General features: G+C 70.5%; 204 protein-coding genes, 1 tRNA gene, 2 pseudogenes and 2 riboswitches (2 of these 209 cut by a window edge). Of the genes and pseudogenes, 81 read left to right on the forward strand and 126 right to left on the reverse strand.

Annotation, left to right across the window (positions count from 1 at the left end):
• Together AB0H86_RS23120 and AB0H86_RS23125 are read right to left on the reverse strand one after the other, a co-directional pair.
• Positions 1-177 carry the 5' portion of a DUF397 domain-containing protein gene (locus AB0H86_RS23120; protein ID WP_362441748.1) on the reverse strand. Its footprint begins 78 nt before the window's first position, so only the first 177 of its 255 coding nucleotides appear in the window; it begins with the start codon at positions 175-177; the stop codon falls past the left edge of the window.
• Positions 178-1,038, reverse strand: coding sequence for a helix-turn-helix transcriptional regulator (locus AB0H86_RS23125; protein ID WP_362441751.1), 861 nt, complete (start codon positions 1,036-1,038; stop codon positions 178-180).
• Positions 1,039-1,292: 254 nt separating this feature from the next.
• On the opposite strand from AB0H86_RS23125, the gene AB0H86_RS23130 reads away from it, so the two are divergent.
• The 3 genes from AB0H86_RS23130 (at position 1,293) to AB0H86_RS23140 (ending at position 4,626) form a co-directional block, all read left to right on the forward strand.
• Positions 1,293-2,003, forward strand: coding sequence for an ATP-binding protein (locus AB0H86_RS23130; protein WP_362441754.1), 711 nt, complete (start codon positions 1,293-1,295; stop codon positions 2,001-2,003).
• Positions 1,994-2,446 carry a hypothetical protein gene (locus AB0H86_RS23135; protein WP_362441757.1) on the forward strand — a complete coding sequence of 151 codons (453 nt, stop codon included), beginning with the start codon at positions 1,994-1,996 and terminating at the stop codon, positions 2,444-2,446. The genes AB0H86_RS23130 and AB0H86_RS23135 overlap by 10 nt, the downstream gene beginning before the upstream one ends.
• Positions 2,447-2,730: 284 nt before the next feature.
• On the forward strand, positions 2,731-4,626 hold the full coding sequence (locus AB0H86_RS23140; protein WP_362442474.1) for an ABC transporter ATP-binding protein: 1,896 nt from the start codon (positions 2,731-2,733) through the stop codon (positions 4,624-4,626).
• A gap of 2 nt (positions 4,627-4,628) precedes the next feature.
• Here AB0H86_RS23140 and AB0H86_RS23145 read toward each other — a convergent pair whose 3' ends face one another.
• Together AB0H86_RS23145 and AB0H86_RS23150 are read right to left on the reverse strand one after the other, a co-directional pair.
• Complete coding sequence (locus AB0H86_RS23145) at positions 4,629-4,814, reverse strand: hypothetical protein (protein ID WP_362441760.1); 186 nt, start codon at positions 4,812-4,814, stop codon at positions 4,629-4,631.
• 218 nt (positions 4,815-5,032) lie between these two features.
• Positions 5,033-6,376, reverse strand: coding sequence for an amidohydrolase (locus AB0H86_RS23150; protein WP_362441763.1), 1,344 nt, complete (start codon positions 6,374-6,376; stop codon positions 5,033-5,035).
• A 137-nt stretch (positions 6,377-6,513) separates the two neighbouring features.
• Here AB0H86_RS23150 and AB0H86_RS23155 point away from each other — a divergent pair, with 137 nt between their 5' ends.
• Entirely contained in the window at positions 6,514-7,464 is a 951-nt protein-coding gene (locus AB0H86_RS23155; RefSeq protein ID WP_362441766.1) for an endonuclease/exonuclease/phosphatase family protein, read from the forward strand.
• Positions 7,465-7,542: 78 nt separating this feature from the next.
• Here AB0H86_RS23155 and AB0H86_RS23160 read toward each other — a convergent pair whose 3' ends face one another.
• Entirely contained in the window at positions 7,543-9,525 is a 1,983-nt protein-coding gene (locus AB0H86_RS23160; protein WP_362441769.1) for an FUSC family protein, read from the reverse strand.
• Between the two features lie 325 nt (positions 9,526-9,850).
• Here AB0H86_RS23160 and AB0H86_RS23165 point away from each other — a divergent pair, with 325 nt between their 5' ends.
• On the forward strand, positions 9,851-10,291 hold the full coding sequence (locus tag AB0H86_RS23165) for a Rid family hydrolase (RefSeq protein ID WP_362441772.1): 441 nt from the start codon (positions 9,851-9,853) through the stop codon (positions 10,289-10,291).
• Positions 10,292-10,351: 60 nt separating this feature from the next.
• Here the strand turns inward: AB0H86_RS23165 and AB0H86_RS23170 are convergent, their stop codons facing one another.
• Both AB0H86_RS23170 and AB0H86_RS23175 read right to left on the reverse strand, forming a co-directional pair.
• A complete protein-coding gene (locus AB0H86_RS23170; protein ID WP_362441775.1) occupies positions 10,352-11,098 on the reverse strand; it encodes an aspartate/glutamate racemase family protein in 747 nt (248 codons plus the stop codon).
• A gap of 5 nt (positions 11,099-11,103) precedes the next feature.
• Positions 11,104-12,582: an NCS1 family nucleobase:cation symporter-1 gene (locus AB0H86_RS23175; protein WP_362441778.1), complete on the reverse strand. Its 1,479-nt coding sequence runs from the start codon at positions 12,580-12,582 to the stop codon at positions 11,104-11,106.
• A 141-nt stretch (positions 12,583-12,723) separates the two neighbouring features.
• Between AB0H86_RS23175 and AB0H86_RS23180 the strand changes: the two genes are divergently transcribed.
• A complete protein-coding gene (locus AB0H86_RS23180; RefSeq protein WP_362441781.1) occupies positions 12,724-13,389 on the forward strand; it encodes a GntR family transcriptional regulator in 666 nt (221 codons plus the stop codon).
• A 163-nt stretch (positions 13,390-13,552) separates the two neighbouring features.
• Here AB0H86_RS23180 and AB0H86_RS23185 read toward each other — a convergent pair whose 3' ends face one another.
• Positions 13,553-14,299, reverse strand: a complete 747-nt coding sequence (locus AB0H86_RS23185) for a uracil-DNA glycosylase (protein WP_362441784.1) — start codon at positions 14,297-14,299, stop codon at positions 13,553-13,555.
• 94 nt (positions 14,300-14,393) lie between these two features.
• Here AB0H86_RS23185 and AB0H86_RS23190 point away from each other — a divergent pair, with 94 nt between their 5' ends.
• Positions 14,394-14,990 (forward strand): RNA-binding S4 domain-containing protein, encoded by a 597-nt coding sequence (locus tag AB0H86_RS23190; RefSeq protein WP_362441787.1) that lies wholly within the window; start codon positions 14,394-14,396, stop codon positions 14,988-14,990.
• A 154-nt stretch (positions 14,991-15,144) separates the two neighbouring features.
• Here the strand turns inward: AB0H86_RS23190 and AB0H86_RS23195 are convergent, their stop codons facing one another.
• From AB0H86_RS23195 to AB0H86_RS23205, 3 genes are all read right to left on the reverse strand, one after another.
• Entirely contained in the window at positions 15,145-15,612 is a 468-nt protein-coding gene (locus AB0H86_RS23195) for a DoxX family protein (RefSeq protein WP_362441790.1), read from the reverse strand.
• Positions 15,613-15,722: 110 nt separating this feature from the next.
• Positions 15,723-16,400 carry a class I SAM-dependent methyltransferase gene (locus AB0H86_RS23200; protein ID WP_362441793.1) on the reverse strand — a complete coding sequence of 226 codons (678 nt, stop codon included), beginning with the start codon at positions 16,398-16,400 and terminating at the stop codon, positions 15,723-15,725.
• 105 nt (positions 16,401-16,505) lie between these two features.
• On the reverse strand, positions 16,506-17,420 hold the full coding sequence (locus AB0H86_RS23205) for an acyltransferase domain-containing protein (RefSeq protein WP_362441796.1): 915 nt from the start codon (positions 17,418-17,420) through the stop codon (positions 16,506-16,508).
• A 95-nt stretch (positions 17,421-17,515) separates the two neighbouring features.
• Here AB0H86_RS23205 and AB0H86_RS23210 point away from each other — a divergent pair, with 95 nt between their 5' ends.
• Positions 17,516-17,782, forward strand: a complete 267-nt coding sequence (locus tag AB0H86_RS23210; protein WP_362441799.1) for a DUF6343 family protein — start codon at positions 17,516-17,518, stop codon at positions 17,780-17,782.
• A 95-nt stretch (positions 17,783-17,877) separates the two neighbouring features.
• On the opposite strand, the gene AB0H86_RS23215 is transcribed toward AB0H86_RS23210, so the two are convergent.
• From AB0H86_RS23215 to rpsA, 4 genes are all read right to left on the reverse strand, one after another.
• Positions 17,878-18,258, reverse strand: a complete 381-nt coding sequence (locus tag AB0H86_RS23215) for a tetratricopeptide repeat protein (RefSeq protein ID WP_362441802.1) — start codon at positions 18,256-18,258, stop codon at positions 17,878-17,880.
• A gap of 50 nt (positions 18,259-18,308) precedes the next feature.
• Positions 18,309-18,935 (reverse strand): dephospho-CoA kinase, encoded by a 627-nt coding sequence (gene coaE / locus AB0H86_RS23220; protein WP_362441805.1) that lies wholly within the window; start codon positions 18,933-18,935, stop codon positions 18,309-18,311.
• 55 nt (positions 18,936-18,990) lie between these two features.
• Positions 18,991-19,929: a PAC2 family protein gene (locus AB0H86_RS23225; protein ID WP_362441808.1), complete on the reverse strand. Its 939-nt coding sequence runs from the start codon at positions 19,927-19,929 to the stop codon at positions 18,991-18,993.
• A gap of 331 nt (positions 19,930-20,260) precedes the next feature.
• Positions 20,261-21,784: a 30S ribosomal protein S1 gene (gene rpsA, locus AB0H86_RS23230; protein WP_362441811.1), complete on the reverse strand. Its 1,524-nt coding sequence runs from the start codon at positions 21,782-21,784 to the stop codon at positions 20,261-20,263.
• 378 nt (positions 21,785-22,162) lie between these two features.
• Between rpsA and AB0H86_RS23235 the strand changes: the two genes are divergently transcribed.
• Together AB0H86_RS23235 and hrpB are read left to right on the forward strand one after the other, a co-directional pair.
• Positions 22,163-22,972, forward strand: a complete 810-nt coding sequence (locus tag AB0H86_RS23235; RefSeq protein ID WP_362442477.1) for a class I SAM-dependent methyltransferase — start codon at positions 22,163-22,165, stop codon at positions 22,970-22,972.
• Positions 22,973-23,089: 117 nt separating this feature from the next.
• Positions 23,090-25,642: an ATP-dependent helicase HrpB gene (gene hrpB, locus AB0H86_RS23240; RefSeq protein WP_362441814.1), complete on the forward strand. Its 2,553-nt coding sequence runs from the start codon at positions 23,090-23,092 to the stop codon at positions 25,640-25,642.
• Here hrpB and AB0H86_RS23245 read toward each other — a convergent pair.
• The 3 genes from AB0H86_RS23245 to AB0H86_RS23255 form a co-directional block, all read right to left on the reverse strand.
• On the reverse strand, positions 25,632-26,624 hold the full coding sequence (locus AB0H86_RS23245) for a DUF3068 domain-containing protein (protein ID WP_362441817.1): 993 nt from the start codon (positions 26,622-26,624) through the stop codon (positions 25,632-25,634). The two genes, hrpB and AB0H86_RS23245, sit on opposite strands and share 11 nt — an antisense overlap.
• Before the next feature lie 21 nt (positions 26,625-26,645).
• A complete protein-coding gene (locus AB0H86_RS23250; protein ID WP_362441820.1) occupies positions 26,646-26,780 on the reverse strand; it encodes an SPW_0924 family protein in 135 nt (44 codons plus the stop codon).
• A gap of 135 nt (positions 26,781-26,915) precedes the next feature.
• A complete protein-coding gene (locus tag AB0H86_RS23255; RefSeq protein ID WP_362441823.1) occupies positions 26,916-28,709 on the reverse strand; it encodes a lytic transglycosylase domain-containing protein in 1,794 nt (597 codons plus the stop codon).
• A gap of 339 nt (positions 28,710-29,048) precedes the next feature.
• On the opposite strand from AB0H86_RS23255, the gene AB0H86_RS23260 reads away from it, so the two are divergent.
• The gene (locus AB0H86_RS23260) at positions 29,049-29,900 is read left to right on the forward strand and encodes a DUF4184 family protein (protein ID WP_362441826.1); all 852 of its coding nucleotides are present in this window, start codon (positions 29,049-29,051) and stop codon (positions 29,898-29,900) included.
• 523 nt (positions 29,901-30,423) lie between these two features.
• Here the strand turns inward: AB0H86_RS23260 and polA are convergent.
• Positions 30,424-33,150 carry a DNA polymerase I gene (gene polA / locus AB0H86_RS23265; protein WP_362441829.1) on the reverse strand — a complete coding sequence of 909 codons (2,727 nt, stop codon included), beginning with the start codon at positions 33,148-33,150 and terminating at the stop codon, positions 30,424-30,426.
• Between the two features lie 221 nt (positions 33,151-33,371).
• On the opposite strand from polA, the gene AB0H86_RS23270 reads away from it, so the two are divergent.
• The 8 genes from AB0H86_RS23270 to AB0H86_RS23305 all read left to right on the forward strand — a co-directional run bounded on the left by AB0H86_RS23270 (position 33,372) and on the right by AB0H86_RS23305 (position 42,874).
• Entirely contained in the window at positions 33,372-35,675 is a 2,304-nt protein-coding gene (locus tag AB0H86_RS23270) for an FdhF/YdeP family oxidoreductase (RefSeq protein ID WP_362441832.1), read from the forward strand.
• Positions 35,676-35,744: 69 nt separating this feature from the next.
• Positions 35,745-36,233, forward strand: a complete 489-nt coding sequence (locus AB0H86_RS23275) for a hotdog fold thioesterase (RefSeq protein WP_362441835.1) — start codon at positions 35,745-35,747, stop codon at positions 36,231-36,233.
• 39 nt (positions 36,234-36,272) lie between these two features.
• Positions 36,273-36,704 carry a hypothetical protein gene (locus tag AB0H86_RS23280; RefSeq protein WP_362441838.1) on the forward strand — a complete coding sequence of 144 codons (432 nt, stop codon included), beginning with the start codon at positions 36,273-36,275 and terminating at the stop codon, positions 36,702-36,704.
• 515 nt (positions 36,705-37,219) lie between these two features.
• Entirely contained in the window at positions 37,220-38,434 is a 1,215-nt protein-coding gene (locus AB0H86_RS23285) for a branched-chain amino acid ABC transporter substrate-binding protein (protein WP_362442480.1), read from the forward strand.
• Between the two features lie 114 nt (positions 38,435-38,548).
• Positions 38,549-39,478: a branched-chain amino acid ABC transporter permease gene (locus tag AB0H86_RS23290; protein WP_362441841.1), complete on the forward strand. Its 930-nt coding sequence runs from the start codon at positions 38,549-38,551 to the stop codon at positions 39,476-39,478.
• Positions 39,479-39,483: 5 nt separating this feature from the next.
• Entirely contained in the window at positions 39,484-41,298 is a 1,815-nt protein-coding gene (locus tag AB0H86_RS23295; RefSeq protein WP_362441844.1) for a branched-chain amino acid ABC transporter permease, read from the forward strand.
• A gap of 5 nt (positions 41,299-41,303) precedes the next feature.
• Positions 41,304-42,161, forward strand: coding sequence for an ABC transporter ATP-binding protein (locus AB0H86_RS23300; RefSeq protein WP_362441847.1), 858 nt, complete (start codon positions 41,304-41,306; stop codon positions 42,159-42,161).
• A complete protein-coding gene (locus tag AB0H86_RS23305) occupies positions 42,158-42,874 on the forward strand; it encodes an ABC transporter ATP-binding protein (RefSeq protein WP_362441850.1) in 717 nt (238 codons plus the stop codon). The genes AB0H86_RS23300 and AB0H86_RS23305 overlap by 4 nt, the downstream gene beginning before the upstream one ends.
• A gap of 82 nt (positions 42,875-42,956) precedes the next feature.
• On the opposite strand, the gene AB0H86_RS23310 is transcribed toward AB0H86_RS23305, so the two are convergent.
• Entirely contained in the window at positions 42,957-43,613 is a 657-nt protein-coding gene (locus AB0H86_RS23310; protein ID WP_362441852.1) for a response regulator, read from the reverse strand.
• 104 nt (positions 43,614-43,717) lie between these two features.
• Between AB0H86_RS23310 and AB0H86_RS23315 the strand changes: the two genes are divergently transcribed.
• Together AB0H86_RS23315 and AB0H86_RS23320 are read left to right on the forward strand one after the other, a co-directional pair.
• A tRNA-Leu gene (locus tag AB0H86_RS23315) sits at positions 43,718-43,800 on the forward strand.
• A gap of 86 nt (positions 43,801-43,886) precedes the next feature.
• A pseudogene (locus AB0H86_RS23320) lies at positions 43,887-44,674 on the forward strand (helix-turn-helix domain-containing protein).
• 5 nt (positions 44,675-44,679) lie between these two features.
• On the opposite strand, the gene pyk reads toward AB0H86_RS23320, so the two are convergent.
• Complete coding sequence (gene pyk / locus AB0H86_RS23325) at positions 44,680-46,110, reverse strand: pyruvate kinase (protein WP_362441855.1); 1,431 nt, start codon at positions 46,108-46,110, stop codon at positions 44,680-44,682.
• Positions 46,111-46,277: 167 nt separating this feature from the next.
• Positions 46,278-46,994 carry an SIMPL domain-containing protein gene (locus AB0H86_RS23330; RefSeq protein WP_362441858.1) on the reverse strand — a complete coding sequence of 239 codons (717 nt, stop codon included), beginning with the start codon at positions 46,992-46,994 and terminating at the stop codon, positions 46,278-46,280.
• 138 nt (positions 46,995-47,132) lie between these two features.
• On the opposite strand from AB0H86_RS23330, the gene AB0H86_RS23335 reads away from it, so the two are divergent.
• Positions 47,133-48,935, forward strand: a complete 1,803-nt coding sequence (locus AB0H86_RS23335; RefSeq protein ID WP_362441861.1) for a 5'-nucleotidase C-terminal domain-containing protein — start codon at positions 47,133-47,135, stop codon at positions 48,933-48,935.
• A gap of 94 nt (positions 48,936-49,029) precedes the next feature.
• On the opposite strand, the gene AB0H86_RS23340 is transcribed toward AB0H86_RS23335, so the two are convergent.
• The 6 genes and pseudogenes from AB0H86_RS23340 to AB0H86_RS23365 form a co-directional block, all read right to left on the reverse strand.
• Positions 49,030-50,454 carry a SidA/IucD/PvdA family monooxygenase gene (locus AB0H86_RS23340; RefSeq protein ID WP_362441864.1) on the reverse strand — a complete coding sequence of 475 codons (1,425 nt, stop codon included), beginning with the start codon at positions 50,452-50,454 and terminating at the stop codon, positions 49,030-49,032.
• Complete coding sequence (locus tag AB0H86_RS23345) at positions 50,451-51,809, reverse strand: aminotransferase class V-fold PLP-dependent enzyme (RefSeq protein ID WP_362441867.1); 1,359 nt, start codon at positions 51,807-51,809, stop codon at positions 50,451-50,453. The genes AB0H86_RS23340 and AB0H86_RS23345 overlap by 4 nt, the downstream gene beginning before the upstream one ends.
• A gap of 256 nt (positions 51,810-52,065) precedes the next feature.
• Complete coding sequence (pepN, locus tag AB0H86_RS23350; RefSeq protein WP_362441870.1) at positions 52,066-54,576, reverse strand: aminopeptidase N; 2,511 nt, start codon at positions 54,574-54,576, stop codon at positions 52,066-52,068.
• A gap of 47 nt (positions 54,577-54,623) precedes the next feature.
• Positions 54,624-55,161, reverse strand: a pseudogene (locus AB0H86_RS23355) (response regulator).
• Positions 55,162-55,322: 161 nt separating this feature from the next.
• Positions 55,323-55,676 carry a chorismate mutase gene (locus tag AB0H86_RS23360; protein WP_362441873.1) on the reverse strand — a complete coding sequence of 118 codons (354 nt, stop codon included), beginning with the start codon at positions 55,674-55,676 and terminating at the stop codon, positions 55,323-55,325.
• Positions 55,677-55,687: 11 nt separating this feature from the next.
• A complete protein-coding gene (locus tag AB0H86_RS23365; protein ID WP_362441876.1) occupies positions 55,688-56,578 on the reverse strand; it encodes an AraC family transcriptional regulator in 891 nt (296 codons plus the stop codon).
• A 105-nt stretch (positions 56,579-56,683) separates the two neighbouring features.
• On the opposite strand from AB0H86_RS23365, the gene AB0H86_RS23370 reads away from it, so the two are divergent.
• Complete coding sequence (locus AB0H86_RS23370; RefSeq protein WP_362441878.1) at positions 56,684-58,444, forward strand: beta-galactosidase family protein; 1,761 nt, start codon at positions 56,684-56,686, stop codon at positions 58,442-58,444.
• 83 nt (positions 58,445-58,527) lie between these two features.
• The gene (locus AB0H86_RS23375; protein ID WP_362441881.1) at positions 58,528-59,406 is read left to right on the forward strand and encodes a hypothetical protein; all 879 of its coding nucleotides are present in this window, start codon (positions 58,528-58,530) and stop codon (positions 59,404-59,406) included.
• A gap of 186 nt (positions 59,407-59,592) precedes the next feature.
• Here AB0H86_RS23375 and AB0H86_RS23380 read toward each other — a convergent pair whose 3' ends face one another.
• A complete protein-coding gene (locus tag AB0H86_RS23380; protein ID WP_362441883.1) occupies positions 59,593-60,507 on the reverse strand; it encodes an SDR family oxidoreductase in 915 nt (304 codons plus the stop codon).
• Between the two features lies 1 nt (position 60,508).
• Positions 60,509-61,249 carry an SDR family oxidoreductase gene (locus AB0H86_RS23385; RefSeq protein WP_362441885.1) on the reverse strand — a complete coding sequence of 247 codons (741 nt, stop codon included), beginning with the start codon at positions 61,247-61,249 and terminating at the stop codon, positions 60,509-60,511.
• Between the two features lie 54 nt (positions 61,250-61,303).
• On the opposite strand from AB0H86_RS23385, the gene AB0H86_RS23390 reads away from it, so the two are divergent.
• From AB0H86_RS23390 to AB0H86_RS23405, 4 genes are read left to right on the forward strand one after another with little or no spacing between them, the layout of a single operon-like run.
• Positions 61,304-62,062 (forward strand): enoyl-CoA hydratase family protein, encoded by a 759-nt coding sequence (locus AB0H86_RS23390; protein ID WP_362441888.1) that lies wholly within the window; start codon positions 61,304-61,306, stop codon positions 62,060-62,062.
• On the forward strand, positions 62,063-62,911 hold the full coding sequence (locus AB0H86_RS23395) for a CoA-transferase (RefSeq protein WP_362441891.1): 849 nt from the start codon (positions 62,063-62,065) through the stop codon (positions 62,909-62,911).
• Positions 62,908-63,705 carry a CoA-transferase gene (locus tag AB0H86_RS23400; protein ID WP_362441894.1) on the forward strand — a complete coding sequence of 266 codons (798 nt, stop codon included), beginning with the start codon at positions 62,908-62,910 and terminating at the stop codon, positions 63,703-63,705. Before AB0H86_RS23395 ends, AB0H86_RS23400 begins: the two co-directional genes overlap by 4 nt.
• Entirely contained in the window at positions 63,705-64,754 is a 1,050-nt protein-coding gene (locus tag AB0H86_RS23405; protein WP_362441898.1) for a nitronate monooxygenase, read from the forward strand. The genes AB0H86_RS23400 and AB0H86_RS23405 overlap by 1 nt, the downstream gene beginning before the upstream one ends.
• Positions 64,755-64,760: 6 nt before the next feature.
• Here AB0H86_RS23405 and AB0H86_RS23410 read toward each other — a convergent pair whose 3' ends face one another.
• The 3 genes from AB0H86_RS23410 to AB0H86_RS23420 are packed head-to-tail and all read right to left on the reverse strand — an operon-like array spanning position 64,761 to position 67,405.
• Entirely contained in the window at positions 64,761-65,918 is a 1,158-nt protein-coding gene (locus AB0H86_RS23410; protein ID WP_362441901.1) for an acetyl-CoA C-acetyltransferase, read from the reverse strand.
• Positions 65,919-65,955: 37 nt separating this feature from the next.
• Positions 65,956-66,591 (reverse strand): TetR/AcrR family transcriptional regulator, encoded by a 636-nt coding sequence (locus tag AB0H86_RS23415; protein ID WP_362441904.1) that lies wholly within the window; start codon positions 66,589-66,591, stop codon positions 65,956-65,958.
• Positions 66,592-66,619: 28 nt separating this feature from the next.
• A complete protein-coding gene (locus AB0H86_RS23420) occupies positions 66,620-67,405 on the reverse strand; it encodes an SDR family oxidoreductase (protein WP_362441907.1) in 786 nt (261 codons plus the stop codon).
• Positions 67,406-67,464: 59 nt separating this feature from the next.
• Here AB0H86_RS23420 and AB0H86_RS23425 point away from each other — a divergent pair, with 59 nt between their 5' ends.
• On the forward strand, positions 67,465-68,604 hold the full coding sequence (locus AB0H86_RS23425; protein ID WP_362441910.1) for an acyl-CoA dehydrogenase family protein: 1,140 nt from the start codon (positions 67,465-67,467) through the stop codon (positions 68,602-68,604).
• Positions 68,604-69,629, forward strand: a complete 1,026-nt coding sequence (locus AB0H86_RS23430; RefSeq protein WP_362441913.1) for an acyl-CoA dehydrogenase family protein — start codon at positions 68,604-68,606, stop codon at positions 69,627-69,629. Before AB0H86_RS23425 ends, AB0H86_RS23430 begins: the two co-directional genes overlap by 1 nt.
• Here the strand turns inward: AB0H86_RS23430 and AB0H86_RS23435 are convergent.
• Complete coding sequence (locus tag AB0H86_RS23435) at positions 69,617-71,275, reverse strand: cytochrome bc complex cytochrome b subunit (RefSeq protein ID WP_362441916.1); 1,659 nt, start codon at positions 71,273-71,275, stop codon at positions 69,617-69,619. The two genes, AB0H86_RS23430 and AB0H86_RS23435, sit on opposite strands and share 13 nt — an antisense overlap.
• 247 nt (positions 71,276-71,522) lie before the next feature.
• Between AB0H86_RS23435 and AB0H86_RS23440 the strand changes: the two genes are divergently transcribed.
• The 4 genes from AB0H86_RS23440 (at position 71,523) to AB0H86_RS23455 (ending at position 78,474) form a co-directional block, all read left to right on the forward strand.
• Positions 71,523-72,482 carry a chitosanase gene (locus tag AB0H86_RS23440; RefSeq protein WP_362441919.1) on the forward strand — a complete coding sequence of 320 codons (960 nt, stop codon included), beginning with the start codon at positions 71,523-71,525 and terminating at the stop codon, positions 72,480-72,482.
• A 126-nt stretch (positions 72,483-72,608) separates the two neighbouring features.
• Positions 72,609-77,696, forward strand: coding sequence for a caspase family protein (locus AB0H86_RS23445; protein WP_362441922.1), 5,088 nt, complete (start codon positions 72,609-72,611; stop codon positions 77,694-77,696).
• A complete protein-coding gene (locus AB0H86_RS23450) occupies positions 77,693-78,031 on the forward strand; it encodes a hypothetical protein (RefSeq protein WP_362441925.1) in 339 nt (112 codons plus the stop codon). The genes AB0H86_RS23445 and AB0H86_RS23450 overlap by 4 nt, the downstream gene beginning before the upstream one ends.
• Positions 78,028-78,474: a hypothetical protein gene (locus tag AB0H86_RS23455; protein ID WP_362441928.1), complete on the forward strand. Its 447-nt coding sequence runs from the start codon at positions 78,028-78,030 to the stop codon at positions 78,472-78,474. The genes AB0H86_RS23450 and AB0H86_RS23455 overlap by 4 nt, the downstream gene beginning before the upstream one ends.
• Positions 78,475-78,627: 153 nt before the next feature.
• Here AB0H86_RS23455 and AB0H86_RS23460 read toward each other — a convergent pair whose 3' ends face one another.
• The 3 genes from AB0H86_RS23460 to AB0H86_RS23470 form a co-directional block, all read right to left on the reverse strand.
• The gene (locus tag AB0H86_RS23460) at positions 78,628-80,091 is read right to left on the reverse strand and encodes a glutamate synthase subunit beta (RefSeq protein WP_362441931.1); all 1,464 of its coding nucleotides are present in this window, start codon (positions 80,089-80,091) and stop codon (positions 78,628-78,630) included.
• Positions 80,084-84,781: a glutamate synthase large subunit gene (gene gltB / locus AB0H86_RS23465; RefSeq protein WP_362441934.1), complete on the reverse strand. Its 4,698-nt coding sequence runs from the start codon at positions 84,779-84,781 to the stop codon at positions 80,084-80,086. Before gltB ends, AB0H86_RS23460 begins: the two co-directional genes overlap by 8 nt.
• Positions 84,782-85,154: 373 nt before the next feature.
• Entirely contained in the window at positions 85,155-85,886 is a 732-nt protein-coding gene (locus AB0H86_RS23470; protein ID WP_362441937.1) for a VIT1/CCC1 transporter family protein, read from the reverse strand.
• A 259-nt stretch (positions 85,887-86,145) separates the two neighbouring features.
• Between AB0H86_RS23470 and AB0H86_RS23475 the strand changes: the two genes are divergently transcribed.
• The 6 genes from AB0H86_RS23475 to AB0H86_RS23500 are packed head-to-tail and all read left to right on the forward strand — an operon-like array spanning position 86,146 to position 93,154.
• Positions 86,146-87,237 (forward strand): ADP-ribosylglycohydrolase family protein, encoded by a 1,092-nt coding sequence (locus AB0H86_RS23475; RefSeq protein ID WP_362441940.1) that lies wholly within the window; start codon positions 86,146-86,148, stop codon positions 87,235-87,237.
• The gene (locus tag AB0H86_RS23480; protein ID WP_362441943.1) at positions 87,234-88,541 is read left to right on the forward strand and encodes an ADP-ribosylglycohydrolase family protein; all 1,308 of its coding nucleotides are present in this window, start codon (positions 87,234-87,236) and stop codon (positions 88,539-88,541) included. The genes AB0H86_RS23475 and AB0H86_RS23480 overlap by 4 nt, the downstream gene beginning before the upstream one ends.
• 8 nt (positions 88,542-88,549) lie before the next feature.
• Complete coding sequence (locus AB0H86_RS23485; RefSeq protein ID WP_362441946.1) at positions 88,550-89,725, forward strand: ADP-ribosylglycohydrolase family protein; 1,176 nt, start codon at positions 88,550-88,552, stop codon at positions 89,723-89,725.
• A complete protein-coding gene (locus AB0H86_RS23490; protein WP_362441948.1) occupies positions 89,713-91,113 on the forward strand; it encodes an ADP-ribosylglycohydrolase family protein in 1,401 nt (466 codons plus the stop codon). The genes AB0H86_RS23485 and AB0H86_RS23490 overlap by 13 nt, the downstream gene beginning before the upstream one ends.
• Positions 91,110-92,327 carry a CoA transferase gene (locus tag AB0H86_RS23495; protein ID WP_362441951.1) on the forward strand — a complete coding sequence of 406 codons (1,218 nt, stop codon included), beginning with the start codon at positions 91,110-91,112 and terminating at the stop codon, positions 92,325-92,327. Before AB0H86_RS23490 ends, AB0H86_RS23495 begins: the two co-directional genes overlap by 4 nt.
• The gene (locus AB0H86_RS23500; protein WP_362441954.1) at positions 92,324-93,154 is read left to right on the forward strand and encodes a CoA ester lyase; all 831 of its coding nucleotides are present in this window, start codon (positions 92,324-92,326) and stop codon (positions 93,152-93,154) included. The genes AB0H86_RS23495 and AB0H86_RS23500 overlap by 4 nt, the downstream gene beginning before the upstream one ends.
• A gap of 67 nt (positions 93,155-93,221) precedes the next feature.
• Here AB0H86_RS23500 and lgt read toward each other — a convergent pair whose 3' ends face one another.
• The 11 genes from lgt to hisI form a co-directional block, all read right to left on the reverse strand.
• The gene (gene lgt / locus AB0H86_RS23505; protein WP_362441957.1) at positions 93,222-94,247 is read right to left on the reverse strand and encodes a prolipoprotein diacylglyceryl transferase; all 1,026 of its coding nucleotides are present in this window, start codon (positions 94,245-94,247) and stop codon (positions 93,222-93,224) included.
• A 92-nt stretch (positions 94,248-94,339) separates the two neighbouring features.
• Entirely contained in the window at positions 94,340-95,116 is a 777-nt protein-coding gene (locus tag AB0H86_RS23510; RefSeq protein WP_362441960.1) for a thioredoxin domain-containing protein, read from the reverse strand.
• Between the two features lie 89 nt (positions 95,117-95,205).
• On the reverse strand, positions 95,206-96,021 hold the full coding sequence (gene trpA / locus AB0H86_RS23515) for a tryptophan synthase subunit alpha (RefSeq protein WP_362441963.1): 816 nt from the start codon (positions 96,019-96,021) through the stop codon (positions 95,206-95,208).
• Positions 96,018-97,304 (reverse strand): tryptophan synthase subunit beta, encoded by a 1,287-nt coding sequence (trpB, locus tag AB0H86_RS23520; protein WP_362441966.1) that lies wholly within the window; start codon positions 97,302-97,304, stop codon positions 96,018-96,020. The genes trpA and trpB overlap by 4 nt, the downstream gene beginning before the upstream one ends.
• A 134-nt stretch (positions 97,305-97,438) precedes the next feature.
• The gene (locus AB0H86_RS23525) at positions 97,439-97,606 is read right to left on the reverse strand and encodes a hypothetical protein (protein WP_189947481.1); all 168 of its coding nucleotides are present in this window, start codon (positions 97,604-97,606) and stop codon (positions 97,439-97,441) included.
• Between the two features lie 22 nt (positions 97,607-97,628).
• A complete protein-coding gene (trpC, locus tag AB0H86_RS23530) occupies positions 97,629-98,438 on the reverse strand; it encodes an indole-3-glycerol phosphate synthase TrpC (protein WP_362441969.1) in 810 nt (269 codons plus the stop codon).
• Positions 98,439-98,614: 176 nt separating this feature from the next.
• Positions 98,615-99,070 carry a DUF2752 domain-containing protein gene (locus AB0H86_RS23535; RefSeq protein WP_362441972.1) on the reverse strand — a complete coding sequence of 152 codons (456 nt, stop codon included), beginning with the start codon at positions 99,068-99,070 and terminating at the stop codon, positions 98,615-98,617.
• A gap of 102 nt (positions 99,071-99,172) precedes the next feature.
• Complete coding sequence (locus AB0H86_RS23540) at positions 99,173-99,424, reverse strand: HGxxPAAW family protein (RefSeq protein WP_362441975.1); 252 nt, start codon at positions 99,422-99,424, stop codon at positions 99,173-99,175.
• Between the two features lie 159 nt (positions 99,425-99,583).
• Positions 99,584-100,222, reverse strand: a complete 639-nt coding sequence (locus tag AB0H86_RS23545; RefSeq protein ID WP_362441978.1) for a TIGR02234 family membrane protein — start codon at positions 100,220-100,222, stop codon at positions 99,584-99,586.
• A 69-nt stretch (positions 100,223-100,291) separates the two neighbouring features.
• On the reverse strand, positions 100,292-101,779 hold the full coding sequence (locus AB0H86_RS23550; protein WP_362441981.1) for an anthranilate synthase component I: 1,488 nt from the start codon (positions 101,777-101,779) through the stop codon (positions 100,292-100,294).
• Between the two features lie 11 nt (positions 101,780-101,790).
• Positions 101,791-102,192: a phosphoribosyl-AMP cyclohydrolase gene (gene hisI / locus AB0H86_RS23555; protein WP_362441983.1), complete on the reverse strand. Its 402-nt coding sequence runs from the start codon at positions 102,190-102,192 to the stop codon at positions 101,791-101,793.
• 83 nt (positions 102,193-102,275) lie between these two features.
• On the opposite strand from hisI, the gene AB0H86_RS23560 reads away from it, so the two are divergent.
• A complete protein-coding gene (locus tag AB0H86_RS23560; RefSeq protein WP_362441986.1) occupies positions 102,276-102,911 on the forward strand; it encodes a TIGR03085 family metal-binding protein in 636 nt (211 codons plus the stop codon).
• Positions 102,912-102,938: 27 nt separating this feature from the next.
• A complete protein-coding gene (locus tag AB0H86_RS23565; protein ID WP_362441989.1) occupies positions 102,939-103,337 on the forward strand; it encodes a VOC family protein in 399 nt (132 codons plus the stop codon).
• A 5-nt stretch (positions 103,338-103,342) separates the two neighbouring features.
• On the opposite strand, the gene AB0H86_RS23570 is transcribed toward AB0H86_RS23565, so the two are convergent.
• The 10 genes from AB0H86_RS23570 to hisD all read right to left on the reverse strand — a co-directional run bounded on the left by AB0H86_RS23570 (position 103,343) and on the right by hisD (position 111,137).
• Positions 103,343-104,590 carry an MFS transporter gene (locus tag AB0H86_RS23570; protein ID WP_362441992.1) on the reverse strand — a complete coding sequence of 416 codons (1,248 nt, stop codon included), beginning with the start codon at positions 104,588-104,590 and terminating at the stop codon, positions 103,343-103,345.
• A 60-nt stretch (positions 104,591-104,650) separates the two neighbouring features.
• Complete coding sequence (locus tag AB0H86_RS23575) at positions 104,651-105,232, reverse strand: helix-turn-helix domain-containing protein (RefSeq protein WP_362441995.1); 582 nt, start codon at positions 105,230-105,232, stop codon at positions 104,651-104,653.
• Positions 105,233-105,384: 152 nt separating this feature from the next.
• Positions 105,385-106,140 (reverse strand): imidazole glycerol phosphate synthase subunit HisF, encoded by a 756-nt coding sequence (gene hisF / locus AB0H86_RS23580; protein WP_362441998.1) that lies wholly within the window; start codon positions 106,138-106,140, stop codon positions 105,385-105,387.
• Positions 106,137-106,535, reverse strand: a complete 399-nt coding sequence (locus AB0H86_RS23585) for a RidA family protein (protein ID WP_362442001.1) — start codon at positions 106,533-106,535, stop codon at positions 106,137-106,139. The genes hisF and AB0H86_RS23585 overlap by 4 nt, the downstream gene beginning before the upstream one ends.
• The gene (gene priA, locus AB0H86_RS23590; RefSeq protein ID WP_362442004.1) at positions 106,532-107,281 is read right to left on the reverse strand and encodes a bifunctional 1-(5-phosphoribosyl)-5-((5-phosphoribosylamino)methylideneamino)imidazole-4-carboxamide isomerase/phosphoribosylanthranilate isomerase PriA; all 750 of its coding nucleotides are present in this window, start codon (positions 107,279-107,281) and stop codon (positions 106,532-106,534) included. Before priA ends, AB0H86_RS23585 begins: the two co-directional genes overlap by 4 nt.
• Complete coding sequence (gene hisH / locus AB0H86_RS23595) at positions 107,281-107,937, reverse strand: imidazole glycerol phosphate synthase subunit HisH (RefSeq protein ID WP_362442007.1); 657 nt, start codon at positions 107,935-107,937, stop codon at positions 107,281-107,283. Before hisH ends, priA begins: the two co-directional genes overlap by 1 nt.
• Entirely contained in the window at positions 107,928-108,092 is a 165-nt protein-coding gene (locus tag AB0H86_RS23600) for a hypothetical protein (protein WP_362442010.1), read from the reverse strand. The genes hisH and AB0H86_RS23600 overlap by 10 nt, the downstream gene beginning before the upstream one ends.
• Entirely contained in the window at positions 108,089-108,682 is a 594-nt protein-coding gene (hisB, locus tag AB0H86_RS23605; RefSeq protein ID WP_362442013.1) for an imidazoleglycerol-phosphate dehydratase HisB, read from the reverse strand. The genes AB0H86_RS23600 and hisB overlap by 4 nt, the downstream gene beginning before the upstream one ends.
• On the reverse strand, positions 108,679-109,818 hold the full coding sequence (locus tag AB0H86_RS23610; RefSeq protein ID WP_362442017.1) for a histidinol-phosphate transaminase: 1,140 nt from the start codon (positions 109,816-109,818) through the stop codon (positions 108,679-108,681). The genes hisB and AB0H86_RS23610 overlap by 4 nt, the downstream gene beginning before the upstream one ends.
• Positions 109,815-111,137 (reverse strand): histidinol dehydrogenase, encoded by a 1,323-nt coding sequence (gene hisD / locus AB0H86_RS23615; protein ID WP_362442020.1) that lies wholly within the window; start codon positions 111,135-111,137, stop codon positions 109,815-109,817. The genes AB0H86_RS23610 and hisD overlap by 4 nt, the downstream gene beginning before the upstream one ends.
• A gap of 190 nt (positions 111,138-111,327) precedes the next feature.
• Here hisD and AB0H86_RS23620 point away from each other — a divergent pair, with 190 nt between their 5' ends.
• The 4 genes from AB0H86_RS23620 to ybaK all read left to right on the forward strand — a co-directional run bounded on the left by AB0H86_RS23620 (position 111,328) and on the right by ybaK (position 115,442).
• Complete coding sequence (locus AB0H86_RS23620; protein ID WP_362442023.1) at positions 111,328-112,905, forward strand: oxidoreductase; 1,578 nt, start codon at positions 111,328-111,330, stop codon at positions 112,903-112,905.
• Positions 112,906-113,042: 137 nt separating this feature from the next.
• Entirely contained in the window at positions 113,043-114,149 is a 1,107-nt protein-coding gene (locus AB0H86_RS23625; RefSeq protein WP_362442026.1) for a hypothetical protein, read from the forward strand.
• 11 nt (positions 114,150-114,160) lie between these two features.
• Complete coding sequence (locus AB0H86_RS23630) at positions 114,161-114,901, forward strand: LON peptidase substrate-binding domain-containing protein (protein ID WP_362442029.1); 741 nt, start codon at positions 114,161-114,163, stop codon at positions 114,899-114,901.
• A 37-nt stretch (positions 114,902-114,938) separates the two neighbouring features.
• Entirely contained in the window at positions 114,939-115,442 is a 504-nt protein-coding gene (gene ybaK, locus AB0H86_RS23635) for a Cys-tRNA(Pro) deacylase (protein WP_362442032.1), read from the forward strand.
• Positions 115,443-115,622: 180 nt separating this feature from the next.
• On the opposite strand, the gene AB0H86_RS23640 is transcribed toward ybaK, so the two are convergent.
• From AB0H86_RS23640 to AB0H86_RS23655, 4 genes are all read right to left on the reverse strand, one after another.
• Complete coding sequence (locus tag AB0H86_RS23640; protein ID WP_362442034.1) at positions 115,623-116,327, reverse strand: AAA family ATPase; 705 nt, start codon at positions 116,325-116,327, stop codon at positions 115,623-115,625.
• Positions 116,328-116,361: 34 nt separating this feature from the next.
• Entirely contained in the window at positions 116,362-117,183 is an 822-nt protein-coding gene (locus AB0H86_RS23645) for an ABC transporter permease (RefSeq protein WP_362442037.1), read from the reverse strand.
• Positions 117,184-117,264: 81 nt separating this feature from the next.
• Positions 117,265-118,230: an ABC transporter ATP-binding protein gene (locus AB0H86_RS23650; protein WP_362442040.1), complete on the reverse strand. Its 966-nt coding sequence runs from the start codon at positions 118,228-118,230 to the stop codon at positions 117,265-117,267.
• Between the two features lie 132 nt (positions 118,231-118,362).
• On the reverse strand, positions 118,363-119,586 hold the full coding sequence (locus AB0H86_RS23655) for an NYN domain-containing protein (protein ID WP_362442043.1): 1,224 nt from the start codon (positions 119,584-119,586) through the stop codon (positions 118,363-118,365).
• Between the two features lie 222 nt (positions 119,587-119,808).
• On the opposite strand from AB0H86_RS23655, the gene AB0H86_RS23660 reads away from it, so the two are divergent.
• Positions 119,809-119,973, forward strand: a complete 165-nt coding sequence (locus AB0H86_RS23660; protein WP_362442045.1) for a hypothetical protein — start codon at positions 119,809-119,811, stop codon at positions 119,971-119,973.
• Between the two features lie 91 nt (positions 119,974-120,064).
• On the opposite strand, the gene dnaE is transcribed toward AB0H86_RS23660, so the two are convergent.
• Complete coding sequence (gene dnaE / locus AB0H86_RS23665) at positions 120,065-123,601, reverse strand: DNA polymerase III subunit alpha (RefSeq protein WP_362442047.1); 3,537 nt, start codon at positions 123,599-123,601, stop codon at positions 120,065-120,067.
• 277 nt (positions 123,602-123,878) lie between these two features.
• Here dnaE and AB0H86_RS23670 point away from each other — a divergent pair, with 277 nt between their 5' ends.
• The 5 genes from AB0H86_RS23670 to AB0H86_RS23690 all read left to right on the forward strand — a co-directional run bounded on the left by AB0H86_RS23670 (position 123,879) and on the right by AB0H86_RS23690 (position 129,153).
• On the forward strand, positions 123,879-125,204 hold the full coding sequence (locus AB0H86_RS23670; protein WP_362442049.1) for a DUF2252 domain-containing protein: 1,326 nt from the start codon (positions 123,879-123,881) through the stop codon (positions 125,202-125,204).
• 79 nt (positions 125,205-125,283) lie between these two features.
• The gene (locus tag AB0H86_RS23675) at positions 125,284-125,982 is read left to right on the forward strand and encodes a hypothetical protein (protein ID WP_362442051.1); all 699 of its coding nucleotides are present in this window, start codon (positions 125,284-125,286) and stop codon (positions 125,980-125,982) included.
• 142 nt (positions 125,983-126,124) lie between these two features.
• On the forward strand, positions 126,125-126,934 hold the full coding sequence (locus AB0H86_RS23680; RefSeq protein WP_362442053.1) for a thioredoxin domain-containing protein: 810 nt from the start codon (positions 126,125-126,127) through the stop codon (positions 126,932-126,934).
• Between the two features lie 93 nt (positions 126,935-127,027).
• The gene (locus tag AB0H86_RS23685) at positions 127,028-128,698 is read left to right on the forward strand and encodes an alkaline phosphatase D family protein (protein WP_362442056.1); all 1,671 of its coding nucleotides are present in this window, start codon (positions 127,028-127,030) and stop codon (positions 128,696-128,698) included.
• A 101-nt stretch (positions 128,699-128,799) separates the two neighbouring features.
• Positions 128,800-129,153 (forward strand): hypothetical protein, encoded by a 354-nt coding sequence (locus tag AB0H86_RS23690; RefSeq protein WP_362442059.1) that lies wholly within the window; start codon positions 128,800-128,802, stop codon positions 129,151-129,153.
• 3 nt (positions 129,154-129,156) lie between these two features.
• Here AB0H86_RS23690 and AB0H86_RS23695 read toward each other — a convergent pair whose 3' ends face one another.
• Positions 129,157-129,726 carry a dienelactone hydrolase family protein gene (locus AB0H86_RS23695; RefSeq protein WP_362442062.1) on the reverse strand — a complete coding sequence of 190 codons (570 nt, stop codon included), beginning with the start codon at positions 129,724-129,726 and terminating at the stop codon, positions 129,157-129,159.
• A 143-nt stretch (positions 129,727-129,869) separates the two neighbouring features.
• Here AB0H86_RS23695 and AB0H86_RS23700 point away from each other — a divergent pair, with 143 nt between their 5' ends.
• The gene (locus AB0H86_RS23700) at positions 129,870-131,009 is read left to right on the forward strand and encodes a mechanosensitive ion channel domain-containing protein (RefSeq protein WP_362442065.1); all 1,140 of its coding nucleotides are present in this window, start codon (positions 129,870-129,872) and stop codon (positions 131,007-131,009) included.
• A gap of 155 nt (positions 131,010-131,164) precedes the next feature.
• Here the strand turns inward: AB0H86_RS23700 and AB0H86_RS23705 are convergent, their stop codons facing one another.
• From AB0H86_RS23705 to AB0H86_RS23725, 5 genes are all read right to left on the reverse strand, one after another.
• Positions 131,165-132,751, reverse strand: a complete 1,587-nt coding sequence (locus AB0H86_RS23705; protein WP_362442068.1) for a Na+/H+ antiporter — start codon at positions 132,749-132,751, stop codon at positions 131,165-131,167.
• 91 nt (positions 132,752-132,842) lie between these two features.
• Entirely contained in the window at positions 132,843-133,313 is a 471-nt protein-coding gene (locus tag AB0H86_RS23710; RefSeq protein WP_362442071.1) for a GNAT family N-acetyltransferase, read from the reverse strand.
• The gene (locus AB0H86_RS23715; protein ID WP_362442074.1) at positions 133,310-134,254 is read right to left on the reverse strand and encodes an RluA family pseudouridine synthase; all 945 of its coding nucleotides are present in this window, start codon (positions 134,252-134,254) and stop codon (positions 133,310-133,312) included. The genes AB0H86_RS23710 and AB0H86_RS23715 overlap by 4 nt, the downstream gene beginning before the upstream one ends.
• Positions 134,255-134,330: 76 nt before the next feature.
• Positions 134,331-134,954 carry a signal peptidase II gene (gene lspA / locus AB0H86_RS23720; protein WP_362442077.1) on the reverse strand — a complete coding sequence of 208 codons (624 nt, stop codon included), beginning with the start codon at positions 134,952-134,954 and terminating at the stop codon, positions 134,331-134,333.
• 70 nt (positions 134,955-135,024) lie between these two features.
• The gene (locus AB0H86_RS23725) at positions 135,025-136,038 is read right to left on the reverse strand and encodes a TraR/DksA C4-type zinc finger protein (protein WP_362442080.1); all 1,014 of its coding nucleotides are present in this window, start codon (positions 136,036-136,038) and stop codon (positions 135,025-135,027) included.
• A 1,015-nt stretch (positions 136,039-137,053) separates the two neighbouring features.
• Between AB0H86_RS23725 and ileS the strand changes: the two genes are divergently transcribed.
• Positions 137,054-140,200, forward strand: coding sequence for an isoleucine--tRNA ligase (gene ileS / locus AB0H86_RS23730; protein ID WP_362442083.1), 3,147 nt, complete (start codon positions 137,054-137,056; stop codon positions 140,198-140,200).
• Between the two features lie 166 nt (positions 140,201-140,366).
• On the opposite strand, the gene AB0H86_RS23735 is transcribed toward ileS, so the two are convergent.
• The 16 genes from AB0H86_RS23735 to rsmH all read right to left on the reverse strand — a co-directional run bounded on the left by AB0H86_RS23735 (position 140,367) and on the right by rsmH (position 158,439).
• A complete protein-coding gene (locus tag AB0H86_RS23735) occupies positions 140,367-141,554 on the reverse strand; it encodes a DivIVA domain-containing protein (RefSeq protein ID WP_362442086.1) in 1,188 nt (395 codons plus the stop codon).
• Positions 141,555-141,600: 46 nt separating this feature from the next.
• The gene (locus AB0H86_RS23740; protein WP_266440999.1) at positions 141,601-141,885 is read right to left on the reverse strand and encodes a YggT family protein; all 285 of its coding nucleotides are present in this window, start codon (positions 141,883-141,885) and stop codon (positions 141,601-141,603) included.
• Between the two features lie 72 nt (positions 141,886-141,957).
• Entirely contained in the window at positions 141,958-142,617 is a 660-nt protein-coding gene (sepF, locus tag AB0H86_RS23745; protein ID WP_362442090.1) for a cell division protein SepF, read from the reverse strand.
• A gap of 129 nt (positions 142,618-142,746) precedes the next feature.
• Positions 142,747-143,466: a YggS family pyridoxal phosphate-dependent enzyme gene (locus tag AB0H86_RS23750; protein WP_362442093.1), complete on the reverse strand. Its 720-nt coding sequence runs from the start codon at positions 143,464-143,466 to the stop codon at positions 142,747-142,749.
• 6 nt (positions 143,467-143,472) lie between these two features.
• Positions 143,473-144,204, reverse strand: coding sequence for a peptidoglycan editing factor PgeF (gene pgeF, locus AB0H86_RS23755; protein WP_362442096.1), 732 nt, complete (start codon positions 144,202-144,204; stop codon positions 143,473-143,475).
• A gap of 10 nt (positions 144,205-144,214) precedes the next feature.
• Positions 144,215-145,423, reverse strand: coding sequence for a cell division protein FtsZ (gene ftsZ / locus AB0H86_RS23760; RefSeq protein ID WP_362442098.1), 1,209 nt, complete (start codon positions 145,421-145,423; stop codon positions 144,215-144,217).
• Positions 145,424-145,706: 283 nt separating this feature from the next.
• Positions 145,707-146,501, reverse strand: a complete 795-nt coding sequence (gene ftsQ, locus AB0H86_RS23765) for a cell division protein FtsQ (protein ID WP_362442100.1) — start codon at positions 146,499-146,501, stop codon at positions 145,707-145,709.
• Between the two features lie 23 nt (positions 146,502-146,524).
• Positions 146,525-147,622, reverse strand: a complete 1,098-nt coding sequence (gene murG / locus AB0H86_RS23770) for an undecaprenyldiphospho-muramoylpentapeptide beta-N-acetylglucosaminyltransferase (RefSeq protein WP_362442103.1) — start codon at positions 147,620-147,622, stop codon at positions 146,525-146,527.
• A 6-nt stretch (positions 147,623-147,628) separates the two neighbouring features.
• On the reverse strand, positions 147,629-148,984 hold the full coding sequence (ftsW, locus tag AB0H86_RS23775; protein ID WP_362442106.1) for a putative lipid II flippase FtsW: 1,356 nt from the start codon (positions 148,982-148,984) through the stop codon (positions 147,629-147,631).
• Positions 148,985-149,074: 90 nt separating this feature from the next.
• The gene (murD, locus tag AB0H86_RS23780) at positions 149,075-150,514 is read right to left on the reverse strand and encodes a UDP-N-acetylmuramoyl-L-alanine--D-glutamate ligase (protein WP_362442109.1); all 1,440 of its coding nucleotides are present in this window, start codon (positions 150,512-150,514) and stop codon (positions 149,075-149,077) included.
• A complete protein-coding gene (mraY, locus tag AB0H86_RS23785; protein WP_362442484.1) occupies positions 150,496-151,584 on the reverse strand; it encodes a phospho-N-acetylmuramoyl-pentapeptide-transferase in 1,089 nt (362 codons plus the stop codon). The genes murD and mraY overlap by 19 nt, the downstream gene beginning before the upstream one ends.
• Entirely contained in the window at positions 151,584-153,005 is a 1,422-nt protein-coding gene (gene murF / locus AB0H86_RS23790) for a UDP-N-acetylmuramoyl-tripeptide--D-alanyl-D-alanine ligase (protein ID WP_362442112.1), read from the reverse strand. The genes mraY and murF overlap by 1 nt, the downstream gene beginning before the upstream one ends.
• A 4-nt stretch (positions 153,006-153,009) precedes the next feature.
• Positions 153,010-154,596, reverse strand: coding sequence for a UDP-N-acetylmuramoyl-L-alanyl-D-glutamate--2,6-diaminopimelate ligase (locus AB0H86_RS23795; protein ID WP_362442115.1), 1,587 nt, complete (start codon positions 154,594-154,596; stop codon positions 153,010-153,012).
• Positions 154,597-154,804: 208 nt separating this feature from the next.
• Positions 154,805-156,778: a penicillin-binding protein 2 gene (locus tag AB0H86_RS23800; protein WP_362442118.1), complete on the reverse strand. Its 1,974-nt coding sequence runs from the start codon at positions 156,776-156,778 to the stop codon at positions 154,805-154,807.
• Positions 156,775-157,389 carry a septum formation initiator family protein gene (locus AB0H86_RS23805; RefSeq protein WP_362442121.1) on the reverse strand — a complete coding sequence of 205 codons (615 nt, stop codon included), beginning with the start codon at positions 157,387-157,389 and terminating at the stop codon, positions 156,775-156,777. Before AB0H86_RS23805 ends, AB0H86_RS23800 begins: the two co-directional genes overlap by 4 nt.
• A 93-nt stretch (positions 157,390-157,482) precedes the next feature.
• A complete protein-coding gene (rsmH, locus tag AB0H86_RS23810; protein WP_362442123.1) occupies positions 157,483-158,439 on the reverse strand; it encodes a 16S rRNA (cytosine(1402)-N(4))-methyltransferase RsmH in 957 nt (318 codons plus the stop codon).
• 443 nt (positions 158,440-158,882) lie between these two features.
• Here rsmH and AB0H86_RS23815 point away from each other — a divergent pair, with 443 nt between their 5' ends.
• The 4 genes from AB0H86_RS23815 to AB0H86_RS23830 all read left to right on the forward strand — a co-directional run bounded on the left by AB0H86_RS23815 (position 158,883) and on the right by AB0H86_RS23830 (position 164,484).
• Positions 158,883-159,431 carry a carbonic anhydrase gene (locus tag AB0H86_RS23815; protein WP_362442126.1) on the forward strand — a complete coding sequence of 183 codons (549 nt, stop codon included), beginning with the start codon at positions 158,883-158,885 and terminating at the stop codon, positions 159,429-159,431.
• Between the two features lie 267 nt (positions 159,432-159,698).
• The gene (locus AB0H86_RS23820) at positions 159,699-160,733 is read left to right on the forward strand and encodes a MoxR family ATPase (RefSeq protein WP_362442129.1); all 1,035 of its coding nucleotides are present in this window, start codon (positions 159,699-159,701) and stop codon (positions 160,731-160,733) included.
• Positions 160,733-162,097 carry a DUF58 domain-containing protein gene (locus AB0H86_RS23825; protein WP_362442132.1) on the forward strand — a complete coding sequence of 455 codons (1,365 nt, stop codon included), beginning with the start codon at positions 160,733-160,735 and terminating at the stop codon, positions 162,095-162,097. The genes AB0H86_RS23820 and AB0H86_RS23825 overlap by 1 nt, the downstream gene beginning before the upstream one ends.
• Positions 162,094-164,484: a DUF3488 and transglutaminase-like domain-containing protein gene (locus AB0H86_RS23830; RefSeq protein WP_362442135.1), complete on the forward strand. Its 2,391-nt coding sequence runs from the start codon at positions 162,094-162,096 to the stop codon at positions 164,482-164,484. The genes AB0H86_RS23825 and AB0H86_RS23830 overlap by 4 nt, the downstream gene beginning before the upstream one ends.
• A gap of 272 nt (positions 164,485-164,756) precedes the next feature.
• Here the strand turns inward: AB0H86_RS23830 and AB0H86_RS23835 are convergent, their stop codons facing one another.
• The 3 genes from AB0H86_RS23835 to AB0H86_RS23845 form a co-directional block, all read right to left on the reverse strand.
• The gene (locus AB0H86_RS23835) at positions 164,757-165,149 is read right to left on the reverse strand and encodes a DUF3040 domain-containing protein (RefSeq protein WP_362442138.1); all 393 of its coding nucleotides are present in this window, start codon (positions 165,147-165,149) and stop codon (positions 164,757-164,759) included.
• A gap of 287 nt (positions 165,150-165,436) precedes the next feature.
• Positions 165,437-166,207: a methyltransferase gene (locus tag AB0H86_RS23840; protein WP_362442140.1), complete on the reverse strand. Its 771-nt coding sequence runs from the start codon at positions 166,205-166,207 to the stop codon at positions 165,437-165,439.
• Between the two features lie 248 nt (positions 166,208-166,455).
• On the reverse strand, positions 166,456-167,022 hold the full coding sequence (locus AB0H86_RS23845) for an SAV_6107 family HEPN domain-containing protein (protein WP_362442143.1): 567 nt from the start codon (positions 167,020-167,022) through the stop codon (positions 166,456-166,458).
• 172 nt (positions 167,023-167,194) lie between these two features.
• On the opposite strand from AB0H86_RS23845, the gene AB0H86_RS23850 reads away from it, so the two are divergent.
• From AB0H86_RS23850 to AB0H86_RS23870, 5 genes are all read left to right on the forward strand, one after another.
• Positions 167,195-167,932, forward strand: coding sequence for an ATP-binding cassette domain-containing protein (locus tag AB0H86_RS23850; protein WP_362442146.1), 738 nt, complete (start codon positions 167,195-167,197; stop codon positions 167,930-167,932).
• Positions 167,904-169,988, forward strand: a complete 2,085-nt coding sequence (locus AB0H86_RS23855; protein ID WP_362442149.1) for a YhgE/Pip domain-containing protein — start codon at positions 167,904-167,906, stop codon at positions 169,986-169,988. The genes AB0H86_RS23850 and AB0H86_RS23855 overlap by 29 nt, the downstream gene beginning before the upstream one ends.
• Before the next feature lie 47 nt (positions 169,989-170,035).
• Positions 170,036-170,665: a TetR/AcrR family transcriptional regulator gene (locus AB0H86_RS23860; protein WP_362442152.1), complete on the forward strand. Its 630-nt coding sequence runs from the start codon at positions 170,036-170,038 to the stop codon at positions 170,663-170,665.
• A gap of 398 nt (positions 170,666-171,063) precedes the next feature.
• The gene (locus AB0H86_RS23865) at positions 171,064-171,675 is read left to right on the forward strand and encodes a DUF4126 domain-containing protein (protein WP_362442155.1); all 612 of its coding nucleotides are present in this window, start codon (positions 171,064-171,066) and stop codon (positions 171,673-171,675) included.
• Between the two features lie 67 nt (positions 171,676-171,742).
• Positions 171,743-173,245: an NAD(P)/FAD-dependent oxidoreductase gene (locus tag AB0H86_RS23870; RefSeq protein ID WP_362442158.1), complete on the forward strand. Its 1,503-nt coding sequence runs from the start codon at positions 171,743-171,745 to the stop codon at positions 173,243-173,245.
• Positions 173,246-173,273: 28 nt separating this feature from the next.
• On the opposite strand, the gene AB0H86_RS23875 is transcribed toward AB0H86_RS23870, so the two are convergent.
• The 6 genes from AB0H86_RS23875 to AB0H86_RS23900 all read right to left on the reverse strand — a co-directional run bounded on the left by AB0H86_RS23875 (position 173,274) and on the right by AB0H86_RS23900 (position 178,242).
• Positions 173,274-174,254, reverse strand: a complete 981-nt coding sequence (locus AB0H86_RS23875) for a hypothetical protein (protein ID WP_362442161.1) — start codon at positions 174,252-174,254, stop codon at positions 173,274-173,276.
• A 56-nt stretch (positions 174,255-174,310) separates the two neighbouring features.
• A complete protein-coding gene (metF, locus tag AB0H86_RS23880) occupies positions 174,311-175,234 on the reverse strand; it encodes a methylenetetrahydrofolate reductase [NAD(P)H] (RefSeq protein WP_362442162.1) in 924 nt (307 codons plus the stop codon).
• A 180-nt stretch (positions 175,235-175,414) separates the two neighbouring features.
• On the reverse strand, positions 175,415-176,065 hold the full coding sequence (gene thiE, locus AB0H86_RS23885; RefSeq protein ID WP_362442164.1) for a thiamine phosphate synthase: 651 nt from the start codon (positions 176,063-176,065) through the stop codon (positions 175,415-175,417).
• A 116-nt stretch (positions 176,066-176,181) separates the two neighbouring features.
• Positions 176,182-176,553: an Rv2175c family DNA-binding protein gene (locus AB0H86_RS23890; protein ID WP_362442167.1), complete on the reverse strand. Its 372-nt coding sequence runs from the start codon at positions 176,551-176,553 to the stop codon at positions 176,182-176,184.
• A gap of 64 nt (positions 176,554-176,617) precedes the next feature.
• The gene (locus tag AB0H86_RS23895; RefSeq protein ID WP_362442170.1) at positions 176,618-177,859 is read right to left on the reverse strand and encodes an FAD-dependent oxidoreductase; all 1,242 of its coding nucleotides are present in this window, start codon (positions 177,857-177,859) and stop codon (positions 176,618-176,620) included.
• A gap of 32 nt (positions 177,860-177,891) precedes the next feature.
• Positions 177,892-178,242 carry a hypothetical protein gene (locus AB0H86_RS23900; RefSeq protein ID WP_362442173.1) on the reverse strand — a complete coding sequence of 117 codons (351 nt, stop codon included), beginning with the start codon at positions 178,240-178,242 and terminating at the stop codon, positions 177,892-177,894.
• A 52-nt stretch (positions 178,243-178,294) separates the two neighbouring features.
• Positions 178,295-178,406: riboswitch (TPP riboswitch) on the forward strand.
• A 105-nt stretch (positions 178,407-178,511) separates the two neighbouring features.
• On the opposite strand from AB0H86_RS23900, the gene thiO reads away from it, so the two are divergent.
• The 5 genes from thiO to AB0H86_RS23925 all read left to right on the forward strand — a co-directional run bounded on the left by thiO (position 178,512) and on the right by AB0H86_RS23925 (position 183,719).
• On the forward strand, positions 178,512-179,678 hold the full coding sequence (thiO, locus tag AB0H86_RS23905; protein WP_362442487.1) for a glycine oxidase ThiO: 1,167 nt from the start codon (positions 178,512-178,514) through the stop codon (positions 179,676-179,678).
• Entirely contained in the window at positions 179,675-179,875 is a 201-nt protein-coding gene (gene thiS / locus AB0H86_RS23910; protein WP_362442175.1) for a sulfur carrier protein ThiS, read from the forward strand. The genes thiO and thiS overlap by 4 nt, the downstream gene beginning before the upstream one ends.
• A 3-nt stretch (positions 179,876-179,878) precedes the next feature.
• Positions 179,879-180,673 (forward strand): thiazole synthase, encoded by a 795-nt coding sequence (locus tag AB0H86_RS23915; protein WP_362442179.1) that lies wholly within the window; start codon positions 179,879-179,881, stop codon positions 180,671-180,673.
• A 177-nt stretch (positions 180,674-180,850) separates the two neighbouring features.
• Positions 180,851-182,785, forward strand: a complete 1,935-nt coding sequence (pknB, locus tag AB0H86_RS23920; protein ID WP_362442182.1) for a Stk1 family PASTA domain-containing Ser/Thr kinase — start codon at positions 180,851-180,853, stop codon at positions 182,783-182,785.
• A gap of 34 nt (positions 182,786-182,819) precedes the next feature.
• The gene (locus AB0H86_RS23925) at positions 182,820-183,719 is read left to right on the forward strand and encodes a deoxyribonuclease IV (protein ID WP_362442185.1); all 900 of its coding nucleotides are present in this window, start codon (positions 182,820-182,822) and stop codon (positions 183,717-183,719) included.
• A gap of 45 nt (positions 183,720-183,764) precedes the next feature.
• Here AB0H86_RS23925 and AB0H86_RS23930 read toward each other — a convergent pair whose 3' ends face one another.
• A complete protein-coding gene (locus AB0H86_RS23930; RefSeq protein WP_362442188.1) occupies positions 183,765-184,412 on the reverse strand; it encodes a sulfite oxidase-like oxidoreductase in 648 nt (215 codons plus the stop codon).
• A 176-nt stretch (positions 184,413-184,588) separates the two neighbouring features.
• On the opposite strand from AB0H86_RS23930, the gene bfr reads away from it, so the two are divergent.
• On the forward strand, positions 184,589-185,068 hold the full coding sequence (bfr, locus tag AB0H86_RS23935; RefSeq protein WP_362442191.1) for a bacterioferritin: 480 nt from the start codon (positions 184,589-184,591) through the stop codon (positions 185,066-185,068).
• Positions 185,069-185,079: 11 nt separating this feature from the next.
• On the opposite strand, the gene AB0H86_RS23940 is transcribed toward bfr, so the two are convergent.
• Together AB0H86_RS23940 and AB0H86_RS23945 are read right to left on the reverse strand one after the other, a co-directional pair.
• Positions 185,080-185,322, reverse strand: a complete 243-nt coding sequence (locus tag AB0H86_RS23940; RefSeq protein ID WP_362442194.1) for a (2Fe-2S)-binding protein — start codon at positions 185,320-185,322, stop codon at positions 185,080-185,082.
• Between the two features lie 143 nt (positions 185,323-185,465).
• A complete protein-coding gene (locus AB0H86_RS23945) occupies positions 185,466-186,818 on the reverse strand; it encodes a class II 3-deoxy-7-phosphoheptulonate synthase (RefSeq protein ID WP_362442197.1) in 1,353 nt (450 codons plus the stop codon).
• Positions 186,819-186,914: 96 nt separating this feature from the next.
• Here AB0H86_RS23945 and AB0H86_RS23950 point away from each other — a divergent pair, with 96 nt between their 5' ends.
• Positions 186,915-186,971, forward strand: coding sequence for a trp operon leader peptide (locus tag AB0H86_RS23950; RefSeq protein WP_071528813.1), 57 nt, complete (start codon positions 186,915-186,917; stop codon positions 186,969-186,971).
• Positions 186,972-187,096: 125 nt separating this feature from the next.
• Entirely contained in the window at positions 187,097-188,977 is a 1,881-nt protein-coding gene (locus tag AB0H86_RS23955; RefSeq protein WP_362442489.1) for an anthranilate synthase family protein, read from the forward strand.
• 24 nt (positions 188,978-189,001) lie between these two features.
• Here AB0H86_RS23955 and AB0H86_RS23960 read toward each other — a convergent pair whose 3' ends face one another.
• From AB0H86_RS23960 to AB0H86_RS23975, 4 genes are all read right to left on the reverse strand, one after another.
• Complete coding sequence (locus AB0H86_RS23960; protein WP_362442200.1) at positions 189,002-190,030, reverse strand: 6-phosphofructokinase; 1,029 nt, start codon at positions 190,028-190,030, stop codon at positions 189,002-189,004.
• Between the two features lie 163 nt (positions 190,031-190,193).
• On the reverse strand, positions 190,194-190,886 hold the full coding sequence (locus AB0H86_RS23965) for a response regulator transcription factor (RefSeq protein WP_362442203.1): 693 nt from the start codon (positions 190,884-190,886) through the stop codon (positions 190,194-190,196).
• Complete coding sequence (locus AB0H86_RS23970; protein WP_362442207.1) at positions 190,883-192,115, reverse strand: DUF5931 domain-containing protein; 1,233 nt, start codon at positions 192,113-192,115, stop codon at positions 190,883-190,885. The genes AB0H86_RS23965 and AB0H86_RS23970 overlap by 4 nt, the downstream gene beginning before the upstream one ends.
• 31 nt (positions 192,116-192,146) lie before the next feature.
• Positions 192,147-192,908: a lysophospholipid acyltransferase family protein gene (locus AB0H86_RS23975; RefSeq protein ID WP_362442492.1), complete on the reverse strand. Its 762-nt coding sequence runs from the start codon at positions 192,906-192,908 to the stop codon at positions 192,147-192,149.
• 160 nt (positions 192,909-193,068) lie between these two features.
• On the opposite strand from AB0H86_RS23975, the gene AB0H86_RS23980 reads away from it, so the two are divergent.
• Complete coding sequence (locus tag AB0H86_RS23980) at positions 193,069-193,848, forward strand: alpha/beta fold hydrolase (protein ID WP_362442495.1); 780 nt, start codon at positions 193,069-193,071, stop codon at positions 193,846-193,848.
• Positions 193,841-194,503, forward strand: coding sequence for a hypothetical protein (locus tag AB0H86_RS23985; protein ID WP_362442210.1), 663 nt, complete (start codon positions 193,841-193,843; stop codon positions 194,501-194,503). The genes AB0H86_RS23980 and AB0H86_RS23985 overlap by 8 nt, the downstream gene beginning before the upstream one ends.
• A gap of 29 nt (positions 194,504-194,532) precedes the next feature.
• Here AB0H86_RS23985 and AB0H86_RS23990 read toward each other — a convergent pair whose 3' ends face one another.
• From AB0H86_RS23990 to AB0H86_RS24015, 6 genes are all read right to left on the reverse strand, one after another.
• Positions 194,533-195,288 (reverse strand): endonuclease/exonuclease/phosphatase family protein, encoded by a 756-nt coding sequence (locus tag AB0H86_RS23990; protein WP_362442212.1) that lies wholly within the window; start codon positions 195,286-195,288, stop codon positions 194,533-194,535.
• Positions 195,289-195,448: 160 nt separating this feature from the next.
• Entirely contained in the window at positions 195,449-196,402 is a 954-nt protein-coding gene (locus AB0H86_RS23995) for an ROK family glucokinase (RefSeq protein WP_362442214.1), read from the reverse strand.
• An 81-nt stretch (positions 196,403-196,483) separates the two neighbouring features.
• On the reverse strand, positions 196,484-196,981 hold the full coding sequence (locus tag AB0H86_RS24000) for a DUF5304 domain-containing protein (protein WP_362442217.1): 498 nt from the start codon (positions 196,979-196,981) through the stop codon (positions 196,484-196,486).
• 57 nt (positions 196,982-197,038) lie between these two features.
• Positions 197,039-198,208: an ArsA-related P-loop ATPase gene (locus AB0H86_RS24005; RefSeq protein ID WP_362442220.1), complete on the reverse strand. Its 1,170-nt coding sequence runs from the start codon at positions 198,206-198,208 to the stop codon at positions 197,039-197,041.
• Positions 198,209-198,264: 56 nt separating this feature from the next.
• Complete coding sequence (locus AB0H86_RS24010; RefSeq protein WP_362442223.1) at positions 198,265-198,708, reverse strand: SRPBCC family protein; 444 nt, start codon at positions 198,706-198,708, stop codon at positions 198,265-198,267.
• 125 nt (positions 198,709-198,833) lie between these two features.
• Positions 198,834-199,631, reverse strand: a complete 798-nt coding sequence (locus tag AB0H86_RS24015) for a metallophosphoesterase (protein ID WP_362442226.1) — start codon at positions 199,629-199,631, stop codon at positions 198,834-198,836.
• Between the two features lie 331 nt (positions 199,632-199,962).
• Between AB0H86_RS24015 and AB0H86_RS24020 the strand changes: the two genes are divergently transcribed.
• On the forward strand, positions 199,963-201,759 hold the full coding sequence (locus tag AB0H86_RS24020; protein WP_362442229.1) for an AMP-dependent synthetase/ligase: 1,797 nt from the start codon (positions 199,963-199,965) through the stop codon (positions 201,757-201,759).
• Between the two features lie 22 nt (positions 201,760-201,781).
• Here the strand turns inward: AB0H86_RS24020 and AB0H86_RS24025 are convergent, their stop codons facing one another.
• Together AB0H86_RS24025 and AB0H86_RS24030 are read right to left on the reverse strand one after the other, a co-directional pair.
• The gene (locus AB0H86_RS24025) at positions 201,782-203,368 is read right to left on the reverse strand and encodes a GMC oxidoreductase (RefSeq protein ID WP_362442232.1); all 1,587 of its coding nucleotides are present in this window, start codon (positions 203,366-203,368) and stop codon (positions 201,782-201,784) included.
• A 161-nt stretch (positions 203,369-203,529) separates the two neighbouring features.
• On the reverse strand, positions 203,530-204,672 hold the full coding sequence (locus AB0H86_RS24030; protein ID WP_362442235.1) for a glycosyltransferase family 4 protein: 1,143 nt from the start codon (positions 204,670-204,672) through the stop codon (positions 203,530-203,532).
• Between the two features lie 120 nt (positions 204,673-204,792).
• Between AB0H86_RS24030 and AB0H86_RS24035 the strand changes: the two genes are divergently transcribed.
• Complete coding sequence (locus AB0H86_RS24035) at positions 204,793-206,031, forward strand: glycosyltransferase family 87 protein (protein WP_362442238.1); 1,239 nt, start codon at positions 204,793-204,795, stop codon at positions 206,029-206,031.
• A 33-nt stretch (positions 206,032-206,064) separates the two neighbouring features.
• Here the strand turns inward: AB0H86_RS24035 and AB0H86_RS24040 are convergent, their stop codons facing one another.
• From AB0H86_RS24040 to AB0H86_RS24060, 5 genes are all read right to left on the reverse strand, one after another.
• Entirely contained in the window at positions 206,065-207,258 is a 1,194-nt protein-coding gene (locus AB0H86_RS24040; protein WP_362442241.1) for a hypothetical protein, read from the reverse strand.
• 33 nt (positions 207,259-207,291) lie between these two features.
• Complete coding sequence (locus AB0H86_RS24045) at positions 207,292-208,314, reverse strand: NlpC/P60 family protein (RefSeq protein WP_362442243.1); 1,023 nt, start codon at positions 208,312-208,314, stop codon at positions 207,292-207,294.
• A 231-nt stretch (positions 208,315-208,545) separates the two neighbouring features.
• Positions 208,546-209,583, reverse strand: coding sequence for an NlpC/P60 family protein (locus AB0H86_RS24050; RefSeq protein WP_362442246.1), 1,038 nt, complete (start codon positions 209,581-209,583; stop codon positions 208,546-208,548).
• Between the two features lie 209 nt (positions 209,584-209,792).
• Complete coding sequence (locus AB0H86_RS24055) at positions 209,793-211,136, reverse strand: NYN domain-containing protein (protein WP_362442249.1); 1,344 nt, start codon at positions 211,134-211,136, stop codon at positions 209,793-209,795.
• Between the two features lie 33 nt (positions 211,137-211,169).
• Positions 211,170-211,409, reverse strand: a complete 240-nt coding sequence (locus tag AB0H86_RS24060; protein WP_362442252.1) for a hypothetical protein — start codon at positions 211,407-211,409, stop codon at positions 211,170-211,172.
• 243 nt (positions 211,410-211,652) lie between these two features.
• Between AB0H86_RS24060 and AB0H86_RS24065 the strand changes: the two genes are divergently transcribed.
• Positions 211,653-212,396 carry a rhomboid family intramembrane serine protease gene (locus AB0H86_RS24065; protein ID WP_362442255.1) on the forward strand — a complete coding sequence of 248 codons (744 nt, stop codon included), beginning with the start codon at positions 211,653-211,655 and terminating at the stop codon, positions 212,394-212,396.
• A complete protein-coding gene (locus AB0H86_RS24070; protein ID WP_356776441.1) occupies positions 212,393-212,674 on the forward strand; it encodes an Lrp/AsnC ligand binding domain-containing protein in 282 nt (93 codons plus the stop codon). The genes AB0H86_RS24065 and AB0H86_RS24070 overlap by 4 nt, the downstream gene beginning before the upstream one ends.
• 113 nt (positions 212,675-212,787) lie before the next feature.
• Here AB0H86_RS24070 and AB0H86_RS24075 read toward each other — a convergent pair whose 3' ends face one another.
• The 6 genes from AB0H86_RS24075 to AB0H86_RS24100 all read right to left on the reverse strand — a co-directional run bounded on the left by AB0H86_RS24075 (position 212,788) and on the right by AB0H86_RS24100 (position 219,920).
• The gene (locus tag AB0H86_RS24075; RefSeq protein WP_362442258.1) at positions 212,788-214,149 is read right to left on the reverse strand and encodes an aminotransferase class V-fold PLP-dependent enzyme; all 1,362 of its coding nucleotides are present in this window, start codon (positions 214,147-214,149) and stop codon (positions 212,788-212,790) included.
• 176 nt (positions 214,150-214,325) lie between these two features.
• Positions 214,326-214,442, reverse strand: a riboswitch (SAM riboswitch).
• Positions 214,443-214,516: 74 nt separating this feature from the next.
• Entirely contained in the window at positions 214,517-215,581 is a 1,065-nt protein-coding gene (gene trpD / locus AB0H86_RS24080) for an anthranilate phosphoribosyltransferase (RefSeq protein ID WP_362442261.1), read from the reverse strand.
• A gap of 139 nt (positions 215,582-215,720) precedes the next feature.
• Positions 215,721-217,376, reverse strand: coding sequence for a cytochrome bc complex cytochrome b subunit (locus tag AB0H86_RS24085; protein ID WP_362442264.1), 1,656 nt, complete (start codon positions 217,374-217,376; stop codon positions 215,721-215,723).
• Positions 217,373-218,431, reverse strand: coding sequence for a Rieske 2Fe-2S domain-containing protein (locus AB0H86_RS24090; protein ID WP_362442266.1), 1,059 nt, complete (start codon positions 218,429-218,431; stop codon positions 217,373-217,375). The genes AB0H86_RS24085 and AB0H86_RS24090 overlap by 4 nt, the downstream gene beginning before the upstream one ends.
• Positions 218,428-219,237, reverse strand: coding sequence for a c-type cytochrome (locus AB0H86_RS24095; protein WP_362442269.1), 810 nt, complete (start codon positions 219,235-219,237; stop codon positions 218,428-218,430). The genes AB0H86_RS24090 and AB0H86_RS24095 overlap by 4 nt, the downstream gene beginning before the upstream one ends.
• Positions 219,238-219,299: 62 nt before the next feature.
• A complete protein-coding gene (locus AB0H86_RS24100) occupies positions 219,300-219,920 on the reverse strand; it encodes a heme-copper oxidase subunit III (RefSeq protein WP_362442272.1) in 621 nt (206 codons plus the stop codon).
• A gap of 190 nt (positions 219,921-220,110) precedes the next feature.
• On the opposite strand from AB0H86_RS24100, the gene AB0H86_RS24105 reads away from it, so the two are divergent.
• A complete protein-coding gene (locus AB0H86_RS24105) occupies positions 220,111-220,512 on the forward strand; it encodes a hypothetical protein (protein ID WP_362442275.1) in 402 nt (133 codons plus the stop codon).
• A 109-nt stretch (positions 220,513-220,621) separates the two neighbouring features.
• On the opposite strand, the gene AB0H86_RS24110 is transcribed toward AB0H86_RS24105, so the two are convergent.
• From AB0H86_RS24110 to coxB, 4 genes are all read right to left on the reverse strand, one after another.
• The gene (locus tag AB0H86_RS24110) at positions 220,622-221,902 is read right to left on the reverse strand and encodes an Ig-like domain-containing protein (protein WP_362442278.1); all 1,281 of its coding nucleotides are present in this window, start codon (positions 221,900-221,902) and stop codon (positions 220,622-220,624) included.
• Between the two features lie 130 nt (positions 221,903-222,032).
• Positions 222,033-222,431 (reverse strand): cytochrome c oxidase subunit 4, encoded by a 399-nt coding sequence (locus tag AB0H86_RS24115; protein ID WP_362442281.1) that lies wholly within the window; start codon positions 222,429-222,431, stop codon positions 222,033-222,035.
• Complete coding sequence (ctaD, locus tag AB0H86_RS24120; protein WP_362442284.1) at positions 222,428-224,170, reverse strand: cytochrome c oxidase subunit I; 1,743 nt, start codon at positions 224,168-224,170, stop codon at positions 222,428-222,430. Before ctaD ends, AB0H86_RS24115 begins: the two co-directional genes overlap by 4 nt.
• Entirely contained in the window at positions 224,167-225,126 is a 960-nt protein-coding gene (gene coxB / locus AB0H86_RS24125) for a cytochrome c oxidase subunit II (protein ID WP_362442287.1), read from the reverse strand. Before coxB ends, ctaD begins: the two co-directional genes overlap by 4 nt.
• Positions 225,127-225,397: 271 nt before the next feature.
• On the opposite strand from coxB, the gene AB0H86_RS24130 reads away from it, so the two are divergent.
• The gene (locus tag AB0H86_RS24130; protein WP_362442290.1) at positions 225,398-226,777 is read left to right on the forward strand and encodes an aminotransferase class V-fold PLP-dependent enzyme; all 1,380 of its coding nucleotides are present in this window, start codon (positions 225,398-225,400) and stop codon (positions 226,775-226,777) included.
• 119 nt (positions 226,778-226,896) lie between these two features.
• Here the strand turns inward: AB0H86_RS24130 and AB0H86_RS24135 are convergent, their stop codons facing one another.
• Positions 226,897-227,871 (reverse strand): carbohydrate kinase family protein, encoded by a 975-nt coding sequence (locus AB0H86_RS24135; RefSeq protein WP_362442293.1) that lies wholly within the window; start codon positions 227,869-227,871, stop codon positions 226,897-226,899.
• A gap of 184 nt (positions 227,872-228,055) precedes the next feature.
• Between AB0H86_RS24135 and AB0H86_RS24140 the strand changes: the two genes are divergently transcribed.
• Together AB0H86_RS24140 and AB0H86_RS24145 are read left to right on the forward strand one after the other, a co-directional pair.
• Complete coding sequence (locus tag AB0H86_RS24140; RefSeq protein ID WP_362442296.1) at positions 228,056-228,277, forward strand: hypothetical protein; 222 nt, start codon at positions 228,056-228,058, stop codon at positions 228,275-228,277.
• A 151-nt stretch (positions 228,278-228,428) separates the two neighbouring features.
• Positions 228,429-230,405, forward strand: a complete 1,977-nt coding sequence (locus AB0H86_RS24145; protein ID WP_362442299.1) for a hypothetical protein — start codon at positions 228,429-228,431, stop codon at positions 230,403-230,405.
• A 112-nt stretch (positions 230,406-230,517) separates the two neighbouring features.
• Here the strand turns inward: AB0H86_RS24145 and AB0H86_RS24150 are convergent, their stop codons facing one another.
• Positions 230,518-230,686, reverse strand: the 3' portion of a protein-coding gene (locus tag AB0H86_RS24150) for an iron-sulfur cluster assembly accessory protein (protein WP_006380335.1). Its footprint extends 188 nt past the window's final position; only the last 169 of its 357 coding nucleotides appear in the window; its start codon lies beyond the right edge, outside the window — the gene reads right to left on this strand; the stop codon is at positions 230,518-230,520.

Genomic DNA, 230,686 nt, shown 5'->3' on the forward strand with positions numbered 1-230,686 from the left:
CGCGGGGCCGTCCGGGTCGGTGGACTGACGGACGGCGATCCGGCCGTCGGCGAGCTTCATCGCCTCCAGGCAGTTGCCGCCGTTGCCGCCGCTCCAGGGCTTGTGCCAGCCCTCGCTGCCCAACTCCCGTGCGGGCATACCGTTGTAGACGCGACGGCGCGGCTTGATGCGATTCATTCACAGCTCCTTGCGGAGATCCCGGAGGATCTCCTTCGTGCGATGTGCAGTAGCGGCCTGCGCCGCCATGCGGTCCATGACCTCGAGGTGGGTCGCCACCTCGGCGCGCGCGTCCAGATAGACGGCGCCGGTCAGGTACTCGCTGTAGACCATGTCCGGGAGTTCCGGCACGGCGAATCGGAAGAGCACGAAGGGGCCGTACGTACCCGGGTGCGGCCCGTTCGCGAACGGGGCGATCTGCAGGGTGACGTTGGGCAGCTTCGTCGCGTCGAGCAGCTTGTCGATCTGGGCCCGCATCACCTCCGGGGTACCGACGGAGCGGCGCAGCACGGTCTCGTCCATCACGACCCACAGCCGGGGCGCGTCCTGACGGGTGAGCAGTTCCTGGCGCCGCATGCGCAGGTCGACATGGCGCTCGATGTCGTCGGGGCTGGTCTGCCCGATGGCACCCGACTCCAGGACGCCCCGCGCGTAGTCCTCGGTCTGCAGCAGCCCGGGGACGAAGTGCGGCTCGTACTGCCGGATGCCGGCGGCCGCCCCCTCCAGGCTCACATGCATCGAGAACCAGCCGGGCAGGACGTCGTGGAACCGCTGCCACCAGCCGGGTTTGTTGGCGTCCTCGGCCAGTTGGACGAACGCCTCGGCCTCGTGGTCGGAGATGCCGTAGGCCTTCAGGAGCAGTTGGAGGTACGGGATCTTCAGCCCGACCTCGGCCATCTCCATCCGGCGGACCGTGGCGGGGGCGACCCGGAGGATGCGGGCGGCTTCCTCACGTCTGAGCCCCGCGCGTTCCCGCAGGTCCAGAAGGCGCCGACCGAGGACAACCTGACCGACCGTCGGCGCGGACCGCGGTTCGCTCACCCTCCACCTCCACAAAAGTCCCTGACCGGACGGCCCTTGAGGAACGGGCCGGTCACCAAAGCATGCTCACAGCCCTGCGGCGCCATTCGAAGACCTGTCCAAAGATCTGTACGGATACGTACGGATCCTCGCTGATCCCAACTGGCGCCGCTCTACGTGCTGTTGTCAGCAGTGTGCCACGGCCTTTCACCGCGTTACACAGCACTCTGCATTTTTCAGAGTGACACTTGCCAAGTGTTCATGGCGGGGCGATAGTGGCAAGCGTGATTCCGTCCGCGCCCTTAGGAACAGACGCCGCCGCAGGCCGCCCCCTCGGTCTCGGACTCGGTGCCGTTGGGGGTCCCCCCGCTCCAGCCCGTTCGAGAGTGGGAGAGGGAGTGGGCCCGGAGCGGACCGCTGCCGAGCGCCGGTTCCGATTCGAGCTGGCCGCCCATCCGGGTTCTCCCGCGCAGGCCAGACGCCTGACACTGGCGCGGCTGACCGGCTGGTCGGTGTGCGCGGACACCTGCGACTCCGCGGTCCTGGTGGTCTCCGAGCTGGTCACCAACGCCATCGTGCACACCGCGAGCCGCCGGGTGGTCTGCGAGCTGCACGACGGTGAGGACCTGGTGCGGATAGCCGTGCGTGACGAGGGTTGCGCGCCTGGTGAGCCTCACCCCTCGCCACAGCGGCCCGACGAGGAGCACGGGAGGGGACTGTTTCTCGTCGACGCCCTCTGTCACGCCTGGGGAGCCCATGAGCACGGCCCCGGCCTGCTGGTCTGGGCGGAGCTGCCCCGCAAGGGCGACACACCTCGCACGGGCGACACACCTCGCACGGACTCCGGCCCCCGCAACGACCTGGGCTGGGGCGCCCGCCCGAAGCCGGGCCCGTCCAGCAGCTCGGGAAGCGCCGCCACGACGGGGACGCACCCCGGCGGCGCGGGGGGAGCCCGGCGGCACGGGACGGGGGCCGAATGGGCGTAAGGGCCGGGGCCGACGGCGGCCCGATACTGAGCCTGGACACGCTGGTCCGCCTCGGACGCGGGCCACGCACCCCGGGAACCCCCCGGCGGCTGTCCGTGCCCGAGGGCATGACGGCTCCGCTGGGCTGTGACGCGGTGGTGGTGCCCGCACGGTTCGGGCCCCAGCTGATGCCGCGACTGCCGCGCGTCGGGTGCGTCTACGCCGACGAGGCGAACTGGTGGTGGATCGTTCCGTCCGACTCCGACTTCGCCCTGGAGTGGCCCGCCCCGGCGCGGTACGCCACCGGTGCGGTCGTAGCGGACGGTCCGGGCGAGTCGGGCGAGCCGGGCCTGATCCACCGGCCGATGGGGACCATTCCGTACACCCCGCCGATACCGCTGTACCTGGCCCTGTGTCGGCTGACGGGCACGACGCCGACGTGGTCGAGACCCGTCAGCGCGTAGGTCGCCCCAGGCTCCCCTCCCCTCCCGTCCCCTCTCTCCCCTCTCCTCCGCGCTCCCCCTCTCCGGGCCCGCGCCGGCGTCTCGCCGGGTGTGCGCCCGCGCGCTCCGTCCGCCTCGGCACACGCCCTGCCCGTGACGAGTCCGCCCCGCGATAGTGGCCGTTCGTCCACGATCAGGGGAGGTCGACGGTGGGAAAGACGCGCGACGCGGATCAGGGCGGCGCGGGCACACCGGAGGTGTCCGAGTCGGAGCAGCTGCTCTTCGGCGGACCGTTGCGCTACGACATGGGCTGGAACTCGCACGCGGACGCGTTCCTGGAGCTGAACTTCCGGGCCATGGTGACCCGTCTCCCTTCCCTGCTGACGGCCAGCTTCCGCCTCGCCTGGCAGGCCGACCGACGGGACGCCCGGACCGTGCTGGCCGCCGAGGTGGGCCGCGGCCTGACCCAGGCCGTGAGTCTCCTGGCCGTCAACAACGTGCTGGGCCGGCTGATCGGCGGCGGCGCCCTGGAGGACCGGTTGCGTGGTGCCGTCCCCGCCCTGGTGGTGATGGCGGCCGCGATGCTGGTCGGGGCGCTGCTGCGGGCCGCGTCGACCTACGCCACCGGGCGACTGGAGCCCAAGGTGGAGCGGGTGGCCACCGAGCGTTATCTGGAGCGGGCGGCGACCGTGGAGCTGGCCGCGATCGAGGACCACGCCTTCCACAAGCTGCTGGACACCGCGCAGTACGGCGCCGCTTCCGCCCGGCGCATGATCTCGTACGCCACCCGTGTGGTGAACGCGATGATCTCCCTGATCGCGGCAGCGGGCGTACTGACCGTGCTGCACCCGGCGCTGCTGCCGCTGCTGGTGACGATGACCCTGCCGAGCGCGTGGAGCGCGCTGACCATGGCTCGCCGGCGCTACGAGTCGTTCCACGCCTGGGTGCAGCACGCGCGCGCGGGGCGGCTGCTCGGCGCCCTGCTGATCGAGCCGGAGGCGGCCCCGGAGATCCGGGTGCACGGTGTGGGCCCGTTCCTGCTGCGGCACTTCCGCGCCATGTCGGAGACGGCGGAGGCGGAACAGGCCCGCCTCGCCCGGCTGGCAGCCCGTACGGGTCTGATCGCGGCGGGCTGGACGGGCCTGGCCACGGCGGCGACGTACGCCACGCTGGGCGGACTGCTGCTGGCGGGCGCGATGGCGCTGTCGGTCGCGGGGACGGCCGTGATCGCCATCCGCACCGGCTCGCAGAGCCTCGACACGCTGGTCGTGGAGGTGAACGCGCTGCACGAGGAGGCGCTGTTCGTCGGCGACCTCCAACGTCTTTACGTCGAGGCGGCCGAACGGGCGATCCCGGTGGGCGGGGCGGCCCTGCCGGACGAGCCGCGCGAGATCCGGTTCGAGAACGTCTCCTTCACCTACCCGGGCGACGCGACCCGTCCCGCGCTCGACGACGTGACCCTCCGTGTCCCGCTCGGCAAGATCGTGGCGCTGGTCGGCGAGAACGGCTCCGGCAAGACGACCCTGGTCAAGCTGCTGGCCGGGCTGTACGCCCCCGACGACGGCCGGATCCTGTGGGACGAGGTGGACGCGGCCGGCGCCGACCGGCGGTTGCTCGCCGAGCGGGTCGCGATGGTCGCCCAGGACTTCAAGCGGTGGCCGTTCACCGCCCGCGTCAATGTGGCGGTCGGCCGTTCCTCGGCGCCGCTCACCGACGAGCGGCTCACCGAGGCGGTCGCGCAGGCCGGGGCCGAGGAGGTGGTGGTGGATCTGCCGCGCGGTCTGGACACCCTGCTGGCCCGCAACTTCAGCGGCGGCCACGAGCTGTCCGGCGGTCAGTGGCAGCGGCTGGGGATCGCCCGGGCCGCGTACCGGCGCGGGCGCATCCTGATCGTGGACGAGCCGACGGCGGCCCTGGACGCCCGGGCGGAGCTGGAGGTCTTCGAGAAGATCCGCGCTCTGGCAGGCACCGGGCAGACCGTCATCCTGATCACCCACCGGTTGGCTTCCGTCCGGCACGCGGACCTGGTGCACGTCCTGGAGCAGGGCCGCCTGGTGGAGTCCGGCACGCCGGACGAGCTACTGGAGACCGGCGGGGTCTACGCGGAGTTGTACTCGCTCCAGGCGGAACAGTTCACGGCGAAGATCCCCACACGGACAACCGCCCGGACGCCACAGGTGCCCGCCCCGAAGGCGGGCTGACCTCACGCGACGGCGTCGGCCGCACCACCACTGCGCACGATCACCAGGAACGTGTCCGTCGCGAGGTCCATCACGACCTCGGCGGGCAGTCCTTCAAGCCGCCGCGCGTGCGCGAACTCCTCCGCCGGCCACGAGCCTCGCGGCCCACCTGCGGGAAAGCGTTCGAGCACTGTTCGCCCGTTCACCACCCTGCACCTCCAGAAAGCGTCGTACTTGTAGGAGTTAACGCCTTCCAGGCGGAGAACGCCTCGGTCGGTTGCTGGACTGAGACGTAGTTGACACGCGTTCAGCGCGCAGCGTGAGAATCCGGTTACCGAACGGTCACTTCCACTACCGTTCGTGTCACATCTCGTACTCATCGTGACATCGGACGTGATCACCTCCGTGGGCGGCCATCGGTGGTTTCTCAGGTGTCGTAGTTCTGGATGCGCCTGCCGTGGCTCCGGTCGACGAGGGCGGGCAGCCGCTCCGCCACCACCGCGGGGACGTCGATCGTCAGGAGTTCGCGGTCGCGCATCAGGATTCGTCCGTCGACGATCGTCGTACGGACGTCGGCGGAGCGGGCGCTGTGCACGAGGGTCGCGGCGAGGTCGTGGACGGGCTGGGTGTGCGGCCCGGTGAGGTCCACGAGGACGAGGTCGGCCCGCCGGCCCGGCGCGATGCTGCCGACGGCCTCGCCGAGGCCCACCGCCCGGGCGCTCTGCAGGGTGGCGTGGTGCAGGGCCCGACGGGAGGTCAGCCAGCGCGGGTCACCGGTCGTGGACTTCTGGACCAGCGCGGTCAGCGCCATCGACTCCCACACGTCGAGGGAGTTGTTGGAGGCCGCTCCGTCGGTGGCGAGCCCGACGGGCACGCCGATGTCGTGCAGGGCGCGGACGGGTGTGGTGGTGGGCCAGGCGAACTTGAGGTAGCCGCGGGGCGCGGTGGCGACAGCGGTACGGCCGCCGGCGCCTTCGAGGAGGGGGAGGTCGCGTTCGACGATGCCGGTGCCGTGGGCGAGGAGGACGTCCGTGTCGAGGATCCCGGTGCGCTTGAGGACCTCGATCGGGGTGACACCGTGCCGGGCGAGGCTGGTGTCGGTCTGCTCGCGGTTCTCGGAGGCGTGGATGTGCACGGGAAGGCCGTGCGCGTGGGCGAGTTCGGCGGTGGCGGCGAGGTCGGCGTCGTCCACGGTGTAGGGGGCGTGCGGGGCGAGGGCGGTGGTGATGCGGCCGTCGGCGCCACCACGGTGTCGTAGCGCGAACTCCAGTGACTTCTCCCGCCCTTGGGGCCCCTGCGAGGAGAAGTACGCCTCCCCCAGGTGGGCGCGGATCCCGCACTCGGTGACGACGGCGGCCACCGCGTCCATGGCGAAGTAGTGGTCCGCGAAGCAGGTGACGCCGCCCCGGATCATCTCGGCGCAGGCGAGCCGCGCCCCCAACTCGACGTCCTTCTCGGTGAGGTTGGACTCCACGGGCCAGACGACGTCGTTGAACCACTCCTCGGTGGGCAGGTCCTCGGCGAGGCCGCGCAGGGCGACCATCGGCGCATGGGTGTGGCAGTTGACCAGCCCCGGCAGGGCGACCTGTCCGCGCGCGTCGAGACGCTCCCCGGCCGGCCGGTCCGCGACCGCGGCGGCGGTCGTCACGGACTCGAGGACTCCGTCCCGTACGACGATCCCGGCGTCCTCCTCGAACCCGATCCGTTCTTGATCGTCGTGCACGAGGACGGTGCATCCGGTAATGATGAGATCAGCGGGAGAGTCACTCACCGGGCCAACGTACGACGCCGTAGTCGCCTCGTGTGAGCCGAACCGCGCATCCCGTCACGGCTCTGTCGCATCCATGGCCGGACCAGCACCCTGGCCTCACCACAGCCCGCCCGAAGGCTTCTGGAAAGGAGCCCGGCATGCTCGTAGGCACCTGGAACCTGGAGAACCTGTTTCGTCCCGGCGGCCCGTTCGGCCCCAAGGACAAGGCCGAGTACAAGGAGAAACTCGCCGCCCTCGCCGTTGTGATCACACAGCTCGATCCGACGCTGCTGGGTGTGCAGGAGGTCGGGGATCCGGAGGCGCTGCGGGACCTGACCGAGATGCTCGACGGCGACTGGACATTCGAGCTCTCCGAACACCCGGACAGCCGGGGCATCCGGGTGGGCTTCCTCAGCCGTACGCCGTTGGAAGTGCTGTCGGACACGAACGAGTTCCCGTCGAAGCTGCGTCCGGTGCAGTCGGACGACGAGGGGGCGACGGTGGGGAAGGCGGGCCGCGGCTTCCTTGCGGTGGAGGCGGACACCGAGATCGGGCCGCTGCGGGTGGCGGTCACCCATCTCAAGTCGAAGCTGCTGACGTATCCGGGCAACCGCTTCCAGCCGCGCGACGAGGGCGAGCGGGCGCGGTACGGGGCGTACGCCCTCTACCGGCGGGCGGCGGAGGCGACGACCTTGCGGGCGCTGGCCGACGATTTGTTGGACGGCCAGGGCCGCGAGCGGGACGTGGCCGTGCTGGGCGACCTGAACGACGAGGTGCAGGCCGCCACCACGCAGATCCTGCTGGGCCCGCCCGGCTCGGAGATCGGCACCGGCGGCTTCGAGGCGCCGGACCGGGGCGACGCGGTCCGGCTGTGGAACGTGGCCCCGCTCATCCCCGCCGAGCAGCGCTTCTCCCGCATAAACTTCGGCCGCCGCGAACTCATCGACCACGTCCTGGTGAGCCACCGCCTGGCCCACCGGATCACGAAGGCGGGCACGGGCCTGCCGCACGACGAGACGCCGCGGCTGCCGTCCGTGGGGTCGGATCCGGCGGAGCGGCTGGGGGCGCCGGGGTCGGATCACGCACCGGTGTGGGTGCGGGTGGAGTAGAGGTCCGTGGCGTCACCGTGACTCCGGGGCCGGGTTGCGGAGTCACGGTGACGGAATCACGGTCACCCCGCCGCGAAGTCACCCGGCCGCGGGCAGGTCGGGGATCCGCAGGCCTCCGCGCTCGCCCTCCTTCGCCAGTTCGGCCAGCAGTTCGGTGAGGCGTTCGGTGTGCCGCGCGGTGAGCCGTCCGGTGTCGTCGAGGTGTACGGCGCAGGCGGTGGTCGTGTCGACGAGCCGTTCGAGGGTGGTGGCGATCTCGTCCGCGCCCTCCGAATGCCGGGCGAGCGAGGGGAGTTCGGCGGCGGCGAGGGCGATGGCGGTGCGGGCCTCGGCGAGGGCCCGGTAGGCGTCGCGGCGGAGGGTCCAGCGGACGCCACGGCTGTCGGAGTCGGCGCCCGTGCCGGAGTCGGTGGCGGGTGCGGTGCCGGCGACGGGAGCGGTGCCGGCGACGGGTTCAGTGCCGGCGGTGCGCAGTCGGTGGGCGTCGGACTCGCGCGCCGCGTGGGCTTCGGATTCACGCAGGACATGCGCGAGGTACGCCTGTGCGGCGACATTCGCCACCGCGAGCCGGGAGCGTACCCCGCCGGCCCGCTGTCCCGGCATCGGCAGGTGGCCCACGATCAGCACGATCGCGCAGGCCAGCAGCGTCTCCCCGATCCGGCCGGCGGAGGCCTGTGGCTCGCCGCCGACCATCACCAGCGCCAGCACGAGGACGGTGACGACGGCGGTCTGCGCGGCGAAGTGCCGGGTGGCGACCGGGATGAGGGCGCCGCTGAGGGCCACGAGTGCGATGAGCCCTTCCGGCCGGGGCAGCACCGCGGCGAACCCGGCGAAGACGAGGGCGCCGAGGACGGTCCCGGCCGCGCGGTTCAGCACACGCGAGGCGAGCGGCCCCAGATCGGGCTTGACCAGGAAGACGGTGGTGGCGGGCAGCCAGTACCAGTGCTCGTGCAGCCCCTGCCAACGCGCCTGGTGCAGGGCCTGGGCGACGCCGACGCTGGCGCCGAAGCAGAGGGCGACCCGCAGCCCGTACTCACGCCCCCCGGCCCCGAACACGGTACGCAGCAGGGCCCTCGCGCCGCGCTTGCGGGTGTGCAGGTCGGAGCCCTTGGCCAGGTCGAAGGCCTCGGCGGCGTGCAGCAGGGCGTCGTCAAGGGCGCGCAGCCCGGGCCCCGATCGGGAGGGCGCCGGCAGTGGCCCGGTGTGCGTGTTGTCGCGTACGGCGGCGGCGAGGCGCCGGGGCCCGGCCGAGGACCGCCCGGAGACCTCCTCCCCGGCCCAGGCCAGCGCGGTCGCGGCCTCGGCGAGCGGCAGCGCGGCGGCGTACTGCGCGTGCAGCCGCCGTTCGGCCGACGAGCTGGCGTAGCGCCGCAGCCGGGGCCCGGCGAGCGCGTCCTGCGCGTGATCGAGCGCGGCGGTCAGCGCCACGCGGCGGGAGGTGGCGTCCGGCGTACCCGCGGCGTCGAGAAGCGCCGCGACCGCGTCGTAGACAGCGGCGACGGCCCCCCGCTCCCCGTCGAACCGGAAGTCCCCGGCGAGGCCGCCGGGCGTGGGCAGGGCCAGCCGCAGCCCGAGCAGCCATCCGGCGCCCACCAGGTAGGCGAGCGCCCGCTGCCATCCCGGGTCGGGCAGCGGCATCCCGGCTCCGATGGCGGAGGCGACGAGCCACTGCGTCCCGGCCGCCGAGGCGACGGGCCCGACGGCGCTGACGCCCCCGGCGACGAGTCCGACGAGGGTCAGCAGCAGGGTGAGGGCGACGGCCCCGACCTGCGCTCCGGTGTACGTCCCCATGAGCAGCCCGCAGGCTCCCGCGAGCGCGGGCACACCGATGCGCCGGACGGAGACCCGCCGGCCGCCTGGGCGGTCGTTGATCCCGGCCAGCATGGCGGCGATGGCCGCGACAACCCCGAGGGAGGTATGGCCGACGAGCACGGCGACGAGAAGCACCGGCCCGGCGGACAGCGCACCCCGCGCGACCGCGTTCCACGGCACGGGCCCCCGCTGGGCACGGAAGGCATGGGCGAGCCAGGGCGGAAGGGGCAGAGCAGCGGGGCGGGACACGGGGCTCCTGTCGTCTGTTCGAGGCGGGGGTAAGCCTGCGGGCGACGGTGGCCGGGCTGTGGGGCGGGGCCGTGTGAGGTGCGTGTGGGGATGCGGCCTGTATCTGCACGGTAGATCGCGGTCTTGGAGGAGATGGGGCGAATATATTTCGGCGATGTGACGATTGACGGTAGGGGCGGTTTCTTTATGAACGCAATTCAGACCGGGAGACCTGAAGAAGCCCGCTGCGCTCTCCGGCGTGACCGGTCCCCAGGAATTCGGATGCGATCCCGGGCAAGGGCTCGGATGATCGTCAGGTTGTCCGCCGCCCGCCTCAGGAGCTCACATGATCCAGCGCGTCACCGTCCCCGCCCTCTTCCCGCCGCCGACCTACTCGCACGCCTCCGTCGTCGAGGCCGGCACGAGGCTTGCCTTTCTCGCCGGGTCGGTACCCCTCGACGCCGAAGGGAAGTTGGTCGGAGCGGGAGACCCGGTGCGGCAGGCCGAGCAGGTGATCGCGAACCTGGGTGTTCAACTGCGCGCTGTCGGGAGCGACTTGGAACATGTCGTGTCGTCCGACGTGTACGTCGTGAGCGGTGATCCGGCGGTGCTCTCCGCCGTCTGGGATGTAGTCGAGGCGTCCGCGCTCAGCACCGGGCCGCACTCGTCGACGCTGCTCGGCGTGGCCTGCCTCGGATACTCGGGGCAGTTGGTGGAGATCACGGCGACGGCCGTGGTACCGGAGGACTTGCCCGTGAGCGAGTCCGAGGACCACCGGAGCGGGTGACCACGGGGGGCCGTTTCCGGGTGGAGCGGTCCCGCATCGAGCGGTCTCCGCATCGAGCCGTCACCCCATCGCCCCCGCCCCCCACACCCGCCCCTTCGGTACCGGCTTCGCATAGCTCCCCGCGCGGCTCGTCGTCAGGCCGAGGGTGACCAGGGACTCCGCGAGTTTCACCGCCGCCGCGACCCCGTCGACCACGGGAAGCCCCAGTTTCTCCCCCACCGCCCGCTCCAGGCCGGTCATCCCGGCGCAGCCCAGCACCAGTACCTCCGCCCCGGCCCGGCACGCCTGCTCGGCCGCCGCGAGGAATGCCGCCTCGGTACGCGCCCGCTCTCCGCGCCCGTCACCCGCTCCGTCACCGAGGTCGAGGACGCTCAGTCCCGTGCCGACGACGGCGGCGCAGTTGCGGCCCACGCCCGCCAGTTCCAGGCTGTCCTCGATCTGGCCGCACGACCGCTCCAGCGTGGTGACGACCCCGTACCGGCGTCCCAGCAGGCAGGCCAGATGGGCCGCGGCCTCGGTGATGTCGACCACCGGTACGTCCACGAGCTCCCGCACGCCCTCCCGTCCGTGCTCGCCGAAACCGGCCATGACCACGGCGTCGTACGGCGGTCCCTGGTAGGTGCGCAGCAGGTCGATGACCGCGGCGGCGGACAGATAGCTGTCGAGCCAGCCCTCCGCGGACTCGGGTCCCCAGGCGGGGGTCAGCCCGGTCACGACGGTGCCCGGGCCTGCCGCGGCCCGGGCACCTCGTACGATCTCCTCGGTCATCTCCTGCGTGGTGTTGCAGTTGGTGACGACGATCCGCACGTTTCTCAGACCTCCACGGTCTTCTCGGGCAGGGGCACGGAGTCGGCCGCGCGGTCGGCGCGGCACAGCGCCACGTACAGTCCGGCGGCCAGCGCCGTACCGATGAACCAGGAGTACGGCGCGACATCGCTGAACGTCTTCACCAGCGCGAGCACCGCCGCGACCGCCGCCGAGGGCAGGAACGCCCACAGTGCCTTGGGGTTGACGCCCTTGGCGTAGTAGTAGCGGGATCCGGGACGGCCGTCGAACAGTTCGTCGACGTCGATGCGGCCGCGCTTCACCCAGTAGTAGTCGACCATGATCACGCCGAACAGCGGGCCGAGGAAGGCGCCGAGGCCGCCGAGGAAGTAGTTGACCACCGTGGGGTTGGAGAAGAGGTTCCACGGGGTCACCAGCAGCGCGACGACGGTGCTGATCATGCCGCCGACCTTGAAGGTGATCTTCTGCGGCCAGACATTGGCGAGGTCGTACGCCGGGGAGACGAAGTTGGCGACGATGTTGACGCCCATCGTGGCGATGGCGAAGGTCAGCGCGCCCACCACCAGGACCCAGGTGTTGCCGATCTCGGCGACGAGGTAGGCGGGGTCGGTGATCTGCTTTCCGAACACCTCGTAGGCGCCGGCGGTGACGATGACCGACACGATCACGAAGGCCGTCGAGTTGACGGGCAGTCCCCAGAAGTTGCCGCGCCGGACCGTTCGGTAGTCGGGGGCGAAGCGGGAGAAGTCGCAGAAGTTGAGCATCAGGGTGCCGTACGTGGCGAGGATCAGGCCGACCGCGCCGAACCACTGCCGCCACTGTTCCCCGACGGAGACGGGATGCGGGGTGCTGGTGAGCGAGATGGTCCAGCCGGCCTTGGCGAGGATCCACACGGCCAGCGCGATCATCACGACCCAGATCGCCGGGCCGCAGAAGTCCTGGAACTTGCGCACCGACTCCATGCCCCGGGTGATGATCGCCGCCTGGACCAGCCACAGCGCCACGAACGACACCCAGCCGAGCGCGTCGAGTCCGAGGAACGAGCTGTGCGTCCAGGACTCCAGGCCCGGCCAGGCCGCCAGCAGCATCACGTTGACGGCGACGGAGGCGAGGTAGGTCTGGATGCCGTACCACATGATGGCGATCACGGCTCTGATCAGGGCGGGGATGTTGGCACCCCAGACACCGAAGGCGACACGACTGACCACGGGGAACGGGACGCCGGTGCGCTGTCCGATGCGGCCCATCATGTTCATCCCGGCGTAGATGATCACGAAGCCGACGAGCAGGGACGTGAAGATCTGCCAGACGTTCATGCCGAGGAAGAGCAGGCCGGCGGCGAACGTGTAGTTGCCGAGGTTGTGGACGTCGGACATCCACATGGCGAAGAGGTCGAAGACCTTCCAGTTGCGCTTGCCCGCGGGGGCGAGGTCTTCGTTGGTGAGCCGGGGATCGGGGACGAACGCTGCTGTGCCGGTGACTTCGGCAGAGTCGGCGAGGGACACGGAGGCCTCCAGGAGCGGGTGGAGCCGGCGGCGTGTTTGGTATACCAAACTGCGGACATAGTCCTCTCGTCAACCGTTCCGACCGATGTCGTTGTGGTTAACGCTCCGTAAAACACCCTCTCCGTCGGCGAAGATGGGCCCATGAGCTCCATGACGAAGATCGAGCCTCTCGGCGCGGTGCGCGAACGCGTCCTGGCCACTCTGCGCCAGGAGATCATCGCGGGCCGTCTCCGTCCCGGCGACCGGCTGGTCGAGCGGGAGCTGGCCGAGCGCTTCGGGGTCTCGCGCGTCCCGGTCCGGGAGGCGATCCGCGCCCTGGTCGCGGAGGGCTTCGTCCACTTCGAGACCCCGCGCCGCACGGTGGTACGACGACTCACCCCGGCCGACGTCAGGGAACTCTTCGAACTGCGCGAGGCGTTGGAGGTGTACGCGGCCGGGCTCGCCGCGTCACGGGCGACGCCCGAGGACCTGGCCGAGGTCGAGGAGCTCCTCGACCGGGCGACCACCGCCACCGAGGCACAGGACGCGGAGGCGATCACCGACATCAACAGCCGCCTGCACGACCGCATCGTGGCCATGGCGGGCAACAGCCTGCTGATCGCCTCGCTCGAACCGGTCGCGGGCCGCCTGCGCTGGATGACCCGGCGCAACGAGGAATGGCACCAACTCCTGGTCGAACACCGCGAGTTGTACGAGGCCATCGCCTCCGGCGACCCGGAACGCGCCCGCACACACGCGCTCACCCACGTCCGCACCAACCACCGCTCGACGGTACGACAGCTGTTCGGCGACACCGAAGTCCCCTAGCCGGGCACGCGTGTGCGCTCCCCCGGCCGGGCACGCGTGAATCCGTGGCCAGGCACGCGTAAGTCCCCCGCGAGGGCCGAGCGCGCCTGAGTACCCCGGCCTCGTCGCCGTGTTTACGGCGCCACGGGTGGGGTCGCCTCACGTCGAGCCGGGTCGGCTCGCCTCAGGTCGAGCCGGGCAGTCCGGCCGCTTCGGCCGCCGTCGCCAGCACCTCCCGCAGCATCGCGGGCGTGAGCCGGCCGGTGAAGGTGTTGCGCTGGCTGACGTGGAAGCAGCCGAAGAGCTCCAGACCGTCGAGGGGAACGTGCCTGCCGTGGGCGAAGGCGGGGCGCGGCCGGGGCACCTTCCAGCCCGCCTCGGCGAACGCCGGCAGCGCGGCCTGCCAGCCGAAGGCGCCCAGGACGACCACGGCTCGCAGGGTCGGCCGCAGCAGGTTCAGCTCCTGGACGAGCCAGGGCCTACAGGTGTCCCGCTCCTCGGGGGTGGGCTTGTTGGCGGGCGGCGCGCAGTGCACCGGCGAGGTGACCCGCACTCCGTGCAGCTCCAGGCCGTCGTCGGCGGATACCGAGGTGGGCTGCGAGGCGAGTCCGACGTCGTACAGCGCCTCGTACAGCACGTCTCCGGAGCGGTCGCCGGTGAACATCCGGCCGGTGCGGTTGCCGCCGTGCGCGGCCGGGGCGAGGCCGACGATCAGCAGCCGGGCGTCCGGCGGTCCGAAGCCCGGTACCGGCCGACCCCAGTACGTCCAGTCGGCGAACGCGGCGCGCTTGACGCTTGCCACCTCCTCCCGCCAGGCGACCAGCCGAGAACAGGCCCGACACCCCGCGACCCGCTCGTCCAGCCCGCCGAGTCCGCCGAGGAGGTCGGGGAGGTCGGGTCCGACGGGTCCGGAACGGCCGCTGGTGTTCATGCCTCCACCGTACGGAAGCCCTGGCCTTCGCCCCGGTCCGGACCGCCGGGAAAACCTGTCCTGGCCGCCCGGCCCGCGTACTAAGGTCGGAAGCATGGCTGTGGAGCACACGGACGACACGAAGACGAGTGGGACGACCGGCCCGGACACGAACCGCAGGTCCGGCGACGCCGACGCCGCGGGCGCGACCGGCAGCCAGGGAAGCAGCCCCGAACCCACCCCGGGTGCCGGACCGCAGGACGTGGACGCCAAGACCGCCGCCGCCGCCGTGGCCGCCGCGGAGGCGGCCGCTCCGAAAAACGGTGAGACCGTCCGTCTGGACAGCTGGATCTGGGCGGTCCGGCTGGTCAAGACCCGTTCCATGGGAGCCACCGCCTGTCGGGGCGGTCATGTCCGGGTGAACGGCGAGCGGGTCAAGCCCGCCTACACGGTGCGCGTCGGCGACGAGGTGCGGCTACGCGGGGAGGGCACGGAGCGGATCGTCGTCGTCAAGCGGTTGATCCGCAGGCGGGTCGGCGCCCCGGTGGCCGCCCAGTGCTACATCGACAACAGCCCGCCGCCCCCGCCCCGCGAGGCCGTCGCCCCCGCCGGTATCCGTGACCGAGGCGCGGGCCGCCCGACCAAGCGCGACCGCCGCGAGCTGGAACGCCTGCGGGGACTGCCCGGCGGCGGCCACCCCGAGGAGCGCTGAACGCCGTCCCCGATCCGCTGGCACCCGCGGCGATGTGACGACGGTGGCGTCCGGGGAAGAGCAGGGCCCGGACACCACCGCCACCGCCGTCACCACCGCCGTACGGTCGTCGCACGGCCGCGGATCACCCCGCGGATCACGGGATCACACTCCCTCACGCCTGTCGTCGCACCAGCCGCAGCAACCGCGTGTTGCTGTCCCGCCGTGCCCAGGCGATCAGGGCGAGCGGCACGATCAGGATCAGCGGTGTCGCCGCGTTCTCCCCGCCGAAGACGGTGACCTGCACGACGAACGCGCCCACCATCAACGCACTCAGCGCCACAGCCGCCACCGACTGGAGCACCGGGATCAACAGCGCGATCCCCCCGGCCAGTTCGAGGACACCGATGGTGTACATCCCCGCACTGCCCCAGCCCATCTTGTCGAAGCCCTCGGCGGCCGAGGGGTGCGCGATCAGCTTGGGCAGCGCGCTCGCGATCACGTAGAAGAGGGCGAGGACCACCTGGAGACCGCGCAGGGCGATCCGGGCACGGCGCCCACGGGCGGTCGGGGACTCGGCGACGACGGTACCGGAGGAGGAGACGGCGGTGACGGCGGAGACGGGGGCGATGGTCTCGGACATGGGGTTCTCCTGTGGGAAGCGGTCCGTTGTGCAATCACAGGGATAGACCGAGCCGCACTCCGAAACTCATCGCCCTGCCACGCGCGAACTCCTCGCCGCGGCCCCCGAACTCATCGCCGTACGGCGCGCACCCAGATCCGGTCCTCCGTCAGATAGCTGTCCACCCTCAGCCCTGCCTCCGCTAGCGCCTCCTCGAACTGTTCCTTCGTCAGCGGACGGGCCCGGAACGTCTGGGTCCAACGCGCGTCCGGAAAGTCGTACTCCGCGCGGACCACGTTGACCCCGTCGCCGAGCGGCTCCGAGGAAGCGATCCGTACGGTGAAGCCGCCGGGTTCGATCCGCTCGCGCGGCACGTTCGTGTGGTAGTCCTCGCCCTCGCGTTGGATCAGCACGCACCCGTCCGGCGCGACATGTCGGGCGCAGGTGCGCAGCAGCCCGTCTCGGACCCGGAGGTCTCCGTCGTGTACCAGGAACGACGCGAGTAGCACCACGTCGAACGTCTCGCCCAGGTCCAGGTCTTCGATGGGGCTGCGTATCGTGCGCGCCCCCTGGACGCGCTCCAGCATCTCGGCAGACTCGTCCACCGCCGTGACCGTGAAGCCCCGCTCCAGCAGGGGGTGGGTCATGCGCCCGACACCGCTGCCCAGTTCCAGGATGCTTGCCCCCGCCGGCACGGCACCGGCGATGATGTCCGGCTCGGGCCCTACCGGAAGCCGTGCGTAGAACTCGACCGCACAGCCGTCCGGGGTGATCGCCCCGGGGCCCGTCCCCTCATGTCCCGTTCGCATTTTCAGCTCCATGCCCGTCCAACGGCCCGCCTGCGCACGTCCGTTCCCGCCTCGCACACATTCACCCTTTCGAGTGGCGACACCGTGATCGGCACCAACTCGCTTTCACCGAACGGTGGTTGGCAGCGGAAACCAGCCGTGCCCTATGTACCAGTGCTTCCCGGCCCGCAGGTGGTCGCCGACGGCCCGCTCCACGGACGTCCCCCGCGGCAGGCTCTCGACCGGCAGCTCCGGGTCGCCGAACACGAACTGGACCGGTTCCGTGTCCGCCGGCTCCCTGTCCTCGCGGGCGACCCGGAAGCGCTCCTGGAACCGGACGACGTTGGAGTCCTCGGGCAGGTAGTCCCTCAACTGCGGGTCCAGCAGCCAGGAGTGGCAGAGCACGGCCCGGTAGGTCTCCTCGGGGTAGTGCCGCGCGAAGAACTCGTCGGCCAGCGCCAGCGAGCGGTCGCAGGCGGCCGGTGACAGCGGGCCGAGGAAGTCGGGAACGTGCAGGTTCAGACAGAGCGTGCCGGGAGCCACGTCCAGTCCGGCCGCCCCGAGCACCCGAGCTGTACGCTCCCCGTACCGGGCCCGTTCGAACTGCAGTCGGCCCAGCTGGTACAGCTCGCCCCGGAAGTGGTGGATGAGCCACCACGGGGCCTGCACACCGGCTCGTCCGTGGCGCCTGCGGTACACGGCCATGTTCCGTCCGAGGTCGGCGAGGGTGCGCCGGGAGACCTCGGCGGGGATGCCCCGCTCACGGTGGTGGGCGCGAGTGTGGGGCAGCGCCGCCACGAACACGTACGCGGGGAAGCAGCGCCGCAGTGCGCCCGGGGCCCAGTCGAGCTCCGGCAGGTCGACCGCGCCGCCGACTTCTCCCATGCCCCGGACGAGTTCCTCGACCGACGCCTCCAGGAACCGTCGCAGCTCCGGATCGTCGGCGACCCTGCGGCCCATCCGGACGAGGTCGTTGATGTCCTCGTGCGGTACGGCAAGGTCCAGCAGCGCGTCGGCCAGTTCATCGGCATCCGGAAGCACGCGATGACCCCCTGTTCGAACCCTGGTGAACGGTTCGGACGCTGTGGTGTACGTCCGTTCCGAAGGGTACGTTGCAGAGAGGAGTGGTGTTCGAAATGCGTACGGGCAGTGAGCCGGCGACCGCGCGCAGTGCGCTGCGAGCGCGGTTCTGGCTGAGCGTGTGGGGTGTCGTCTGGGCGGTCTTCGGTACGGCCGCGTTCGCGCTGGTCGGACGCCCGGGGTGGGCGATCGCCTGCGGGGTGCTGTGGCTGGTGATCACCGTCGACCTGACCCTGATCGTCAGGCACATGCGCCAGGGTCCGCACTTCCAGCCGGGCCCCGACATCCCGCCGTACCGGCCCCCGGAGAACCGTCGCCGCTAGGGCCTGTCCGCTTCCTGACAGGCCAGCAGAGGGGTGCCTCGCTCACGGGCCGCCACGAGTCCTCGCCGACGGGGCCGTGCCGGGTGCGCGGCCCCTCACTCCTCGAAGCGTGCCGCCTTCAGGAACTCCGGCTTCGGGTCCAGTGCGGCCGCCAGCCGGAAGTGACGCCTGGCCTCGTCGGGCCGGCCCTGACGCTCGTAGGTCCGGGCGAGCGCGAAGTGCGCGAACGCGTTGTCCGGCTCACGCTCCAGGACGATGGTGAACTCCAGCTCCGCGGGCCTCAGTTGTGCGGCGGCGAAGAAGGAACGCGCGCGCAGCAGTCGGGCCGCGGTGTTCTCGGGGTGCGCGGCGATCACCGGGTCGAGCAGCTTCACCGCGCCCCGCGGGTCCCGCGCGGCGAGCAACTGCTCGGCGGCACGGAAGTCGATGACATGCGTCTCCGGAGTACGTCCGGTCGATCCGCTGGTCTCGGGCACGGCAGAGTCCTTCCCTCACTGCAGGGGTTCAACGCCCGCACGGGGGGCCGCTATTCCTGGGCGCCCTGGGCGCCCTGGGCCGCGTGGGCTCTGCGGACGAGGTCGGCCCATACGTCCCGGACCCGTCGCGGCAGGTTTTCCAGCGGGACGTCGTTGTCGATGACGATGTCCGCGATGGCCAGGCGCTTCTCGCGGGTCGCCTGGGCCGCCATGCGCGCGCGGGCGTCCTCCTCGGTCATGCCGCGCAGCCGGACGAGGCGGTCGAGCTGGGTCTCGGGGGCGGTGTCGACGACGACCACGACGTCGTACAGCGGGGCGAGGTCGTTCTCGGCGAGGAGCGGGACGTCGTGGACGACGACGGCGTCCTCGGCGGCGGCGTTTTCCAGTTCGCGGGAGCGGGCGCCCACCAGGGGGTGGACGATCGAGTTCAGGACGGCGAGCTTCTCGGGGTCGGAGAAGACGATCGAACCGAGCCGGGGCCGGTCCAGGCTGCCGTCGGCGGCGAGCACGTCGGTACTGAAGGCCTCGACGACCGAGGCGAGGCCCGGCGTTCCCGGCGCGACGACCTCCCGCGCGATGCGGTCGGCGTCGACCAGCACGGCACCGCACTCCACGAGCAGTCGTGACACCTCGCTCTTGCCGGCGCCGATACCGCCGGTCAGGCCCACCTTCAGCATGAGCGGTAGCTTAGGGCCTGGCACCGACAGCGCACCCCTCGGGCCTCGGCGCGGTTCAGCCGTCGCCCTCCCGCTCCGCCAGGAACTTCTCGAACTCGAGGCCGATCTCGTCCGCCGAGGGGATGTCCACGGGTTCGGCGAGCATGTTGCCGCGGGTGTCGGCGCCGGCGGCGGCGTCGAACTGGTGCTCAAGGCCCTGGACGAGCGCGACAAGTTCCTCGTCGCCCTCCTGGACCTGGCGGTCGATCTCGGTCTGCGTACGGTGCGCGTCCGTGCGCAGGGCGTGCGCGATGCCCGGAAGGACCAGGCCGGTCCCCGCCGTGATGGCCTCCAGGACCGTCAGGGCCGCGTCCGGGTACGGAGAGCGGGCGATGTAGTGCGGGACGTGCGCGGCGACGCCCAGGACGTCGTGGCCGGCCTCCATGAGGCGGTACTCCACCAGGGCCTCGGCGCTGCCGGGCACCTGTGCCTCCTCGAAGGGGCTGCGGTGACCGGGGACCAGCTCCGTGCGGTTGCCGTGCGGGGTGAGGCCCACCGGGCGGGTGTGCGGGACGCCCATGGGGATGCCGTGGAAGTTCACCGAGAGGCGGACACCGAGCCGTTCCACGATCTGCTGGACGGCCGCGGCGAAGCGTTCCCACTCCACGTCCGGCTCGGGCCCGGACAGCAGCAGGAAGGGCGCACCGGTGGCGTCCTGGACGAGCCGCACGTCGATGGTGGGTTCCTCGTACTCGGCCCAGCGGTCGCGCTTGAACGTCAGCAGCGGGCGGCGGGCCCGGTAGTCCACGAGCCGGTCGTGGTCGAAGCGGGCGACGACCTGGTGGGGCAGCGAGTCGAGGAGCCGGTCGACGATCTGGTCGCCGGTCTCGCCCGCGTCGATGTAGCCGTCGAAGTGGTAGAGCATGACAAGTCCAGCCGACTCCTGGGCGAGCGCCATGTCTACGACGGCGAGGCCCTTCGGCTCCCATGCGTACAAACCCTGCGGATCAAGCACTGTGACCGCTCCTCCTCGTGTTCGTACTGCACAACGCGTCGCAGGACATGGGCATTCCCGCCCGAGCCCCTGATCAGGCACCTCTGACCGGGATTTCATGAGACGAGGCCGAGACCAACACCCCGAGGCGCGCGGGGAACTGAGCGCCTGGCCCCCCGCCGACCACGGCCGAACGACGAACCCGCCCCCGGGCAACACCGAGGGCCGCGCGACGAACCCGCCCCTCGCAACGCTGAAAGGCCGAACGGCCAACCTGCCCCGGGCAACGCCGAAGGGCCGCACCTCGAAAGGTGCGGCCCCTCAGTTACTGGTCAAGCCCAGCGGTGAGCGTTCAGCTCTGGCCGCCGGCCAGCTTCTCGCGCAGCGCGGCAAGCGCCTCGTCCGAGGCCAGCGCGCCGGACGTGTCGCCACCCTCGGAAGAGTACGAACCGCCGCCACCGCCGCCGCCGGAGCCGGAGCCACCGGACGCCGCCGGAGCCGCGGCTTCGCCGCCACCCTCGGCAGCGGCCTTCTCGTCCGCCTCGCGGGACTTGATGACCTGCGCCTGGTGCTGCTCGAAGCGCGTCTGCGCCTCGGCGTACTGGTTCTCCCACACCTCACGCTGGGATTCGTAGCCCTCGAGCCAGTCGTTGGTCTCGGGGTCGAAGCCCTCGGGGTAGATGTAGTTGCCCTGGTCGTCGTACGACGCGGCCATGCCGTACAGGGTCGGGTCGAACTCGACCGAGGCCGGGTCGGAACCGAACGACTCGTTGGCCTGCTTCAGCGAGAGGCTGATGCGACGGCGCTCGAGGTCGATGTCGATGACCTTGACGAAGATCTCGTCGTTGACCTGGACGACCTGCTCCGGGATCTCCACGTGGCGCTCGGCCAGCTCGGAGATGTGGACCAGACCCTCGATGCCCTCGTCCACGCGGACGAACGCACCGAACGGAACCAGCTTCGTGACCTTGCCGGGCACGACCTGGCCGATCTGGTGGGTGCGGGCGAACTGCTGCCACGGGTCTTCCTGGGTCGCCTTCAGCGACAGGGAGACGCGCTCGCGGTCCATGTCGACGTCGAGGACCTCGACGGTGACTTCCTGGCCGACCTCGACAACCTCGGAGGGGTGGTCGATGTGCTTCCAGGACAGCTCGGAAACGTGCACCAGACCGTCGACGCCGCCCAGGTCCACGAAGGCACCGAAGTTGACGATCGAGGAGACGACGCCGGAGCGGACCTGACCCTTCTGCAGGGTGGTGAGGAACGTCTGGCGAACCTCGGACTGGGTCTGCTCGAGCCAGGCGCGGCGGGACAGGACCACGTTGTTGCGGTTCTTGTCCAGCTCGATGATCTTCGCCTCGAGCTCCTTGCCCACGTAGGGCTGGAGGTCGCGGACACGGCGCATCTCGACGAGCGAAGCCGGCAGGAAGCCACGGAGGCCGATGTCGAGGATGAGTCCACCCTTGACGACCTCGATGACGGTACCGGTGACGATGCCGTCCTCTTCCTTGATCTTCTCGATGGTGCCCCAGGCGCGTTCGTACTGGGCGCGCTTCTTCGAGAGGATCAGGCGGCCTTCCTTGTCCTCCTTCTGGAGAACAAGGGCTTCGATCTCGTCACCGACGGCGACGACCTCATTGGGGTCGACGTCGTGCTTGATCGAGAGCTCGCGGCTCGGGATGACACCTTCGGTCTTATAACCGATGTCGAGCAGGACCTCGTCCCGGTCGACCTTCACGATGACGCCGTCGACGATGTCGCCGTCGTTGAAGTACTTGATCGTCTCGTCGATCGCGGCGAGGAAGGCTTCCTCGTTACCGATGTCGTTGACCGCTACCTGCGGAGTGGTAGAGGTGGTCTCGGTGCTGCTCGTCATGTGGGAAAGGGCTCCGGTACGGACGGTGAGTCGTAGGTACTGCTTACGCCGGGAGCCCGTTTCGCTCTGAAGAAGCCGGACAGCCAAGGAAGCGCCACACCAGAGAGCTCTGGCGGCGCCTCGACAACCGAGGGGACATACAACAGATGCGAGCGCAGCCTGCTACGTCTGAGGAGCGCAAGCTCGCAGCGCAACTTGTAGCATACGGGGGCAGCCAGACAGGGTCAATGCGCGAAGGCGCACACCCGGGGCGGATCACCGCATACCCGGCACAAAACCTGTCTCACGAGGCCACGCGGGCCCGGTGACGTCCCATTCGTGGCGCCGCCGCGACAGCTGTGGCGGCCGAGCCCGCACATTCTTACGAGGGAGCCGATCATCCAAGAGCCCGAAGCGTCCGAGCCGGAACCCACCCGGCGCACCGCCGGTGTCACGGAGAGTTCCCGGGCCAACCGGGGCTGGTGGGACCGCAACGCGGACGAGTACCAGGTCGACCACGGCACGTTCCTCGGGGACGACCGTTTCGTGTGGGGGCCCGAGGGCCTCGACGAGGTGGAGGCCGAACTGCTCGGTCCGCCGGAGGAACTCAAGGGCCAGGACGTCCTGGAGATCGGCGCCGGCGCGGCCCAGTGCGCGCGCTGGCTGGTCGCCCAGGGTGCCCGTCCGGTCGCCCTGGATCTCTCCCACCGCCAACTCCAGCACGCGCTGCGCCTCGGCGGCTCCTTCCCCCTGGTGTGCGCCGACGCGGGCGCGCTGCCCTTCGCGGACGGTTCCTTCGATCTGGCGTGCTCGGCGTACGGGGCGCTGCCGTTCGTCGCCGACCCGGTGCTGGTCCTGAAGGAGGTGCGTCGGGTGCTGCGTCCCGGCGGCCGTTTCGTCTTCTCGGTGACCCACCCGATCCGCTGGGCGTTCCCGGACGAGCCGGGCCCCGAGGGGCTGTCGGTCGCCGCCTCGTACTTCGACCGCACTCCGTACGTCGAGCAGGACGAGGAGGGGCACGCGGTGTACGTCGAGCACCACCGGACGATCGGCGACCGGGTGCGGGACGTCGTTGCCGGGGGCTTCCGCCTCGTCGACCTGGTCGAGCCGCAGTGGCCGGCATGGAACACCTCCGAGTGGGGCGGCTGGTCACCGCTGCGCGGGAACCTGATCCCCGGGACGGCGATCTTCGTGTGCGAGCGGGACTGAATCGCCTACGCGCGCGTATGCGGGACTGATCGCCTACGCGCGCGTAGAGCGCTGCACGCCCGCGTAGAGCGCTCTTCGCGGGCGTACGAAACCGACGGGCGTACGACACTGGGGGGCGTGATCCGTTACGACGCCCTGGACGCCCTTCCCGTACGCGGGGCCCTGCCCGGTCTGAACGACGCCCTGGAGGGGCACGGCACCGCTGTGCTCGTCGCGCCGCCCGGTACCGGCAAGACGACGCTGGTGCCGCTGGCCCTGGCGGGGCTGCTGGGTGAGGGGCCCGCGCGGCGGGTGCTCGTGGCCGAGCCGCGACGGATCGCGGCGCGGGCGGCGGCGCGGCGGATGGCGTGGCTGCTGGGCGAGAAGGTCGGCGGGAGCGTCGGGTTCACCGTGCGCGGGGAGCGGGTGGTCGGGCGGCGCACGCGCGTGGAGGTCGTCACGACCGGTGTGCTGCTGCAGCGCGTACAGCGGGATCCGGAGCTGGCCGGGGTCGACGTGGTGGTGCTGGACGAGTGCCATGAGCGGCATCTGGACGCGGACACGGCGGCGGCGTTCCTGTGGGACGTGCGCGAGACGCTGCGGCCGGATCTGCGGCTGGTGGCCGCGTCCGCGACGACCGACGCGGACGGCTGGGCGCGGCTGCTGGGCGGGGCGCCGGTGGTCGAGGCGGCGGGTGTCTCGTATCCGGTGGAGGTGGTGTGGGCTCCGCCGGTGCGGCCGGTGCGGCCGCCGCACGGCATGCGGGTCGATCCGGCGCTGCTGACGCATGTGGCGTCGATGGTGCGGCGGGCGCTGGCCGAGCGGGAGGGGGACGTGCTGTGTTTCCTGCCCGGGGTGGGCGAGATCGCGCGGGTCGCCGGGCAGTTGGGCGCTCTCGGCGCGGTGGACGTGCTCCAGGTGCACGGTCGGGCGCCGGCGGCCGTGCAGGACGCGGTGCTGGCTCCCGCTCAACGGCGTCGGGTGGTCCTCGCGACCTCCGTGGCCGAGTCCTCGCTGACGGTTCCCGGGGTTGGGGTGGTCGTCGACTCGGGGTTGGCGCGGGAGCCGCGGGTGGACCACGCGCGCGGGCTGAGCGCGCTGACGACGGTACGGGCGTCGCAGGCGGCGGGGCGACAGCGGGCGGGGCGGGCCGGGCGTGAGGCGCCAGGGGCGGTGTACCGGTGCTGGGCCGAGGCGGAGGACGTGCGGTTGCCGCGCTTCCCGTCCCCGGAGATCAAGGTCGCCGATCTGGCGGCGTTCGCCCTGCAGACGGCGTGCTGGGGGGATCCGGACGCGTCCGGGCTGGCGCTGCTGGATCCACCGCCGGGCGGGGCGATGGCGGCGGCGCGGGGCGTGTTGACGGCGATCGGAGCGGTCGACTCCGCCGGGCGGGCCACAGAGCGGGGCCTTCGGCTCGTGCGGCTGGGGCTGCATCCCCGGTTGGGGCGGGCGTTGCTGGACTCGGCGACGGTGGTGGGGGCGGAGCGGGCGTCCGAGGTGGTCGCGTTGCTGAGCGAGGAGCCGCCTCGGGAGTACGGGGACGACCTGGCGGCCGCCGTGCGGGCCGCGCGGCGTGGAGCCGACGCCTATGGGGGGCGGTGGCGTGCGGAGGTGCGGCGGCTGCGCGCCCTCGCCGCGGAAGCCACGAAAGCCACGGAAGCTATAGAGGCTCCAAAAGCTCCGGGAGCCCCAGGAGTTCCGGAAACCACACACGCTACGGAGGACGCTCTTGTCGGGTTCGTGGCCGCGCTGGCGTTCCCTGAGCGGGTCGCCAAGGCCGACGGCGCTTCCTACCTGATGGTCTCCGGCACCCGCGCCGAGACCGGCGAGGGCGGCGCCCTGCGCGGCGCCCCCTGGATCGCCGTCGCGGTCGCCGATCGGCCCGTGGGCAAGGGGCACGCGCGCGTGCGGCTCGGGGCCGCCGTGGACGAGGGCGTGGCCCGGCTGGCGGCGGGCTCACTGGCGGGGGCGGGCGACGAGGTGCACTGGGCCGACGGGGATGTCGTCGCGCGGCGGGTGGAGCGGCTGGGGGCCGTCGAGCTGGCTGTGCGTCCGCTGCGCAACGCCGACGCCGGACTCGTACGGAACGCGCTTCTTGAGGGGCTGCGGCTCGAAGGGCTCGGCCTGCTGCGGTGGTCGGCCGAGGCGGTCGCCCTGCGGCAGCGGCTGGCCTTTCTGCGGCTGCGCCTCGGGGAGCCGTGGCCCGACATGTCCGACGAGGCGCTCCACGCGCGCGTGGACGAGTGGTTGGAGCCCGAGCTGGGCCGGGCACGGCGGCGCGCCGACCTCGCGCGGATCGACGCCGGTACGGCGCTCGCGCGCCTGCTGCCCTGGGCCTCCGGGGACGCCGCCCGGCTCGACGAGCTCGCCCCCGAGCGGATCGCCGTACCGAGCGGGTCCAGGATCCGGATCGACTACGGGGATCCCGCACAGCCCGTGCTGGCCGTGAAGTTGCAGGAGATGTTCGGACTGCAGGAGTCGCCCCGGGTCGCGGGGGTGCCGTTGCTCGTGCACCTCCTGTCCCCCGCCGGGCGGCCCGCCGCCGTCACCGCCGACCTCGCGTCCTTCTGGAAGGACGGCTACAAAGGCGTACGGGCGGAGTTGCGCGGCCGGTATCCGAAGCATCCGTGGCCCGAGGACCCGGCCGTCGCCGAGCCGACGCGGCACACCAACGCCCGGCTCAGGCGGTGACCGGCTCCGGTTCCGTCGTCTCGGCCGGGGCCGGGTCGCCCGGACGCCGGCCGCGGGCCTCCAGATACAAGGACAGCGACAGCAGCAGGACGCCCAGGATGAGGAAGCCCCAGGGCAGGTACGAGGTCAGCAGCAGGACGAGGGTGCGGTTGGACTTGACCAGGTCGACGGTGTGCTCGATGTAGTCCTCGCGCATCTTCACGTGACCGGCGAACGCCGTCACCTTCTCCCGGCCGCCCAGCAGGGTCCCGCCGCGCAGTTCCTCCTTGTGGATCTCCTCGCCGTAGACGGGGGCGCCGGTCAGCGGCTCGACCCAGAACTTGCGGACCGTGGTGTACCAGCGGGTGGTGCCGGTCTTGGCGACCGTCTCGGGGGTGATGCCCGCGACGGGCATGGCCTTGGGGAACGCCACCCTGGTCCAGGGGATGGTCTGCTCGAAGTAGTAGACCTCGACGCCCCGGAAGTTCTGGGTGCCCCGGTAGTGGATGGGGGAGGTCACCCGGGCCTGCGCGTCGAAGTACTCGTAGTCCCGTTTCTCGGTCAGGAACGGCCACTTGAACTCGATGCCCTCACGTTTCACCGGGTCGCCGTCGACCATCTCGCCGGTGGCGTGGACGGGTTCCTGGGTATGGGCGTCGAAGATGTACCGCTCGGGGATCTTGGACACCATCTTGCCGTCGGGGCCCTGCACATAGGACAGGCCGTCCCAGACGACGACGTCCTTGCCCGCCGTCTTCTCGATCTGCTCGGAGGCCTCCACGTTGCCCCTGAGCGTCTGCACGATGGTGACCTTGGGGACCTTCTTCTCCTTCAATCCGTCGTAGTCGAGGAGGGTCGCGTCCTTCGCCTCCAGCACCATGTCCTGGTACTGGTTCGCCGGGATCTTGGCCAGGCGGGGGAAGGCGTACCAGCGCAGCAGCGGGGACAGCGCCGCGAAGAACATGGCGAGCGCGAGCAGGACGAGACTGGTCTTGCGGCGCATCTCGGTCTCCCTCCCGGGGCGTTACGGGTGTGCGGGCACCGTCGTCAGCATCGGTTTCGGGGAGGTGCTCCCGGTCGGTGAGCCCATGGCCGTGATGGTCAGGACCAGGGCGAACGCGACGGCGAGGCCGGTCGCGGCGGCGATCAGTGCGCGCATGCCTGCCTCCGGGCGAGCTGGAACTGATGCATCGTCAGATCCGGCACCGTAGCAACGGGCGGGTGAGATGAGAACACCGCGCACACAACGGCGGCGCCCGTCCGCAGAGGGGCGCCGCCGTGATGGTCGTAGGTGCTATGCGCTGGGACTGGCCGAACCGCCGGCCGAACCGCTGTCCGAACTGCTCGCGGATGGGGACGGGCTCGGCGACGACGTCTCGGCCGCCGCGACGGTCAGCGGGACGTTGATCGCCGCGCCGCCCGCGGTGGTGACGCGGAGCATGTACGTGCCGGCGGTGTCGTCGGCATACAGCTTCGGCAGTTTCAGCAGGCCGTTCTTGTCCGTCTTCAGGCCCGTGAGGGTGCGTACGGTCTTGCCGTCCGCGTCCTTGAAGTAGGGGCCCTTGTCGTTCTCGGTCGGGTCGAGTGCCGACTTGACCAGGGTGGCGGTGACCGCGACCTGGTCGGCGATCTCGCCCTGGTTGGTGGCCTTCACCTCGACCTGGTCGGCGAACTCGCCGCCCGGGGTGCAGGTCAGCGCGGTGTCGCTGGTGCGGGTGAGTCCGTCGGCGGTGCGCTCGGTGACGGTGGCCTTGTAGTCGAGGGCGCTGATCGCGCGGCCGACGACGGTGGCACGGACGGTGAAGTCGCCCGTCTTCTCGCCCGCCTTCAGCGCGGGCGCCACGGCCACGCCGGTGCTGTTGGTGACGACCGTGGCGACGCTCTCCCCGCCGGTGAACGTGGTGTCGGTGTCGCCGACGACGGTGAAGCGGACGCGGACCTTGGCCACGGCCACGCCGAGCTTGGTCTCGGCACGGGTGCTGACCTTCTGGGCGAAGGCGTCACCGGCGGTCGCGGTGAGCTTGGCGGTGCCCGCGTCCTCCAGGTGGTCCACCGTGTCGGTGGGGGTCTGGGGGGTGGTGGGCGGCGTGCTCGGCGGGGTGGAGGGCGGCGTGCTCGGCGGAGTGGTCGCCGGCGGGGTCGTCGCGGGCTGGGTCGTCGCAGGCGGGGTGGGGCTCTGGGTGCCGCCGCCGGGCTTGTTGCCGGGCTTGGCCGGCTCGACCGAGGTCGGCGGGGACCACCCGGGGCTCGACACGGTGTTGCCGTCGCTGCGGTTGCCGGGCAGGGTGCCGGTGCCGTCCGGGATCTCGTGGGTGCCCTTGCGGTAGTACTCCAGCCACGTCAGGACCGTGTTCAGGTAGTCCTGCGAGTTGTTGTAGCTGAGGATCGCGCTGTCGCGGTCGGTGTTGCTGGACAGGTCCCAGTCGAAGCGGCACAGGTAGTGGCCGGCTGCGAGCGCCGCGTCGTAGACGTTGTTGGGGTCCTTGGTGCCGTCGTCGTTGCCGTCGCGGCCCGCCCACGCCCAGGTGGACGGGATGAACTGCATGGGGCCGATGGCCTGGTCGTACGCGCTGTTGCCGTCGTAGGCACCGTTGTCGGTGTCCTTGATCAGCGCGAAGCCGTTGCCGTCGAGCTGCGGGCCGAGGATCGGGGAGATCGTGGTGCCGTCCGCCCTGACCTTGCCGCCGCGGGCCTGGCCCGACTCGACCTGGCCGATGGCGGCGAGGAGTTCCCAGGGCAGGTTGCAGCCGGGCTTGGACGCCCGCAGTTCGGCGGCGGCCTTCTTGTAGGCGTCGAGGACGGTCGCGGGAACGCCGGCGGTGGTGCCCTGGGAGGCGGACGGGCCAACGGTCGGCGAGGGGTTCGGGCTGTTGAGCGGCGGCAGGTCCGTGTAGTACGGCGAGTTACCGGTCGCGCCGTCGTCGGCGGTCGCGTCGGGTGCGGTCTCGGCGCCGGTGGTGGCCGGTCTGCCCTGGTCGCCGGTCGTCACCCCCGGGGCCTGAGAGGCGGACAGGGCCGCGACCGCAGCCGCGGCCACGGCGGTGGTTGCCGCTCCCTTACGCAGCCTCCTGCCGAATTGCGCCGCCATAGAGTGAACCCCTCCCGTGAACGCCCGAGCGTCCGTCTTCGTCTGCCGGTCTCGCTACTCAGTACTGCTCTCGACCTGTTGTGACGAACGACCCGCGGTGCGGGTTGCCCTCGTTACGCTTTTGCGTGCTGTGTTCGCGTGTTCGACCGTGCGCCCTGACACGGCAGCCCAGGCGACCCTACGACAACTTCCTTTTCACCGGCACCCGTTCGTGCCCGATTTTCACCAGTTGGCCATGTGCGGTGGTGCCCGGTGGGTGGCGTGCCGTGTCCCGCATACTGGGCTTCGCTGATCACCGGGCCTTTCCGGCCCTGCCAACGCCTGCTGCGAGGAGCCCCGTTGCCGTTCACTTTGAGCCACGCGGCGGCCGTCCTGCCCGCCGTACGCGGCGACGGGAGCGGCCGCGGGAAACTGGTACCGGCCGTACTGGTGGCGGGTTCCTTCGCGCCCGACTTGACCTACTACGCGGCAAGTGCGGTGTCCGGGGCCATGGAGTTCGGCGACGTGACCCACTCGTTCCCGGGCGTCTTCACGATCGACGTGCTGCTCGCCTGGGCGTTGGTCGGACTGTGGCTGCTGGTGCGTGAACCACTGGTGGCGCTGCTGCCACGGGCACGGCAGGGCCGGGTGGCCGCGCTCCTGCGCTGCGGGGCGCCACGCGCGCGGGTAGGGCCGTCCGCGCTGCTGTGGTGGTACGTGTCCGCCGCGCTCGGTGCGCTGACCCATGTGGTGTGGGACGCGTTCACGCATCTCGACCGGTGGGGGATGCGGCTGTTCCCCGTCCTGGGGCACGAGGTGGCGGGCTCCCCCTTGTACTGGTATCTGCAGTACGGCGGCTCGGCGGTCGCCGCCGTCGTCATCGCCGTGTTCGTGGTGCACGCGCTGCGGCGTGCGCCCGATACGGCGGTGGTGGGAGTCGCGGCGCTGTCGGTACGGGACCGCTGGTCGGCCGGTGCCGTGATCGGCGGTTGTGCGGCGGTCGCGGCGGCGCAGCGGGTGACGCGCTGGTGGGACTACTGGGGGTCCACCGCGAAGCCCTGGGAACTGATTCCGACGCTGTGCTTCGGAGCGGGCGCGGGGCTCGTCCTGGGTGTGCTGCTGTACGCCGTGGGGGTCAGGGTGTGGCGTCCGGCCCGGGTCGCTCACGATCCGGGAGCGACCGCCGGGGAGCGGAGCCGGGCCGCGCGCTGACGGAGGCGGACTCCGTGAAGGTGGCCAACGGTCGTGACCGTGGCAGCGGGTTGAGCGTCCGGGCGAGGTAGCCACGGCCCAGCTCCGGCCCAGCTCCACAGAGACGTCCGGCGCAGGGCCGTCGCGAGGTCGGCGGGGACGCGGGCGGTGCTCGCGGCGGCCGGGACCGGCGGGGGCGGCGACGGGGCCGACTGAGCATCTGCCTGTGCCTGCGTCCGTGCGTGGGCCGTCCGTCGGTGGAGCGTACGTATACCCATGCCCGCGTCCTTAGGGCGGGGACGGCGAGCGGCGCTTTCGGCGGGGGCCACGCGCGTGACGGGCCCTGCGGGGGTGGGGCGGCGGGGATGTGTTCGCGGCGGCCGGACGAGGCCATGACGTACGACAGTGCCGATAGCGCCGAGGCGCAAAGGAGACGAGCCGGGCCCGAGTCGCGTCCCGGCCGACGCACGACCCACGACCACCCGGGCGGGGCCCCGACGCACCTGCGCACCGGGGCCCGCTGTCGCCGACACCTGTCCGGGCCCTAGTGGGCCGCCGATTCCCAGTCGGTGCCGGCGCCCACCGACACGCCCAGGGGGACCGTGAGGTCGACGGCGCCGGCCATTTCCCGGCGGACCAGTTCCTCCGTGGCCGCGCGCTCGCCGGGGGCGATCTCCAGGACGATTTCGTCGTGGACCTGGAGGAGCATCCGGGACTTGAGGTCCGCCTCGCGCAGGGCCTTGTCCACGTTCAGCATGGCGATCTTGACGATGTCCGCCGCCGTGCCCTGGATGGGGGCGTTGAGGGCCATCCGCTCGGCCGCCTCACGGCGCTGGCGGTTGTCGCTGTTGAGGTCGGGAAGGTAGCGGCGACGCCCGAAGAGGGTCGCCGTGTAGCCCGTCGCCCGCGCCTCGTCGACCGCCCGGCGCAGATAGTCCCGTACCCCGCCGAACCGCTCGAAGTACGCGTCCATCAAGGCACGGGCCTCCGCCGCCTCGATGTTCAGCTGCTGCGAGAGACCGAACGCCGACAGGCCGTACGCCAGTCCGTACGACATCGCCTTGATCTTGCGCCGCATCTCCGCGTCCACCGCGGTCGGTTCGACCGCGAACACCTGCGCGGCGGCCGTGGTGTGCAGGTCCTCGCCTGAGGTGAACGCCTCGATCAGTCCCGCGTCCTCGGAGAGGTGCGCCATCACGCGCAGTTCGATCTGGCTGTAGTCGGCTGTCATCAGCGATTCGAAGCCCTCGCCGACGACGAAGCCGCGGCGGATCGCCCGCCCCTCGTCCGTGCGGACCGGGATGTTCTGGAGGTTCGGGTCCGTGGACGACAGGCGGCCGGTCGCGGCGACCGTCTGGTTGTAGGTGGTGTGGATACGGCCGTCCGCCGCGACCGTCTTGATCAGGCCCTCGACGGTGACGCGCAGCTTGGCCTGCTCGCGGTGCCGGAGCATTATCACCGGCAGTTCGTTGTCGGTCTGGGCGGCCAGCCAGGCCAGCGCGTCGGCGTCGGTGGTGTAGCCCGTCTTGGTCTTCTTCGTCTTCGGCAGTCCGAGCTCGCCGAAGAGGACCTCCTGGAGCTGCTTGGGCGAGCCGAGGTTGAACTCATGGCCGGCCGCCGCGTGCGCCTCCTTCACGGCCTGCTGCACGGCGCCCGCGAACATCTGCTCCATGGCCTCCAGGTGGGCCCGGTCGGCGGCGATGCCATACCGCTCCAGCCGGGCCAGCAGCACGGACGTGGGCAGCTCCACGTCACGCAACAGGTCCGCGGCGCCGACCTCCTGGAGGCGGGCCTCGAAGACCTCGCCCAGGTCGAGGACGGCACGGGCCTGGATCATCAGGGCCTCGGCCTCGGCACCGTCGTCCGCGCCGAAGGCGAGCTGGCCGTCGGCCGTGGCGGCGGGGGCCAGCTCACGGTGCAGGTACTCCAGGGACAGCGCGTCCAGGTCGAAGGAGCGGCGGCCCGGCTTGACCAGGTAGGCGGCGAGTGCCGTGTCCATGCCGACGCCGGCGATCGTCCAGCCGTGCTCGGCGAAGACCCGCATCGCGCCCTTGACGTTGTGGAAGACCTTGGGCCGGCCCGCGTCGGCGAGCCAGGCGGCGAACGCCGTCTCGTCGGCCTCGTCCAGCTGGGACGGGTCGAACCAGGCGGCCGCTCCCCCGGCCGCGGCGAGCGCCACCTCGGCGACCGAGCCGGTACCGAGCGCCCAGGTGTCGACGGTGGCCACACCGAGGATCTCGGTGGCGTGCTCGGTGAGCCACGGAGCCAGCTCGCCGGTGCCGAGCACCGTGCCGTCGAGCTCCACACCGCTCTCGACGATGGGCGTCGACTCGGCCTCCTCGGAGCCGGGGTCGACGGCGAGCAACCGCTCGCGCAGCGACGGGTTGCGGATCTCCAGGGTGTCCAGGACCAACGCGACCGCCTTGCGGTCGTACGGAGCGCGCTCCAGGTCGGGGACCGTCCCGGGCAGCTCGACGGTGGTGACCATCTCGGTCAGCCGCCGGTTCAGCTTGACGGCCTCCAGGTGCTCGCGGAGGTTCTGCCCGGCCTTGCCCTTGACCTCCTCGACGCGCTCGACCAGCTCCGCGAACGAGCCGAACTGGTTGATCCACTTCGCGGCCGTCTTCTCGCCGACGCCCGGGATGCCCGGGAGGTTGTCGGACGGGTCGCCGCGCAGGGCCGCGAAGTCGGGGTACTGCGCGGGCGTCAACCCGTACTTCTCGAACACCTTCTCCGGAGTGAACCGGGTCAGCTCGGAGACGCCCTTCGTCGGATACAGCACGGTCGTGTGCTCGCTGACCAGCTGGAAGGAGTCACGGTCGCCGGTGACGATCAGCACCTCGAAGCCCTCGGCCTCGGCCTGGGTGGCGAGGGTGGCGATGATGTCGTCCGCCTCGAAGCCGTCGACGGCGAAGCGCCGCGCGTGCATCGCGTCGAGCAGCTCGCCGATCAGCTCGACCTGGCCCTTGAACTCGTCCGGGGTCTTTGAGCGGTTGGCCTTGTACTCCGTGAACTCCTCGGAGCGCCAGGTCTTGCGGGAGACGTCGAACGCCACCGCGAAGTGTGTGGGCGCCTCGTCGCGCAGGGTGTTGGCCAGCATCGACGCGAAACCATAGATCGCGTTCGTCGGCTGACCCGTCGCGGTCGTGAAGTTCTCCGCGGGCAGCGCGAAGAACGCGCGGTAGGCCAGTGAGTGCCCGTCCATGAGCATCAGGCGGGGGCGCGTGCCGCCGGCGGTCTTGTCGGTCTTCTTCGATGCTGTTTCTGCCACGCCCCCGATCCTGTCACGAGCCACTGACAGTGCGGCCCGCCCGCCGCCCACGGCCGCTCCCGAGACGGCGTCGCCCACCGCGAACATTGCTCGCGCCGTCGGAATCGCCCGGCCTCGATCGTTGTCACCGGCGCGTGCGAGGATCGGAGGCCTGCGGAGGCCAGGGCCCCCGGAAGGACACCGCGCATGTGTACGCGGCCAGGGAACGAGGAGAGCGCGCGATGGCAACGAAGCCGCCCAAGGCAGATCCGGTCCAGGACGCGCCGCAGGTCGCCGAGCCGAAGCACGCGGCCGCGGGCATCCCGGCCATCGGGCACAGCCTGCGCATGGCGCAGCAGCAGATGGGCGTCAGGCGCACCGCGCTGACCCTCCTGCGCGTGAACCAGAAAGACGGCTTCGACTGCCCGGGCTGCGCCTGGCCGGAACCGGAGCACCGGCACGCGGCGGAGTTCTGCGAGAACGGCGCGAAGGCGGTCGCCGAGGAGGCCACCCTGCGCCGGGTCACCCCGGAGTTCTTCGCCGAGCACTCCGTCGCCGACCTGGCCACCAGGAGCGGCTACTGGCTGGGACAGCAGGGGCGGCTCACCCACCCCGTGTACCTCCCCGAGGGGGGAACGCACTACGAGCCGGTGACCTGGGAGCGGGCCTTCGACATCGTCGCCGAGGAGATCACCGCCCTCGCCTCCCCCGACGAGACCCTCTTCTACACCTCCGGGCGCACCAGCAACGAGGCCGCGTTCCTCTACCAGCTCTTCGCGCGCGAGCTCGGCACCAACAACCTGCCGGACTGCTCCAACATGTGCCACGAGTCGTCCGGCTCGGCCCTGTCGGAGACCATCGGCGTCGGCAAGGGCAGCGTCCTGCTGGAGGACCTCTACAAGGCCGACCTGATCATCGTCGCCGGCCAGAACCCGGGCACGAACCATCCGCGCATGCTCTCCGCCCTGGAGCAGGCCAAGAACAACGGCGCGAGGATCATCAGCGTCAATCCGCTGCCCGAGGCGGGCCTGGAGCGCTTCAAGAACCCGCAGACCCCCAAGGGCCTCACCACCGGCGCCGCGCTCACCGACCTGTTCCTGCAGATCCGCATCGGCGGCGACCAGGCCCTCTTCCGCCTCCTCAACAAGCTGATCCTCGCTGAGTCCGACAGCGCCTCCGGCGCGGGCTCCGGCGCGGTCGACGAGGAGTTCGTACGCGAACACACCCACGGCTACGAGGAGTTCGCGGCGACCGCCCGCGCCGCCGACTGGGACGAGACGCTCACCGCGACCGGCCTGTCCCAGAGCGAGATCGAGGAGGCCCTGCGCATGGTCCTCGCCTCGAAGCGCACCATCGTGTGCTGGGCGATGGGCCTCACCCAGCACAAGCACTCCGTGGCGACCATCCGCGAGGTCGTCAACTTCCTTCTCCTGCGCGGCAACATCGGCCGGCCGGGCGCGGGCGTGTGCCCGGTGCGCGGCCACTCCAACGTGCAGGGCGACCGCACGATGGGCATCTTCGAACGCCCCGCCCCCGCCTTCCTCGACGCCCTGGAGAAGGAGTTCGGCTTCGCACCGCCCCGCGAGCACGGCTACGACGTCGTACGGGCCATCCGCGCCCTGCGCGACGGCGAGGCGAAGGTCTTCTTCGCCATGGGCGGCAACTTCGTCTCCGCCTCCCCCGACACCGACGTCACCGAGGCGGCCATGCGGCGCGCCCGGCTGACCGTGCACGTGTCGACCAAGCTCAACCGCTCGCACGCCATAACGGGCGCGCGTGCCCTGGTCCTGCCGACGCTCGGCCGCACCGAACGCGACCTCCAGGGCGGCGGCGAGCAGTTCGTGACCGTCGAGGACTCCATGGGCATGGTGCACGCCTCCCGAGGCCGCCTGGAGCCCGCGAGCACGCGGCTGCTGTCCGAGCCGGCGATCGTGTGCCGCCTCGCCCGCCGGGTGCTCGGCGAGAACAGCAAGGTGCCGTGGGAGGAGTTCGAGAAGGACTACGCCACCATCCGCGACCGCATCGCCCGCGTGATCCCCGGCTTCGAGGACTTCAACGCGCGCGTGGCGCACCCCGGGGGTTTCGCGCTCCCCCACGCCCCCCGCGACGAGCGCCGCTTCCCGACCGCCACCGGGAAGGCCAACTTCACCGCCGCACCCGTCGAGTACCCGAACCTTCCGCAGGGCCGCCTGCTCCTGCAGACCCTTCGCTCGCACGACCAGTACAACACCACCATCTACGGCCTCGACGACCGCTACCGGGGCATCAAGAACGGCCGCCGGGTGGTCCTCGTGAACCCCGACGACGCGCGGACCCTGCACCTCGCCGACGGCTCGTACGTCGACCTGGTGAGCGAGTGGAAGGACGGCGTGGAGCGTCGGGCGCCGGGCTTCCGGGTCGTGCACTACCCGACCGCGCGGGGCTGTGCGGCGGCCTACTACCCCGAGACCAACGTGCTCGTGCCGCTGGACTCCACGGCCGACACCAGCAACACCCCGGCCAGCAAGTCCGTCGTCGTACGTCTGGAACAATCGGCGACCGACTGAGCGTTTGCTCAGCGAGTAGCCGTACGGCCGCTCCCGCAGACGCGTACACCATGAACGGAGCCGGACCCCATGGGCGAGCACCAGCACGTGAAGTTCCCGCAGGAGGTCATCGACGAGTACGCCGCACTCGGCGTCGACCTGCAGGCCCTGTTCTCCGCGGGACACCTCGGCACGCGCATGGGCGTGGAGATCGTGGAGGCGTCGGCGCAACGCGTCGTCGGGACCATGCCGGTGGAGGGCAACACCCAGCCGTACGGACTGCTGCACGGAGGCGCCTCCGCGGTACTCGCCGAGACACTCGGATCGGTGGGGTCCATGCTGCACGGAGGCAGCTCCAAGATCGCGGTCGGCGTCGACCTCAACTGCACCCACCACCGAGGCGCGCGCTCCGGAGTGGTGACCGGAGTGGCCACACCCGTGCACCAGGGCCGGTCCACGGCGACGTACGAGATCGTGATCAGCGACGAGACCGGGCGACGGGTGTGCACCGCACGCCTGACCTGTCTACTCCGGGACGTACAGCCCGCCGACGAAGCCCGGATGCGCGCGAGCGACTGACCCCTGGCCCGATCCCCCCAACCGCCCTAGCGTCTAGGCATGACCGCGGAAGAAGCCCCCAGGACGGGGGCAGCACTCGGATTCGGCCTCGCACTGGTGCTCCTGACGGGCGGTCCGCTCACCGGATGCGGCGACCTGGGCACACCCGACGGAGCGGCGGGCGTGCCGGGCGACGCCACCACCGGACCCCGCCCCGGGACCCCCGAGGCCACGCCCCCGGAGGTCCTGTGCACCCGGATCGTCACATACTGGTCGCGCCGCCAACTGAAGGACGACACCTACGGCGACTACCAGTCGATGGGCCTGTCCAACGGCCAGTACGAGATCCTCATGGACGCCGTGGACGCCGCCCGCGCCGAGTGGAAACGCGGCGACACCAAGGCCGCCGAACGGTCCATCGACCGCACGGCACGCACCGGCTGCGAGAAGTGGTACCGCAACGGCGGCCCCGGCAAAGGCCCATGGCAGTGAACGGTGCCGGACGATCGGCACTCACCACCCATGTCGTGACATATGCGCATGCACCGGCAAAGCCGGACCCACTTTCCTCGGCGTAACTCTGCGTAATACGCGCGCAACAAGGACTCCAGGTTCATCCACCGCGACCCCCGCGCCCACACCGCCTCGGACATCGCCCAAGTCGCCCGCAGCAACAATGCCCTACCCTCGCCCCGTCATGACCAAAACCGCAGGACACTACTGAAACGACCGCCGCGCACCCTGCGCGTTCTCACTATGCGGACCGGGCGAATCGGTCGGAATTCCACGCATCCACCCACCGCGTACCGCTCTGCATTACGTCGTGTCATAACAAGAGCGTCACAGCCTTCGCCAGACACTCCTCCGCGTTCCCCACACACGCTTAGAGTCACGCCCAGTCACCGCGCCAGCGGATTCGAAGTCATTTCGACCCAGCGCTCGACTCGGTGCGTTCCACGGGGAGCCGCCGTGCCAGGGAAAGGACCTGATTCGTGCGTCAACGTTCGATCATCGCTATCACCGCCGCACTCGCGGCGGGATCGCTGACTCTCACCGCCTGTGGGTCGCGTGACGACGACGGCGGCAGCAGCAACGGCGACAAGACCACAGTTGTGATCGGTGTCGACGCCCCCACCACCGGCGACCTGTCCGCGCTCGGCCTCGGCATCAAGAACTCCGCCGACCTGGCCATCAAGACCGCCAACAAGGACGAGTTCGTCAAGGGCGTCGAGTTCAAGCTGGAATCCCTCGACGACCAGGCCCAGCCCTCCGTCGGCCAGCAGAACGCCCAGAAGTTCATCAGCGACAAGGACGTCCTCGGCGTCGTCGGCCCGCTGAACTCCAGCGTCTCCCAGCAGATGCAGAAGCCCCTCAGCGACGCCGGACTCACCCAGGTCTCCCCCGCCAACACCGGCACGGAACTCACCCAGGGCGACGGCTGGAAGACCGGCAAGTCGGTCCGCCAGTTCAAGACCTTCTTCCGCACCGCCACCACCGACGAGATCCAGGGCGCCTTCGCCGCCGAGTACCTGTACACCAAGGCCGGCATCAAGAAGACCTACCTGATCGACGACCAGAAGACCTACGGCGCCGGCCTCGCCGCCTCCTTCAAGGCGAACTACACGAAGCTCGGCGGCAAGATCGTCGGCAGCGACCACATCAACCCCGACGACCGCGACTTCAACGCTGTCGTCGCCAAGATCAAGAAGACCGGCGCCGAAGCCCTCTACTACGGCGGCGAGTACCCCGCCGCCGCCCCCCTGAGCCAGCAGCTCAAGGACAGCGGCCAGAAAATCCCGCTCATGGGCGGCGACGGCATCTACTCCGCCGAGTTCCCCAAGCTCAACAAGAAGGCCGACGGCGACCTCGCCACCTCCGTCGGCAAGCCCGTCGAACAGCTGCCCTCCGCCAAGGAGTTCATCGCGAACTACAAGAACGCGGGCTACAAGGACGCCTACGAGGCCTACGGCGGCCTCACCTACGACGCCACCTGGTCCATCATCGAGGCCGTCAAGCTGGCAGTCGAAGGCAACGACGGCAAGGTCCCCAGCGACGGCCGCAAGGCAGTCCTCGACGCCATGGCCAAGGTCAAGTTCGACGGCGTCACCGGCGCCATCTCCTTCGACGAGTTCGGCGACACCACCAACACCCTCATGACCGCCTACAAGGTCAAGAACAACGCGTGGACGCCCGAGTACAGCGCCGCCCCCAACGTCGGCTGAGCGAGGCCGGGTAACGAGCCCTCCCCACCGCACACATTGATCCAGGCCGCGCGGGAGCGCCCACCAGCGCTCCCGCGCGGCGCCATATCCGAATCACTCCACGGAGGCCCTGCGGTGAACGAACTGCCGCAACAGCTGGCCAATGGCCTCATACTCGGCGCGATGTACGGACTCATCGCGATCGGCTACACGATGGTCTACGGCATCGTCCAGCTCATCAACTTCGCCCACGGCGAGATCTTCATGGTCGGAGGCTTCGGAGCCCTGACCGTCTACCTCTGGCTCCCCGAAGGCTTCGCCCTCGGCGCCGCAGTACCCCTCATGATCCTCGGCGGCATCCTCGTCTCCGTCGCCGTCGCCACCGCGGCGGAACGCTTCGCCTACCGGCCCCTGCGCACCGCACCACGACTGGCACCGCTCATCACCGCCATCGGCCTGTCCATCGTCCTCCAACAGGTCGTCTGGATGTGGTACCCCGACGCCAAGAAGGACCGCCCCTTCCCCCAGTTCGACGGCGGCCCCTTCGACGTCTTCGGCGCCAACATCCAACGCGGCGACCTCTTCGTCCTCGTCGCCGCACCCCTCTGCATGATCGCCCTCGGCCTCTTCGTCACAAAGACCCGCTCCGGCCGCGGCATGCAGGCCACCGCCCAGGACCCCGACACCGCCAAGCTGATGGGCATCAACACCGACCGCATCATCGTCATGGCCTTCGCCATCGGCGCCGCGTTCGCCGCCATCGCCGCCGTCGCCTACGGCCTCAAGAACGGCCAAGTCGGCTTCCGCATGGGCTTCCTCATGGGCCTCAAAGCCTTCACCGCCGCCGTCCTCGGCGGCATCGGCAACATCTACGGCGCCATGCTCGGCGGCCTCGTCCTCGGCGTCGCCGAATCCCTCGCCACCGGCTACATAGGCGACATCCCCGGCATGGACCTCTTCGGCGGCGGCGCCTGGAAAGACGTCTGGGCCTTCGCCCTGCTCATCCTCGTCCTCCTGATCAGGCCACAAGGCCTGCTCGGCGAACGCGTCGCGGATCGGGCGTGATACCCATGACCACCAACCACCCCACCAACAGCACCACCAAGGCACCCCCGGCAACCCCCCTGATCCCGCTGCCGCCCACCGCGGCACGCGCCATCACCCTCGCCGGCTCCGCCACCGCCCTCGTCGGCACCTTCCTCGCCTGGACCTGGACCGAGGAATTCCCCGGCAACCTCACCGTCACCGGCTACCCCGGCGGCCTACAGATCCTCACCCTCGTCGGAGCCATCCTCACCCTCCTCTTCACCCTCTCCGGCCAAGGCATCCGAGGACTGAGCTGGCTCACCCCCGGCGGCACCAACAGCCCCGTCCGCCTCCTCACCCTCGGCGTCCTCGGCACCACCGGCTACGCCATGGGCGCCATCAGCGACGAACTCGGCGGACTCGTCAACCTCGAACCCGGCGCCTGGGTCGCCGGCATCGGCTCCCTCATAGCCGCCATCGGCGCCTTCGGCCTCCCCGCCGACACGCCCTACGACGACAACGACCCCACACCCAACCTGTGGGGCAGGATCCGCCACACCTTCACCGCCCCCGAACCCGGCCGCGCCAAGGAACTCCCCGCCTGGACCGAGATCCTCATCATCGCGGCCGGCTTCGGCGCCGGACTGTACGTCTTCGCCTACGGCATCGGCACCGAATACTCCGAACTGTTCATCGGCTTCCTCATCATCGCCGGGTTCGGATTCACCGCCCTCACCCGCGCGGGCCTCCTCAAACGCCTCTCCAGGCTGACGGCCAAACACCGCAACGTCACCCTCACCGCAGCCTTCGTCGCCGCGATCTGCTTCCCCTTCACCCAGGGCAACGACCAGTTCGCCCTCATCGGCGCGAACATCCTCATCTTCGCCACCGTCGCCCTCGGCCTCAACGTCGTCGTCGGACTCGCCGGCCTCCTCGACCTCGGATACGTCGCCTTCCTCGGCGTCGGCGCCTACGCCGCCGCCCTGGTCTCCGGCTCACCCCAGTCGACCATCGGCGTCCACTTCCCGTTCTGGGCAGCAGTCCTCACCGGAGCCCTCGCCTCACTGATCTTCGGCGTCGTCATCGGCGCCCCCACCCTGCGGCTACGCGGCGACTACCTCGCCATCGTGACCCTCGGATTCGGTGAGATCTTCCGCATCACCATGAACAACCTCAACGGGAACAGCGGCCCCGACATCACCAACGGCTCCAACGGCATCCCGAACATCCCCGACCTGGAGATCTTCGGCTTCAACCTCGGCCTCCCCCACGACGTCCTCGGCCACGAACTCACCCGCTCCGGCAACTACTACCTGCTGATGCTGCTGTTCACCGGCATCGTCGTCATGGTCTTCCGCCGCTCCGCGGAATCCCGCATCGGCCGCGCCTGGGTCGCCATCCGCGAAGACGAGACCGCCGCCACCGCCATGGGCATCAACGGCTTCCGCCTCAAACTCCTCGCCTTCGCACTCGGCGCCGGCCTCGCCGGCCTCGCCGGCACCGTCCAGTCCCACGTGTCCTACAGCGTCACCCCCGAGCAGTACCAGTTCGCCGGACCCGTACCACCCAACTCCGCCTTCCTCCTCGCCGCCGTCATCCTCGGCGGCATGGGCACCATCAGCGGCCCCGTCATCGGCGCCGCACTCCTCTACCTCATCCCGGCCAAACTCCAGTTCATGGCGGACTACCAGCTGCTCCTCTTCGGCATCGCCCTGATGCTCCTCATGCGCTTCAGGCCCGAAGGCCTCGTCGCAGACCGCAGGAAACAGCTCGAATTCCACGAAACCGGACAACTCGACGTACCCAAGGACACCCCACTGCCCGAAGGTGCCACCGGCGTCGCCAAGGCAGGGACGTGACCGCGATGACCACCACAACCACCGCCACCACCACCGCGGTCCTCGACGCCAGCGACGTCACCATGCGATTCGGCGGCCTCACCGCCGTACGCTCCGTCGACCTCACCGTCAACACCGGCGAAATCGTCGGACTCATAGGCCCCAACGGCGCAGGCAAAACCACCTTCTTCAACTGCCTCACCGGCCTGTACGTCCCCACCAGCGGAACCGTGAAGTACAAGGGCACCGTCCTGCCGCCCAAGCCCCACCTCGTCACCCAGGCAGGCATCGCCCGCACCTTCCAGAACATCCGGCTCTTCGCCAACATGACCGTCCTGGAAAACGTGCTCGTCGGACGCCACACCCGCACCAAAGAAGGCCTCTGGTCAGCACTCCTGCGCCTCCCCGCCTTCAAGAAAGCCGAACAGGAATCCCGCGAACGAGCCATGGAACTCCTTGAGTTCACCGGCCTCGCCGCCAAAGCCGACCACCTCGCCCGCAACCTGCCCTACGGCGAACAACGCAAGCTCGAAATCGCCCGCGCACTCGCCAGCGAACCCGGCCTTCTCCTCCTCGACGAACCCACCGCCGGCATGAACCCCCAGGAGACCCGAGCCACCGAGGAACTCGTCTTCGCCATCCGCGACAAGGGCACCGCCGTCCTCGTCATCGAACACGACATCCGGTTCATCATGAACCTCTCCGACCGGGTCACCGTCCTCGTACAAGGTGAAAAACTCGTCGAAGGCACCGCCGACGTCGTCCAAGCCGACGAACGCGTCATCGCCGCCTACCTCGGCACCCCCTTCGAAGGCGCACCCGGCACCGAGGAAGTCGCCGAAGTCGAGGCCGCCGAGAACACCAGGGAAGGAGACGCCAAGTGACCGCACTACTGGAGGTCGAAGACCTCAGGGTCGCCTACGGCAAGATCGAAGCCGTCAAGGGCATCTCGTTCAAGGTGAACGCCGGCGAAGTCGTCACCCTCATCGGCACCAACGGCGCCGGAAAGACAACCACCCTCCGCACCCTCTCCGGCCTCCTCCAACCCCTCGCCGGACACATCAAGTTCGACGGCAAATCACTCAACAAAACCCCCGCACACAAAATCGTCGCCCTCGGACTGGCCCACTCCCCCGAAGGCCGGCACATCTTCCCCCGCATGACCATCGAGGACAATCTCCGCCTCGGCGCCTTCCTCCGCACCGACAAAGAAGGCATCGAAAAGGACATCCAACGCGCCTACGATCTCTTCCCCATCCTCGGGGAACGCAGAAAGCAGGCCGCGGGCACCCTCTCCGGCGGCGAACAACAAATGCTCGCCATGGGACGCGCCCTCATGTCCCGACCCAAACTGCTCATGCTCGACGAACCCTCCATGGGCCTCTCCCCGATCATGATGCAGAAGATCATGGCGACCATCCAGGAGCTCAAGAGCCAGGGCACCACCATCCTGCTCATCGAGCAGAACGCCCAAGCCGCCCTCTCCCTCGCCGACCACGGCCACGTCATGGAAGTCGGCAAGATCGTCCTCTCCGGCAGCGGACAGGACCTCCTCCACGACGAATCCGTACGCAAGGCGTACCTCGGCGAGGACTGAGCGCGCCGACGCCCTCGCATACGTCGAGGCCCGCGCCCCCTTTCCGGGGGCGCGGGCCTCGACGGCGTTCAGGGGCAGGGCGTCAGCCCTTGCTGCCCTTCTTCTCGTCGGCATCCGCGATGACAGCCTCCGCCACCTGCTGCATCGACATCCGACGATCCATCGACGTCTTCTGAATCCACCGGAACGCGGCCGGCTCCGTCAACCCGTACTGCGTCTGCAGAATCGACTTCGCCCGGTCCACCAGCTTCCGGGTCTCCAGCCGCAGACTCAGATCCGCGACCTCACGCTCCAGCTCCCGCAACTCCGTGAAGCGCGAGACAGCCATCTCGATCGCCGGAACCACATCACTCTTGCTGAACGGCTTCACCAGATACGCCATCGCACCGGCGTCCCTCGCCCGCTCCACGAGATCGCGCTGCGAGAACGCGGTGAGCATCAGAACCGGGGCGATACTCTCCTCCGCGATCTTCTCGGCCGCCGAGATACCGTCCAGCTTCGGCATCTTCACGTCCAGGATCACCAGATCCGGCCGGTGCTCACGGGCGAGCTCGACGGCCCGCTCACCGTCACCGGCCTCGCCCACGACGCTGTAGCCCTCTTCCTCCAGCATCTCCTTGAGGTCGAGCCGGATCAGGGCCTCGTCCTCGGCGATGACGACACGGGTCGTCAGCGGAGGCACGTGCGACTTGTCGTCGTCGGGCGCGTCTACGGGCTGGGGCGACTCGGGGGCGGTCACGGGGGCTCCTCGTTACGGGCCGGGCAGGTACTTCTGCTCATGCAGCCTACCTAGCGGCGGGGAGCTGCGGTGACCCGGTATGATTCCCGAGAGCTCCTCAGCTTGCCCGGTTGGAGGAACTGGTCAGACTCGCGGTGCTCAAACCACCGTGCCTTAGGGCATGTGGGTTCGAATCCCACACCGGGCACCTTCCGTAAGAAGCGGATGTTCACGTTCTCGTGAACATCCGCTTTTTGCTGCATGTGGTCACGGTCAGTGACACAGAGTGGCCGCATGAACTTTCACAGCACTGAGGTACGACAGAAGGCCCTCACCCTCCTACGCGGCGGCACGAAAAACGCAGAGGTCGCACGGCGTCTAAACGTGCCGCTCGGCACGGTCGGCTACTGGAAGCATCTGGACCGCGCGAAACGCGGCGAGTGCCCTGGCAAGCACGATCCCAAGTGCCCCCGATGCGACGGACGGGACCTCGATGAACCCGCGTATAGCTACCTGCTGGGCCTGTATCTCGGCGATGGCCACATCAGTCAATACTCCGAGCATCGAGTGCCCAACCTCATGATCACCTGCACCGAGTCATGGGGCGGCCTCATGGACGCCTGCGAGCAGGCAATCCGCGCGGTCTTCCCCGACAACTCCGTCTGCCGCGTCCGCAGGACCGGCTGCAGCAACGTAAAGGTCTACTCGAAGCACCTGCATTGCCTGTTTCCTCAACACGGTCCTGGAGGAAGCATGAGCGCCTCATCGCCCTTGACCCCTGGCAGCAAGAAATCGTCGACGCTCACCCTTGGGAATTCATCCGCGGCCTCATCCACTCCGACGGCTGCCGCATCACCAATTGGACCACTCGCCTCGTAGGCGGTGAGCGCAAGCGGTACGAGTATCCCCGGTACTTCTTCACCAACGTCTCCGACGACATCCGTCGGCTCTGCACCGACACCCTCGACAAGCTCGGGATCGAATGGACGCGCTGTACCCGGAACGGCAACCCGTACAACATTTCCGTCGCCAAGAAGACCTCAGTCGCCCTCATGGACACCCACGTAGGCCCCAAACACTGACCGACCTACTTGTCGTCCGCCCCGATGTGATGCACCCGGACGAGGTTCGTCGAGCCCGAGACGCCGGGCGGGGAGCCGGCCGTGATGACCACGCTGTCGCCCTGCTCGCAGCGGCCGTATTTCAGGAGGAGCTCGTCCACCTGGTCGACCATGGCGTCGGTGGATTCGGCGGTGGGGCCGAGGAACGTTTCGACGCCCCAGGTCAGGCTGAGCTGGGAGCGGGTCGCCGGTTCGGGGGTGAACGCGAGGAGGGGGATCGGGGAGCGGTAGCGGGACAGGCGGCGGACGGTGTCGCCGGACTGGGTGAAGGCGACGAGGTATTTCGCGCCGAGGAAGTCGCCCATTTCGGCGGCCGCTCGGGCGATCGCGCCGCCTTGTGTGCGGGGTTTGTTGTTCTCGGTCAGGGGTGGGAGGCCTTTGGCGAGGATGTCCTCCTCGGCCGCTTCGACGATCTTCGCCATCGTCAGGACGGTTTCGATGGGGTGCTTGCCGACACTGGTCTCGCCGGAGAGCATCACGGCGTCGGTGCCGTCGATGACCGCGTTGGCGACGTCTGAGGCTTCCGCGCGGGTGGGGCGGGAGTTCTCGATCATGGAGTCGAGCATCTGGGTGGCGACGATGACCGGTTTGGCGTTGCGTTTGGCGAGTTTGATGGCGCGCTTTTGGACGAGGGGGACTTGTTCGAGGGGCATTTCGACGCCGAGGTCTCCGCGGGCGACCATGATGCCGTCGAAGGCGGCGACGATGTCGTCGATGGCTTCGACTGCCTGGGGTTTTTCCACTTTGGCGATGACGGGGAGGCGGCGTCCTTCTTCGTCCATGATGCGGTGGACGTCGTCGATGTCGCGGCCGCTGCGGACGAAGGAGAGGGCGACGGTGTCGAAGCCGGTGCGCAGGGCCCAGCGGAGGTCGGCTTCGTCCTTGTCGGAGAGGGCGGGGACGGAGACGGCGACGCCGGGGAGGTTGAGGCCTTTGTGGTCGGAGACCATGCCTCCTTCGATCACCGTGGTGTGGACGCGGGGGCCGTCGATGGCGGTGACTTCGAGGCAGACTTTTCCATCGTCGACGAGGATGTGTTCGCCGGGGGTGACGTCGGTGGCGAGGCCGGGGTAGGTGGTGCCGCAGGTGTGGCCGTTGCCTTCGGTGTTTTCCTCGACGGTGATGGTGAAGGTGTCGCCGCGTTCAAGGAGTACGGGTCCTTCGGTGAAGTGGCCGAGGCGGATCTTCGGGCCTTGAAGGTCGGCGAGGATGCCGACGCTGTGGCCGGTCTCGTCGGAGGCCTTGCGTACGTGGTGGTAGCGCTCCTCGTGTTCGGCGTGGGTGCCGTGGCTGAGGTTGAAGCGGGCGACGTCCATTCCGGCTTCGACCAGGGCTTTGATCTGGTCGTATGAGTCGGTGGCGGGGCCCAGGGTGCAGACGATTTTCGCTCGGCGCATGAGGTGACCCTAGGCCTTACCGGTGGGTAGGGAATTGGGTGTGCATGGCTACTCGACGACCTTTGAGTGACGGGGTTTTGACAAGGGTTGAATTGTGCGCCGGGGTGCTCCGATGAGCATTCGGTGTACGAATTCCTGTGCGGTGGCGGCTGTGGTCTTGGGGTGGTTCACAGCTGTGGGGGTGCCATGGTGAATCGGGCGTTGACCTGGGCGTGGACGTGTTGGCGTTGGGGTTCGAGGTCGAGTGGGGCGGCGGTGGTGTCTTCGGTGGCGCCGTGGGCCATGGAGCGCATGCGGGCGCCGGGTGCGGCGGGGTAGGCGGGTGGGGTGTTCTCGGCGCCTATGTCGGCGAGTTCCACGAGGGCGGCGAGGGTGGTTCCGAGTGCTTCCGCGTATTCCCTGGCGCGTTGTACGGCTTCTCGTACTGCTTGTTGTCGGGCTTCGCGGTGTGCGGGTGAGTCGGGGCGTAGGGCCCACCAGGGGCCGTCGACGCGGGTGAGGTCGAGGTCGGCGAGGCGGGTGGTGAGTTCGCCGAGGGCGGTGAAGTCGGTGAGTTCGGCGGTGATGTGGACGCGGCCGTGGTGGGCGTGGATGCGTTCGCCGCGGCCTTCTTTGAGTTGGGGGGTGATGGAGAAGGTGCCGGTTTCGAGTCGTTCGACTGCTTCGCCGTAGCTCTTGATGAGGTCGAGGGCGGTGGTGTTGCGGCGGGTGAGGTCGTCGAGGGCGGTGCGGCGGTCTTTGCCGCGGGAGGCGACGGTGATGCCGATGCGGGCGATTTCGGGGTCGACTTCGAGGTGGGCTTCGCCGCGGACGGCGATGCGGGGGGCGTCGGGGGTGCCGTAGGGGACGGCGGGGTGGGGGTCGTCGGGTGTCGGGGGGGTCATACGTCCCACTGTGTCACTTCTTATGTGCTGGGGGCCCTAGCTGGTCACCGGATCGAAACCTTTGGGGGCTATTGCGTTGCGGTGTGTTCGGGCCAGAATCTACGCGCGTCGTTGACCGTTGTTCGAGGGGATCGAAACATGCCGTTGAATCGCCGGAAGTTCCTGAAGAAGTCCGCTGTGACCGGGGCGGGGGTGGCGTTGGCGGGGGCGGCGGCTCCCGTGGCGGAGGCCGCGGAGGCGGGGAAGGGGCATCGGCCCGTGAAGCGCTATGCGCTGACGGTGATGGGTACGACGGACCTGCATGGTCATGTCTTCAACTGGGACTACTTCAAGGACGCGGAGTACACGGACGCGCAGGGCAACGCGCAGGGTCTGTCCCGCATTTCGACGCTGGTGAATCAGGTCCGTAAGGAGAAGGGCCGTCGGAACACGTTGTTGCTGGACGCGGGCGACACGATTCAGGGCACGCCGTTGACGTACTACTACGCGAAGGTGGATCCGATCACCGCCGAGGGTGGTCCGGTGCATCCGATGGCGGCGGCGATGAACGCGATCGGGTATGACGCGGTGGCGTTGGGCAACCATGAGTTCAACTACGGCATCGAGACGTTGCGGAAGTTCGAGGAGCAGTGTGATTTTCCGCTGCTGGGTGCGAACGCGTTGGACGCGAAGACGTTGAAGCCGGCGTTCGCGCCGTACGTCATCAAGACGTTCCATGTGAAGGGTGCGCCGCCGGTGAGGGTGGCGGTGCTGGGGTTGACGAACCCGGGGATCGCGATCTGGGACAAGGCGTACGTGCAGGGGAAGTTGACGTTCCCGGGTCTTGAGGAGCAGGCGGCGAAGTGGGTGCCGAGGCTGCGGTCGATGGGTGCGGACGTGGTCGTGGTGTCGGCGCACTCGGGTTCGTCGGGTACGTCGTCGTACGGTGACCAGTTGCCGTACGTGGAGAACTCGGCGGCGTTGGTGGCGCAGCAGGTGCCGGGGATCGACGCGATTCTGGTCGGGCACGCGCACGTGGAGATTCCCGAGCTGAAGGTCGCCAACACGAAGACGGGCAGGACGGTGGTGTTGTCGGAGCCGTTGGCGTATGCGGAGCGGTTGTCCGTCTTCGACTTCGAGTTGGTCTTCGACAGGGGCCGCTGGTCCGTCGAGTCGGTGAAGGCGTCGGTGCGGAACTCGAACTCGGTGGCCGACGACCCGAAGATCACCAGGCTACTGAAGGACGATCACGATGTCGTGGTGGCGTATGTGAACCAGGTCGTCGGTTCGGCGACGGAGACGTTGACGACGGTGGAGGCGCGGTACAAGGATGCGCCGATCATCGACCTGATCACGAGGGTGCAGGAGGACGTGGTCAGGGCGGCGCTGGCGGGTACGGAGTACGCGTCGGTGCCGGTGATCGCGCAGGCGTCGCCGTTCTCGCGGACGTCTCAGATCCCGGCGGGTGAGGTGACGATCCGGGATCTGTCGAGTCTGTATGTGTACGACAACACGCTGGTCGCGAAGTTGATGACGGGCGCGCAGGTCAGGGCGTATCTGGAGTATTCGGCGCAGTATTTCGTGCAGACGGCGGCGGGTGCGGCGGTGGATGTGGAGAAGCTGACGAACGCGGGGGGTCGTCCGGACTACAACTACGACTATGTGTCGGGGTTGTCGTACGAGATCGACATCGCTCAGGCGGCGGGTTCGCGGATCAGGAATCTGTCGTTCGGTGGTGTCGCGTTGGACGATGCGCAGCAGTTCGTGTTGGCGGTGAACAACTACCGTGCCAATGGTGGTGGTGCGTTCCCGCATGTGGCGTCGGCGAAGGAGTTGTGGTCGGAGTCGACGGAGATCCGGACGCGGATCTCTGAGTGGGTGACGGCGAAGGGTGTGTTGGATCCGAGGGACTTCGCGTCGGTGGACTGGAAGCTGACGCGGGATGGTACGCCGGTGTTCTAGGTGCCGGTGGTTGTGTGTGTGAGGGACGGTGGGAGCTTTTTCCCGTCGTCCCTCTGTCTTTGTCGCCGGCTGTCTTTGTTGTCGGCCGTCGGTGTTACCGGCCGTCGATGAGTGGGGTGAGGGTTCGGGGGGCCTGTCGGGCGTGGGGCACCTGTGGTTGGGGTTGGTGGAGTCCGAAGGTGGTGAAGGCGGTGCGGGTGGGCAGGGGGTAGGGCTCTTGCGGGGTCAGGGTGTTGAGGATGGTGGCGCTGCGCCAGGCGGCGAGGCCGAGGTCGGGGGTGCCGATGCCGTGGGTGTGGCGTTCGGCGTTCTGGACGTATACGGCGCCGGTGACGCAGGGGTCGAGGACGAGGCGGAACTGTTCGTCGACGCGGGGGCGTTCGCGGCTGTCGCGGCGTAGGTAGGGGTCGAGGCCGGCGAGGATGCGGTCGAGGGGGCGTTCGCGGTAGCCGGTGGCGAGGACGACGGCGTCGGTGGTGAGGCGGGAGCGGGTGTTTTGCTGGGTGTGTTCCAGGTGGAGTTCGATTTGGGTGGTGGCGATGCGGCCGGCGGTGCGGACGTGGACGCCGGGGGTGAGGACGGCGTCGGGCCAGCCGCCGTGGGGGGTGCGGTGGTAGAGCTCGTCGTGGATGGCGGCGATGGTGCCGGCGTCGATGCCTTTGTGGAGCTGCCATTGGGTGGTGACGAGGCGGTCGCGGACGCTTTCGGGGAGGGCGTGGAAGTAGCGGGTGTAGTCGGGGGTGAAGTGTTCGAGGCCGAGTCTGGAGTACTCCATGGGGGCGAAGGCCGCGGTGCGGCCGAGCCAGTGGAGGTTTTCGTGGCCGGTGGGGCGGTTGCGGAGCAGGTCGAGGAAGACTTCGGCGCCTGACTGTCCGGAGCCGATGACGGTGACGTGGCCGGCGGCGAGGAGGGTGTCGCGGTGGTCGAGGTAGTCGGCGGCGTGGAGGACGGGTACGCCGGGTGTTTCGGCGAGGGGCTTGAGTGGTTCGGGGATGTAGGGCTCGGTGCCGATGCCGAGGACGATGTTTCTGGTGTAGGTCCGGCCGAGGGCTTCGGCTTCTCCGTCGGTGTCGAGTTGGGTGAAGTCGACTTCGAAGAGGTCGCGTTCGGGGTTCCAGCGGATGGCGTCGACCTGGTGGCCGAAGTGCAGTTGGGGGAGGTTCTCGGACACCCAGCGGCAGTAGGCGTCGTATTCGGAGCGCTGGATGTGGAAGCGCTCAGCGAAGTAGAAGGGGAAGAGCCGGTCGCGGGCCTTGAGGTAGTTGAGGAAGGTCCAGGGGTTGGTGGGGTCGGCGAGGGTCACCAGGTCGGCGAGGAAGGGGACTTGGATGGTGGCGCCGTTGATGAGTAGTCCGGGGTGCCAGTCGAAGGTGGGGCGCTGTTCGTAGAAGACGGTGTCGAGGTCGGGGAGGGGGTGGGCGAGGGCGGCGAGGGAGAGGTTACTGGGGCCGATGCCGATGCCGACGAGGTCGCGGGGTTGGTCGGGTTCGTGGTGTGGGGGGTGGGACGTCGGGCTCATCGGGGGGTGGTTCCTTCCACGAGTTTCAGGAGTCCGGTCAGGTCGTCGGGCCGGGTGTGGGGGTTGAGGAGGGTGGCCTTGAGCCAGAGCCGGCCGTCGAGGCGGGCGCGGCCGAGGACGGCTCGGCCGTCGTGGAGCAGTTGTCGTCGTATGCGGGCCACGGTGTCGTCGGTGGCGTTGGTGGGCCGGAACAGGACGGTGCTGATGGTGGGCATGTCGTGGAGTTCGAGGGCGGGGTGGTCGTGGATGAGGGCGGCGAGCGTGTGGGCGTGGTCGCAGACCTGGTCGACGAGGGTGGCGAGGCCGGTGCGGCCGAGGGTCTTGAGGGTGACGGCGATCTTGAGGACGTCGGGTCGGCGGGTGGTGCGCAGGGAGCGGCCGAGGAGGTCGGGGAGGCCGGCTTCGGTGTCGTCGTCGGCGTTGAGGTAGTCGGCGTGGTGGTGCAGGGCGGTGAGGTCGTGGGTGTTCTTGACGGTGAGGAGGCCTGCGGCGGCGGGTTGCCAGCCGAGTTTGTGGAGGTCGAGGGTGATGGTGTCGGCGGCTTCGAGGCCGGTGAGTTTGGTTCGGTGGCGGTTGCTGAACAGGAGGCCTCCCCCGTAGGCGGCGTCGATGTGGAGGCGGGTGCCGTGGGCGGCGCAGCGGGCGGCGATGTCGGGGAGGGGGTCGATGAGTCCGGCGTCGGTGGTGCCCGCGGTGGCGGCGACGAGCAGGGGTCCCGGGATCGTGGTGAGGGCTTCGTCGAGGGCGGCGGGGTCGAGGGTGCCGGCGGGGGCGGGGACGACGACGGGTTCGGGCAGGCCGAGGAGCCAGGCGGCGCGGGGCAGTGAGTGGTGGGCGTTGGCGCCGTGGATGAGCCGGAGGCCGGGGCCGTGTGTCTCGCGGGCGAGGAGGAGCGCGAGTTGGTTGGATTCGGTGCCGCCGGTGGTGACGAGGGCGTCGGTGGCGCCTGCTTCGCGGGCGAGGGCCGAGGTCACCAGCGTTTCGAGTTCTGATGCCGCCGGGGCTTGGTCCCAGGAGTCGAGGGAGGGGTTGAGGGCGGAGGCGGCAAGGTCGGCGGCAGTGGCGACGGCGAGGGGTGGGCAGTGCAGGTGGGCGGCGCAGCGGGGGTCGGCGGGGTCGGCGGCGCCTTCGGCGAGGGCGTGGACGAGGCGCCGTAGGGCGTCGGGGTCGCCTTCGGTGGGGAGGATCTCGCCGACGGCGTCGCGTAGGCGTGCGGCGACGGCTGTCGGTCCGCCGGCCGGCAGAGGGCCTTTGCGGGCTCGGGTGCCGGAGTGCAGTGCGTCGAGGACGGTGTGGAGCATGGGCCGCAGGGCGTGGGGGTTTTCGGGGTCTGAGGCGAGCGGCGGTGTGCTCATCGTTGTCCTCCGGGGCGCTGGGCGAGGAGAGTTCCAGCTTGAGCGCGGAGGCTCGGGCGCGTCCGGGGAGTTCAACGATCCAGACCCGAATGGGGGTACTCCCGTACGGGGAAAACGTGTTGGGCTCGGCTCGGCGGCGGAGGGCTGCGATCACGGAGGTGCGTTCTGAGGTTGATCGTCCTCCCCGGCTCCTTGGCGCTGCCGAGGAGCCGGGGAGGACGATCAACCTCGGAAGGCAGGCCCTAGTTGCCAGGCCCTAGTTGCCCCTGACCCGCAATGCGCGTGTGAGGTCGTCGAGTTGGTCGGCGAGTTTGCGGCGCAGGGCGGGGATGGGGTCGGTGTCGCGCAGGCATTGCTCGCCCTGGTGGAGGGTGTCGGTGTCGACGGCGTGGGTGGGGAAGGCCCAGCGGCCGGCGGCGTCGGCGATGGCGGGGCCGCGGCGGGCGGCGACGGCGACGGCGTCCTGGAAGTAGCGGGGTACGTACTCCCGTACCAGGTCGGCCTGTTCGGGCTGCCAGAAGCCCTGGGCGGTGGCGGTGAAGAGGTAGTTGGAGAGGTCGTCGGTGGTGAACATCGATGCCCAGGCTTTGGCCTTGGTGTCCGGGTCGGGCAGGGCGGCGCGGCAGCGGGCGGCGCCTTCCTGGCCGGTGGCGCTGGGGTCGTTTTCCAGTTCGGCGGTGATGGCGGCTTCGTCGGTGGCGCCGAGGACGGCGAGTCGGGCGAGGACGCGCCAGCGCAGTTCGGGGTCGAGTTCCGGGCCGCCGGGTACGGTGCCGTCGGCGAGCCAGGCGGCGATGGTGTCGGGGTGGGCGGCGACGTCGATGTGGTGGCGTACGGCGAGCAGGCGCAGGCCGGGGTGGTCGCCGTCCTCGGTGCGGCGGATGAGGTCGCGGCACAGGGCGGTGAGGGTGGCGAGGGCGGCGGGCCGTTCCTCGGGGGTGAGGTAGCGGTCGGTGATCTGGGTGGAGGCGAAGGCGAGGACGCCCTGGACGAGGGCGAGGTCCGTCTCGTGGGGGAGGTGGGTGCGGGCGGCTTCCAGGTAGGCGGTGGCCGGTAGTTCGGCGTCGCGGACGGAGTCCCTGAGGGCGTTCCACACGACGGCGCGGGTGAGCGGTTCGGGCAGTCCGGCGAGGGCGACGCCGGCGGTGCGGAATGAGTCGGTGTCGAAGCGGATCTTGGCGTAGGTGAGGTCGCCGTCGTTGAGGAGGAGCAGGGCGGGGCGCTTGCCGATGGGGTGGGGCCCGCCGGATTCGGTCTGTGGGATGTCGAGGTCGAGGCGTTCACGCAGGGCGAGGTGGCGGCCTTCGCCGGTGACGTCGCGGTCGTAGAGGCCTACGGCGATGCGGTGTGGGCGGGTGCCGGTGTGCTCGACGGTGAGGGTGCAGGTGCCGCCGTCGGCGGTGATGTGGGGGGTGAGGGTGTCGACGCCGGTGGTGCGCAGCCAGGTGTCGGCCCAGGCGTGGACGTCTCGCTCGGTGTGGGCGGCGAGGGAGTCGATGAAGTCGGCGAGGGTGGCGTTGGCGAACTTGTGGCGGGCGAAGTGGGTGTTGATGCCGGCCAGGAAGTCCTTCTCGCCGAGCCAGGTGACCAGTTGCCTGAGGGCGGAGGCGCCCTTGGCGTAGGAGATGCCGTCGAAGTTGAGGAGGGCGGAGGCGGTGTCGTCGACGTTCTCGGGGGCGACGGGGTGGGTGGAGGGGCGCTGGTCGGCGTCGTAGCCCCAGGCTTTGCGGGCGACGCCGAAGTCGGTCCAGGTGTCGGTGAAGCGGGTGGCTTCGGTGAGGGTCTGGTAGCCCATGTACTCGGCGAAGGACTCGTTGAGCCAGATGTCGTCCCACCAGCGCAGGGTGACGAGGTCGCCGAACCACATGTGGGCCATCTCGTGGGCGATGACCATGGCGCGGGTCTGGCGTTCGGTGTCGGTGACGGCGGAGCGGTAGACGAACTCGTCGCGGAAGGTGACCAGTCCGGGATTTTCCATGGCGCCGGCGTTGAACTCGGGGACGAACGCCTGGTCGTAGGAGTCGAAGGGGTAGGGCTCCTCGAACTTCTCGTGGTAGCGGTCGTAGCACTGGCGGGTGATGTCGAGGAGTTCGTCGGCGTCGGTGTCGAGGTAGGGGGCGAGTGAGCGGCGGCAGTGGATGCCGAAGGGCAGGCCGTGGTGTTCGGTGCGTACGGAGTGCCAGGGGCCGGCGGCGACGGCGACGAGGTAGGTGGAGATCAGCGGGGTGGGGGCGGCCTGCCAGCGGCCTTCGCCGAGGTGTTCGGTGATGCCGTTGGCGAGGACGGTCCACTCTTCGGGGGCCTTCACCGTCAGGTCGAAGACGGCTTTGAGGTCGGGTTGGTCGAAGGCGGCGAAGACGCGTTGTACGTCGTTCATGAACAGTTGGGTGTAGAGGTAGGTTTCGCCGTCGGTGGGGTCGGTGAAGCGGTGCATGCCTTCGCCGGTGCGGGAGTAGCGCATGCCGGCGTCGACGCGCAGTTCGTGTTCGCCGGGGGTGAGGTTTTTGAGGGGCAGTCGGTTCTCGTCCAGGGTTTCCGGGTCGAGGGGTTGTCCGTCGAGGGTGACGGAGCGCAGTGCGGCGGGCTTGACCTCGACGAAGGTGTCCGTGATGTCCTGGTCCGCGCGAACGGTGAACCTGATGACGGTGCGGGAGTCGAAGGTGTCGTCGCCGGCGGTCAGATCGAGGTCGATCGTGTAGCGGTGGACGTCGATGAACCTGGCACGGGTCTGCGCTTCGTCGCGCGTCAGTACGGACATGCACGCCATGCTGCCTGATGGCGTCGGCGCGGCACAGAGGCGGATCGGTACGCGCCCTATGTCCGGTCCTGTTCGAGCTCCTCGGTGTGCGCCCCTTGTGCGCGCGGGAGCGGGACCACGGTGTCCGGGTGGGGCGGGGTTTCCTCGGCTTGGGTGTGGTTCTTGACGAGGGCGCGTAGTGCTCGGACCTCGTGTTCGAGGGCGCGGTGGCGCTGGTGGGCGTCGTACAGGTAGCGGACCTTGGTGCGCAGTTCCCAGGGGTCGACGGGTTTCATGACGAGGTCGGCGACGCCGAGTGCGAAGGCGGCGGAGGTCAGTTCGTGGTCGGGGCCGAAGCCGGTGAGCAGGATGACGGGAATGTGCTGGGTCTGTTCGAGGCGCCGCATGTAGCGCACGACGTCGATGCCGCTGACGCCGGGCATGCGCACGTCGAGCAGGAGGAGGCCGACCTGGCCCCGGAGTACCTGCTTGAGTGCCTCGTCGCCGCTGGTGGCGCGGCCCAGCAGATAAGCCCAGGGGGGCCAGGGCGCTCTCCAGCGCGTACAGGGTGTCCTCGTGGTCGTCGACGATGAGGATCCTGGCATCCGACGGCATGGCCCGACGTCCCTCCCTCGTGGACAGACCAGCTTATGTCCGATGAGCTGACAGGGAGTGCTCGTCAGCTGACAAGGAGTGCACAGCGCAGCATGCCGCTGCGGAGCCCCGGTGTCACGCCCTCGGGCGCCCGTCGAGGTCGGTTGGAGGCCGGTCGGAGGTCAGTTCGCCGATCGTGTCGAGCCGTTCACGCCGCTGTCCTCGGCGATGCTCTCGTGGTGTCTGATCACCTCGGCGATGATGAAGTTCAGGAACTTCTCGGCGAACGCCGGGTCGAGTTTGGCGTTTTCGGCGAGGGTGCGCAGTCGTTCGATCTGCCGGGCCTCGCGGGCGGGGTCGGCGGGCGGCAGTTGGTGGCGTGCCTTGAGGTGGCCGACCTGTTGGGTGCACTTGAAGCGTTCGGCGAGCATGTGGACGACGGCCGCGTCGATGTTGTCGATGCTGTCGCGCAGCCGGGCGAGCTCCTCGCGGACCGCGGGGTCGACGTCGCCGGTTCGGGTGTTGCTGGTGGTCATGGGCGACCACATTACGGGGCGTGCGGGCGTTCGATCATGGGTGGATCGTCGGGGTCGGGGACCTGGTTGCTCCAGCCGCCGGGGACGGTGCGGCCCTGCTGGGCGCGGAAGCGGACGGGGGCCATGCCGACGCGGCGGGTGAACAGGCGGGAGAAGTAGGCGGGGTCGTCGTATCCGACGCGGCGGGCGACGGCCGCGACGGGCAGTTCGGTGGCGGCGAGGAGTTCCTTGGCGCGGCCGAGGCGGATGCCGAGCAGGTAGTCCTTGGGGCTGCAGCCGGCGCCGCGGCGGACGGCGGTGCGCAGTTCGGCGGGGGTCATGCCGTGCCGGGTCGCGTGGTCGGCGACCGACATCGGCAGGCAGGCGTCGCGGGCGAGGGCCTTGAGGACCTGGTCGCCGTCGGGGGCGAGGTCGGCGCGGGCGCGGCGCAGGGCGACGAGGAGTTCGTGGACGGCGGCTCCGGTCTCCACCTCCAGGAGGGGGTTGTCGCGGCGGGCGGCGCGGGCGATGCGGGCGACGACGCCGCGTGGGCCAGTGGCGTCCGTCAGGGGCACCACGGGGCGGGCGGGCTCGATGTAGCCGAGTTCGGTGTAGGTGGCGGTGGCGGGCCCGGTGAAGTCGACGAAGCCCTCGTCCCAGCCGGTGTCGGGGTCGGGTGCGTAGTGGTGCGGGACGCCGGGGGTGAGCCAGAGCAGCGCGGGCGCGGTGACGGTCGTACGGCGGCCGTCGGGGCTCAGGTACCAGCCGGTGCCGGCGCTGATGACGACGGCGACGTGGTGGTCGAGGGTGCGGGGGCCGACGGTGGGCAGGGTGCCGTGCTGGAGGCCGACGCCGAGGCAGACGAGGCCGAGCCGGTGGTGGGCGGGGCCGGGCGTGAGAAACCGCATCCAGGTGTGGTACATCCGCGGGCCTCCCGGTTCCTGTGCTCCCGCTTTTCGTCTTTCGTCCAAGCAGCGCCGATCTTTGTCCATGGACGTGATCACCGCCAGGGGGTGAGGGTGGAGCGCATGAGTGAGTTCAGGGTGGGGGACGGGGACTTCCTGCTGGACGGGCGGCCGGTGCGGCTGCTGTCCGGTGCGCTGCACTACTTCCGGGTGCACGAGGCGCAGTGGGGTCACCGGCTGGGGATGCTGCGGGCGATGGGCCTCAACTGTGTGGAGACGTACGTGCCGTGGAACCTTCACGAGCCGCGGCCCGGGGAGTTCCGGGATGTGGAGCGGCTGGGCCGGTTCCTGGACGCGGTGCGGGAGGCGGGTTTGTGGGCGATCGTGCGGCCGGGCCCGTACATCTGTGCGGAGTGGGAGAACGGGGGGCTGCCGCACTGGGTGACGGGTGGGCTGGGCACGCGCGCACGGACCCGCGACGAGGGTTTTCTGCGTCCGGTGGAGCGCTGGTTCGGGCGGCTGCTGCCTCAGGTGGTGTCCCGGCAGGTCGACCGCGGCGGCCCGGTGCTGCTGGTGCAGGTCGAGAACGAGTACGGCAGCTACGGCTCGGACGCGGGCTATCTGGCCCGCCTGGCCGACCTGCTGCGCGGCGAGGGCGTGACGGTGCCGCTGTTCACCTCGGACGGCCCGGAGGACCACATGCTCACCGGTGGTTCGCTGCCCGGCGTGCTGGCCACGGTGAACTTCGGCTCCCACGCGCGCGTGGCGTTCGAGACGCTGCGCCGGCACCGGGGGGCAGGGCCGCTGATGTGCGGGGAGTTCTGGTGCGGCTGGTTCGACCACTGGGGCGGGGAGCATGCCGTACGGGACGCGGCGGACGCTGAGGCGGTCCTGCGGGAGATTCTGGAGTGCGGGGCCTCGGTCAACCTGTACATGGCGCACGGGGGCACGAGCTTCGGGGGCTGGGCGGGGGCCAACCGGGGTGGCGGCGATCTGCACGAGGGTCCCCTGCTGCCGGACGTGACCTCGTACGACTACGACGCTCCGGTGGACGAGGCCGGGCGTCCGACGGACAAGTTCTGGCGCTTTCGCGAGGTCCTGGCGGCGTACGCGGACGGCCCGCTGCCCGACCCGCCTCCCCCGCCCGCGCGGTTGGGTGCCCCGGCCGAGGTGGAGCTGACCGGGTGGGCGTCGCTCGGCACGGTGGTCGACGCCCTAGGCGGCCCGGAGACCTCGTCTCCCGTGCCGCCGACCTTCGAGGACCTGGATGTCGACCGGGGGGTCGTGCGGTACGAGGTGACGGTGCCGGGGCCACGGCAGCCCTACCCGCTGACCGCGCGCGGGCTGCGGGACGTGGCGGTGGTGTACGTCGACGGGAAGCGGGCCGGAACGCTCACCGAGGACGACGACCGTCTCAAGGAGCCCGTCGCCGGGCACGCGCGTGTGGAGCTGTGGGTGGAGTCCCTGGGGAGGGTCAATTACGGCCCCCGCAGCGGCGAGCCCAAGGGGATCACCGGGGGCCTGCTGCACGAGCGGCAGTATCTGCACGGGGTACGCGCGCGTGGGCTGCGACTGGACGCGCTGGACGATGTCACGGGGGTCGCTCTGGGCCCGCTCGACGGCGACGGCGGCCCAGGCCTGTACCGGGGCACCATCACGGTCCGGGGCGCCGGGGACGCCTGCCTGGAGCTGCCGGGCTGGACACGCGGTTTCGTGTGGATCAACGGCTTCAACCTCGGCCGCTACTGGTCAGCCGGCCCCCAGGAGACGCTGTACGTGCCCGGGCCGGTACTGCGGGAGGGCGTCAACGACGTGTGGCTGCTGGAGTACGAGGGGTCGCCGACAGGAGAGCCGATACGGGCTCCGGCCCTCAAGGCACGCTGACCCCAGCGACGAACCGACCGCAGAGGTTCCAGCCGCGCCCCCGTACAGTGGAATCGGGTTCAGGGCGTCTTGGGGGTACGGGCGTGGCGAACGACGGACCGGTCGAGCACGGCTACCCGCACCTGGAGACAGTGCGGGCCGCCATCACCGCTTTGTACAAACGGTTGTCGTACGACACCGTCCAGACGTTCGCGACCAGCGTGGTCCCCGCCGACGTGGCGTTCTGCGACACCGACGACCTATATCTGGGGGCGCAGCGGGTGGCCCGCGAGCTGGTGCGGCACTACAGGCTGCCGGACGCGCGGCTGGTCGTGAGCTTCCGCGAGATGCGGCACGCGGCGAACGTCGAACTCACCGCCGGGCCGGAGTACTTCGTCGAGCTGAACGACCGGTTCCGCACTCACCGCCGGGACATCGGCGCGGCCCTCGCGCACGAGGTGATGCATGTCTATCTGCACCGCCTCGACCTGTCCTTCCCCGGCACCCGCGAGAACGAGATCCTCACGGACACGGCGGCGACGTACCTCGGTGCCGGTTGGCTGCTCCTCGACGCGTTCCGGGAGGACGCGGCGTCGTCGCAGAAGCTCGGCTATCTCACCCCGGAGGAGTTCGGTTACGTCCTGGCCAAACGCGCCCTGGTCTTCGGCGAGGACCCCGCGGTGTGGTTCACCAGCCCGCAGGCCTACACGGCGTATGTACGGGGCATGGCGCTGGCCAAGCAGGACGAGCAGCAGCCGCCGCTGACGGCGGCGGGATGGGCAGGCCGGCGACGCTACGCCCGCGACCGCCGCCACGCGCCCGGCCCTCAGCCCGGCGTCCCCTACGCCTTCACCCCCGACACCCGCGGGCTGCGAGTGTCCTTCCCCTGCCCGACCTGCCATCAGCGGATCCGGGTACCGGTACGCGGGAGGGTACGAGCACGGTGCGCGTTGTGCCGGACGGTACTGGAGTGCGACACGTAGGGTGCGCGCGCGAGGCCCGCAGACGAGTACGGCGGCAAGGGGCCGCGTCGGGGGGTGTCCGCCCGCAGCGGTTGGCGCGTCAACACGGGCCCCTTTCCAAGCAACCGATTCCGCGCCGTTCCGAGGACGGACACCCCCCGACGCGGCCCCGACCCCCCACCCACCCGCACAGGCCGCCGCAGGCACCTACGCCCCGTACACCACCCCCGGCACCCCCGCCGAGGCCAACAGCTTCAGCGCCGCCTCCCCCGCCTCCCCAGGACTCCACCGTGTCCCCTTGTCGGCGCTGGGCCCCGGGCGCCAGCCCTCCATCACCGTGATCCGACCCCCCTCCGCCTCGAAGACCCGTCCGGTGACACCGACGCTCGCCGCGGAGCCCAGCCAGACGACCAGGGGCGAGACGTTCTCCGGGGCCATGGCGTCAAAGCCGACCGTAGGCGCGGCCATGGTCTCGGCGAACGTGCGTTCGGTCATCCGGGTCCGGGCCGCGGGCGCGATGGCGTTGACCTGGACGCCGTAGCGGCGCAGCTCGGCCGCGGCCACCAGGGTCAGCCCGATGATGCCGGCCTTCGCCGCGCTGTAGTTCCCCTGCCCCAGCGACCCCAACAGCCCAGCTCCGCTGCTGGTGTTGACGATCCGCGCCTCGGGTGTGCGGCCGGCCTTGGTCTCGGCGCGCCAGTGTGCGGCGGCATGCTTCAGAGGCAGGAAGTGGCCCTTCAGATGAACCCGCAGGACGGCGTCCCAGTCGTCCTCGTCGAGATTGACGAGCATCCGGTCGCGCAGGAAGCCGGCGTTGTTGACGAGGGTGTCGAGACGCCCGTACGTCTCGACGGCGGTCGCCACCAGGGACGCCGCTCCCTCGCTCACGGCGATGTCGCCGCCGTGGGCGACCGCCTCGCCGCCCGCCGCGCGGATCTCCGCCGCCACCCGCTCGGCCGGGCTGTCGGCGCCGGGGGTGCCGGGGATGCCGTCGAGGCCGACGCCGAGGTCGTTGACGACGAGCCGGGCGCCCTCGGATGCGAAAGCCAGGGCGTGGGCGCGGCCGAGTCCACGGCCGGCGCCGGTGACGACGACGACCCGTCCGTCACAAAGTCCGCTCATCTCATGTCTCCTTGTTGACAGTTGCCGCGTCCAGAAAGGCGGGCCGCTCCCCGCCGCCGTGGACGAGCAGGCTCGCCCCGCTGATGTAGGCGGCGGCGTCCGAGGCGAGGAAGACCGCCGCGGCCCCCACGTCCGACGGCTCGGCCAGGCGCCCGAGCGGGACCGTGCGGGAGACGGCCGCGATGCCCTCGTCGTCCCCGTAGTGCAGAGGGGACCGCTCGGTGCGGACCATGCCGACGACGAGGGTGTTGACGCGGATGTCCGGCGCCCACTCGACGGCCATCGAGCGGGCGAGGTTCTCTAGCCCCGCCTTGGCGGCCCCGTACGCGGCGGTGCCGGGCGAGGGACGGCCGCCGCTGACGCTGCCGATCATCACGATCGAACCCCGGGCCCGCTTGAGGAGGTCGTGCGCGGCGAGGGACACGGTCAGCGGCGCGAGGAGGTTCAACTCCAGGACACGGGCATGCCGTTCGGGCCCGCCCTGCGCGAGCGGACGGTAGGGGGCACCGCCCGCGTTGTTGACGAGGACGTCGAGGCGGGGCAGTCCGGCGAAGAACCGCCGTACGGAGTCACCGTCCCGCACATCCAACGCGGCGAACTCCGCCTTCCCCAAAAAACCTTCAGGCGGCCTGCGCGCACACACCACAACCTCGGCACCGGCCGCCACGAAGGACCGCGCGATCCCCGCACCGACACCGCGGGTCCCGCCGGTGACGACCACGACCCTCCCGTTCAGCTCCATTCACCGCTACCCTTCACCTAACAAACGTTTGGTGGAAAGGTAGCTGATGCGCCCATGGGTGTCTCCACCTCGTCCCCGGAAAAGGGGCCCGGAAAAGACGGAATCGCCGTCGTCACGGTCGACTACCCGCCGGTGAACGCGCTGCCGGTGCACGGCTGGTTCGCACTGGCCGACGCCGTGCGGACGGCCGGCCGCGAGCCGCAGGTCCGGTGCGTGGTGCTGGCGGCGGAGGGCCGCGGCTTCAACGCGGGCGTGGACATCAAGGAGATCCAGGCACGCGGCCAGAGCGCACTGCTCGGCGCCAACTCCGGCTGCGCCGAGGCTTTCGCGGCCGTGTACGAGTGCGAGGTGCCGGTAGTGGCGGCGATACAGGGCTTCTGTCTGGGCGGCGGCATCGGCCTCGCGGGCAACGCGGACGCGATCGTGGCGAGCGAGGACGCCGTCTTCGGGCTGCCCGAGCTGGACCGTGGAGCGCTGGGCGCGGCCACCCACCTGTCCCGGTTGGTCCCCCAGCACCTGATGCGCGCGCTGTACTACACCTCGCGCACGGCGACCGCAGCCGAGCTGCATGCGCACGGCTCGGTGTGGCGGGTAGTCCCGAGCGAGCAACTGCACACGGCGGCACTGGAGTTGGCCCGCGAGATCGCCGCCAAGGACGGCCGGCTGCTCCGGCTGGCGAAGGCCGCCATCAACGGCATAGACCCGGTGGACGTGCGGCGTAGCTACCGCTTCGAGCAGGGCTTCACCTTCGAGGCCAACCTCAGCGGCGTGGCCGACCGCGTCCGCGACAACTTCCGGAAGGAAGGTGCGTAGGTGAGCGACAAGACGATGACCGCCGACGAGGCCGTCTCCCGGCTGGCGAGCGGCATGACCCTCGGCATCGGCGGCTGGGGCTCAAGGCGCAAGCCGATGGCCCTGGTCAGAGCGCTGCTCCGGTCGGACATCACCGACCTCACCGTCATCTCGTACGGCGGTCCGGACGTCGGCATGCTGGCCGCCGCCGGACGGATCCGCAAGCTGGTCACCGCCTTCGTCACCCTCGACTCGATCCCTCTGGAACCGCACTACCGAGCGGCCCGCGAGCGCGGCGCCCTCGACCTGACGGAGATCGACGAGGCGATGTTCCTGTGGGGCCTGCACGCGGCCGCGAACCGGCTGCCCTTCTTTCCGGTGCGGGCCGGGATCGGCTCGGACGTGATGCGGGTCAACCCCGGCCTGCGGACGGTGACTTCGCCGTACGACGACGGGGAGACGTTCGTGGCGATGCCGGCGCTGCGGATGGACGCCGCCCTGGTGCACGTCAGCCGCGCGGACCGGCAGGGCAACGGCCAGTACCTCGGCCCGGACCCCTACTTCGACGACCTGTTCTGCGAGGCGGCGGACACCGCGTACGTGTCCTGCGAGCGGCTCGTGGACACGGCCGAGCTGACGAAGGAGGCCGCGCCGCAGACCTTGCTGGTCAAGCGTCACACGGTCACGGGCGTGGTGGAGGCCCCGAACGGCGCCCACTTCACGTCCTGCGCCCCCGACTACGGCCGGGACGAGGCGTTCCAGAAGAGGTACGCGACCACGCCGTGGGCGGACTTCGCGGCGCGTTTCCTGGCCGGGGACGAGCGGGCCTACCGGTCGGCCGTGCGGGCCTCGGAGGAGGAGGGGACATGACCGACAGCGAAACCGGCACCGGCACGGCCACCGACAACACCATCCCCCGCACCTCTCCACCCCCACCCCCACCCACCCGCGCCGAATACTGCGTGATCGCCTGCGCGGAGGCTTGGCGGGACGCGGGCGAGATCCTGGCAAGCCCCATGGGCGTGATCCCGTCCATCGGCGCCCGGCTGGCCCGCCGAACCTTCGCGCCGGACCTGCTGCTGACCGACGGCGAGGCGATGCTCGTCGGCCCGGACGGCACCGTCGAGGGCTGGCTGCCCTACCGGCAGCACCTCACCCTGGTCGCCGGAGGCCGGCGGCACGTGATGATGGGCGCGAGCCAGATCGACCGGTACGGCAACCAGAACATCTCCTGCGTCGGCGACTGGGCCCGCCCCAAGCGGCAGCTGCTCGGGGTGCGCGGCGCCTCGGTCAACACCCTGAACAACCCGACCAGTTACTGGGTGCCCAGGCACTCCCGACGGGTCTTCGTCGAGCGCGTCGACATGGTGTGCGGGGTGGGATACGACCACGCCGCCGAGCATCCGGGGACGGCGCGCTACCACCGCGTCCCCCGGGTCGTCTCCGACCTGGGCGTCTTCGACTTCGCCACCCCCGACCACTCGATGCGGCTGGCCTCGCTGCACCCCGGCGTCACCGTGGACCAGGTCAGGGACGCGACCGGCTTCGAACCGGCCGTCCCGGACGAGGTGCCGTACACCCGGGACCCGACGCCCGAGGAGCTGGCGCTGATCCGCGAGGTGATCGATCCGGGGAACACCCGGGCCCGGGAGGTCCCGGCCTGATGGACACGGCACTGACCCGGCTGGCCGGGGTGCGGCATCCGGTCGTGCAGACCGGGATGGGCTGGGTCGCGGGGCCGCGGCTGGTGAGCGCGGTCGCGGAGGCGGGGGCGCTCGGCATCCTGGGCTCGGCGACGATGACCGTGGACGGGCTGCGGGAGGCGGTCCGGGAGGTGAAGTCCCGTACGGGCGCGCCGTTCGGGGTGAATCTGCGCGCGGACGCGGAGGACTCCGGGGACCGGGTACGGATCGTCGTCGAGGAGGGGGTGCGGGTGGCGTCGTTCGCGCTGGCCCCCTCGCGGGAGCTGATCGCGGAGCTGAAGGAGGCCGGCGTCGTCGTCATCCCCTCCGTGGGGGCGCGCAGACACGCGGAGAAGGTCGCAGCGTGGGGTGCGGACGCGGTGGTCGTACAGGGCGGAGAGGGCGGCGGGCACACCGGTGAGGTGGCGTCGACGGTGCTGCTGCCACAGGTGGTGGACGCCGTGAACATCCCGGTGGTGGCGGCGGGGGGCTTCTTCGACGGACGGGGCCTGGTCGCGGCGCTGGCGTACGGCGCGGCCGGGGTGGCCATGGGCACCCGGTTCCTGCTGACCTCGGACTCGACGGTGCCGGACGCGGTGAAGGCGCGCTATCTGGCGGCGACGGTGAAGGACGTCACGGTCACGCGCGCGGTGGACGGTCTTCCGCACCGCATGCTGCGCACGGACCTGGTGGACTCCCTGGAGGGCTCGGGCCGCGCGCGGGGGCTTCTGCGCGCGGCCCGTCACGCGGCGGCCTTCCGCAGGCTCTCCGGTCTCACCTGGCCGCGGCTGGTCCGCGACGGCCTCGCCATGAAGCACGGCAAGGAGCTGTCCTGGAGCCAGATGCTGCTCGCCGCGAACACGCCGATGCTGCTGAAGTCGGCGATGGTGGACGGCCGTACGGATCTCGGTGTCATGGCGTCCGGGCAGGTCGCCGGAGTGATCGACGACCTGCCGTCGTGCGCGGAACTGGTGGACCGGATCATGAAGGAGGCCGAGCAGATCAGGGAAAGACTCACGGCCTCCCCCTGACCGTCCTCACAACCGCTCGATGATCGTCACGTTCGCCTGCCCGCCGCCCTCGCACATCGTCTGGAGGCCGAACCGGCCGCCGGTGCGCTCCAGTTCGTGCAGCAGGGTCGTCATGAGCTTGACGCCCGTCGCGCCCAAGGGATGCCCGAGAGCGATCGCACCGCCGTTGACGTTGACCTTCTCCGGATCCGCGCCCGTCTCCTTCAGCCAGGCCAGCACGACCGGTGCGAACGCCTCGTTGATCTCGACGAGGTCGATGTCGTCGAGCGACAGGCCGGTCTTCTTCAGGGCGTGGGCGGTGGCCGGTATCGGCGCGGTCAGCATGCGGATCGGGTCCTCACCGCGCACGGACAGATGGTGCACGCGCGCGCGTGGCCGCAGCCCGTGTTCGCGCACCGCCCGCTCCGAGGCGAGCAGCATGGCCGCGGACCCGTCGGAGACCTGCGAGGAGCAGGCCGCGGTGACGGTGCCGCCGTCGATGACCGGCTTCAGGGCGGCCATCTTCTCCAGTGAGGTGTCCCGGCGCGGCCCCTCGTCGACGGTGACCTGGCCGTACGCCACGGTCTCCCGCTCGAAACGCCCCTCGTCGATCGCCCACAGCGCGCGCCGGTGCGAGCGCAGCGCGAACTCCTCCTGGTCCTGCCTGCTGATGCCCCACTTCGCGGCGATCATCTCGGCGCCGGCGAACTGGTTCACCGCCCGGTCCCCGTACCGCGCCCGCCAGCCCTCGCTGCCCGCGAACGGGCCCTGGGTGAAGCCGAGCGGCTCGGCGGCCTGCCGGGTGGCGAAGGCGATCGGGATCTGCGACATGTTCTGCACACCGCCCGCGACGACCAGGTCCTGCGTCCCGGACAGCACGCCCTGCGCGGCGAAGTGCACGGCCTGCTGCGAGGAGCCGCACTGCCGGTCCACCGTCACCCCCGGCACCTCCTCGGGCAGCCCGGCCGCCAGCCAGCAGGTCCGCGCGATGTCCCCGGCCTGCGGTCCCACGGTGTCGAGGCAGCCGAACACGACGTCCTCCACGGCGGCCGGGTCGACGCCGGCCCGCGCGACGAGTTCCTTCAGCACATGCGCGCCCAGATCGGCCGGGTGGACCCCGCTCAGTCCTCCCCCGCGCCGCCCGACGGGCGTACGGACCGCTTCGACGATGTAGGCCTCGGCCATGGCAACTCCCTCACAGGAAAGGGGCGTACAAAAAGGGCTATTCGCGTACGGCGATCCCGTCCAGCACCATCGACAGGTACTGCCGGGCGATCTCCTCCGGGCTGTGCTGTCCGTCGGGCCGGTACCAGGACGCGGCGACCCACACGGTGTCGCGGACGAACCGGTAGGTGAGGCGGACGTCGAGGTCGGACCGGAACACCTCGGCGGCGACCCCGCGCTCCAGCGTGGACAGCCACGCCTTCTCGAACCTGCGCTGCGACTCGGCGAGGAACGCGAACCGCTCCTGCGCGACGAGCTGCTTGCTCTCCTTCTGGTAGATCGCGACGGCGGCGCGATGCCGGTCGATCTCCCGGAACGACTCGGTGACCAGGGCTTCGAGGGTCTCGCGCGGGCCGAGCAGGGCGCCCAGGACGGTGTCGTAGCCGTCCCAGAGCTCGTCGAGGAAGGTCCGCAGGATCTCCTCCAGCATCGATTCCTTGGAGTCGAAGTGGTAGTAGAGGCTGCCCGCGAGCATGCCCGCGTGGTCCGCGATCTTGCGCACGGTGGTGGCGTTGTAGCCCTGGTCGGCGAAGACCTCGGCGGCGGTGTCGAGGAGTTCGCGGCGGCGGGCCCCGGCGGCGGCAGCCACGGGTTTTCTGGTGGCGGTCACCTGGGGCTTCTTCTTGGTCGGCACGGGTCCATTGTGGTCTGCCCTCCGCTCGTCAGGCGTGCTGACTGCTGACGGAGACGACCTCTCCGGTCAGGTACGAGGAGTAGCCCGACGCCAGGAACACGATCACGTTGGCCACCTCCCAGGGCTCGGCGTGCCGCCCGAAGGCCTCGCGCTCGGTCAGCTCCGCCAGCAGTTCGGCGGAGGTCACCTTCACCAGGTGGGGATGCATGGCGAGGCTGGGCGAGACGGCGTTGACGCGCACCCCGAACTCGGCCGCCTCGATCGCCGCGCACCGGGTCAGCGCCATCACGCCCGCCTTCGCCGCGGCGTAGTGCGCCTGCCCGGCCTGGGCGCGCCAGCCGACGACGGAGGCGTTGTTGACGATCACACCGCCGGTGTCCCTCATCCGCCGAAGGGCTGCCCTCGTGCATCGGAACGTGCCGTTCAACGTCACGTCCAGTACGCGCGACCACTGCTCGTCGGTCATGTCGACGAGGGCGGAGGTTCCGCCGAGACCGGCGTTGTTGACCACCACGTCCAGTCGTCCGTGCTCCCGTACGGCCTCGTCGAACAGCTCCCGCACCTGGCCCTCGTCGGTGACGTCGCACGGCACCGCGGCCACCCGTTCCACGCCGAACTCGTCGGCCAGCTTGGCCTGGGACTCCTTCAGCCGTCGCGCGTGCGTGTCGCTGAGCAGCACCCGCGCGCCCTCCTCCAGGAAGCGGCGGGCGGTCGCGCCGCCGATCCCGGCGCCCGCGGCGGCCGTGATGACGGCGGTACGTCCGCTCAGCAGCCCGTGCCCGGGCACGTACTCCGGAGTCTCGACGCCTGTCATAGGGCCACGCTAACCTACCAAACACTTGTTAGGGAAGTGTCGTCGAAGGGCTGCCGCCGATGGATCTCGCCTTCACGCAGGAAGAAGAGGCCTTCCGAGCCGAGGCCCGCGCCTGGCTGAAGGCCCATGTACCGGCCGCTCCCCCGCCCTCCCTGGAGACGGAGGAGGGCTTCGCCGCGCACCGCGCGTGGGAGGCCGAACTCGCCGCGGACCGCTGGTCGGTGGTCGACTGGCCGGCGGTCTACGGCGGGCGGGACGCGGGCCTGATCCGCTGGCTGCTCTTCGAGGAGGAGTACCACGCGGCGGGCGCGCCGGGCCGGGTCGGCCAGAACGGCATCAGCCTGCTCGCGCCGACTCTCTTCGACCACGGCACCGAGGACCAACGCGCGCGCGTGCTGCCGCCGATGGCCACCGGTGAGGTGGTCTGGGCGCAGGCCTGGTCGGAGCCGGAGGCGGGCTCGGATCTGGCGTCCCTGCGGTCGAGAGCCGTCCGCACCGCCGGAGGCTGGCTGCTGAGCGGCCAGAAGACCTGGTCCTCGCGGGCGGCGTTCGCCGACCGCGCGTTCGGCCTGTTCCGCGGCGACCCGAAGCCGGCGAGGCCCCACCAGGGACTGATCTACGTGATGTTCGACCTGCGGGCGCCCGGCGTCACCGTCCGCCCCATCCGCCGCCTCGACGGCAGACCCGCCTTCGCGGAACTGTTCCTGGACGAGGTGTTCGTGCCGGACGAGGATGTGATCGGCGAGCCCGGTCAGGGTTGGCGGGTGGCGATGTCGACGGCGGGCAACGAGCGCGGGCTCACGCTCCGCTCCCCCGGCCGCTTCCTGGCGGGCGCCGGCCGGCTGTACGCGCTCTGGCGGGCCCAGGGCAGCCCGGACGCGGTGCGGCCGCGCGTGGCCGACGCCCTGATCGGCGCCCGCGCCTATCAGCTCTTCACCTACGCCGCCGCCTCCCGACACCTCGACGGAGCGGCCCTCGGCCCGGAGTCCAGCCTGAACAAGGTGTTCTGGTCCCAGTACGACATCGCGCTCACCGAGACGGCCCTCGACATCCTGGGCGCGGCGGGCGAGGCGGCCGACACGGAGTGGGCCGAGCGGTACGTGTTCGCCCTCGCCGGCCCCATCTACGCCGGCACGAACGAGATCCAGCGCGACATCATCGCCGAACGCCTGCTGGGCCTGCCGAAGGGACGCCGGTGATGCGATTCCTCCCGACCACCGAACAGCGTGCCTTCACCGACTCCCTGGCCGCCCTGCTGACGGCCGCCGACACCCCGTCCGTCGTACGGGACTGGAGCCGCGGCGACCGGACGGGCGGGCGCGCGCTGTGGTCCCGCGTCGCCGAGGCGGGCGTCTTCGCCCTGGCGGTCCCGGAGGCGTACGAGGGGATGGGGCCGCGTCCCGTCGAACTCGCCCTCGCCTTCGTGGAGTTGGGGCGGCACGCGGTGCCGGGGCCGTTGGTGGAGACGGTGACGGCGGCGACACTGCTCGCGGCGCTGGACGACACGGGCCCGGCCAAGCGCCTGCTGCCCGCCCTGGCCTCGGGCGAGTCGACGGCCACCGTGGCCCACGGCGGGTACGCACTGGACGCGGACGCGGCGGACGTACGACTGAGGCTGTCGGGACCCGAGAGCGCGGCGGAAGCGACCCGAGCGGCGGGGTCCGCCGCCGAGCTGCGCCTGGCACCCGCGCCGGGCCTCCCGCGTCCCTCCCTCGACCCCGCCCGCCGGCTCTTCCCCCTCCCGCCCGGCGGGGACCTCCTCGCCACCGGCCCGCAGGTCACCGCGGCCATGGCGCACGCGCTCCGGCTCGCCCGGCTCACCACGGCAGCCCAGGCCCTGGGCGTCGGCCTCGCGCTCCTCGACAGGACCGTCGCGTACGTCGGACAGCGCACCCAGTTCGGTGTCCCCATCGGCTCGTTCCAGGCCGTCAAACACCAGCTGGCGGACGCCAAGATCGCCCTGGAGTTCGCGCGGCCCCTCGTCCTCGGTGCCGCGCTGACCATGACCGGGCAGGACATCGCCGCGGCGAAGGTCACGGCGGGCGAGGCGGCGTACGCCACCGCCCGCACGGCTCTGCAACTGCACGGCGCGATCGGCTACACCGCGGAGTACGACCTGTCGCTGTGGCTGACCAAGGCCCGCGCTCTGCGCGCCGCCTGGGGCGGCCCCGACGAGTGCCGGGCCACCGTCCTCGGTACCGGCGATCGCCCTCAGTGGTGGTGATCGCCGCTCGTGATCTCCCGGTACTCCTCCACCGTCGGCTTCTCGATCCGCGTCTCCGGACCGAACATCGCCCGCGACACCCGTGCCCGCACGCGCTGGGAGACCTTGACCTGCCGTCGTACCCCGCCCGCGTCCACGAGCGGCCCGATCTCGTACGCCGGCTCCTGTTCATGCTGGGTGAGGGTGAACAGCTGCCCCTGCGAGAGAGGTTCGTGGACCTCGACGTACTCGCCGTGCGGCAGCCGCTTGACGGTGCCGGTCTCCCTGCCGTGCAGCACCTTGTCCCGGTCCCGGCGCTGCAGACCGAGACAGACGCGCTGGGTGACGACGTAGGCGAGCACCGGCACCACGAACACCGACACCCGTACGAACCAGGTGATCGCGTTGATGGACAGATGCAGATGTGTGGCCACGATGTCGTTGCCGCCGCCGATCAGCAGCACCACGTACAGGCTCAGCCACGCCACTCCCAGGCCGGTACGCACGGGCACGTTGCGCGGCCGGTCCAGGATGTGGTGCTCGCGTCTGTCGCCGGTGACCCATGCCTCGATGAACGGATACAGGCCGAGGGCGAGCAGGATCAGCGGGAAGAGGGAGAAGGGGATGAAGACACCCAGTTGCAGGGTGTGACCCCAGGCGTTGATCTCCCATCCCGGCATCACCCGGATCAGTCCCTCGGAGAAGCCCAGATACCAGTCGGGCTGGGCGCCCGTGGTCACCAGGTCCGGGCGGTACGGCCCGAAGGCCCACACCGGGTTGACGCTGGCGATGCCGCCCATGATCGTCAGAACGCCGAAGACCAGGAAGAAGAAGCCGCCCGCCTTGGCCATGTAGACCGGCAGGAAGGGCATGCCGACCACCGACTTCTCGTTCCGGCCGGGGCCCGGGTACTGCGTGTGCTTGTGGTAGAAGATCAGGATCAGATGCACGACGACCAGACCCAGCATGATCCCCGGCAGCAGCAGCACATGGATCGGGAAGAACCTCGGAATGATGTCGTGCCCCGGGAACTCCCCGCCGAAGAGGAAGAAGGACAGATACGTCCCGACGATCGGGACGGACAGGATGGCGCCCTGCGCGAAGCGGACGCCGGTGCCGGACAGCAGGTCGTCGGGGAGCGAGTAGCCGGTCAGGCCGGTCAGGATGCCGAGGAACAGCAGCGTCCAGCCGAACATCCAGTTCAGCTCGCGGGGCTTGCGGAACGCGCCGGTGAAGAACACCCGCATCATGTGCACGAGCATGCCGGTGACGAAGACCAGCGCCGCCCAGTGGTGAATCTGCCGGATCAGCAGCCCGCCGCGCACGTCGAAGCTGATGTCGAGCGTCGACTCGTACGCCCGGGTCATGATGACGCCGTTGAGGGGCTCGTACGTGCCGTTGTAGACGACCTCGACACCGCTCGGTTCGAAGAACAGCGTGAGGTAGATCCCGGTGAGGATCAGGATGAGGAAGCTGTAGAGGCAGACCTCGCCCAGCATGAAGGACCAGTGGTCCGGAAAGACCTTGCGCATGTTGGCCTTCGCCAACGCGTATAACCCGAGCCGCCCGTCGGCCCAGTCGGCGACTTTCTCGCCCTTGCCGGGAGCCTCCCCGCGCGCCGGAACGGCCCGCCCCGCTCCCCCGTTCACCGATCGTGCGCCGTCCATACCTCGTCGCCTCCCCGTCGGATCAACCCAGGCTGACACGACAGTAAGGGCAAGCCAAGGGGGCGACCAGTCAGGAGGGCCGGATGATTTTCCGGCTCCCGCGCGCCCCACCAGACACTGTGGGAACTCACCCACGACAGGGTCGACAGCCCCGGGTAGAACATCCGCCGGAGATCCGCTCCCTCCTCCTCGGGGACCGAACCGTCCGCCGGATCCACGGCACCGCGCGACCGTACGCTTGGGCAGTATGAAACGTGCCGGTCTCCTCGCGCTCGGCGCCGTGCCCCTCGTGGTCGCGGCGACGGTCTACGCCTCGACGGCACCCACCTCGGACGGGGACAGCGGGGCACAGGGGAGCGCGGGGCCGACGGTCGCGGCCCGTACGTCGGCCGCGAGCACGCCGGCCGCCCGTACACCGGCCGCCCGTACGACGGCCGTGGGTACACCGACCGCCCGCACGCCCGCCGCGCGTACGACCGCCGCCCGGCCCGCGAGCCTGGCCGACCCCGGCAAGAAGGAACTGGCCCAGCGCCTGGTGGCCAGTGCCGAGAACTCCACCCTCGACTGGCAGGACGCCTACGCCTACATCGAGGACATCGGCGACGGACAGGGCTACACGGCCGGCCTCATCGGCTTCTGCACCGGCACCCACGACCTGCTCACACTCGTCGAGACCTACACCGAGGAGCACCCCGGCAACGGCCTCGCCCGCTACCTCCCCGCCCTGCGCGCCGTCGACGGCACGGACTCCCACGAGGGCCTGGACCCCGGCTTCACCGCGGCCTGGAAGGCGGAGGCCGCACGCCCCGCGTTCCGCGCGGCCCAGGACGACAAACGCGACCGTGTCTTCTTCGACCCCGCGGTCCGCCGCGCCGAGCAGGACGGTCTGGGGGTCCTCGGCCAGTTCGTCTACTACGACGCGATCGTCTACCACGGCCCGGGCACCGACCCCACCAGCTTCGGCGGCATCCGCGCCGCAGCCATGCGCCGCGCGGCCACCCCCGCCCAGGGCGGCTCCGAGAAGGCCTACCTCGAGGCCTTCCTCGACGTCCGCCGCGCCGCCATGACCACCCTGCACCCCGGCACGGACACCAGCCGCGTCGACACCGCCCAACGCCGCTTCCTGAACGAGGGCAACCTGGGGCTCACCACTCCGCTGAAGTGGGAGGTGTACGGACAGACGTACACGGTGCGCTCGACCTCCTGAGTCTCTGTCAGCCCCCCGTCCCCCAGGCGCTTCTGAGAAGATGTGCCGGGGACACGCACCATTCGGGGGCTTCACGTGGGTATCGCTGACAACGCACGCTCTTTTACGGCGGGACGGCGGCGTGCCTTGCTGATCGGCGTCGCGGACACGCCTCATCTCCAGGGCAACCGGGACCTCGCCGAGCGGTACCCGCGCCTCGACTGCGCCCCGAAGGACGTCGAACTCGTCGGTTCGGCGCTCGCGCGGTCCGGCTACGAGATCAGCACCCGCCTCGAGGACAACGGGTACGCCCCGTTGATGGGCGCGCTCTTCACGTTCTTCGCCTCGTGCGAGCCCGGCGACACCGCCTTCGTCTACATCTCCTGCCACGGGGTGTCCGTGGGCGGCCACGACTACCTGCTGCCGTCCGACGCCCAGCCGGGAGGGCTTCGCGAGGACGGCTCACCGGGGCTGCTCACGCCGTTGCTGGTCGAGGCCGAACCCGGAGTGATGCTGCGGGGACTGCGCCCGGGAGTGACTGCCGTGGTCTGCGTCGACGCCTGTCGAACCGAGGAGGAGGACCCCGGCTCCGGGGAACCGCAGGCCCGGTGGGCCTCGTACGAACTGGACGCGCTGTGGGTGTACGGCTGCGGCCCCGGGCAGTACTCGTATGCCGACCCCGCCGAGGGCAGTCTGTTCGCCCGGGTCCTCGCGGAGGCGCTCCAGCCGAACAGCCCTCCGACCACCTTCGCGGACGTCGTGGAGTACGTCGGCAAGGGGATGCGCCGGCTGTCCGGAAGCCTGCCGGTCGTCCCGCAGATACCCGCGCCGTACGTGCCGTCCCGGCTGGAGGACCGTACCGGGGAGATCATCCTGTGCGAGGGCTCCGAGGACACACTGCGCTGGACCGGGGCGGTCACGGCCTCCGAGCTGTGGAAGCACACCGCCGGCAGCCCCGCGGTGCACGAGCGGGTGAAGCAACAGCTGGGCGAGCTGATTCGCTACGTGGTGGACAGCTGTGCGGGCGCCGGTGCCCACCAGGAGGACCCCTGGCACGACCCCGCGTACCCCGAGCGGGTCGTGCACCGTCTGGGCGACCTCGTCCGCCGCGCCGCGCTGCGCCCCGGTGACCTGCTCTCCCCCGCCGAGACGGCCTGCCTGCTCGCGGGGCCCTTCGTGCACGAGGGCGTCATCGCCACGGCACTGCAGGACCTGCACGTCTACCAGCCTCGCCACCTCGGCGCGCCCGCGGAGCAGGGAAGCGACGACCCGCACGGGCAGCAGGTGCGCGGCGCCGCCCAGGACGTGTGCCGCGCGCACTCCCAGGTGCAGCGCACGGCCGACACGCTGCGGGCCCGTCGGCTCGACGACGCGGCCCGCGCCGCCGACCACTGGCTGCGGCACCGCTTCATCGCCGACTGGGACGCCCTGTGGGAGCGTGGCGAGGCGTACTCCGCCGTCGACGCGATCATCGTCAAGGCGGTCGACGCGGTCGTCGCGGCAGCCGAGGACGCCACCGCCGGGCCCCGCACCGACGACGCCCGGGGTGAGGTCGACGACCAGGTCCGCCAGGTCCTCGGGCACATCACGGTGAACCCCGGCCGCGCCGACAACGGTCCCCGGGTCAACGTCCGTGGCCACGGGGACCGTTGGAACCTCCGGCATCCGGTACGCGGCAACACCTGGCGGGCACCCGATCTCGCCCGGCTGCTGTGGAGCGCGGCCCTCCTCGCTGCTGACCCGCGCCGCCTGTCCAGCGTGCTCGTCGACCACCTCGGTGCCCACGAGCCGCTGCGCCCGCAGGACGTGGTGACCGCTCTCGCGTACGACTTCGACTACGCGGAAACGGACGGTCGCACCGCCGCCACGCACGGCCTCGACGTGCGTTTCAGCTGCCCGCACCCGGCCTTGCACGCGTCCGTCGAGGAGTTGGTGGGGCACGCCGACGCCACGGTTCGGTCCGTCCACCGCGAGTGGAGCTCGACGGGCCTGCCGCCCCTGCTCAAAGGCTTGCCGGACCGGGTCACAGCCGCGAACCTGACCCCGCAGAACCAGCGTTACCGGCAGCCGCTCGAACGTTTCCGGCTCGCCGAGGACGAGATCCGCCCCCTGCTGATGGGCACCCAACTGTACGGCGACCGCATGCTGGCCGTCCGAGAGCTCTACCAGAACGCCCTCGACGCCTGCCGCTACCGCCACATGCGCCGCCAGTACGGCGCGATCCAGTCCGGCTGCGGCTCCCGCGCCAACTGGACCCCGCAGATCTCCTTCACGCAGGGCTGGGACGCCGACGGACGCCCCTACATCGAATGCGAGGACAACGGCACGGGCATGACCCGCGCCAAGCTGACCTCGATGTTCGCCCGGGCGGGCAAGCGGTACGAGCAGGATCCCGGATTCGTCCAGGAGCGACGCAACTGGCGCCGCGCCGGGATCGAGGACGTCGGCATGAACTCCCGTTTCGGCATCGGGGTGTTCTCGTACTTCATGTTGGCCGACGAGGTTGTCGTCTGGACCCGCCCGGTGGACCGCCACGGCCTGCCCGGCACGGAACGGCCCCTGCGCGCCGACATCCAGTCCGGCTCCGGTCTGCTGCGGGTCAGCGACACGGCGGACTCGCCGGAACTCGGCGGGACACGGGTACGGCTGTATCTCGCGGCCCACGAGGAGAAGCAGCCGTCACTTCTGGAGGCGTTGCGGACGATTCTCTGGGTGAGCGACTACGAGGTGCGGGTGGAGGAACGCGACAGCCAGGATCCCGAACAGGTCGTACGGAGCGCGACGTGGGCGCCGAACACGTTGACGGCCGACGGATCGTGGGACGGGGAGGCCGTTCAGGCGGGGCGGGACGCCTGGTTGGTGCAGGGCAAGGGGCAGTTGCTGCTCGACGGCGTGGTGGTCAAGAACGCGCCCGAGGTCTACGGCCGGGTGTTCAACCTCCGGGAACGACACGCCCCCGAACCGAGCGTCGACCGCAACGAGATGCTCTCGTACGACGAGGACCTGGTCATGCGCGAGTTGCTGGCCGGCGTGCCCGAGGGCGTGGTCCAGTGGCCGGACGTTCCGCTGCGCGCGTTGTGGACGCTGGCCGAGGAAGCTCCACTGCTTGCGGTGGCGGTGCTGGCGGCACTGCCCAAGAGCACGACGGCCGTGCTGGAGAGCGGCCCGGGCGACCAGACTCTGGTGCTGGAGCGGCTCCCGCTCGCCAAGGCGGGGTGTCTGCCCATTGACCGCGTGCTGCTGCGGGAGGACCACGCGAGCTTCTCGCTGGGAACGGACCGCGACCACGAATCCCTGTTGATCCGCGACTGGCAGGCGACCCGGCTTGCGCTCACCTACGTGCGCGGGCATGCGTTCTGTCCCGCCGGATATCCCGAACCGGCCCCCTTGGACGCACTGCTGTTTCAGCGAGAGCCTACCGAGGCAGCGAGCTGGCTCACGGTCCTGAGCGCGGCGGCCATGAACCGCGTCCCGCTGCGAGCGTCGGTGCGGGCGATGCGGCGGTACGCCGTCACGGGAATGCATGTCCCCGCCGTGGAGTCCGTGCGCCACCTCGACGACCTGCGCCCGGACCAGACCGACGTGTTCCTCTACATCGCCTACCGAGTTCAGCGGCGCACGTCGAGCGGGGCGTCTTCCGCGCCGCACGCGCCGATGGTGGTGCTCTCCGCCCACCAGGGCCTCAGCTTTGGACAACTGTCGGCGCGGCTGGAACGCCTGCGCGCCCTCGACCCCCGCCTGCCTCAGCCGCCGGAGCTCACCACGGACCTCGCGGCGGAGCACGCGTCGGTCGAGGCGTCGCGGTTGGCGGCCGAAGAGTACAACGTGTACGGCACATGGTCCTTCAGAGCCGCCTGGCGCCCGGGCGCCGTGGCGCCCATCGACCTGCTGGACCACGCGGACGCGACGTTCCCGATCAACGAACTGGTCGACCTGGTCCGGCACCTGGCCCCGCTCGGGTTCTCGTTCTCCTCCGAGCCGACCCCGGTGACGCTGGCACACGGCCCGCTCAAGGCCTCCGAACGGCTTCTTCTTTCCGGGAAGTACAGGACCTCGCTGTTGCGTGGCAGACTCTCCATGACCCAGCTGTTCGACATCTCGCAACGACTGCAGACACCGCTGGGCGAGGTCGCCAAGCGCATCAACGACCTCGCGTCCGCCGCGGGTGTGCAAGCGCCCGCAGTTCCCGCCGAGGCCGCCGACTTCGTCGTCCCCAAGTGGGTGGTCGAGGCCGTGACCCCCCGGCGGCTGCCGCTCGGCCCCTGGGCACTGGTGGTGGCAGGCACGTCCTTCAGAGCAGCGCGCGCCTCCGAGGGGGAGCCAAGGCTGCGTGAAGCGCTGCCCGTCCTGCGCGCGTGCGGCCTGTTGCGAAGCGATCTCGCCTGGGACGACGAGGCGGTCGTACGGGAAGTGGAGGCCCGCAGCCCCCTCGGGGCGCTCCTGGGGCCAGTGGCCTCCGACCTCGACCACCAGGGCATCACGATCCCCATGGCCTTGACCGTGTCCAGCACGGTCGGCGAGCGGCTGGATCACCTGGCAAGTGTCTCGCGGCACCTGCCCGTGGCGGCGATCGCGAAGATCACGGCCCCGGAGACCCGAAGCCTCCGTTTCGAGCCAGGTGACCAGGTGCTCCTGGCCAACGGACTCCCGCACCGACGCAGGTCCTTCCGCGACGAGTTGAGCATCCAGCACATCCTGGAGCGCTGCCGCACCGCCGCCACCCCCCTGGGCCCGTCCGTGCGTCACCTGGCCCGCTTCACCGCGCTCGGCGCGCCCGCTTCCCCGGGCGACTTCACGGGGCCCGACGCCGAGAAATTGGAGGACTTCGTCCCCGACCGGTTCGACATGGCCGCCTTCGACGCCGGGCTGCTCGGTCCCGGTCGCCTCGGCCCCCTCGAACTCGTCCTGATCGCGGGCCGATTCGGCCGGACCCTCGGCGAGGCGTACGAGCGCTACGCCCCCTTCAGATGCCTCGGCCTCAAGGTGACCGTGGACGAGCCGAACGCCGCGGAGGCCCAACTGACCCCGGGCTGGCAGGACGTGGTCGTGCTCACCGAACAACTGACCGGCCGTGCCCCGGCGTTGAGCGGGCCGGTCGACCCCGACCACATCGCGCTCTGCGCCGAGGAGACGGACCTCACCGAACCCAAGGTCCGCGAGCGTCTGCAGAACTACGGCCGTCTCTTCGGCCTCCGGCTCCCCGATACCCCGGGCAGAAAGGACACCAGCACGTGAGTTCCGCGATCCCCTACGACGAGGGCGCCTCCCATCCGGCCCCGCTCACCTTCCTGTGGACACAGGGCGAGGCCGCCGGGGAGGTGACGTACGTGGCCACCGGGCACTGCCCGGTGTGCGGTTGCGCGATGCGGCGCGCCTGGACGTTCGGGCAGCCCGCGCTGACCAAGGGCGGCTTCCTCGGCCGCCGCAAGGACCCGGGGCCGGCGCCCTATCACACGTTCTGCCAGTGCGAGACGCTGCACATGGGGCGGCCCGCCGGAGAGCCGCTCGGGTGCGGGGCCCTGCTCATCATCGCGCCGCCGCAGACCATGACGAACGGCACGGGACCGTGAACTTCACTCCTCAGCAACTGCGCGACGCCGATCGCCGGGTCCGCGAGATGTCCTCGCCCGGGCGCCAGTTGGAGCTGGCGTTGCGTCAGGCCGAGGGCTACCGCAACTTCCTCGCCTCGCTCACCGGCCTGCTCACCGCGGTCTTCGTGCTCAAGGGTCAGGAAGACCTCAGCAAGCTCGCCGGCATCCCGCACTGTTCGGTGATCGGCCTGCTGATCACGGGGTTCCTGGCGCTGATCGTGGCCTCGTGGCTGGGTGTGCTCGCTGTGCACGGGCGTCCCGGTGAGGAGATCATGCTGGAGTCCGGCAGGCTCCTCGCGTACGAGAAGGCCCGCGTACGCGACGTGTGGCGTCTGGTGGAGTGGGCCCGCTGGCTCGCCCTGATCGGCGTCCTCGCCATCGCCGCGGCCGTCATCGTCACCTGGATCGCCCCCACCAAGTAGCGCACATGCGGCGGCGCCTGCCCATTCGTCCGGTCGGGGACAAGAGGCAGACGCCGTCTCCGGGGATCTGGGGGCGAACCCCCCAGATATCCCGCCCGTACGCCGTTGTACGGGATGTGTGAGGCCCCTTTTCGGGGGGGGGCCGTCAGCCTGTCAGACCATCAGGGAGCGGTCCGTCGGGCGGATCGGGGCGTGCAGCTCGCTGCCGCCGGTCAGGAAGCGGTCGACCCCGCGGGCGGCCGAGCGGCCCTCCGCGATGGCCCACACGATGAGGGACTGGCCGCGGCCGGCGTCACCGGCGACGTACACGCCCGGCACGTTGGTCTGGAAGTCGGCGTCGCGGGCGACGTTGCCGCGCTCGTCGAGGTCCAGGCCGAACTGCTCGACCAGGCCGTTCTCGCGGTCGGTGCCGGTGAAGCCCATGGCGAGGGTGACCAGCTGGGCGGGGATCTTGCGCTCCGTGCCCGGCTTCTGGGTCAGCTTGCCCTCGACGAACTCGACCTCGCTGAGGTGCAGCCACTGGACGTTGCCGTCCTCGTCGCCCTCGAAGTGGGTGGTGGAGACGGAGTAGACCCGCTCGCCGCCCTCCTCGTGCGCGGAGGTGACCTTGTAGAGCATCGGGAAGGTCGGCCACGGCTGGGAGACCGGGTTCCGGTCGTCGTTCGGGCGGGGCATGATCTCCAGCTGCGTGACCGAGGCCGCGCCCTGGCGGTGGGCGGTGCCCACGCAGTCGGCGCCGGTGTCGCCACCGCCGATGACCACGACGTGCTTGCCCTCGGCGGAGATCGGGGGCGCCACGAAGTCGCCCTCCTGCACCTTGTTGGCCAGCGGCAGGTACTCCATGGCCTGGTAGATGCCCTGGAGTTCGCGGCCGGGGACCGGGAGGTCACGCGAGGTCGTCGCGCCGGCGGCGATGACGACCGCGTCGTACCGCTTCTTCAGGTCGGTCGCCTTGAGGTCGCGGCCGATCTCGATGCCGGTGCGGAAGCGGGTGCCCTCCGCGCGCATCTGCTCGATACGGCGGTTGATGTGCCGCTTCTCCATCTTGAACTCGGGGATGCCGTACCGGAGGAGGCCTCCGATGCGGTCCGCGCGCTCGTAGACGGCGACGGTGTGGCCGGCCCGGGTGAGCTGCTGGGCGGCGGCGAGTCCGGCGGGACCGGACCCGATGACCGCGACGGTCTTGCCGGACAGCCGCTCCGGGATCTGCGGGGCGACGTCACCGGTCTCCCACGCCTTGTCGATGATCGAGACCTCGACGTTCTTGATGGTGACGGCCGGCTGGTTGATGCCGAGCACACACGCCGACTCGCAGGGCGCGGGGCACAGCCGGCCCGTGAACTCCGGGAAGTTGTTCGTCGCGTGCAGACGCTCCGACGCGGCCGCCCAGTCCTCGCGGTAGGCGAAGTCGTTCCACTCGGGGATCAGGTTCCCCAGCGGACAGCCGTTGTGACAGAACGGGATGCCGCAGTCCATGCAGCGGCTGGCCTGCTTGCTGATGATCGGCAGCAGGGAGCCGGGGGCGTAGACCTCGTTCCAGTCCTTCAGGCGTACGTCGACGGGGCGGGTCCTGGCGACCTCGCGGCCGTGGTTCAAAAAGCCCTTCGGGTCAGCCATTGATCGCCGCCTCCATCATCTTCTCGGTGATCTCGGTCTCGGTGAGACCCGCTCGCTCGGCGGCGTCCTTGGCGGCGAGCACTGCCTTGTACGTACTGGGGATGATCTTGCTGAAGCGCTCCACGGACACGGTCCACTCGGCGAGCAGCTTCTCGGCGACCGTCGAGCCGGTCTCCTCGGCGTGCCGGCGCACCACGTCGTGCAGCCACTGCTTGTCGGTGTCGTCCAGCTCCTCGACCGCGTCGGCGTTGCCCACGTTGACGTTGTCGCGGTTCAGGTCGATGACGTACGCGACGCCACCGGACATGCCGGCCGCGAAGTTGCGGCCCGTCTCGCCGAGGACGACCGCGTGACCGCCGGTCATGTACTCGCAGCCGTGGTCGCCCACGCCCTCGGAGACGACCGTCGCGCCGGAGTTGCGGACGCAGAACCGCTCGCCCGACCGGCCGCGCAGGAACAGCTCGCCGCCGGTCGCGCCGTACGCGATGGTGTTGCCCGCGATCGTCGAGAACTCGGCGAGGTGGTCGGCGCCCCGGTCGGGACGGACGATCACCCGGCCGCCGGAGAGGCCCTTGCCGACGTAGTCGTTGGCGTCGCCCTCCAGGCGCAGCGTGATACCGCGCGGCAGGAAGGCGCCGAAGGACTGGCCGGCGCTGCCGGTGAAGGTGATGTCGACGGTGTCCTCGGGCAGGCCCGCACCGCCGAACTTCTTGGTCACCTCGTGGCCGAGCATGGTGCCGACCGTGCGGTTGATGTTGCGGATGGTGACCTGGGCGCGCACCGGCTGGGCGTCGGTCGCGGAGTCCGCGGCGAGGGCGTCGGCGGCGAGCTTGATCAGCTCGTTGTCGAGCGCCTTCTCCAGGCCGTGGTCCTGACCGATCACCTGGTGCAGCGCGGCACCCTCGGGCAGCTCGGGCACGTAGAAGAGCGGAGTCAGGTCCAGGCCCTGCGCCTTCCAGTGGTTGACCGCGCGGGTCACGTCGAGCGTCTCGGCGTGGCCGACGGCCTCCTCGATGGAGCGGAAGCCCAGCTCGGCGAGGATCTCGCGGACCTCCTCGGCGATGAACTGGAAGAAGTTCACGATGTGTTCGGCCTTGCCGGTGAACCGTTCCCGCAGGGTCGGGTTCTGGGTGGCGATGCCGACGGGGCAGGTGTCCAGGTGGCAGACCCGCATCATGACGCAGCCGGAGACGACGAGCGGAGCGGTCGCGAAACCGAACTCCTCGGCGCCGAGCAGCGCGGCGATGACGACGTCACGGCCGGTCTTGAGCTGGCCGTCGGTCTGCACGACGATGCGGTCGCGCAGGCCGTTGAGCAGCAGGGTCTGCTGGGTCTCGGCGAGACCGAGCTCCCAGGGGCCGCCCGCGTGCTTCAGCGAGGTCAGCGGGGAGGCGCCCGTACCGCCGTCGTGGCCGGAGATGAGCACGACGTCCGCGTGCGCCTTGGACACACCCGCCGCGACCGTGCCGACGCCGACCTCGGAGACCAGCTTCACGTGGATCCGCGCCTGCGGGTTCGCGTTCTTCAGGTCGTGGATCAGCTGGGCCAGGTCCTCGATGGAGTAGATGTCGTGGTGCGGCGGCGGGGAGATGAGTCCCACGCCCGGCGTCGAGTGACGCGTCTTGGCGACCCACGGGTACACCTTGTGGCCGGGCAGCTGGCCGCCCTCGCCGGGCTTGGCGCCCTGGGCCATCTTGATCTGGATGTCGTCGGCGTTGACCAGGTACTCCGAGGTCACACCGAAGCGGCCGGAGGCGACCTGCTTGATGCTGGACCGGCGCGCCGGGTCGTAGAGGCGGTCCGCGTCCTCGCCGCCCTCACCGGTGTTGGACTTGCCGCCCAGCTGGTTCATGGCGATGGCGAGCGTCTCGTGGGCTTCCTTGGAGATGGAGCCGTACGACATGGCGCCGGTGGAGAAGCGCTTGACGATCTCGGACGTCGGCTCGACCTCGTCGATGGAGATCGGCTGACGGTCCTCGTTCTTGAAGCCGAACAGGCCGCGCAGCGTCATCAGACGCTCGGACTGCTCGTTCACGCGCTCGGTGTACTTCTTGAAGATGTCGTACCGGCCGCTGCGCGTGGAGTGCTGAAGGCGGAAGACCGACTCCGGGTCGAACAGGTGCGGTTCGCCCTCGCGGCGCCACTGGTACTCGCCGCCTATGTCGAGGGCGCGGTGGGCGGGCGCGATGCCGCTGGCCGGGTACGCCTTCGCGTGGCGGGCGGCGACCTCCTTGGCGATGACGTCGATGCCGACGCCGCCGATCTTGGTGGCCGTGCCGCTGAAGTACTTGGTGACGAACTGCGCGTCGAGGCCGACCGCTTCGAAGACCTGGGCGCCCCGGTAGGAGGCGACCGTCGAGATGCCCATCTTGGACATGACCTTCAGGACGCCCTTGCCGAGGGCGTAGATCAGGTTGCGGATGGCCTGCTCGGCCTCGATGTCCGACAGGAAGGTGCCGGCGCGGACCAGGTCCTCGACCGACTCCATGGCCAGGTACGGGTTCACGGCGGCGGCGCCGAAGCCGATGAGCAGGGCGACGTGGTGGACCTCGCGGACGTCACCGGCCTCGACCAGCAGGCCCACCTGGGTGCGCTGCTTGGTGCCGATGAGGTGGTGGTGGACGGCCGCGGTGAGCAGCAGCGACGGGATCGGCGCGTGCTCGGCGTCCGAGTGTCGGTCCGACAGGACGATCAGGCGGGCGCCGTTCTCGATGGCGGCGTCGGCCTCGGCGCAGATCTCCTCGATGCGCGCGGCCAGGGCGTCGCCGCCGCCGGAGACGCGGAAGAGACCGGAGAGGGTCGCAGCCTTCATGCCCGGCATGTCGCCGTCGGCGTTGATGTGTATGAGCTTGGCCAGCTCGTCGTTGTCGATCACCGGGAAGGGCAGGACGACGCTGCGACAGGACGCGGCGCTCGGCTCCAGCAGGTTGCCCTGGGGGCCCAGCGACGAACGCAGGGAGGTGACGAGTTCCTCGCGGATCGCGTCCAGGGGCGGGTTGGTGACCTGCGCGAACAGCTGGGTGAAGTAGTCGAAGAGCAGCCGCGGGCGCTCGGACAGCGCGGCGATCGGCGAGTCCGTGCCCATCGAACCGATCGGCTCGGCACCGGCCTTGGCCATCGGCGCCACGATGACGCGCAGCTCCTCCTCGGTGTAACCGAAGGTCTGCTGGCGGCGGGTGACGGAGGCGTGCGTGTGCACGATGTGCTCACGCTCGGGCAGGTCGGACAGCTCGATCTCGCCGGCGTCCAGCCACTCGGCGTAGGGCGCCTCGGTGGCGAGCTGGGCCTTGATCTCGTCGTCCTCGATGATGCGGTGCTCGACGGTGTCGACGAGGAACATACGGCCGGGCTGCAGCCGGCCCTTGCGGACGACCTTGGCGGGGTCGATGTCGAGGACGCCGACCTCGGAGCCGAGGACGACCAGGCCGTCGTCGGTGACCCAGTAGCGGCCGGGGCGCAGTCCGTTGCGGTCGAGGACCGCGCCGACCTGCTTGCCGTCGGTGAAGGTGACACAGGCCGGGCCGTCCCAGGGCTCCATCAGGTTGGAGTGGAACTGGTAGAAGGCGCGCCGGGCCGGGTCCATGGAGTCGTGGTTCTCCCACGCCTCCGGGATCATCATCAGCACGGAGTGCGGCAGTGAACGGCCGCCCAGGTGCAGGAGTTCGAGGACCTCGTCGAAGGACGCCGAGTCGGAGGCGTCGGGCGTACAGATCGGGAAGACCCGGTCGAGGGCCTTCTGGTCCGCCTCGCTGTGCCCGTGGTCGGCGGAGCCGCTGTGCTCATGGTCGGCAGAGCCACTGTGCTCATGGTCGGCAGAGCCACTGTGCTCATGGTCGGCGGAGCCGAACAGCTCGGAGACCAGCTGGGACTCGCGGGCCGCCATCCAGTTGCGGTTGCCCTTGACGGTGTTGATCTCGCCGTTGTGCGCGACGAAGCGGTACGGGTGCGCCAGCGGCCAGCTCGGGAAGGTGTTCGTCGAGAACCGCGAGTGGACCAGCGCGATCGCGGAGGCGAAGCGGCGGTCGGACAGGTCCGGGAAGAAGGGCTCCAGCTGGCCGGTGGTCAGCATGCCCTTGTAGACGATGGTCCGCGCGGACAGCGAGGGGAAGTAGACGCCGGCCTCGCGTTCGGCGCGCTTGCGCAGCACGAACGCCTTGCGGTCGAGGGCGATGTCCGTCGAGGAGCCGTCGGTCACGAAGATCTGCCGGAAGGCGGGCATCGTGGACCGGGCGATGGTGCCGAGGAGTCCGGGCGCGACCGGCACCTCGCGCCAGCCGAGAACCGTCAGGCCCTCGTCCGCGGCGATCGTCTCGATCTGTGAGACGACGTCCTCGGTGCCGTCCTCGGGCAGGAAGGCGATACCTACGGCGTACGCACCGGCCGCGGGCAGCGCGAAGTCGGCCACCTCACGGAAGAAGGCGTCCGGCACCTGGGACAGGATGCCCGCGCCGTCGCCCGAGTCGGGCTCGGAGCCGGTGGCGCCGCGGTGCTCCAGGTTGCGCAGAACCGTGAGCGCCTGCTCGACCAGCGCATGGCTCGCCTCGCCGGTGAGGGTGGCCACGAAGCCGACGCCGCAGGCGTCGTGCTCGTTGCGGGGGTCGTACATACCCTGCGCAGCAGGGCGAGCATCCATGAAGGACCATTTCTGGCCATTCGCGGAGTGCTGGGACGGCTGGCGCGGCGTACGCATCGGCTCTCCCGTCGTCGTCATCTGGCATATGCATATTGCCGAGGGACGACGCTGGCCCTCTGCGTGAGTGCAAAATTTCGTGCAGGTTACATGATGGAGCGGTTCTCGGGAACCGGATCATCCGTTCCAACATGCGGACGCCACGCGGGTGCGAGGGGGTATCGCACACATGGCTTGAAGTATGTGGGGACCAAGCGGGACAGGTCGGTGTCCATCGGCCCAAGGAGGCGGAGCGGGCGTCGTCGCCCACCCCGCAAAGTGTGCCGCAGGCTTCATTGCCCCCAGCGCTTACGGCTCATGCCCGCTGGTTAAGCATTCGAAACCAGCAAGTAACGGCTACTTATGCGACCCAGCGCATAACTCGCAAGCCGCTCTATCCTACGGCCGTTCCGAACAGAGTGCCCAGGGCGTACGTCACACCGGCCGCCGCACCCCCGAGAGCGAGCTGCCGCAGCCCGCTGAACCACCAGGACCGCGCGGTCACCCTCGCCACGACGGCACCGCACGCGAACAGCCCGAAGAGCGCGAGCAGTACGGCGGGCCACAGAACGGTGGCGCCGAGCAGATACGGCAGTACGGGCAGCAGGGCACCCAACGCGAACGCCCCGAACGACGACACGGCGGCGACCAGCGGCGACGGCAGGTCGCCGGGGTCGATCCCGAGTTCCTCCCGAGCGTGTATCTCCAGCGCCTGCTCGGGATCGCGGGACAACTGCCGGGCCACCTCACGCGCCAGCCCGGGCTCGACCCCCCGCCCCTCGTACAGCGCGGCGAGCTCGGCCTCCTCGTCCTTGGGGTGCTTCCGCAGCTCCCCGCGCTCCACCTCCAGTTCGGCCTCGACGAGTTCGCGCTGCGAGGCGACGGAGGTGTACTCGCCGGCGGCCATGGAGAAGGCGCCTGCGGCGAGTCCCGCGAGGCCGGTGATGACGACGGTCCGGTGCCCGACCGAACCGCCCGCGACACCGGTCATCAGGGCGAGGTTGGACACCAGGCCGTCCATCGCGCCGAAGACGGCGGGGCGCAGCCAACCACCGTTGACGTCCCGGTGCGTGTGGTTGTCGCGGTGCGCCTCGTGCAGCGCGGCCTCGGTTTCGATGAGCGCCATTCCGGTCCCCCAGAAGCTTATTTGGACTGATTCCACTTTTTGACAACGACCACACTACGCTTCCGCATTCCCGTCCACCAGCAAGGAAAGGCTCGGCTAACCTGCGGCTTTACCCTCGGACGCTCATTCGACAGAGGCTCCGCACAGATGTCGACCGGGTGATGATGAAGCCTCCGTGGCTCTGGCGAACCACTCCGGTGGGACACATCCGCAAAGGGTTTCGCGCCCTGTGCGAGACCCCTGGAGGAGGAGGCCGCGGATGGCATCCATCGCCTGCATTCCCTCGACCCCGGCACCCGAGGACGCCGCCGGCCTCCGCGAGCGGGCCCGCGGCGCGCTGCTCGGCCTGGCCGTCGGGGACGCTCTCGGAGCCCCCGCGGAGAACATGAAGCCCTCCGAGATCCGCGCTCGCTGGGGCCGTATCACGGGCTACGTCAGCGACCGCCCCGCCGGCACGGACGACACCGAGTACGCGATCTTCTCCGGCCTCCTCCTGGCCCGCCACGGCTCCGCGCTCACCCCGGCCCATGTGGAGGCGGCCTGGCACCTGTGGATCGCGGACCGCGCCGAAGGCCCCTTCCGGGGCGCGGGCTTCAGCGAACGCGGCACCCTGGAGAACCTGCGCCGGGGCCTGGCCGCCCCCATCTCCGCCCAGCACCGCCACGCCTGGAGCGACGGCCTCGCCATGCGTGCCGCCCCCTTCGGCGTGTTCGCCGCGGGCCGCCCCGCCGAGGCCGCCCGCCTGGTCGCGATCGACGGCTCGGTGAGCCACGACGGCGAGGGCATCTACGGCGGCCAGGCGGTGGCGGCCGGGGTCGCCGCGGCGATGGCGGGCGCCCCGGTCATCGCGGTGGTCGCCGCGGCCCTGGCGGTCGTCCCCGACGACTCCTGGACGGCCCGCTCACTGCGCCGTGCCGTGACCGCGGCCCACCGCGGCGAACGCGCGGTCCGCTCCGCCGTCGTCATCGGTGGCTACCCCTGGACCGACCTGGCCCCCGAGGCGGTCGCCCTCGCCTTCGGGGCCTACGCGTCAGCCGACGGCGACTTCGTCCAGGCGGTACTGACCGCCGTCAACATGGGCCGCGACGCCGACACCACGGCAGCGGTGGCGGGCGCCCTGGCCGGCGCGACCCGCGGCGCCGCCGCGATCCCGGCCGACTGGGCCTCGGCCATCGGCCCGGCCCGAGGCAGCTGCCTGCCGTCGATGGCGGGCCACCACGTCCTGGACGTGGCGGAACTGCTGACTCCGGGCGAGGACGGCAGGTGGGGCGCCGGGGGATTCGTACCGAGCGAGGTCCCCCTACGAGCCGACACCCCGCGGGCGAACGACAAGACAGAGGTGGCCTCATGACGCCCCCGACCCCCTGGGACGAGACGACACTCACGCTCGGCACGACCGACCCCGCGGCCGCCGACGTCGAGGACCCCCCACCGGGGCCACCCGCACCCGACAACGAAAGCGCCACGGGTGGTGCGGGTGGGCACAAAGAGGCCGAAGGCGAAGCCAAGGCCGTGCACACCACAAGCCGCCGCATGGAAACAAGCCGCCGCATCGAAGGCCTCCTGCTCGGCCTAGCCGCAGGCGACGCCGCCGGGTGGCCCGCCGCCCGCCACCGAGCCGCCCGCATGCCCGACTGGACCCGCCGCCTCACTCGCGAACTCGACACCTTCGCCGAACAGAACGCGACCACCACCCTCCCCGTCCCCATCGCGCTCAACCAGCCACCGGAGCCCCTCCGCCTGGGCCCCTCCGACGACGCCGAGTGGGCGGCCTTCGCCGCGGAGGCCCTGCTGCGGGCCGGCGACGACAGCGTCCTCGGCGACCTGAGCCGACAGCGCCGCACCCGCGCGGCGATCGACCTCACCTGGAACGCCGTGGCGAGCGAGGTGGCCGCCGCCGCGAACCGCGCCCCCGAGATCGAGTCCGCGGTCCTCCCCCTGCGCGCCCGCATCTCTGTGCGCGCCGGCCTCGGCAACCTCGCCGCCGGCCTGCGCCCGCCCGCCACCGGCCACGACAACCCGCACTACTTCGACGACGCGGCCTGCGTCCGAGCCTGTGTCCTCGCCGTGGCGCACCCCGGCGACCCCCGACTCGCCGCCGACCTGGCCGAGTTCGACGCCCGCTACACCCAGGACGGCGACGGCGTGCACGGCGCCAGAGCGATGGCCGCGGCCCTCGCCCTCGCCCTGGCCGGGTCCGACGTACACACCTGCACGACCGCGGCCCTCGCGGAGCTCCCCGAGTCCACCGAGATCGGCCGCAACGCCCGCCACGCCCTCGCGTTGGCCCGTGACGCCGAGAGCACCTTCGCCCTGATCCCCCTGCTCGAACACCAGATCGTCGACCACGTCTACAGCTACGGCATCGCCGCCGCCGAGACGGTCCCGGTCGCCCTCGCCCTGGCCACCGCCGCGAACGGCCGGATCGCGGAAGCGGTACCGGCGGCGGCCTGCCTCTCCCGGGTCGCGGACTCGGCCCCCGCTCTGGCCGGCGCTCTCACCGGCGCCCTGGGCGGTGGCGCGTCGATCCCCGCCTCCTGGCGCACCGCCTGCCGCACTCTCTCCGGCTGTGCACTCCCCCGGCTCACCGGCACGGACCTCGTGGAACTCGCCGAACTCCTGGAAGCCGCACAACCCACCCCACCAGAGGGATGATTCGGGGCATGACACCCAAAACTGAAGAAATCCGTGAAGTGGGCCTGGCCGAGCGCATCGCCGGCGCCCTGGTCGGCGCGGCCGTCGGCGACGCGCTGGGCGGTCCCGTCGAGGGCTACTCCCCCGCACAGATCCTGGAACGCCACGCCGGCCGCGTCCACGGCGTCGTCGGCCCCTGGAACGGTGACGCCTGGCGCACCGCCCGCCCCATCGCGCCGTACCACAAGGGCGACGGGCACGTCACCGACGACACCTTGATGACGCATGCGCTGGTACGGGTCTACGCCCAGGTCCGCGACCACCTGGACGCGTACGCGATCGCGGAGCACCTGGTCCCCGACCTGATGACCACCCCGCGCTGGATCCCGGAGCTGGAGGCTCAGGCCCTCCCCCTGCACCGTGTCTTCCTCGCGGAGAAGTGGCTGGTGGCCAGGCTCCACTACGGCCATGTCGACCCGCGCGAGGCCGGCGTAGGCAACATCGTCAACTGCGGTGCGGCGATGTACATGGCCCCGGTCGGCCTGGTCAACGCGGCCAACCCCCCGGCCGCCTACGCGGAGGCCCTCGACATCGCGGGCGCCCACCAGTCGTCGTACGGCCGCGAGGCGGCGGCCGTCCTCGCGGCGGCGGTGGCCGCGGCGACCACACCGGGTGCCGGCCCGGACTCGGTCGTCGCCGCCTGTCTTTCCCTGGCGAAGGACGGCACCCGGGAGGCGATCGAGAAGGTCTGCGAAGCCGCGTCGAACCACTCGGACTTCGAGTCGGCGCTGGGCCCGCTCCGAGAGGCGGTCGCGCCCTACGACACGGTGGGCCCCGACTACCGGGCCCCCTCCCTGGGCGCCCGCCGCCCGTCCCGTCTGCACGCGATCGAGGAACTCCCCATCGCCCTGGGCATGTTGGTGGTCTCCGGCGGCGACTACCGGCACGCGGTCCTCGGCGCGGTGAACTACGGCCGCGACTGCGACTCCATCGCGACGATGGCCGGCGCGCTGGCGGGCGCCCTGGGCTCCCCGGTCCCGGAGGACTGGTCGAAACAGGTCTCGGAAGCGAGCCGTCTGGACCTGTGGGAACCGGCGGCCACCCTCACCGCCGTCACCCGGGAGATCTTCGAACAGGACGTACGCCGACGCCGCTCCCACGAGTTGGCCCTCACCCTCCTCGGAGGCACCGGGTGCTCCGCCTGACCTGGGTCCAGCCGGAGGACCTCGTCGGCCACGAACTCCGTCAGGCGGCCCAGGACGGCCGCGCTCCCTCGGCGATCGCGTCCCGCTGGAAGGCGGCGGGAGGCCGGGAGGCCCCGGCGACGGCGGGTGCCTCCCCCGAACGCGCCTGTCGCAGTCTGCGCCTCCTGGCGGTGGATCTGCTGGACGAACTGGCGGACCTGCCGAGCCCCTTGGCGGACCGGGAGCCGACGGACCTGGACCAGATCAAGTCCCTGTGCCCCAACTGGCCGAAGAAGGCAGGCGGGCGCGGCCACTCCGATCCCGGCGGCCACCCCACCGCCCCCACCCGGGCCCGCCTGGAAGCCGCCTGGTTGGGCAGAGCCGCCGGCTGCCTCCTGGGCAAGCCAGTGGAGAAGCTCCCCCTGGAAGCCATCCGCCAACTGGCGCGGTCCGCCGGAAACTGGCCCCTGAACGGGTACTTCACAGCGCGAGGAGTCCCCACCGCCCTTCTGACGGCACACCCCTGGAACCGCCGCTCGGCCACCACCTCCCTCGCCGAGAACATCGACGGCATGCCCGAGGACGACGACCTCAACTACCCCCTCCTCAACCTCCTCCTGCTGCAACGCCACGGACAACACTTCACCACCCGCGACGTGGCGGCCCTCTGGCTCGACGAACTCCCCGCCGGCCGCACGTTCACCGCGGAACGCGTCGCCTACCGCAACCTCCTCACCGGCCTGGAACCCCCGCACACCGCCCGCCACCACAACCCCTTCCGCGAATGGATCGGCGCCCTGATCCGCGCAGACGTCCACGGCTGGACCAACCCCGGCGACCCTGCCGCCGCAGCCGAACAGGCCCACCGGGACGCCACCCTCACCCACACCGCCAACGGCGTCTACGCGGCGATGTTCATCGCGGCCACCATCGCCCGGGCAGCCACCGGCACCACCGACATCCACACCGCGCTGCGCACCGGCCTCACGGTGGTCCCCCCGAACTCCCGCCTGGCCCGAGCCGTCCACCACGCCCTCGAACTGGCCCGCGGCCACCAGGACTTCGACACCGTCGTCGACGAACTCCACGCCGTCCACGCGCACACCCACTGGGTCCACGCCATCCCCAACACCGCGCTGATCACCGCCGCCCTCATCCACGCGGACGGCGACTTCACGGGCTCCATCTGCCGTGCCGTGTCGGGCGGTTGGGACACCGACTCCAACGGCGCCACCGCGGGCAGCGTCGCCGGTCTCCTCGCCGGCGACCCGTCCGCCCTGCCCGACCGCTGGACGGCCCCGCTGAAGAACCGTCTGTCCACCACCATCGGCGACTTCGACGGCGTCGGCTTCGACACGCTCGCCCACCTCACCCGCACGCTCACCCACCCGGAGGCACCCCGCCCATGACCCCCATCGCCGCGGGACACGTCAAGCCCCAGAGCCCTCTCACCGGCCTGCGCGTCCTCGACCTCGCCACCCTGTTCGCGGGCCCCCTCGCCGCCACCATGCTCGGCGACTTCGGCGCGGAGGTCATCAAGGTCGAGCACCCCACCAGGCCCGACCCCTCCCGGGGCCACGGCCCGTCGAAGAACGGCGTGGGCCTGTGGTGGAAACTCCTCGCCCGCAACAAGCGCACCATCACCCTGGACCTCTCCACTCCCGGCGGTCGCGCCACCCTCCTGCGCCTGGCCGCCACCGCGGACGTCGTCATCGAGAACTTCCGCCCCGGCACCCTGGAGAAGTGGGACCTGGGCTGGGAGGAACTGTCCGCCGCCAACCCGCGACTGGTCCTCACCCGGGTCACCGGCTTCGGCCAGTTCGGCCCCGCCGCCCATCGCCCCGGCTTCGGCACCCTCGCCGAGGCGATGAGCGGCTTCGCCGCGATCACCGGCGAACCGGACGCGCCCCCGACGCTCCCGCCCTTCGGCCTCGCCGACTCCATCGCGGGCCTCGCCACCGCCTACGCCGTCATGACGGCCCTCGCCGCCCGCGACCGCACGGGCGCGGGCCAGGTCGTGGACATGGCGATCATCGAACCGATCCTGACCGTGCTGGGCCCGCAGCCGACCTGGTACGACCAGCTCGGCCACGTCCAGCCCCGCACCGGCAACCGCTCCCAGAACAACGCCCCGCGCAACACGTACCGCACGGCGGACGGCACCTGGGTCGCCGTCTCCACCTCCGCCCAGTCGATCGCCGAGCGGGTGATGCGGCTGGTGGGCCACCCGGAACTGATCGACGAACCGTGGTTCGCGACGGGCGCCGGCCGGGCAGCCCACGCCGACGTTCTCGACGAGGCGGTCGGCACCTGGATCGCCGCCCGCACCCGCACCGACGTCCTGGCCGCCTTCGAGAAGGCGGAGGCGGCCGTCGCCCCGATCCAGGACGTCCGGGACGTGCTGGCCGACCCGCAGTACCAGGCCCTGGACAGCGTCACCACGGTCGACGACCCCGAACTGGGCCCTCTCCGTATGCAGAACGTCCTTTTCCGTCTGTCCGCCACGCCCGGCGCGATCCGCTGGGCCGGCCGGCCGCACGGCGCGGACACGACGGAGGTCCTCACCGAACTGGGCCTGACCGAAGCGGAACTGGCCGCCCTGCGCGAGGCGGGCGCCGTATGACAGCGCCCCCGCTCACCTGGCTGTACGCCCCCGGCGACCGTCCACACGTCGTCGCGAAGGCCCTCGCCGCGGGCGCCGACGTGGTCGTGGTCGACCTCGAGGACGCGGTCGCCCCCGACCGCAAGGACTACGCCCGCGCGGCCACCGCCGAACTCCTCACCGAGCCGCAGCCGATCCCGGTCCACGTCCGCGTGAACGCCGTCGGCACCCCCGGCGCCGACGCGGACCTGAAGGCGGTCGCCACGCTCCCGGGCGTCCACGGACTGCGCCTGCCCAAGGTGACCTCCCCCGAGCAGATCGTCCGCGTCGCCGAGGACACGGCCGGCGCCGACACGGGCGCGCCCCCGCTGTACGCCCTCCTGGAGTCGGCCCTGGGCATCGAACGGGCCCACGCGATCGCCTCCTGCCACACCGCCCTGCGCGGTATCGGCCTCGGCGAGGCGGACCTCCGCGCCGACCTCGGGGTACGCGAGGACGCGGGCCTCGACTGGTCCCGCTCCCGGGTGATCGTGGCCGCACGAGCGGCGGGCCTGCCCCCGCCGCCCCAGTCCGTCCACCCCGACATCCGCGACCTGGAGGGCCTCGCGGCCTCCTGCGCCCACGGCCGCACCCTGGGCTTCCTCGGCCGCGCCGCCATCCACCCCCGCCAGCTCCCGGTCATCGAGCGGGCCTACCTCCCCACGCGGCGGGAGATCGAGGAGGCGGAGACGATCATCAAGGCGGCGACGACGGAACAAGGCGCCCAGGCGTTGCCGGACGGCGCGTTCATCGACGCGGCGATGGTGTCGGCGGCGCATCGCACCCTGTCACTGGCCCACCGGAACTGACCACGGCCCACACACGATGAGGGCGCCCTGGGATCCCAGGGCGCCCTCATCGTCGTACGACGTGATGTCAGCTCTTCTTCGCCGACTCGGCCTCGTCCTTCACGCCCGCGTCGGCATCCGCGTCCTTGTCCGCGGCATCCGTGTCCGGGTCGACGTCGGCGTCCGCCTCGGCCTTCCCGTCGGCCTTCCCGTCGGCCTTCTCGTCGGTCTTCGTCCCGGCCTCGGCCTCGGCCTCATCAGCGGAGGCACCGTCCGCGCCGTCGGCCGCCCCGTCGGAGACACCCGGTTCCACGACGGTCTCCCGCCCCGGCCGCTTCTTCCACGAGAGCACGATGTACACCACCGCGAGCACGAACACGATCAGCGCGGTCCAGTTGTTCAGCCGCAGCCCCAGCAGGTGGTGGGCGTCGTCGATCCGCATGTACTCGATCCAGAACCGGCCCACGCAGTACGCCGCGACGTACAGCGCGAACGCCCGCCCGTGTCCGAGCTTGAAGCGGCGGTCCGCCCAGATCACGAGGGCCGCGACACCGAGGCACCACAGCGACTCGTACAGGAACGTCGGTTGGTACGTGCCCGGCACCCGCCCGTCCGAGGACGACGTGATCTTCAGCGCCCACGGCAGGTCGGTGGCCTTCCCGTACAGCTCCTGGTTGAACCAGTTGCCCCAGCGGCCGACCGCCTGCGCGACGGCGATACCGGGGGCGAGGGCGTCGGCCCACGCCGGCAGCGGGATGCCCCGGCGCCGGCAACCGATCCACGCGCCCACCGCGCCGAGCGCGATCGCGCCCCAGATACCGAGGCCGCCCTCCCAGATCTTGAAGGCGTCCACCCAGTCACGGCCCTCGCTGAAGTACAGCTCGTAGTCCGTGATCACGTGGTAGAGCCGGCCGCCGACCAGACCGAACGGCACGGCCCAGACCGCGATGTCGGCCACCGTGCCGGCCTGGCCGCCCCGCGCGATCCAGCGCCGGTTGCCGATCCAGACGGCGGCGAAGACGCCGATGATGATGCAGAACGCGTAGCCGCGCAGCGGAATGGGGCCGAGGTACAGCACCCCGCGCGACGGGCTGGGAATGTAAGCAAGTTCCATGGCAAGGTCGACGCTACCGTGCCGGGCCGCGCGCACGGCAGGCAGCCCGGCTACGGGTCCATAACGGGCCGGTGCGAATCCCCCGGCCCCGCTTACCCCTTGTTCGCCCGCTGGACCAGCCGCTTCAGCTTCGCCGGGGTCATCGTCCGGTCCTGGTAGATGTTCTTGCCGTCGAGAATCACCGTCGGCGTGCCACTGAAGCCGCCGTTGCGGAAGGCCGCCGCGGACTTGTCGACCCAGCTGTTGTGCGTCCCCTTCTCGACACACGTGCGGAAGGCGGGCGTATCGAGACCGTCGACCTCGGCGGCCAGCTCGATGAGCTTGCTGTTGTCGGCGTAGCCGTCGTCGGTCTCGGCGGGCTGCTTGTCGTAGAGCACGTCGTGGTAGTCGGGGAACTTCCCGGTGTCCTGCGCGCAGGCCGCGGCGTTGGCCGCGTTACGGGAACCGGTGCCGCCCAGGTTGCCGTCGATGATCGTCGCCAGGTGGTACCGCACCTTCAGCTGCCCGGCGTCGGTCAGCTTGTGGATGGTGGGCCGGTACGCCGTCTCGAAGGCCTTGCAGGCCGGGCAGCGGAAGTCCTCCCAGACCGTGAGCGTCGACTTGGCGCTCTCCTTGCCGACCGGGATGGCGAGGCTGTCCTTGCCCTGCGCCCCCGAGGGCGCCACCACCGGGCCCGCCGCCTTGCTGCCGTCGTCCTTGCCCGCGTTGGCCGCGACGACGCCGATCACCGCCGCGAGGCCCAGGACGCAGACCACACTCGCGCCCACGATCAGGACCCGGCGGCGTCTCTCCGCGGACTTCTGCTTCTCACGCTCGGCCGCCAGCCGCTCCCGGGCGGTCCGCTTTCTCTCACGGTTCTTCTCGCTCACACCCCGCAGAACGAACCGGGGAGGCGCACCGCGCCTCCCCGGTCCCAGGTCCACCCGTTCGAGTGACCCGTGCGATATGTCCCGCCTTGTTACGACCTTCCGCGCACGCCCTTGGCGAGTTCACCTGCGAGCGCGCGGACCGCCTCGACACCGGCCGCGTCGTTCGGCGCGTCCAGCATCCGCTTGACGAAGGCCGAGCCGACGATCACGCCGTCGGCGAAGCCGGCCACCTCGGCGGCCTGCCCGGCGTCGGAGACCCCGAGGCCGACACAGACGGGCAGGTCGCCGGCGGCCCGGGTGCGGTCCACCAGGTCCTCCGCCTGCGCGCCCACGGACGCGCGCGTGCCGGTGACCCCCATCAGCGAGGCGGCGTAGACGAACCCGCTGCCCGCCGCGGTGATCTCGGCGAGCCGCTGGTCCTTGCTGCTGGGCGCCACCACGAAGACGGTCGCGAGGCCGTGCTTCTGAGCGTGCTCCCTCCACAGCGCCGACTCCTGCACGGGCAGGTCGGGCAGGATGCAGCCCGCCCCGCCCGCTTCCGCGAGTTCGGCGGTGAAACGCTCGACGCCGTAGCGGTCGATGGGGTTCCAGTACGTCATCACGAGCACCGGCTTCCCGGTCGCCTCGTGGGCCTCCCGGACCGTCCGCATGACGTCCGCGATCTTCACTCCGCCCTTCAGGGCGATGTCGTCGGCGGTCTGGATGACCGGTCCGTCGAGGACGGGGTCGCTGTGCGGGAGACCGACCTCGACGATGTCCGCGCCGCCGTCGAAGACGGCCTTGATCGCCTCGATGCCGCCGTCCACGGTCGGGAACCCGGCCGGGAGGTAGGCGATGAGCGCGGCACGCCCCTGCGCCTTCGCGGCGGCGAGGGTGTCCGTCAACAGCTGGATGTTGCCGCTCACTTGGCGTCCCCCTCGATCTCCGCGGTGTCGTTGTCCGCGTCCGCGGCGACCTCGGCGTCGGTGTCGTACAGGTCGAAGTAGCGGGCGGCGGTGTCCATGTCCTTGTCGCCGCGGCCGGACAGGTTGACCACGATCAGGCCGTCCCCGCCCAGCTCCCTGCCGACCTCCAGGGCGCCGGCCAGCGCGTGGGCGCTCTCGATGGCCGGGATGATGCCCTCGGTGCGCGACAGCAGACGCAACGCCTGCATGGCCGCGTCGTCGGTGACCGCGCGGTACTCACCGCGGCCGCTGTCCTTGAGGTAGGCGTGCTCGGGTCCGATGCCCGGGTAGTCCAGTCCCGCCGAGATCGAGTACGGCTCGGTGATCTGGCCCTCCTCGTCCTGGAGGACGTAGGAGCGCGAGCCGTGCAGGATGCCCGGCTCGCCCGCGGTGAGCGTGGCCGCGTGCTCGCCGGTCTCGATACCGTGCCCGGCGGGTTCGCAGCCGATCAGGCGGACGCCCTCGTCCGGGATGAAGGCGTGGAACAGACCGATGGCGTTGGAGCCGCCGCCGACGCAGGCCACGGCGGCGTCGGGCAGCCGTCCGGCCTGCTCCAGCAGCTGGCGCCGGGCCTCGACGCCGATCACCCGGTGGAAGTCGCGGACCATGGCGGGGAAGGGGTGCGGTCCCGCAACGGTGCCGAACAGGTAGTGGGTGTGGTCGACGTTGGCGACCCAGTCGCGGAACGCCTCGTTGATCGCGTCCTTCAGCGTGCGGCTGCCGGACTTCACGGCGATGACCTCGGCGCCGAGCATGCGCATCCGGGCCACGTTCAGCGCCTGCCGCTGGGTGTCGATCTCGCCCATGTAGATGGTGCACTCGAGGCCGAACAGCGCACAGGCGGTGGCCGTCGCGACGCCGTGCTGACCGGCGCCGGTCTCGGCGATCACACGGGTCTTGCCCATGCGCTTGGTGAGCAGGGCCTGGCCGAGCACGTTGTTGATCTTGTGCGAGCCGGTGTGGTTGAGGTCCTCGCGCTTGAGGAACACCCGGGCGCCGCCCGCCTCCGCGGCGAAACGGGGCACCTCGGTGAGGGAGCTCGGCCGTCCCGTGTAGTGGACGAGCAGGTCGTCGAGCTCACGGGCGAACTCGGGATCGTGCTTGGCCTTGTCGTACTCGACGGCCACCTCGTCGACGGCGGCGACGAGGGCCTCCGGGATGAACTTGCCGCCGAACGCGCCGAAGTAGCCTTCGGCGCTGGGGATCCGACCCTCGGGATCGGGAATGAAGAACTCGCTGGGCATGCGGAAACCTCACGGTGAGTGTGTGGAAATGACACTGATCGCCGTGGGGGCGGGGAGGTTGGTCGGCTGCGGGCCGTCAGTGGTTTGTCGCGCCCGCGCGGCGGTAGCCGCACATCAAACAGAGCCCCGCGCCCCTAAAGGGCGCGCTGCCATCGACGGCCGTTCACCTGGCCGGGTTCGTCACCGATGACGTACCGGACCCTGCGCCCGTGCACCCGGCGGGCCGGCGCGCGGCAGCCTCGGGGACGGCAGCCGCGCGCGAGGCGGGCGTACCGGTCCACGGTCGTCACGGTGAGAGTCATCGGCGCCAACTCTACCCGGAGATCAACTGCGCCCGTGCCGCAGTGCGGGGTGCTCGCCCGCCGCGACCAGGTCGGAGACAGCCGTCTTCGGGTCCTTGCCGGTGACCAGGGACTCGCCGACCAGGACGGCGTCGGCGCCGGCATTGGCGTACGCGATGAGGTCGTGCGGGCCGCGGACACCGGACTCGGCGATCTTGACGATGTGGTCGGGGATCTCCGGGGCGATCCGCTCGAACGTGCCGCGGTCGACCTCCAGCGTCTTCAGGTTGCGCGCGTTGACGCCGATCACCTTCGCGCCCGCGTCCACCGCACGCTCGACCTCGTCCTCGTCGTGCACCTCGACGATGGGGGTGAGTCCGATGGACTCCGCGCGCTCGACGAGGGACTCCAGGGCCGACTGCTCAAGGGCCGCGACGATCAGCAGCGCGAGGTCGGCGCCGTGGGCCCGGGCCTCCCAGAGCTGGTAGGAGGTGACGATGAAGTCCTTGCGCAGCACGGGAATGTCCACCCGCGCGCGGACCGCCTCCAGGTCGGCGAGCGAGCCGCCGAAGCGGCGCTGTTCGGTGAGGACGGAGATGACGGCCGCGCCGCCCGCCTCGTAGTCCGCGGCGAGCCCGGCCGGGTCCGCGATCGCGGCCAGCGCGCCCTTGGACGGGCTGGAACGCTTGACCTCGCAGATGACCTTGACGCCGTCGCCGCGCAGGGCGGCCAGTCCGTCCTTGGCCGCGGGAGCCTTCGCCGCGCGCTCCTTGAGCTCGTCGAGGCTGACGCGCGCCTGCCGCTCCGCGAGGTCGGCACGGACTCCGTCGATGATCTCGTCGAGCACACTCACGCGAGCGGCCCCCTTCCAGACGGTTGATGTTCAAGCGGTTCGGTTTCCCTCACCGGCCCGCCCCATCGGGCGCGGGCGAGAAGAAAACCGATGGTCACTGCGATGGTATCCGGAGGACGGCGTAGGCCTCACATCCGGTTGACGCCGGTCCCACTACCTGGACCTCCGCCCATTGATCAAGGGTGGAGCCAGCCACCGAACGGCAGGTTCCGGACAACGGTGAAGACCAGCAGCAACGCGCCCAGCGTCCACACGAGCGCCGGGGCCGGATCGATCCGCAGCGGACGTCCACGCACCGCGTGGACCACCCACACAGTCCACATCGCGGCGAACCCCAGATAGCCCATGACGGCCGCCGCGTTGTCGTGCAGCGCCGACAGGAAGTCCCCGTGGACGACGGCGTGCGCACTGCGCAGCCCGCCGCAGCCCGGGCAGTACAGGCCGGTGTAGCGCAGCAGCGGGCAGACGGGGTAGTGGCCGGGCTGGTTGGGGTCCACGGTGCCCACGTACGCGAAGGCTCCGGCGACCGCGGCGAGGATCCCCGCGGGCACCGCCAGCCGGGCCATCATGCCCCCGGTGTCGGACGGTGTCCCTGTCACCCTGTGCTGGCTGTCGGCGTTCACGTCTGGCATTGTGCCGCGCTCCGCCCGCGCACGCGCGTGAGGGGCGGCCCCGGCGGCACCGCCGGGTCGCCCCTCACGACCGTACGAACGCGCTTACCGCGCGTACGGGAGTCAGCTCTCGACGCCGGCCGGCTCGCGCTGCTCGGCGGAGTCGTGCACCGGGTGGGTCTGCTTCGGCATGCCCAGGCCCATCGCGCTCATGATCCAGCCGACCACGCCGCCGAGGACCGTGATCGCCATACCGGCCCAGAAGCCCGCCGGCTGGGCCAGCACCATGAAGGCGCCCGCCACGCAGAAACCGATGAAGATGATCGTGACACCGGTCCAGGCGGCCGGGGTGTGACCGTGGCTGCTGCCCGCCATGACTTGCTCCTCGTTGCTGTGTACCTGTCTGAGCCGGACGCTCAACGTCCATCATCCCGTACGGGCACGAGCGGCCTGTCCGGGGGTCGCCCTCGTGCGCCCGGCCGTCGGACGGCCCTGCCGTCGGGGCGGACCCCGTCGGCCCCCGCGGATCGGAACCTACGCTCCGGTGGGGTCCTCGCCCCGGTCGAGGGCCTTCCACAGCTCCTCGGGCCGGTCGGGGTCGGCGGCGGGAGTACGGCGGGGGCGGGGGGCGCCCGAGCGTTCGTAGCGGCCGGACATCGCGGGCCACAGGCGGCCGTAGCGCAGGGCGAGCAGTCCGGCGACGAGGAGCAGGAGGCCGCCTACGCCTGCGACATACGGCCAGGCGGTGTGGGTCAGCGAGTCCACGGTGGCCGAGGTGTCGCCGGAGGCGTCCGCGGCCTTCTCGTCGAGCGCGGAGGTGTCGGAGGCGCCGAGCAGGGTCGCGACGATCGTGCCGGCGCCGGAGAGCGCGAGCAGGGCGGCGACGGCGAAGCGGCCGGCCCTGCGGACGGCGAAGACGGCGACGAGCGCGGCGAGGCCCACTATGGCGAGGGCCGCGGGGACGCCGGTGACGTCGCTGCCCGTGGCGGTCAGCGGGAAGTCACCGCCGGCCACCGTGGCGGTGCCCTCCGACCACTGCTGTCGGGTGGCCAGCAGCACCACGGCCGCGCCGAGCGCACCGGACAGCAGAGCTACGGCAAGGCTTCGGCGGCCGGCCCGGGCGGGGCCTGCGGCTTGGGAGCGGGGGTGCGGTACAGCAGTCACATACCCCACTATCGCCTGAACCCCGGGCGAACGGTCACCCGGGGTTCAGTGAGAAGCGCCCCATTTTCGCGAAGCGCCCTACTTGCCCAGCCGGTTGGCCGTGTGGACCGCTCGCAGGACCGCCGCCGCCTTGTTGCGGCACTCCTGGTCCTCGGCGACCGGGTCGGAGTCGGCGACGATGCCCGCGCCCGCCTGGACGTACGCGGTGCCGTCGCGCAACAGGGCCGTGCGGATGGCGATGGCGGTGTCGGAGTCGCCGGCGAAGTCCAGATAGCCCACGCAGCCGCCGTACAGGCCGCGTCGGGAGGGCTCCAGTTCGTCGATGATCTGCATCGCGCGGGGCTTCGGCGCGCCGGAGAGCGTGCCCGCCGGGAAGCAGGCCGCGAGGACGTCGAAGGCGGTATGACCCGCGGCGACCTTGCCGGTGACCGTCGAGACGATGTGCATGACGTGCGAGTACCGCTCGACGGACATGAAGTCGACGACCTCGACCGAGCCCGGCTCGCAGACCCGCCCCAGGTCGTTGCGCCCCAGGTCGACGAGCATGAGGTGCTCGGCGCGCTCCTTGGGGTCGGCGAGCAGTTCGTCGGCCAGGGCCTGGTCCTCCTGCGGGGTCGCCCCGCGGTGCCGGGTGCCGGCGATGGGGTGGACCATCGCCCGCCCGTCCTCGACCTTCACCAGGGCTTCCGGGCTGGATCCCACGATGTCGAACCCGTCGAGACGGAACAGGTACATGTAGGGCGACGGGTTGGTCGCCCGCAGAACCCGGTAGACGTCCAACGCGCTCGCGGTGCAGGGCGTCTCGAAGCGCTGGGAGGGGACGACCTGGAAGGCCTCGCCGGCGCGGATGCGCTCCTTGACGTCCTCGACGGCCTCCCGGAAGTCGGGGCCGCCCCACAGGGCCTTGTACTCGGGGAGTTCGGAGGGCGGGAGGACGGCCGGGGGCTGGGCCACCGGGCGCGAGAGGTCGGCCTCCATGGCGTCCAGGCGGGCCACCGCGTCGGTGTACGCCTCGTCGACGCCCGTGGCGAGGTCGTTGTGGTTGATCGCGTTGGCGATCAACAGGACCGAGCCCTCCCAGTGGTCCATCACGGCCAGGTCGCTGGTGAGGAGCATGGTCAGCTCCGGCAGCCGCAGGTCGTCCCGCTCGCCGGGGCCGATCTTCTCCAGGCGGCGCACGATGTCGTAGCCGAGGTAGCCCACCATGCCGCCGGTGAAGGGCGGCAGGCCTTCCTGGTGGGGGGTGTGCAGGGTCTCGATGGTGGCGCGCAGGGCGGCGAGGGGGTCCCCGTCGACGGGGACGCCGACGGGCGGGGTGCCGAGCCAGTGGGCCTGTCCGTCGCGCGCGGTGAGGGTGGCGGCGCTGCGGACGCCCACGAAGGAGTAGCGGGACCACTGGAAAGCTGTGCGGCCGTTCTCCGCGGACTCCAGCAGGAAGGTGCCGGAGCGCTCGGCGGCGAGCTTGCGGTAGAGCGCGACCGGGGTGTCGCCGTCGGCGAGGAGCTTGCGGGTGACGGGGATGACCCGGCGGTCGATGGCCAGCTTGCGGAACGTCTCGAGGTCCATGGCGGCTGACCCTACTGAGCCGACGACGGGGTGTCGGAATCGGCGGCGCCCTCGACGGCCTCGAGGACGTCCTTGTCGAAGCAGGTGCGAGCGCCGGTGTGGCAGGCGGCGCCCACCTGGTCGACCTTGACCAGCACGGTGTCGGCGTCACAGTCGAGGGCGACGGACTTGACCCACTGGAAGTGGCCGGAGGTGTCGCCCTTGACCCAGTACTCCCGGCGGCTGCGGGACCAGTAGGTGCAGCGGCCGGTGGTGAGCGTGCGATGCAGCGCCTCGTCGTCCATCCAGCCGAGCATCAGCACCTCACCGGTGTCGTACTGCTGGGCGATGGCGGGCAGGAGGCCGTCGGCGCTGCGCTTGAGGCGCGCGGAGATCTCGGGGGCCAGGCGACTGGGCGGGGGCGTGCTGGTCATGGGGCCCATTGTGCCGCGCGCCACTGACAGTGACGGCGGGGCGTCCACTGGGCGGACCCGGTGGGCGGTCGTAGGCTGGCACCATGTCCACTTTCGCCAAGCGTGAACGGCTCCTGCTCGCCGACCTCTTGGAAACCGCGGGTCCCGAGGCTCCGACCCTCTGCGAGGGCTGGCAGACCCGGGATCTGGCCGCGCACGTGGTGGTGCGTGAGCGCCGCCCGGACGCCGCCGGCGGCATCCTGATCAAACAGCTCGCGTCCCGTCTGGACAAGGTGATGGAGGAGTTCGCCGCCAAACCGTACGAGGAACTGCTCCGCCTGATCCGGACCGGCCCACCCCGTTTCTCCCCCTTCCAGCTCAAGCAGCTCGACGAGGCGTCGAACACGATCGAGTACTACGTCCACACCGAGGACGTCCGCCGCGCCCAGCCGGACTGGACGCCCCGCGAGCTCGACCCGGTCTTCCAGGACGCCCTGTGGTCCCGTCTGGAGCGCACCGCCCGCATGATGGGCCGCAGCACCCCGACCGGCCTGGTCCTGCGTCGCGCGGACGGTCGTACGGCGGTCGCCAACCGGGGCACTCCGGTCGTGACGGCGACCGGGGAGCCTTCGGAGCTGCTGCTGTTCCTGTACGGCCGACGGAACGCCGCCAAGGTGGAGCTGGACGGGGAGAAGGACGCGATCACCAAGCTGCACGAAGGCAGGCAGCTCGGTATCTGAGAGGCCCGGTATCTGAGAGGCCCGGGCATGATCAAGGTCGCGATGACGAGCGTCTACGTCGACGACGTCTCCAGGGCCCACGCCTTCTACACGGAGGTCCTGGGCTTCGAGACCCGCGCCCACATGGACCTCGGCGACGGCACACTGTTCGTCACGGTGGGCGCCGGGGAGGGGGCCCAGCAGGACCTTCAGCTGCTGCTGGAGCCCGGCCAGAACCCCATCGCCGACCCGTACCGCAAGGCGGTCCGTGAGGCGGGCCTGCCCTGCGTCGTCTTCTCCGTCGACGACATCGAGGCGGAGTACGAGCGGCTGCGCGGGCTCGGCGTGGAGTTCGCCCAGGAACCGCGGGGGCAGGGGCCGGTCGTCGCGGCCGTACTCGACGACACGGTGGGCAATCTCGTGCAGCTGGTGCAGCCGAAGGACTGACCAGGTCAGCGGGGCAGTTCGGCGCGGCGCAGGTCGCGGACGCACAGGGCGACCACGCCACCCAGCCCGCACACGACAGCGCTGACGACGAAGACGGGGCCGGTACCCCAGGCCCCGATCGCCGCGGCGGACACGGGCATGCTCAGCGGGGCCAGACCGAGGCTGACGAGGCTGGCGACAGAGATGACACGGCCGAGGAAGGCGGGGTCGGCCTGGGTCTGCAACAGGGCGTGGCACATGGCACCGCTGAGCCCGGCGAGCAGCCCGATGAGCAGGGCCGTACCGACGGCCGCGACGACGCTCGGTGCGTAGGCGAGGGCGCCGATGGCGACGGAGCCCGCCACGAGAGCGTATCCGGCGACCTGTCCGGCATGGGGCAGCCGTCCCCGCACGGTCAGCAGGAAGGAGGCGGCCCCCGCACCGACGCCGAACCCGGCGAGCACCCAGCCCATCCCGGCGGCACCCCAGCCGCGCTCGTCGGCCAGCAGGGTCAGACCCACGTTGAGCGGTCCGACGAAGCCGAGGTCGCCGAGGGCGATGGCGAGCATCAGCGGGGCTAGGACGCGGTGGCCGCGGATGTAGCGGAGGCCGACCACCAGATCGCTCCAGGCGGTGGTGACGGGGGCCGCGGTGTCGCCCTGGGGCAGTTCCCGGACCCGTACGGAGATCAGCAGCGGCACCGACGCGGCGATCAGCAGCCCGGCGAGCCCGAACGCGGCCGCCGCGCCCCCGATCGCCACGGCGAGCCCGCCGAGCGGGGCGCCGACGACCACGGCGAACCGGTACGCCAGGCCCCGCATCCCCTGCACCCGGGCGAGCTGTCCCTTGCCGGTGATGCGCGCGGGCAGCGCACCCACAGCGGGTATGAAGACGGCGTCCACGATGCCGAAAACCAGGGCGAGCACGGCCAGCGGCCACAGCCCCGGGCTGGTGAGGAACAGCAGCGCCGCTACCCCGAGGACGGCCGCGCAGCGCGCGACGTCGCTGCCGATGACGACCCGGCGCGGCCCGAAGCGGTCGGCGATCACGCCCCCGCCCAGCATCAGCACGGCACGCGGCAGTGCGCTGACCGACATCACCAGTCCGGCCTGGGAAGGCGTGCCCGCTTGTACGGCGGCCCAGGACAGGGCGATGTAGTAGACGCCGTCGCCGGCCATCGACGAGGCGTACGCGCCCAGCCAGCGCAGGACGTTGGGGTCGCGATGGGCGGCTCTGTCGGTGACAGGTCCCGAGCGGACTGCGGTGGCGGACATGCGGGGCGGGTCCTCTCAGATGCGGAACTCTCCGACGCGGAACTCTCCGACGCGGAACTCTCAGACGCGGAACGGGAAGCCGTACGTGTACATCGCGACGTTCTCGCGGCCCTCGGTGTCGTCGGCGGCGCGGCCGCGTTCCTCATACCTGCGGACGACGGCGTACATCTCCCTCGACAACTCGGCCAGTTCCTCCGGCGTGAGCCTGAGCAGCCACTCGGAGGAGTCGGAGGCCGTCGTCCACGCGTCGCTCCAGTGGGCGCGCTCGTCGAGGTAGCGCCGGTACATGTCGACGCGCTGCTCGAAGAAGAGCCTGCTGGCCGCGGTGTGGGCGGCGGCCTTCTCGGGGGCGTCGCGAAAGTCCTCGTCGCGGATGCTCACCCCGTCCGAGGCCGGCTCCCACCACCGCTCCCGACCGTCCGCGCTCTGCGCCTCGGCCTCGTCGATGAGCCCGTGCTCGGCCAGCTTCCGCAGGTGGTAGCTGACCAGTGAGACGGCCTCGTCCACTTGCTCGGCGAGCTGCGAGGCGGTCGCCGAGCGCGCGATGATCAGCCGTCGGTAGAGCTGAGCCCGCAGCGGGTGCGCGAGCGCCTTCAGCGTTCCCACGTCGGTGATCCGGCGGTCTCTCTCCTTGCCTGTCATGCGCACCACCCTAGACAGGAAAGAAAAGTTGCACAATATTTTTTGCGCAACTTCTCTTTCGCGTCTCGCCAAGCGGAAGCCCCGGCCACCCTCAGGCGACCGGGGCTCGCATCGAAGCCGGCGACGTCAACCGACGGCGTCGGTCGACAACGTCACCTCACCGGATGTCCCGACTCCCGCAGCACGTCCTTGACCTGCCCGATCCGCAGATCACCGAAGTGGAACACCGACGCCGCGAGCACCGCGTCCGCACCCGCCGCGACGGCCGGCGGGAAGTCCGCCAGCTTGCCCGCGCCGCCGGAGGCGATCACCGGGACCGTCACATGCTTGCGGACGGCGGCGATCATCTCCAGGTCGTAGCCGTCCTTCGTGCCGTCCGCGTCCATCGAGTTGAGCAGGATCTCCCCCGCGCCCAGCTCGGCGGCCCGGTGCGCCCACTCGACGGCGTCGAGGCCGGTGCCCTTGCGGCCGCCGTGAGTGGTGACCTCGAAGGAGCCCGACTCGGTACGGCGAGCGTCCACCGACAGCACCAGCACCTGCCGGCCGAAGCGCTCGGCGATCTCGCGGATGAGGTCGGGACGGGCGATCGCGGCCGTGTTGACGCCCACCTTGTCGGCGCCAGCCCGCAGCAGCTTGTCCACGTCCTCGGGGGTCCGGACACCGCCGCCGACCGTCAGCGGGATGAACACCTGCTCGGCGGTGCGGCGCACCACGTCGTAGGTCGTCTCGCGGTCGCCCGAGGAGGCGGTGATGTCCAGGAACGTCAGCTCGTCGGCGCCCTCGGTGTCGTACACCTTGGCCATCTCGACGGGGTCGCCCGCGTCGCGCAGGTTCTGGAAGTTCACGCCCTTGACGACCCGGCCGTTGTCCACGTCCAGGCAGGGGATCACTCGTACGGCGAGGGTCATGCCGCTCCCTCTCCTCGGAACGCCTCCACCTCGACCTCGACGACCAGACTGGGGTCCACGAAGCCGGAGACGATGATCATGGACGCGGCGGGCCGGACGGCGTCGAACAGCTCCTTGTGAGCGCGTCCGACGTCCTCCACGTCCCGGGCGTGCGTGAGGTACAGGCGGGTCCGCACGACGTCCTCGCGGCCGAGCCCCAGTTCCCCGAGCGCCGCGAACGCGACCTTGAAGGCGTTGACCGTCTGCTCGTACGGACCGCCGCCGGCGATCTCGCCGTCCACTATCGAGGTGCAGCCGGAGACCAGCACCAGACCGTTGGGCAGTTCCACCGCGCGGGAGTACCCGAAGGTCTCCTCCCACAGCGCGCCGGTCGTGACGCGTCGCAGTTCGCTCACTGGGCTACCGCCTCCAAGGCCTCTTCGAGGGTGAACGCCTTCGCGTACAGGGCCTTCCCGACGATGGCGCCCTCGACACCGAGGGGCACCAACTCGGCGATGGCCCGCAGGTCGTCCAGCGACGACACACCACCGGAGGCCACGACCGGCCGGTCCGTCGCCGCGCACACGTTCTTCAGCAGCTCCAGGTTCGGGCCCTGCAGCGTGCCGTCCTTCGCGATGTCGGTCACCACGTATCGAGCGCAGCCCTCCTTGTCGAGGCGCTCCAGCGTCTCGTAGAGGTCGCCGCCGTCGCGGGTCCAGCCGCGCCCGCGCAGGGTCGTCCCCCGTACGTCGAGACCGACCGCGATCTGGTCGCCGTGCTCGGCGATGACCTTGGCGACCCACTGAGGCGTCTCCAGGGCGGCCGTGCCGAGATTCACCCGGGCGCAGCCGGTGGCCAGGGCGGCGGCCAGCGTGGCGTCGTCGCGGATGCCGCCGGACAGCTCCACCTTGACGCGCAGGTCCTTCATGCGCTCGGCGACCTCGCCGATCAGGGCGCGGTTGTCGCCGGTGCCGAACGCGGCGTCCAGGTCGACCAGGTGCAGCCACTCGGCGCCCGAGCGCTGCCAGGCCAGGGCGGCCTCCAGCGGGGAGCCGTACGAGGTCTCCGAGCCGGACTCGCCGTGCACGAGCCGGACCGCCTGGCCGTCACGGACGTCCACGGCGGGGAGGAGTTCGAGCCGTCCTGAGGGGTTCGAAGACATCAGAGGGTTCCGATCCAGTTGTTCAGCAGCTGCGCTCCGGCGTCGCCGGACTTCTCGGGGTGGAACTGGGTGGCCCACAGGGCGCCGTTCTCCACGGCGGCCACGAAGGGCTTGCCGTGCGTCGACCAGGTGACCAGCGGGGCGCGTATCGCGGGGTTCGTGGTCTGCAGGCTCCAGTCGTGCACGGCGTAGGAGTGCACGAAATAGAAGCGCGCGTCCGCGTCCAGGCCGGCGAACAGCTCGGAGCCGGTCGGCACGTCCACGGTGTTCCAGCCCATGTGGGGCACGATGTCGGCCTCCAGCGGCGCGACCGTGCCGGGCCACTCTTCCAGGCCCTCGGTCTCCACGCCGTGCTCGATGCCGCGCGCGAACAGGATCTGCATGCCGACGCAGATGCCCATGACCGGACGGCCACCGGACAGCCGGCGGTCGATGATCCAGTCCCCGCGAGCCTCTTTCAGGCCCTTCATGCACGCGGCGAAGGCACCGACGCCCGGCACCAGCAGGCCGTCCGCGTTCATGGCCCTGTCGAAGTCACGCGTGATCTCGACCTCGGCTCCCGCGCGCGCGAGGGCCCGCTCGGCGGAACGGACGTTGCCGAAGCCGTAGTCGAAGACGACGACCTGCCGCCTCTTCGCGGGGCTGCTCAATTCCACACCTCCAGCCTCATGACACCGGCCACGAGACACATCGCGGCGGCGATGGAGACCAGCACGATGAGGTTCTTCGGCATCTTCTGCTTGACGAAGGAGTAGATGCCGCCGAGGAGGAAGAGCCCGAAGACGATCAGGATGGTGGACAGCCCGTTCACAGCGCGCCCTTCGTGGAGGGAAGGATGCCGGCCGCGCGCGGGTCACGCTCGGACGCGTACCTGAGGGCCCGGGCGAGTGCCTTGAACTGGCACTCCACGATGTGGTGCGCGTTGCGCCCGTAGGGCACGTGCACGTGCAGCGCGATCTGGGCCTGGGCGACGAACGACTCCAGGATGTGCCGGGTCATCGTGGTGTCGTACTCGCCGATCATCGGTGCCATCTTCTCGGGCTCGGTGTGCACGAGGTAGGGGCGGCCGGACAGGTCGACGGTGACCTGGGCGAGGGACTCGTCCAACGGGACCGTGCAGTTGCCGAAGCGGTAGATGCCCACCTTGTCGCCGAGCGCCTGCTTGAAGGCTGCTCCCAGCGCGAGGGCGCTGTCCTCGATGGTGTGGTGCGAGTCGATGTGCAGGTCGCCCTCGGTCTTCACGGTCAGGTCGAACAGACCGTGCCGCCCGAGCTGGTCGAGCATGTGGTCGTAGAAGCCCACGCCCGTCGACACCTCGACCTTGCCGGAACCGTCGAGATCGATCTCGACGAGGACCGAGGTCTCCTTGGTCACTCGTTCAACGCGGCCTACGCGGCTCATGCGCTCTGCTCCTTCGGGGTTGTGGCGGTGTCCCCCACACAGCTCACCAGTTCACGGACCGCGTCGAGGAACGCGTCGTTCTCTTCGGGGGTTCCGGCGGTCACCCGCAGCCAGCCGGGCACACCGTTGTCCCGGACCAGGACACCCCGGTCGAGGATCTTCCGCCACATCACATGCGCGTCGTCGAACCGTCCGAACTGCACGAAGTTGGCGTCCGACGCGGTGACCTCGTAGCCGATCGCCAGCAGTTCGGTGACCAGCCGGTCCCGCTCGGCCTTCAGCTGCTCGACGTACCCGAGCAGTGTGCCGGTGTGCTCCAGGGCGGCCAGGGCGGTCGCCTGGGTGATCGCCGACAGGTGGTAGGGCAGCCGTACGAGCTGGACGGCGTCCACGACCGCCGGGTGCGCGGCGAGATAGCCGAGGCGCAGGCCGGCCGCTCCGAACGCCTTGGACATCGTCCGCGAGACGACGAGGTTCGGCCGGCCCTCGATGAGCGGCAGCAGCGAGTCGCCGTGGCTGAACTCGATGTACGCCTCGTCGACCACGACCATCGAGGGCTTCGCGGCCTGCGCGGCCTCGTACAGCGCGAGGACCGTCGCCGGCGGGACCGCGGTGCCGGTGGGGTTGTTGGGGGTGGTGACGAAGACGACGTCGGGCCGGTTCTCGGCGATGGACTTCTCGGCGGCGGCGAGGTCGATCGTGAAGTCGTCGTTGCGGGGGCCGGAGATCCAGCCCGTGCCCGTGCCGCGCGCGATCAGGCCGTGCATCGAGTACGACGGCTCGAAGCCGATCGCCGTACGGCCCGGTCCGCCGAAGGTCTGCAGCAGCTGCTGGATGACCTCGTTGGAGCCGTTGGCCGCCCAGACGTTGGCCAGGCCGACCGGGTGGCCGGACGTGTCCGTCAGGTATTCGGCGAGCCGCGTGCGCAGCTCCACCGCGTCGCGGTCCGGGTAGCGGTTGAGGTTCCTCGCCGCCACGCGCACCCGCTCGGCGATCCGCTCGACCAGCGGCTCGGGCAGCGGATAGGGGTTCTCGTTGGTGTTCAGGCGTACGGGGACGTCCAACTGGGGCGCCCCATAAGGGGTCTTGCCGCGCAGTTCGTCCCGCACGGGGAGATCGTCGATTTCGAAGCTCACTTGCTCGTTGGTACCTTCCACCCGAACCTCGCCTTGATCGCCGCGCCGTGCGCGGGCAGATCCTCCGCCTCCGCCAGCGTGACCACATGATGCGCCACGTCGGCCAGCGCGTCCTTCGTGTAGTCGACGATGTGGATGCCGCGCAGGAAGGACTGGACGGACAGGCCCGAGGAGTGGCAGGCGCAGCCGCCGGTGGGCAGGACGTGGTTGGACCCGGCGGCGTAGTCGCCGAGCGAGACCGGCGCCCAGGGCCCGACGAAGATCGCGCCGGCGTTGCGCACCCGGCCGGCCACCGCGACGGCGTCCGCCGTCTGGATCTCCAGGTGTTCGGCGCCGTACGCGTCGACCACCCTGAGGCCCTCGTCGATCCCGTCGACCAGCACGATCGCGGACTGCCGGCCGTGCAGCGCGGGGACGATCCGGTCCTCGACGTGCTTGCTCGCGGCGATCTGCGGTTCCAGTTCCTTCTCGACCGCGTCCGCGAGCGCGACGGAGTCGGTCACGAGCACGGCGGCGGCCAGCGGGTCGTGCTCGGCCTGGCTGATCAGGTCGGCGGCGACGTGCGCCGGGTCGGCCGTGTCGTCGGCGAGGACCGCGATCTCGGTCGGGCCGGCCTCGGCGTCGATGCCGATCTTGCCGGTGAAGTAGCGCTTGGCGGCGGCGACCCAGATGTTGCCGGGGCCGGTGACCATGTTGGCGGGCCGGCAGGACTCGGTGCCGTACGCGAACATCGCGACGGCGGTCGCGCCACCGGCGGCGTACACCTCGTCGACGCCGAGCAGGGCGCAGGCGGCGAGGATCGTGGGGTGCGGCAGCCCGTCGAACTCGGCCTGCGCCGGGGAGGCGAGCGCGATCGACTCGACGCCGGCCTCCTGCGCGGGCACCACGTTCATGATCACGGAGGACGGGTAGACCGACCGGCCGCCGGGCGCGTACAGCCCGACCCGTTCGACCGGGACCCATTTCTCGGTCACCGAGCCGCCGGGTACGACCTGGGTCGTGTGGGTCTCGCGCCGCTGCTCGCGGTGGACGAGCCGGGCGCGGCGGATGGACTCCTCCAGGGCCGCGCGCACGGCCGGGTCCAGCTCCGCCAGAGCCCGGGTGAGTGCCTCGGCCGGGACCCGGACCGACGCCAGGCGCACCCCGTCGAACTTCTCCGTGAAGTCGATCAGTGCCGCGTCGCCCCGATGATGCACGGCCTCGCAGATCGGACGCACCTTCTCCAGGGCGGCCTGGACGTCGAACTCGGCTCGGGGCAGCAGGTCGCGCAGAGCGGGGCCCTCCGGAAGGGCGTCGCCGCGCAGATCGATTCGGGCCATAGGGAAATGTTGCAGCACGCGGTCAATTCTCTCAGACCGGGATCGGGCACTGTCCGCGCGTATCAATGGCTGATACAGATCCCGGAGGAAACCCGGAAGATCGCCTTCACGTTGAGCGTTCGGGGTGTCACCCAGCGGGCATGAACCGTTGTACGGGACAAGGAAACGCCACTGAGGAGGAAGAAGACTGGTGACCGAGGGGGCCGGCGTCAGGGACGGGGAACCGCCGGACGATCTGACCGCCGTCGAGGCCGGGATGTGGCAGGCCTTCCGCAACGGCAGCGCGTACGACCTGAGCAGCGGCGACACCGTCGTCGACGATCCGCACGGCGGCCATCCCTGGGGCCCCGACCGGACCGTGCGGGCACGGATCGTGTGCTGGCTGCTGCTGGACGGCCCGCCGGCGCTCGCGGGCCGTGTGTCGTCCCTGAAGCTCGCCGGGGTGCGGATCAGCGGCACCCTGGACCTCGCGGGCGGCACGGTGGTGCCGTACCTCGAGATGCGCGGCTGCCGGTTCGACCGGGACGTGCTGCTGCCGGAGGCCCACTTCACGACCGTGCGGCTGGTGGACTGCTCGGTGCCGCGCCTGGAGGCCGCCCGGGTGCGCACGGAGGGCGACCTGCATCTGCCGCGCTGCCGCTTCCACAACGGCGTACGGCTCACCGACGCGCACATCGGCACGGATCTGCTGATGAACCAGGCGATCGTCCACCGCGACCGCAGCGGCCGTTCGATCGCCGCCGACGGCCTGACCGTCGGCCAGGACCTCCAGGCCGAGATGCTGGAGTCGCACGGCGAGCTGAGCCTGCGCAGCGCCAAGATCGGCGTCTCGCTGAGCCTGCGCGGCGCCCGGCTGGTCAACCCGTACCAGCGGCTCGCCCTGAACGCCCCCCAGCTGACCGTGGAGCGCTCGCTGTACCTCACCCCGGCCGGTGTCGGCGGCATCCAGCTGAGTGGCGCGACACCCGCGCGCGGGACGCGCATCCAGCGCTTCGAGTGCCAGGGCGGGCTGCGGCTGGACGACGGGCGGTTCGGGGACGCGGTCGACCTGGAGCGGGCCCGGTTCACCCTCACCGACGAGCAGGAGCTGTCGCTGCGCCGCGTGCAGACGCCCGAGCTGCGCTTCCTCGGGGAGCGGCCGGCCCGGGGCATGGTGGCGCTGTCGGGGGCGCGGGTGGTCAACCTGATGGACCGGGCGGACGCCTGGCCGGGACCGGGCCGGCTGCACATGGGCGGCTTCAGCTACGAGAACCTGGTGCCGCGCGGCCCGTTCCCGCTGAACGAACGGCTCGAGTGGGTGGCGGCGGCGACCGCCGAGTACAACCCGGAGCCGTACGAACGGCTGGCCACCGTGCTGCGCGCCGGCGGCGAGGACGAGGACGCGCGCGAGGTGCTGCTCGCCAAGCAGCGCCGGCGCCGCGAGAGCCTGCCGATCGCCGCCAAGCTGTGGGGGTACGTCCAGGACTGGACGGTCGCCTACGGATACCGGCCGGGCCGGGCCGCCGTATGGATGGCGGTGCTGTGGGCGGCGAGTTCGGTGGCCTTCGCGCACGCCGACCATCCACCGCTGAAGAGGGGCGAGCATCCGCCGTGGAACCCCGCGCTGTTCGCCCTGGATCTGCTGCTGCCGGTCATCGACCTCGGCCAGGTCGGGTTCTGGCAACTGCGCGGCGGCTGGCAGTGGCTGGCCGCCGCGATCATCCTGCTGGGCTGGATCCTGGCGACGACGGTGGCGGCGGGCGCGACGCGGCTGCTGCGGCGCAATTAGAACCTTGTGAAACGAGAGGGGCGGATGGTGCCCTAGTTGTTGAATGGTCACCATTTTGCCTTCCCTTGACCTCGGCGCGTACAACTTTCCGCGAGTTGGCCGTTCCCGCTGGCGTCCGCGTGACCTGCGGTCTTTCAATGGTCGACACCATGGCTCTACTCCCCCCGTTCATCCGCGCCTCGCGGATCCCCCGGAAACCCTCGTGCCTCGCCCGCGAATTGCCCGCCGACGACGAGGTGCTGCTCGACGCGCCCGACGACCGGCTGGGTCCCGCGCTGGTCGCGGCCGCTCAAGGCGAGTACGCGGCCGCGTCCGCGCTGCTGACCGCCACCCGCGCCAGCGCGGACTGGGAGAACCGGGACCGCTACGCGCGAAGACTCGCGGCCTTCGCCCGCTCCCGCGACGAGTGGTACGAGGCCTGGCGCACGGCCGCGCCGCACGACCCGGACGCGCTGCTGGTCGGCGCGCAGCTCGCGGTGGATCGCGTCTGGCGGTCGCCGGCGCGGGCGGAACTGCTGCGTGAGGTGAGCCCGTTGATCACGGCTGCCGCGCACGGCGACCTCCGCGATCCGGTGCCGTGGCGGATCGCGCTGGACCACGCGCGCGGCTCGAACGCCGGACACAAGTACTTCGAGGAGCTGTGGGAGGCCGCGGTCCGCCGCGCCCCGCACCACTACGGCTGCCATGTCGCGGCCATGCGGTATCTCGCCTCCTCCTGGCAGGGTTCCCTCCCCGCCTGCTTCGACTTCGCCGAGCTGGCCGCGCAGGACGCCCCGGCCGACTCCCTCGTCCAGGCGCTGCCAGCCCGGGCCGCCTTCTCCTGCCTGACCGACGGTCAGACCGACGGACCTGGCGACGGACCGGCCGACAGTCCGGCGGACGGACCGGCCGACGGCCGCGGCCCCGAGGTGCCGCGGGAGCGGCTGGACGCGGCGGCCGACCGGGCGATCGCGCTCTCCGCCCGCTTCCCGGCGGCCGACCCTTGGCCCGCCGAGGTGCGCAACAAGCTGATGTACGTCCTGGTACGGCTGGAGCGCTGGACGGACGCCGCAGAGCAACTGCGCCAGATCGGCCCGTACGCCACCTCCTTCCCCTGGGAGCGGTTCTCCGACGATCCGCTCGCCGGGTTCCTGGAGATCCGCTACGAGATCTGGGACCGGATCCGGGACGAGGCCCGTCGCCGGACCACTTCCCCCCATCCACGAAGTGAGCACGGCGAACGTGCCCGCCCCGGCGACCACTAGGCTCTTACGTCGTGACCACCGTGCGGCTCCCGCTCTTCCCCCTGAACTCTGTGTTGTTCCCGGGGCTCGTGCTTCCTCTGAACATCTTCGAGGAGCGCTATCGCGCCATGATGCGCGAGCTGCTGAAGACCCCTGAGGACGAGTCACGCCGATTCGCCGTCGTCACGATCCGCGACGGCCACGAGGTGGCGACGACCTCACCCGGACTGCCGGACCAGACGGCCGTACCCGAGCGCGGGCCGGCGGCCGGCTTCGGCGACGACCCGATCAAGGCGTTCCACGGCGTCGGATGCGTCGCGGACGCGGCGACGGTGCGGGAACGGCCCGACGGCACCTTCGAGGTGCTGGCGACCGGCACCACGCGGGTGCGCCTGCTGTCCGTCGACGCCTCGGGCCCGTTCCTGACGGCCGAGCTGGAGGAGCTTCCGGAGGATCCGGGCGACGAGGCGGGGGCGCTGGCCGAGGGGGTGCTGCGGTCCTTCCGCCAGTACCAGAAGCGGCTCGCGGGCGCCCGCGAGCGGTCCCTGGCGACCGGCGCGGACCTGCCGGACGAACCGTCCGTGGTCTCGTACCTGGTGGCCGCCGCGATGATGCTGGACACCCCGACGAAGCAACGCCTGCTCCAGGCCCCGGACATCGCGTCCCGGCTGCGCGACGAGCTGAAACTCCTTCGCTCGGAGACGTCGATCATCCGTAGTCTGCCGTCGTTGCCCGCGTCGGAGCTGACGCGCGGCCCGATGAGTCTCAACTGACGCACGACCTCCGGGAAACAGGCGGGATCAGGCCGCGATGGCGAAGAAGACGAAGAAGCAGCAGCAGACGGGCGGCACCCCCGCGACGGTGGCCCTGACGGCCGCCGGGATGTCGTACACGGTCCACTCCTACGACCACGACCCCTCCCACCCGTCCTACGGCGAGGAGGCGGCCGAGGCGATGGGCGTCTCCCCGGAGCGGGTGTTCAAGACGCTGGTGGCGGACGTGGACGGGGCCCTGACGGTCGCGGTGGTCCCGGTGGCGGGCCAACTGGACCTCAAGGCGCTGGCCTCGGCGGCCGGCGGCAAGCGCGCCACGATGGCGGACCCGGCTCTCGCCGAGCGCACCACGGGGTACGTGCGCGGTGGCATCTCCCCGCTCGGCCAGCGCAGGAAGCTGCCCACGGTCCTCGACGCGTCGGCGTCCGCCCACCCGACGATCTGTGTCTCGGCGGGCCGCCGCGGCCTGGAGGTCGAGCTCTCCCCCGCGGACCTGGCCGCCCTCACGGACGCGGTGATGGCCCCCATCGGGCGTGCCTGACCTCTCGACGAGAGGCCCCTCCTCGGTTAAGCAGAAGGGGCATGTCGAAGAAAACCAGAAAACGCAGATGGCGCGTCAAGAAGGGCCGCTCCAACCACGGCAGGCGCCCGGCCTAGGGCCGGCCGGACGCCTGGTCCGGCCGGCCTAGGAACGGCTGGACAAGGGCGCGGCACAGTCCGGTCACGCCGGCGGGGCTCCGTACGGATCCTTCGGGACGGGGCCCTGCTCATAGGGACCCTGCGGCTCCGGATCCCGCGGCCCGAACAGGGCCGTCAGGCCCAGATGCACCACCAGGGCCGTCAGCGGCCACGCCAGCAACGCCCCCTTGGCTCCCAGCTTCAGCGGCGCCGAGAAGGTGACTCCCTTGCCCGCGGACTTCGCATGGGCGATCACGTCCTGGGCCGGCCCGAGCCACACGCCGAGCCGCCAGGCCAGCAGCGATCCCAGCAGCCCGCCGAGGCCGAGCGCCACCACCAGCGGTACTCCTCCGCGCCGTCGCAGCAGGAAAACGGCGAGCGCGCTCACCGCCCCGAAGGCCAGCCCCAGCAGAGTGAACGTTCCGTCGACACCGACCGCCTGCTCGCCCTCGCTGTCCTTCAGGTAGACGACCCAGCTCTTGTCGACCACGTCTCCCGTCAGCGGGACGTGCGGGGCCAGCCACCACCACAGCACGCCCAGCAGCGCCCCGGCGAGCGCCACCGCCACCGTGATCACGGCGGCCTCCCGCACTTCGGTCTTCATCCCGGGCCCATCCTGTCCGTACAGACCGTGCGCGCCGTACGACGCGTCCGGCACGGAAGCCACATACCCGGGAGGCGACCCCTGCCACGCACTGTGCGCGGGCTGTTCATGGGGCGACGGAGGAGGAGTCAACGGTGCGGTCACTATGACATCGTGCCAGGCCGGCCTGTGCGGCGCGTCACCGGACGGCCGCCCGACGGTACGCCCAGGTGGCGACGGCCAGCGACACCACGCCGACTCCGCCGCAGACGGCGAGATCCCCGAGTACGAAGGCCCAGTCGGGGTGCGGTCCGAAGGTACGTGCGAAAGCCTCGACGCCGTATGTCGACGGCAGCAGATCACGGGTGAACCGCACCGCCTCGGGCATCCGGTCCGCGGGCAGGACCCCCAGCAGCAGCGCCGCCGACATACCGAGCTGCCCGAGCAACGTGGCCAGTTCCGGACGCGGCGCGAGCAGCCCGAGCGCGGCCCCGAGCCCGGCGAGCGCGGCACCCGCGAGCGGGATGACGGCCACGAGGACCCACAGGTGCGCCACCGGCAGCCCGAACAGCACACAGCCGAACACCGCGGTCACCACGGTCCCCGGGACGGTGAAGGACGCGTACGCGCCCGCCGCGCCCAGCACCACCGCCGCCGGCGGCACCGGCAGCGTGGCGTAGTGGTCCAGTCCGCCGCTGGCCCGCAGCTGCCCGAAGTACTGCGCGAGCAGGTTCAACGCGACGAAGGCGACGACCAGCACCGACGACCCGGCCACCACCGCCTGCGCCTCACCGCCGCCGTCCACGACCCCGCGCATCAGGATCATGATCCCGATCGACTGGAAGGTCGCCACGAACAGCAGCGGGATACGCGCGACCCGCGCCCGGGACAGCTGCGCCCGGTACACGGCCACCAGCGCCGGCCACAGCCGCGCGCGGGGACCGAGCTCGGCCGCTTCCCGGACCGGCTCCTGAACGGCCTGGGCACTGCCCGGCAGAACCTCGGCGGGTACGACACTCACCTCGTGCGGCTCCCCTCTCTCGGTCTCACTGCGGCAGTCGTCCTGTTGGTTACGGATGCGACGGTTCGCGCACTCAAGTGTTCACGCCTTCACCAGCCCCTGCTGCGCGGCACCGCCCAGGGCCAGGTACACGTCCTCCAGGCTGGGCGTGGCGAGCGTGAAGTCGTCCAGCGCGGCGAACGCGGACCCGCCGGTGACGGTGGCGACGACCGCGCGGGCCTCCTCCGGGGCGAGTCTGAGCGTCCAGCGGCGCCCCGACTCCACGACCCGGTCCCGCAGCGCGGCGACCTCGGGGACGTGCAGCGGAGCCGTCTCGCGCCACACCAGGTCGACCCGTACCTCTCCGGCGACCTGTTCCTTGAGGCCGGTGGGGGTGTCGCAGGCGATCACCCGGCCCCGGTCGAGGACGGCGACCCGGTCGAGGACCGTCTCGGCCTCGATGACGTTGTGGGTGACGAGCAGGACGGTCGCGCCCTGTTCGGCCCGGCGCCGGTCGACGGCGCCCCAGACCGCGCGGCGCGCCACGGGGTCCATGCCGGTGGTCGGCTCGTCCAGCACCAGCAGCGGCCGCTGCCCCACCAGCGCGGCCGCGAAGCAGGCCAGTCGGCGCTGCCCGCCGGACAGCTTCCTGAGCGGCCGCCCGGCGAGCGGCGTGAGGCCCAGCTCGTCCAGTACGGCGTCCCGCTCGGCCCGCGCCCGTCCCGCTTCCAGTCCGCGCAGCCGACCGGTGGTCTCGGCGGCGAGGGACACGGTGAGGTCGTCGAGGGCGGAGGACTCCTGCCCCAGGTAGGCGAGGATCCGGGCGGCCCGCTCCGGGTGGCGGACGATGTCGTGTCCGAGGATCTCGACACTCCCCCGGTCGGGCCGCATCAGCCCGGTCAGCTGCCGTACCAGGGTGGTCTTCCCGGCACCGTTCGGCCCGAGCAGCCCGAAGATCTCACCGCGCCGGATGTCCAGGCGTACGTCGTCGGTGGCTCTCACCTCGGATGTCGCGGGAACGCCGCGCCGGCCCCGTACCGCCGGATAGGTCTTGGTCAGCCCGCGCACGGCGCATACGACATCACCACTGTGCCGAAGTGCCGGTGCCGCGCGCGTACTCACAAGGGACGAGACTACGGGGTCCGCCGCCCCGGCCGGTTTCCGGGTCGGCCCATAACGGGAATTCCAGCGGTAAGGACCTCACTCGCCCGCGGGCGCGTGCTCCGGCGTCGTCCGTACGTCGATCTCCCGCCAGAACCCGGCCCGGATGGCGTACCGGTCGTGCTCGTCGATCTGGTCGTCCTTGTGGGCGAGCAGCCCGAAGCGGGCCGCGTACCGCAGCAGCTCGCCGTCGATGCGGTGCGGGACGCGCGGATACATCCCGGACAGTTTCTGCAGGTTGCTCCCGTGGTCCCCGAGCCGTCCCATCCACCGCCGTGCGAACACCTGTCCGACCTCGAACGGGTCCCCGCCGACGGTGGTGATGTCCTCCTCCCGGTCGGCCCACCGCTGCTCCGCCGTGGTCAGCTGCGCCAGCGTCGGCATGGACGCCACCTCGGCAGGTTCGGAGGCGACGCCGGGCCGGTCGACCCAGCCCTTGTCGGAGGACCAGCGCAGGGTCGCGGACGGGGGCGGCTGGGCGGGCTGGACACCGGGTGCGCGCAGCGCGGCCAGGTCCTTCGGCGTGGGTACGCCCTTCGGGGCCGGCGCCCGCTCCTCGGTGCCGTTCTCCGAGGAGCCGGCCGCCGAGGCGTGCTCGGTCTCCTCGGCGGGCCGCTCGGCCCCCGAGGACAGCCCGGACTCGGGCAGCGGCGCCGACAGGATCGCGGCGATCTCGGGCCGCGGCACGGGCGGCGGCGCGCAGACCCCACCGAGGTCCTTGGCGCGTACGGCCTTGGTGATCCACGTACGGTCGAGCACGCGCCGCTCGTCGGCCTCGGCGACCAGGTCCTCGGACTGGTTGTAGTCCCCGTCGGCGGCCTGCACGGCCCACAGGTGTACAGCGACCCCGTGCTCCTTGGCCGCCATCATGCCCGGGAGCAGATCGCCGTCCCCGGTGACCAGGACGACGTCGGAGCAGGCGCGGTTGCGGGCCAGCTCGGTCAGCTCGGCGTGCATCGCGGCGTCCACGCCCTTCTGGGCCCAGCGTCCGTCGCTGCGGGTCAGGGCGCCGAGCCGGACGGTGACCCGGGGCATCACGCGCAGTCTGCGGTGTTCGGGCTGCGGGACGCGGTCGGGGGCGCCGTCGAACCAGTAGATGCGCAGCAGCGGCCGTTCCGTGTCGGACTCGGCGCGTTCGCGCAGTCCCTGGATGAGGGCGGCGTGGTCGACGGTGATACGGGATCGCGAGGGCTCTCCGGCGAGGAGACTGGCGGCGGCCCCCAGCAGATACCCGGCGTCCACCAGGACGATGCAGCGGTCCACACGACTCACCCTCTTCCCGGGAGGTTTGCTTCGGGCTTGCTTCGAGTCTGCCCGACCACGCGGGGGTTAACGGCCCGAACTCGATCTTCGGCGTGGCGTTTCGACTTCTCGTGCTCCGACAAGCCCTGTCACAGACGGTAATTATCCGACATGCGCTCTTTGTCAGCCTATGTGAATCTGGTCCCGGCCCTGGCACCTAGATCCCCCACAGGAGGCAGCACCATGGCCAAGAACAAGAAACAGGACCGTAAGCGGCCCCAGACCGAGCGCGGTCAGCAGGCGGCCCACCAGTCGTCGATGGAGACGCCGGCCGAGCAGCACGCCACGCAGATCACTCCGGGTGACGTGGCCCGCAAGGGGCGTCAGAAGCGCTTCGGTCACAACTGACATCTGTGTAACGGGTTGTTGATGCCCAGGTACACACCGAGGGGCGCATCCGCGACCGGATGCGCCCCTCGCACACATCAAGAGCCTGCCGTCAGCCCGCCAGGCAGGACGGCCCCAACAGCACCTTCAGGTCGCCGAACAACGCCGGGTCGGGCTTGACCCGGTGCCGGTCCAGACGCAGCACGGTCGTCTTGCTCGGGCCCTGAAGCTTGATCCGGACCTCGCTCTCGCCCTTGTGGTGACTGAGGATCTCACCGAGGCGGCTGACCATGGGCGGAGTGACCCGGGTGGCCGGGATGGTGAGGATCACGGGCGCGTTGGTGCCCGCGTTCGACAGGTCGGGCACCTGGAGTTCCATGGCGACCAGGCGCGGCACGTCCTCGCGCTTGTCCAGGCGGCCCTTCACGAACACCACGGCGTCCTCGACGAGTTGGGTCGAGATGAGCTGATAGGTGGCCGGGAAGAACATGCACTCGATGGAACCGGCCAGGTCCTCCACCGTGGCGATGGCCCAGGCGTTGCCCTGCTTGGTCATCTTGCGCTGGAGGCCGGAGATGATGCCGCCGATGGTGACGACCGCGCCGTCCGAGTGCTCGCCTCCGGTGAGCTGGGCGATGCCGGCGTCCGCCTTGTCGGACAGCACGTGCTCCAGACCGAAGAGCGGGTGGTCGGAGACGTACAGGCCGAGCATCTCCCGCTCCTGGGCGAGGAGATAGGTCTTGTCCCACTCGTCGGTGGTGAACTCCACGTCGAGGCCGAAGCCGGGCTCGTCGCTCTCCTCCTCGCCGCCTCCGAAGAGGTCGAACTGTCCTTCCGCCTCCTTGCGCTTGACCGCCACCACGTTGTCGATCATCGGCTCGAAGTGCGCGGTGAGGCCCTTGCGGGTGTGCCCCAGGGTGTCGAAGGCGCCCGCCTTGATCAGCGACTCCGTGGTGCGCTTGTTGCACGCGACCGCCTCGACCTTGTCGAGGTAGTCGGGGAAGGAGCCGTACTTGCCCTTGGCCTTACGGCTCTTGATGATCGACTCGACCACGTTCGTGCCGACGTTGCGCACGGCTCCCAGGCCGAAGAGGATCACGTCGTCGCCCTGCGCGGCGAAGTTGTGCAACGACTCGTTGACGTTCGGCGGCAGCACCTTGATGCCCATGCGCCGGCACTCGTTGAGGTAGACGGCCGACTTGTCCTTGTCGTCCTTGACCGAGGTGAGCAGCGCGGCCATGTACTCGGCGGGATAGTTCGCCTTCAGATACCCGGTCCAGTACGAGACCAGGCCGTACGCGGCGGAGTGCGCCTTGTTGAAGGCGTAGCCGGCGAAGGGGACCAGCACGTCCCACAGGGACTGGATCGCCTCGTCGCTGTAGCCGTTCTTCCGGGCGCCCTCCTGGAAGAGGACGAAGTTCTTCGCCAGTTCGTCGGGCTTCTTCTTGCCCATCACCCGGCGGAGGATGTCCGCCTCGCCGAGCGAGTAGCCGGCGATGATCTGGGCGGCCTTCTGCACCTGCTCCTGGTAGACGATCAGGCCGTAGGTGACCGCGAGGACCTCTTCGAGGGGCTCCTCCAGCTCCTTGTGGATCGGGGTGATCTCCTGGAGCTTGTTCTTGCGGAGCGCGTAGTTGGTGTGCGAGTCCATGCCCATCGGGCCCGGACGGTAGAGCGCGGAGACGGCGGAGATGTCCTCGAAGTTGTCGGGCTTCATCAGGCGCAGCAGGGAGCGCATGGGGCCGCCGTCGAACTGGAAGACGCCGAGGGTCTCACCACGCTGGAGCAGTTCGAAGGTCGTCGGATCGTCGAGCGGCAACGAGAGCAGTTGGAGGTCGACGCCCTTGTTGGACCTCACCATCTTGACGGCGTCGTCCATGATCGTCAGGTTGCGCAGGCCGAGGAAGTCCATCTTCAGCAGGCCGAGCGACTCGCACTGCGGGTAGTCCCACTGCGTGATGGTCACGCCGTCCGTGTGCCGCACCCAGATCGGGGCGTGGTCGACGATGGGCTCGCTGGACATGATGACGCCGGCGGCGTGCACGCCCATCTGCCGGACCAGGCCCTCGACGCCCTTGGCGGTGTCGATGACCTTCTTGACGTCCGGCTCGTTCTCGTACATCGCGCGGATCTCGCCGGCCTCGCTGTAGCGCGGGTGCGAGGGGTCGGTGATGCCGTTGAGGTCGATGCCCTTGCCGAGGACGTCGGCGGGCATCGCCTTGGTGAGGCGGTCGCCCATGGCGTACGGGTAGCCCAGCACGCGCGCGGAGTCCTTGATGGCGTTCTTCGCCTTGATCTTGCCGTACGTGCCGATCATGGCGACCTTGTCGGCGCCGTACTTCTCCGTGACGTACCTGATCACCTCGACGCGCCGACGCTCGTCGAAGTCGATGTCGACATCGGGCATGGAGACGCGCTCGGGGTTGAGGAACCGCTCGAAGATCAGGCCGTGCGGGATCGGGTCGAGGTCGGTGATGCCCATGGCGTACGCGACGATCGAACCGGCCGCGGAACCACGGCCCGGACCGACCGCGATGCCCTGGTTCTTGGCCCACATGATGAAGTCGGCGACGACGAGGAAGTACCCCGGGAACCCCATCTGGATGATGACGTCCATCTCGTACTCGACCTGCTTCTGCCGGTCGTCGGGGACGCCGCCCGGGAAGCGGCGGTTCATCCCCAGGCGGACCTCCTCCTTGAACCAGGTGATCTCGGTGAAGCCCTCGGGGATGTCGAACTTCGGCATGAGGTTTCTCGCCTCGAACATGCCGGCGGTGTCGATCTGCTCGGCCACCAGGAGGGTGTTGGCACAGCCCTCCTGCCAGGCGTCCGAGGAGTCGATGGCGTACATCTCGTCCGTGGACTTCAGGTAGTAGCCGGTGCCGTCGAAGCGGAAGCGGTCCGGGTCGGAGAGGTTCTTGCCGGTCTGGATGCACAGCAGCGCGTCATGGGCGGTCGCCTCGTGCGCGTACGTGTAGTGCGAGTCGTTGGTGACCAGCGGCGGGATGCCGAGCTTCTTGCCGATCTCCAGGAGGCCGTCGCGGACCCGGTGCTCGATGTCGATGCCGTGGTCCATCAGCTCCAGGAAGTAGCGGTCCTTGCCGAAGATGTCCTGGTACTCGGAGGCGGCCTTCAGCGCCTCGTCGAACTGGCCGAGGCGCAGCCGGGTCTGGAGCTCGCCGGAGGGACAGCCGGTGGAGGCGATGAGCCCCTCGGACCACTGGCTGATGGTCTCCTTGTCCATCCGGGGCCACTTCTGCAGCCAGCCCTCCGCGTACGCGTCCGAGGAGAGCTTGAAGAGGTTGTGCAGGCCCGTCGAGTTGGCCGCCCAGATCGTCTTGTGGGTGTAACCACCCGAACCGGAGACGTCGTCCCGCTTCTGGTGCGGCTGACCCCACTGGATCTTGCGCTTGTTGCGACGGGACTCGGGCGCGACATACGCCTCGATGCCGATGATCGGAGTGACCCCGGACTTCTTCGCGGTGTGGAAGAAGTCGTACGCCCCGTGGAGGTTGCCGTGGTCGGACATGGCGATGTGGGACATGCCCATCTCGTTGCACGCGTCGAACATGTCCTTGAGCCGCGCGGCACCGTCCAGCAGCGAATACTGGGTGTGGACGTGCAGGTGCGTGAACGGCGGCTTTGACACGGTTTCGGCCTCCAATTGATCGGGGCGGCGCGAAGCGCCTCGTTGAGGGATGGTGGTCGGGTGACGGGCGGGCAGGCGTCGACAAGATCCCCACGGGCGGCGAAACAGTCTGGGGGACAGCGTCGAAGTCTATGCCTCGGCACTGACACCCGGAGGGCTCCCCCGCGTACCTTCATGTGAAGAAGAACGGGCACTCCGGCCGACCCCCGCACGTTGGTCCGGGCAGGAGATCCGCTCCCACTCGTCACGCACCATCCGTACCAGGAGGCACCCAGCGATGTCGGTTCCGCAGCTCAACGACGAGCACCGCGGCGAGGAGATCCTCGCCGTCTTCGACACCGCCTTCGGCCAGCTCCTGGCCGCCGACCCGGCCGCGTTCCGCGTGAAGTTCCGGAAGATGGCGGCCTCGGCCTTCGCGTTCTACCGGGGCACGGCGTGCCTCTTCTACCACGACCTCACCGACGAGAAGCGGGGCGGCCCGTACCTGGACGAGCGCACCTCCCGGGTGTGGATCCACGGCGACCTGCACGCCGAGAACTTCGGCTCGTACATGGACGCCAACGGCCGGCTGATCTTCAACGTGAACGACTTCGACGAGGCGTACGTCGGCCCCTTCACCTGGGACCTCAAGCGGTTCTCCGCCTCCATCGCCCTCATCGGGTACGCGAAGGCGCTCGGCGACGACCAGATCACCGAGCTGGTGCAGGTGTACGCGGGCGCGTACCGCGAGCGCATCCACGCCCTGGCGACCGGCGCCAAGAGCGACGAGGTGCCGCCGTTCACCCTGGACACCGCCCAGGGCCCGCTCCTGGACGCGTTGCGTGACGCCCGCTCCCTGACCCGCTTCGGGCTGCTCGAGTCGATGACGGAGATCCGTGACTTCGAGCGCCGCTTCGCCCCGGGCGGCGGCTCCATCGAGCTGGACGCGGCCACCCGCTACAAGGTCCTCGCCGCCTTCGACGGCTATCTGGAGACGCTGCCGGAGACCTCGCTGGCCCGCCCCGACTCGTACCGCGTGAAGGACGTCGTCGGCCGCCGCGGCATCGGTATCGGCTCGGCCGGCCTGCCCTCGTACAACATCCTTCTGGAGGGCCACAGCGACGCCCTGGAGAACGACGTCGTGATCTACATCAAGCAGGCCCAGACCCCGGCCGTCTCCCGCCACATCACGGACTCGGCGATCCGGGACTACTTCCAGCACGAGGGCCACCGCACGGTGATCTCGCAGCGCGCTCTCCAGGCGCACGCCGACCCGTGGCTCGGCTGGACCGAGCTGGACGGCTCGGGCCAGTTGGTCGCCGAGGTCTCGCCGTACGCCGTGGACCTCGACTGGGGCGACATCGACGACCCCGAGGAGATCGCGGCGGTCGTCGCCGACCTGGGCCGGGCCACCGCCACCATGCACGCGGCGGCGGACGACCAGTCCGGTGAGTCCCTCGTGCCGTTCTCCACCGAGCGCGCCATCGACGCGGCGATCGCCGCCGACGAGGAGAGCTTCGAGGGCCTCCTGGTCGACTTCGCGCACGCGTACGGCGCACGCGCGCGTGCCGATCACCAGACGTTCGTGGACCTGTTCCGCAACGGCCGGATTCCGGGTCTGTGACGATCCGCTGTCGGTAGGCCCACTCACAGGGATCTTTTAGGGGTCTCTTACCGGGCCACGTGACAGACTCTTCCCCGCTATGGACATATCCGGGACTCAGCTCAGAGCCGTACGCGCGGCGCTGTTCACGGCACTCGTCGTGACACTCAGCAGCGCGTCGCACGTGCTGCTGTCCCGGGTCCCGCTGCCGCTGAACACGGTGGCCGTGATCGCGGCCGTCGTGTTCGTCCTCGCCTACGCCCTGGCCGGCCGCGAGCGCGGCTTCGGCCGGATCGCGGCCCTGCTGATCCCGCTGGAACTGGCCGCCGACACGGTGTTCACCACCGGCCAGCACGTCTGTTACGGCGCGGCCGGCGGCCCGGTCACCGGCCCTCTGCGCTCCGTCGGCTTCGATGTGCTGTGCGGCGACGGCACCGGCCTCGGTGCCCCGCTGGCCCGGGTGACCGGCACCGACACCGACCGGCTCGCGGGGCTGCTCGCCCACGCCGATCCGGCGACCACCTGGCTGCTGCTCGGCGCGCACATCGGTGTCGGTCTCCTCGCGGCCGCCTGGCTGCGCCGCGGCGAGCGGGCGCTGGCCCAGCTGCTGCGGGCGGTGACCGCGACCACGTTCCGCCCGCTGCTGCTGGCGATCGCGGCCGTGACGGTACGCACGGCCCCCGCCGCGCTCCCCGCGCGGCGCCCCCGCCGCCGTACGACCACCGCGCGCGAGCGATTCCTCGTGCACTCCCTGGGACGGCGTGGACCGCCGTGCCCGGCCGCCTTCGCCCAAGCCTGAGCCCGAGCCGGACCTTCGGCCCGAGCGGCACCGAACGGCACCGAACGGCACCGAACGGCGGCTGAGCACCAGCCGGACCCCATACGTATCCCGCACACGACCACACCACGTCCTGTGCGCGTCCCCAACGGAGAACACCACCATGAGCAAGCGGAACAGCCAGGCATCGAAGACGGCCGCCCGGGAACGGCTGCGCGAGGAGCGCGAGCGGCAGGCCAAGCGTGCCAAGGTCAAGCGGCAGGTGATCGTCGCCGGTTCGGTCGTCGCCGTGCTGGCGCTGGCCGGCGGCATCGGCTACGCCGTCGTCCAGTCGCAGAAGCCCAGCCACTGGGAGGCCATGAAGGACGAGAAGGTCGTCGCTCCGGCCAACACCACGGGCACCGACGGCACCACCGTGGTCATAGGCAAGAGCAGCGCGAAGAAGACCCTCAAGGTCTACGAGGACCCGCGCTGTCCCGTGTGCGCACAGTTCGAGCAGACCGTCGGCTCGACGTTGAAGAAGGATGTCGACGGCGGCAAGTACAAGTTCCAGTACGTCGGCGCCACGTTCATCGACAACAAGGACAACGGCGAGGGTTCCAAGAACGCCCTGAGCGCCATGGGCGCCGCGCTGAACGTCAGCCCCGAGGCGTTCCTCGAGTACAAGACCGCGCTCTACTCGACGAAGTATCACCCGGACGAGACGACCGACAAGTTCAAGGACGACGCCTACCTCATCAAGGTCGCGAACACCGTCTCCGCACTGAAGAACAACACGAAGTTCCAGGACGCGGTCAAGAAGGGCACGTACGACGCCTGGGCGATGGCCATGTCGAAGACCTTCGACGACAACAAGGAGGGCGTGACCGGCACCCCGGGCTTCGTCATGGACGGCAAGCAGCTCAACAACGGCACCCCGCTGCTGACAGTGGCCGACTTCGACAAGGTGGTGGGCGAAGCCCTCAAGGGCTGACGCCGGCGGGGAATCCAGCCTCCGCGTGAAGAGCGGGCGAACTTTCCGGGTTCGCCCGCTCTCGATGCATACCGATCAGTAACCTGATCGGTCGTGACCAGTCGATACAGATCATCCGAGAGCGCCGGTTCAGCCAACTCCCTGTCCCCGCGCCGCCGTACGGTCGTCAAGGCCGCAGCCGCCTCCGCGGTGGCGGCCGGTCCGCTCGTCGCCGCCCTGCCCGCGCGGGCCGCCGCCGACGCCCCCGCCTTCCTGCACGGTGTCGCCTCCGGTGACCCACTTCCCGACGGCGTCCTGCTGTGGACCCGCGTGACGCCCACCGCCGAGGCGATACCCGGCTCCGGGCTCGGCCCGGACACTCCGGTCGACTGGATCATCGCCAGGGACAAGGCGTTGACCACCATCGTCGCCAAGGGTTCGGTCACCGCAACCGCCGCCTCCGACCACACCGTGAAGGCCGACGTACGGGGCCTGACGCCCGCGACGGACTACTGGTTCCGCTTCTCCGCCGGGGGCACCGACTCGCCCGTCGCCCGCACCCGCACCGCGCCCGCCGCCGACGCGGCCGTGGCGAACCTCCGCTTCGGCGTGGTCTCCTGCGCCAACTGGGAGGCCGGCTACTTCTCGTCGTACCGCCATCTCGCGGCCCGCGGTGACCTGGACGCCTGGCTGCATCTGGGCGACTACATCTACGAGTACGGCACCGGCGAGTACGGGGCGCGCGACACCGTCGTACGGCCGCACGCCCCGGCCCACGAGATCCTCACCCTCGCCGACTACCGCATCCGGCACGGCAAGTACAAGACGGACCCGGACCTCCAGGCCCTGCACACGAAGGCGCCGGTCGTCGCGATCTGGGACGACCACGAGTTCGCCAACGACACCTGGTCGGGCGGCGCGGAGAACCACACCGAGGGCGCCGAGGGCGCCTGGTCGGCCCGTCAGGCGGCGGCCAAGCAGGCCTACTTCGAGTGGATGCCGGTCCGCCAGGCGATCGCCGGCACCACCTACCGCCGGCTGCGCTTCGGCAAGCTCGCCGATCTCTCACTGCTCGACCTGCGGTCCTTCCGCTCGCAGCAGGTCGGCGTCGGCAACGGCTCGGTCGACGACCCGAACCGGACGATCACCGGTCGCGCCCAGCTCGACTGGCTGAAGACGGGACTGAAGGCGTCCGACACGACCTGGCGGCTGGTCGGCAACTCGGTGATGATCTCGCCGTTCGCCATCGGCTCCCTCTCCGCCGACCTGCTCGAGCCGCTAGCCGAGCTGCTCGGCCTGCCGAAGGAAGGCCTCGCGCTCAACACCGACCAGTGGGACGGCTACACGGACGACCGCCGCGAACTGCTGGCCCACCTGCGCTCGAACGCGATCGGCAACACCGTCTTCCTGACCGGCGACATCCACATGGCGTGGGCCAACGACGTGCCGGTGGACGCCGGCACGTACCCGCTGTCCGCCTCGGCCGCCACGGAGTTCGTGGTCACCTCGGTGACCTCCGACAACCTCGACGACATCGTGAAGGTCCCCGAGGGCACGGTCTCCGCGGTCGCCTCGCCGGTCATCCGGGCCGCCAACCGGCACGTCCACTGGGTCGACACCGACCGCCACGGCTACGGCGTCCTGGACATCACCGCCGACCGCGCACAGATGGACTTCTACGTCCTGTCCGACCGCACGAAAGCCGACGCGACCTCGGCCTGGGCTCGTTCGTACCGCACGCGCACCGGCACACAGAAGGTCGAGCGCACCTACGACCCGGTGTAGAAAACAATTCCGGACGCGCCCGGGAGGATCTTGATAGCGTCGCCCACCGTGTTCGGATCGTCGCACTGACGGTCCGACAGGTTATTCACGATTGGAGTCACATGGCCACCCCCCAAAGTGTCCTGACGAAGACCGCGGTGCTCGGCGCCGCCCTGGCCCTCGCCGGGCTGACCGCCTCATCCGCTCAGGCGCAGGAAGCCACGGCGGCAGCGGCACCGGCGTACGTCAACCTGACCACGCTCGAAAGCTCTCCCATATACGCCGAGCCCACGTCCTCGTCGACGAAGTACCGCACGGAGCCGCGGGGCACGACCCTGCGGATCCAGTGCTCGACCACCAAGACCCCCTCGGGGGCACGGTGGTTCAGGATCTATAACTCCCAGCCGACGTCCTGGGTGTGGTCCGGGCACTTCCAGTCGCTGGTGAACCCGCCGAAGGAGTGCTTCCCGGGCTAGCCGCTACAGCGAGTCGAGGAAGCCGAGCGCCACCCGCCAGGTGGCCTCGGCTGCCTCCTCGTCGTAGTCCGGCAGCTCGGGGTCGGTGTACAGGTGGCCGGCTCCGGCGTATCGGTAGACCTCGACATCGGCGCCGGTTCTGCGCATCTGGAGATACCAGGCGCTCAGCCAGTCGTCGGTCTCGAAGGGATCCGGCTCGGCCACATGCAGCTGGACGGGCAGCTCGTCCACGGTGGCGTTCGCCGCGATGTCCGACGTGCCGTGCAGAAGCAGCAGTCCGCGGGCCTTGCTGTCGCCCAGCGCGAGCGTCTGCGCGATGGAGGCGCCGAGCGAGAACCCGGCGTACACGAGCCCCCGGTCCGAGTAGGGCGCGGCGGCCAGTACGGCCTGCTTGAGCAGTTCGTCCTTTCCGATCTCGTCCTTGACGGCCATGCCCTCCTCGACGGTGTCGAACGTGCGCCCCGCGAAGAGGTCTGGCGTCCACACCTCGTGCCCGGCGGCGCGCAACCGGTCCGCCGCCGCGGCCACGGCAGGTCTCGGACCGTAGGTCGAATGGAAAAGCATGATGTTCATGAGGCCATGGTGCCAGCCGGGTACGACACCGGGGATTCCGCGGCGGCTCACGCCCCGGACCCCGCCTCAGGAACACCGCCCTACCCACATGGCGTCGTAAGTCACATGTTCATGAGTGCCCGGGGACGGTTACGTTCGGAGGCATGGAGAACGTACTCCGCCCACTGCTAGTGGTCGGCGGCTCGGTTCTGCTCACGCTGATCATCGGCTGGGCCACCGACCTGCTGCTGCGCAAGGCCGACGGACGACATCACGAGACCCCGATGTGGGGTCTGCTGCGTCGTGGCCGCATCCCCTACCAGCTCGTACTCTGCGCGGCCCTGTTGAGAGGGCTGTACGACGAGGCGCAGCTGCTGGATCGGCACGAGGTGGCGATCGGCCAGGCGCTCACGCTTGTCCTCATCGGGGCCGCCGCCTGGCTGGTGATCCGGATCGCCTCCGCGATCGTGGAGACCTCGTACAGCCGCTACGCGCGCGCCCATCGCGACCCGGCCCGGGTCCGTCGGGTGCGGACCCAGGTGACGCTGATCATGCGTGTGGTCTCCGCCGTGGTCGGCGTGGTCGCGGCGGCGTCGATGCTGCTGACGTTCCCCGCGTTCCGCGCGGCCGGCGCCTCGCTGCTGGCCTCGGCCGGCGTCCTCGGCATCGTCGCCGGTGTCGCCGCGCAGTCGACGCTCAGCAACTTGTTCGCGGGGCTGCAGATCGCCTTCGGCGACATGGTTCGCATCGGTGACACGGTCGTGGTGGACGGCGAGTGGGGCACGGTCGAGGAGATCACACTGACCTTCCTGACCGTGCGGACCTGGGACGAGCGCCGGATCACGATGCCCGTGTCGTACTTCACGTCCAAGCCGTTCGAGAACTGGTCGCGCGGGAGCCCGCAGATGACCGGCATCGTGTTCTGGCACCTCGACCACGCGGCCCCCATCGACGCGATGCGCGAGAAGCTGCGCGACATCCTGCGCGAGTGCCCGGCCTGGGACGGCCGCGCCTACGGCCTGGACATCACGGACACCACCCCGAACACCATGCAGGTACGGGCCCTGGTGACCGCCAAGGACGCGGACGACATCTGGACGGTACGGGTCAAGGTCCGCGAACACATGATCCGCTGGCTCTCCGAAGAACACCCGTACGCCCTCCCCCGCGTCAACACGGCCGAGGCGGCCGTCCCCCACAGCCGAAGCAACGGCAGCCCGCCCCACGACGGAGCGGCCCCCTCCCGGGACACCAAACCTCCCCGCCGCATCCACGAAATACCCCGAGCCGGCCCAGGCCGCTGAACCAAAAACCCAAAACGCCCACACACGGGCGCGGTCGCTCCCCTCGGACCCCAGACCCCTGAGGGCTGGGGTCCCGGCGTGGGGCCCTCCGCCCGACGGCGACGGGGCCGGGCCCGCGGTCGCCGACGGCGAGTCACCCCGCAGGCAAGGCCCGCTCACTTCAAGCTACGCACATCAAGATGCCGAAGCACCCGGTCGACCACCTCCGGATCCGCCCCGGGTTCACTCCGCGCGGCCAACACCTCATGCCGCGCCGCGCTCAACATCTCCCCCTGGATCCGCCGCACCCGCTTGAGCCTCCGCGCCCGCTGCACATGGGCCTCCCGCCGCTCCTCCTCCCCCATGTCCGGACTGATCCGCATCCCGATGTCGAAGGCCCGCCGCAACATCTGCTCGGACAACTCGTCCGGCAACTCCTCCACCGCCTCGATCTCCCGGAGCCTCCGCTTCGCCGCCTTCGCCGCCCGGACCGCCAACGCCTTCTCGAAGTCCTTCTCCCGATCCGTGTCGGCCCGCACCCCCAGCCGCTTCACGAGCCACGGCAACGTCAACCCCTGAAGCACCAGCGTCGCCATGATCACCCCGAACGCGATGAACACGATCTCGTCCCGGTCCGGAAAGGCCGAACCGTCATCCGTCTTCAAGGGAATCGCCAGCGCCAACGCCACCGACGCCACCCCCCGCATCCCCGACCACCACATGACGACGGTCTCCCGCCAACTCGTCGGGATTTCCTCGTCGTAGTCGCGCCGCGCGTGCAACCGCTTGGTCAGCCAGGTCGCCGGCATCAACCACAGCAGCCGCACGAACACGACCACCCCCACGACCGCCGCCGCCCACCCGAGCATCTCGGCCCACCGCCCGGCTGCCGTCCTGATCGCGTTGTGCAGCTCCAGCCCGATCAGCCCGAACGCCACGCCGGTGACCAGCGTGTCGACGATGTTCCAGAAGGTGTGCCCGGCCAGCCGGGTCAGCACATCGTCGGCGTTGGTGGCGTACTCGGCGAGGAACAGCGCGGTGGTGAGCACGGCGAGCACCCCGGACCCGTGGAACTCCTCCGCCAGCACGTACGAGGCGTACGGCACCAGCAGCGTGAGCCCGATCTGCAGGGTGGCGTCGTCGAGCAGGTCCATCAACTTGTTGGCGCCCCAGCCCAGCACCAGCCCGACCGCCACCGCGACGACGGCGGACAGCACCAGGTCGAGCCCGGCCTTCCAAGGCGAGAACGCCCCACTCACGGCCGCCGCGATCGCCACGTGGTACAGCACGATGGCCGTGACGTCATTGAAGAGCCCCTCGCCCTCCAGGATGGACACCAGCCGACGCGGCAGCCCGAGTTGCCCGGCGACGGCGGTCGCGGCGACCGGATCGGGCGGCGCCACCAGCGCGCCGAGCGCCACGGCGGCGGCGATCGGCAGCCCGGGCACGATCGCGTGCGCGACGACGGCCACGGTCACCGTGGTGACGAACACCAGCGCCACGGCCAGCAGGAAGATGGGCCGTAGGTTGGCCGTGAACTGCCGCCAGGACGTGCGTCGTACGGCGGCGTAGAGCAGCGGCGGCAGCAGCGCGGGCAGGATGAGATCCGGCGGGATGTTGACGTTCGGCACGAAGTCGAGCAGGGCGAGGACTATCCCGAGGAGCGTCATCAGCACCGGTGCCGGCACTCCGAACCGCTCCCCCACCGGGACGCTCACCACGGCCCCGAGCAACAGCACGAACAACAGGGCCAACTGATCCACGGCCGGCCCTCCCGGGGCGTCTCGGTGTTCACACGGCGAATCTCAAGCCTGCCACGCGACCGTGCTCACCTGCCCTTCCGGCAGCCCCCGGTCACAGAACGCGGCGCATGGCCCGGTGCGGGATCCCCGCGTCCGGGAACTCCGGGCCGTAGGCCACGTATCCCAGCCGTTCGTAGAACCCCGTCGCGTGTGTCTGGGCGTGCAGATCCACGGCCGTGAGTCCACGCGAGCGTGCCGCGTCCTCGATGGCACCGACGAGCGCCGCCCCGACGCCGAGTCCACGTGCGGCCTTTGTCACCGCGAGCCGCCCCAACGACCCCACGGACCGATCTCCGTCGGTCGTGGCCGCGGCCGCCTCGCCGTGCAGCAGCCGGCCCGCGCCGAGCGGTACACCGTCCTCCCGGACCGCCAGGACATGCACGGCTACGTCGTCATAGGCGTCATACTCGAGATCCTCGGGGACCCCCTGCTCGGCCACGAAGACCTCCTTGCGCACCGCGAAGCAGGCCTCCCGGTCGGCGGGGTCCTCGGCGACGCGCAGCGCGTACGACGTCGGGCTCATGCGTAGGTCTCCTCGCGGACCTGGTCCAGGGCCTGCTGCAGGTCGTCCGGGTAGCCGCACTCGAACTCCACCCACTGCCCGTCCCCGGGATGCTCGAAGCCGAGCCGTACGGCGTGCAGCCACTGGCGGGTCAGCCGCAGCCGCTTGGCGAGCGTGGGGTCGGCGCCGTATGTCAGGTCTCCGACGCAGGGATGGCGGTGCGCGGCCATGTGGACGCGGATCTGGTGGGTGCGCCCGGTCTCCAGCTTCACGTCGAGCAAGGAGGCGGCACGGAACGCCTCGATCAGGTCGTAGTGCGTGACCGACGGCTTCCCCTCGGCGGTGACCGCCCACTTGTAGTCGTGGTTCGGATGGCGGCCGATGGGCGCGTCGATGGTGCCGCTGGTCGGGTCGGGGTGGCCCTGGACGAGCGTGTGGTAACGCTTGTCGACCGTGCGCTCCTTGAACTGGCGCTTGAGCGAGGTGTACGCGTACTCCGACTTGGCCACGACCATCAGGCCGGAGGTGCCCACGTCCAGGCGGTGCACGATGCCCTGACGCTCGGCGGCGCCCGAGGTGGACATGCGGTACCCGGCGGCGGCGAGCCCGCCGATCACGGTCGGCCCGGTCCAGCCCGGCGAGGGGTGCGCGGCGACACCGACCGGCTTGACGATCACGACCACTTCGTCGTCGTCGTGCACGATCTCCATGCCCTCGACCGGTTCGGCGACGATCTGCACGGGCGCGGGCGCCTGCGGCATCTCGACCTCCAGCCAGGCCCCGCCGTGGACCCGCTCGGACTTCCCGACCACCGACCCGTCGACCGTGACCTTCCCCGCGGCGGCGAGTTCGGCCGCCTTCGTCCGGGAGAAGCCGAACATGCGGGATATGGCGGCGTCGACGCGCTCGCCCTCAAGGCCGTCGGGAACGGGCAGGGCACGGATCTCGGGAATGGTACTCACCCGTCGAGTATGCCGGACGGGCCGGGTCTCCCCGTACGGAGCCTGTGGACAACCCCTCCCCGGACCTCCGGCGGACTCAGTCCTTGTGGACGGTGCCGTCCGGGTCGAGCCCCTTGAACGACAGCAGCACGATCAGGATGCCGCCGCACACGATCGCCGAGTCGGCGAGGTTGAAGACCGCGAAGTGCTTGGGCGCGATGAAGTCGACGACCGCGCCCTCGAAGACGCCCGGCGAACGGAAGATCCGGTCGGTGAGGTTGCCGAGCGCGCCCCCGAGCAGCAGCCCGAGCGCGATCGCCCAGGGCAGGCTGTAGAGCTTGCGGGCGAGCCGGGCGATGACCACGATCACCGTCGCCGCGATCATCGTGAAGATCACGGTGAAGGCCTCGCCGAAACCGAAGGCCGCGCCCGCGTTGCGGATGGCCTCGAACCGCAGCCAGTCCCCGACGATCTCGATCGGCGCGTGGTGCTCCAGCTTGGCGACCACGATCATCTTGCTGATCAGGTCGAGGGCGTAGGCGAACACCGCGACCGCGAACAGGACGGCGATCCGCCGCTTGCCCCTGGGTCGCGCGCCCGCGCCCTGCTGCCCTGCCGAACCGGAATCCGGACCGGAATCCGGACCGGACGACTGCTCCGGCTCGGCCCCAGCCCCCTCCGGGGAATCCGGCGTACCGATGATCCGCTCCGCCTCTGCCACGTGAGTCCCTCAACCTAGGTACCTGAGTGAGGACGAGAGTACGGCACGCCCACCGGCACCCGGGTACTGGTCAGTACCGTCGTTCCTGCTTCTGCTTGCACTCGACGCACAGGGTCGCCCGCGGGAACGCCTGCATCCGCGCCTTGCCGATGGGGTTGCCGCAGTTCTCGCACAGGCCGTAGGTGCCGGTGTCGAGCCGTCCCAGGGCGCGCTCGGTCTGGATGAGCATCTCGCGCGCGTTGGCGGCGAGCGACAACTCGTGCTCGCGCGTGATGTTCTTCGTCCCGGTGTCCGCCTGGTCGTCGCCGGCGCCGTCCCCGGAGTCCCGCATCAGGCCCACGAGGGACTCCTCGGAGGCGGTGATCTCGTTGCTCAGCCTCGTCGCCTCGGACTGCAGCTCGGCGCGTGCCTCCTCGACCTCTTCCGGGGTCCAGGGGTCCTCGCCCGGGCGCACCGCGAGTTCGCCGGGCTCCGCCGCGGAGACGCGCGCCTTGGGTACGGCGGTCTTGGCCGCCGTGGCCCTGCCAGGGGTCTTCTTCGCAACCACCGTCGTGGCTCCCGTCTGCTCCGCGGCCTCGGCCGCGCTCGCCCTCTTGGACGTGCTCTTCCTGGCCGCAGCCGTCTTGGCTGGGCCCTTCTTCTGGGCGCTCTTCGTAGCAGCGCGCTTCGTGGCCGCCCCCCGCGTGGAGACACCCTCCGCGGCCACACCCTTCGCGGCAGCGCCTTCCTTGGCCACACCCTTCGCGGACGCACTCTCCTTGGCCGCGCCCTTCGCGGACGCACTCTCCTTGGCCGCGCCCTTCGCGGACGCACTCTCCTTGGCCGCGCCCTTCGCGACCGCGCCCCCTGAAGAGGCCCGCTTCGTGGCTACCCGCTTCGTGGCCGCCCGCTTCGTGGCCGCCCGCTTCGTGGCCGCCCGCTTCGTGGGCGCACTCCCTGCGGACGCGCTCTCCGTGGAGACGCCCTCCATGGACGCGTCCTTCCCGGCCGCGATCTTCTTCGCGCCCGTCTTCTCCTCGGCCGCCACCTTCCTGGCCACGGCCTTCTTCGCGGTCTCCTCGGCCCCTGTTTCCTCGGCGCCCACCTTCCCGGCCGCCGCCTTCCGCCCAGCCGCCTTCCTCCCGACCACCGGCTTTCTACCGGCTGTCGCCTCGCCTCTTGGTCTCTCCGCTCCCTCTCCCCCGACCGCCCTCCCGGAGGGAGCCCCCTTCGAAGCCGCGGCCGCCTTTCCAGAGGCCGCCTTTCCAGAAGGCGCCTTCCCAGAGACCTTCTTCCCAGTGGCCTTCTTCACCGGTGCCGCCTCCTTCGCGGCAGCCTTCTCCCCCGCAGTACCTGCTGCCCGACCAGCCGCCGGACCCACCGTCTTCACGGCCTTGGCCTCCCGCTCGGCCGCGCCCCCCTGCGCGCTCTTCTTCCCGCCGACGTCCTTGGCCGCACCGCCGGAGGCACCCGGAGACCCGGACGCCGGCTGCTGTACGGCGGTCTTCTTCGCCACCATGGCCGCGGCCCCTTCACATATTGTGATCTTGCACGCGAATCGTTCTGGGACGATAAATCGACTTCAGTCCCGCGGCAACGGGGCAAACCGCCTGATTCACCACCTCGCGGAATCCGCGCGCCAAACTTGCATGCGTTGTGCCCAGCTCCCCGCCGGGTAATCCGCCGGGCGGACCGTCCCAGAATCCGAACAAAGGCACCTCGCCATTCGGGTCACCCCGGGCGCCGCCGAGCCCAGCCGTGCGGCGCCGGAAAACCGGTCGGCCTCTGTCCTCGCGGCGCCGTACACTGGGCGGAGCGAAAAGCGTGGATGGGGACGAGTAGCGGCGTACGCAGCCCAGAGCGACCCGGGGACGGTGGAAGCCCGGGGGCGAGCGCGACGTGAAGATCACCCCGGAGTCGCCGGAAGAAAGCCGCAGAGACCCAGCAGCGGCGAGTAGAACCGGCATCGCGACCCCAATGAGGGGGCTCACCGGCGTGCACGGCGCACCGGAGGGCCAAGGAGGGTGGTACCGCGGGAGCGCGCCGAAAGCGGCGCAGGAATGACACAGCTCTCGTCCCTCCGGACGGAAGGCAGCAAGTCCGCCGGAGGAAGCCCGCTGATGACAACGCCGACGTACCGCCAGGTGCCTGCCCAGGTCGACCTGCCCGCCCTCGAGCACTCCGTGCTCGACTTCTGGCACGAGCAGAAGATCTTCGCCAAGACCTTGGAGCAGTCCGAGGGCCGCCCGGAGTGGGTGTTCTACGAAGGCCCACCCACGGCCAACGGCATGCCCGGCGCCCACCACATCGAGGCCCGCGTCTTCAAGGACGTCTTCCCGCGCTTCCGCACCATGCGCGGCTACCACGTGGCCCGCAGGGCCGGCTGGGACTGCCACGGCCTCCCCGTGGAGCTGGCGGTCGAGAAGGAACTCGGCTTCAACGGCAAGAAGGACATCGAGGCGTACGGCATCGCCGAGTTCAACGCCAAGTGCCGCGAGTCCGTGACCCGCCACACCGACGCCTTCGAAGCGCTCACGACCCGCATGGGTTTCTGGACGGACCTGAACGACCCGTACCGCACCATGGACCCCGGCTACATCGAGTCCGTGTGGTGGTCCCTCAAGGAGATCTTCAACAAGGGCCTGCTGGTCCAGGACCACCGCGTCGCCCCCTGGTGCCCGCGCTGTGGCACGGGCCTGTCTGACCACGAGCTGGCGCAGGGATACGAGACGGTCGTCGACCCCTCGGTGTTCGTCCGTTTCCCGCTCACCTCCGGTCCACTCGCCGGCGAGGCCGCGCTCCTGGTCTGGACGACCACCCCCTGGACGCTGGTGTCCAACACGGCGGTCGCCGCGCACCCCGAGGTGACCTACGTCGTCGCCACGAAGGGCACAGACGGCGCGGAGAAGCTGGTCGTCGCCGAGCCGCTCGTCGGCAAGGCGCTCGGCGAGGGCTGGGAGACCACCGGCCAGACCTTCACCGGCGCCGAGATGGAGCGCTGGACGTATCAGCGTCCGTTCGAGCTCGTCCAGTTCCCGGAGCCCGCCCACTACGTGGTGAACGCCGAGTACGTGACGACCGAGGACGGCACGGGTCTGGTCCACCAGTCCCCCGCCTTCGGTGAGGACGACCTCAAGGTCTGCCGCGCCTACGGCCTGCCGGTCGTGAACCCGGTCCGCCCGGACGGCACCTTCGAGGAGGACGTCCCCCTGGTCGGCGGCGTCTTCTTCAAGAAGGCGGACGAGAAGCTCACCGAGGACCTCCAGCAGCGCGGCCTCCTCTTCAAGCACATCCCGTACGAGCACAGCTACCCGCACTGCTGGCGCTGCCACACCGCGCTCCTCTACTACGCGCAGCCGTCCTGGTACATCCGCACCACCGCCATCAAGGACCGTCTCCTCCAGGAGAACGAGAACACCAACTGGTTCCCGGACTCGGTCAAGAACGGCCGCTATGGCGACTGGCTGAACAACAACATCGACTGGGCGCTGTCCCGCAACCGCTACTGGGGCACCCCGCTGCCGATCTGGCGCTGCGAGGACGACCACCTCACCGTCGCCGGCTCCCGCGCCGAGCTCACCGAGCTGACGGGCACCGATCAGTCGAACCTGGACCCGCACCGCCCGTACATCGACGACGTCACCTTCGCCTGCCCGCAGTGCGAGAAGACGGCCACGCGCGTGCCGGAGGTCATCGACGCCTGGTACGACTCGGGTTCGATGCCGTTCGCGCAGTGGGGCTACCCGCACAAGAACAAGGATCTGTTCGAGGCGCGCTACCCGGCGCAGTTCATCTGCGAGGCCATCGACCAGACCCGCGGCTGGTTCTACACCCTGATGGCCGTCGGCACCCTGGTCTTCGACAAGTCGTCGTACGAGAACGTCGTCTGCCTCGGCCACATCCTCGCCGAGGACGGCCGCAAGATGTCCAAGCACCTGGGCAACACCCTTGAGCCGATCCCGCTGATGGACCAGCACGGCGCGGACGCCGTCCGCTGGTTCATGGCGGCCGGCGGCTCCCCGTGGGCGGCCCGCCGCGTCGGCCACGGCACGATCCAGGAGGTCGTCCGCAAGACGCTCCTGACGTACTGGAACACGGTCGCCTTCCAGGCCCTGTACGCACGCACGTCCAACTGGGCGCCCAGCGAGGCGGACCCGGCCCCGGCGGACCGCCCGCTGCTGGACCGCTGGCTGCTGTCCGAACTGCACGCCCTCACCGACCAGGTCACCCAGTCCCTGGAGGCCTACGACACCCAGCGCGCCGGCAAGCTGCTCTCGGCGTTCGTCGACGACCTGTCCAACTGGTACGTACGCCGCTCCCGTCGCCGCTTCTGGCAGGGCGACAAGGCCGCGCTGCGCACGCTGCACGAGGTCGTGGAGACGGTCACCAAGCTGATGGCCCCGCTGACCCCGTTCATCACCGAGCGGGTCTGGCAGGACCTGGTGGTCCCGGTCGCCCCGGACGCCCCGGAGTCGGTGCATCTGACGTCGTGGCCGGAAGCGGACCTGACGGCGATCGACCCGGAGTTGTCCCGGCAGATGCTCCTGGTGCGCCGCCTGGTGGAGCTGGGCCGTGCCACCCGCGCGGAGTCGGGCGTGAAGACGCGGCAGCCGCTGAGGCGGGCGCTGATCGCGGCGACGGGCTTCGACACGCTGAGTCCGGAGCTGCACACGCAGATCACGGAGGAGCTGAACGTCGAGGCGCTGGCGTCGCTGAGCGAGGTCGGCGGCAGCCTGGTCGACACGACGGCCAAGGCCAACTTCCGCGCCCTGGGCAAGCGGTTCGGCAAGCGCGTCCAGGAAGTGGCGAAGGCCGTCGCGAACGCGGACGCGGCGGCACTGTCGCTGGCCCTGCGCGCGGGCACGGCGTCGGTGGAGGTCGACGGCGAGACGATCACCCTGGCTCCCGACGAGGTGATCATCACAGAGACCCCGCGCGAGGGCTGGTCGGTGGCGTCCGACTCGGGCGCGACGGTCGCCCTGGACCTGGAGATCACGGAGGAGCTGCGGCAGGCGGGCCTGGCCCGTGACGCGATCCGTCTGATCCAGGAGGCCCGCAAGAACAGCGGCCTGGACGTGGCCGACCGCATCGCCCTGCGCTGGACGGCGACGGACCCGGCGGTGATCGCGGCCCTGACCGAGCACGCCGGCCTGATCGCCGACGAGGTCCTCGGCACGGACTTCGCCCACGGCGAGGCGGACGACACCTACGGCACTCCGTTCACGGACGAGGGTCTGACACTGACGTTCCGTCTGCGCAAGGCGTAGGCCGGACGCGCCTAAGCCGGACGCACGAGGGCCCGGTCTCCCGCTCGGGGAGGCCGGGCCCTCGTGACTGGCACCGCCGCCAGGACACGCACAAGGGCGGGGCCCCGGATCGAAATCCGGGGCCCCGCCCTGAACGCTTCCGACATCTACGTCGTACTACCAACCGTCAGTTGTCGTCCTCGTCGATCAGGAAGCCACGCATCGGCGAGGGAGCCTGCCCCATCGACGACGGGCCCTGCGGCCGTACCGGCGCCATCGGCTGGGTCATCGCCGGGGACATCCCCTGCTGACCGCCGTAGGACGGAGGAGCCGGCGACGGCCCGCCGCCCATCGACTGGTTGCCACCGTACGACGGTGCGGTCGCACCGGCCGGGGCCATGGACGGCGCCGGGGACGGCGGCAACGACGCGGCAGCCGGAGCGCGCGGCGGGGCCAGCGAGTCGTCGGCCTGGGTCTCCAGCTGACGCAGCTGCGACTCCAGGTACGACTTCAGGCGCGTGCGGTACTCGCGCTCGAAGCCGCGCAGGTCCTCGACCTTGCGCTCCAGCGTGGCGCGGGCGGACTCCAGGGAGCCCATCGCGACGCGGTGCTTCTCCTGCGCGTCCCGCTCCAGGGCGTCAGCCTTGGCACGGGCGTCACGCTCAAGACCCTCGGCACGCGAACGCGCCTCGCCGACGATCTTGTTGGCCTCGGAACGAGCCTCGGCGATCGCCTGGTCGGCGGTCTGCTGGGCCAGCGAGAGGACACGGGCGGCACTGTCGCCGCCGGGTCCCTGACCGGGGCCGCCCATCGGACCGCCCATGGGGCCACCCATCGAGCCGCCCATCTGCTGCTGCATGGGGGGCTGGCCACCCATCTGACCCTGGCCCATCTGACCCTGGCCCATCGGACCCTGTCCCATGGGGCCCTGACCCATCGGACCGGGACCCTGCGGGCCGCCCTGACCACCGGAACCGGCGGGCAGCTGCGGGGCACCGCTCGGCAGCTGGGGCGGGCCACCCATGGGGCCACCCATCTGCTGCTGCGGCGGGCCAGATATGCCGGCAGGTACGGGAGCGCCGGGACCTCGCATGCCCTGCTGAGGCATGCCCTGCTGAGGCGGCATGCCCTGTTGCTGTTGCTGCTGCTGGTCCTGCGGCGGTTCCGGAGGCTTGCGCATGTTCTGCTGATTCTGGGCAGCAGCGCGCGTGGCAGCGGCCAACTTGGCGCGCAGGTCCTCGTTCTCGCGGAGCAGTCGGGTCAGTTCGGCTTCGACCTCGTCGAGGAAGGCATCGACCTCGTCCTCGTCATAGCCTTCTCGGAGGCGGACGGTCGTGAACTGCTTGTTCCGCACGTCCTCGGGGGTCAACGGCATCTCTTCACCTCAACGTAGTCGTCGGCATTCGGCAAGACCGTATCGTTCACAGCCGGCTCACGACGGAGATCAGGATGTAGACGATGATCATCAGTACGAAGAAGGACAGGTCGAGCGCCACGCCCCCGAGACGCAACGGCGGGATGACCCGCCGTAGAAGCTTGAGCGGTGGATCAGTGACAGTGTAAGTGGCCTCCAGAACGACCACCATCGCCTTGCCGGGCTGCCACGAGCGGGCGAACTGGAAGACGTAGTCCATGACCAACCGGAAGATGAGCACGATGAGGAAGCACATCAGCGCGATGTAGATGACATCCAGGACCACGCTCATTACTGGTGCTTCCCTCTCCCCTGTTTCCGTGCTGCTGGGTACTGCTCGTCCTGCTGATTCCGGTCGTGCGTCTCAGCTCTGGTTGAAGAACCCGCCCTCTGCGATGCGGGCCTTGTCCTCCGCCGTGACATCGACGTTAGCAGGAGACAACAGGAACACCTTCTGCGTCACCCGCTCGATGCTGCCGTGAAGACCAAACACCAAACCGGCCGCAAAGTCGACAAGTCGCTTGGCGTCTGTGTCATCCATCTCGGTCAGATTCATGATCACCGGAGTGCCCTCACGGAAGTGTTCCCCGATGGTACGGGCCTCGTTGTAGGTCCGAGGGTGAAGTGTGGTGATCCGGTACGGCTCTCGTTCCGACACGACCTTGGGCATGATCACCGGTGCGTTCTTCTCCAGACTTGCGCGTTCTTGTGTGATGGATGCCACGGGCGCGATGCGCGCCGGACGCCCGGATTCCGCGCCTAGCGAAGCGGATCGGGGCACCGGCTCACGCGGCACCGAAGGCTGTACTACTCGCACCGGTTCGTCCCTTTCAGACTGAAGCGCCTGGTGGGACTGGTGCGAGCCGTGTGACTGGTGCGACGGCTCATGCCGTCGTCGGTCCCGCTCGGGCTCCGGGTCCAGTTCGGGTTCGAAGTCGTCATCGGGGTCAAACCCGCGGCCGTCGTACCCATCGTCCTCCACGAGGCCGAGGTAGACCGCCATCTTGCGCATCGCGCCGGCCATGCTCCGAGTCCTCCGCTCTGTGGTGGATCGACTGACTACAGCCAAGTGCCCGCGATCCACGAGGTCGTTGTGCCCGCTGTTCAGCGGTAATGACCATATTTTCTGCTGTGGTCCGACTTCCTGGCGACGTTACCCGAGCCTGGGGCGGACTCCGAGTACCGAGGTGCCGACGCGTACATGTGTCGCTCCGGCCACCACGGCCTGTTCGAGATCCGCACTCATCCCTGCCGAGACCATGTTCGCAGCCGGATGGGCTCGGCGCAGGTCAGTCGACAAATCCATCAACCGCTCGAACGCCGCCTGTTGACGGCCGGCGTACTCCCCGGTCAGCGGTGCGACGGTCATCAGTCCGCCCAGTCGCAGACCCGGCGCCTCGGCGAGGAGGTCGGCCAACTCCTCGATCCCGCCGGGCGCCACACCACCTCGCTCGCCTCGTTCGTTCTCGCCCGCGTCGAGGGCGACCTGGATCAGGCAGCCCACCTCACGCTCGGCCCGCACGGCCTCCCTGGACAGGGCCGCCACCAACTTGGAACGATCGACGGACTGCACAAGATCCGCGTAACCGACCACGGATCGCACTTTGTTGGTCTGCAACTGACCGACGAAATGCCAGGAAAGCGGCAGATCCGCACAAGCGGCGGCCTTGGGCGCCGCGTCCTGGTCGCGATTCTCGGCCACGTGCCGCACGCCGAGCTCCGACAGCATCCGCACGTCGCCCGCGGGATACGTCTTGGTGACCACGATCAGGGTCACCTCCGCACGCCCCCGCCCGGCGGCAGCGCACGCCGCAGCGATGCGTTCCTCCACTTTCGCCAGGTTCGCGGCGAGTTCGTCCTTACGTTCTGTCATGCCCCATCAGTCCAGCCAGACATAGCTCGCGAGCCGTCCCGTGGTCCGGTCTCGGCGATACGAGAAGTGGTCCCCCGACTCCAGCGTGCACACCGGCGACTGCTCCCGGTCACGCACCCCGATCCGTTCGAGTTGCGCGTGCACGCCGGCGGTCACGTCGACCGCCGGTGTGCCCCAGCTCGTCTCGGCGTGTGCCGCCGGTTCGACGGCTGCGACCTCGGCGCGCATCGTCTCCGGCACTTCGTAGCAGCGGCCACAGACGGCGGGGCCGGTGCGGGCGACGATCCGGGACGGTTCGGCGCCGATTTCGATCATGGCCCGGACGGCTGCCGGGACGACCCCGGCGACCATCCCGGGCCGGCCCGCGTGCACGGCCGCGGCCACCTTGGCGACCGGGTCGGCGAGCAGGACGGGCGTGCAGTCGGCGGTGAGCACGGCGAGGGCCACTCCGCGCCGGGCGGTGACGACCGCGTCGACCGCGGGGACCTCGGCAGCAGGCCCCCCGGGGCCGTCGACCACCAGGACGTCCGGCCCGTGCACCTGGTTCATCCAGACCACCTGGGCGGGCTCGAGACCGAGGGACTTGGCGGCCAGTTCACGGTTGGTCCGTACGGCGTCGGGCTCGTCGCCGACCGCCGCGCCGAGGTTGAGCTCCTCGTACGGAACGGCGCTCACCCCGCCCCACCTGTCGGTGAAGGCGAAGTGCGCGCCGCTCACGGTGTCGCGCTGTCTTATCACGTCAGGACGATCACTTGAGGAAGTCCGGCACGTCCAGCTCCTCGGCCGCGCTGTCCGTGTAGGACCGCGACGGCGGAACCGGCGGGGAGACCTGGATGTCGGCCACGGGCTCCGGAACGGGCTCCGGCTCCTCCTTCGGCGTGACGCTGCCGAGCGAGCCGAAGCTCGGCCGGCTCTCGGCCTGCCGTACCGGAGTGGCCTCCTCGCGGCGGCCCGAGGACGACGAGGAGCCTGACGCCGAACCGAGAACGGTGTCCCGGCGGGCCGGCGGCTGGCCGCCGTCGAACCCGGCCGCGATCACGGTGACCCGCACCTCGTCGCCGAGGGCGTCGTCGATGACCGCGCCGAAGATGATGTTGGCTTCGGGGTGAGCGGCCTCGCTGACCAGCTGGGCGGCCTCGTTGATCTCGAACAGACCGAGGTCGGAACCGCCGGAGATGGAGAGCAGTACGCCCCGGGCGCCGTCGATGGAGGCTTCGAGCAGCGGTGAGGAGATCGCCATCTCGGCGGCCGCCACCGCGCGGTCGTCGCCGCGGGCCGAGCCGATGCCCATGAGGGCCGAACCCGCCTCGGACATGACCGACTTCACGTCGGCGAAGTCGAGGTTGATCAGACCGGGGGTGGTGATGAGGTCGGTGATGCCCTGAACACCGGAGAGCAGGACCTGGTCCGCCGACTTGAACGCGTCGAGGACGGAGACCTGGCGGTCCGAGATGGACAGCAGCCGGTCGTTCGGGATGACGATGAGGGTGTCGACCTCTTCGCGGAGTTCGGCGATGCCGTCCTCGGCCTGGTTCGCGCGGCGCCGTCCCTCGAAGGTGAACGGGCGCGTGACCACGCCGATGGTGAGGGCGCCGAGCGTGCGGGCGATGTTGGCCACGACGGGCGCGCCGCCGGTGCCTGTGCCACCGCCTTCACCGGCCGTCACGAAGACCATGTCGGCCCCCTTGAGGACCTCCTCGATCTCCTCACGGTGATCCTCGGCGGCCTTGCGGCCGACGGCCGGGTTGGCTCCGGCGCCGAGTCCGCGGGTGAGTTCACGGCCGACGTCGAGCTTGACGTCGGCGTCGCTCATCAACAGCGCTTGTGCGTCGGTGTTGATGGCGATGAACTCGACACCCTTGAGACCGACTTCGATCATCCGGTTGATGGCATTGACACCACCGCCGCCGACACCGATGACCTTGATGACTGCGAGGTAGTTCTGCGGTGCTGCCACGTCGAAGGCCTCTCGCCTCGAATTACGTTGTCGCCGCCTCGCGGGTGTGAACCCGTGGTCCGACGACAGATGCCGAATGGGACGGTCCATAACGCCGACCCGAACCCTAACGCTGAAGTTTAGGGTTACCAGTGTGTCTGTTCCCTGGAGTCTTCTGAACAGGACACTAAGTCGACAAGTGGCGCACGTTCAACGAACACGCCGAACCTCCCGTTTTTCTTTTCACCCTATGTGATCAGGCATAGCGCTGCCCAACCAGGGTGCTGGCCTGCGCAGATGTGCGTCAACTCCCTGATGACGCAGGCGCGGTGGGGGCGCTGACATCGAAGTGCCGCGCGTCTGGGGCGGCTTTCATGAGGGCTGTGAGCGTACGGGCCTTGGCGGCACCCTTCTCGCCGCTTCCCCACGCGACGGTGCGGCCACCCCCCAGGTCCAGCGAGATGTCGTCGTACGAAAGCACCTTGACGGTTCGGGTGTCGCGGGCGACCGTGGCCGGAAGTGCGCCGGCGACCCGGACCGCCTCACGCACCAGCCGGTCCTCGCCGAAGCGCCGCAGGCTCGGGGCGCGCGAACCTGGCCGAGAGAGTGTCAATTCCAGTACGGGGACGCCATTCGGCGCCCGCGAAACCGTGGCGAAGCGGACACCTTCATCGTCCACTTCGACAAAGTTTCGGCCCTTTTGGACAAGCAGAACCGGAGTGCGCTCAGTCACTTTCAGCCCGATTCCATGGGGCCAGGAACGCTCTACGTCAACCACGTCAATTCGGGGCAATTTTCGGCGCAGTCGTGCCTCGATCGCCTCAGTGTCGACGGAGATCAGCGGCGCCCCGACCGGTACGTCGGCCGCCTCGCGCACCTGCGCGGGCGTCAGGACCCGGGTCCCGGAGACGGATACCTCTTCCGTCCGCAGCCACTGGGAGCCGTACAACAGCCAGACGGTGCCCGCGCCGAGGAGGACCAACGCGATGACGAGAACGATGATCATACGAAGGCGGGGTGGCGTGAACCTTCTGGCGGGCGGCGGGCCGGACGACTTCTGCTGGCGTTCACCGCGCTCGGCGGTCGTCGATCCGGCCACGCTCCCTGCCTTCCTATACGTGCCTAACGGTGTGCACGACTGGCGGCGATCGCCTCGTACACCATGCCGACGAGAAGGTCGTCGGCGTCCCGGCGGCCGAACTCGGCGGCGGCGCGGGACATCTGGTACAGCCGATGCGGGTCGGCGAGCACCGGCAGGACGTTCTGCTGGACCCACTGGGGGGTCAGTTCCGCGTCGTCGACCAGCAGTCCACCGCCGGCCTTGACCACCGGCTGGGCGTTCAGCCGCTGTTCGCCGTTGCCGACGGGCAGCGGGACATAGGCGGCCGGGAGTCCGACGGCGGAGAGCTCGGCGACGGTCATCGCGCCCGCACGGCACAGCATCATGTCGGCCGCGGCGTACGCGAGGTCCATCCGGTCCACGTACGGTACCGGGATGTACGGGGGCATCCCCGGCATCTGCTGTACCTGCGGCAGTTCGTTCTTCGGGCCGACCGCGTGCAGGACCTGGATCCCGGCCTGCTGGAGCCAGGGCGCGACCTGTTGGACCACCTCGTTGAGCCGGCGGGCGCCCTGCGAGCCGCCGGAGACCAGCAGCGTCGGCAGGTTCGGGTCGAGCCCGAAGGCGGCGCGGGCCTCTGGGCGTACGGCCGCCCGGTCGAGCGTGGCGATGGCCCGGCGCAGCGGGATGCCGATGTAGCGGGCGTCCCGCAGCTTGCTGTCCGGGGTCGAGACGGCGACCTTGGCGGCGTACCGGGAGCCGATCTTGTTGGCGAGGCCGGGCCGGGCGTTCGCCTCATGGACGATGATCGGCACACCCAGACGCTTGGCGGCGAGATAGCCGGGCAGCGCCACATAGCCGCCGAAGCCGACGACGGCGTCCGCCCTGGTGCGCTCCAGGATCTGCTCGGCGGCCTTGATCGTGCCGCGCAGCCGGCCCGGGACGGTGATCAGCTCAGGGGTGGGCTTGCGTGGCAGCGGTACCGCGGGGATCAGCGCGAGGTCGTAGCCCCGCTCCGGTACGAGCCGGGTCTCCAGGCCGCGCTCTGTGCCCAGGGCCGTGATCCCCACGGCCGGGTCCTGCCTGCGCAGGGCGTCCGCGAGGGCGAGCGCTGGCTCGATGTGGCCGGCGGTCCCCCCACCGGCGAGTACGACATGCACCGAAATTCACCGCTCTCCGGACGAGCGCGCCGCCGAGGCACGCCGTCGCATCGTGTTCCATCTTCGAGGCCCCCGCACAGGGCCCCCCGCACGCTTTCTGCCAAAGCGGGTCTGCCGCATGGAAAGCGCCATCCGCGCAGCGGGGTCCTCACGCGCGAAGGCGATCAGTAGCCCGATGGCGAACATGGTCGGCAGCAGGGCGGAACCCCCGTAGGAGAACAGCGGGAGGGGGACACCGGCGATCGGCAGCAAGCCGAGCACCGCACCGATGTTGATCACCGCCTGCGCGATGATCCAGGTGGTCACACCTCCCGCGGCATACCTCACGAAGGGGTCCTCCGTGCGTCCGGCCACGCGGATACCCGCATAGCCTAGAGCCGCGAAGAGGGCGAGCACGGACAGCGTCCCCGCGAGGCCCAGTTCCTCACCGGTCACGGCGAAGATGAAGTCCGTGTGGGCTTCCGGGAGTTGGCCCCATTTCTCCACACTCGCGCCGAGCCCGGACCCGAAGAGTCCGCCGCTGGCCAGGGCATAGATGCCGTGCACGGCCTGCCAGCAGTCGGCCACTCCGGACTTCGGCTCGGTGGCGCCGATGCACTGGAGCCGGGCCATCCGGTTGGGGCTGGTCTTGATGAGGATCACACCGAGGGTGACGGCGACCGACAGCACTCCGACGAACAGCCGGGTCGGGGCGCCCGCCAGCCACAGCACACCGAACAGGATGGCGGTCAGGATGATCGCCGTACCCATGTCGCCGCCGAGCATGATCAGTCCGAGCAGCATGAAGGCGACCGGCACGAGCGGCACCAGCATGTGCTTCCACTGGGACAGCAGCTTCCTGTCCTGTTTGCGGGCCATCAGGTCGGCGCCCCACAGCACCAGCGCGAGCTTGCCGAACTCGCTGGGCTGGATCTGGAAGGAGCCGCCGAGCGAGATCCAGTTCTGGTTGCCGTTGACCGACATCCCTATCCCCGGCACCTGCACCAGGATCATCAGGAAGACGGCGCCCGCCAGGATCGGGTACGCGAGCGCCCGGTGCAGCTTCACCGGCATCCGGGAGGCGACCAGCAGCAGCACACCGCCTATGACGGCCGCGAGGAGCTGCTTGCGGAAGAAGTAGGAGCCCGGCAGGGACATCTGCAGCGCCGTGATCTGGGAGGCCGAGTAGACCATCACCAGGCCGAGCACGGTGATCAGCAGACTGCCGCCGAGGATCAGGTAGTACGCGGTGAGCGGCCGGTCCCAGGCGCGGCGGGCCCGCGTGTACAGACTGAGGAACGGGTTCTCGCGCACCGCCCGGGAGGCGGCGGGCCGCGCCACCCGGCGCTGCACGGGCGGCCGCCCGGTACGGCTACCGGACATCGGCGTCCTTGCTGTACATCGGCCACGTGTGCGTGGCCGGGTTCGCGAGTCCCACGCGTCCCTCCCAGGGGCGCCCGGCAGGCGGCCGGGTCATAGGGGGTGTCTGGTGCCCCCGGCGTCGAGCTCGCGAACCGCCTCCGCGAACGCGTCACCGCGCTTGTTGTAGTTGGCGAACATGTCCATGGAGGCACAGGCCGGGGCCAGCAGAACCGTGTCGCCCTCGACCGCGAGCCGCTGCGCCTCCTGGACTGCCTGGAGCATCGCCCCAGTGTCGGTCCGGTCGAGGTCGACGACGGGTACCTCCGGGGCGTGTCGCGCGAGGGCTTCCCGGATGAGGGCCCGGTCCGCGCCGATCAGGACGACCCCGCGAAGTCGCTTTGCCGACCTGGCGACCAGCTCGTCGAAGGACGCGCCCTTGGCCAGCCCGCCGGCGATCCAGACGATCGACTCGTACGCCGCCAACGAGGCCTGAGCCGCGTGGGTGTTGGTGGCCTTGGAGTCGTCGATGTACGTGACACCGGCCACGTCGGCGACGTGTGCGATGCGGTGGGCGTCCGGGGTGAAGGCCCGCAGTCCGTCCCGTACGGCCGCGGCGGGCACCCCGTAGGCGCGCGCGAGAGCGGCCGCCGCGAGGGCGTTGGCGATGTTGTGCGGGACCGGCGGGTTGACGTCGGAGATCTGCGCCAGCTCCTGGGCGTTCTTCTGCCGGTTCTCCACGAAGGCGCGGTCGACCAGGATGCCCTCCACCACACCGAGTTGGGAGGGGCCGGGCGTGCCGAGGGTGAAGCCGACGGCTCGGCAGCCCTCCTCGACATCGGCCTCGCGCACCAGGTCCTCGGTGGCCTTGTCGGCGACGTTGTAGACGCAGGCGACCCGATTGCCGTGGTAGATACGGCCCTTGTCGGCGGCGTACGCCTCCATGGAGCCGTGCCAGTCGAGGTGGTCGGGCGCCAGGTTCAGGACGGTGGCGGAGTGGGCGCGCAGGGAGGGCGCCCAGTGGAGCTGATAGCTCGACAGCTCCACGGCGAGGACGTCGTACTGCTCGTCGCCGAGCACCGCGTCCAGCAGCGAGACGCCGATGTTGCCGACGGCGGCCGTGCGCAGGCCCGCCGCCTTGAGGATGGAGGCGAGCATCTGGACCGTGCTCGTCTTGCCGTTGGTGCCGGTGACGGCCAGCCAGGGAGCTGCCTCCGGGCCGCGCAGCCGCCAGGCGAGTTCGACGTCGCCCCAGACGGGGACGCCGGCCTGCGCGGCGGCGGCGAACAGCGGCTTGTCCGGCTTCCAGCCGGGTGTGGTGACGATGAGTTCGGTGCCCTGCGGCAGGGTCGCGCCGTCGCCGAGGCGCACGGTGATGCCCAGGGCCTCCAGTTCGGCGGCCTGGGCACGGGCCCGCTCGTCGTCGCCGTCGTTGACGACCGTGACGACGGCGCCGAATCCGTGCAGCACCTTGGCCGCCGGGATGCCGGAGACGCCGAGCCCGGCGACGGTGACGCGCTTTCCCTGCCAGTCGGTCACTTGTCCGCCGCCCATCCCGCGTAGAAGAGACCCAGTCCGACAATCACACAGATGCCCTGGATGATCCAGAAGCGGACCACGACAAGGACTTCGGACCACCCCTTTAGTTCGAAGTGGTGCTGGAGTGGCGCCATGCGGAAGACCCGCTTGCCGGTGAGGCGGAACGAGCCGACCTGGATGACGACCGACATGGTGATGAGGACGAACAGGCCGCCGAGGAGGGCGATCAGCAGCTCGGTGCGGGAGCAGATCGCGAGGCCGGCGAGCACACCGCCGAGGGCCAGCGAACCGGTGTCCCCCATGAAGATCTTGGCCGGCGAGGTGTTCCACCACAGGAAGCCGAGACAGGAGCCCATCAGCGCGGAGGCGATCACCGCGAGGTCGAGCGGATCACGCACCTCGTAACAGGCGCCCGGGTTGGTCAGGGTCTCCCCGTTGGCGCAGGACTCCTGGTACTGCCAGACACCGATGAAGGTGTAGGCGCCGAAGACGAGGACGGAGGCGCCGGTGGCCAGGCCGTCCAGACCGTCGGTCAGGTTCACGCCGTTCGACATCGCGAGGATCATGAACAGCGCCCAGACCACGAACAGCACGGGGCCGATCGTCCAGCCGAAGTCCGTGATGAACGACAGCTTCGTGGAGGCCGGCGTCTGTCCCCGGGAGTCCGCGAACTGGAGCGAGAGCACCGCGAAGCTGATGCCGACGATCAGCTGGCCGGCCATCTTCGCCTTGGCCCGCAGACCGAGTGAACGCCGCTTGACGATCTTGATGTAGTCGTCGAGGAAACCGACCATGCCCATGCCGACCATCAGGGCGAGGACCAGCACACCCGAGAAGGTCGGAGGGGGTGTCTTGGCCTCGCCGAGGCCGGTGAACACCTTGGACAGGAAGTACGCGGCGACCGTCGCCAGGATGAACGCGATACCGCCCATGGTCGGCGTACCGCGCTTGCTGCCGTGCGTGCGCGGGCCGTCGTCACGGATGTACTGGCCGTAGCCCTTGCGTGCGAGGAGCTTGATCAGCAGCGGGGTGCCGATCAGCGTGAGGAACAGACCAATGACTCCTGCGAACAGGATCTGCTTCATCATCGGGCGGAAACCTCACCCTCGGCACCGGTCTCGACGAGCGCCTGCGCCACGCTCTCGAGCCCGACCGACCGGGACGCCTTCACGAGTACGACGTCTCCCGGGCGCAACTCGCTGCGCAACAGGTCGACCGCCGCCTGTGCGTCGGACACGTGCACCGACTCCTCACCCCACGAACCCTCGTTATATGCGCCCAGCTGCAGCCAGGACGCTTCCCTGCCCCCGACCGCGACGAGCTTGCCGACATTGAGCCGGACGGCCAGCCGTCCGACCGCGTCGTGCTCGGCGAGCGCCTCGTCCCCGAGCTCGGCCATCTTGCCGAGCACCGCCCACGTACGGCCCCCCTTCGCCTGTGCGGCTTTGCCCATCGCGGCGAGCGCGCGCAAAGCCGCTCGCATGGACTCGGGGTTCGCGTTGTAGGCGTCGTTGACGATCGTCACGCCGTCCGGGCGCTCGGTGACCTCCATACGCCAGCGGGAGAGGGAGCCCGCCTCGGAGAGCGCGGTGGCGATCTCAGCTACGGACATGCCCAGTTCGTGGGCGACGGCGGCCGCGGCGAGCGCGTTCGACACGTGGTGCTCACCGTACAGGCGCATGGTCACTTCGCTTGCACCGGAGGGTGTGTGAAGCCTGAAGGCGGGCTGTCCGCTGTCCATGAGTCGCACGTTCTCGGCGCGTACGTCCGCTTCGCCGGACTCTCCGAAAAGGATCACCTTCGCCTTGGTACGGGATGCCATGGCCCGTACGAGGGGGTCGTCCGCATTGAGGACCGCCGTGCCGTCTTCCGGCAGACTCTCGACGAGTTCGCCCTTGGCCTGCGCGATCTGCTCGCGGCCGCCGAACTCGCCGATGTGCGCGGTGCCGACGTTGAGGACGAGGCCGACCTTCGGCGGGGTCAGGCCGGCGAGGTAGCGGATGTGGCCGATGCTGCGGGCGCCCATCTCCAGCACGAGGAATTTGGTGTCCTCGGTGGCGGACAGGGCGGTCAGCGGCAGCCCGATCTCGTTGTTGAGCGAGCCCGGCGTCCACACCGTCGGCGCCGCGCGCTGGAGCACCTGGGCGATGAGGTCCTTGGTGCTGGTCTTGCCCGCGGAACCGGTCAGCGCGACCAGGGTCGCGCCGAGCCGTCGTACGACATGGCGCGCGAGGGCGCCGAGTGCCGTCTGGACGTCCTCGACGACGATGGCGGGCACGCCGACGGGGCGGGACGCCAGTACGGCGACCGCGCCCGCTTCGACGACCGCGTGTGCGAAGTCGTGGCCGTCCACGCGCTCGCCCGCGAAGGCGACGAAGAGGCTGCCCGGCTCCACCTCACGGGAGTCCCGGACGACCGCTCCGGTGACCTCGACGGACGGATCCGGTATGTCGTGCGTCTGCCCGCCGACGACTGCTGCGATCTCGGCGAGGGAGAGGGCGATCACAAGTTCATCCCTGGGTCTTCTGGATAGCTTCGCGAAGCACCTGGCGGTCGTCGAAGGGACGTACCACCCCGGCGATGTCCTGGCCCTGCTCGTGGCCCTTGCCCGCGACCAGCACGGTGTCGCCGGGCCGGGCACGGGACACCACGGCGGTGATCGCGGCGGCCCGGTCCTCGAAGACCTGGACCTCGCCGCGTTCGTGCGCCGGTACGGAGGCCGCGCCCTGAAGCATGGTCGCGAGGATCGCGAGGGGGTCCTCGGAGCGGGGGTTGTCGGAGGTCAGCACCGCCGTGTCGGCGTGCCGGGCCACAGCGGCGCCCATCGGCATCCGCTTGGACTTGTCGCGGTCACCGCCGCAGCCGAGCACCACGTGCAGCTGCCCCTCGGTGACCTTGCGCAGGGCGCGCAGGACCGACTCGACGGCGTCGGTCTTGTGGGCGTAGTCGACGACCGCGAGATACGGCTGCCCGACGTCCACCCGCTCGAGGCGGCCCGGTACGCCCGGCACTGCGGCGATGCCGTCGGCGGCGGCCTGCGGGTCGAGTCCGGCGGCGGCGAGGGCGACGATCGCGGCGAGGGTGTTGGCCACGTTGAAGGGCCCGGCGAGCGGCGAGCGGGCGGTGATCCGCTCCCGCTTGGGGCCGATCGCGGTGAACGTCGAGTCCAGCGGCCCGACTTCGACGTCCTCGGCACGCCAGTCGGCGTCCGGGTGGCCCTCGGCGGAGAAGGTGACGATGGGAACGGTGGCTTCCTTGACCAGCCTGCGCCCGTACTCGTCGTCGAAGTTGACGACGCCGAGCCTGCTGCGCTTCGGCGTGAACAGCCGCGCCTTGGCCTGGAAGTAGTCCTCCATGTCGGAGTGGAACTCCATGTGTTCCGGGCTCAGGTTGGTGAAGACACCGAGGTCGAACACACAGCCGTCGACCCGCCCGAGGACCAGGGCGTGACTGGAGACCTCCATGGCGACCGCCTCGACGCCCCGCTCGCGCATGACCGCGAACAGGGCCTGGAGGTCGGTGGCTTCGGGGGTGGTCCGCTCGGACTTGATGCGCTCGTCGCCGATACGCGTCTCGACGGTGCCGATCAGGCCCACCCGTCGCCCATCACCGCCCTCGCCCGGCGACGCTTCGCGCCAGCCCCTCTCGCCGGTGGCCCTGGCTGTCCGCAGGCCGCCCTCGACGAGGTAGGCGGTGGTGGTCTTGCCGGAGGTGCCGGTGATGCCGATCTGGAGCAGATCGCGGCCGGGGTGGCCGTAGATCGTGGCCGCCAGTTCGCCCATCAGCGCGCGTGGGTCTGCGACGACCAGCACCGGAAGTCCGGTGGCGGCGGCCCGCTCGGCGCCCGTCGGGTCGGTCAGCACGGCGACCGCGCCGAGGCCGGCGGCCTGGGTGACGAAGTCGGCGCCGTGCAGACGGGCGCCCGGGAGGGCGGCGTACAGGTCGCCGGGGCGAACGGCGCGCGAGTCATGGGTGATGCCCGTGACCTCGGCGGCGTCGGCCGGACTGGCAGGCTTTTCGGCACCCAGCTGATCGGCGAGCTCCGCGAGGGGGGTGGCGGAGACCTGGACCGGCCGGGGCGGTCCCGGATATGTCACGGGTGCACCCTTCTGGGTGGTTTGGGACTGATCAGGGTGTGGCACGGCGGTGAGCGTACCGGGCGCACCGGCCTCGGAGCGAAGTGAGGGGCGGGGCGTTGCCTGGTTCCCGGAATCGGGAGTGATCGTTGTCACGAGGTGGTTCCTGAGTGCTCGGTACTGATCAGGATCTGTGGTCCTGACTGGTCGGGACGGAGGGCCCGGCCGGTCAGGGTTTGTAGCTGACCGGGAGGCGGGCGGCCTTGGCCCCGGTCGGCGGGACCTGCAGCGACTTCAGAGCGAACTCCATGACCTGCTTGTAGACGGGCCCGCAGATCTGGCCACCGAAGTAGCTGCCCTTGGTGGAGTTCTGGATGGCGCAGTAGACGGTGATGCGGGGCTTGTCGGCGGGCGCGAAGCCGGCGAACGACGAGGTGTAGCCCTTGTACTTGCCGGTGGCCGGATCTACGCGGTTGGCCGTACCCGTCTTGCCCGCGACCCGGTAGCCCGGGATACGCGCCTTGGTGCCGGTGCCCTCCTCGTCGTCCACGACGGACTCCAGCATCCGGGCGAGGGTCTTCGCCGTCTTGGCGCTGACGACCCGGGTCTCCTTGGGCTTCGCGGCGGGCGTGAAGCGTCCGTCCGGCCCCTTCGTGCCGCGCACGAGCGAGGGTTCGACGCGTACGCCGCCGTTGGCGATGGTCGAGTAGACGGAGGCCGCCTGCACCGCGTTGAGGGACACGCCCTGGCCGAAAGGAATCGTGAACTGCTGCGAGGTCGACCAGTCGCCGGGCGCCGCGAGGATGCCCTTCGTCTCGCCGGGGAAGCCGAGCCCGGTGTAGCTGCCGATGCCGAACTTGCGCAGGTACGAGTGGAGGACCTGGTTGGCCTGCCGCTGCGTCTTGCCGAGCTGGCCGGTGGCGAGGATGGTGCCGATGTTGCTGGACTTGGCGAGCACGCCGTTGAGCGTGAGGTACCAGGTCGGGTGGTCGATGTCGTCCTTGAACAGCCGGTCGCCGCGGTGCAGCCGGTTGGGCACGACGACGTGCGTCTGCGGGGTGGCGACCTTCTGCTCCAGGACGGCGGCCATCGACATGACCTTGGCGGTGGAGCCCGGTTCGTACGCGTCCTGGAGGGCGGCGTTGCCCATGTTCACCGAGCTGGCCTTGGACAGGTCGTTCGGGTCGAAGCCGGGTGAGTTCGCCATGGCGAGGATCTCGCCGGTCTGCGTGTCCTGCACCACCACATAGCCGCGATCCGCCTTGGACGCCTTGACCTGGTCCGTGATCGCGTTCTGCGCGGCCCACTGGATGTCGCGGTCGATGGTGAGCTCGACATCGCTGCCGGGCACGGCGGGAGTCTCGGTGGAGCCCACGGTCGGCACCTGGCGGCCCCCGGCCTGGGCGTAGCGGATCTTGCCGTCCTTGCCGGCCAGCAGACTGTTCAGCTGCTGCTCGACGCCTCCGGCGCCCTTGCCCTCGGCGTTGACCCAGCCCAGTATCCCGGCGGCGAGATCTCCGTTCGGGTACACCCGCTTGCTGGTGGGGACGGCGAGGACGCCCGCGAGGGCGTTGACGGCGCTCGGGTCCGTCTCGGCCTTGTCGGCCAGCGCCGTCTTCAGGTCCTTGATCTGCTTCCAGACCTGCGGGGTCTGGCGGTAGGCGAGCACGGTGTAGCGCAGGTTCCGGTTCGCGGGCCTGAGCTTCTTGACGAGCGTGTCCTGTTCCGCACCGAGGATCGGGGCGAGGAGGGCGGCCGCCTGCTCGGGCCCGTCGTCGACCTTCAGCTGCTCGCGGCTGAACAGCGTGGGGTCGGCGGTGATGGTGTACGCGTCCACGCTGGTCGCGAGGTCCACGCCGGCGCGGTCGGTGATCCCGCCCCGGTCGGCGGCCAGGGTGTAGCCGACATACCGGTTCTGTTCGGCCTTGGCGGCGTACGTGCTCGCGTCGACGGCCTGCACCTGGAGCAGTCGTACGACGAAGGCGATGAGTACGAGGGCGAGCGCGAGGCCGACCATGCGCAGCCGGGGGCGGGGGCTGCCCAGCCGGATGACCTTGGGGGCCGCGGGACGGGGCGCCGGGCGGCGGGCCGGGCGGGCGCCGGGGCCCGGACCACGCCGGGCGGCGGGCCGGGCGGGGCGCTCGGGGCGGGCGGGTCGGGGCACGCGGCGGCGCGGCGGTTCCCTGTCGGACACTTCCGTCACCTGCCGGGGGTCGGAGTCGGGGTCGTCATGGGCGGGAGTACCGGGGTCGCCGCGGCCGGCTGCGCGGGATCGGCCGGCCGGGCGGGTGGCGGGGCGGCTGGGGTGGGCGTGGGCGTGGGCAGCCGCGTCGGCGCGGTTGCCGTCGGGGCCGGGGGGTCGGTCGCCGGGTGCAGCCCTGTCTCGAGGTCCATCGCCTCGGGGGCCAGGACCAGCGGGCCACGTACGGAGGCCGGCTGGGCGTCGGCGGCGGGGCTCGGTACGCCCTTGACGGTGCCGTCGGGGCCCAGGAAGGCCGGGTCGCCGCCGGGCACCATGCCGAGTTCGCGGGCGCGGCGCTGGAGGGCTTCGGGGGCCGAGTAGCCGTCGATGCTCCGCTGCAGCGCCTGTTCCTCGTCGGTGAGGTCCGTCGTCCCCTTCTGCAGGTCGTCGAGTTTGAACGACCCTTCGGAGAGGGCGGAGTTCAGTACCAGCAGTCCGATGAGGCCACCGCCGAGGAGGAGCACCACCAGCAGGACGAAAGGGGTGCGGGCGGCCTGGCCGGAGCCGGCCGTGACCGGGATGAGCCGCGCGAGCCGAGCGGCTCTGCCCTTCAGTTGGGGTTTCCTACTCACTCGCCCTCCCCCTGAGTTCCGTGAGTCCGGATTTCCAACCTGCCCACCCCCGGGTTCGGGCCGCGCACCGGTCCGCCCGCCCCTGCGCCTGCCTCACTCGACGTCCTCCCTGATGCGCTCGGCTCCGCGCAGTCGCGCCGGTGCCGCGCGCCGGTTCTCGGCGATCTCTTCCTCGGTGGGAAGTTCGGCACCACGCGTGAGCAGCTTGAGCCGCGGCTGGTAGCGCTCGGGGACGACGGGCAGCCCGGGCGGCGCGGTGATGGCTGCACCGGCCGCGAACACCTGCTTGACCAGCCGGTCCTCCAGCGAGTGGTACGACAGGACGGCGATCCGGCCGCCCACGTCCAGCGTCTTCACCGCGGCCGGGATCGCCTGCTCCAGGACGGAGAGTTCACCGTTGACCTCGATGCGCAGCGCCTGGAAGGTGCGCTTGGCCGGGTTGCCGCCGGTGCGCTTGGCGGCCTGCGGCAGGCTGTCCCGGATCAGCTCCACAAGGCGCGCGCTGTTGCTGAACGGCTCCTTCTCGCGCTCCCGCACGATCGCGGACACGATCCGCTTGGCCTGCTTCTCCTCGCCGTACGCCCTGAGGATCCGAACGAGTTCGCCGGCCGGATAGGTGTTGAGGACCTCGGCCGCACTGATCCCGGTCGTCTGGTCCATGCGCATGTCGAGCGGAGCGTCCTGGGCGTAGGCGAAGCCGCGGTCGGCCTCGTCGAGCTGCATGGAGGAGACACCGAGGTCGAAGAGGACACCCTGGACGCGCGGTACCGCGAGCCGGTCCAGGACATCGGGCAGCTCGTCGTACACCGCGTGGACGAGGGTGGCGCGTTCCCCGTAGGGCGCGAGCCGCTCGCCGGACAGCCGCAGGGCTTCCTTGTCCCGGTCGAGGGCGATCAGCCGGGCCTCGGGGAAGCGCGCCAGCAGGGCCTCGCTGTGGCCGCCGAGGCCGAGCGTGCAGTCGACGACCACTGCTCCGGGCCGCTCCAGGGCGGGCGCCAACAGGTCCAGGCACCGGTGGAGCATCACCGGGACGTGTCGACTCTCGCTCAAGGGGCCCTCTCAGGTCCGGCGCGGGCCGTACGCACCGCCGGGTCCCCGCCCTCCCCCAGCAAGCTGGGGGGACCCCCGGTGAAGGGGAAGCCTGCCGGCGCCGGGAGCGTCAGCCGACCGGGAGCGGGAGGAGGCCGAGCCGTACGTACGCGCCGCGCACGTGGGGAGATCTCCGGAAAATCGCCGGGATCTCCAGGGGAAAGCAGTCCGCAGGGAGGTCGCGCCTCCCGCTTCGCGTCACTTTAGTCCACGGTCTCTCGCGGTCAATCAACCGGCCTGCGCGTCGCGGCCACGGGTGCGGTCGATACGGCGAATCGGGAAGATTCACTCTTACGGCCACACTCGCGCCACCCGTGTGGGTTAGCTCACAACAAGGCTCAATGGCGTTCTTTGTCCACTCTCACACCAGGCCCGGATCGAGCGTGACCAGTACCGTCATGGGTATGACGACTTCCGCATCGGTTCCCGCAGGTCCCGAAGCCGCCATAGTTGCCGGCGGCACCGTCACCGACCGTCTTGTCGAGGCGAACGAGCAGTACGCGGCCGCCTTCGCCGACCCCGGCATGGACGCCCGTCCCGTTCTGCGCGTGGCAGTCGTGGCCTGCATGGACGCCCGGCTCGACCTGCACGCCGCACTCGGCCTGGAACTCGGAGACTGCCACACCGTCCGCAACGCCGGCGGTGTCGTCACCGACGACGTCATCCGCTCGCTCACCATCAGCCAGCGCAAGCTCGGAACCCGCAGCGTCGTCCTGATCCACCACACGGGCTGCGGCCTGGAGGCGATCACCGAGGACTTCCGCACCGACCTGGAGATGGAAGTGGGCCAGCGTCCGGCCTGGGCGGTGGAGGCCTTCCGGGACGTCGACCAGGACGTACGGCAGTCGATGCAGCGCGTGCGGACCTCGCCGTTCCTGCTGCACACCGACGACGTACGCGGCTTCGTCTTCGACGTGAAGACCGGCCTGCTGCGCGAGATCGACCCCGCGTAGACACCGGGCGGCCCCCGCCCAGACCCTCGCGACCATCAGCCGCAGCTGTCGATTCGCTGTTAATTCCCGGCCCCGGGGTACTCAAAAGACCGCAAGGCCTGACATATCGCGGGCAGTTGTCCACAGGCGAGTGACACGAATCGGTAACGGCAGCAAGAATGCGGTTGTGACGTCACGCGGAAATTCACGTGTGGTGTCCGTGTTTCGGGGTGGGCCGGTCGCGCATCGAGTGCGTCGGCCAGGAAAGAACGGGCCGAGGAGGGCCGGGTGACGACCTATGACGATCGAGCGAGCCTCACTGATCTGACCGCCACTGTGGAGCGTGTCCGCAGTTCGGTGGAGGGTGTGATCGAGGGCAAGCCCGAGGTCGTACGGCTTTCGCTGACCGTACTGCTCGCCGAGGGACATCTTCTGATCGAGGATGTCCCCGGCGTTGGCAAGACCATGCTGGCCAAGGCACTGGCGCGGTCCATCGACTGCTCGGTGCGCCGAATCCAGTTCACGCCCGACCTGCTGCCCTCGGACATCACCGGAGTGTCCATCTGGGATCAGCAGCGCCGGGACTTCGAGTTCAAGCCGGGAGCGATCTTCGCGCAGATCGTGATCGGCGACGAGATCAACCGGGCCTCGCCGAAGACGCAGTCGGCACTCCTGGAGTCGATGGAGGAGCGCCAGGTCACCATCGACGGGCATACCTACGAGCTGCCCAGCCCCTTCATGGTGGTCGCCACGCAGAACCCGGTCGAGATGGAGGGCACCTACCCGCTGCCGGAGGCCCAGCGTGACCGCTTCATGGCCCGCGTCTCCATCGGCTACCCGAGCGCCGAGGCCGAGCTGGAGATGCTCGACGTCCACGGCGGCGTGAACCCCCTGGACGACCTCCAGCCGGTGGCGCACGCGCACGAGATCTTGAAGCTGATCGACGCCGTCCGCGGCGTCCACGTCGCCGACCCGGTCCGCCGGTACGCGGTGGACCTGGTCGCCGCCACCCGCACCCACCCCGACCTCAGACTCGGCGCCTCCCCGCGCGCGACGCTGCACCTGCTGCGCGCGGCGAAGGCGTCCGCCGCCCTGAGCGGCCGGGAGTACGCCCTGCCGGACGACGTGCAGGCGCTCGCCGTCGCGGTCCTGGCCCACCGTCTGCTGCCGACCGCCCAGGCCCAGCTGAACCGCCGCACGGCCGAGCAGGTCGTGCAGGAGATCCTGCAGCGCACCCCGGTGCCCGCCGCGCCGCAGCAGGGCGGCACCGGTCTGGGACGCGGCGCGACGGCGTTCGGCCAGCAGCAGCCGCGGAGGCTGTGATGACCTTCGGGGCAACCGGACAGGCGGAGCCGGACCGCGGCGAGAAGGGCGGGCTGCGCACCGCGCTGGCCGGTCTGACCACCCGTGGCCGCTCCTTCTTCGCCGCCGGTGTCGCCGCGGCCATCTGCGCGTACGTCCTCGGGCAGAGCGACCTGCTGCGGGTCGGGCTGCTGCTGGCCGCGCTGCCGCTGATCTGCGCCACCGTGCTGTTCCGCACCCGCTACCGGGTGGCCGGCAGCCGTCGGCTCTCCCCCGCGCGCGCACCGGCCGGCAGCGAGGCCCGCGTCCATCTGCGGGTGGACAACGTCTCGCGGCTGCCCACCGGACTGCTGATGCTCCAGGACCGGGTGCCGTACGTGCTGGGCCCGCGTCCCCGCTTCGTGCTCGACCGGGTGGAGCCGGGCGGCCGCCGCGAGGTGTCCTACCGGGTCCGCTCCGACCTGCGCGGCCGCTATCCGCTGGGCCCGCTGCAACTGCGCCTGACCGACCCGTTCGGGATGTGCGAGCTGACCCGGTCCTTCTCGACGTACGACACCCTGACGGTGATCCCGCGCGTGGAGCCGCTGCCGCCGGTGCGGCTCAGCGGTGAGGCGAGGGGGTACGGCGACGGGCGGCACCGCTCACTGGCGCTGGCCGGCGAGGACGACGTCATCCCGCGCGGATACCGCTACGGCGACGACCTGCGCCGGGTGCACTGGCGCTCCACCGCGCGCTACGGCGAGCTGATGGTGCGCCGCGAGGAGCAACCGCAGCGCGCCCGCTGCACGGTCCTGCTGGACACCCGGGGCCTCGCCTTCCAGGGCGCGGGCCCCGATTCGGCCTTCGAGTGGGCGGTGTCGGGCACCGCTTCGGTCCTGGTGCACATGCTCGAACGAGGCTTTTCGGTGCGCCTGTTGACAGACACCGGCAACTCGGTGCCCGGCGAGGGCTCCGACGGGTTCGCGGGTGCGAGCCAGGGGACGGCGGACGCGGCCGGGCTGATGATGGACACCCTCGCGGTGATCGACCACTCGGACGGCGCGGGTCTGTCCCGGGCCTACGACGTGCTGCGCGGCGGCAATGAAGGACTGCTGGTGGCCTTCTTCGGCGACCTCGACGAGGAGCAGGCCGCGATCGCCGGCAAGATGCGGCAGCGCAGCGGCGGTGCGGTCGCCTTCCTGCTGGACAGCGACAGCTGGGTGCGGGAACCGGACGATGTGTCCGGCCCGTTGGACCGGAGCGAGGAGCGGCTGCGGATGCTGCGCGAGGCGGGCTGGACGGCCCTGAGCGTGCCTCGGGGCGCCTCGCTGGAGGACCTGTGGCGCCAGGCGGAGCGGGAGCGCGTCGGCGTCGGTGCGCTCGGCACCGGGGAGGGGTGGTCATGAGCGGGCGGGTACGACTGGCGCTGTGCGCCTGGGCGGCCACGCTGATGTCCGCGTGCGCCCTGCTGCCTCTGGTCCAGCCGGCCACCTGGATCCTGCAGGCCGCCTTCCTGCTGGCGGTGCAGTCGGGCGTGGGCGCGGCGACCCGGCGGGTGCCGCTGGCCCGGCCGCTGACCGTGGCCGCACAGGCCCTGGTCGCGCTGATGCTGCTGACCCTGACCTTCGCGCGTGAACATGCCCTCCTCTGGCTGGTCCCCGGCCCGGACACCTTCGTACACTTCGCCGACCTGCTGCGACAGGGCTCCGACGACATCGCGCGGTATGCGATCCCGGCGCCGCTGGAGTCCGACGGCATCCGGCTGATGCTCGTCGGCGGGGTGCTGATCATCGGGCTCGCCGTGGACGCCCTGGCGGTGACCTTCCGCAGCGCGGCCCCGGCCGGCCTGCCGCTGCTCGCGCTGTACTCCGTCGCCGCGGGACTGTCCGACGGCGGCACCGACTGGCTCTGGTTCCTGGTCGCGGCGGCCGGCTATCTGCTGCTGCTCCTGGCCGAGGGGCGGGAGCGGCTGTCCCAGTGGGGCCGGGTCTTCGGCGGGGCCGCGCGCGTTCCGGGCGAGGAGTCCGGGGCGGTGGCGCCGATCCGCACCGGGCGGCGCATCGGTGCGGTCGCGCTGGGCGTGGCCCTCGTGGTGCCGTTGGCGCTGCCCGCGATGAACGGCGGCCTGCTGGACGGCGCCGGGACGGGCGTGGGCTCCGGCAGCGGGGGCGGCGGCACGATCTCCGCGGTCAACCCGCTGGTCTCCCTGCGTGACAGTCTGAACGTGGACGAGGACCGGCGGGTGCTCTCCGTGCGTCCCGAGGCCGACACGGACGTCTCCAACCTCTATCTGCGGATCGTGTCCCTGGACGACTTCGACGGCACCACCTGGAAGCCGTCCAAGCGGTCCATCACCGCCGTACCGAAGAACGGGTTCCCGACCCCCATCGGCCTCGGCCCGGACGTCAAGCGCACCGAGACCGAGACGACCGTCTCGGCGGCCGACTGGTACGCACAGGACTGGCTGCCGATGCCGTACCCGCCCAGCGATGTGCGGATCCGGGGCAACTGGCGCTACGAACCCGAGGGCATGACGCTCGTCGGCGACCACGGCCAGAACACCCGTGGTGCGACGTACGAGGTGAAGAGCCTTGACGTACAGCCGACGGCCGAGCAGCTCGCCTCCGCGCCGAATCCGCCCCCGGCCCTGACCCGCGAGTACACCAAGTTGCCGGACTCCCTTCCGAGCGTGGTGGCCGCGACGGCCCGCCAGGTCGCCGCGAATGCGACGAACCCCTACGAGCAGGCGGTCGCGCTCCAGGACTACTTCGCCGTGACCGGCGGCTTCGAGTACGACACCCAGGTGCAGGTCGGCAGCGGCTCACAGGCGATCGCCCGCTTCCTGAAGGACAAGCAGGGCTTCTGCGTGCACTTCTCCTTCGCGATGGCGGCGATGGCCCGCTCCCTGGGCATACCGGCGCGGGTGGCGGTGGGCTTCGCGCCCGGTTCCCCGCAGGCGGACGGGTCGGTGTCGGTGGGGCTGAGGGATGCCCACGCCTGGCCCGAGCTGTACTTCGAGGGCGTGGGCTGGACCCGCTTCGAGCCGACCCCGAATCGGGGCACGGTGCCGTCGTACACCATTCCGGACGCCTCCGGCAGTACGCTCCCGAACCCGGCGCTGCCGTCCGAGGCGGCGAGCACGGCGCCCTCCGCCGCGCCTTCGGCCAGCGAGGCCTGCACGCCGCAGCAGCGGAAGCTGGACGGCTGCGCGAGCCAGTCTCCGCAGGCCGCGGCGGCCGGGGACGACGACGGCCCGAAGTGGTACGTGCTGCTGGCGTGGGTCCTCGGCGGCCTGGCCGTCCTGGCGATCCCCCTGGCGCCGATGCTGTGGCGGCTGCGGACCAGAGCCGCACGGCTGGGCGGGCACGGCCGCGGTGAGGCCGACGTGGCACTGACCACTCTGGCGGTCTGGCAGGAGCTGACCGACACGGCGTGGGACTTCGGGATCGAGCCGGACGAGTCGCAGACCCCGCGCAAGGCGGCCGCCCGGATCGTCCGGCTCGGGCATCTCGACCCGGCGACGGCAGCCTCGGTGCACCGGGTGGCGGACGCCGTGGAGCAGGTCCTCTACGCTCCGCGGCCGCGCGCGACGGCGGGCCTCGCGGACGACGTCCGCCGGGCGGTCGTCGGGCTGCGGAGCACGGTCAGCAGGAGCACCAGGCTGCGCGCGGTGGTGGCCCCGCGTTCCACCGTACGGGTGGTGTGGGCGTTGTCGGAGTGGTCGGCCGGTCTCACGGCCCGCGCGGCGCAGGCTCGGCCGAGCCTGCGCAAGCCGTGGGGTCAGGAGAGCTGAGGCCGTCGCCGTCTCCTGGGGTCTCCTGGGGGTCTCCTGGGGTCTCCTCGGCCGAGGCAGGCCCCAGGCTCCTCTGCAGCGAGCGGGCCCCGGGTCGATGCGACCCGGGGCCCGCTCCTGTCTGTCCGTCCGCAGCTGAGCCGCTCCGCACCCGTGACACGGCCCTTCTGCACCCGAGGCCGGCCGGGGCGCCCCGCTGCGGGCATACGTGAGGGGGTGACCACCCATCGGATGGTCACCCCCTCACATGTCTGCGAGAGCTGTTGGCCGAGCTAATGGCCGCCCTGTTCGTCGCGGCGCCGCTGCCAGCGCTGCTCGATCTTGTCCATCATGGAGCGCCGTTGCCGTCCCTGACGGCGCGCCTGTGGGCCACCGGCGGGCTGTTCGCCCGGCTTGGGGGCCTTGCGCCAGCCGGTCACCGCGAGCACCGCACAACCCAGCATGACCAGGAAGCCCACCACGCTGAGCCAGACCTGCTTGGCGACCATACCTGCCATGAGGAGCGCGATACCCACGAGGAAGCCCGCGACCGCCTGGTAGACCCGTCGCCGGGTGTACCTGCGCAGCCCGCTTCCCTCAAGCGCTGTCGCGAACTTGGGATCTTCGGCGTACAGCGCTCGCTCCATCTGCTCGAGCATTCGCTGCTCGTGCTCCGAGAGCGGCACGGAGTCCTCCTCATCGTGCAGTCGCCGGGGCGACTAGGGGGTCCCTTCAGGATAGGCAGGGAATCGCCCCCGTGAAACCCGCCCCTCTACGCCATTTGGCCAACCGGATCCCGCCATGACGTCCCGGCTCGCTGAAGATTCCATTCCCCAGCGGCCAGCCCGTCATGCCGGGCGGTCTCCCTCGATCATACGGCGCGGGGCGCGCGATCGGGGGGCCTGTGGCGTACTCCATGTGCACTCCAGCCCCTGATCAGCGACGCGCCCCTCCGCCCCGGGCGGGAGACGACTCAGGCCTCGCCGTCCCCGCGGGTCTCACCGAGCACATGCAGCTGCGTGGCCACGGAGTGGAAGGCGGGGAGCTCGGCCGCGGCTTCCTCCAGCTTCAGCAGGGCCTCCAGGGCGCCTGGCTCGGTGTCCACCAGCCCGCCGGGGACGAGGTCGGCGAAGACCCGTACGCCGTGCACCGCGGCGACCCTGAGGCCCGCACCCTCGACCAGGCCGGTGAGTTGCTCGGTGGTGAAGCGGTGCGGCACGGGGTCTCCGTCGCCCCAGCGGCCGTTCGGGTCGCCGAGGGCCTGCCGGGCCTCCTTGAAATGGCCCGCGAGGGCACGCGCGAGCACGGCGCCGCCCAGGCCCGCCGCGAGCAGGCTGAGGACGCCCTCGGCGCGCAGGGCCGCCACCGCGTTGCGGACGCCCTCGGCGGGGTCGTCCAGGTACTCCAGGACGCCGTGACACAGCACCGCGTCGTAGCCGTCGCGCTCGACCACGTCGAAGAGGCCGTGGGCGTCGCCCTGGACACCCCGCACGCGGTCGGCGACGCCTGCCTCGGCGGCGCGACGCTCCAGGGCGAACAGCGCGTTCGGGCTGGGGTCGACGACGGTGACGCGGTGGCCGAGGCGGGCCACGGGCACCGCGAAGTTGCCGCTGCCGCCTCCGGTGTCGAGGACGTCCAGCGACTCCCGACCCGTGGCCTTGACCCGACGGTCGAGGGCGTCCTGGAGGACCTCCCAGACCACGGCGGTACGGAGAGAGGCGCGGGGGCGCATCGGGTCCGACACGGCAGTTGACTCCTCGGCGCGGCACCGCCTCTTGCGCGGCGGAGCGAACGGGGCGCCTCCCCGCCCCGGAGCACGGGAGAGGGAAGGCTTCAGGCCTTCCCCACCCTATTGCCTCCGCTGGCGCGGCACTGCCGCCGGTACCGCGGCCGGTCAACGCGGTGCCACGCCCGACCGCACGTCGTGTCGGACGTCGCCTCGCACGTCGTGCCGGACGTCGCCTCGGACGTCGCGGTCGCACGGTCCTCGGGTCAGCCGGCGTCCGGGAAGTCACGGTCGGTGGGGTCCTGGTCCGCCGGCTGGTCGGTGTCATGGCGGGGCTGCGGCAGGACGGGCTGGAGCACCAGCATGCGCTCGACGAGGCGCAGGAACATCGCCGCGTCACGTATCAGGTCGTCGGCGTCCCGGCGGCTGGCCGCGCCCTGGATGCCCGCCTCGGCCCGGGCACGGCGCCGGGCCCCGGAGGCGAACAGCACGCTCCACTCGGCGAGTTCGGGGGCTATTTCGGGGAGCACCTCCCAGGCGCTCCGGATGCGGGCCCGGCGTCGGGGCGTGGTCTCGGGGCGCCCCCGGGCGGCGAGCACGGCGGCGGCGGTGCGCAGGGCCGCGAGGTGGGCTGTCGCGTAGCGCTCGTTCGACGTTTCCAGGGCGGTGGCCTCGTCCAGTCCGGCGCGGGCCTGGGCGAGCAGATCGAGGGCGGCGGGCGGGGCCGTGGCCCGGCGCAGCACAGGGTGCACATCGCTCGCCGGGCCGGTCAGTGAGGGGGCAGGGCCGGTGCCACGGCGCCGGTGGGCGGCTGCTGCGTGATAGCTGGCCATGACGAACCTCCTGTCGTCTGTGTGACGGCACGCCCCGATACGGGATGCCGTATGTGCCCATCGTGCGGTATGGCACTGACAATCCGTTCTGACCTGGGCTTTTGCTTCAAACGAAGGTTCGAGCTACTTTTTGCACTGACCAGTCAGTTCAAAAAATTCAGCAGGGGGGACTGTGGGCGGCACCCGCGTCACAGCCGAGGGCTTCGGCCTCAGGGGCCCTCGTGGTTGGGCCTTCCAGAAGGTCGACGTCGACGCGGAGCCCGGGTCGCTGATCGCGATCGAGGGCTCGTCAGGCTCCGGCCGCACGAGCCTGTTGCTCGCTCTCACCGGGCGGATGAAGGCCACCGAGGGGACGGCGGCCGTGGGGGCGGCCCGGCTGCCGAAGCAGTCGGGGGCCGTCCGCCGGGTCAGCGCGCTCGCGCACGTCTGCGGAGTCACCGACCTCGACCCGGCGCTGACCGTCGGCGAGCACCTGCACGAGCGTGCCCTGCTGCAGCGGCGCTACGGCGGGTCCATGCGAGGGCTGTTGCGTCCGCGGGCGGAGCGGGTCAGCGAGTCGAAGGCGCTCGTCGACACCGCGCTCACCTCGGCCGGCCTCGACCTCGACAGCCTGCCCAAGGGCGCCCGGACCGCCGTACGCGATCTGGAGCGGGTCGAGGCGCTGCGACTGTCGGTGGCCCTGGCGCTCTTCGGGCGGCCGGGACTGCTCGGGGTCGACGACGTCGACCTGAAGCTGTCCGAGGCCGAACGCGCCGAGGTCTGGGACCTGTTGGCGTCGATCGCGGAGGCCGGGACCACCGTCCTGGCGGTGTGCGCGCAGGCCCCCGAAGGCGCCGTCACGGTGTCCACCCGCAAGCCGAACGACACGGAGGAGAAGGCCGATGCGCTCGCCGAGACTGGCCGCGCTTGAGTTGCGCCGCTTCGGCAGGGGGAAGCTGCCGCGCGCCGCGCTGGTCGCGCTGCTGGTGCTGCCGCTGCTGTACGGCGCCCTGTACCTGTGGTCCTTCTGGGATCCGTACGGCCAACTCGACCGCGTCCCCGTCGCCCTGGTGAACGACGACCGGGGCGCGACCGCCGACGGGACGAAGCTCAGGGCCGGCGACGACATCACCGAGGGCCTGCGCGACAGCGACACCTTCGAGTGGCACGAGGTGAGCGCCGCCGAGGCACGCGCGGGCGTGGAGGACGGCAGGTACTACCTGTCGCTGACCATGCCGGCCGACTTCAGCCGGCGTATCGGCTCCAGTTCGGGCGACTCCCCCGAGACGGGCACGCTCCAGGTCCGCACGAACGACGCGAACAACTACATCGTCGGACAGATCTCGCGGACGGTGTTCAGCGAGGTGCGGACGGCCGCCTCCACCAAGGCGTCACGGTCCTTCCTGGACCGGATCTTCATCTCGTTCTCGGACATCCACGGCGAGACGGTGAAGGCCGCGAAGGGGGCCGACGACCTGGAAGGCGGTATCGGCAAGGCGGAGAAGGGATCCAAGGATCTCGCCGACGGCCTGAAGGACGCCAAGAAGGGCAGTGGCAAGCTGTCCAAGGGACTGATCAGGCTCGATACGGGCGCGGGCGACCTGGAGGACGGCTCACGGAAGGTCGCGGAGGGCACCCGGGCACTCGCCGACAGGGTCGACGGGGTCGCGGACAAGGTGGGCCCTTTCCTCGAGGACAACGAGAAGACCATCGGCGACACCGCCCAGCTGGTGGCCGACTCCGCCGGGACGATCAGGCGCAACCTCGACACCCTGGTGAAGACGGCCCCGACGGCCGCCAAGGGGGCGCACCCGGCCTCCGACACACTGGACGGCGTCTACCGGGCGCGCTGCGAGGACCCCGTCCTGCCGGACGCCGCCTGCGCCGACCTGAAGAAGGCCCGGCAGGCCGCCGCCGACGTGGCGAAGGTCGCCGACGACCTCAACACGCTGATCGCGGACCAGAACGGCGACCTGAAGAAGCTCGACGGCCACCTCGGCACACTCCAGGAGCAGGCCCAGGCGCTCGCCGACCGGGCGCCGCGTCTCTCCGAGGACCTCGACGACGCCGTATCGAAGATCGACAAGCTGAACGAGGGCGCCGGGAAGGTCGCCGCCGGCGCCAAGGAGCTGCACAAGGGGCTCGGCACGGCCGAGACCGGCGCGTCGGACCTGGACTCGGGCGTCGGTGACCTCAGGACGGGCGCCGAGGACCTCAACGGCGGCATGTACAAGCTCGTCGACGGCTCCGGGAAGCTCTCCGACGGCCTGCACGACGGCGCCCAGCAGATCCCCGACTACGACAAGCGGGACCGCGACCGGCGCACCGGAGTGATGGCGGACCCGGTCCAACTGGTCTCCAGGGACCTGCACAAGGCGCCCAACTACGGCACCGGTTTCGCCCCGTACTTCATCCCGCTGTCGCTGTGGGTGGGCGCCATGGTGGCGTACATGCTGATCGCGCCGATGAACCGGCGTGCGCTGGCCGCGGGCGCCCCGGCCTCGCGGATCGCGCTGGCGGGCTGGCTGCCGGTGGTGGCGATCGGCGTACTGCAGACCGTGGCCCTGATGTCCGTGCTGCACTGGGCGATCGGCCTGGAGATGGCCCGGGCGGCCGGCACGGTGGGCTTTCTGTTCCTGGTGACGGCGTGTTTCGCGGCGATCGTGCAGTGGCTGAACGCGCGCTTCGGAGCGGCGGGCCGGATCCTCGTACTCGCCCTGCTGATGCTCCAGTTGACGTCCGCGGGCGGCACCTACCCGGTGCAGACCAGCCCGGGCTTCTTCAACGCGCTCCACCCCTACCTGCCGATGAGCTACGTCGTCGAGGCTCTGCGCAGGCTCATCACCGGCGGCGGGCTGGGTCCGGTGTGGCAGGGGTGTGCCGTCCTGGCGGCGTTCACCGCGGGCGCCCTCGCGCTGACCGCCCTGTCGGCCCGTCGCCGTCAGGTGTGGACCCTCGACCGACTGCACCCGGAGCTGACCCTGTGAGCGCTTCGGTGACTTCTCGGAGCCCGGCTCCTGTGAGAATCAGGACCATGGAAAGCAGCAGCACCACTCCGGGTGTCAGCACACGCCGCGAGGCCACCCGGCAGAAGCTCTATGAGGCGGCCGTCACGCTCATCGCCGAGCAGGGGTTCTCCGCCACCACCGTGGACGAGATCGCCGAACGCGCGGGGGTCGCCAAGGGCACGGTGTACTACAACTTCGCGAGCAAGTCGGTCCTGTTCGAAGAGCTGCTGCGGCATGGAGTGGGCCTGCTCACCGCCTCCCTCCGCGAGGCGGCCGAGCGGACCGACCGGGACGGCGGCACCAAGGTGGACGCCCTGGACGCGATGATCCGCGCGGGTCTCGTCTTCATCCAGCGCTACCCGTCCTTCACCCAGCTGTACGTGGCGGAGTTGTGGCGCACCAACCGCACCTGGCAGTCCACCCTCTTGGTGGTCCGCCAGGAGGCGGTGGCGGTCGTCGAGGGCGTCCTGCGCGAGGGCGTCGGCAACGGCGAGTTCTGCGACGAGATCGATGTCCAGCTCACCGCGGCCGCGCTGGTCGGCATGGTGCTGGTGGCCGCCCTGGACTGGCAGGCCTTCCAGCCGGAGCGCTCCCTGGACGACGTGCACGCGGCGCTGTCGCGGCTGCTCCAGGGGCGGGTGAGCGGGCGCCGCTGAGAAGGGCCGCCCCTTCGAAGAAACACGAAAGCGCCGGTCCGATGTGGCCGCGTCCCCCGCGGGCCACCTCGAACCGGCGCTCCCCTGTGCTCCCCCGATTTCCCCCGTGCTCCCCCGATTTCCCCCGTTGGGCCCCCGTTCGGTCGTCCCCCGGGTCACCCCCGTGCCTCGCTCCCGCCGGCATCGGCCGGCGGAAGGAGCGGATCCGGGGCCGCTCCGTTCCGGCGCCCCGTGTCGCCGGTGCCGGAGCCGCGCCCCTTTTCCGTGCCTCCACTCTCTCGTTCACCCAGGTCGGCCCCCATCCGCGCGGGTACTCAACTCACCCCCTAGGTACGCGTACTCAGACCTACGCACTCAGGCCCAGGACGCCGTGTCGCCGACTGGTTACGATCGCGTCCGTGTCCGTACTCCCTTTGGTCTTCACGAGCGGCTGGGCCAGCGGCGTCAACGCGTACGCCGTGGTGCTGCTCGGCGTGTTCGGCGCGACCGGACTGGGCGACGAGGTTCCCGAGACTCTGCAACGCCCCGAGGTGCTCGTCGCGGCGGGCGTGTTGTTCCTGTGCGAGGCGGTCGCCGACAAGATCCCGTACGTCGACTCGGCGTGGGACGCGGCGCACACCGTGATCCGGCCGGTCGCCGGTGCGTGGGTCGGGGCGCTGCTGGCCGGGCAGAGCGGTTCGCTGTCCGATGTGGCGGCGGGCCTGATCGGCGGTTCGACGGCGTTGGCCAGCCATACGGTGAAGGCCGGCACGAGGATGGCGGTCAACGCCTCCCCGGAGCCGTTCAGCAACATCGTGGTGAGTCTCGCCGAGGATCTCGGGGTCGGCGCGATCGTCACGTTCGCGATGTTCCATCCGCAGGCCGCGGCGATCATCGCGGGTGTGCTGCTGCTCGCCGGACTCGTCGTGCTCTCCTTCCTGGTCTCCAGGATCCGGCGGTTCCTGCGCCGCAGGGCCCGGCGGCGGGACGAGCGACGGCTCGCGGCGGGGCCCGCGCCGCCGCCCTACTGAACCGGGGAACATCGCTGGTCACAGGCGCGTGGACGGATTGTCGGCGGCGGCCGATAGAGTCGCGGTCATGGCACGGATTGCGGTGATCGGCGCCGGGACGGGCGCGATGGCGGCCGCCGCCCGGCTGGCCGTCGCGGGCCACCGGGTGGCGGTGTACGAGCGGACGGAGACGTACGGCGGAGCGGTGCGCCGTTTCGAGCGCGAGGGCTTCTCCTTCGACACGGGCCCGGGGCTTCTTCCCCTCCCCGCGGTCTACCGCGACCTGTTCGTCAAGACCGGCAAGGAGCCGCTCGAGGCCTGCGTCGAGCTGGTCCAGGTCGACCCGTCGGCACGGCACGTCTTCGCGGACGGCACCCGGCTGTCCGTGCCCAACGCCTCGCGCGCGGGAGTCGTCACGGCTCTGGACGAGGCGCTCGGTTCGGGCGCCGGGCAGCGCTGGGGCGACTTCCTGGTCCGGGCCCGGGAGGCCTGGGACCGGACCCGCAGGCCGCTCCTGGAGGAGCCGCTGTGGCCGAACTGGTCGGTGCTCGCCGACCGCGAGCCCTATCCGGCGGTCCCCCACAAGCGCCTGCTGCGCACCCGCAGGGCCACGACCCTCGCGGAGGTCGGCGCCTGGGAACTGCGCGACCCCCGTCTCATCGCCCTCCTGGAGAGCCACGCACTGGCGTACGGCCTGGACCCACGGGCGGCCCCGGCGAGCGCGGCCGTCCTGCCGTACCTGGAGCACGCCTTCGGCACCTGGTATGTCCGCGGCGGCATACGGGAGTTGGCGCGCGCGGTGTATGAGCGGTGCGTGGCCAGGAAGGTCGAGTTCGTCTTCGGCGCCGAGGTCACCGGGGTGCTGGAGAAGGACGGCCGGGCGGCGGGAGTGGAACTCGCGGGCGGCGCGGTGGCGGAGGCCGAGTTCGTGGTCGCCGGCGTCGCGCCTCAGGTGCTGAGCGGCGTCGTCCGCGGCACGGCGGCGCGGGGCGCGGAAGAGGTGCCGCCGCAGCGCGGACTGCCGAGCCGGATGACGGTGCTGCTGGCGCTGCGCGGCGGGCGTCCGGAGGGGGCGGCGCACCGGACGGTGGTGCACGCGGAGGACCGCGAGAGCGAGTTGGAAGAACTGTTCGGCACGGCTCCCGCGACGCCCTGGCGTCCGACGGTGACGGTGCTCCGGCCGGACGACCCCGGGCTCGTCCCCGACACGGAGCACGAGGCGGTCACGCTCACCTCCGTGGTCCCGGCCGGCCGGCCCGAGCCGGAGGTCGTGGACCGGTACACCGAGGCGATGACGAGGGCCGCCGAGCATGCCGTACCGGAGCTGCGTGAGCGCCTCCTGTGGCATGAGGTCCGTACCCCGGCCGACATCGCGGAGGCGACCGGCGCGGAGGGCGGCGCCGTGCCCGCACCGGCGCTCGCCGCGGGGGCCGGCCGTCTGCTGCACCCGTCCAACAGCACGGCGATACCGGGCCTGTTCACCGTCGGCGGCTGGTCACATCCGGGCGGCGGTCTCCCCCATGCCGGGATGTCGGGCGCGCTCGTCGCCGGACTGATCGTGGAGGGACCGGAGTTCCGGGGTTCTCGGTGAACGCGCGGCACCCCGGCCGAGGGGCGCTTCAGAAGCGGTACTGCTCGTCGAACCCGTTGCCCTGGTTCTGGTTCTGGTTCTGGTTCTGGTCGTAGCCCTGCTGGCCGTACTGCTGTTGCTGTTCCTGCGGGAACTCGCCGTACGGGTCGTCGGTGCTGCGCTGTTGCGGAACCCACACCCCGCCCGCCGGGGTCTCGCCGTAGTTGCCGGTGGCGTACTGGTCCTGGCCGTAGTCCTGCTGCCCGTACTGCTGCTGGCCGCCGTAGGACGTGTCGTACCCGGCGCCGTCGTAGGTCTGGGTGCCGATGTACGGGTCGGAGTAGGCGGCGTACTGCTGCTGCCCGGACGTGTCGTAGCCGTACTGCTGCTGGTCGTAGCCGGTGTAGCCGTCGTAGGAGTACGACTGGTCGGCGGCGGCCGTCGCGTACTGGTCCTGGGTCTGACCGGCGGTGGCGTAGGACGCGTCGGCGGCGGCGGTGTACCCGGAGTTGTATACGCCGTACGAGCCGGTGTCGTCGGGCAGGGGCTGCGGCTCGTACACGGAGGTGGTCTCGGCGGCCGTCGGGGCGACGGGGCGGGCGGGCGTGAACACGTCGTCGCGGTCGTACTCGTCGTGGCGGCCGTAGGAACCGGTGTCCTGGCCGAAGTCGGTGTTGTCGCCGTAGCCCGCGTCGGCCGCCTCGAGGCCGGTGACCTCCAGGGCCGGATCCTGACGGTCGGCCTTGCCGCGGCGCCGCTTGCTGCCGTCGGCGCCCGGGCGGCTGACCGCCCAGCCGGACGCGAAGCCGCGGCGGAAGGAGAGGGTGACGTAGGTCTGGCCGAGCGCGAAGGCGATCGCACCCAGCGCGATGACGGCCACGGACGGGATCAGCACGCCGAACACGACGCCGAGGAATCCGGCGAAGGCGAGCAGCCGCCAGCGCAGGCGTGCCTTGTACTGCAGCAACACCTCACCCAGCAGCCACAGTGCGACGATGCCGAACGCGATGTAGAGGACCGTCCAGCCCATGTACGCCCCTCTCCCAGTGGCCGTTACGCAGTGTGTCGTATGCCGGTGCGACCGGTCTAGGCCTGGGGCGGGTGGTGCAGTCCCAGGTTCTCGTAGATCTCCAGCGTCGCCGTGGAGTTGTTGAGCGTGATGAAGTGCAGCCCGGGCACTCCCTCGGACAGCAGCCGCGCACAGAACTCAGTGGCGAACTCGATACCAATGGAGCGTACAGCCGCCGGATCGTCTTTGACTGTGAGGATCCGCTCTTTCAGGGCGGGCGGGAAGGACGCGTTGGTGAGGGACGGAATCCGAGCCAGGCTCTTCGCGCTGGCGATCGGCATGACCTCGGGAATGATCGGGGTCTCGCAGCCCGCGGCCGCGACCCGGTCCCGCAGCCGCAGGTAGTCCTCCGGATGGAAGAACATCTGCGTGATCGCGTAGTCCGCGCCGGCGCGGCACTTGTCGACGAAGTTGCGGACGTCGGTGTCCCAGTCGGGGGAGCGCGGGTGCATCGCGGGGAAGGCCGCGACGCCGACGCAGAAGTCGCCGGACGCCTTGATGAGTTCGACGAGTTCGGCGGCGTAGGCGAGGCCGTGGGGGTGCGGCACCCAGTCGCCCATCGGGTCGCCGGGCGGATCGCCGCGCAGGGCCAGCATGTTGCGGATACCGGCGTCGGCGTACTGCCCGATGATGTTGCGCAGATCGGCCACCGAGTGATCGACCGCGGTGAGGTGGGCGATCGGGGTGAGCGTGGTGTCGGAGGCGATCGCCTCGGTCGCCTTGACCGTGCCCGCGCGGGTGGAACCGCCCGCGCCATAGGTCACGGAGACGAAGTCGGGCGCCACGGCCTCGACCCGGCGCAACGCGTTCCAGAGGTTCCGCTCGCCCTTCGGGGTCTTCGGGGCGTAGAACTCGAACGAGTACGTCGTCTTACCGGTCGCGAGCATGTCACGCACCGTGCGGGCGTGGTCCGACCTGGTGGATGCGGTGCCGAGGGCCATACCCGCAGGTTAGTCAGGGTGCGGTGGGTCCCCCAACCGGATCACGGATTTTTGGCTGATTTGTCTATTTCATGTCCACCTATTGGACGGACAGGGGCGGGCAGGTAGACAGGCTGGTCGGACAGTCGGACAGTCGGATGAGACGGCAGGGCGAGGCTGCGGGGCGAGACAGCGGCGTCATCAGGCCTGGCGCAGTCGCTTCGCGAACTCCGCGGCCGCCGCTCCCGGATCGTCCGCCTCCGTGATCGCCCGGACGACCACGACTCTGCGGGCGCCCGCCTCCAGCACCTCGTCGAGGTTGCCGAGGTCGACGCCGCCGATGGCGAACCAGGGCCGTTCGGTGCCGAGGGAGGCGGTGTACCGGACCAGGTCGAGACCGGGAGCGTGGCGGCCGGGCTTGGTGGGGGTCGGCCAGCACGGGCCGGTGCAGAAGTAGTCCACGCCCTCCTGGACGGCGGCCGCGGCGGCCTCCGACTCGGCGTGCGTGGAGCGGCCGACGAGGACGTCGTCGCCGAGGATCGCGCGGGCGGCGGGGACCGGAAGGTCGCCCTGCCCGAGGTGCAGGACATCGGCGTCGGCGGCGTGGGCGACATCCGCCCGGTCGTTGACCGCGAGGAGCCTGCCGTGCCGGGCGCAGGCGTCGGCGAACACCTGGAGGTGCTCCAGCTCCTCCGCCGCCTCCATGCCCTTGTCCCGCAGCTGCACGATGTCGACCCCGCCGGCCAGGACGGCGTCCAGGAACCCGGCGAGGTCGCCCTGTCGCTTGCGGGCGTCCGTGCAGAGGTACAGCCGGGCGTCGGCGAGCCGGGCGCGGGCGGTGCTGTCGGGCATACGTGGGTTCCCCCGTGGTGGATGGCGTACGGGCCGCGGGCCGCGGTCGACCACGACCGTGGCTCTGGTGCGCCACGGCCCGTACGTCGGGCGATGTTCAGATCAGCGTGCTCAGCTCAGACGGCGAGCGCCTGGGCGCGGCGCTTCACCTCCGTGCCGCGATTCTCGCTCAGCGCCTGGGCGGGGGTGCCGGGCAGGCTCGGGTCGGCGGTGAAGAGCCACTCGAGCATTTCTTCGTCGGTGAAGCCGTCGTCCCGCAGGAGCGTCAAGGTGCCGGTGAGGCCCTTGACGACCTTCTGCTCGGCCCCGTCGATGAAGGCGGCGGGGACGTGCAGCGCGCGGTTCTCACCACGGCGTACGGCGATGAGCTGGCCCTCCTTGACCAGCTGCCGCACACGTGTCACCTCGACATCGAGCATCTCTGCGATGTCGGGGAGGGTGAGCCAGGCGGGGACGAGAGCATCGATCTTTGCGTCAATCTCGGTCACGGGACAAGCGTGCCATCTCGCACTGACAGTCGGAAGCCAGGAACGCCCGACCTGCGGTTTTCTCCTACGCCGTGGCCGCCTTCAGAGGCCTGGCCGGATCGGTCAGCAGCGTAGGGTCCATGAGCGTCCCCGCCTCGATCAGCCGCCGCCCCTGCGCCAGGTCCCGGGGGCGGCCCACCGCCAGCAGGGCGACCAGGCGGTTCTCCCGCAGCCAGCACACCGACCAGGCCGGGCCGGACGGGTCGCCGCGCCACCGGGTGGTGTCGGCGGACGCGTGGTGGCCCACGTACTGCACGAAGCGCCCGAACTGCTCGGACCAGAAGTACGGGACCGGGTCGTAGACGGCCGGGGGCTCGCCGGTGGCCTCGCCGACGATGTTCTCGGCCACCGTGCGCGGCCCCTGGAGGGCGTTGTCCCAGTGGTGGACCAGCAGGCGCTCGCCGTACCGTCCCGAAGGGAAGGAGGCACAGTCGCCGACCGCGTAGACGTCCGGTTCGGAGGTGCGCAGGCGGTCGTCGGCGAGGACCTCGCGGTGGGGGCCGAGGGTGATGCCGGAGCCGGCCAGCCAGGCCGTGGCGGGGCGGGCGCCGATGCCGACGACCACGGCAGCGGCGGGCAGCCGCGAGCCGTCGTCCAGGATCACGGCCCCGGGTTCGACGCGCGCCACGCGCGCGTGGGTGCGCAGTTCGACACCGGCGTCGGCGTACCAGGAGGCCATCGGGGCGGCCACGTCGGCGGGCAGCGCGCCGGCCAGCGGGCGGCCGGCGGCCTCGACGACCGTCACCGCGCAGCCGGCCTCGCGCGCGGCCGTGGCGAACTCGGCGCCGATCCAGCCCGCGCCGACGACCACGATGTCCTGCTGCCGGGCGAGTACCGGACGCAACCGCTCGGCGTCGTCCAGGGTGCGCAGCAGATGGACTCCGGGCACGTCTTCCGCGCCCGGCAGCCGGATGGGTTCGGCGCCGGTCGCCAGGACCAGGACGTCGTACGGCACCGGCCCCTCGGCGGTGTCCAGCAGGTGCGCGCCGGGGCGCACGCCCAGAACCTCGCGCCCGAGGCGCAGCTCGATGCCGAGGGCGTCGAAGTCGACGTCGAAGGCGGCGCCCTCGGACTTGCCGAGCAGCACGGCCTTGGACAGCGGCGGCCGGTCGTACGGCTGATGGGACTCCGCGCCGATCAGGGTCACGGTGCCGGCGAAGCCCTGTTCCCTCAGGGCGACCGCGGTCTGCACCCCGGCCATGCCCGCGCCCACCACGACGACACGCCGTGGCGTGGAGGTTCCCCGTTCCTGCGTCTGCTCGCTCACCTGATCACCATAGACAACTGACGGTCAGTCAGTCAGGGGGCGTGCTCCGTGAGCTGCTCCACAACGCTCGTCCCGCTACCGGGCTGCGACTCCCACTCCCAGCTCTCCTCCAGCCGCACGCGACCGTCGGACAGGTCGACGACCGTCGACACACAGTGCCCCGAGGAGGTCGTCCCGTCGTGCTTGAGCTGTACGTACCGGAAGTCCAGGCGGTCGCCCTCACGCGTCCCCACCAAGTGTCCGCGGACGACGTCCCCGCCCGCGTACTCGGCCCAGATCTCGCCGTCCTTCTCGTGGTACATGAACCGGGTGCGGGTACCCACCTGACCCGGGGCCTGGTCGGCGACGGGGGCGAGGACGAGTCCGTCGAGCGAAACTGCCACGGGCGGAGGCTCCCTTACTGAGACGGACGGCATCGGGCTAGGGTGGCCAACGTAGAGCACTCGCGGGAGCCCGGACGCACCGGGCTGAGAGGGAGGCTGGCGGCCTCCGACCGTACGAACCTGATCCGGGTCATGCCGGCGAAGGGAGGGGCTGGACGCCCATGTCGCGTACGCGTACGCCAGATCCATCGGACACCACAGATGTCCCGTCGGACACCACAGACGTCCCGTTGAATGCCACAGACGTTCCGCTGCACGCCTCGGACGCCCTGTCGGGCACCCCGGGCACCCCGGACGTCCTGGTCGTCGGGGGCGGCATCATCGGCCTGGTCATCGCGTGGCGGGCCGCGCAGCGCGGGTTCGCCACGGCCGTCGTCGACCCCGAACCTGGCGGCGGGGCCGCCCGGGTGGCGGCCGGGATGCTGGCCGCCGTCACGGAACTGCACTACGGCGAGCAGACCCTGCTCGGCCTGAACCTGGAGTCGGCCCGCCGCTATCCGGACTTCGCCGCCGAGCTCACCGACCTCACCGGCCGCGACCTCGGCTACCGCCGCAGCGGCACGCTCGCCGTCGCGCTGGACGCCGACGACCGCGCGCATCTGCGCGAACTGCACGCACTGCAACGGCAGTCGGGGCTGGACTCCGAGTGGCTGTCCGGGCGGGAGTGCCGACGCCTGGAGCCGATGCTCGCGCCGGGCGTGCGTGGCGGGCTGCGGGTCGACGGCGACCACCAGATCGATCCGCGACGGCTGGCCGACGCTCTGCTGGCCGCGTGCGAGCGGGCCAAGGTCGTCTTCCACCGCACCCGGGCCGAACGGCTTTCGGTGGTACGGGAGCGGGCGACCGGTGTCGTCACACGCGAGGGCGTCGTGCTGGGCGCCGGGCAGGTGGTGCTGGCGGGCGGCAGTCTCAGCGGGCGCCTCGCGGGGGTCCCCGCGGACATCCTGCCGCCCGTGCGGCCCGTGAAGGGGCAGGTGCTGCGGCTGACCGTGCCCGAGCGGTACGCGCCGTTCCTGAGCCGGACGGTGCGGGCCGTGGTGCGCGGCAGCCAGGTCTACCTGGTGCCGAGGGAGAACGGCGAGCTGGTCGTCGGCGCCACCAGCGAGGAGCTGGGCTGGGACACCACGGTGACCGCGGGCGGCGTGTACGAGCTGCTGCGGGACGCCCACGAGCTGGTCCCGGGGATCACGGAGCTGCCGCTCACGGAGGCCCGGGCCGGACTGCGTCCCGGCTCCCCCGACAACGCGCCGCTGCTCGGCCCGACCGGCCTTGACGGGCTGCTGCTCGCCACCGGGCACTACCGCAACGGCGTGCTGCTCACGCCGGTCACCGGCGACGCCCTGGCGCACGCCCTGGTCACCGGTGAACTCCCGGAAGAGGCCCGTCCGTTCACGCCCAAGCGCTTCAGCACCGTCCGCACGGAGCAGCCCGTATGAACATCTCGGTCAACGGCGAGCGGCGCGAGGTCGCCCGCGGCACCGCCCTCGACACACTCGTGCGGTCCCTCACCGCGGCGCCCTCCGGAGTGGCCGCCGCCCTCAACGAAACCGTCGTCCCGCGCGCGCGATGGTCCTCGACGTCCCTCACCGAGGGAGACCGCGTCGAAGTCCTCACCGCCGTCCAAGGAGGCTGACCCATGGCCGACGATCCCTTTGTCCTCGGCGGTACGTCCTTCACGTCCCGCCTCATCATGGGTACGGGCGGCGCGCCCAGCCCGGAGGTTCTGGAGCGGGCGCTGGTCGCGTCCGGGACGGAGCTGACGACGGTCGCGATGCGCCGGGTCGATCCGGGCGCGCACGGCTCGGTGCTGTCGGTGCTGGAGAAGCTCGGCATCCGGGTGCTGCCGAACACGGCGGGCTGTTTCACGGCCGGTGAGGCGGTGCTGACGGCCCGGCTGGCACGTGAGGCACTCGGGACGGAGCTGGTCAAGCTGGAGGTCATCGCGGACGAGCGGACCCTGCTGCCGGATCCGATCGAGACGCTGGACGCCGCCGAGACGCTGGTCGACGACGGGTTCACGGTGCTGCCGTACACGAACGACGATCCGGTGCTGGCGCGCAAGCTGGAGGACGTCGGATGCGCGGCGATCATGCCCCTGGGGTCGCCCATCGGATCCGGGCTGGGCATTCGCAACCCGCACAACTTCCAGCTGATCGTCGAGCACGCGCGCGTGCCGGTGATCCTGGACGCGGGGGCCGGTACGGCCTCGGACGTGGCGCTGGCGATGGAGCTGGGGTGTGCGGGTGTGATGCTCGCCTCGGCGGTGACCCGGGCGCAGGAGCCCGTCCTGATGGCCGACGCCATGCGGCACGCCGTCGAGGCGGGCAGGCTGGCTCGGCTGGCGGGCCGGATTCCGCGGCGGCACTTCGCGGAGGCGTCGTCTCCCGCGGAGGGCCTGGCGGTACTGGATCCGGAGCGGCCGGCGTTCTGAACGGCGTCGCGGCGGGCGGGGACCCGCGCCGCACTCCCGTCCCGCCTCCGTCCCGTCGTAGCGGGGCCCCCGATATCGGCTGTGGCTTTGTGGGTTGCGTCACAGGTCCGCTGCAGTCCCGCCTCGATCCAGGCCGAACCGGCGGTCGTGTCAGTCACGGCTCGTACACTCACCTGCGTGGATACGACCCTTCAGGACCCTCTGGTCGGGCAGGTGCTCGACGGCCGCTACCGCGTCGACGCGCGGATCGCGGTCGGTGGGATGGCCACGGTCTACCGGGCCCTGGACACCCGCCTGGACCGGGTTCTCGCACTCAAGGTGATGCATCCGGCGCTGGCCGCCGACGGATCGTTCGTCGAGCGGTTCATCCGGGAGGCCAAGTCGGTGGCCCGGCTCGCGCACCCGAACGTCGTACAGGTCTTCGACCAGGGCACCGACGGGTCGTACGTCTACCTCGCGATGGAGTACGTCGCCGGCTGCACCCTGCGCGACGTGCTGCGCGACCGCGGGGCGCTGCAGCCGAGGGCCGCGCTCGACATCCTGGAGCCGGTGCTGGCCGCGCTCGGCGCCGCGCACCGCGCGGGGTTCGTCCACCGCGACATGAAGCCGGAGAACGTCCTGATAGGGGACGACGGTCGGGTCAAGGTCGCCGACTTCGGGCTGGTGCGGTCCGTGGACACCGTCACCAGCACCACCGGGGCCGTGCTCGGCACGGTCTCGTACCTCGCCCCCGAGCAGATCGAGCAGCCGGGCACCGCCGATCCCCGCGTCGACGTGTACGCGTGCGGTGTCGTCCTCTACGAGATGCTCACCGGCGAGAAGCCGCACGACGGGGACTCCCCGGCGATAGTGCTCTACAAGCACCTCCACGAGGACGTGCCGCCGCCCTCGGCCCTCGTGCCGGGGCTGGCCTACGAGCTCGACGAGCTGGTGGCGTCCGCGACGGCCCGTACCCCCGGCATCCGCCCGTACGACGCGGTCGCGCTGCTCGCGCAGGCGCGGGAGACACGGGCCGGGCTCGACGCGGACCAGCTGGACGCGGTGCCGCCGCAGGCGGTCTCCGTGGCGCACGGCGGCGCCGAGGACCGGACGAGCGTGATCCCGCGCTCCCTGACCGTCCCGCGCCTCCTGCCGGTCAACGAGGATGAGGACGCCGAAGGCGGGTTCCATCGCACCAGCCGGCTGGAGTCCGCGCCGCCGCTGCCGCCGCGCCGCCGTTCCGGGCCGCCGCGCCGTCTGATGGCGATCATCGTGGCGGTGCTGCTGGTCCTCGGGGTCGGCGCGGGCGTCTGGTACATCAACTCCGGCCAGTTCACCAAGGTCCCGGCGGTGCTGGAGAAGACCGAGACGCAGGCCCGGGACCGGCTGGAGTCGGCCGGGCTGGACGTCGGCAAGATCGACCACGCGTACAGCGACACCGTGAAGCGGGGCACCGTCGTCAGCACCGACCCGGAGCCGGGCGCCCGGATCCGGGACAACGACTCGGTGCGGCTTGTCATCTCCGACGGCCCCGAGACCGTGAAGGTGCCCGACGTGCAGGGCTACCGGCTGGACAAGGCCAGATCCGTACTGAAGCAGGACGGTCTGCGGCCGGGCATGGTCACCCGGGAGTTCAGCGACGACGTGGAGCGGGGCTTCGTGATCTCCACGGGTCCGAAGGCCGGCACCGAGCGGCGCGCCGGTTCGGCGATCGCGCTCATCGTCAGCAAGGGCAGCCCGATCGACATCCCGGACGTCACCGGCGAGTCCCTCCAGGACGCGAGGGCGGAACTCGAGGAGGCGGGCCTGCAGGTGAAGGTCTCCTCCGAGGAGGTCAACTCCTCCGACTACGACAAGGGCCAGGTCGCCCGGCAGACACCGCAGGAAGGCAACACCGCCGCCGAGGGCGACACCGTGACGCTGACGCTCTCCAAGGGCCCGGTGATGGTCGAGGTCCCGGACGTGGTCGGTGACAACGTCGATGACGCGGAGGCCGAGCTGGAAGCCGCCGGCTTCGAGGTCGACAAGGACCGCGGGCTGCTCGGGCTGTTCGGCGACACCGTCAAGAAGCAGTCCGTCGAGGGCGGGGAGAGCGCGCCCAAGGGGTCGACGATCACGATCACCATCCGCTGACCGGGCGGGCCGGGCCGCATGACACCCTGGATGTGTGAAGAGTCAACAGCCCGGCACCGGCCCCGGAACCCCCGGTACGGTGCGCAACCCCGTCGGCGGTCATGTCCCGGTGGCCGGCGGTCTCCACTCGGTGGGCCTGTCGTACGCCCATGACCTGAAGGCCGAGACCGTTCAGGTCTTCGTCGCCAACCCGCGCGGCTGGGCCACGCCCACCGGGAACCCTCGGCAGGACGAGGAGTTCCGGGCGGTGTGCGCGGCCGAGTCGATCCCCGCGTATGTGCACGCCCCGTACCTGATCAACTTCGGTTCGCACACCGAGGCGACCGTGGAGAAGTCGGTGGAGTCGCTGCGGCACTCCCTGCGGCGCGGACGGGACATCGGTGCCCTGGGCGTGGTCGTGCACACCGGCAGCGCGACCGGCGGCCGGGACCGGTCCGTGGCGCTGAAGCAGGTGCGGGAGTATCTGCTGCCGCTGCTCGACGAGCTCACCCACGACGACGACCCGTACCTGCTGCTGGAGTCGACGGCCGGGCAGGGCTCCTCGCTGTGCTCGCGGACCTGGGACTTCGGGCCGTACTTCGAGGCACTGGACGCCCATCCGAAGCTGGGCGTGTGCCTGGACACGTGCCACATCTTCGCGGCCGGCCACGACCTGACAGGGCCGAGCGGCATGCACCAGACGCTGGACCTGCTGGTCGACACGGTCGGCGAGGGCCGGCTGAAGCTGATCCACGCCAACGACTCCAAGGACGTGGTCGGCGCCCACAAGGACCGGCACGAGAACATCGGCTCCGGCCACATCGGCGAGGACCCGTTCCGCGCGCTGATGACCCACCCGGCCACCGAGGGCGTACCGCTGATCATCGAGACGCCCGGCGGCAAGGAGGGGCACGCGGCGGACGTGGAGCGGCTGAAGAAACTGCGGGACGGCTGAGGGGGTCGGTCCTCGTCCTCGGAGCGCGAGCGGCACCCCGGTGCCTCAGGGCTCGGGACCGTCCTCGGGCCCCTCCTGGTAGGAGTAGCGCTGTTCCGTCCAGGGGTCGCCGACGTTGTGGTAGCCGCGCTCCTCCCAGAAGCCGCGGCGGTCGGCGGTCATGTACTCGACGCCGCGGACCCACTTGGGGCCCTTCCACGCGTACAGGTGGGGGACGACGAGGCGGAGCGGGAAGCCGTGTTCCGCCGTCAGCAGTTCGCCGTCCTTGTGGGTGGCGAAGATCGCGCGTTCGTCAGCGAAGTCCGCCAGGCGGAGGTTGGAACTGAAGCCGTACTCGGCCCACGCCATCACATGGGTGACGGTGGGTGCGGGCGGGGCGATCTCCAGGATGGTGCGGGCGGGGATGCCGCCCCACTCGGCGCCGAGCATGCTGAACTTCGTGACGCAGTGCAGGTCACCGGTGACGCTGGCGTACGGGAGGGCGGTGAACTCCTCGTGGTTCCAGCAGTGCTTCTCGCCGTCCGCGGTGGCGCCGAAGACCCGGAACTCCCAGCGCTCGGAACGGAACTTGGGAACCGGGCCGTAGTGCGTGACCGGCCAGCCGCGCTGCACCCGCTGTCCCGGCGGAAGCTCGGAGCGTGGGACTCCACCAGAATCGCGCTCTCCCCACTCGCGTTCCACCGGCTGACCCATGACTCCATCCTGACAGACCCGGGGCAGTGCACATGACCAACCCCCATCCAAATCGGGCAATTAGAACTAAGCCTGCCCTTACTTACTAAGTGAAGACTTACTGGACGATCTTCGTGGCGGGTGCAATCATGCGGCGCAACCTGCCTGTTCCCCCCGGTTGGAAGGAGCCCCTTGCGATGCAGGGCGACCCAGAGGTCATCGAATTCCTCAATGAGCAGCTGACCGCCGAGCTCACCGCGATCAACCAGTACTTCCTGCACGCGAAGATGCAGGAGAACTTCGGCTGGACGAAGCTCGCGAAGTACACGCGGAGCGAGTCGATCGACGAGATGAAGCACGCGGAGGTGCTCACCGACCGGATCCTGTTCTTGGAGGGGCTGCCGAACTACCAGCGCCTTTTCCATGTGCGCGTGGGGCAGACGGTGCGGGAGATGTTCGAGGCGGACCGCCAGATCGAGGTCGAGGCGATCGACCGGCTCAAGCGTGGCGTCAAGGTGATGCGCGAGAAGGGCGACATCACGTCGGCCAACATCTTCGAGTCGATCCTGGCGGACGAGGAGCACCACATCGACTACCTCGACACCCAGCTGGAGATCCTGGACAAGCTCGGCGACGCGCTCTACATCGCCCAGCTGATCGAGCAGCCGGAGAGCTGAACCGCCCGGACCTACGCGGCTTCGTCGAGCGCTTCCGCTTCCTCCAGGCCGGAGACGACCTGCCCGCCCTGGTAGGCCGGCTCACGTCGAGAGCACTCGCCCCGGCCGAGGATGGCCTGGATCCGACGGACGCAGGATCCGCAGTCCGTACCCGCCTTGCAGGCGGAGGCGACCTGGCGGGGCGTACAGGCGCCGTCGTCCGCGTGCCGCTGGATTTGCGCTTCGGTCACTCCGAAGCAGTTGCAGACGTACACGCGGATTCACCTCCCGCCGAGATCGATAAGGCTAACCTAACCTTACCCGGCGCACGGGATCCACAAAAGCGGGTGGGGCGCGGACCGTATGTGATCCGCGCCCCACTTCGCGCTCCGTAACAGGCGCGACCGCTGGTGATCTGCTACTGGTCCCGGTACATCTCCGCGACGAGGAACGCCAGGTCGAGGGACTGGCTGCGGTTCAGCCGCGGGTCGCAGGCCGTCTCGTAGCGCTGGTGCAGGTCGTCGACGAAGATCTCGTCGCCGCCGCCCACGCACTCGGTGACATCGTCACCGGTGAGCTCGACGTGGATGCCGCCCGGGTGGGTGCCCAGGCCCTTGTGGACCTCGAAGAAGCCCTTGACCTCGTCGAGCACATCGTCGAAGCGGCGGGTCTTGTGGCCCGAGGCCGCCTCGAAGGTGTTGCCGTGCATCGGGTCGGTCACCCAGGCCACGGTCGCGCCCGAGGCGCTGACCTTCTCGACCAGCTCGGGCAGCTTGTCGCGGACCTTGTCGGCGCCCATCCGGACGACGAAGGTCAGCCGGCCCGGCTCACGCTCCGGATCGAGACGCTCGATGTACTGCAGCGCCTCCTCGGCCGTGGTCGTCGGGCCGAGCTTGATGCCGATCGGGTTGCGGATCCGCGAGGCGAACTCGATGTGCGCGTGGTCGAACTGCCGGGTGCGCTCACCGATCCACACCATGTGCGCCGAGACGTCGTACAGCTGTCCGGTGCGGGAGTCGACCCTGGTCATCGCCGACTCGTAGTCGAGCAGCAGCGCCTCGTGCGAGGAGTAGAACTCGACGGTCTTGAACTCCTCCGGGTCCGCCCCGCAGGCGTGCATGAAGTTCAGCGCCTGGTCGATCTCGCGGGCGAGCTGCTCGTAGCGCTGGCCGGACGGGGACGACTTCACGAAGTCCTGGTTCCAGGCGTGCACCTGGCGCAGGTCGGCGTAGCCGCCGGTGGTGAAGGCGCGCACCAGGTTGAGCGTGGAGGCGGACGCGTTGTACATCCGCTTCAGGCGCTCGGGGTCCGGGATGCGGGACGCCTCGTCGAAGGCGAAGCCGTTGACCGAGTCGCCGCGGTACGTCGGCAGCGTCACGCCGTCACGGGTCTCGGTGCCCTTGGAGCGCGGCTTGGAGTACTGGCCGGCGATCCGGCCGACCTTCACCACCGGCACGGACCCGGCGTACGTCAGCACGGCGCCCATCTGGAGCAGGGTCTTGAGCTTCTGACGGATCTGGTCGGCGGACACCGCGTCGAAGGCCTCGGCGCAGTCGCCGCCCTGGAGGAGGAACGCCTCTCCCTTGGCGACGGCCGCCATCCGGGCGCGCAGCTGGTCGCACTCGCCCGCGAAGACGAGCGGCGGATACGACTCGAGGTCCGCGATCACTGCGCGCAGAGCCTCGGTGTCGGGGTACTCGGGCTGCTGCGCCGCGGGCAGGTCTCGCCAGGTGTTGCCAGCGCTGGCGCTGGTCTTAGCGTTCACGGTCACGCCCTCAACATTACGGGGTCGTGTCGACCGGTTTTCTCCCGGCTCGACAGGTGAGACGCCGGCAGGCTCAGGTGCGCGTGGGGTAGGGTGCGTCGCATGTTCGCGCATTCGACTCAGAACTGGTGGTGGACCGCTCATCCGGCGGCCCACTGACTGCGCGTACGCAAGACTTCGCGAAGGCCGCCCGAGGGCGGCCTTCGGCGTTTCCGGGGTCGTTCCTCACCGACATCGACATCGACATCCGCCGCATCGACGACGGCATCGACGGAAGAGGAACCATGGACCTGACACGGCTGCTCCACGACCCCCGCCCCTTCGCCCTGCTCCGCCGCCGCGCCCCCGGACACGACCAACACACGGTCGAACTGCTGATCGGACCGGTCAGCACGCACGACCGTCTCGCCGACCTCCCCGACGAGGGCCTCGCGCTCGTCCCCTTCCGGCAGATCCGCGAACGCGGCTTCGACGTCCGCGACGACGGGACGCCACTGGCGGTACTCACCCCCGAGGAGACGTACGACATCCCCCTCGACACCGCCCTCGCGCAGCTCCCCGCCCACGATGTGCGCGTCCAGGACGGCGGCTTCGACGTGGCCGACGAGGAGTACGCGGAGATCGTCGGGCGGGTGCTGCGGGAGGAGATCGGCGCGGGCGAGGGCGCGAACTTCGTGATCCGGCGGACGTACGAGGGCGGGATCCCGGGATTCTCCAGGGCCGACGCCCTCGCCCTGTTCCGGCGGCTCCTCGAGAGCGAGCGGGGCGCGTACTGGACGTTCGTCGTGCACACCGGGGACCGGACGCTCGTGGGGGCCAGTCCCGAGGTGCATGTGCGGATGTCCGGCGGGACCGTCGTCATGAACCCCATCAGCGGGACGTATCGCTATCCGGCCGAGGGCCCCACCCCCGAGCATCTGCTGGACTTCCTCGCCGACGGCAAGGAGATCGAGGAGCTGTCGATGGTCGTCGACGAGGAGCTCAAGATGATGTGCACGGTCGGCGACATGGGCGGGGTCGTGGTCGGGCCCCGGCTGAAGGAGATGGCGCACCTCGCGCACACCGAGTACGAGCTGCGCGGGAAGTCCTCGCTGGACGCGCGGGAGGTGCTGAAGGAGACCATGTTCGCGGCGACCGTCACCGGGTCGCCGGTCCAGAACGCCTGCCGGGTCATCGAGCGGCACGAAGTCGGTGGACGCGGCTACTACGCGGGGGCGCTCGCGCTGCTGGGCAGGGACTCGGGCGGCGCCCAGACCCTCGACTCCCCCATCCTCATCCGCACCGCCGACATCGACGCGGACGGGCGGCTGCGGGTGCCGGTCGGCGCCACGCTGGTGCGCGGTTCGGACCCGGCGGGCGAGGTGGCGGAGACGCACGCGAAGGCGGCGGGGGTGCTGGCGGCTCTGGGGGTACGGCCGGGCAGGCCGCGCCAGGAGTCCGTACGGCCGCGACTGGCCGACGATCCCCGGGTGCGGGCCGCGCTCGACGGGCGCCGGGCATCGCTGGCGCCGTTCTGGCTGCGGATGCAGGAGCCGGCCGAGGAGCTCTCCGGCCACGCCCTGGTCGTCGACGGGGAGGACACGTTCACGGCGATGCTCGCGCATGTGCTGCGCTCGTCGGGCCTGACCATCACCGTCCGGCGGTACGACGAGCCCGGCCTGACGGAGGCGGTCCGCGCGCACGAGGGGCCGGTCATCCTCGGCCCCGGTCCGGGTGACCCCGCCGACCCCGCCGATCCCAAGATGCGGTTCCTGCGCGCGCTGACCGCCGAGGTGATCCGGGAGCACCGGCACGGCGTCCTCGGCGTCTGCCTCGGGCACGAGCTGATCGCGGCCGAGCTGGGGCTGGAGATCGTACGGAAGGAAGTGCCGTACCAGGGCACGCAGACGGAGATCGATCTGTTCGGGCGGCCGGAGACCGTCGGCTTCTACAACAGCTTCGTGGCGCGCTGCGACGACGAGACCGCCGCCGAACTGGCCGCGCACGACGTGGAAGTGAGCCGCGGCGACTCCGGCGAGGTGCACGCTCTGCGCGGATCCGGCTTCGCCGGGGTGCAGTTCCATCCGGAGTCGGTGCTCACGCTGAACGGGGCGGCGGTCGTGCGGGAACTGGTGTCCCAGCTGCGCGGCACCAGCACGTTCCCCGAGCGCCGGCCCGCCCGGTAGCCGGGGGGGCCGGTTCGGCGGGGCTCAGCCGAAGAACACGCCCACCTCCTCGTACAGTTCCGGATCGACCGTCTTCAGCCGGGCCGTGGCCTCCGCGATCGGGACGCGGACGATGTTCGTGCCGCGCAGGGCGACCATCTTGCCGAAGTCACGGTCCCGGACGGCCTCGATGGCGTGCAGGCCGAAGCGGGTGGCGAGCCAGCGGTCGAAGGCGCTCGGGGTGCCGCCGCGCTGGATGTGGCCGAGGACCGTCGTGCGCGCCTCGTTGCCGGTGCGCTTCTCGATCTCCTTGGCCAGCCACTCGCCCACACCGGACAGCCGCACATGTCCGAAGGAGTCCAGCGACTGGTCCTTCAGCACCACGTCGCCGTCCTTGGGCATGGCACCCTCGGCGACGACCACGATGGGGGCGTACGACGACCTGAAGCGAGAGGTCACCCAGGCGCACACCTCCTCGATGTCGAAGCGCCGCTCGGGGATGAGGATGACGTTCGCCCCGCCGGCCAGGCCGGAGTGGATGGCGATCCAGCCCGCGTGCCGGCCCATCACCTCGCAGACCAGGACCCGCATGTGCGACTCGGCGGTGGTGTGCAGCCGGTCGATCGCCTCCGTCGCGATGCCGACCGCCGTGTCGAAGCCGAAGGTGTAGTCCGTGCCGGACAGGTCGTTGTCGATCGTCTTGGGCACGCCGACGCAGGGCACGCCGTGCTCGTCGGACAGCCGGGCGGCGACGCCCAGGGTGTCCTCGCCGCCGATCACTATGAGCGCGTCCACGCCCAGCCGGGCGAGGTTCTCCCTGACGCGGGCGACACCGTCCTCCTGCTTCAGCGGGTTGGTGCGCGAGGAGCCGAGGATCGTGCCGCCGCGGGGCAGGATGCCGCGCACCGCGGGGATGTCCAGCCGTACCGTGGCGCCTTCGAGAGGTCCTCGCCAGCCGTCCCGGAAGCCGACGAAGTCATAGCCGTACTCCTGAACGCCCTTGCGGACGATGCCCCGGATGACGGCGTTGAGCCCGGGGCAGTCACCGCCTCCGGTCAGTACTCCGACGCGCATGGAAGTGTCCCTTCGCCAGGGGTTGCCTGCTGAAGGTCACGCTAATAGTGATCCAGGTCACTTAGGCATGGGTGGGACGGTCAATTCCGGTGAACGATCGATTCCGGCGGGACCTCGGGACGCCGGATCACGCGTCGTATCACTCGCCGTCGCACCCGTCGTCTCACTCGTCGTCGAGTCCGCGTTCTATCGCGTACCGCACCAGCTCGACCCTGTTGTGCAGTTGCAGTTTGCCGAGGGTGTTCTGGACGTGGTTCTGGACCGTGCGGTGCGAGATGACCAGCCGTTCGGCGATCTGCTTGTAGCTCAGGCCCTTGGCGACCAGCCGCAGCACCTCGGTCTCGCGCTCGGTGAGCTGCGGGGCCCTGGGCTGGTCGGTGTCCGGGGCGCCGGGGGCGGGCTCGGACGCCAGGCGCCGGTACTCGCCGAGGACCAGGCCGGCCAGGCCGGGGGTGAACACCGGGTCGCCGACCGCAGTGCGGCGGACCGCGTCCAGCAGCTCCTCGGTGGACGCCGACTTCAGCAGATAGCCGGTGGCGCCCGACTTCACGGCCTCCAGGACGTCGGCGTGCTCGCCGCTCGCGGACAGCACGAGCACCCGCAACGCCGGGTTGGCGGCGACGAGTTCCTTGCAGACCTGGACCCCGGGCTTGGCCGGCAGGTTCAGGTCGAGCACCAGGACGTCGGGCGCGGCGGCCTTGGCACGGCGTACGGCCTGGTCGCCGTCGCCCGCGGTGGCCACCACGTCGAAGCCGGACTCCCCCAGGTCACGGGCGACGGCGTCGCGCCACATGGGGTGGTCGTCGACCACCATGACCCGGATCGGGTCTTGCCGGCCCTCGCTGTTGTCCGTCATCGCCTGTCCGCCTTCCCCCGTGAAGACCGCGTCTCCTTCGGTACTTTCAGTTCGACCTCCGTGCCCTGGCCGGGCACCGAGATCAGTTCGGCGCTGCCGCCGATTTCACGCAGCCGGCCCCGGATCGACAGGGCCACGCCCAGTCTGCCCTCGCCCTCGGCCTGCGCGAGCCGGCCCTCGGGGATGCCGGGGCCGTCGTCCCGTACGGTCACGATCACCTCGTCCGGCTCGTCCTCGACGAGAAGCCACGCGCGCGCGTGCTCACCCGCGTGCCTGTGTACGTTGTCCAGGGCGGCGCCGACCGCGGCGGCCAGCTCCCTGGCCGCGGCCGGGGGCAGCCGCACGGGGGCGCCGGGCTCGGCGAGGCTGACCCTCGCGGAGGCGTACCGGGCGAGCAGGGAGCGCAGGTCGACCGGCCCGTCGGCACCCTCGTCGTCGGGCACCTCGACCGTCCGTACGACGGCCCCCTCGGCCGCGTCCTCCGAAGCGCGGGAGACGGGGACCAGCCCGCCGGAGACCAGGGTGCGCAGGGCGACCTCCTGCTCGCCGGCCATGCGGCCCAGCTCGGCCGCCTCACCGCCCAGGACGACACCGCGCCGCTGCACCATCGCCAGCACTTGGAGCACGCTGTCGTGGATGCCCCGGGCCAGCCGCTCCCGCTCGCGGGTCGCGGCCTCGATCTCCAGGGCGCGGGCGAGGGTGCGCTCGGAGGCGCGGGCGACCTCGACGACGTAGCCGATGGCGATGGAGGCGACCCACACCAGGATCACGTTGTGGATGGTGTCGCGGGCCGGGGCGCCGCGCTCGACCAGGTTGGCGACGGCGACCGCGGTGGAGGCGAAGGCCGCCCAGCGCCAGCCGCCCTTGACGGCGAAGGCCAGCACCGAGCCCGCGGTCCATATGGACGGCAGGGTCGGACCGCCCTCCACGATCCGGCCGTGCGCGTCGGCGACGGGTGTCAACAGGATGCCGGTGAGCGCGATGGTGAGGTCGGCGGCGAGGAACCGCTTGGTGCAGGCCGCCGCGTTCGCGACCCGGGGGACGGTGGCCAGGGTCCAGCCGCACAGCACGACGTAGTAGGCGATGGCCACGCCGGGGCGGGTGAACTTGTCGTAGGCGGTGGCGAACAGACCGACCGCGTACAGCATGGTGAGCACCCGGTACGCGGTGAGCGCACGCCACAGCGGCTGCTCGACCGACATCCTCATGACCCGCTCGCGCTTGGCCACTCCCCCACCCCCTGGCACCGGACCGCCCTGTCTAGGACTCCGACTTCTCTTTTTCGGCCTGTTCCTTCTCCGCCTGCGCGAGTGCGGCCCTGGCCGCCTTCTCCGCTTCCTTCTCGGCCTTCGCGGCCTCCGCGATCCGCCGCTTGGCCGCGGTCGCGTAGATGTCGACGTACTCCTGGCCGGAGAGCTTCATGATCTCGTACATGACCTCGTCGGTCAGGGCGCGCAGGACGAAGCGGTCGTGCTCCATGCCCTGGTAGCGGCTGAAGTCCAGGGGCTCGCCTATGCGGATGCCGGGCCGCATCAGCTTCGGCATCACCTGGCCGGGCGGCTGGATCTTCTCCGTGTCGATCATGGCGACCGGGATGACCGGAGCGCCGCTGGCCAGCGCCACGCGCGCGAGGCCGCCGGGCTTGCCCCGGTAGAGACGGCCGTCGGGCGAGCGGGTGCCCTCGGGGTAGATCCCGAACAGCTCACCGCGCTCCAGGACCTCGAGGCCGCTCTTGACGGCCGCCTCGCCCGCGCCGCGCGCGCCGGAGCGGTCCACCGGGAGCTGGCCGACCCCTTTGAAGAACGCGGCCGTCAGCCGGCCCTTCACCCCGGGAGTGGTGAAGTACTCGGCCTTCGCGATGAAGGTGACCTTGCGGTCGAGGACCGCGGGCAGGAAGAACGAGTCGGAGAACGACAGGTGATTGCTCGCCAGAATGGCGGGGCCCTCGGCCGGAATGTTCTCCAGGCCTTCCACCCAGGGCCTGAAGGCGACCTTGAGCGGCCCCCCGATGGCGACCTTCATCGTGCCGTACAACAACCGAGTGCCTCCCATGTCCGTCGGTCAGACCATATCCCGCAGCACTGTCAATGAGCCCGACGGCCCTGGTCGGTGTCAGTGCGGTCGCGTACGGTGAACCTCACCTGGACTCGTTCACGCCCTTCTCATGAACAGGAGACCGAAGGTGCCGGTCCTCCCTGGAGCCGAGCCGTTCCGCCACGAGGGCGGGGAAGCGGGTGTCCTCCTCTGCCACGGCTTCACCGGTTCTCCCCAGTCGCTGCGCCCCTGGGCGGAGTATCTGGCGCAGCGCGGTCTGACCGTCTCGCTGCCTCTGCTGCCCGGCCACGGCACCCGGTGGGAGGACATGCAGCTCACCGGCTGGCAGGACTGGTACGCGGAGGTGGACCGCGAGTTGCGTGCCCTGCGCGAGCGCTGCTCGCAGGTGTTCGTGGCGGGCCTGTCGATGGGCGGCACCCTCGCGCTGCGACTCGCGGCGAAGCACGGCGACACGGTCAGCGGCGTCGTGGTCGTCAATCCGGCGAACCGGATGCACGGCCTGGCCGCGCACGCCCTCCCTGTGGTCCATCACCTCGTCCGGTCGACCAAGGGCATCGCGAGCGACATCGCCAAGGAGGGCCGCACCGAGCTGGGGTACGACCGGGTGCCGCTGCGCGCGGCGCACTCGCTGCGGTCGTTGTTCCGCCTCGTCGACGGTGAGCTGCCACAGGTCACCCAGCCGCTGCTGGTCCTGCGCAGTGTCCAGGACCACGTGGTGCCGGGGGCCGACTCCGAGCGGATCCTGAGTCGTGTCTCGTCCACGGACGTACAGGAGATCGTGCTGGAACAGAGCTACCACGTCGCGACGTTGGACCATGAGGCGGACCGGATCTTCGAGGAGAGCTACTCGTTCATCAGCCGGCTCGCCCCCAGCATCGGCAAGGAAGGGACGGCCGCCCGTGGCTGAGCACGACTCCGACCGCGAGGAGCGCGAGGACCGCGAGCCCGAGGAGCAGAGCGTCCCGTTCGACGAGGCCGCCGCGTGGGCGGCCATCGTCGCCGGATACGGCGAGGAGCCGCCGGACCCACCGGGCTCCAAGCCCTTCAAGTCGGTCGAGGACCTGGCGTTGCTGAAGCCCGAGACGAACGACGGCGGTCCCCAGGGAACCGGGGACACCGAAGAGACGACGGAAGCGACGGAGACGAAGGAGACGAAGGAGGCCAGGGACTCCCAGGACTCCAGGGACTCCCAGGACTCGCGTGACGAGAAGCCCGTGAAGCCCCTCGGCGGCTCTGTCTCCTTCGCGCCCGGGGTGGGCCCGCGGGACTACAGCACCCCGGAGCCCGCCGACGAGGATCTCGACGAGGACGACGAGGGACACTTCGTACCGCCGGAGCCGCCCGATCTGCCCGCCGCCGACACCACCGCGAAGTTCGCCTGGCTGGGCGTGCTCGGTGGGCCGGTGCTGCTCCTGCTGGCGGTCCTGCTCGGCTGGGAGATGACCTGGTGGCTGACCACGGCCGGCATCGGCGGTTTCCTGGGCGGCTTCGCCACATTGGTGATGCGGATGCGCACGGGCGACGAGGACGACGACGACCCCGGGCGCGGAGCCGTCGTCTAGACCCCGGGCACCGAACCGTCGCCCAGGCCTCAGCGCGCCGGAATTCTGAGGGCGGCCAGGACCGGAAGGTGGTCCGTGGCCGCCCTCAGGTCGCTCTCCCTCACCCCGGGGTGGCCGAGCGGCACCCCGCAGCCCAGCACCTCGATGCCCTTCGTCGCGAAGATCGCGTCGATGCGCCGGTGCGGGTCGGTGCGCGTCCAGGTGTGCTCGCTGCCCCAGGGGGCGGTGGCCCAGCAGTCCTGGAGGCCCTCGGCGATCCGGGCGAAGGTGCGACCGCCGGGGCGTTCGTTGAGGTCACCGCCCGCGATCGCGTGCTCCGCGCCCATTCCGGCGAGCCGGTCGAGGAGTATGCCGCCCTGCGCGTACCGCTCCTCCTTCTCGAGTGAGAGGTGGCAGCTCAGCACTCCCAGGCGGGCGCCGCCGAACCGTACGACCGCCGTGGCGAAGCCGCGCCGGTGCCGACCCGGGGTGAGCGGGAGCAGGACGTCCTCGGTGCGTTCGACGGTGGCCCGGAGCGTACAGAGGATCGCCGGGCCCGCGGCCGTGCCGCCGCCGGAGAGGATCACCTGACCGGACGCCGCAGCGAGGCGGGCGAGCTTCTTGCGCCAGCGGAAGAAGCGGGGCGCTTCCTGGAGGAGGACCAGGTCGGGTGCGCAGGCGCTGATGACGCGGGCGAGGGCCGTGGTGTCGTCGCGCATCGAGCGGATGTTGTAGCTGAGGACGCGGATGACGGCGGAACCGTCCGGTTCGGTACGGGAGTTGGGGAGCAGCGGAGGCGTCACCATACCGTCACGATACGTGGTGGCCGTGGGCGGGGCGCGGCGACAGGTCGTAGGCCGGCCGCGGTTCGTGAGGGCTGGTCGCGGCCGCACGGCGGAGCCGTACATAGACAGTTCCCCGCGCCTGTGAAGGACGCGGGGAACTGACGTACCTCTGAGAGAGGCCCTACATGATCGGGTCGGGCTCCCGGGCCAGGTCGGCCGCGCCCACCAGTCCCGCCTTGTTGCCCAGCTGGGCGGCGATGACGTCCGCCACCGGGCGCCAGTTGCCGCCCACCAGCCAGCGCTTGTACGACTTGCGGATCGGGTCGAGGACCAGTTCGCCCTCGTCCGAGAGGCCGCCGCCGACGATGAAGGCGGAGGGGTCGAACAGGGAGGCGAGGTCGGCGAGGCCGGCACCGGCCCAGCGGGCGAGCTCGCGGTAGGAGTCGACGGCGACCGGGTCACCCTGACGGGCGGCCATGGAGATGTGCTTGCCCTCGATGCCTTCGGGGGTGCCGTCGCCGAGGCCGAGCAGGAGGTCCGCGTTCTCGGGGGTGGCGTTGGCGCGCTGCTTGGCGTACCTCACGAGGGCGCGCCCGGAGGCGTACTGCTCCCAGCAGCCCTGCGAGCCGCAGCCGCACAGCAGCCCGTCCGGGACCATGCGGATGTGGCCGAACTCGGCGGCCACGCCGAAGTGGCCGCGGCGCAGCTTGTTGCCGATGATGATGCCGCCGCCGAGGCCGGTGCCGAGGGTGATGCAGATGACGTTGCGGTGGCCCTTGCCGCCGCCGAACTTGTACTCGCCCCAGGCGGCCGCGTTGGCGTCGTTCTCCACGACGACCGGAAGACCCACGCGGGCCTCGACCTTCTCCTTCAACGGCTCCTGGCGCCAGTGGATGTTCGGCGCGAAGTAGACCGTCGAGCGCTGACGATTGACGTAACCGGCGGCACCGATGCCCACGCCGACGATCGCGTGCCCGACACGTGCCCCGTCCACCGCCGAGGCGATGGCGTCCACGATGCCCTCGGCCGTGCCCGGGGTCGGCACTTTGTGGGTCGAAAGGATGTTGCCTTCCTCATCGACCACGCCGGCCGCGATCTTCGTGCCGCCGATGTCGACGCCGATGGTGAGTCCCATGAATCCCTCAGTTTCGGTCGAGCCCCGCTATGGCCAACCGTACCCGAGGCCCTGTGGTCAGGTTCCCGTCGTCCGCCGGCCTCAGTCGAGGTCGATGCGTTCGCCCGGGCCGGGCTCGTCGCCCTTGTCGTCGCGCGGCTCGTCCAGGTCGCGTGGGTCGTTGTCCCGGGCGGTCCAGCGTCGCTCCTGGGCCTGGACGGCCGACCGGTACGCCGCTAGCAGCTCGTTGCCCGCGGCGGCCAGATGGTCGAAGACATCCGGGTTGCGCTCGAGCACGGGTTCGACGGCGGACTTGGCCTGCTGGACGACCTGCTTCACGACCTGCTGGGCGGCCGGACCGGCGACCGCGCCGAGCAGTGGGGACTGGAGGCCGGACAGCTTCTCCGCGACGGTGTCGACGAGCCTGCGCAACTCCTCGGCGGCCGAGCCCGGCGGCGGACCGTACTGGGTGCGCCGGCGGGCCTTCTCCGCCGCGAGGTCCTCGGCACACGCCGTCGCCCAGGCGTCGGCGTCGGTCGCCCGCACCTCGTCGACGGTCTCGCGCCCGCCCTCCTCGGACTGGGGGAGCTCTTCGCTCATGACGGACTCCTGACTACGGTTCGTCTCTACGACGTTACCCGAACGGGCGTATCCGGTTCACCGGGTGCGCGGCCAGAGTTCCGGGTCCGGCGCGAACCGGATGCGCAGCTCTCCCTCGCGCAGCGCGGCACCGGCGACGGTGCAGCGGCGCAGGGCGGACGGCAGCGGGACGATCCGGCGGAACTGGCCCGCGCTGACGACGAGTTCGTCGCCGCGCCGGATCAGGTCCAGCTCGTCGCGTATGGCGCCGGGCAGCGGGATGTGCCAGACCAGCACCCCGTCCTCGGCCAGCCGGTCGGTCACGGGCCACTCGACGGTGGAGGTCGTGTCGTTGACCCCGGGGACCGTGAGCGCGCCGAGGTCGTCGGTGCCCCGGGGGTCGTGGCCGAGATGGGCGACGGTCCGGACGTCGTACGCCGCCCGCCACTCGTCCAGGGTCTTGCGCTGCTGCGCGATCAGACCGGCCGACCAGGTGTCCTGGGCGGCCTCGGGCAGGACCCGGCTCGCGACCAGGACGTCGGGCCGCAGGCCACGCAGGGCGAGGGCGAGTCCCGCGTCGCGGACGGCGTCGGCGCCGGCCGGGCCGGGTTCGGCGACCAGCCGTACGACGGTGTCGCGGTCGGCGAGGACCGCCTCGACGGCCGCCAGTTCGACGTCCCAGCGGGCTGCTGTCTCGTACAGCCACTCCGAGGGCATGGGCACGCCGGCCAGTCGGCCGAGGACGGGGCGCAGGGCGCGGGCCGCCTGCCGCTCGGACGGCAGCAGGCGGCGCAGGTAGCGGCGCAGTTCCTCGGGGAGGGCGAGGAGGGCGAGCGCGTGCGGGACGGGCGGGAGGTCGACGACCACCAGGTCGTGGGCCTCGGTGAGGGCGCCGTCCCGCAGAGCGCGGAGCAGGGAGAGTTCCTCGGCGCCGGGGAGGGGGGTGACCTCTTCGGGGTCCAGGCGGGAGGCGCCGAGCAGGTCGAGCGCGGAGGTGGCGCGGGCCTGGAACGCGGTCAGGTCGTCCCGGAAGCGTTCGACCGCGTCCGGGCGCCAGGCCGTGAGGTTGGGCGCGACCTGCCGGGGGGTCGGGCCCGTCGCCGTGCCGAGTGCGGCGCCGAGGGTGTCGGTGCGGCCGGCGCCGAGGACGAGGGTGCGGGTGCCCTCGCGGGCGGCCGCGAGGGCGGTGGCGGCGGCGACGGTGGTACGACCGCTGCCGCCGGGGCCCGTGATCAGGATGGTGCGCATGGGGGTGACCGTAACCGAGGCAGGGGCGCGGCCGCGTCCGGCCGGTGCCCCGCCGATCAGGCCTCCTTCGACTCCACCCGCTTCTTCAGCCCCGCCAGCGCCCGGTCGATGATGACCTTCTCCGCCTTGCGCTTGATCATGCCGAGCATGGGGATCTTGACGTCGACGGTGAGCCGGTAGGTGACCTCCGTCGCCCCCGCGCCCGCCGGCTTCAGAAGGTAGGAGCCGTCGAGCGACCGCAGCATCTGGGACTTGACCAGGGTCCAGGAGACCTCGTGGTCGCCGGTCCAGGTGTAGCCCAGGGTCTGGTCGTCCTTGATGGCGCCGGCGTCCATGACGAGTCGGACGTGCTCGGCGCGGCCCTGTGCGTCCTTCTTGAGGACCTCCGCCTCCTTCACCTCGCCGGTCCAGTCCGGGTAGCGAGCGAAGTCGGCGATCACCGCCATGACGTCGGCCGGTGGCGCCTCGATGGTGATGCTCGAGCTGGTGTGTTCCGCCATCGCCGTGGCTCCTCCAGATACGGGCCGGTACTGAGGTCGTCGTGCGCACGTGTGTGCAGCGTGAAGGCTACCGCGCAGCCGACCAGCAGCCTTCACCCCCGTCCGCCCCGGTCACCGGGAAGCGCTCACCACTCCAGCGCCCACGGCTTCCCGCTGCCCGCGAAGTGCCCCACGTTCACGCATTCGGTCGCCCCGATCCGCATCCGCCGCACCAGCGGCTGGTGGACATGGCCGAAGAGCGCGTACCGGGGCCGGGTGCGGCGGATCGCGTCCAGCAGCGCCCGGCTCCCCCGCTCGAAACGGCGCGCGACCGTGTCGTAGACCAGCTCGGGCACCTCCGGCGGGATGTGCGTGCACAGCACGTCCACCTCGCCCACCGCCTCGATCTTCGCCGCGAACTCCTCGTCGCTGATCTCGTACGGCGTCCGCATCGGCGTCCGCAGCCCGCCGCCCACGAAGCCGAAGACCCAGCCCCCGATCTCCACCCGCTCCCCGTCCAGCACCGTCGTGCCGGGCCCGGCGTACTGCGGCCACAGCGGAGGCATGTCGACATTGCCGTAGGTGGCGTACGTCGGTGTCGGGAACGCGGCGAACAGCTCGGCGTACTGCTTGCGTACCGCTTCCTCGATCACGGCCGCGTGGTCCCCGGCGACCCCCGCCCACAGCCGGGCTCCGAGCTCGCGCGCCTCCTCGAAGCGGCGGGCGGTGCGCAGTTCGACGAGGCGGTGGGCGTTCTCGGCGCCGAAGAGGTCGGGGAAGATCCCGCGCGAGTGGTCGGCGTAGTCGAGGAAGAGGACCAGGTCACCCAGACAGATCAGGGCGTCCGCGCCTTCGCCGGCGCGGGCCAGGTCACGGGCGTTTCCGTGTACGTCGCTGACCACATGGACGCGCGTCCTGTCGTTTCCGGGTCGTGTGGGTGCCATGACGATCAAGCGTAAGGGTGTGCGGCATACGTGAACAGTGGCGGCGGGACCTGCCGTTACTGGCCAGTCAGTTAGTGCGTCGACTACTGTGCGCGAGAAAACACCACGAAGAAAACACCAATCCGTGTGACGCGGCGAACATCTCCTCGGGACCCCCTGTCGAAGTAGCTATACCGACGGGTAACGTCCGGGCAGTCCACTCGTGCTCAGGATTTCGACCACCGAGCCCCCAAGGCTCGGGGTGAGGCCCTTGAGCACCTGCCCGAGCCTTGGACCGCACCGTCGCATCACACAACGTCGTGGCGCCGGCGCCCTATGAGGAGCAGCAGTCTTGCGCGAGTTCAGCCTTCCGGCTTTGTACGAGGTCCCTGCGGACGGCAATCTCACCGACATCGTCCGGAGAAACGCCGCGCAGCATCCTGATGTCGCCGTCATCGCCCGCAAGGTGGGGGGCACGTGGCAGGACGTGACGGCCACCGTGTTCCTCGCCGAGGTGCACACGGCCGCGAAGGGGCTCATCGCCTCCGGTGTGCAGCCCGGCGACCGGGTCGCTCTGATGTCCCGCACCCGCTACGAGTGGACGCTGCTGGACTTCGCGATCTGGAGCGCCGGCGCGGTCACCGTGCCGGTGTACGAGACCAGTTCGCCGGAGCAGGTCCAGTGGATCCTCAGTGACTCGGGCGCCACCGCCTGTGTCGTCGAGCAGGGCGGCCACGCGGCCACCGTCGAGTCGGTGCGCGACAGCCTGCCCGCTCTCAAGCACGTCTGGCAGATCGAGGCCGGTGGCCTGGAGGAGCTGGGGCGGCTCGGGCAGGACGTCACCGACGCGGCGGTGGAGGAGCGCAGCTCGCTCGCCAAGGCCGACGACCCGGCGACCATCGTCTACACCTCGGGCACCACCGGGCGGCCCAAGGGCTGTGTGCTCACCCACCGCAGCTTCTTCGCCGAGTGCGGGAACATCGTGGAGCGGCTGCGGCCGCTGTTCCGCACCGGCGAGTGCTCCGTCCTGCTCTTCCTGCCGCTCGCGCACGTCTTCGGCCGGCTCGTGCAGATCGCGCCCATGATGGCGCCGATCAAGCTGGGCATGGTCCCGGACATCAAGGAGCTCACCGACGAGCTGGCCGCCTTCCGGCCGACGCTGATCCTGGGCGTGCCGCGTGTCTTCGAGAAGGTCTACAACTCGGCGCGGGCCAAGGCGCAGGCGGACGGCAAGGGCAAGATCTTCGACAAGGCCGCGGACACCGCGATCGCGTACAGCAAGGCGCTGGACACGGCGTCGGGCCCATCCCTCGGGCTGAAGATCAAGTACCGGACGTTCGACAAGCTCGTCTACAGCAAGCTGCGCGCGGTCCTGGGCGGCAAGGGCGAGTACGCCATCTCCGGCGGCGCCCCGCTGGGCGAGCGCCTGGGACACTTCTTCCGCGGTATCGGCTTCACGGTCCTGGAGGGCTACGGCCTGACCGAGTCGTGTGCCGCCACCGCCTTCAACCCGTGGGACCGTCAGAAGATCGGCACGGTCGGCCAGCCGCTGCCCGGCTCGGTGGTGCGGATCGCGGACGACGGCGAGGTGCTGCTGCACGGCGAGCACCTGTTCAAGGGGTACTGGAACAACGAGGCCGCGACCGCGGAGGCGCTGGCCGACGGCTGGTTCCACACCGGTGACATCGGCACCCTCGACGAGGACGGCTATCTGAGGATCACCGGTCGCAAGAAGGAGATCATCGTCACCGCGGGCGGCAAGAACGTGGCCCCGGCCGTGATCGAGGACCGGATCCGCGCGCACGCGCTGGTCGCGGAGTGCATGGTGGTCGGCGACGGGCGGCCCTTCGTGGGCGCGCTGATCACCGTCGACGACGAGTTCCTGGGCCGTTGGGCCGCCGAGCACGGCAAGCCGGCCGGCTCCACCGCGGCGTCGCTGCTTGATGACGCGGACCTGAACGCGGCGATCCAGGCCGCGATCGACGACGGCAACGCCGCGGTGTCGAAGGCGGAATCGGTGCGGAAGTTCCGCATTCTCTCCTCCCAGTTCACGGAGGACTCGGGCCACCTCACGCCGTCCCTGAAGCTCAAGCGCAACGTGGTGGCGAAGGACTACGCGGCCGAGATCGAGGCCATCTACCAGAAGTAGCCGACCCCGGCCCCACGACGGATCATGGCGCGGTGTCCTCCACCAGGACCCGCGCCATCGTCCGTTCGGCGAGCGCGGTGATCGTCACGAACGGGTTCACCCCGATCGAGCCGGGCACCAGCGAGCCGTCGGTGACATACAGCTTCGAATACCCCTTCACTCGGCCGTAGTTGTCGGTCGCCTTCCCCAACACGCAGCCGCCGAGCGGGTGGTACGTGAAGTCGTCGGCGAAGATCTTGCTGGAGGAGCCGAACAGGTCGTACCGGTAGATCGTCGAGTTCGCCGCGTTGATCCGGTCGAACAGCTTCTTCGCCATGCCGACGGAGACCGCGCTCTGGGCGGCGGACCAGCCGAGCCGCACGCCGCCCGTGCCGCTGTCGTACGAGAACGCCGCCCGCTGCGGGTTCTTGGTGATCGCCAGATAGAGGCTGACCCAGTGCTCCAGTCCCGTCGGCAGCGGGGCGATCTCGGCGAAGACCGGGTTGGCGGCGTTGGCCCAGTCGTCGATGCCCATCACCGGCATGGTCGACTGGTTGGCGCCGACGGTGTCCCACAGGTGGTTGGCCCGCCCGAGCATCACGTTCCCGTTGGTGCCCCAGCCCGCCCCGACGCTCGCGTCCAGCGCGGGCAGCGTGCCCGTCGCCCGGGCCCGAACGAGGAGTTCACTGGTCCCGAGGCTGCCGCCGCCCAGGAAGAGGTACGTGCAGCCGTACTGCTTGGTCTCGACGACCGCGCCGGTGTCGTCGATGCGGTCGGCGGTGAGGACGTACGTTCCGTCGCTCGCCCGGCTGATCCCGCGCACCTTCTCCATGGTGTGGATGGTGACCTCGCCCGTGCCCAGCGCCGCCGCCAGATACGTCTGGTCGAGGCTGCGCTTGCCGTGGTTGTTGCCGTAGATGACCTCCTGTCCGAGGGCCGACTTCGTCGCCGTGCCGGCCGCCTCGCGCTGCATGTAGCCGAAGTCGTAGACGCTGGGCACGAAGGTGGTCTTCAGTCCGGTGTTCGCGGCGTGTTTCCGGGAGACGCGGGTGAACTGGTACCACTCGGTCGACTCGAACCAGGCGGGGTCGACGCTGTTCACACCGAGCATGGCGCGGGCACGCGGGAAGTACGTGGAGTACATCTCCGTCGCGTCGACGGTGGGGAACTGCTCGGCGAAGTAGGACTGGAGCGGGGTGACCGCCATGGAGCCGTTGACCAGGGAGCCGCCGCCGACCCCACGGCCCACGAAGACGGACATGTTGTCGAAGTGCACGCGGTCCAGGACGCCGGGGTAGCGGCTGATGTCCCGGTTGACGACGTCCAGCCACAGGAAGGAGGCCAGCGGCGCCTCGGTGCGGGTGCGGAACCACATGGACCGCTGGTCCGGGGCGCTGGTGGAGCAGAAGACCTTGCCGTCGGGGCCCGCGGTGTTCCAGAGCCGGCCCATCTCGATCACGAGGGTGCGGATGCCGGCCTGGCCGAGTCGGAGGGCGGCGACGGCGGCGCCGTAGCCGGAGCCGACGACGATCGCGGGGGCGGTTTCGACCGCGTCGGGTTCGGCCGCCCGGGCGGACTGGAGGCCGACCCGGGTGAAGCCGAGGGTGGCCGCGGTCTGCAGTGCGGCCATGCCTAGTATGTGACGTCTCGTCAGCTGACGCTGCATCAGTTTTGCTGTCATGTGCGCAGCATGTCCGGATTATCGCGTTCCGCCTAGAGCTGCCGCAGGGTCGGATCGGACCTTTGAAAGGGTCTTTGCGGAAGCCCCCTACGGTCGTTCCGCGGAAGCCCTCACAACAGTGCCCGGAGCTTCTCGGCGAGCAGGTCCCAGCGCCACTTCTCCTCGACCCACGCACGCCCCCGCTCCCCCATCCGCCGGCGCAGTTCGGCGTCCCCGAGGAGCACGACGATCCGCTCGGCGGCCTCCTCCACCGAGCCGCCGCGCACCACCCAGCCGCTCTCGCCGTCGAGGACCGCGTCGGGGGCGCCGCCGGAATCACCGGCGACGACGGGCAGCCCGGTCGCCGAGGCCTCCAGGTACACGATCCCGAGCCCCTCGACGTCGAGCCCGCCCCGCCGGGTCCGGCACGGCATCGCGAACACGTCCCCGGCGCCGTAGTGCGCGGGCAGCTCGGACCAGGGCACGGCACCGGTGAAGCGGACGGAGCCGGCGACCCCGGTCTCCCGCGCCAACTCGCGCAGGTCCTTCTCGTAGGGCCCGCCGCCGACGATCAGCAGCACGGCGTCCGGCTCGGCGGCCAGGATCCGGGGCATGGCGAGGATCAGCGTGTCCTGCCCCTTGCGCGGCACCAGCCGGGACACGCACACCACCACGGGCCGGTCGGTCAGCCCGAGCCTGGCCCGGACCTCGTCGCCGCCGGAGCCCGGGTGGAAGGTCTTCTCGTCGACTCCCGGCGGCAACTGCGTCATCCGCCCGGCCGCGTCCGGCGTCAGCGCGGTCGCGATCCGTGAGCGGGTGTACTCGCCGAGGTAGGTGACGGTGTCCGTGGACTCGCCGATCCGGCGCAGCAGCTGCCGGGCCGCGGGCAACTGCGCCCACCCGGCCTCGTGCCCGTGGGTGGTGGCCACCAGCCGCTCGGCGCCCGCCTTCCGCAGCGCCGGCGCCATCAGCCCGAGCGGCGCCGCCGCCCCGAACCACACCGACGTGCACCCGTGTTCGCGCAGCAGCCCGACGGCCCGCCGGGTCACCCCGGGCGTCGGCAGCAGCATCGTGGTGGAGTCCCGTACGACGGTGAAGGGCTGCTCCGCGTCGAACGCGGCCGTCGCCTCGGCCCCCTCCCGGCCGCGCTTCCAGGTGGAGGCGTACACGACCAGCCGCTCGGGGTCGAGCCGCAGCGCCATGTTGTGCAGGAACGCCTGGATCCCGCCGGGCCGGGGCGGGAAGTCGTTCGTGACGACGAGAGTCTTGTGCATCGCGGCCGACCCTACCGAACCGGCGACTCACAGCCGCCCGTGGCCGCGTCTGTGGCAGGCTCACAGCAGGGCGCGACATCATGTTCCCCTCAAGACAGGATTCGAACGGCAGGGGATCACGTGGAGACGACGGGTGCGAGGCGGTCCCTGACCTGCCTGCTGATCACCTGGGGCGTGACCAGGCTGCTGCTGTTGCTGTTCGTCTTCAAGGTGTACGTCTTCCCCGGCCCGGACGTCACCAGCGACGTCTCCGTCATCTACCAGGACTGGTACGACGTCCTGCGCACCGGCACCTTCCCGCTGGACGACGTCACCTGGCAGTACCCGCCCGCCGCCGCCCTCCCGATCCTCTCCCCCGCGCTGCTGCCCGGCCTGGACTACGCCTCGGCGTTCTTCGTCCTCGCCTTCCTCGCCGACCTGGTCGTGCTCGCCCTGCTGGTGTACGCGGGCCGGCGCCCGGACAAGCGGCTGCGCGGCGCCTGGGTGTGGGTGGCGGGCATCCCGCTGCTCGGCCCGACCGGATACGCCCGCTACGACGTGATGGTCACCGCGGTCGCGGTCGCCGCCCTGCTCGCGGGGTCCCGGCATCCGCGTGTGATGGGGGCCCTCGCGGGCTTCGGGGCGATGCTGAAGGTGTGGCCGGCGCTGCTGCTCCTGGGCGCCCGCAGGCGCGGCGGCACCTGGGCCGCGGCGGCGCTGACCGTCTCCGGGCTGGCCGCGCTGTTCGCCGTCGCGATGCCGGGCGCCTTCGCCTTCCTGACCTTCCAGCGTGACCGGGGCACCGAGGTCGAGTCGCTCGGCTCCCTTGTCTTCCATGTGGCCCGGCACCACGGCTGGGACGGCGAGGTGCTGCTGAACTACGGCTCGGTGGAATTCCTCGGCCCGTGGGTGAACATCGTGAGTACGGCCGCGCTCGCGCTGACCGGCATGGCCTTCGGCTGGCTGCTGCTGTGGCGGCTGCTGGCGACCCGGTTCGAGGCGCACACGATGGCCGACGCGGCGTTCGTGGCGGTGCTGATGTTCACCACCACCAGCCGGGTGATCAGCCCGCAGTACCTGGTGTGGCTGGTGGGCCTGGCGGCGGTCTGCCTGTGCTTCCGGGCGAGCCGGATGGGCGGGCCGGCGGGCCTGGTACTGGCGGCGTGCTTCGTGACGGTGCTGGAGTTCCCCCTCTGGTTCGCACACGTCGTGGCGAGCGACCCGCTCGGCGTCACCCTCCTCGCCGTACGCAACGGCCTGCTGGTGCTCGCCTCCCTCGCCGCCGCCCGCGTCCTGTGGCGGGCGACGGTCCCGAAGCCGACGGCACCCCTGGTCCCCGACCAGGCGGCCCGCACCGAGGAGGAGCCCGCCTCCTCCTGAGCCGGCACCCCGCCGGGGCAGCCCGGGCCGGCCTCAGCCCAACTGGGCCCGCAGATAGTCCCGCCACCGCGCGGTGAACTCCTCCGGTGTCGTGTCGAGCACCTTCCTCATCGCGTCCTCGACCGCGCCCGCCCGCTTCTGACGCGTGCCCACGGCCCGGTAGAACTCGCCGAGCCGCGCCTCGCCCCACCGGTCGGCGATCATCCGGCAGGCCATCCAGCCGCCCTCGTAGGCCTGTGCCAGCCCGGTCGCGGCCCCGCTGAAGCCGAAGTCCCGGTCGGCCGGCAGGGCGTTTGGCACCTCGCCCTTGCCCACGGCCTCCCACAGCTCCGGCGCGGCCTGCTCGGGCGTACGCCCGCTGTCGCGGTAGCCGACCCAGTCCGCGTACCCCTCGGACAGCCACAACGGCGTCGCGGGGGTGGTGTCGGCGCGGGTGGCGACATGGGTGGTCTCGTGGGTGAGCACGACCTGCTTGCCGAGGGAGCCGAGCACGCCGTACGCCTCGGGGTTGACGATGATCCGGTCGGCGGGCGCCCGCGCCGGGGCGCCGGTCTCGCCGGTGGTGACGGCCGCGATCCCGCGGTACCCGGAGGCGGGCGAGCCGAGCAGGCCCGCCATGCCGGCCAGCGACTTCGGCACCAGGACCACGACGTGTCGGGACCAGTGCGTGCCCCACACGTCCGACACGGCGGGCACCGCGTGGTCCGCCAGGTCCGCGTAGGAGTGCAGCGCCTCACCGCTCTGCGCGACCCCCATGACCATGCTGTGCTCTCCGCGTACGACGATCACCTCGCCCTGGTCCCACAGCTGTTGGGGAGCCTTCCGGGCGGGCAGCTCGGCGTCCACGTACCACTGTCCGCCTTTGTCCAGGGACAGGTTCAGGGTGCGGCCGACGGTGACCGGGGCCTGGTCGTAGCCCTGGACGCGGTAGCCGAGTTCGACGTCGGCGGTGGCCGTGGCGCCGGTGCGGTGCAGGGCGGTGACGCGGTAGGACCAGGCGGCGAGCGGGACCGCGCTGAGGTTCCCGAACCAGCTCAGGGCGCCGGTCCGCACGAACGCCACCCGGTCCCGGTCGAGGACCGCGGTCGCCCGCCGGTCGAGGACCCGCTGCAGTTCGGCCTTCGCGCTGTCGGTGGCGGGCCCGCCGCCGCAGCCCACCAGGGCCACCAGCAGCGCCAGACACAGCGCCACGACTCCATGACCCGACGCCCGCCCTCGACCTGCCACGCCTCGATCGTACGGGGGCGTGAGCGCGCGCGGTCAGACCCGTGTGACGGTCGCTCCCGGAATCATGTCCACCGGGTCGTAGCGCACGGGGGCCCCGGGATAGGGCGCGTGGATCACCTGGCCGTTGCCCATGTACATCGCGACATGGCTGGCGTCGTTGCGGTAGGTGACCAGATCACCGGGCTGCGCCTGGGACAGCGGGACCTGACGGCCGGCGAACCGCTGGGCCTGCGAGGTGCGCGGCAGGGAGACCCCGGCCTGTGCGTACGACCACTGCATCAGGCCCGAACAGTCGAAGCCGGAGGGGCCGTTGGCGCCCCAGACGTACGGCTTGCCGAGCGCGGCCCGGACCGCCGTGACGGCGGCCGCGGCCCGGTTCGAGGACGGGGCGGCGCTCCCGGGGTCGGGCAGGTCGAAGCGGCCGGAGCGGGAGGCCCGGTCGTAGGCGGCACGCTCCCCGGACGGCAGGGAGTTGAGCAGTTGCCGGGCCTTCGCGAGCTTCTTCTCGACGGTCCGCTTGTGGGAGGCGACGGCCTTGCGGCTCTTGTCCAGCTCACCGAGTTTGCGGACCGCCTCGGAGCGCTCCTGGGCGAGTTCGCGCATCGCCGTCCGGAGTTCCTCGAGTTCCCCGGCCTGGTGGACGCCGATCCGGTCGAGGACGGAGGCCTTGTCGAGGTAGTCCTCCGGGTCGTCGGAGAACAGCAGAGCGAGGGAGGGGTCGAGGCCACCGGAGCGGTACTGGGCACCGGCCAGCGAACCGAGCGTCTCCCGCATGGAGTTGATGCGCTCCTGCTGCCGGGCGATCCGGTCCTGGGCGCCGCCGACCTCCTCGCGGAGCGCGTCGGCGTTCTCGTCGGCCTCGTTGAATGCCTCGGTGGCCTTCTCGGCCTCCTCGTAGAGGCGGTCCACCTCGGCACGGGTGTCGTCGTGCGGTGCGGCGACGGCCGAGGTGGCCGGGAGAACGCCGAGGGTGGCGGCCGCGGCTGACATGACACAGAGCGCTGCACTGGCGCCCCGGTCGAACCCGGACGGTGCAAGACGGCGATGGGACCCCACGGGAAGCCGCACTCCTTCCGACTGGCGGACAAGGAAACGCGGCAGACAGTAGCCCCGAGCAGGGGCCCCCACCAAAGACCTCGAAGGGCACATAACGCGGCGCCCCGCCTCAGACGCAGGTCATGGGCGGGGCGCGGGGTCAGATCACGCCCTCGTGATTCGCCCGTTCGGGCGGCAAGGTGTGTTGATCTTCCAGGAGTTCGAGAAGGACGGACCGGGCAGGCCGGTCGGTCAGACCCGGACGCCGAACATGAACGGGCCGCCGATGGTGCCCATCGACTCGTAGCGGACGACCGTGCCGGTGCGCGGCGCGTGGATGATCTGGCCGTTGCCCGCGTAGAGGCCCACGTGGTGCAGGTCGTTGAAGAAGAACACGAGGTCGCCGACCTGGAGTTGGCTCTGCGAGTAGATCTTCGTCCCGATGGTCGACTGCGCCTCGGAGGTCCGCGGTATGCCGACGCCGGCCGCCGCGTACGCCGCCGAGGTGAGGCCCGAGCAGTCGTAGGAGCCGGTGCCGGTGGCGCCGTAGACGTACGGCTTGCCCAGCTGGCTCTGCGCAAAGGCGTAGGCCGCGCCGGCCCGGCCGGAGGAGGCACTGCCGGAGTCGAGGACGTCACGCCCGCTGTCGCGGCTGGCGCGGTCCTGGTCGGCCTCGAGCTTGGCCTTCTCGGCGGCCGTCAGGGAGTTGTAGAGCGTGCGCGCCTCAGAGAGCTTCGTCTGGACCTGCTGCTTCTTCTTGCCCAGTTCGGTGCGGGTGGAGGCGAGGTCCTTGAGCTTCTCGGACGCCTCGGAGCGCTCCTGGGCGAGCTCGCGCTGCTTCTCCTGGATCTCCTTCAGCGCCTCGACCTGCTGAGCACTCAGCTGGTCGGCGGTGGACGCCTTGTCCAGGTAGTCGTCCGGGTTCGACGACAGGAAGAGCTGGAGGGAGGGGTCGACGCCGCCCGTGCGGTACTGGGCGGCGGCCGCCAGGCCCATGGAGTCGCGCAGCTCGTTGAGCTCCTCCTGGCCGCGGGCGACGTTGTCCTGGATGGTGGAGATCTCCTTCTGGAGCTTCTCCTGCTTCTCCTTGGCCCCGTTGTACTTCTCGGTGGCCTGCTCGGCCTCCTCGTAGAGCTTGTCGACCTTGCCCTTGACCTCGTCCTTGCTCGGCTTCTCGCTCGGCGCCGCGTTGGCGGCCTGCGAGCTCAGAACGACGGCAGCGGCGGCTGCTGTGGTCAGCACCGTCACGCGTGCACGACTCGGTTGTTTGGGTCGACGATGGGACGCCACGGAGGTGAACTCCTTCTTTTGAGTGATCACCCGCTCGGAGGTTCGAGCCCAGACCTTAGTGACCCTCTTGTGATCAGTTCAAATCCTCACGCGAAAAATCTCGTCACACCGTGCATTCTTTGCACTCAACTCACATGCGGTGACATCCGGTTGACACTACGTTGCGTGACGGTTCAGTCAATTCGGGCATTGGGACCGTACGTTGACCTTCAGGACAGTCGCTTGAGGAGCACCGCGGAAGCGACCGGTCGCGCCCCCGCCCGGGCCACCCCGTCGGCCACCTCACGGTCGGTCGAGGCGACGATGACCGGACGCCCCGGAGGCTCCGCGCGCACCAGCTGGCGGATCAACTCGTCGGCGGTGACACCCGGCTTGGAGAACAGCACCCGCACCCCGCGCGGCGGCGCCAGCAGCACCGGCGCCACCAACTCGGCTCCGTCGAAGACACAGGTCACCTCGGCGCCGGTCTGCGCGGCCAGCTGCGAGAGCTGCCCGAGGAGCCGGAGCCGCTGCTTCTCCAGGGGCATCTGGGGATAGCCGGTCTTGGTGACGTTGTAGCCGTCGACGACCAGATGGGCCTGCGGCAGCGCGAGCAACTGGTCGAGGATCGCGGGGTCGTTCTCGGACAGGGCCCGCGCGGCGATGTCCTTCGGGGTCATACGTCCCGGTTCGACCGCGTCCACGGTCTCCGCCGGGCGCACGGACACCGGCGGCAGCGCGAGTTCCCGGCGCAGCCCCTGAGTGGCGTCGAGCAGGGTGTCCAGAAGCAGCCGTACCCGCATGTCCTCGACGCTGCGCCCCTCGCGGGCCGCCCTGCGGGTGGCCTCCAGGACCGCCTCCGCCTCCCCGAGGCGCGCCTTCAGCCGCCGGGTCTCGCTCTCGGCCGCCGACAGCTGGGAATGCCCCTCGGAACGCGTGGCCTCCATCTCGGCGTGCGCCTTGCGCAGCGCCGCCTCGCCCCGCTTGACGTCACTCAGGGCCGCGCGCAGTTTGCGGTGCAGCGACTCGGCTTCCTTCTTGGCCGAATCCAGCTCGGTGCGCAGCCGCTCGGTATCGGTCCGGGTCAGCTCGCGGGCCCGGTCGAGCTCCTCGCGCAGCCGCTCCAGCTCGGCCCGGTTCTCCTCGTCGACCCGCTCGGCGTCGGCCCGCTGGGCCTCCTCGCCGGCCGCGGTCACAAGCTTCACCCAGTCGGTGGGACGCAGTACATAGGCCGCGGCCGCCACGTCGAGCGGGTCCGCGGCCGGGGGCGGCGAGCCGGAGTCGAGGGCACCGGACAGCTCCGGCTGCGCCTCTCTGAACTTCTCCCCGATACGCTGCCGGAACAGCGGATCGGTCTCCAGGGCCGCGGCCATGGCGTTGCCGGCGAACTTGGCCCGCCGGTTGGGCGCGAACCGGGCGTACTGCCTGAGCTGGGCCGGCAGCTCCGCGACGGTCAGCCCGCCGAAGCCGTCGGAGACGATCTGCACGACCCTGCGGCGCACACCGTCGGGCAGCGGACGGTCGAGCACCTCAGCGGCGCCGTCGCCCGGCCCCCCGCTCGTGCTCTCCACCATCGTCACCCCAATGCCTGTGCGGGCCCGCTCCCGTCAGGAGCCGGCGCCCGGCCTGTCCACGAGTTCCACCTGATCCACGGCGTTGCACCAGCGGCAGCGCACCGACTCGATGGTCTCACTCACCACGTCACGCTCCTCGACCTTCGGCTCTCCGGCCAGATCGAGGTGGACGTACTCGACGACCTTCGACGAGCGGGTCACATCGAAGCGGGTGAGGTTGCCGCAGAGGGTGCAGCGCCACCGTGTCGTGGTGGTCGGCAGGGGAACCGTCATCGTGACTGTTCGCTTCCTTCTGGTGTCGGTACGTGTGGTGCCGGTACTTCCGAACGTCAGCACCTCTGATGTCAGTACGTGTGGTGCCGGTACTTCCGAGTACTTCCAGTGTCGATGACGTGCCGGGCTCCCCCGGCACGTGTGGCTCGTTACCCTACGGCCTGGCGCGGACTCGCCGCTCGGACGTCCACGGCGGCGAGGCGGTGTATTCCGTTGCGTCCCGTTACGTCATGCTCTGTGTCCATGATCAGCATCTGGCGCGAGACGGTCGGCAGGGCGAGCAGATCGGTCCTCAGGTCGCCGGCACCGGTCACCTTCGGGCTGATCGCACTGTGTTCCCTGCTCTTCCTGATCGGTCCGGCCGCCGGCCTGAATCCGGTGTACGGCCCCGGTGACACACTGCTCACCGCGCAGCGGGCCTATTTCCACCGCTGGGGCGTGGTCCCCACCGAGCTGTTCGAGGGGTCACCACGAGCCGCGCTCACGCCCGCCACCGCCCTCTTCGTCCACGGCAGCTGGGTGCACCTGCTGGGCAACATGCTCTTCCTCTACGTCTTCGGGGTGATGACCGAGGAACGCATGGGCAGCGTCCAGTTCACCCTCTTCTACGTCGGCTGCGGCTACCTCGCCCTGCTCGGGTACGCCGCCGCCCACGCGGACTCCGAGCAGTCCCTGGTCGGCGCGTCCGGGGCGATCTCGGCGATCCTCGGCGCGTTCCTGTACCTGTTCCCCGGGGCCCGCGTGACCAGTCTTCTCCCTTTCCTGTTCTTCCTGCCGCTGCGCTTCCCCGCCTGGGTCGTCCTCCTCTTCTGGGCGGCCCTGCAGTGGCTGGCGGCGGGCCGGGCGCCCCAGGGTCCGGGGGTGGCGTACCTGGCCCACGTGGTGGGGTTCGGGCTGGGGTTCGGCTACGCGTGGGGGCGGTTCGGACGTGGGACTAAAGTGAGTTCCGCCCCAGCTCCGGCCCCCGAGGGAGAGAACCAGCCGTGATCACCGCGATCGTGCTCATCAAGACCAGCGTGGACCGGATTCCCGAGATCGCCGAGTCGATCGCCTCGCTGGAGAGCGTGAGTGAGGTCTTCTCCGTCACCGGCACGTACGACCTGATCGCCATGGTGCGGGTACGGCGGCACGAGGACCTGGCGGAGGTCATCCCCGGCCGGATCAGCAAGATCCCCGGGGTGGAGGGCACGGACACGCACGTGGCGTTCCGTACGTACTCGCAGCACGACCTGGAGGCGGCGTTCGCGATCGGGCTGGACTCCTGACCCGCTGAACACCGCCTCCGAGTCTCTGGACCTCGGAGCCTCAGGGCCTCAGCCCCTCAGCGCCTCAGCGCCTCAGCGCCTCAGCGCCTCAGCGCCTCAGGGCGAAACGCTTCTCACACGGCCGGGACGCAGCGGCCGTCCTCCGTCCGGTACTGCCACTTCGCACCCTCCCGCACGAGTTGCCGCACCGCGGTGACGAAGCGCTCCACATGCTCGTCCGGGGTACCCGCGCCGAAGCTCACGCGGATGGCGTTCAACGACTTCTCGCCGGGCGCGGCCTCGGGGGCGCCGCACTCGCCCTGGGTCTGGGGGTCGCTGCCGAGCAGGGTGCGGACCAGCGGGTGGGCGCAGAAGAGGCCGTCGCGGACGCCGATGCCGTACTCGGCGGAGAGCGCGGCGGCGAAGTGGGAGCTGTTCCAGCCGTCGACGACGAAGGAGATCACGCCGACCCGGGGGGCGTCGTCCCCGAACAGGGACAGGACCCGGACCTCGGGCACCTCGGCGAGGCCGGTGCGGACCTTCTCGATCAGGTGCCGCTCACGCGCGACCAGGGTGTCGAAGCCGGCCTCCGTCAGCGCCTTGCAGGCGGCGGCGATGGAGTAGGCGCCGATGACGTTGGGCGAACCGGCCTCGTGCCGGGCGGCGCTCTTGTGCCACTCCACGTCCACTCCCCCGTCCTCGCGTCGCGTGACCTTGCGGCTGGCGCCGCCGCCCGCGAGGTAGGGGTCGGCCGCGATCAGCCAGTCGGCCCGTCCGGCCAGGACACCCGAGCCGAAGGGGGCGTACAGCTTGTGCCCGGAGAAGGCGATCCAGTCGACGTCGAGATCCCGCACCGAGACCGGGTGGTGCGGGGCCAGCTGGGCGGCGTCCAGGACGATCCGGGCGCCGTGGGCGTGGGCGGCGGCCGCCAGCTCCCGTACCGGCCACAGCTCTCCGGTGACGTTCGAGGCGCCTGTCACGCACACCAGGGCCGGGCCGTGCGGGTCTCGCTCGGCGAGGGCCCGCTCCAGGGTGGCCACCGCCTGCTCGGGGGTGCGCGGGGCGTCGAGGTAGCTGACCCGGGCGTCCTGCCAGGGCAGCAGCGAGGCGTGGTGCTCGGTCTCGAAGACGAAGACCTGGCAGTCGGCCGGAAGCGCGGCGGCGAGGAGGTTGAGCGAGTCCGTGGTGGACCGGGTGAAGATCAGCTGGTCGTCGGCGCGGCAGTCCAGGAACTCGGCGACGGTCCGGCGGGCGTTCTCGAAGAGGTCCGTGGAGAGCTGGGACAGGTAGCCGGCGCCGCGGTGCACGCTGCCGTAGTAGGGCGCGTACGCCGCCACGTCGTCCCAGACGCGCTGCAGGGCGGGCGCGCTGGCCGCGTAGTCGAGTGCCGCGTAGGTGACCTCGCCACCGGTGACGAGCGGGACGGTGACATCCTGCCCCAGAACGGGCAGCGGGGAACAAACGGACTGGGCGGCGACAGCGGTGGGGACAGACATGGCGAACTCCCGTGAGACGCAGCTGAGATCACCACGCGAGCGGGTACGGCTCAAGCGTGGGTGAAGGTGAGAAAAGGGGGTGCGGAGGCGGGGCTCTGCGGCCCTATCGCATTCGCCGGCTCACGGAAGTCTCCTCGACGACCAGGACCCCTGGTGCTCACTCAGAAGAGTGCGAGGGTCCGCGCTTGCCGCAGACCTCGCTGCCTACGGCCTGGTCTTCACCCGGGGCACCCCGCCACGGACGGAGGGTTGCCGGACAGTCGGCCGGGGCCTCATGACTGTCACTCATGACCTGGTCAAAAACGTACGTGACGTGATCGTGGTCCCGCAACCCGTGTCCGGATCGCGGGATGTCGCCACGTCGTCGTCACGCGTTGCTGGCCGCCGCCCAGCGCTCCAGCGTCCGCTTGGCCGCGCCGGAGTCGATGGAGTGCGCCGCCTTTTCCATCCCGGCCCGGATCTGCTCCGTCAGCGGCGCCCCGGTCGGCTCCAGCGCCACCAGCGCCGCCGCCGAGTTCAGCACGACCGCGTCCCGTACGGGCCCGTGCTCACCGTCCAGGAGGCGGCGGGCGACCTCGGCGTTGTAGGAGGGGTCGGCGCCTCTCAGCGCTTGCACCGGCACCAGTTCGAGGCCGACGTGCCGCGGGTCGAAGGACTCCTCGGTGACCTTGCCGTCGCGCACGATCCACACCCGGGAGGTGGCCGTGGTGGTCAGCTCGTCGAGACCGTCGTCGCCGCGGAACACCAGCGCGGACGAGCCGCGCTCGGCCAGCACGCCGGCGATGAGCCCCGCCATCCGGGTGTCGAAGCAGCCGATCGCCGAGGCGGTGACCCGGGCGGGGTTGGTCAGCGGACCGAGCAGGTTGAACGACGTCGGAATCCCCAGATCCCGCCGGACCCCGCCGACGAACCGCATCGAGGGGTGGAACCTGGCCGCGAAGCAGAAGGTGATCCCGGCCTCCTCCACCACCCGAGCCACGCCCTCGGGCGACAGGTCCAGGTTGATGCCGAGCTTCTCCAGCACGTCGGAGGACCCGCTCGCCGAGGACGACGCCCGGTTGCCGTGCTTGACGACCTTCGCCCCGGTGCCCGCGATCACGATGGCGGACATCGTCGAGATGTTGACCGTCTTGGCCCGGTCGCCGCCGGTGCCCACGATGTCGACGGCCGGTCCGGGGATGTCCAGCGGTTGCGCGTGCGCGTACATCGCCTCCACGAGACCGGTGATCTCCTCGACCGTCTCGCCCTTGGCCCGCAGCGCCACCATGAAACCCGCGATCTGGGCGTCCGTGGCCTCGCCGCTCATGAACCGGTCCATCGCCCATGCCGTGTCACCGGCGCTCAGGTCCTGGCCGCGGAGCAGCGCGCCCAGCACCTCGGGCCAGGAACGGCCCGCCGCGGTGTCGCCTCCAGCGGGGGTCACAGCGCTCATAAGCCGCTCCTGGGTCGGTCCCGTACAGCGGGGACACGGTTCTTCTCGTCGGGTCCACCCTATCCAGCGCCGGGCACGGCGAAGGGCCCCCGTCCGAAGACCGGACGGGGGCCCTTGCCGTGGTGTGGCGACGCGGTGATCAGTGGTGGCCGTGGCCGCTGGTGATCTCCTTGTACTCCTCGACGCTCGGCTTGGGGATCTGGGCTTCCTCGCCGTAGTACGCCTCGCTGAGCTTGGCGCGGAGCCTCTCGGAACCCTTCACCTTGCGCTCGACGCCGTTCTCGTCGACCGTCGGGCCGATCTGGGCCGGCACGTACTGCTCGTGCGCGGTGAGCGTGTGCAGCTGCTCCTGGCTGAGCGGCTCGTGCACCTCGATGAACTCACCGTGCGGCAGGCGCTTGATGATGCCCGACTCGCGGCCGTGCAGCACCTTTTCCTTGTCGCGGCGCTGGAGGCCGAGGCAGATCCGCTTGGTGGCGATGAACATGAGGACCGGAATGACGAAGAAGCCGATCCGGACGAACCAGGTGATCGCGTTGATGGAGAGGTGGAAGTGGGTCGCCCAGAGGTCGTTTCCACCACCGATCAGCAGCACCATGTACCAGCTGATCCAGGCGACACCGAAAGCCGTACGCGTCGGGGCGTTGCGCGGGCGGTCCAGGATGTGGTGCTCACGCTTGTCACCGGTGACCCAGGACTCGATGAACGGGTAGACCGCGATCGCGACCAGCACCAGCGGGAAGATCACCAGCGGGATGAACACACCCAGGACGAGCGTGTGACCCCAGAAGTTGATCTCCCAGCCCGGCATGACACGGATCAGGCCCTCGGAGAAGCCCATGTACCAGTCGGGCTGGGCGCCGGTCGACACCTGGTCCGGACGGTAGGGGCCCATGGCCCAGATCGGGTTGATCGAGGCGATCGCCGCGATGGCCGCGATGACACCGAAGACCAGGAAGAAGAAGCCTCCGGCCTTGGCCATGTAGACCGGCAGCAGCGGCATGCCGACGACGTTGTTGTTCGTCTTTCCGGGGCCCGCGAACTGCGTGTGCTTGTGGTAGAAGACCAGGATCAGGTGGCCGACGACCAGGCCGAGCATGATGCCCGGCAGCAGCAGCACGTGGATCGAGTAGAAGCGGGCCACGAAGTCGCCGCCCGGGAACTCACCGCCGAAGAGGAAGAACGACAGGTACGTGCCGACGATCGGCACGGACAGGATCGCGCCCTCCATGAAGCGGACACCGGTGCCGGAGAGCAGGTCGTCCGGGAGCGAGTAGCCGGTGAAGCCGGTGAACATGCCGAGGACGAACAGCAGGAAGCCGAACAGCCAGTTGACCTCACGCGGCTTGCGGAACGCACCCGTGAAGAACACGCGCATCATGTGCACGAACATGGCGGCGAGGAAGATCAGCGCCGCCCAGTGGTGGATCTGCCGGATCAGCAGACCACCGCGCACATCGAAGGAGATGTGCATGGTCGAGTTGAACGCCTCGGACATCAGCTGGCCCTGCAGCGGGACGTAGCTGCCGTGGTACTCCACCTCGTTCATCGACGGGTGGAAGAACAGCGTCAGGTACACACCCGTGAGGATGATGATGATGAAGCTGTAGAGGCAGACCTCACCCAACATGAACGACCAGTGGTCGGGGAAGATCTTGCGCATGTTGGTCTTGGCCAGGGAGTAGATCCCGAGCCGGCCGTCGGCCCAGTCGGCGACCTTCTCGCCGGCCGGTGCCTTCCCGCGGGAGCGGCCCGCGTCCCCGGAGGGATTCGTGTTGGTGGCTTGAGTGCTCATCCGCGCTCCCAGAATGCAGGACCGACAGGCTCATCGAAGTCGCCGAGCGCCTCGAGGTAGCCCGCGTCGTTCACGCCGATGCGAAGCTGCGGCAGGGCGTGACCGGCGGGGCCGAAGATCACCCTGGCGCCGTCGGCGAGGTCGAAGGTGGACTGGTGGCAGGGGCAGAGCACGTGGTGCGTCTGCTGCTCGTACAGGGAGATCGGGCAACCGACGTGGGTGCAGATCTTCGAGTACGCGACGATGCCCTCGTGCGACCACTCGAGCTCGCGCTTGTCCTTGATGTTGTCCGGCTGGATCCGGACGATCATCAGGGCCGCCTTGGCGATCTCGGTCTGGAACTCCTCGTCGTGCTCCTCCAGGCCCTCGGGCTTGGCGAAGGTCAGCGAGCCGACCGCGACGTCGGACGGACGCAGCGGCTCGTTGGTGTTCATGTTGACGAGCAGCTTGCCCTTGGCCCACAGGGTGTGCCGGAGCTTGGTGCCGGGCAGCGGGCCGAGGTCGCGCAGCAGTACCAGGCCGGACAGCGGCACCAGGGTGAGCGCGCCGAGCATGGTGTTGCGGATCAGCTTGCGACGGCCGAGCGCCGACTCCTTGGCGCCCAGCTTGAAGTCCGCTTGGACCTTCTCGCGGACCTCGGGCGGCGCCTCGATCGGGTGACGCTCGTCGGCGACCTCCACGTCGGACATCAGGGTGCGGGCCCAGTGGACCGCCCCCGCGCCGATCGTGAACAGCGCCACGCCCAGCGTCAGGCCCAGCGCGAAGTTCAGCGCGTTGACGTGCCCGATCGGGAAGACGTAGATCGCCCTATCGTGCGGGATCGCCACATACGAGGCGATGAAGCCGACGGTGGCCAGCATCGACAGCGTGAACAGGAAGGCGACCGCACGCTCGGACCGCTTGGCGGCCCGCTCGTCGATGTCCTGGACCCGGTGCTCGTGGGGCGGCAGGCCGGGGTCGGCGAACGGGTTCTTCTCGTCCGCGACGCCTACCGCGCCGTGCCCGTGCTCCTGCTCTTCGGGCAGGTTCTCTTCTGGAATGTCTTGGCTACTCATGACTTCTTGGCCTTTGCGGTCCGAGCGGCGACCCAGACGGCGACCGCGATCAGCGCCCCGAGGCCGAAGATCCAGGCGAACAGGCCCTCGCTGACCGGACCGAGTCCGCCCAGCTCAAGACCGCCGGGGCTTTCGGTGTCGTCACCGTTGACCGCGTCGAGGTACGCGATGATGTCCTGCTTATTCTGCGCCGACAGGGTGCTGTCGGGGAAGGAGGGCATGTTCTGCGGGCCGGTCTGCATGGCCTCGTAGATGTGCTTCGGGCTGACGCCCTCGAGGTCCGGTGCGTACTTGCCGTGCGTGAGCGCGCCGCCCTTGCCGGTGAAGTTGTGGCACTGGGCGCAGTTGGTGCGGAACAACTCGCCGCCCTTGGCGATGTCGGCGCCCTCGGGGCCGTACTGCGCGTCGGTCGGGACGGACGGGCCGGCACCCAGGGAAGAGATGTACGCGGCAAGCTGGTCGATCTCGGCCTGCGTGTAGATGTTCTTCTTCTTCGGGATCTGCGCGCCCGGCTGCTGGGCCGGCATACGACCGGTTCCCACCTGGAAGTCGACGGCCGCGGCGCCGACGCCCACGAGGCTCGGACCGTCGCTGCTGCCCTGACCGCCGGTGCCGTGGCAACTGGCGCAGCCGACGGCGTAGAGCTTCTTGCCCTCGTCGATGGCAAGCGACTGGGCGGTTTCATCGGCCGCAGCCTTGTCCGTGGGTGCGAACAGGACGTACAGCCCCCCGGTGCATGCCAGCGCGAGGAGTAGTACGACGACCGCCGCCAGCGGATGGCGTCGTCGTGCGGAGAGCTTTTTCACGGATTACCCCGGTGTCAGGATCTTCTGCGTCGATGCTTCTGGAATTGCGGGAGCGGTCCCGGCTACTTGATCAGGTAGATCGTGGCGAAGAGGCCGATCCAGACGACATCGACGAAGTGCCAGTAGTAGGACACGACGATCGCGGCGGTCGCCTGCTCGTGCGTGAACCTCTTCGCCGCGTAGGTGCGGCCGAGGACGAACAGGAAGGCGATGAGGCCGCCCGTCACGTGCAGGCCGTGGAAGCCGGTGGTCAGGTAGAACACCGAGCCGTACGGATCGGAGGACAGGGAGATCCCGTCCTTCTTCACCAGCTCCGTGTACTCGTAGATCTGACCGCCGATGAAGATCGCACCCATGATGAAGGTGACGATGAACCAGCCACGGAGCTTCTTCACATCACCGCGCTCGGCGGCGAACACGCCGAGCTGGCAGGTGAGCGAGGAGAGCACCAGGATCGTGGTGTTCGTCGCCGAGAAGGGCACGTTGAGAGCGTGCGCCATCTCCTTCCAGTGATCAGGACCCGTCACCGATCGCAGGGTGAAGTACATCGCGAAGAGGGCCGCGAAGAACATCAGCTCGGAACTCAGCCAGATGATGGTTCCGACGCTGGTGAGGTTCGGCCGGTTGACCGACGGGTGCGCGTGCCCGGTTTCTACTGTCGTTGCTGTCGCCACGACCGACATTATGTCGGTCGCTTATCCCGCCCTCACTACGGGGGGTGCCGTTCGGAGTGTTCGCAGCTCGTGCGCTGCCCGGATGGCCCACCGAAGCGGTGTTACGGCAGGTGTTGACGAGCCGCCCCAGGGAGTAGCATCCGCGGCAGCGGGCCGAGCCCGTCCTGGGTCCGTACGACGCCGATGTCACGGAGGAACCATGCAGCCGACCGCCACGGTGCTGGTCTACAGCGACGACTCCAACACCCGCGAGCAGGTGCGGCTGGCCACCGGGCGCAGGCCCGCTCCCGATGTACCCGTGGTGGAGTTCCTGGAGTGTGCGACCCCGGCGGCCGTGCTCAAGGAGCTGGACCGGGGCGGCATCGATGTCTGCGTCCTGGACGGCGAGGCCGTGCCGATGGGCGGCATGGGGGTCTGCCGGCAGATCAAGGACGAGGTCTTCGACTGCCCGCCGGTGCTCCTGCTGATCGGCCGCCCTCAGGACGCGTGGCTGGCCACGTGGAGCCGTGCGGAGGCCGCTGTGACGCTGCCGGTGGATCCGGTGGAGTTCGCGGCGGCGCTGGCCGCGCTGCTGCGGGAGAAGAAGTCTCTGAACGCCTGAGGACTCGGCTCCGGACACGGTCCGGCGGCTGCGGGGCCGTGGGGGCTTGTCCGGCCCCCACGGCGGAGCCGTCCGCTGCCGCGTCCGGTCCGCTGCCGCCGAGGTGGCTCTAGACGCTCTGCGGCCTCAGTCGTGCCGTTTCCTCCGAGTCCGGGCCCTCCGCCGTGTTACCGGCGACCAGGGCGCTGCCGACGCGCCACTTCTCCCAGTCGAGGTTCCAGTCGCCGAAGCCGTTGCCGAAGGTCTCCATCGTGTTGCCGTTCGAGTTGACGACCTGCACCACGTCGCCCTCGCGGACGGCGTTGAAGAACCACTCGGCGTTGGCGGTGCTCATGCCGGTGCAGCCGTGGCTGACGTTGGCGTACCCCTGGGAGCCGACCGACCAGGGGGCGGCGTGGACGTACTCGCCGCTCCAGGTGACCCGGGTGGCGTAGTAGACGGGCAGGTCGTACGACTCCGAGGAACCCTCGGAGATGCCGACGGTGGCACTGCGCATACGTACGAAGTACTCCTTGCCCAATACCACCTTGACTCCGTTGCGGGTGTCGAAGCCGGGCTTGCCGGTGGTGACCGGGATCTCTTTGATGACCTGGTCGTTCTTGTAGACGGTCATCGAGTGTGACGAGGCGTCCGTCACCGCGATGACGCGGTCGCCCGTGGTCAGCTTGAGCGGCTTGGCCTTGCCTCCCCACAGCCCGTCGCTGATCTTTATGCCCTCGAGGTTGCTGCGGACCTGGAGGACGGCGTGGGCGGGCCAGTACTCCTTGGGCCGGTAGTGGAGTTCCTTGTCGTCCACCCAGTGCCAGGCGCCCTGCGCGGCCGGTATGGAGTCCACCTTGAGGGCCCGTTCTATGACGGCTCGCTGAGCGCTGTCCTTGACGGGCTTGCTCAGCTTGGCGGTTATGGGCTGGCCGACGCCGTACTCGCCCGCCTTCGGCCCGAACGTCACGTTCAGGCGCTTCTTGGTGACGGGCTTGCCGGTGTCGAAGGTGAGGGTCTTGCGGCCGGGTGCCCCGTCCTCGTCCTCGGTGCTCACCCGGACCGTGTAGTGGGCGTTGGCGGCCAGCGGGGAGGTGCTGTGCCAGCGGGTGCCGTCGGCGGAGAGTTCGCCCGCCACATAGCGTCCCGTGGCGTCCAGGGCCGTCACGTCCGTGATGCGGCCGTCGTCGTCCTCGGCGGTGATTTCCAGGGGCTTGTCTGGGTCGGCCTTCTTGCCGTCCCCGACGGGGCCGTTGAAGGCGATCTGGTCCGCCGCGTCATACGGCTCGGTGGCCAGCGGATGGTCGTCGCTGCCGCAGGCGGTCACACCGATACCGAGGGCGAATATCAGCAGTGTGCAGCTGACGGCAGTGCCTGCTCTTGCGCCGCGAAACGGCTCTGCGTGGTTCATGGCCTCACGCTAGGAAGATTTGTCAAGCACGGCGCGCCGGGTAACTCGGACGAGTTAGCGAGTGTGCTGCAAAAGCAGGAGCCCGGACGCTCCTGACGGAGTGTCCGGGCTCCGGAGAGCTCACCTTGTGCTACTGGGTGCGGCTCTCACCGCGGTAGTACTCGAAGACCCAGCCCCAGAGGCCGATCAGCAGCAGCGGCGCCGAGAAGTACAGCAGCCACCAGCCGATCGCCACACCGAGGAAGGCCAGCGCGCCGCCGGTGGCGAGGGCGAGCGGCTGCCAGCTGTGCGGGCTGAAGAACCCGACCTCACCGGCGTCGTCCGCGACGTCGGCCTCCTTGTTGTCCTGCGCGCCGGCGTCCACCCGACGGGCCGTGAAGCCCAGGTAGAAGCCGATCATGATGGACAGACCGAAGGCCAGGAAGAGCGCCGTCGTGCCGGCCGGCTCCTTCGACCACACGCCATAGACGATCGCCATGGCGAGGATGAAGATGCTCAGCCAGAAGAACATCCTGCCCTGGATCTTCACTTGCCGGCCTCCTTGCCGCCGTTGCCGGCCAGAGCCTTCTCACCGTGACCGGCGTTCTCCAGCTGGTCGAGCGCGGCGATCTCGGGGTGGTGCAGGTCGAACGCCGGGGATTCACTGCGGATCCGCGGCAGGGTGAGGAAGTTGTGCCGGGGCGGCGGGCAGGAGGTCGCCCACTCCAGCGAGCGGCCGTAGCCCCACGGGTCGTCGACGCCGACCGGCTTGCCGTACTTGGCCGTCTTCCACACGTTGTAGAGGAACGGCAGGATCGACAGGCCGAGCAGGAACGAGCTGATCGTCGAGATCGTGTTCAGGGCGGTGAAGCCGTCGGCCGCGAGATAGTCCGCGTAACGCCGCGGCATACCCTCGGCACCCAGCCAGTGCTGGACCAGGAAGGTGCCGTGGAAGCCGATGAACAGCGTCCAGAAGGTGATCTTGCCGAGGCGCTCGTCCAGCATCTTGCCGGTCATCTTCGGCCACCAGAAGTGGAAGCCGGAGAACATCGCGAAGACCACGGTGCCGAAGACGACGTAGTGGAAGTGCGCCACCACGAAGTACGAGTCCGAGACGTGGAAGTCCATCGGCGGCGAGGCCAGGATGACACCGGTCAGACCACCGAACGTGAAGGTGATCAGGAAGCCGGTGGCCCAGAGCATCGGGGTCTCGAAACTCAAGGACCCCTTCCACATCGTTCCGATCCAGTTGAAGAACTTCACGCCTGTCGGTACGGCGATGAGGAACGTCATGAAGGAGAAGAACGGGAGCAGGACGCCGCCGGTGACGTACATGTGGTGGGCCCACACGGTCACGGACAGGCCGGCGATGGCGATGGTCGCCGCGATCAGGCCCATGTAGCCGAACATCGGCTTACGGGAGAAGACCGGGATGACCTCGGAGATGATCCCGAAGAACGGCAGCGCGATGATGTACACCTCTGGATGGCCGAAGAACCAGAAGAGGTGTTGCCACAGTAGGGCGCCGCCGTTCGCGGAGTCGAAGACGTGGGCCCCGAATTTTCGGTCCGCCTCCAGCGCGAACAGCGCGGCGGCCAGCACCGGGAAGGCCAGCAGGACCAGGACCGCGGTCAGCAGCACGTTCCACACGAAGATCGGCATGCGGAACATGGTCATGCCGGGGGCGCGCATGCAGATGATGGTGGTGATGAAGTTGACCGCGCCGAGGATGGTGCCGAAGCCGGAGAAGGCCAGGCCCATGATCCACAGGTCGGCGCCGATGCCCGGCGAGCGGACCGCGTCGGAGAGCGGGCTGTAGGCGAACCAGCCGAAGTCGGCCGCGCCCTGCGGGGTGAGGAAGCCGCCGACCGCGATCGTCGAGCCGAACAGGTACAGCCAGTAGGCGAACATGTTCAGCCGCGGGAACGCCACGTCGGGCGCGCCGATCTGCAGCGGCATGATCCAGTTCGTGAAACCGGCGAACAGCGGCGTCGCGAACATCAGCAGCATGATCGTGCCGTGCATCGTGAACGCCTGGTTGAACTGCTCGTTCGACATGATCTGCAGGCCCGGACGGGCCAGCTCGGCGCGCATCAGCAGCGCCATCACGCCACCGACGCAGAAGAAGACGAACGACGTGATCAGATACAGCGTGCCGATCGTCTTGTGGTCAGTGGTCGTCAGCCACTTGATCACGACATTGCCGGGCTGCTTGCGCCTGACCGGCAGCTCGTCCGTGTAATGGGGCTCCGCCGCCGCGGCACCCTGGGGTTCGTTGAGGATGCTCACAGGTTGTTCGTCTCCCGGTTCTTCTCATGGGCCGTCTGCTCGATGCCCGCGGGAACGTAACCGGTCTGCCCCTTCTTGGCGAGGTCCTTGAGATGCTGCTCGTAGCGCTCGGGGGAGACGACCTTCACGTTGAACAGCATCCGGGAGTGATCGACGCCGCACAGTTCGGCGCACTTGCCCATGAAGGTGCCCTCCTTGTTGGGAGTCACCTCGAAGGCGTTGGTGTGGCCCGGAATGACGTCCTGCTTCATCAGGAACGGCACCACCCAGAAGGAGTGGATGACGTCGCGCGAGGTGAGGACGAAGCGGACCGTCTTGCCCTTGGGGAGCCAGAGGGTCGGCCCGGGGTTGCCGTTCTGCGGGTTCTTCGTGGCGGGCGTACCGACGTCGTAGACACCGCCGGCGTTGGCCGGGAAGGCGTCCTTGAACCTGTTCGGAATCGCGTCCAGGTTCTTGTCGGTCTTCGCGTCACCGGTGGAACCCTCGACCGGCTCGATGTAGTTGAAGCCCCAGTTCCACTGGAAGCCGACGACGTTGACCGTGACGTCGGGCTTGTCCTTCAGACTGAGGAGCTTCGACTCGTCGCGGGCCGTGAAGTAGAAGAGGACCGAGACGATGATGAGCGGGACCACCGTGTACAACGCCTCGATGGGCATGTTGTACCGGGTCTGTGGAGGGACCTCGACCTTGGTGCGGCTGCGCCGGTGGAAGATCGCACTCCACAGGATCAGGCCCCACACCAGCACGCCGACGGCGAGCGCGGCGGCCCACGATCCCTGCCACAGGGAGAGGATCCGCGGAGCCTCTTCGGTGGTCGGCGTGGGCATACCAAGGCGGGGGAAGTCCTCGTATGTGCAACCGGTTGCGGTAGCCAGGACCAGGCCCGCGGTCAGTGCCTGCAGCAGCTTCCGCCGCATCGGGCGCCGCGGCGAGCGGTCGGAGCCGTTGGGACTCACGTAGCGCCTTCCCGAGAGTCTCGCCCGCGCGGTCGGCTGCGGCCTTCTCGCTGGTCGGTCGCCGCCCTGCGTCGGGCAGGGGTTTGGATGTTTATGCGGACCAAACCCTAGCCGACGCCCTTCGGGCGTTCGCGGGGAGGGTGGCATACGCGCCGTGGGTCATTCCGACGGGAACCCAATGACTCGAGGTGCGGCTTATATGGCGGGTGCGGGTGGTTTGTGGTTGACCGCGCAGTTCCCCATGCCCCTTCGGGGCGCTTAGCGTTGCTGTGTGCCGTACTTCGACGCTGCTTCCAGTGCCCCGCTCCACCCCGTTGCCCGGCAGGCGCTGCTGGCCTCCCTGGACGAGGGGTGGGCGGATCCCGCACGTCTGTACAGGGAGGGACGCCGGGCGCGGATGTTGCTGGACGCGGCGCGGGAGGCCGCTGCCGAAGCGGTGGGCTGCCGTGCGGACGAACTCACCTTCACCTCCTCCGGATCCCGCGCGGTGCACACCGGGATCTCCGGCGCTCTGGCCGGCCGCCACCGCGTCGGACGCCACCTGATCGTGTCCGCGGTCGAACACTCTTCGGTACTCCATACGGCGGAGGTGTTCGAGGCGGGCGGCGGATCGGTGACCGAGGTGCCGGTGGGGCGGACCGGGGCGGTGACCGTGGAGTCGTACCAGAGCGCGCTGCGGGCGGACACCGCGCTGGCCTGTCTGCAGTCGGCCAACCACGAGGTGGGGACGGAACAGCCGGTGGCGGCGGTCGCCGAGGTGTGCCGGGCGGCCGGGGTGCCGTTGCTGGTGGACGCGGCACAGTCGCTGGCGTGGGGCCGGGTGCCGGGCGACTGGTCCCTGCTGGCCGCGAGCGCCCACAAGTGGGGCGGGCCCTCCGGGGTCGGGCTGCTGGTGGTGCGGAAGGGCGTGCGGTTCGCCACTCAAGGGCCCGTGGACGAGCGGGAGTCGGGGCGGGCGGCCGGGTTCGAGAACATTCCGGCGATCGTGGCGGCGGCGGCCTCACTGCGGGCGGTGCGGGCCGAGGCGGCTCAGGAGTCTCTACGGCTGCGGGAGCTGACGGAGCTGATCCGGTCGCGGGTGCCGCGGCTGGTGCCCGATGTGGAGGTGGTCGGCGATCCGGAGCGGCGGGTGCCCGGGATCGTCACCTTCTCGTGTCTCTATGTCGACGGGGAGACACTGCTGCACGAGCTGGACCGCGCCGGTTTCTCCGTCTCCTCCGGATCGTCCTGTACGAGCAGCACGCTGACGCCCAGCCATGTGCTGAAGGCGATGGGTGTGCTGAGTGAGGGGAACGTGCGCGTGTCGTTGCCGGCCGGGACGACGGCCCAGGACGTCGAGCGGTTCCTGGAGGTACTCCCCGGGGCGGTGGCCGGCGTACGGGAGAAGCTGGGGGCGCCCGGGGCGACGGTGGCCTCCGCGCGGGCGGACTCCCTGGTCGTGAACGCTCTCGGCAGGCGGTGCCCGATCCCGGTGATCGAGCTGGCGAAGGTCATCGGGGACGTACCGGTGGGCGGCACGGTCCGGGTCCTGTCGGACGACGAGGCGGCCCGGCTGGACATCCCGGCCTGGTGCGAGATGCGGGGCCAGGAGTACGTCGGTGAGGAGCCGGCGGATCAAGGAACGGCCTATCTGATCCGCCGGACGACCTGACTCACTTGGGGGCGCGCGGCGCGGGGCGTGGTCGCTGTGCGGCTCAGCCGCGTGATCGCTGTACGGCTCCGCCGCGTGGTCGTGACCAGCCCCCCACACACCCGCACCCGCACCCGAACTCAGACGAGATGCGCCCGAACCTCCACCGCCGCGTCGTCGCCGTACGCCTTGGTGAAGCGGTCCATGAAGTGAGCGCGGTGCAGCTGGTACTCCTGGGTGCCGACCGTCTCGATGACGAGGGTGGCGAGCATGCAGCCGACCTGGGCGGCGCGCTCCAGACCGACACCCCAGGCGAGACCCGAGAGGAAACCGGCGCGGAAGGCGTCGCCGACGCCGGTGGGGTCGGCCTTGCGCTCCTCCTCCGCGCAGCCCACCACGATCGGGTCCTCGCCGGCGCGCTCGATGCGCACACCCTGCGCGCCGAGGGTGGTGACGCGGTGGCCGACCTTGCCGAGGATCTCGGCGTCGCTCCAGCCGGTCTTGGACTCGATGAGGCCCTTCTCGTACTCGTTCGAGAACAGGTACGTCGCGCCGTCCAGCAGTATCCGGATCTCGTCGCCGTTCATCCGGGCGATCTGCTGGGAGAAGTCGGCGGCGAAGGGGATCGAGCGGGAGCGGCACTCCTCGGTGTGGCGGAGCATCGCCTCCGGGTCGTCGGCGCCGATCAGGACCAGGTCGAGGCCGCCGACGCGGTCGGCGACGGTCTTCAGCTCGATCTGGCGGGCCTCGCTCATGGCACCGGTGTAGAAGGAGCCGATCTGGTTGTGGTCGGCGTCGGTGGTGCAGACGAAGCGCGCGGTGTGCAGCGTCTCGGAGATACGCACCGAGGTGGTGTCGACGCCGTGCCGGTCCAGCCAGGCGCGGTACTCGTCGAAGTCGAAGCCCGCGGCTCCGGCCAGGATCGGCCGGGTGCCGAGCTGGCCCATGCCGAAGGCGATGTTCGCGCCGACGCCGCCCCGCCGGACGTCGAGGTTGTCGACCAGGAAGGAGAGCGAGACCGTGTGCAGTTGGTCCGCGACGAACTGGTCGGCGAAGCGGCCGGGGAAGGTCATGAGGTGGTCGGTGGCGATGGAGCCGGTGACTGCGATGCGCACGGTGTTGACTCTCCTGTGGAATAAGCAGGGGCGCGCGATAGCGCTCATTGGAGGGGGTGGCAACGGGAGACGGGAGGGCGGGTTGACAGTTCACGCTACCGGGTCGACGCGGGGCTCTGAAGCAGCCGAAACTACCCGATAGTAGATCTTTCTTCGCAGGCTTGGGCGTGCCTACGGTGCCGCTATGACGAACCTTGAGCTCCACGCTCCCGCTCCGGCCGGTCTGGAAGGCGACCTGGAGGGCGACCTCGCGTCGCTGCGCGGCGACTGCGCCCGGATGGTCCCGCACTGGTCGGCGCCCGAACGGGTCGTTTCCCTTCCGGTCCCCCCGTCACTCATCCACGGCGTGACCGTCCCGCCGAGGTCGGCCCGGCTGCTGGACGCGATGTCGGAGTACGGCGACTGAGGCGGCGCTTTTTCAGGGAACCGCGCGCTCCCCCGCTGCGTCCCATCGCTGTCCCCCGTAAAGGGGATGCGGGATACGACCCGGTGGCCGATCTTTTTGACAGGGTCGGGTCAGGGTCATGGGACAGAAGCGCAGCCGAAGGAGCGATGCGGTGAACACCGAGCGACCCGACAACGACGACGCCGAAGGCTCCGTGGAGGAGCGGGGCGCCGGTGGCTCCACGGAGGAGCAGGGCGCCGCGGAGACGAAGGCGGCCTCGGAGACGAAGGGCGCCTCGGAGGGGCAGGGCGCCCGGGAGGAGCCGGACGTTCCCGAGGAGCGGAATGTTCCGGAGGAGCGGGCTGCTGCCTCTGCTGAGGCTTCCGGTGCCGAGGAGTCACCCGGCGCCGAGGACAGCGGCACAGATGTCGCCGACTCTGTCGAGGCCGAAGCGGAAGAGGCCGGTGCGGGCGCGGCCGGTGCGGGCGAGGCAAGCGCCGGTGAGGCCCGTCCCGACGACGCCGGTGACGACGAAGCCGGTACCGACGAAGACGAAGCCGCCGCCGAGAGCACCGCCGCCGCTCCCTCCCCCGTCCCCAACGCCTCCTCCGATGCCGATGCGGATGCCGATGCGGACGCGGACGCCGTTCCCGATGCCGAGATCCCCCGGGTCCAGGACGTCGAGGAGAGCGGCGGCGGCGGTGTCCGCTCGAGCCGGCACCGCTCACCCGCCGTCGTCGTCTCCGTCGCCGCCGCCGTGCTGCTGGTCGGGGGCGGTGGGGCGTACTTCGCCACGTCCGCCGCCGACGGATCCGTGGGCTCGGGCGGGCGTACGACGTCAGGGGCGTCCGGTGACGGCACTCCCCCGCCGCTCGCTCTGGACGGCTACTCCGAGGGCGGCGGTACGAACGGCATCGCGCCCGGCGAGCCCAACCCCTACGGCGTCACCTACCGCGCCGCCGGCACGCTCCCCGACGGCCCCGGCTCGGCGCCCGTGTACCGGGCGCAGGGCCAGGTGACGGAGGACGAGGTGGCCGACCTGGCCAAGGCTCTCGGGGTCGCCGGGAAGCCCGTGGCCGCCGGACAGGCCTGGACGGTCGGGGCGAAGGACAGCATGGGACCGAGTCTCCAGGTGAACCGGCAGGCGCCGGGCACCTGGACCTTCCACCGCTACTCCCCCGGCACCGACAACTGCCAGAGCGCGACCGTGTGTGCCAAGACCCCCGCCGACCCGAGTGGCGACCCGGTGAGCGAGGCGGTCGCGAAGAAGGCGGCCGCGCCGGTCCTGAAGGCGTTGGGCCAGGACGACACGAAGCTGGACGCGAGCCGGACCCTGGGCGCGCAGCGGATCGTGAACGCCGAACCCGTCATCGGTGACCTGCCCACGTACGGCTGGACGACCGGGGTGACCGTCGACGCGCAGGGCAAGGTGCTGAGCGGCAACGGCCAGTTGAAGGCGCCGGTGAAGGGCGACACGTATCCCGTGCTGAGTGCGAAGGAGACGCTGGCGCTGCTGAACGCGGCGCCCGGGACCGACCACCGCATGGGCATCGGCGGCTGCGCGACTCCGGTACCGCAGAAGGACCGGCTCGAAGCGCCCTGCGGCTCTTCCACCGCCACTGCGGCGAAGGAGACGCTCACCGTCGAGAAGGCCGTGTTCGGGCTGGCCCCGCACACCGTGGCCGGGCGGCAGACCCTGGTGCCGTCCTGGCTGTTCGACGTACGGACGCCCGGCGCGCAGGACGACGTCACGGTGACGCATCCGGCGGTCGATCCGAAGTACGTGATCTCGCCCACGCCGTCCGCGCAGCCGAGCGGACCGGGCGACGAGCCCACGGCCGCACCGGCGCCGCGGGACGTCCAGGTGGACGGCTACCGGGCCGAGGGGCGGGAGCTGACCGTGACCTTCACGGGCGGTGTGTGCGCCGACTACAAGGCGACCGCGAGCGAGAGCGGGGACGAGGTGGCCGTGAAGGTGACCGAGACCCGGTGGCCGGACAAGGTCTGCATCATGATCGCCAAGGTCTTCGAGAAGACCGTGCGGCTGGACGAGCCGCTGGGCGACCGGGCGGTGGTGGGGTCGGACGGCAAGGGGATCCCGCTGGAGAAGGCGGGGGCACGACTGCCGGAGACGTCCGGAGCGCAGTAGGCCCCCAAGGACGTCCGGGACGGGACGCGACGACCCCGTCCCGGAAACGCGCGAAGGCGGCGGCCCTGTCGGAGGGGGCCGCCGCCTTCTCGCTGTTCAGCTGCCGGTCGGGTCAGCTGAAGGAGTCGCCGCAGGCGCAGGAGCCGGTCGCGTTCGGGTTGTCGATCGTGAAGCCCTGCTTCTCGATGGTGTCGACGAAGTCGATGGACGCGCCGCCCAGGTAAGGGGCGCTCATGCGGTCCGTGACGACCTTGACGCCGTCGAAGTCCTTGAGCACGTCG

It is taken from the genome of Streptomyces sp. NPDC050997, assembly GCF_040660135.1.
GTDB lineage: Bacteria > Actinomycetota > Actinomycetes > Streptomycetales > Streptomycetaceae > Streptomyces.

What these genes read in the sequence shown, in the direction of transcription:
- AB0H86_RS24025 (WP_362442232.1), bottom strand. Translation starts at nt 203,368, where the DNA reads ATGGCCGCACTGCAGACCGCGGCCACCCTCGGCTTCACCCGGGTCGGC.
- AB0H86_RS23475 (WP_362441940.1), top strand. Translation starts at nt 86,146, where the DNA reads ATGGCATCCATCGCCTGCATTCCCTCGACCCCGGCACCCGAGGACGCC.
- AB0H86_RS23550 (WP_362441981.1), bottom strand. Translation starts at nt 101,779, where the DNA reads ATGGACCTCGAGACGTTCCGCAAGCTGGCCATCGACCGCCGGGTCATC.
- AB0H86_RS23855 (WP_362442149.1), top strand. Translation starts at nt 167,904, where the DNA reads ATGCGCTCGCCGAGACTGGCCGCGCTTGAGTTGCGCCGCTTCGGCAGG.
- AB0H86_RS24015 (WP_362442226.1), bottom strand. Translation starts at nt 199,631, where the DNA reads ATGGCACCCACACGACCCGGAAACGACAGGACGCGCGTCCATGTGGTC.
- AB0H86_RS23815 (WP_362442126.1), top strand. Translation starts at nt 158,883, where the DNA reads ATGACGACTTCCGCATCGGTTCCCGCAGGTCCCGAAGCCGCCATAGTT.
- AB0H86_RS23245 (WP_362441817.1), bottom strand. Translation starts at nt 26,624, where the DNA reads ATGCGCCGCAAGACCAGTCTCGTCCTGCTCGCGCTCGCCATGTTCTTC.
- AB0H86_RS23485 (WP_362441946.1), top strand. Translation starts at nt 88,550, where the DNA reads ATGACACCCAAAACTGAAGAAATCCGTGAAGTGGGCCTGGCCGAGCGC.
- AB0H86_RS24085 (WP_362442264.1), bottom strand. Translation starts at nt 217,376, where the DNA reads ATGAGCACTCAAGCCACCAACACGAATCCCTCCGGGGACGCGGGCCGC.
- AB0H86_RS23210 (WP_362441799.1), top strand. Translation starts at nt 17,516, where the DNA reads ATGCGTACGGGCAGTGAGCCGGCGACCGCGCGCAGTGCGCTGCGAGCG.
- metF (WP_362442162.1), bottom strand. Translation starts at nt 175,234, where the DNA reads ATGGCCCTCGGCACCGCATCCACCAGGTCGGACCACGCCCGCACGGTG.
- gltB (WP_362441934.1), bottom strand. Translation starts at nt 84,781, where the DNA reads ATGCGTACGCCGCGCCAGCCGTCCCAGCACTCCGCGAATGGCCAGAAA.
- AB0H86_RS23250 (WP_362441820.1), bottom strand. Translation starts at nt 26,780, where the DNA reads ATGCGCGCACTGATCGCCGCCGCGACCGGCCTCGCCGTCGCGTTCGCC.
- AB0H86_RS24000 (WP_362442217.1), bottom strand. Translation starts at nt 196,981, where the DNA reads ATGAGCGAAGAGCTCCCCCAGTCCGAGGAGGGCGGGCGCGAGACCGTC.
- pepN (WP_362441870.1), bottom strand. Translation starts at nt 54,576, where the DNA reads ATGGCGTGCATGTCCGTACTGACGCGCGACGAAGCGCAGACCCGTGCC.
- AB0H86_RS23180 (WP_362441781.1), top strand. Translation starts at nt 12,724, where the DNA reads ATGAGCTCCATGACGAAGATCGAGCCTCTCGGCGCGGTGCGCGAACGC.
- AB0H86_RS24060 (WP_362442252.1), bottom strand. Translation starts at nt 211,409, where the DNA reads ATGACGGTTCCCCTGCCGACCACCACGACACGGTGGCGCTGCACCCTC.
- AB0H86_RS23405 (WP_362441898.1), top strand. Translation starts at nt 63,705, where the DNA reads ATGGACACGGCACTGACCCGGCTGGCCGGGGTGCGGCATCCGGTCGTG.
- ileS (WP_362442083.1), top strand. Translation starts at nt 137,054, where the DNA reads ATGACAACGCCGACGTACCGCCAGGTGCCTGCCCAGGTCGACCTGCCC.
- AB0H86_RS23435 (WP_362441916.1), bottom strand. Translation starts at nt 71,275, where the DNA reads ATGGACGGCGCACGATCGGTGAACGGGGGAGCGGGGCGGGCCGTTCCG.
- AB0H86_RS23735 (WP_362442086.1), bottom strand. Translation starts at nt 141,554, where the DNA reads ATGCCGTTGACCCCCGAGGACGTGCGGAACAAGCAGTTCACGACCGTC.
- AB0H86_RS23870 (WP_362442158.1), top strand. Translation starts at nt 171,743, where the DNA reads ATGGCACGGATTGCGGTGATCGGCGCCGGGACGGGCGCGATGGCGGCC.
- AB0H86_RS23165 (WP_362441772.1), top strand. Translation starts at nt 9,851, where the DNA reads ATGATCCAGCGCGTCACCGTCCCCGCCCTCTTCCCGCCGCCGACCTAC.
- AB0H86_RS23710 (WP_362442071.1), bottom strand. Translation starts at nt 133,313, where the DNA reads ATGAGCCCGACGTCGTACGCGCTGCGCGTCGCCGAGGACCCCGCCGAC.
- hisI (WP_362441983.1), bottom strand. Translation starts at nt 102,192, where the DNA reads ATGACCAGCACGCCCCCGCCCAGTCGCCTGGCCCCCGAGATCTCCGCG.
- AB0H86_RS23340 (WP_362441864.1), bottom strand. Translation starts at nt 50,454, where the DNA reads ATGAGCCCGACGTCCCACCCCCCACACCACGAACCCGACCAACCCCGC.
- AB0H86_RS23345 (WP_362441867.1), bottom strand. Translation starts at nt 51,809, where the DNA reads ATGAGCACACCGCCGCTCGCCTCAGACCCCGAAAACCCCCACGCCCTG.
- AB0H86_RS23915 (WP_362442179.1), top strand. Translation starts at nt 179,879, where the DNA reads ATGGCCGACGATCCCTTTGTCCTCGGCGGTACGTCCTTCACGTCCCGC.
- AB0H86_RS23845 (WP_362442143.1), bottom strand. Translation starts at nt 167,022, where the DNA reads ATGGCCAGCTATCACGCAGCAGCCGCCCACCGGCGCCGTGGCACCGGC.
- AB0H86_RS23200 (WP_362441793.1), bottom strand. Translation starts at nt 16,400, where the DNA reads ATGCGAACGGGACATGAGGGGACGGGCCCCGGGGCGATCACCCCGGAC.
- pyk (WP_362441855.1), bottom strand. Translation starts at nt 46,110, where the DNA reads ATGCGCCGAGCGAAAATCGTCTGCACCCTGGGCCCCGCCACCGACTCA.
- priA (WP_362442004.1), bottom strand. Translation starts at nt 107,281, where the DNA reads ATGTCTTCGAACCCCTCAGGACGGCTCGAACTCCTCCCCGCCGTGGAC.
- AB0H86_RS23565 (WP_362441989.1), top strand. Translation starts at nt 102,939, where the DNA reads ATGATCAAGGTCGCGATGACGAGCGTCTACGTCGACGACGTCTCCAGG.
- AB0H86_RS23560 (WP_362441986.1), top strand. Translation starts at nt 102,276, where the DNA reads ATGTCCACTTTCGCCAAGCGTGAACGGCTCCTGCTCGCCGACCTCTTG.
- AB0H86_RS24075 (WP_362442258.1), bottom strand. Translation starts at nt 214,149, where the DNA reads ATGTCTGTCCCCACCGCTGTCGCCGCCCAGTCCGTTTGTTCCCCGCTG.
- hisD (WP_362442020.1), bottom strand. Translation starts at nt 111,137, where the DNA reads ATGGCCCGAATCGATCTGCGCGGCGACGCCCTTCCGGAGGGCCCCGCT.
- AB0H86_RS23960 (WP_362442200.1), bottom strand. Translation starts at nt 190,030, where the DNA reads ATGCGCGTCGGAGTACTGACCGGAGGCGGTGACTGCCCCGGGCTCAAC.
- AB0H86_RS23570 (WP_362441992.1), bottom strand. Translation starts at nt 104,590, where the DNA reads ATGTCCGCCACCGCAGTCCGCTCGGGACCTGTCACCGACAGAGCCGCC.
- AB0H86_RS23380 (WP_362441883.1), bottom strand. Translation starts at nt 60,507, where the DNA reads ATGAGCGGACTTTGTGACGGACGGGTCGTCGTCGTCACCGGCGCCGGC.
- AB0H86_RS23295 (WP_362441844.1), top strand. Translation starts at nt 39,484, where the DNA reads ATGACCACCAACCACCCCACCAACAGCACCACCAAGGCACCCCCGGCA.
- hisB (WP_362442013.1), bottom strand. Translation starts at nt 108,682, where the DNA reads ATGAGCCGCGTAGGCCGCGTTGAACGAGTGACCAAGGAGACCTCGGTC.
- AB0H86_RS23255 (WP_362441823.1), bottom strand. Translation starts at nt 28,709, where the DNA reads ATGGCGGCGCAATTCGGCAGGAGGCTGCGTAAGGGAGCGGCAACCACC.
- AB0H86_RS23525 (WP_189947481.1), bottom strand. Translation starts at nt 97,606, where the DNA reads ATGACTCTCACCGTGACGACCGTGGACCGGTACGCCCGCCTCGCGCGC.
- AB0H86_RS23700 (WP_362442065.1), top strand. Translation starts at nt 129,870, where the DNA reads ATGGAGAACGTACTCCGCCCACTGCTAGTGGTCGGCGGCTCGGTTCTG.
- AB0H86_RS23300 (WP_362441847.1), top strand. Translation starts at nt 41,304, where the DNA reads ATGACCACCACAACCACCGCCACCACCACCGCGGTCCTCGACGCCAGC.
- thiE (WP_362442164.1), bottom strand. Translation starts at nt 176,065, where the DNA reads ATGCCCGACAGCACCGCCCGCGCCCGGCTCGCCGACGCCCGGCTGTAC.
- AB0H86_RS24100 (WP_362442272.1), bottom strand. Translation starts at nt 219,920, where the DNA reads ATGTCGGTCGTGGCGACAGCAACGACAGTAGAAACCGGGCACGCGCAC.
- AB0H86_RS23410 (WP_362441901.1), bottom strand. Translation starts at nt 65,918, where the DNA reads ATGGCCGAGGCCTACATCGTCGAAGCGGTCCGTACGCCCGTCGGGCGG.
- sepF (WP_362442090.1), bottom strand. Translation starts at nt 142,617, where the DNA reads ATGGCCGGCGCGATGCGCAAGATGGCGGTCTACCTCGGCCTCGTGGAG.
- AB0H86_RS23535 (WP_362441972.1), bottom strand. Translation starts at nt 99,070, where the DNA reads ATGCCAGACGTGAACGCCGACAGCCAGCACAGGGTGACAGGGACACCG.
- ybaK (WP_362442032.1), top strand. Translation starts at nt 114,939, where the DNA reads ATGGCGAAGAAGACGAAGAAGCAGCAGCAGACGGGCGGCACCCCCGCG.
- AB0H86_RS23460 (WP_362441931.1), bottom strand. Translation starts at nt 80,091, where the DNA reads ATGGCTGACCCGAAGGGCTTTTTGAACCACGGCCGCGAGGTCGCCAGG.
- AB0H86_RS23420 (WP_362441907.1), bottom strand. Translation starts at nt 67,405, where the DNA reads ATGACAGGCGTCGAGACTCCGGAGTACGTGCCCGGGCACGGGCTGCTG.
- AB0H86_RS23430 (WP_362441913.1), top strand. Translation starts at nt 68,604, where the DNA reads ATGCGATTCCTCCCGACCACCGAACAGCGTGCCTTCACCGACTCCCTG.
- AB0H86_RS23330 (WP_362441858.1), bottom strand. Translation starts at nt 46,994, where the DNA reads ATGACCCCCCCGACACCCGACGACCCCCACCCCGCCGTCCCCTACGGC.
- trpD (WP_362442261.1), bottom strand. Translation starts at nt 215,581, where the DNA reads ATGAGCGCTGTGACCCCCGCTGGAGGCGACACCGCGGCGGGCCGTTCC.
- AB0H86_RS23135 (WP_362441757.1), top strand. Translation starts at nt 1,994, where the DNA reads ATGGGCGTAAGGGCCGGGGCCGACGGCGGCCCGATACTGAGCCTGGAC.
- AB0H86_RS23185 (WP_362441784.1), bottom strand. Translation starts at nt 14,299, where the DNA reads ATGAACACCAGCGGCCGTTCCGGACCCGTCGGACCCGACCTCCCCGAC.
- hisF (WP_362441998.1), bottom strand. Translation starts at nt 106,140, where the DNA reads ATGACCCTCGCCGTACGAGTGATCCCCTGCCTGGACGTGGACAACGGC.
- AB0H86_RS24010 (WP_362442223.1), bottom strand. Translation starts at nt 198,708, where the DNA reads ATGGCGGAACACACCAGCTCGAGCATCACCATCGAGGCGCCACCGGCC.
- AB0H86_RS23690 (WP_362442059.1), top strand. Translation starts at nt 128,800, where the DNA reads ATGGCCACCCCCCAAAGTGTCCTGACGAAGACCGCGGTGCTCGGCGCC.
- bfr (WP_362442191.1), top strand. Translation starts at nt 184,589, where the DNA reads ATGCAGGGCGACCCAGAGGTCATCGAATTCCTCAATGAGCAGCTGACC.
- AB0H86_RS23425 (WP_362441910.1), top strand. Translation starts at nt 67,465, where the DNA reads ATGGATCTCGCCTTCACGCAGGAAGAAGAGGCCTTCCGAGCCGAGGCC.
- AB0H86_RS23750 (WP_362442093.1), bottom strand. Translation starts at nt 143,466, where the DNA reads ATGACAGAACGTAAGGACGAACTCGCCGCGAACCTGGCGAAAGTGGAG.
- AB0H86_RS23470 (WP_362441937.1), bottom strand. Translation starts at nt 85,886, where the DNA reads ATGGCGCTCATCGAAACCGAGGCCGCGCTGCACGAGGCGCACCGCGAC.
- AB0H86_RS23400 (WP_362441894.1), top strand. Translation starts at nt 62,908, where the DNA reads ATGACCGACAGCGAAACCGGCACCGGCACGGCCACCGACAACACCATC.
- AB0H86_RS23825 (WP_362442132.1), top strand. Translation starts at nt 160,733, where the DNA reads ATGACCTTCGGGGCAACCGGACAGGCGGAGCCGGACCGCGGCGAGAAG.
- AB0H86_RS23370 (WP_362441878.1), top strand. Translation starts at nt 56,684, where the DNA reads ATGAGTGAGTTCAGGGTGGGGGACGGGGACTTCCTGCTGGACGGGCGG.
- AB0H86_RS23990 (WP_362442212.1), bottom strand. Translation starts at nt 195,288, where the DNA reads ATGGTGACGCCTCCGCTGCTCCCCAACTCCCGTACCGAACCGGACGGT.
- AB0H86_RS23280 (WP_362441838.1), top strand. Translation starts at nt 36,273, where the DNA reads ATGACCGCGGAAGAAGCCCCCAGGACGGGGGCAGCACTCGGATTCGGC.
- AB0H86_RS23140 (WP_362442474.1), top strand. Translation starts at nt 2,731, where the DNA reads ATGGGCTGGAACTCGCACGCGGACGCGTTCCTGGAGCTGAACTTCCGG.
- AB0H86_RS23275 (WP_362441835.1), top strand. Translation starts at nt 35,745, where the DNA reads ATGGGCGAGCACCAGCACGTGAAGTTCCCGCAGGAGGTCATCGACGAG.
- AB0H86_RS24030 (WP_362442235.1), bottom strand. Translation starts at nt 204,672, where the DNA reads ATGCACAAGACTCTCGTCGTCACGAACGACTTCCCGCCCCGGCCCGGC.
- mraY (WP_362442484.1), bottom strand. Translation starts at nt 151,584, where the DNA reads ATGAAGCAGATCCTGTTCGCAGGAGTCATTGGTCTGTTCCTCACGCTG.
- AB0H86_RS23335 (WP_362441861.1), top strand. Translation starts at nt 47,133, where the DNA reads ATGCCGTTGAATCGCCGGAAGTTCCTGAAGAAGTCCGCTGTGACCGGG.
- AB0H86_RS23540 (WP_362441975.1), bottom strand. Translation starts at nt 99,424, where the DNA reads ATGGCGGGCAGCAGCCACGGTCACACCCCGGCCGCCTGGACCGGTGTC.
- thiS (WP_362442175.1), top strand. Translation starts at nt 179,675, where the DNA reads ATGAACATCTCGGTCAACGGCGAGCGGCGCGAGGTCGCCCGCGGCACC.
- coaE (WP_362441805.1), bottom strand. Translation starts at nt 18,935, where the DNA reads ATGCTGAAGGTGGGCCTGACCGGCGGTATCGGCGCCGGCAAGAGCGAG.
- AB0H86_RS23875 (WP_362442161.1), bottom strand. Translation starts at nt 174,254, where the DNA reads ATGGGCTGGACGGTCCTCTACATCGCGTTCGGCATCGTCGCACTGTGG.
- rpsA (WP_362441811.1), bottom strand. Translation starts at nt 21,784, where the DNA reads ATGACGAGCAGCACCGAGACCACCTCTACCACTCCGCAGGTAGCGGTC.
- AB0H86_RS23995 (WP_362442214.1), bottom strand. Translation starts at nt 196,402, where the DNA reads ATGGGACTCACCATCGGCGTCGACATCGGCGGCACGAAGATCGCGGCC.
- AB0H86_RS23975 (WP_362442492.1), bottom strand. Translation starts at nt 192,908, where the DNA reads ATGAAGGTCGCCATCGGGGGGCCGCTCAAGGTCGCCTTCAGGCCCTGG.
- AB0H86_RS24105 (WP_362442275.1), top strand. Translation starts at nt 220,111, where the DNA reads ATGCAGCCGACCGCCACGGTGCTGGTCTACAGCGACGACTCCAACACC.
- AB0H86_RS23670 (WP_362442049.1), top strand. Translation starts at nt 123,879, where the DNA reads ATGTCGGTTCCGCAGCTCAACGACGAGCACCGCGGCGAGGAGATCCTC.
- AB0H86_RS24110 (WP_362442278.1), bottom strand. Translation starts at nt 221,902, where the DNA reads ATGAACCACGCAGAGCCGTTTCGCGGCGCAAGAGCAGGCACTGCCGTC.
- AB0H86_RS23860 (WP_362442152.1), top strand. Translation starts at nt 170,036, where the DNA reads ATGGAAAGCAGCAGCACCACTCCGGGTGTCAGCACACGCCGCGAGGCC.
- AB0H86_RS24005 (WP_362442220.1), bottom strand. Translation starts at nt 198,208, where the DNA reads ATGCGCACCATCCTGATCACGGGCCCCGGCGGCAGCGGTCGTACCACC.
- AB0H86_RS23625 (WP_362442026.1), top strand. Translation starts at nt 113,043, where the DNA reads ATGGTCGACACCATGGCTCTACTCCCCCCGTTCATCCGCGCCTCGCGG.
- AB0H86_RS23390 (WP_362441888.1), top strand. Translation starts at nt 61,304, where the DNA reads ATGGGTGTCTCCACCTCGTCCCCGGAAAAGGGGCCCGGAAAAGACGGA.
- AB0H86_RS24140 (WP_362442296.1), top strand. Translation starts at nt 228,056, where the DNA reads ATGACGAACCTTGAGCTCCACGCTCCCGCTCCGGCCGGTCTGGAAGGC.
- AB0H86_RS23440 (WP_362441919.1), top strand. Translation starts at nt 71,523, where the DNA reads ATGAAACGTGCCGGTCTCCTCGCGCTCGGCGCCGTGCCCCTCGTGGTC.
- trpB (WP_362441966.1), bottom strand. Translation starts at nt 97,304, where the DNA reads ATGCCCAGCGAGTTCTTCATTCCCGATCCCGAGGGTCGGATCCCCAGC.
- AB0H86_RS23675 (WP_362442051.1), top strand. Translation starts at nt 125,284, where the DNA reads ATGGACATATCCGGGACTCAGCTCAGAGCCGTACGCGCGGCGCTGTTC.
- AB0H86_RS23660 (WP_362442045.1), top strand. Translation starts at nt 119,809, where the DNA reads ATGGCCAAGAACAAGAAACAGGACCGTAAGCGGCCCCAGACCGAGCGC.
- AB0H86_RS23695 (WP_362442062.1), bottom strand. Translation starts at nt 129,726, where the DNA reads ATGAACATCATGCTTTTCCATTCGACCTACGGTCCGAGACCTGCCGTG.
- AB0H86_RS23955 (WP_362442489.1), top strand. Translation starts at nt 187,097, where the DNA reads ATGGACCTGACACGGCTGCTCCACGACCCCCGCCCCTTCGCCCTGCTC.
- AB0H86_RS23155 (WP_362441766.1), top strand. Translation starts at nt 6,514, where the DNA reads ATGCTCGTAGGCACCTGGAACCTGGAGAACCTGTTTCGTCCCGGCGGC.
- murD (WP_362442109.1), bottom strand. Translation starts at nt 150,514, where the DNA reads ATGGGCGGCGGACAAGTGACCGACTGGCAGGGAAAGCGCGTCACCGTC.
- AB0H86_RS23360 (WP_362441873.1), bottom strand. Translation starts at nt 55,676, where the DNA reads ATGACCACCAGCAACACCCGAACCGGCGACGTCGACCCCGCGGTCCGC.
- AB0H86_RS24055 (WP_362442249.1), bottom strand. Translation starts at nt 211,136, where the DNA reads ATGGTGGAGAGCACGAGCGGGGGGCCGGGCGACGGCGCCGCTGAGGTG.
- AB0H86_RS23195 (WP_362441790.1), bottom strand. Translation starts at nt 15,612, where the DNA reads ATGTCCGAGACCATCGCCCCCGTCTCCGCCGTCACCGCCGTCTCCTCC.
- AB0H86_RS23270 (WP_362441832.1), top strand. Translation starts at nt 33,372, where the DNA reads ATGGCAACGAAGCCGCCCAAGGCAGATCCGGTCCAGGACGCGCCGCAG.
- AB0H86_RS23385 (WP_362441885.1), bottom strand. Translation starts at nt 61,249, where the DNA reads ATGGAGCTGAACGGGAGGGTCGTGGTCGTCACCGGCGGGACCCGCGGT.
- ftsW (WP_362442106.1), bottom strand. Translation starts at nt 148,984, where the DNA reads ATGTCCGGTAGCCGTACCGGGCGGCCGCCCGTGCAGCGCCGGGTGGCG.
- AB0H86_RS23680 (WP_362442053.1), top strand. Translation starts at nt 126,125, where the DNA reads ATGAGCAAGCGGAACAGCCAGGCATCGAAGACGGCCGCCCGGGAACGG.
- AB0H86_RS23365 (WP_362441876.1), bottom strand. Translation starts at nt 56,578, where the DNA reads ATGTACCACACCTGGATGCGGTTTCTCACGCCCGGCCCCGCCCACCAC.
- AB0H86_RS24090 (WP_362442266.1), bottom strand. Translation starts at nt 218,431, where the DNA reads ATGAGTAGCCAAGACATTCCAGAAGAGAACCTGCCCGAAGAGCAGGAG.
- AB0H86_RS23500 (WP_362441954.1), top strand. Translation starts at nt 92,324, where the DNA reads ATGACAGCGCCCCCGCTCACCTGGCTGTACGCCCCCGGCGACCGTCCA.
- AB0H86_RS23480 (WP_362441943.1), top strand. Translation starts at nt 87,234, where the DNA reads ATGACGCCCCCGACCCCCTGGGACGAGACGACACTCACGCTCGGCACG.
- AB0H86_RS23190 (WP_362441787.1), top strand. Translation starts at nt 14,394, where the DNA reads ATGGCTGTGGAGCACACGGACGACACGAAGACGAGTGGGACGACCGGC.
- AB0H86_RS23740 (WP_266440999.1), bottom strand. Translation starts at nt 141,885, where the DNA reads ATGAGCGTGGTCCTGGATGTCATCTACATCGCGCTGATGTGCTTCCTC.
- AB0H86_RS23575 (WP_362441995.1), bottom strand. Translation starts at nt 105,232, where the DNA reads ATGACAGGCAAGGAGAGAGACCGCCGGATCACCGACGTGGGAACGCTG.
- lgt (WP_362441957.1), bottom strand. Translation starts at nt 94,247, where the DNA reads ATGGAACTTGCTTACATTCCCAGCCCGTCGCGCGGGGTGCTGTACCTC.
- AB0H86_RS23930 (WP_362442188.1), bottom strand. Translation starts at nt 184,412, where the DNA reads ATGGGTCAGCCGGTGGAACGCGAGTGGGGAGAGCGCGATTCTGGTGGA.
- AB0H86_RS23830 (WP_362442135.1), top strand. Translation starts at nt 162,094, where the DNA reads ATGAGCGGGCGGGTACGACTGGCGCTGTGCGCCTGGGCGGCCACGCTG.
- AB0H86_RS24065 (WP_362442255.1), top strand. Translation starts at nt 211,653, where the DNA reads ATGATCAGCATCTGGCGCGAGACGGTCGGCAGGGCGAGCAGATCGGTC.
- AB0H86_RS23965 (WP_362442203.1), bottom strand. Translation starts at nt 190,886, where the DNA reads ATGACGGACAACAGCGAGGGCCGGCAAGACCCGATCCGGGTCATGGTG.
- AB0H86_RS23495 (WP_362441951.1), top strand. Translation starts at nt 91,110, where the DNA reads ATGACCCCCATCGCCGCGGGACACGTCAAGCCCCAGAGCCCTCTCACC.